Here is a 230,686-nt window from a genome sequence, read left to right on the forward strand (position 1 = left end):
CTGCCCCATCTCAACGGCACGTGCCATATCGTAGTCGATTTATAAAAGCCATGAAAGTAGCTAACTTGCTGACGTTACTGATACCCAACTTTACGACGCACAGCACCGGGTTGGATTTCGACCCGGCAATGGCGACGTTTACCGCCGATATCTGTACAACCACAACCAACCCTATGAACACCCAAGCTCTCAGTCAGCTGTTTCCGGCCGACGACCAGATTCCCGCGGCCTACGCTCTCGAGCCGCTGCACCAGCGCGAATACCTTATCAATGGTGAGATGCGCGCCTGGCAAGGGCCGACGACCAATGTGTTTTCCCAGATCAGCGAACCCCAGCCCGACGGTACGTTCAAACCCCGGCTGGTGGGCAGTTTTCCGGTGACGGGTCCGGCCGAGGCCATGGAAGCCCTCGATGCGGCTGTAGCCGCCTATGACAACGGCCGGGGCGAATGGCCAACCATGTCGGTGGCCGACCGGATCCGCTGCATGGAAACCTTTGTGGGCAAAATGCTCGAGCAGCGCAGCCGGGTTATCAGTCTGATGATGTGGGAGATCGGGAAAAACCTGCCTGACTCGACAAAGGAGTTCGACCGCACGGTGAAATATATCTACGACACCATCGATGCCCTGAAAGATATCGACCGGTCGGGGTCGCGCTTCCGCGTGGCGGAGGGAATCATTGGCCAGATTCGCCGGTCGCCCCTGGGCGTTGTGCTGGCGATGGGGCCGTTCAACTACCCGCTCAACGAAACCTACACTACGCTTATCCCGAGCATTCTGATGGGGAATACCATCCTCTTCAAAACGCCCAAACACGGCTCGTTACTACACTACCCGCTGCTCGAAGCCTTTCGCACCAGCTTTCCCAAAGGGGTTGTCAACTCGATCTACGGCCGGGGCGCCAACGTCATTCCACCGCTTATGCAGTCGGGTAAGGTCAACGTACTGACGCTGATCGGATCGAGCCGCGTGGCCGACGAACTGCAGCGCCACCACCCCAAGCTGAACCGGTTGCGGTCGATTATGAGCCTGGACGCGAAAAATGCCGCCATCATTCTGCCTGACGCCGATCTCGATGTGGCCGTCAGTGAATGCCTGCTGGGCTCGCTCTCGTTCAATGGCCAGCGCTGTACCGCCATCAAGATTATCTGGGCGCACCGCTCCATTGCCGATGCCTTTCTGGCCAAGTTTGGGCCGGCCGTAAGCCAGCTCAAGCCGGGTATGCCCTGGGATGCCGGCACGCAGATTACCCCGCTGCCCGAACCGGGTAAAGTGGCCTATCTGAACGACTGCATCCGCGATGCCGAAGCGGGGGGCGCCACGGTGGTCAACGACGGCGGAGGGGAGTCGGCGGGCTCGCTGTTCCGGCCGGCTGTCGTATATCCCGTTCGTGAGGGCATGAAACTGTACCGCGAAGAGCAGTTCGGGCCCGTGGTGCCCGTGGTAGTGTACGACGATGTGGAGGAGTTTATCCAGTACCTGATCACCGACGACCACGGCATGCAGGCCAGTGTGTTTGGTACCGATACCGATCGCATTGCCGAGCTGATTGATCCACTCGTTAACCTGGTATGCCGGGTCAACATCAACGCCCAGTGTCAGCGGGGGCCCGATACGTTTCCGTTTACGGGGCGTAAAGATTCGGCCGAAGGAACTTTGTCGGTCGAGGATGCGCTGCGGTCGTTCTCGATCCGGACCTGCGTGGCTACCAAGGAAACCGATGCCAACAAAGCCATCCTGAACGAGATCGTCGGCGAGCACAAGTCCGACTTTCTGAGTACCAATTTTATTTTCTAAGTCCGGGCCGGGGGCTGCATCCGCGCAGCCCCCGCCGGCCTGTAAACGGCGTGTTTGGGCCAGTGGGCACCGACGCGCCAGCCCTGCTTTTGCTGATTGCCGATAAACTAACCAAAGTCTTCACGGGCGATGTCCGGGCCGTTCGGTCGGTGTCGCTGACGCTCGAACCAGGCCGTATTGTGGCCCTTGTGGGGGCGAGCGGTTCGGGCAAGAGTACCCTGCTGAATCTACTGGCCGGCCTGGCCGATGCCGATGCGGGCGCAGTAACGCTCAACGGCGAACGGGTGCCCGGACCGGCCGAGGTGCTCATTGCGGGCCATCCGGCCATCCGGCTGGTGCATCAGGAATACCAGCTGATGCCCAACGTGTCGATTCGCGAGAATATCGCCTACGCCCTGCGCTTTTTCGAAGCGTCGTATCGGGCCTACCGCGTGGATGAACTGCTGCGGCTGTGCCGGCTCACGGAGGTGCAGGACCGCCTGCCCCGGCAGGTGTCGGGGGGCGAAAAGCAGCGCACAGCCATTGCCCGCGCCATTGCCGACACGCCCGCCGTGCTGCTGCTCGACGAACCGTTCAGCCACCTCGACCTGCCCAACCGGTTGCTGGTGCGGGAGGTGCTGTTTGAACTGATTCGGGCGCAGCAGACAGCCTGCCTGTTTGTTACCCACGATGCTACGGATGCCCTGTCGCTGGCCGATCGGATCGGTATTCTGCGCGACGGGCGGCTCATTCAGCTCGACGACCCCGAAACGGTTTATCGGCAACCCAAAACCGCCTATGCCGCCCGGCTGACGGGCCGGGTCAATATCCTCCGGGCGCGGCAACTGCCTGAGCTGGGGCTGCCAGCCAGCGGAGGCTCGCCCGAGCAGCGGTTTGCCATTCGCCCCGAACAGCTGCAGCTCGATTCGGCCGGGGTGCCGGGGCAGGTGCGGGCCCGCTATTTTCTGGGGGCCAGCTACGAACTGGACGTTACGCTGTCGCGCTACCTGACCCTACATGTGCTGACCAACCGGCGCGACCTGCAGGTGGGCGATACGGTGCATCTGCGGGTAACCGACCCGGCCATCTGGCCGCTCAAAGCCTGAACCATTGGCCGTGACCGGGGTTATACGATCGAACAAACCAACGCATGCCATGAACCGCAACCCTGATTCGCCCGATATCAAAACCGATACCAGCCTGCACCCCGAGGAGAATTTCCTGGTCGGAGAAGACACCGACAACGTGGATGCTTCGGGCGTCGACGACGATTCGACCGGTAAGCAGGATGATTTCCTGGGCAAAACAAACACCAGCGACGAAGCGGCTGACCAGGACTAAGCTCCGCAGCAACCACTGCCGGGCACACAGGCGTCGACCGCTACGGGCTCGATCGCATCCAGGGGGCCACAACAGGCCGCCAGGGTGCCGTCGGGCCCGGGTCGGTTCTGGGCCTTACACTGGGTCTGGTCGGGTGTGAGCCGTACCGTCAGCTGGTCGCTGGTCAATAGCCAGTCGACCGGGTACAGCTGTCGGGTGTCGAAGCGACTGTTGCCAAATTCAATCTTCACCGGAGCCGCCGGGTCGAGGGGTAGCTGCTGCTGCACCAGTTCGACAATCGACAACGCTTTCCGAACCGGCATGGCCCGGCCGGTTGCGGCTCCGCCGGGCTCCCAGAGCTGCAGCACAATTTCGGTCCAAGCGTTGCGCTGACCGCCACAGTCGACCGACTGAATCACCACCTGTTTGATTTCGGTAATGTGATAATTGGGCGCCACCCGCTCGTTGGCTCCATAGGCAAACTGCAGTTCGTGGTCGGGGAATCGGCTGAGCATCGTCGTGAATGACTGCCAGCTCAGGCGATCCGTGAGGGTCTGGTTTGTTCCCATTGGTATATTGTAATATTGCGATTGATAAACGTAAAAAAAGAGTGGTCAGCAGCAGTTAGTTGCCGACTCGTCGGGTAACGAAGCTGCTCCTTGGTCGAACAAATCACCAAACAAGCGCCGGGCCTCGGCCCAGACGGGTGGATTGAGGCAGTAGCAGACGCGGGGCGGATCGATATCACCCCGGATGATACCGATCCGCTTGAGTTCTTTGAGATGCTGCGATACGGTGGCCTGGGCCAGATTCAGTTCATCGACCAGATCGCCACAGATACAGGCCTTTCGGCTGATGAGCAGCTGCAGAATGGCGACCCGGGCGGGGTGGGCAAAGGCTTTCGCCAGATCGGCCAGCCGGTTCTGTTCAGTCGTAAAGATTTCGGTTTTCGTAACGCCCATGCAACAAAGGTAGCAAAATCAATCGTAATAATACGATTGATTTTGCCTGATCAAAAAAAAGGCTCCGGGTAGAGCCTTTTCTGGATTGTGACAGCCCGTCTATGTCTAGAGCAGGCGCTTGATCAGCTGTTCGACCGAGATCCCTTCGGCCTCGGCCTTGAAGTTTCGAACCACCCGGTGCCGCAGAATGGGCAGGGCGACCGCCTGAATATCTTCGATGTCGGGCGAGTATTTGCCATTGAGCAGGGCGTTGCATTTGGCGGCCAGAATAAGCGCCTGCGATGCCCGCGGACCCGCGCCCCACTCCAGATACTGGTTGGTGTCGGGGGCCGCCAGTTCGGTGTTCGGGCGCGTTTTATGAACGAGTTTAACGGCGTACTCGATGACATTGTCGACCACTGGTACGCGCCGAACCAGGTGCTGAAACTCCCGAATCTGTTCGCCGGTCAGTATGCGCTGCACCTCGATCCGTTTGTCGGTTGTCGTGCTCTTCACGATGTCGAGCTCCGACTGGTACGAGGGGTAATCGAGGTAAATGTTGAACATAAACCGGTCGAGCTGGGCTTCGGGCAGGGGGTAAGTACCTTCCTGTTCGATGGGGTTCTGGGTAGCCAGTACGAAGAACGGGCGGCTCAGCGGATATTTCTGCCCGGCAATCGTCACCGAGTACTCCTGCATGGCTTCGAGCAGGGCCGACTGGGTTTTGGGTGGCGTCCGGTTAATTTCATCGGCCAGGATGATGTTGGCAAAAACGGGGCCTTTGATGAATTTGAAGTTACGCTCCTGATCGAGGGTTTCGGAGCCCAGAATGTCGGAGGGCATCAGATCGGGCGTAAACTGGATGCGGTTGAAGTCGAGGTCGAGTACCCCCGCAATGGTCTGGATCAGCAGCGTTTTGGCCAGGCCCGGCACACCCACCAGCAGACAGTGGCCCTGGCAGAAGATGGCCGTCAGCAGCAGCCGGACCGTATCGTCCTGGCCAATAACGACTTTGCCAATTTCGCGCTTGAGGTTTTCGTAGGAACTGGTCAGGGCCTTGGCAGCCTCCACATCAGAAGAATAAGCCACAATGGTTAGGTTAGAAGGTTATGGATTGGTAACGTTGATCGGGGGGAAGTTGGGTCGTTTTAACGTTGTAGGGTTGGGCGGTTTTATAGTTGTAGGGTTGGAACGTTTTAACGGTAGCGTGCCTGGACGCTTGCTTGCGTTATCCGTCAGGCCTGAGCGTAGCTAACCTGTCGACCAGCTAACTAAACAACGCGCTAACGCTTCAACTCCCTAACTCTATAACGGTCCAACCCTATAACTCCCTGACTCTACCCCGTCATTCACCACCCCCCAGCTGGGCGGCACTGGTTTGGGTAGTGCCGAAAATGCGGCAGCCCTGAAACTCGGGGTCGAGGGTAATATACACGTCGGCAACCGACTTTCTGAACCAGTCGTCTATGGCCCGGTTCTTTTTGTTCTGCAGCACGATGTTTTGCAGCTTCTCGAAGTCGATTTTAAAGTCGGCCGTGTGCGGATCGACTTTGCTTTTGAAGTACAGGATACGCATGGCACTCTTGCCATCTTCGGTCCGGTAGGGCAGCGGAGCCGACAGGGTACCGACTTTCATGGTGTCGAGCATAGAGAACATGGCGTATTCCATCGTACCATCCATCGCCAGCCGCGAACTGCCCGACTGCGGGTCGCGGAGCAGACCACCGGCATCGGCCGTATTCTTATCTTCCGAAAAATCGTGAGCCGCCTTTTCGAACTTGATTGAGTCGACCGCGATCAGCTGTTTCAGGCTGTCCAGGAAGCGGGTAGGGCCGGTCAGGTCGAGCCGGTTGTAGTCGGGGCGCAGCAGAATGTGGCGGGCGTGGTACTCGGCCCCGCGGGTTTCGAGCAGCTGAATCAGGTGAAGCCCAAAGTCAGACTCGACCACGTCGGATAGTTCGTTGGGTTTCAGCTTGAGGGCCGCGCCTTCAAACGGCGCCACCATCATACCCCGTTTGGCGAAGCCCAGGTCGCCCCCTTTTTCGGCCGAGCCAACGTCTTCCGAGTTTTCCTTGGCCAGCTTGGCGAAATCTTCGCCGGCTTCGACCCGCTTTTTAAAGTCGAGCAGTTTCTGGCGAAGGGCTTCTTTCTGTTCTTTGGTAGGTTTGGCGAACCGTACAATCTGACCTACTTCAACGTCGGCCGGCATGTAGGGCAGCGAATCGCGGGGAATGGCGTCGAAAAACTTCCGCACATCGCGGGGCGTCACCTTCACGTCGGTGGTGATCTTCTGCTGCATTTTCTGCACCACTTTCTGATCTTTCACCTGCTGGCGCAGTTCGCTTTTCAGCATCTCAAGGCTTTTGCCGTAGGCTTCGACAATGTTTTTTTCGGAACCGAACTGCGACACCATGTACTGCATACGGGTATCGAGTTCGCTGTCGACGAGTTTATCATCGACCACTACCGAGTCGATATCGGCTTTGGCCAGCATCATTTTATTGATGACCAGACTCTCGAGCACCTGGCAGCGGGGGGGCGCCTGCTGGTTCTGACTGGTGTACGACTGCATGGTCTCGTCGAGATCGGAGCGCAGCACGTAGTAGTTATCAACTTTGGCGATAATCTTATTGATGCTCACCGGCTGTCCCTGCCCAAAGGCCGTCATCGTAACCAGCCAGCCTACCAGCGCCAGCGCGATGGTGTTCATACATTGTTTCATGTCCTAAAGATAACGAGGGAACGCCATACGTTCCGGCTTTTAACCATTTTTAAGAAGGGGGTACTAGCGGTGCAGTTTACGCAACTCCGCTTCGTTGAGCTGCACCGGGTACTGTTGACGCAGCCGGGCCATCCACTGCTGTTCGAGCTGAGCCTGGTAGGCATTGATCACCGCGCCCCGGGCTTCGGCAAAGGTTTTGGCCCGGGCCGGTTCGATGCGGCCGAGCAGCACGGCAACGGCTTTACCACCCGGATGCAGTACGGTAGTAGAATTAGGTTTCCAGGGATCGATGCCGTCGATCAGCGGATTGGTACCCTGAGCGTAGAGGCCTTCTGTGATCGTTACCGGCTCGGCACCCGTGCGGGCGTTGAGAGCGGCAATGGCATCGGCTTTGGCATTGGAGTAGTACTGGAGGGTAAGCCGGCGCTGCTGGCCCGCTTCCTGCCGGGCTTCACCGGGGCGCACTCCCTGGTAGTCTTTCTCCATAATACGGCTTAGCGCAATGCCGTTTTGCCGGAGGTAAGCAACGGCATTGCGAATGCGGCCCGCCGATACCGAGTCACGTTCGGCCGGATCGTGCGCACCGCCCAGTTCGACCACGTAGTCGGGGTTGCGCGCCAGAACCGCCACCGCTTCGTAGAGCGACTCGAGGCTTTTGGCCGACAGGCTTGTCTGCGTGCGGTCGAAGTAGAGCGGGGTGCTGGCCCGGCGCAGGGCATAGGGCGCTTTACCCGCCAGTACGTCCTGGGCCTGTTTCAGCACGGCGTCGGTCGGGGCGGTCAGGATCGTGGCCTGCACCCGTTCGGGAAACTGGTAGTCGGCCTTGTGGGCTTCGTAGTACGCTTTCTGGCCCAGCGAGTCGGCAATCGACCGCTCCCAGACATTCTGCTCCATCATCTGCGACAGCAGCACGCCATCGCGGATTTCGCTCATCAGCGCCCGGAAATCGGGCGATTTGGTCTCGAGGCTGTTTTCTTCGGCCGCCAGCACCTGATCGCCCACAAACCGGTCGAACTGCCGCTGCATGGCCACCGCCGGCGATCCGTTGGGAGCCGGGGCCACGGGCTGCGCGGCCGGCGCGGTCAGGCTCGGGTTACGGGCCGGCTGCTGATGCTGCCGCACGTAGTCGAGAAACTGATTAACGGAGAAGGGTGTCGTGTCGACCGTTACGAGCGTTTTGTTTTGCAGGGCGGGTGGCAGCGGTTCGGCGTAGCGCCACCCACCGCGCAGCAGGCTGCTGTCGGCCAGGGTCTGCACCTGCGCAAACACAGCCATATCGGGCCGTACGGTATGCGTTTTCCGGAGCCGTTGCAGCACGGCCTGCCGCATCACCTCGGCCCGCGAATCAGTAGTCACGCGTTGCCGCAGCGACGGGGCGAGGTCGGCGTAGGGCTGAATGCCGCGCCGTTCGATGAGTTTGAGAATGTGCCAGCCGTAGTTTGTTTTCACCGGCTTCGAAAAGTCGCCGGGGCGGGCGAGGGCAAAGGCCGCTTCTTCGAACGCCGGCACCTGCCGACCCGTTTCGACGATGGGCAACACCCCACCTGACAGCCGCGAGGTCGCATCGTCCGATACGTCGCGACAGACCGTTTCGAACGCTTCGCCCTGTTGCAGACGGGCGTAGGCCGCGTCGATGCGCTGCTGGGCTTTCTGCTGACCAGCTTCGCCGGCACCCGGACTCATCCGGACCAGGATATGCGCCACTTTGACCAGCCCCCGGCTGGCCCGACGGTCGTTGACCCGGACGAGGTGATACCCAAAGCGGGTCCGTACGGGGGGCGATACCTGACCAACCGGTGTTTCGTAGGCGGCCGTTTCGAGCGGATACACTACTGAAAACGCCGTAAAATAACCCAGATTGCCGCCATTGGCCGCTGTAAGCGGGTCGTTGGAGCGTTCGCGGGCGAGTTGGGCAAAGTCGGCTCCACCCTGCAGCTGCCTGCGGAGCGCCAGCGCCGACTGGTAGGCCGCCAGCGTATCGGCAGGGGCGGCATCGTCGGAGAGGGCAATCAGCAGGTGCGACGCATTTACTTCCTGCTGCATCCGCTGGTAGGCTTCGGCCGCCAGCGATTCGACCAGTACCTTGTCGGTCAGGTACGACTGGGCCAGTTGTTTGCGGTAGGTGTTGATCTCCTCCCGGAAGGCTTCGGTGGTGTCGCGCCCCTGGGCTTCGGCCGCCACCACCTTCAGCTTGAGGTTGGTGTACAGATCAAGGTAGTTGCGAATGTCGGTCCGCTGAACGGAGTCGGCCGACAGTTGATTTTTGGTGTACGACTGAAAGAAGTCGTCGGTTGTAAACGACTTGTTGCCCAGTGTGATCAGAACGGGCTGGGGGGGCGTCGGCTGAACCACCGGAGCGGTTGTTTTGCAGGCAGCCGCCAGCAGGGTCAGCAACAAACCGCCAGTAAGTTGGCGCATAGCGTCGGGGAAATGGTGATGGGTACTAACTGAGTGATCGGGGTCGATGGTCCGGTAATCGGTAAACGGCAGACGGGTCAAAAACATTCGCCCGGCCCCCGTCACTGCCCGGGTTCTGAACGATGTCGGGGGCTTACTTATTGGCCGGGGGCGCGGCAACGGCCGGGCTAACCGTTAGCCGGGTCGGGGCGGGCTGGTTTTTTTTCGCGCGTCCTTTGATCAGCCGGATGTCGTAGCTGAGCCGGTAGTCGAAGGCATCGCGCAGATTTTGACCCGAAAAGACGACGGGCACCCGTACATACCCCTGCCGGTTCTGGCGCAGGTCGGCCTCGCGCAGGTCGACACTGCTCTGGCCGAGCAGATCGTCGTCGTCGAGGTGATCCATGAGCGTCATACCCAGCCCCGACGCTACCAGACCGGCCGCGATGTAGCGCAGCGGGGTTAGCACTTCGGTAGCGGTCAGCAGGAACGATGCCGGCCCCGCCACGATGTTATGAATGCGCCGGACCTGTTCGAGCAGCTTCTGGGCGCGGTTATAATCGTCGACTTCGATCAGCACCAGCGACGCAACCACGCGGCCGTTGGGCGGTACCGGCAGCTGAATGGGGAGGGCGGGGTTGGCCAGCGTAGGCAGATTCAGCTGCTGCCCTTTGCGAACTACCTCCACACCCCAGCCACCGTTGACAACGGCGGTCGCCCTGTTGGCGGCATCGTAGCTCGTGAGCGAGTAGGCCAGCATCAGCTCGTCGCGCCGGCTGAGGGTTTCTTCGAGGTTAACCGCCTGCAGCGTCGTTGGCTGCAGTTCGGCCGTAATGGATTTGGTTGGCGCGCAGGCCAGGGCCAGTACCAGCAGGCCCGCGTAGAGTGGTATTTTGAGCATGGCAGATCAGGCAGGGTTGGGCACTTCCTCAACAATTGACTCGCCGGCCGACCCATCTCCGCTGGTCCACTGCCAGCGTTCGTGGAGCCGCAGTCGTCCGTCGGGCAGCCGTTCGGGCGTGGTGTGGCAACGGCCGGTCATCAGGTCCCCGGCCAGATTGACATGCTGGTAGCGCATATCGAGGGTGTTGTCGGGGCCAACCGTGGCCAGCAGGGTACCCCGCACGATGGCGCCCCCGCTGTATTCGGCCCAGACCAGCCGGCCTTCCTGATGGTAGTAAAACCGGGTGTCGCTGCCGACCTCACCATTGGCGGTGTTCTGGCGCGACACGAATACTTTTCCGTCGTAATGCATCGTCATCGTAGTTCGTCCAGCAGTCTGAAGTACCGGATCTTGTCATAATCAGGGTTGGTCAGCCCGTAGGCCGTCAGAAACCGGGTCGTAAACCGATCGGTACCCAGGGCGTCGGTCAGGTCGCGCAGGCACAGCGCCAGATCGAGGTACCGATCGCCAACGCCCAGTTCGCCCAGATCGATAAAGCCGCTCAGCGCCCAGTTGTCGAGCAGCAGATTCGACAGGCCACAGTCGCCGTGGGTAACCACCCAGTCGTCGGTCGCCGGTCGATCAGCCCGCAGCTGATTCAGGATTGTCGCGGGGGGCAGCCCCCGGTTGGCCGGGTCGAAATCGTCGGCATCGACCAGCCCCCGGGCCACGCGATCGGCCAGTTGCCGCAGTTTCGTGTCTGTCCGCTGGTCGAACGGGCAGTGGGCCGGGTCGAGGCTGTGCAGCCGGCGCAGGGCAACGGCCACGCCATCGATCAGCCGGTGTGGGTCGGTCAGCCAGCCGGGGTCATCGGCCGGCCGACCCGGTATGGCCCGCGTCAGCAGGTAGTCGATGCCGGCGTGTGACCCGGCATACAGGCATTCGGGAGCCGGAATGCCCTGCCCGAGGAGCCAGCGGGTGGCTTCGGCTTCGTGGCTCAGCCCACCCAACAGATCGGCCGGACCCAGCTTCAGGTAAGCCGATGTATCCTGGCCCGACAGCCGAAAGACCTGGGCCGAAGACTGCCCTGCATCCACAACCGACAGACCCGCCGTCAGCCCACGGGCGAGCAGGCAGGCCCGCAAGGGCCGGGGCAGGTTGTCGATCGCTAGCATGGGTACCTAGAGGGCCGGTTCCTGCTGGCTCAGGCAGTGGAAGCTGCCGAGTCCCCATACAATGTCGGTAGAGTCGATGCCGACTACCGACCGGCCGGGAAAACACTGCCCGATCAGATCGAGGGCGGGCTGGTCTTGCGCACACCGGAAGGTAGGCACGATCACGGATCCGTTGGTAATCAGGAAATTGGCGTACGAGGCCGGCAGCCGCAGCCCGTCGCTTACGACAGGGTCGGGCATGGGCAGTTCCACGATATTGAGCTGCTTGCCGTTGAGCAGCCGCATTTGTTTCAGCTCGTGGTGAATGTCCTGCAGGAAGGGGTAGTTGGCGTCGGCTTTGTTGGCTTCGTATGCCGCAATCACCGTGTCTTCGTTCACGAAGCGGACCGTATCATCGATGTGGCCGTCGGTATCGTCGCCCACAATGCCTTCTTCGACCCAGAGTACCTGCTGCACCCCGTAGTAGTTGCACAGCAGGGTTTCGATGTCGCCCTGGTTGAGGTGGTTGTTGCGGTTCTGGTTGAGCAGGCAGGCCCGGCTGGTCAGCACCGTTCCCGCGCCGTTGAACTCGACCGACCCACCCTCCATGATCACCGGCCGGCCGCCGGCCATGGGTGTTACGTAGGGCAGCTGGCGGTAGTTGGCAATGGCCACCGGAATCTGGTTGTCGAGATCGAAGGGTGGGTATTTGCCGCCCCAGGCGTTGTAGGCCCAGTTGACGATCAGGCGCTCCTGCCGGTCGGGGTTGATCAGGAATGCGGGGCCGTGGTCGCGGCACCAGGAGTCGTTGGTGGGGTGGGGCAGCAGCGTGATACGGCTCATGTCGGCCCCGGCCGCTTCGAGTAGTCCGGCAGCGGTCTGCATCACCGACGCATTGTGGGCGTTGATGCAGACCTGTTCACTGGCCGCAATGGCTTTGATAAAGTCGATGTAAGCCGGCAGCATCAGCGGTAGCCGCTCGGTGGTCCAGGAAGCTTCGGTATGGGGCCAGCTGAGCCACGTGGCTACGTGCGGGTGCCACTCGGGCGGAAAGAAAAACCCATGCCGGGCAGGAATAAAATCAGGAGTCAACACAGAGGCAGTCGTCGGCAGCGCCATGGAAACGAAAGTAGTTTACGGCCGCAAAGCTACGAAAATCGGTCCGCCTGCCGCCAGCCAACCCCGCTATTCCGACGGAAAGAGCCCCGCAACAGCGGCAGGGGTCAGGCCCGCAAAATCATCGATAATGAGCGAGGCCCCCGTGTCGGTCAGCTCCTGCCGGCTGTGCGTAGTGGCCAGCGCCACCACGATCATGCCTGCCCGCAGCCCGGCTTCGATGCCCGCAAAGGCATCTTCGAACACCACGCAGCGGCTGGCGGGGGTGTTGACCCGCTGGGCGGCTATCTGGTAAATCTCGGGGTCGGGTTTGCCCCGGCTGACCATGCTGGCATCGACAACCGTCTTGAAGTAGGGGCGCAGGGCCAGCCCATCGAGGGTGTAGCCCAGGTTGCTGACGGGGGCCGATGTGCCCACAGCCGCCGGAATGTGGGCTTGTTGCAGGGCCTTCAGAAACGTCACCAGCCCGGTAGTTGGCCGGCGATGGGGGCGGTATAAGGTGCGGTAGATGCCTTCCTTTTCTTCCGTCCGCCGGGTTAGTTCATCCGGCGACAGCGGGTGGCCGAATACGTAGGCCATGGCATCGGCCGACACGCGGCCGTTGATGTGTTCGACGTATTGTTCGCGGGTCAGCGTCATGCCGTTTTGCTGGGCAAACTGAATCCAGGCGTTGATGTGAAAGTCGGTGTTATCGACCAGTACGCCGTCCATGTCGAACAGCGCGGCCCAGGCGTGGAGCATAGGGTTTTCAGTTTTCAGTTTACAGTTTTTGGTTTACAGTTTGTTGTTTGTGGTTTGTGGTTTGTTGTTTGTGGTTTTCAGTTCGTGGTTTGATGTTCAGGGCTTTGGGTTGGTAGTGTGTGGTTTTCAGTGGGGCCGGGTCAGCGGGTGGTCTGGCGTTTGTGCAGAAGCTTCGATAAGCCAGGGATTGGCAGAAGCGACGAACTACCCGATTCCATTCAGTAAACCGTAAACTGAAAACTGAAAACCACAAACCACAAACTACACACTCCAATCTTACAGCCTGTCTCCCGCCAGCAGGGCGGCTTCGTGGAGCAGTTCAGTTGCCACCAGTTCGTCGGTGACGGCTTCAATGCGTTCGTCGATGCCATCGATGCGTTCGCGGTCGAGCACGTTGGCCTGGTTCATGCCCAGCAGCAGGCGTCCCACGTACAGCAGGTTCAGCGAAAAGCGAAGTTCAGGCAGGGCCTGACTGTGTCGGGTCTGGTTCATACGCGGGCCGCGCAGGCAGTGCCTACAGGGGTTTGATTTTAACGTTTCGGAAATAGATCGGTGCGCCGGCGTGTTTGCCCTGCAGTCCGATAAAGCCATGCAGCGGCAGGGCGTCGGGGGCTTTGTTCAGCCAGGCGGGCACGTCCGACCCATCCGGGTTCTGGGTGGCCGTTGGAAACTGCCGCAGGTCGATGGTGTTGACCAGCTGGTTGTTCAGCACAACGTAGATCATCTTGCCCTGGCAGGTGATGGTGTACCGGTTCCACTCGCCGGGCTTCTTTACCACGCTTTTGGTAGCGGCCTGGTGCCCAAAAAAGGCCCCGCTGCGCCAGTTGGCCGGAGCTTTGGCCCACTGATCGGCAAAATCATCGGCAATCTGAATCTCTACCGAATTCGGAATCCAGTTGGTTGTGTCGCTGGCGTGTACGACCACCCCGCTGTTGGTGCCCGGCGCTGTCCTGAACTGCAGGTCGAGCACAAAATCGTCGTAGGGCACCACGGTCCAGATGGCTTTATCGGCCGAGGCCGTCAGCTCGCCCTCGTCGTACGTCCAGATACCTTTGGGGTAATTGGCGTTCGACAGATCGCGTTCGAACAGCGGCTGCCAGCCCGCCGTGTTGGTATTGGGGTGGCCGGTGGGGGGCGTCTGGGCGAGGGCCAGCGGAGCAAGGATGGTCAGCAGCAGGGCAGCCAGCAGGCGGAGGGTAAGCATAGCGGACGGGCGTTGGCGACTAGTGGTTTTTGAGGGCCAGCCCGATGTGGGCCAGGTGGTGTTCGGCATGCCAGACCGTAATCGACAGTGCGTCGGCCAGCGACAGGTGTTTCTGGCGAATCGGGTGGTAGTAGGTCAGGGCCAGCTCGGTGGGTGTCAGGGTCTGGGCCAGCCAGGCCAGCCGCTCGTGCGTTCCCTGCAGCATCGTGAGCGAAAACGCAACCGGAGCCGTCTGGGCTTCATCCAGCGATGCCCAGGCATCGACATCGCCCACCACGGCCTTCGTGTCGGATTCGGTCAGGGCGTGTTTCAGCCGGAGATAGTGCAGCAAATGGGTGTCGGCCACGTGGTGAACCAGTTGCAATACCGTCCAGCTATCGGGGCGATACTGCCGGTTCAGATCGTCGTCCGATCGGTTGGCCAGTTTGTCGGCATACTCGCCCGGCAGTTGCCGGATGCGGTCGATCAAATAGTACATATCGTCGGATGAATACGACGGGCGACCCTGCCACGGGCCGATGGGAAAACGCAGGTACTCAGGATCGGAATAGGACATAGGTAGGGGGCAGCTAAAAAAACGGTCAGCGCCGGTTGTCGGGTCGACCGCCGGCGCTGACCGTACAGGCAAATAACGCGATAAATCCTAAACAGCCGACGTGCTCAGCTGCCCGGCTGCCGGAATGGCAGCAGACGGCTCCTGCCGGTAGCTTTTGAGGATCCAGCCCCCGCCCACCACGTCGTCGCCTTCGTAGAAAACAGCGGCCTGGCCCGGTGCAATGGCCGACACACCTTCGCTGAAGCGCACATCGATGGTGTCGCCCGACTGGCTGACGAGGGCGGGCGTGCCCGGATCTTTATACCGCACTTTGGTCACGGTCTGCAGCGGGGTGGTCAGGACCGGGTATTTCTGCAGGTTCAGTTTGCCCACCGTCATCCCGTCGCGATACAGGTCTTTGTCGATCCCCAATACCACTTCGTTGGTGTCTTTCCGGATTTCCGTAACAAACATGGGCTGTCCGAACGCCATGCCCAGGCCCTTACGCTGCCCGATGGTGTAGAACGGATAGCCATCGTGTTTGCCCAGAACCTTGCCCGTGCCTTCCTGCACAAAGTTGCCGCCGGCTACTTCCTGCTCCAGACCCGGCACCCGGCGCTTCAGAAAACCTCGGTAATCGTTGTCGGGCACAAAACAGATCTCGTACGACTCCGATTTAGTTACCAGTTCGATGAAACCGCGCTCGGTGGCCATCTGCCGGATTTCCGACTTGCGGAGGTGCCCCAGGGGCACCTTGGTACGACTCAGACTTTCCTGCGAAACACCCCACAGTACATACGACTGATCCTTCAGCGTGTCGATGCCGCGCGAAATCACGTAGCGGCCGTTTGAAGGGCCTTCGCTCTGATCCTGCCGGATGTGGGCGTAGTGGCCCGTGGCGATCGACTCGCAGTCGAGCCGGTCGGCCCGGCGCAGCAGCGCATCCCATTTGATGTGGGTGTTGCAGAGCACGCAGGGGTTGGGGGTGCGGCCTTCGAGGTACTCGCCCGTGAAATGGTCGATCACCGAGTCGCCAAACTCTTCGCGGATGTCGAGGATGTAGTGGGGGAAGCCCAGGCTGACGGCAATGTTACGCGCGTCGTTAATACTGTCGAGGCTGCAGCAGCCGGTTTCTTTCTTGCTGCCACCCGAGGAGGCATAGTCCCATGTTTTCATGGTCATGCCAATGACTTCGTAGCCTTCTTCGTGCAGCATGACGGCTGCCAGCGACGAGTCGATGCCGCCACTCATGGCGACCAGAATACGTCCGTGTTTACTCATGTGTGTTGCCGCAACGGCGGCCCGAAAGGGTTCAAAGCCCTTCTTTTGCTGAATCGGCAACGGTACCGACTACCCCCGAACACCGGCCGACCGCCTTTTGGTTTCCGGGTCGGCGATTGCCGGCCGCAGCCGGGCTTCGGGGCCGGTCGGCTTCACAAATCCGGCCGGCGGCTTACCTTTGCGGTCCAATTCTGCGTATCAACCAGGCAACACCGGCATCATGGCACTCCAGACCTTTGTCAAAATTTCCAATATCACCAACCTCAGCGACGCCCGCTACTGTGCCGGCATGGGGGTCGATCAGCTCGGCTTTTCCATGGACCCCCAGTCGCCCGACTACATCGAGCCGGCCCTGTTTACCGACATCCGGGGGTGGGTAGCCGGGGTGGCCATTGTGGGCGAAACGACTTCGACCGACCCCGCCGAGATTGAAGCCATGCTCCAGACCTACCAGCCCGACTGGCTGCAGCTGGGCGACCCCGCGCTGCTGCCCTACATGGCTTCGTTTGAAAAGCCCCTCATTCTGCGCATCGATACCGATGCAACGCCCGTGGCGCAGCTGGAAAGCGTGGTACGCGATGGATCGGCAACAGCCGAGTATATCCTGCTCGAAAGCCGCAACGGCCAGCCCGTCGACGACGCCTTTATGGCCATTGTCGATGCGCTGGCGGGACGCTATCCTATTCTACTGGGCACAGGCATCAGTGCCGACACCATCCACGCGCTGCTGGCCCGGATACCGGTGCGGGGTATTGCCCTGCGTGGCGGCACCGAAGAGCAGCCCGGCAACAAAGAGTTCGGCGAACTCATGGATATTCTCGAAGCCATCGAGGAAGACTAAGCCCCGGAAACCATCATTGTGGCCGGCTGGTCAGGTGGCCCGTAGGCCAGTCAAAAACGCGGTCGATTCACTACTGTGTATTACCTACTATCATTGAAAACATACTTCCATCCAGACCCCCCGCCATTTGTCCAATTCTGATTTTTGGCGTCGGGAGGGAGTCGTAGGTTTACATCGTCAACTAAACGACATAACGCCATGACACAACGATTAGAGCGCATCCCCGACGAGGCTATGGTCGGCGGTGTCGCAGCCGGACTCGCTCACTATTTCGGTATCAACCGCACGGTGGTGCGACTGCTTTTTCTGATTGGCATTCCGCTGCCGGGTTTTCCGGCCCTGCTGATTTATGCTATCTTGTGGATTGTGCTGCCTAAACAGGCCGCCGGTGCATCGGTCCATTCATCAATCGCCTACGCAAACCCCATCTTTTCTATGAATCCCTATAATCCAAACAACCCCACGTCGCAAAATCGCAGCCTGATTGGTGGTGCGGTGCTCATCATTCTGGGCGTGCTCTTTCTGCTCGATCGGTACTTCAACATCGATTTTGGCGACCTGTGGCCGTTTATTCTGATTGCGGTTGGCCTGTGGCTGATCTTTCGGGACCGGATCAAACAGCCATACGATAGCCACCACAACGACCCTACCAATAACCCGGGGCTGTAATGACTCACTACGGTCGGCCGGATCCATCCGGCCGACCGCTTTCTAACCACCTGCCATGCAACGACGACAACACAACGGCTTATTCTGGGGTATTTTTCTGCTCACGCTTGGCGTACTGTATCTGCTCCGCAACGCGGGCTGGATGCAGGGCGACTGGCACACCTTAACCGATCTCTGGCCTGTGCTGCTGATTCTGGCCGGCGTCAACCTGATCCTGAACCGGCTGGGCAATCCGCTTGCCTTTGTCACCACGGTGATGCTGGGCGTTGCCGTACCGGCCACGCTGTTCGGACTGTTTGCCCGCGACAGCCGGGGCTATGGCGTTCACTGGAACAGCCGCGACCGCGACTCGGACGATGAGGAGGACGACGAAGCCGATGACGACGATGATAATGAGTCGGACTACCGCCGGGAACGGGAACGGCGGGGGAGCAGTGCGGTGCGCACAAACACCTTCGCGGAGGCTATGACCGACGATACCCGTGAGGCTGTACTGAAACTGTCGGGCGGGGCCGGTCGCTTTACCATCGGCACCCCCAGCACCGAACTCTTCCGGGCCGATACCCGCCAGACCATCGGGAGCTACTCGATGTCGGTCGATCGGGATCCTACCACCCGGATTCCGACCGTAGAGCTGAAACCAACCGAAGAAAGCCAGCGCCTGCGACTGGGGCAGGATTCGTACGAAAACACGGTGGCTATTCACCTGAATACCAAACCCGTCTGGTCGATGGATATTGGCCTGGGGGCCGGCCAGGGTAAGCTCGATCTGAGCGCCTATGCCGTCCGGTCGCTGAACGTGGGGGCTGGTGCGGCCGAACTCGATCTGAAACTGGGCGCCCGGGCCGATCAGGCCGATATCAAGCTCGAGGTTGGGGCGGCTTCGGTAACCGTTCGTGTACCGAAGGAGGTTGGATGCCGCATCAAGAAAGATGGTGCCCTGAACATCGACGACCTCGACGATTTCACCGACGAGGGTGGGGGTGAATATACCAGCCCCGGCTACGCAGCGGCCACCAAAAAGATGACCATCCGGTTCGAAGGCGGCATTTCGAGCTTCAAGGTGATCCGGTACTAGCATCCATAATGCAGAACGGGTTTACAAGGGCTGTTCCACTAATCGGTATAGCCCTTGTAAACCCGTTCTGCGTTGGCAGACGCTTAATTGTTGAGCCGCTTCAGCAGCATCTGATTAAACATCTGCTCGGTTTTGTAGAGTTCAGCCAGCTGTTGCGGGCTGATTACTTTCAGAAACCGGTTGGTGTATTCTTCGTCGAGATCAGCCAGTTTCTGCTTCGTGGCATTGACCTCACGGATCCCGTTCAGCAACTGGTCGTTATTCAGGTTACTCCGGCCGGGCTCGTTATTGAGCTGGCGGATGCGCCGGTTCAGCTCCTGCTTTTTGCCATTGTATTCGTTGTAGACCGCCCAGAACGACGGCGCCTGATCGGGCGTCAGGTTGAGTCGGTTGGTAATCATCCCGATCTTGGCCGATTCGATTTTCTGGCGGCCATTGGGGTCCTGCGCCCCGGCGGTGAATGCGGTCAGCAACAGACCGACCAGCAAACCAAAACATGCGTTTTTCATTGCGGTAAAGTTAGGCATCAGATGGTCAGGAGTCGACTTCCAGCGACTCCGTAAGGTTTTGCTCGTCAATGTGCTGTTTGATATCGGCCGGCTGCACATTCAGGTAAGGGATGGCCGTGGTATCGCTGCCGAGCGAGGCATGAATCTGTTGTGTGTCAGCCATCTCGTAGGGGTCTACCCCCTGATCGTTCAGGTACGCCAGAATCATCTCGTTGCTCACCCCGTTGAGGGCTTCGCTGGGCAGCGATTCCTGCCGCTGGGGCAGTGTTTGCCAGATCAGAACGGCCACCAGTCCGGCACCCGCCAGCGTGGCCGCCGACCGCTGCCACGACCAGCTGATGGAGAAGGCCGGTTTGGCCTTGCGGGCCACGCGGGCCTGCACCCGCATCGGCAGCTGATCGAAGTAACCCGCTGGCGCCTGAAACGGCTGCTGCCGCAACGGATGCTCGGGAGGCAGTTCGTCTAAGCGGAAAAAATCATCGGTATTCATAGTATTTCGTCTGTACAAGCCTTACGGCCAATTCCGGTTGTATAGCCATTGGACCAGCCGCTCCGGTCGGGGTTTAATCCGTCGTGTCGGTTTTGGTAATGAAATCCTCGATTTTTTTGACGGCCAGGTGATAAGAAGCTTTCAGCGCGCCCACCGACGTGCCGGTGATGGCCGAAATATCCTCGTATTTCATGTCGTCGAAGTACTTCATGTTGAACACCAGTCGCTGCTTGTCGGGGAGTTTGAGCAGGGCTTTCTGTAGTTTCAGCTGCACCTCGTCGCCCGAGGGCTCCTGTCCCGACGTCACGTAGTCGGTATTGCTTTCCAGCTTCTCCATCAGCTCGCCCTCCACATCGCCGATGGGCAGGAAAAAGCGCCGTCGTTTCTTGTTAAGGAAGTTCAGGCACTCGTTGGTCGCAATCCGGTACACCCACGTGTACAACTGACTATCACCCCGAAACTGTTCCAGGCTGTTCCAGACTTTAATAAACGTTTCCTGTACCAGATCATCGGCGTCATCGTGGTCAATGACCATCTTCCGGACGTGCCAGTAAATCTTCTGCTGGTATTTGCGTACCAGCAGATTGAAGGCATAGTTCCGGCTCGACGGGTCGCGAAATTTGGCTAGGAGTTCTTCGTCAGTCATTCAGGTCTGTGTCAACAGGATCCGGTTGGCCGGTTGGCGCGGCCGGCGCCCCGCCGTGCAGTGGCGGTGCGTCGTATCTGCCTAAACCGTAGCGGACACCCGTAGGTTCGGTACCGCATCGGTCAGCTGCCTGTCCGGTGTGGTGAGCGCGACCGCCCGTAAACCGGACAGGCTGGGGTGGCTGAGCCCGGTTCATGGCGGCCAATATATTTGTTTGCCTCGGGAAAATCTAGTTCGGGCCCGCATGAATGCGGCCCGGAAGCGGCCCGACCCCTGCTTAGCCCAGCAGCTGCCGGGCGTGCTGCTTCGTATCGACCTTGCCGATGATTTCGGTAATGAGGCCCTGCTCGTCGATTACAAAGGTCGTGCGCACCGTGCCCATGTAGGTCCGGCCGTACATCGATTTTTCCTGCCAGACCCCGTAAGCCTGCACCAGCTGCTGATCGGTATCGGCAATGAGCCGGAACGGCAGGTCGTACTTTTTCCGGAACTTCTGGTGCGAGGCCGACGAGTCGGTGCTGACGCCCAGCACCTCGTAACCGGCAGCCTGCAGGTCGGCATACCCGTCGCGCAGGCTGCAGGCCTGGGCCGTACAGCCGGGCGTATCGTCTTTGGGGTAAAAGTACAGGGCCACTTTGCGGCCGGCAAAATCAGACAACCGGATGGGCTGTCCGTCCTGATCAAAACTGCTGAAGTCGGGGGCTTTATCGCCAACAGATAGAGACATGACAAAGAAGGGTTAAGGAGCGCCTGGCGGCAACGGCGGCTCCGGTCAGCGTTTTCGTTTACGGGATGACGGGCGGGCCGGGGCGCGCCGAACGGGCGGGCGGGGGGCGGCCACCACGGTACTGTCGGAGCCAATGTTGCCCGACCGGTCTTTTACCTGCACCAATACCTCATCGCCGGGCTCGAAGGGCGTACCCGGCTCGAGTGGGTCCGACCAGAGCAGCGCCCGCTTGTAATCGTATTGCATCAGCACCCACTCACCATTGACCAGCGCCCGGAAGTCGGCAATGCCCGACAGGTCGTCGCGGATGCGGGCGGTAATGCCGGCGGGGGTTGCCGACAGGATCTGCACCGTGGGGGCGTTGCTGTCGGTCATGAGTTGAAACCGCCCCAGCGACCGTGTTTTAAACTCAATCCGGCCTGATCGCCAGGTGCCGCCCAGAAAACTGGCCCGGCCGCCACTCGTCCAGTACATTTTGGTCCGGGCCGTGTCGGCGGGCATCGGGCCTGTGGGCTGGTAATCGATCGTCAGCAGCTCGTTGAGCGGAATGGTCGACTGGTTGATCTCGAGTCCGCTGCCCGCCAGCGGCCGGACGGCCAGGTGCAGCGTATCGAACAGTGTTTTGGGGCCAAACGACAGGCGTGCCGAGCCGACCACGAGCGTTTCGGCCCGGCCCGGCAGGATGCGTTTTTTGAAGTACGTGCGTACCACACTCCGCCCAAACAGCACCGAGTCGGGCAGGTACTGCCGCAGGTCGATCAGGTACACAGCCCGGTCGTTGCGCACGTAGCTGGCCGGCAGGTCGGTGGCGGTGCGCCCGCTCATGAGCCGGGCCACCGGCGGGTTGGTAGCCGACACGTTTCGGACGCTTAGCTTCAGCACGTTCTCATCGGTGGTGATCGTTGCCGAGGGTGGCCCGACCGGGGACGGCGGGCTCACTACGGGTCGTGGCGCTTCGTCGGTATCGGCCGAGTCGGTATCCACGCCGAGGGTGTCGGCGGGTGGTGGCGGCACCGGCACGCCGTCGGGCAGCAGCGTGAAGGTGAGCCGGGCCGGGTGGTCGTAAGCGTCGAACAGCGTGAGCGTTACCTCGTGGGGCTTGCCGTCGAGCAGGGGCAGCCGGCCCCGATAGGCTGCATTGCTCGGTACCTTGTAGAGGTTCAGCAGATTTCCGTCGGCGATGTAGCCGCGATGGTAGCGCTGCCCGCTGGTTTGCTCCACTTCGTAGTTTTCGTGGATGTTCATAAACCGCGTCTGCTCGTTGGGGAAGCTGTTCATGTTGTAGGCAAATACCTCCCGGCCGTCGAGTTTGATTTCGAGGCAGCTGATGCCGTTACGGTAGGGTGAGCCGTTGGCTTTGTCGTAGCCCAGCACTTCGAGCCCGATCAGGCCCGAGGCCGACACCGGCTGCGACAGCGTATAGGTTCCATCCAATTTCCGAACCGGCACGTAGCTTACCCGCTGGTACTCACCGTTGATGCGCGAATCGGCGGTCATGGTTTTGAGGGCGATGCGCTCAAAATAGGGCGGCACATCGTCGCTCAGCTCGGGAAAGCCGTAGAGCAGGGGGTTGATCAGGTTATCGCGGGCGTCGCGCACTTCAAAATGGAGGTGGGGGCCACCCGATCCCCCCGTATTGCCCGATGCGGCAATGACGTCGCCCTGCCGGACCGGAAACTGACCGGGCGCCGGGCGCAGGTCGATCTCAAACGTTTGGCGGGCGTACTGCTGGGTGCGCAGGTAGCGCCCCAGCGTATCGTTGAGGGTTTTGAGGTGCCCATACACCGTGGTCAGGCCATTGGGATGCTTCAGAAACACCACGTTGCCGTAGCCACCCGTAAATACCGCAATGCGCGACACGTAGCCGTCGGCGGCTGCATGGACAGGCAGGCCCTCGCGGCCCCCGGTCCGGATGTCGAGCCCGGCGTGAAAATGATTGGGACGCAGATCGCCCAGGCCACCCGACAGCGAGTTGACACGGCCGGGCTGAATGGGGAACTGAAAATAGCCAGCCTGCAGCGTGTTCGGCAGGATGTAGCCGGTGGGCCGGTCGGCCGGCTGCGGAGTTGGTCGCTGACCAACGGCGAGCCCGGCGCTGGCCAGCAGCGTAACGAGGGTATAACGGAGTAGACGCTTCAACGAATCGAACTAAAAAGCAGGTGGGTGCCCGGCAGGACGCCCGCCCGACCGAACCTATTTTACATCGAAGGTGAGCAGGGGCGCACCGGCCAGATACGCCGTGAGCGTGTCGCCAACCTGAACCGGGCCCACGCCTTTGGGTGTACCCGTAAACAGAATATCGCCCTGCTGCAGCAGGAAGTAGCGTGACACAAAGGCAATCAGGTAATCAATTTTATAGAGCATCAGACTGGTGTTGCCGCGCTGCCGTACCTCGCCGTTTACGTCGAGGTGAAAATCGAGGTTCTGGAGGTCCGGAAAATCACTTTTCGGCACGAAACCCGAGATAGGGGCCGAGCCGTTGAAGCCTTTGGCCAGCTCCCAGGGCAATCCTTTCGCTTTCAGCTTGCTCTGCAGATCGCGGGCGGTGAAGTCGATGCCGATGCCGATTTCGTCGTAGTATTTATGGGCGAATTTCGCGTCGATGTTTTTGCCAACCCGGTTGATCTTGACCAGCACTTCGACTTCGTGGTGCACATCGCTGGAGAAGTCGGGGTAGAAAAAAGGCTCATTCCGGAGCGGAATGGCCGTTTCGGGCTTCATAAAGATGACGGGATCGTCGGGTATTTCGTTGTTCAGTTCGTGGATATGGTCCACGTAGTTGCGGCCAACGCAGATGATTTTCATAGGGATGAGCACGGCCCGGGGGCCATCAAACGAAGTGAGCAGATCGGGCCGCCGGCGAAAAAAGCCCGGCGACCGGGCCCGCCCGTCATTAAACGACGGGCGTAGCGACAAATCTAAGGAGTAATGAGGGGCGGGCCACACTGGCCGGGAAAAATCTAAACAAATGCCCGCCGTTGACGGTCTCATACAAGCAAATGCGCCCTGGTTACAGACACCATCACTTAACGCATCGTATACGCATGAAAACTTTCCTGACCGTAGTGGTCCTCGCTGGTCTGGCCGTTGGTTGCCAGAAAGTACCCTTAACCAACCGGAGTCAGCTTAAACTGGTTTCGAACGATCAGCTGCTGCCGCTGAGTGCCCAGAACTACAAAGAAGTACTCGATACAAGCCGCGTGATTCGGACCGGTGCCGACGCCGAGATGATTCAGCGGGTGGGCAACCGGCTGAAAACCGCCATGGAGTCCTACCTGAACGCCAACAACTACGGCGACCGTATCAAGGGCTTTCAGTGGGAGTTCAATCTTATCCAGAGTCCGCAGGTCAACGCCTGGTGTATGCCGGGTGGCAAAGTGGCCTTCTACACGGGAATTCTGCCCTACACCCAGAACGAAGCCGGCGTAGCGGCCGTAATGGGCCACGAAATTTCGCACGCTCTGGCCGATCATAGTGCCGAGCGCATGAGCGAGAGTCTATTGGCCAACGGACTGATTCAGGGTGGGCAGATTGTCACCGGTACTGCCGCCAGCCGCAGCAGCAATCAGGTGAGCGCCATTTTACTGCAGTCAGTCGGGGCGGCCCTGCCCTATGGCTATCAGTTTGGACGGGCCCTGCCCCACAGCCGGAAGCAGGAGTCGGAAGCCGATAATCTGGGCCTGATCTTTATGGCCATGGCGGGTTATAATCCACAGGAAGCCATCAACTTCTGGGGACGGATGGCACAAGCGGGCGGCAATAAGCCACCTGAGTTCCTGTCGACTCACCCGTCGGATGCGCGCCGGATTGCCGACCTGAAGAAACTGCTTCCCGAAGCGATGAAGTATTACAAGCGGTAATCAACTTGGTTATCAGCAAAAAGCCCCCTGTGAAAGCAGGGGGCTTTTTGCTGGGTCAGGTAGCCAGCGGTCAGGCTGGCTGGTGGGCCAGCTCGCGGTGAATCTCGCCGGTCAGGGCCAGCGAATGGAGCCGGGCCTTCATATCGTAGATCGGCATGGTCATAATCAGCTCGTCGGCCTGGGTCTGGGCCATAAAACGGTCGAGCCCCTGCCGCACTGTCTCGGGCGACCCCACCACCGAGCAACTGAGCATCGATTCCATCCCATAAAGTTCATCGGGCGTGGCCAGCCGGGTAATGTCGTCGACGGGTGGGGGCATCTGCGTGGCCCGGCCCCGGCGAATGTTCAGGAACTGCTGCTGCTGCGACGTGTAGAGCCGCCGGGCTTCGGCGTCGGTGTCGGCCGCCACCACGTTAAGCGCCACCATCATGTAGGGTTGGGACAGCGTGTCCGACGGGCGGAACTGGGTACGGTAGGTCTGGATGGCCTGCATCAGGTGGGTCGGCGCAAAGTGGGAGGCAAAAGCGTAGGGGAGTCCCAGCATGGCGGCCAGCTGCGCCCCGTAAAGACTCGACCCCAGGATCCAGATCGGCACCTGCAGACCTCCGCCCGGCACCGCCTGTACCCGCTGCCCCGGTTCAACGTCGGCAAAATAATTCTTCAGCTCCAGCACATCCTGCGGAAAATCATCGGCCTGCGCCGGACTCCGTCGGAGTGCCCGCGAGGTATAGCCATCGGAGCCCGGCGCGCGGCCTAGCCCCAGGTCGATGCGGCCGGGGTAGAGCGATTCGAGCGTACCGAACTGTTCGGCAATAACGAGGGGCGCATGGTTGGGCAGCATGATACCGCCCGAGCCTACCCGAATGGTTTTGGTGCCACCGGCCACGTAGCCGATCACAACCGAGGTAGCGGCACTGGCCACACCCGGCATGTTGTGGTGCTCAGCCAGCCAGTAGCGGTTAAACCCGTAGGCTTCGGCCTGCTGGGCCATGGCCAGCGTGTTTCGGAAGGCGTCGGCCGGGGTATTACCCACAACGACCGAGGCAAGATCGAGAATCGAAAAGGGAATCATAGCGTGTATGGTTGAGCGAAAACGACGGCGGGTCGCTTTCAGTGAATCCTGCGGATTTACAGGTGTAATTCGATGGCGCGGGCCAGCTCGGCAATGCGGGCTTCGTTGCGCCGGTAGTAGGTCCACTGCCCCACACGGGTTGCCTCGATCAGGCCGGCCCGCTGCAGTACGGCAAGATGGGCCGAGGCTGTCGACGGCGAAATGCCCGCTTTACGCTGCAGATAGCCCACACAAACGCCCGCATCGGGCGGAACGGGCGGCAGGGGGCCGGCATAACTGTCGCGCTCGGCCACGGGCTCGGGAAAATGCCGGGACGGGTCTTTCAGCCAGTAAAGCATTTGCAGGCGGACATCGCTGCCCAGTGCCTTGAATATGTCGCGCAGGTCGTGGTTCATTAGTTCGATAATTCGGAAAATAGCGAAATGGTTCCCCGGCCTGATACTGCCATTTTTTCGGGATGATGCGCCCATGAAGGAGAATTTGCTTATTATTGCAACAGAGTTGCATAAATGCGCTGGCTGTGGGTCAGCAGGGGTCGATGCCTACGGATTGGATACGCATAATTTTGGGATTGATATTGACCGCCTTCGTCGCCACGGCGTCGTTGGGGCAGGGGCGTTGCCCCGGCTCACTAACAGGCCGGGTGGTGGGCGCCGACACCGGCGAACCGCTGCCGGGGGCCACCGTCTTCAGCAGCGCGCTGCAAACGGGGGCCGTCGTCGACACCGCCGGTTTTTTCCGGCTGTCGGGCGTGTGTCCGGGCGATTATACCCTTACGTATGCCTTTGTGGGCTACGGCAGCCAGGTGATTCGTGTGCACCAGGGGAGCGACTCGCTCACAACGCTACCGCCGGTTCGGCTGGTACCGAGTAGTCAGACGCTGAATGAAGTCGTCGTGACCGAACACCGCTCCGAAGCCCGGCAGCTGCTGCAGACCCAGACGAGCCTGGGCGGGAGCGCCCTCGATGCCACCCGGGGCCAGACGCTGGGCGAAAGTTTAAAAAGTCTGCCCGGCCTGAACAGTATCCAGACCGGGCCTTCGGTGTCGAAACCCGTCATTCACGGCCTCTACAGTAACCGCATCATCACCCTCAACAACGGCGTTCGGCAGGAAGATCAGCAGTGGGGCTCCGAACATGCCCCCCAGATCGATCCCTTTCTGGCCAGCCGCATCACGGTTATCAAAGGCGCGGCCAGTATCCGCTACGGCTCCGACGCCATTGGGGGCGTTATTCTGGTAGAACCGCGGGCGCTGCCTTCGGTTACTGGGGTGGGGGGCGACATCAACCTGGTGGGCGGTACCAACGGCCGGCAGCAAACGGTTTCGGGTCTTATCGAACAGGCCCTGGGCAAGCGCCTGACGGGATTAAGCTGGCGCCTGCAGGGCACCCTGAAACGGGTCGGCTACGCCCAGACGCCCGCCTACTACCTCGAGAACAGCAGCTACCGCGAAACCAATTACTCGGCCGCCGTGGGCTACACCCGCCAGCGGGCCGGCATCGACTTGTTCTACAGTCAGTTTGCGACCCGGGTGGGGCTGTTTACGGGCGCGCAGGTGGGGAGCCTGGCCGATTTCTACGCGGCTATTGCCCGGCCCGAGCCCCTCAGCCAGCCCGGTTTCTCGTACGCACTCGACCGCCCCTACCAGTACGTGACGCACACGCTGCTGCGGGCGCGGGCCTACCTGCGCTCCGACCGCTGGGGGACGTTCACGGCTACCCTGGCTCAGCAGCAGAACCAGCGCCAGGAGTATGACCGGTTATCGTTCAGCCGTACGACCGACCCCGAACTATACCTGCGGCTAACTACCCAGACGGCCGATTTGCTCTGGGAGCATGCCCCCATCCGGACGGCGGGCGGAGGCCGCTGGTCGGGGAGTGCGGGGCTGAGTGGCATCACGCAGGGCAACGTGCGTCGGTTTCTGTTCCTGATTCCGAACTACCGCAACTACGGCGTGGGGCTCTTTGCCCTCGAGCGCTACGCCCGCAACCGCTGGACGCTGGAAGGTGGGCTGCGCTATGACTACCGCTGGCTGCGGGCGTATTTTCTCGGTGCCACCACCAATGCCGTGACGGCCCAGACCCGTCACTGGCAAAACCTGTCGGGGTCGCTGGCGGCCACCTACCAGCTGCGACCGCAGCTGGCGGTGTCGGGTACCCTCAGTACCGCCTTCCGGGCGCCTACGGTCAGCGATCTATATTCCGACGGGCTGCACCAGAGCGCCGTGGCCTACGAACGGGGCAACCCCAACCTGCGGCCCGAGCAGGCGCTGAACGCCAACCTGGGGATCGATTATACCGGTAGCCGGCTGCGGCTGGAACTGGGGCTCTACAGCAACCGCATTGCCAATTACATTTACCTCAAGCCCGACTCAGTGCCCATTGTCCGGCAGCGGGGGGCGTTTCCGGCGTACACCTACAACCAGGTACTGGCTACCTTCCGGGGGCTGGATGCGACGTTCCAGTACAAGCTGACGCCCCGTCTGTCGCTGCTGTCGCGGAGTTCGCTGCTTTTCGCCTACGACCATACCAACGCCAATTACCTCGTCTACATCCCCGCTAACCGCACCGACAATGCCCTGCGCTATGACGTTATCAGCGCCGACAAGGCCGACAGCCGCCGGATATCGGGCCTGTACCTGAGCGTCAGCAGCCTTTACGTGGCGCGGCAGAACCGGGCTCCGGCCGTCAGCCAGCGGCTCGACAGCGGGCAGCTCATTTTCACCGGCGATTTTGCCCCGCCACCGGCGGCTTATACGTTGCTGGGCGCCGAACTGGGGTTTCGGTGGCAATTGGGGGGGCAACCGCTCCACGTCATCCTGACCGGTACCAACCTGCTCAACCGCGCCTACCGCGATTACCTCGACCGGTTTCGCTACTTCGCCGACGAGCCGGGTCGCAACCTCATGCTGAAGCTGCGGCTGCCGCTGGGCCAGCTGCGCACCGGCACCCGATCATAGCTCATTCTCAATCAATTTATAAACAACCTGTTAGTCTAATCAACGCGTATGAAACGTACCCAACCCTGGTCGCTGCTCGCCCTGTCTGCCCTGCTGCTGCTGAACAGCTGTAACCGCGACGAACAAACCGTGGCCCCGACCGACGACAACGAAGCCATCACCACGGCTACACTCACCCTGACCAACAAAGCCGCACCGACGCAGGTCATCACGGCGACAATCGACAACCTGAACGGCACGGCTGATTTCTCCAAAGCTACGCTGACGCTGAAGGCCAATACGACCTACACCGGCCAGATTACCCTGCTCGACAAGACCAAGACCCCCGTCGTTGTCGCAACCGATGAAATTCGGGAGAAAGCGAACGAGCATCTGTTCGTGTACACATTCACCCCGGCAACCGGCTCGTCGGCCACGCTGGGCGTGACCCTTACCGACAAAGACACCAACCCGGCGCCGGGCCCGTACCCGATCGGGCTGGCCACCGAACTGAAAACCGGAACGGCAACCGGCAATGGCTCCCTGCGGGTGGTGCTGCGCCACCAGCCCAATGTGAAAAACGGCACCCAAACGCCCGGCTCGAGTGATCTGGATACCCAGTTCCCCGTCGTGGTTCAGCCCTGATTTAACCAGTCAACTGGCTGTAGTGAGTTGATCCGCCGGTGATTCGTAAAAAAATTTACGAATCACCGGCGGCTTTTTTTGCCTCAATGATCAGGTTGAGGTCTGTTTTTTGGATTGTAGGATGGTTGCGTAGCACGGAATGGTTTAAGCGTGATAGGTAGAATGGGAATAAGGCAACTGGGGCGTTGGCGACGGTTGGGCAGGAGCGGTGAGGGCCGTAAGCCGACACAGGACGAGGTGTATATTTGTAGGCGCGGGCGCGGTTGCGTTACTGATTGACGCAGGGCCGCGCCCCGGTTCTCGTTTGCGTAACCCGTACCCCATGATCCATTCCCGTCGTTTGTCAGTCCGTCTGCTGGCGGGCTGCGTGGCACTGCTTAGCCTGTCGGCCGCCCGCCCAGACCCCGTTCCCCTGTATAAGAACCCCAAAGCCCCTACTGAGAAACGGGTGCAGGACCTGCTTCGCCGAATGACGACGGCCGAGAAAGTAGGACAGCTGTCGACCCTGCTGGGCTGGGGTATGTATGAAAAACAGGGGGGCACCGTGACCGTCAGCGATGCCTTCAAGAAGGCGGTCGAAGCGCAGCAGATCGGTAGTTTGTGGGCCACGCTCCGCGCCGATCCCTGGACCCAGAAAACCCTCACGACGGGCCTGAATCCGGAAGAGGCCGCCCGCGCTACCAACGCCCTGCAACGCTACATGATCGAACATACGCGGCTGGGTATTCCGCTGCTGCTGGCCGAAGAATGCCCGCACGGGCACATGGCCATTGGCACCACGGTGTTCCCAACGGCGCTCGGGCAGGGCAGCACCTGGAACCCCGACCTGATTCGGCAGATGGCCGCTGCCATTGCCCAGGAGGCCCGGCTGCAGGGCGCTCACATCGGCTACGGCCCCGTGCTCGATCTGGCGCGCGAGCCCCGCTGGTCGCGGGTAGAAGAAACCTACGGCGAAGACCCGGTGCTGGGCAGTCGGATGGGCGAAGCCATGGTGACCGGCTTTCAGGGCCGCTCGATTGGCAGCGGGCAGACCATTATCTCGACCCTCAAACACTTTGCGGCCTACGGCGTGCCCGAGGGAGGGCACAACGGCGGGAGCGTAAGCCCCGGCTTCCGGGCGCTGCACCAGGCTTATCTGCCGGCTTTCCGGGCCGCCGTGAAAGCGGGTGCCCGGTCGGTGATGACAGCGTATAATTCCATCGACGGCGTACCCTGTTCGGCCAATCCGTACCTGCTGCAGACGGTGCTGCGGCAGCAGTGGGGCTTTCAGGGCTTTACCGTGTCCGATCTGCTGAGCATTTCCGGGCTGGCAACGCGCCACCATGTGGCGGCCGACGCCCCCGACGCGGCTGCCCTGGCTATCAACGCCGGCCTCGATGCCGACCTGAGCGGCAGTGGCTTCGGACCGGCTCTGCAGACGGCCATCCGGCAGGGCCGGGTAAAACCCGCTGTGCTCGACACGGCGGTAGCGCGGGTGCTGCGGCAGAAATTTGCGATGGGCCTGTTCGACAACCCGTACGTCGATCCGGCCCGGGCGGCCGCGGGTGTCCGCACGGCCGACCACGTTGCCCTGGCCCGGCAGGTAGCCCGCGAATCGGTGGTGCTGCTGAAAAACGAGGGCAACCGGCTACCGCTGTCCAGAAGCATCCGGCGGCTGGCCGTGATTGGCCCCAATGCCGATAACGTGTACAACCAGCTCGGCGACTACACGGCGCCCCAGGCCGATGGCGTAGTAACCACCGTGCTGCAGGGCCTGCGCGCCAAACTGGGGTCGGCCACGCCCATCACCTACGCCAAAGGCTGCGGTATCCGCGATACCAGCCGAGCGGGGCTGGCCGAAGCCGTGGCTGCTGCCCGGCAGGCCGAGGCCGTCGTGCTGGTGCTGGGCGGGTCGAGTGCCCGCGACTTTCGGACCGATTATCAGGCTACCGGTGCGGCTTCGGTACAGGCTACCGCGGGAGCCGTGAGCGACATGGAAAGTGGCGAAGGGTTCGACCGGGCCTCGCTCGATCTGCTGGGTCGGCAGCAGGAACTGCTCGAGGCCGTGGTAGCAACGGGTACGCCCGTCGTGGTGGTCTATATCCAGGGGCGTCCGCTCAACATGAACTGGGCGGCTGCCCACGCGGCTGCGCTGCTGACGGCCTGGTACCCCGGGCAGGCCGGTGGCGATGCCATTGCCGATGTGCTGCTGGGCGACTATAACCCCGCCGGTCGGCTGCCCCTGTCGATTCCACGGTCGGTCGGGCAATTGCCGGTTTATTACAACGCCCTGAAACCCGAGCCCCACGATTATGTCGAGCTGCCGGCCTCTCCGCTGTTTGCATTTGGCTATGGGCTAAGCTACACCACCTTCGCCTACAGCAACCTGACTGTCAGGGTGTCGGCGACACAGAAGGCCGCTACGATCACGGCCTCGGTGACGGTGAAAAATACCGGCCCCCGCGATGGCGATGAGGTGATGCAGCTCTACGTGACCGATCCGGTGAGCAGCGTTGTAACACCGGTCAAACAACTCAAAGCGTTCCGGCGCGTTTTTCTGAAGGCGGGCGAACAGCGTGTGCTGACGGTTACGCTCCACGCCGACGATCTGAAGCTGCTCAATGCGGCCAACGCCTGGGTGGCCGAGAAAGGCCAGTTTACCGTGCAGGTTGGACCATCGTCGAGCGAGACCCGGCTGACGCGTTCGTTCGAGTTACCCTACACCATTCCCGTTGCCAACTGATGTCGATACGAGTCCCTTATCCCGTGAATCATACCCTGCTCATGGCCCTGCGCAGCACGGCCCTTTCGCTTGCCCTGACGGCCTGTTTGCACCCGGCGCCGGCCCAGCCGACAGCCGCCAGCATACCCACTGCCGGCCTCACCCGCTTTGTCGATCCGCGCATCGGCACCGGTTTTCACGGCCATGTGTTTATGGGCGCCAACGTACCCTTCGGCGCTGTGCAGCTCGGGCCCAGCCAGCTGTCGACGGGCTGGGACTGGTGTTCGGGCTACCACGTTTCCGATTCGACCATCGTGGGCTTCGCCCATACCCACCTCAACGGTACCGGTATCGGCGATCTGGGCGATATCCTGCTGATGCCGACAACCGGTCCCGTTCGCCTGCACAAGGGTACGCCCGCCGACCCTGCCAAAGGCGTTAAGACCGACTGGCGCAGCGGCTACACCTCCCTGTTTCGCCACGCGACCGAGCAGGCGCGGCCGGGCTATTATGCCGTGCGGCTCGATCGCTACAACATCGGCGTGGAACTGACCGCTACCGAACGAGTGGGCTTTCACCGCTACACGTTTCCAAAGGCCAAAGACGCCCATATCCTGATCGATTTGCAGGAGGGAGTCGGCTGGGACCGGGCCACCGATACGTATCTCGAGAAACTAAACGACACGACGCTGGTTGGCTATCGCTACTCGAAGGGCTGGGCCCCCGACCAGCGTATTTACGTCGCGCTGGTCTTTGCCAAACCCATCCGGTCGCTGACGCTTTACCAGGATGAAACGCCCGTGCGGGGGCGTTCGGCCAGGGGGCCGCGTACCAAAGGGGTAGTAAGCTTTGCGACACGGGCCGGCGATCAGGTGCTGGTCAAGGTGGGGGTGTCGCCGGTAAGTTCGGCCAATGCGCTCGCCAACCTGCGGGCCGAAGTGCCCCACTGGCGTTTCGATCAGGTGGTGGCCAGTGCCGATGCCGCCTGGAACCGGGCCCTGGGTCGGGTACGGGTCGAAACTGCCGACCGCGATCGGCTGAAGGTATTTTACACGGCGCTTTACCACACGCTGACGGCCCCGTCGATCTTCAACGACCGCAACGGCGACTACCGGGGGGCCGACGGACAGGTGCATACGGGTGCCGGTTTCACGAACCTCACCACGTTTTCGCTCTGGGATACCTACCGGGCGGCTCACCCGCTCCACACGCTGCTGCACCCAACCCGGGTGGGCGACATGATCAACAGCATGCTGGCCATTTTTGAGCAGCAGGGCAAACTGCCGGTGTGGCACCTGGTCGGTAACGAAACCAACACCATGCCCGGCAACAGTGCCATACCGGTGGTGGCCGATGCCATCCTGAAAGGCATCGGTGGCTTCGATGTATCGAAAGCTTATCAGGCCATGAAAGCCAGTGCCATGCTCGACGAGCGGGGCCTGAACTGGGTGAAACAGACCGGGTATATCCCCGCCGATGCCGAGGTCGAAAACGTGGCCAAAGGACTTGAATTCGCTATCGACGACTGGTGCCTGGCGCAGGTTGCCCGCAAGCTGGGCCAAACGGCCGATTATGCGTATTTCAGCAAGCGGGGGCAGTATTACCGCAATTACTTCGATCCGCAGACCCGGTTCATGCGTGGCCGCGTGTCAGACAGCACCTGGCGAACCCCCTTCAGCCCGTTTGTGTCGCGCCACATGAAAGATGATTTCACCGAAGGCAACGCCTGGCAGTACACCTGGCTGGTGCCGCAGGATGTGGAAGGGCTGATGACGCTGCAGGGGGGCGAAGGCGGCTTTGTGCAGAAACTCGACTCGCTGTTTGTGGCCAAGGGCGATCTGGGTGAAGAAGCCTCGGGCGACATCACGGGGCTGATCGGGCAGTACGCCCACGGCAATGAGCCAAGCCACCACATTACCTACCTGTATGCCTATGCCGGCCAGCCCTGGAAAACCGCCGACAAGGTGCGTTACATCCTCGACAGTCTGTACGCCAGCCGGCCCGACGGACTCTGTGGCAACGAAGACGTTGGGCAGATGTCGGCCTGGTACGTACTGTCGGCCATGGGCTTTTACCCGGTCAATCCCGCCAACGGGCTGTATGTCTTTGGCAGCCCGGTTTTCGACGAGGTTACGCTCAACCTGGATGCCGGCCGGACATTTCGGATCCGGGTGAAAAATAACAGCGCCCGCAACCGCTATATCCAGCGCATGCGGCTCAACGGTAAGCCCTACACCCGCTCGTACCTGCGCCATTCCGACATCCTGGCCGGGGGTGATCTGGTGATCGAGATGGGCGATCAGCCAAGTCGGGTCTGGGGCGTGGCCCCGGCCGATCGGCCCCGGTCGATGCCTGAGTAGCCTGAACCGCGTGAACCCGTCAGGCGGTCCAAAACTGAAACCCCCGACCAGCGCGCTGGTCGGGGGTTTCAGTTAATAGCAGGGATCAAAAGCTATAGAGCGATATGATCACCAGGTCATAGCAGGCGTTTAGTCACGCAGGCAGGCAAACGAGAAACGTGGTTTGCCGACCGGGGCACTGGTGGCGGTTATGGTCCTGCCATGATTCAGAACAACCTTATCTCAGATGGCCAGCCCGACCCCTGTGCCCGCGTATTTGTTCTTGCCGGCTAGCCAGGGCAGCAACTAAGCAGGGGAGGAGCTTTCCAGCAGTTTGGCCAGGAGCGCCCGGTCATTTTTAGTGATGACCGATTGATTTTCACCAAGCGCATCGGGGTCTCCCGTTTCCAGAAAACGTAACATATGGGAGGCCGCGCAGAAAACGCCGATTCCCCACCAGGATTGATCATTGTGCAGGGAAACTGCAAAAAGTGCTTTGGGTTCTGTGCCCGCTTCGTCGTACGCGCTTGTTACCTCGACAGTCAACCGGTTTTTGGCCGGTTGAACGGATTGAACATCGCAGGCAAAATGGAATGGATAAATCTTGAGCACCCGGATGTGCTGGATGGCGTAAGCGCCTGTAAATAGTTTTTTGCCCTGTGCCTGCTTCCGAACAATTTCTTTGTAGATAGAATCCATAGTCTTAGTTATATCGGCGGTGTACCAGCAAACAAAATATTCAGAAATGGGAGATCATGTAATGGGCTGGTTTACAGAAGTTAATAATTCAGTTTTAATGCGCCGAACTAGTTGATTGTTTAAGCCCTGACCTAATTTATTTACTAAAAGGCAACTAAACGTATGTCAACGGTAAGTGATTTATTTTCACGGACTAACAGGTGATTTTTTGATATATAGTAGATCGATTTTGTATACATTTTTTGATAAAGTGAGCGGATACATGCGATCTGCAATTAAATCGAATGTATAGCCAGTTGTGATTCAGAAAAGACGTTTATCGATACCATCTGGTTCAACCCCCACTACGATCAATGCCTGCTGGGTTGTGGTTTGGATTGTGCGCCTAGACGCATACAAAAAGCCCGGACCAATGATCCGGGCCTTTGCGGGCTTACATTGCAGTCAAAGTAATAGTGTATAGTTCAGGCGAACCCCATACAATCAGCTTTGGCATACTCGTTCAGTATGGGCTTGCCGTTACGTATCGATTTGGGGGGCGTATTTCCGGACATGCAGGCCTGCTGGCCCCCCCAAACAGTTAGAGGATCATGGTCAATCGTTGTCTGAACACCTGGGCTTGCGGATAGCCGTCGGGATAGATCATACAAGGATCACCCGTATCCAAAAAAGCAAGCACGGCCTGAGCCGGACAGTCGGCCCGCAGCCCATACCAGGTCTGTTCGCTCTGGATTGTGAGCCCGTAGGAAGCCGGCGATCCATGGATCAGCACAGTTAACAGCAGCATCGGTTTTATCGATTCCGGGGATATCATTTCGATGCAAAAGCCGACCTGGTGGCGATTGGTAATGGAGTGCATGCGGTAGCGCCCCCCCAGAATTGCAGCATTCTGATAGCGCGACAAAACGGTTGTGTACAATGAATCCATAGTGACGGTGGGGAGCAATCGCTATCCATTCTTACAGCGGGAAATAGATACTGTTCCCTAGGTATTTACCGACTACATACGACTTCTTGACAGGGCCTGGATTTGAAGTAGCGTAAAAATACCCAAGGAAAGATTATAATTTTTATTGTTTTGTTTATACATATAGGGCAATATGAATGACTATTTGTGCTCTTCAGGGTATTACCGGATCGGAAAGTCGTAGAACGCGTTCGCTAAGCTGAAAAGCCTCGTGGCGGTTGAGCATGAGCCCGATCGCTTTATCCAGATCGACTAACGGGCTACCCACTAAGGCAAACTGTTGATAGCGTGGGCTGCATGAGGGCGGCAGAGCCATTATCCTGAGCGGGGGCGACCCTGGCAGGTAGCGCGGCCGCCTGCAGGAGCCGTGTGCAAGGCTGTCTCGAAGGTGTCATTGCTGACCGGCAGGGCAATAGTCGGCTGGTTGGGGTAGGGTCGATCGAGAGGCAATCACGGCGATCGCTAAAACGTAGCTCGGCCACGTTCGGGCCAGCCGAGCCGCCACCGCACCCGTGAACAGAGCGGGTGCGCCCGTGCGGAGAAAAGCCTGTTGCCCTTAGTGGCAGGCTTTTTTTTATTGTCCAGAATCTGGATAGTTATCCCTTGACTGGACAAATCATACTGGTAGAAAGGGCCATTCGGGCCAGATTAGCCGGTTTTTCGCTATGGCATCCTTTTCGCCCAGGTATTACTATCGTCCCTCATACGAAGGGAAGGTGTGGATAGAAGCAGAAAGCCCGCCCCAACTTGGGGTGGGCTTTTTTTCTATTGCATTAGGCTACTTATTAACATTCCGCCAGCAGATAATCCTCGTTTAGTTGAGTTGCGACATAACCGCTCAGCAGGCCAGCGAATCAACTGACCCGGATGACGGATTGACGCATACGAAGAGGTATGGATTAATTGTGAAGTTTATTATTGATCGAGATTTTACTGCATCATTTGCTCCCGTATATAGTTAACGGGGGAGCTGCCAAAGCCCAGAAACGTTTCGTGAAAGTCTTTCAACGTATATCGGTTGCCTAATTTTATTTTGTACTCATTACGAAGCGCATGAATGACTGAAGCGCCCGTATAATAAGAACAGAGCTGCACCTGGGAAACGGTTGCTCTGTGGTATTTATCTTCTGCCTGTGCATTTGTTTGAAAACACTCTTTGGTTAAAAAATGAATTATAGAATTTTGCGATGCATTGAGACATTGAATCTCATAATCAATTAATGCATTAGACAGTACTTTAAGCTTCCACTTGTAAAATACTAGTTCCAGTTCCGGCGCACCACCACCCCATCCATTTTCCAACATCATATCCTCGGCATAAACAGCCCATCCTTCTATCATTGCGCCATTGCGAAAAACTGACCGGACCACATCCGGCGAATTTTTCTTGTTATAAATGCCCTGTACACAGTGCCCGGGTACGGCTTCGTGTATAGATAATATTTGTGAGCCATACTTGTTAAATTCGCGTAGTAAACCATCTGCTTTTTCGGCTGGATAGGTGGTTAGGTCATCTATATTGAAATAGGTAGCACCCTGCAATTGATAAGGTGGAGTAAACTCCGCAGTAGCAGTAGCCAGTCCCCGGCCGTATTCGGGCATAAGTCTCACCAGTATTGGCGTTCCCACTGTGTCCAGATCAAGTAAGTTTTTTTCAATAACAAATTTTTTCAGCCTGTGGACCTGATTGGTAAGCGAGTCGAAAAAAACAGAGGGCGTAGCATGTTGTGCTTCAACTTTATCCAATACCAGTTGCACGAGCTGCCTGTCTTCGGTAGGTTTTGGCTGGTTGTCGTAATAGTTTCGCCATAAACTGTTTGCAACGATTGTCATTTTTTGACGATACACTTTCTTCTCGGCCAATGCTTTTCTATATAGTTCTGCCGGGGTATAATTTGTCGCAAGGTCAAATTTGAATTTTGTTGCATATAAATCTTTGCCGATTCTAAACGATCTGAAGTCATAATTTTTGTCAGCAATTATTACTTTCAAATCGTCCACATATCCGTTAACTGCCTTATTTGTTTTTTCTACATTTTGTCGTAAAGAAGATTTCTCCGCTTCTGTTAAATGGGAAGCGTTTATGGAATCGCTTAGCGCGGCTCCAAAAAGAGTAATTCCGCCTTGGTTTTGCCTGATTGCCAATTCAATGTGTTCCTTCGTTGGCTTATGAAGCATACGAAGAGCTGCTCTATAATAGTCATCCACATGTTGTAAATGCGTAGTGAGAATGATAAGCTTTTTATCTAATGGGGCATACGGTTGATTAAGAATGTAGTCGCACTCACGGCTTATGTTGTATAATGAAGCATCCCATTCCTGCCGCCTGAAAACAGACTGGTACCAGATATTACTTTGTAGCTTATTTTTTATGATATTAAGGCTTATCTTGTTATTACTATTAAGCTTGGTGACCTTCACTTTAGTTAGAGAGTCAAGCCAACGTTCGGCGAATGCAATATCGCTTGCGATCGACATCTTGCCGGGTATGATTAATTCTTCATAGTATTTGCCATAACCGGCAAATATAGCTTCGGAAGGATGTTGTTTCCAGTATGCATCTAACAGACGGTTTTCTAAGTATGAAAATGCTTTATTTGCATCCTCAGCAGCTTTTTGTTTTGGTGGTCTAAAGCCATATGAAAAAACAGACAGGGATATAAACAGACAGGTAACATAGTTGTTTGTCATGGCCTTTTTTAGTTAATCTGTGAGTGGTCGGGCCGGATTTATCGTCGGCCTGGTCTTATTGAACACGTTAGGCAATCCAATCGAATTAAGCACCTTTGACCATATGTTCGTTCAGGACAACACCAGAACGGTGACGTAAGCGAATGCGAAATGTGCGCTGACGTTATTGATGGGACGTGACGACCCAATTTCCAGGACCGGTATTATTCGGAGCTCCTTTCTTGCCGATGAATATCCATCGGTAGCCCGATAAGATTGAGCGTGGTGAACTGTACGTTAATTCTGAATCAAGTTGCTGTCTCTCGTCCATGAATGATACCGGTTCGGATCCAGCTTCAGGGGATACGCCGGCCACGATTTCGGCTAGTTGTTTGGGAAACGATCTTCTCAGACGATGCGCCTGTAAAGCCGACGAACAGGCAACCAGACTGCTGAACGATGCGACCAGTAACGAACGAACCAGCAAGCCGGATGTGACGGGTGTCTTCATGATTGAAGGGGGTATAAAAGAGGTGTGGATAGACGCTTTTTTTATTGATTCAGTGAGGCCGGTTAGTTCTTTTTAGCGATGGCTAGCTGACTCTTGATCCAGTTATCCAGCTTGGCCTCAAAAATGGCCAGGGGCATCGGCCCGTCTTTCAGCACCTGATCGTGGAAGGCCCGGATGTCGAACCGATTGCCCAGGGCTTTCTCCGCCTTTTGGCGTATCGCCATGATTTTCAACTCGCCAATCTTGTAGGAAACGGCCTGGCCCGGCATGGCGATGTAACGCTCTACTTCCTGAATAGCTACAGCCTGCCCGATGGGTTCATTGTCTAAACTGTACTGAATGGCCTGCTCCCGCGTCCAGCCTTTATGATGAATGCCCGTATCGACTACCAGCCGAATGGCCCGGTGCATTTCGCCCTGGTAGCGGCCCAATAACTGGAAAGGATTGGTATAAAGACCCAGGACCTTCCCCAGACTCTCGGCGTATAACCCCCAGCCCTCCGTGTAAGCCCCGTAACCACCAATTTTCTGAAAGGCCGGGAGGGAGCTGTTCTCGTTTTGGAGCGAAATCTGGTAGTGGTGACCCGGAATGGCCTCGTGCAGAAACAGGTATTCCATACCCCAGTAACTGAACCTGGCCGCATCGGGCACGGGGAAATAAAAAACGCCGGGGCGTGAGCCGTCGGGTGTGCCAGCCATATAATGAGCAGCTGTCGAAGCAGCCCGGTACTTCTCGATCGGACGAATCTCGAACGCTGTTTTCGGGACCAGGTTGAACAGGCTCGGTAACTGAGGTTTCATGGTCTGGTAGATTTGCTGAAACCCAGCCAATACGGCCTCATCCGTTTTAAACGGAAAGAATTTAGGGTCCGTATTGACATAGGTAAAGAACGCTTTCAAATCGCCGGCAAAACCCACCTGCTGCCGGATGCCTTCTATCGACTGCCGAATCCGTTTCACCTCGCTCAACCCCAGGGCATGCACCTCATCGGGCGTCATGTGCGTCGTTGTCCAGTATTTTACCAGGTACGCATACTGTGCTTTTCCATCGGGCAGGGCTTCAAGGCCAACCGTTTCGCGGCACCGGGGCAGATACTCGTTCTGGAGGAACGTGTAGAGCCGACGGTAAGCAGGTATAATCTGTTCGGTAATGGCGGAGGTATACGCCGTTGTCAGGCGTTGTTTATCTTCAGCGGAGAAGGTAGTTGGCATCGTTTGTACCGGCTTGTAAAAAACACTGTTCGTCACATCGTCGACGAGCATCGCTTTTATTTGGGGTAATACCTTCCCGATTACCACCTTTGGCTGCATATAGTGCTGCGCCATACCGGTCCGCATGTTGGCAATGGCGGTATCGGTCTGGGCCACGAAGCCATTGACACGTTTCAGGAAATCGTCGTAGTCTTTCGCTGACTTAAACGGATGAACACTGGATCCGGAACCCAGCTGGGAAAAATTTGATTGAAAATCCCGCATCTGGTTCATGGGCGTCAGATGGTTTGGTAATTCCATGGCTGCCAGATTAGTTGTCAAGTTGTAGCGCAGAATCTGGTAGTTAAGCTTATCCCGCTCACCGAGTTGCTTCTCGTCAAAAGCGTTCAGCCCATCCAGATACCGTGTGTACAACCGCTTCATTTGATCGCGGTAGAGCTGGCTGAACATGTTTTCGAGTTGATCGTTGTAGCGGTAATCCCCCAGGTACGAAGCCTTCGTTGGATTCAGTGTCAAAAAATCTTCGTAATAGCCCGTCAACAGAGCCTGAAAGCCAGCCGACGCCGGGGCGGGTGTTTGCCCGAAGGCCAGTGAAGAGCAAGTCAGTAAGAACAGGAGCAGGCAGGTAGGCATAAATAGATAGAAATTTAGATGAGGTGGTACGAAAGGAAGTGACGGGAAATGTTGCATAGATGTGCCAGTCAGAAAGTAGCTGGAATAGTAATCTTGGACAGTTCCAGGTGCGTGAGCATGGACAGGGAAGCCGTAATCAGGGCGAGGCTAACGGCCAGCGCTAGTGCGGTACAGGCCAGGACCATAGTTGTTGTAAGCGGGGCGGACTATTGTTGGTACGATTGCATGGTGTGGATAGAAGTTTATACTGGTCATCGATTGCTGGTACCAAATGGGTACGCCCTGTTTCGATACCACAAAACTCCCCCATTGCCCACCAACCCCCTGTCCGATCTGGGTCATATTCCGTCCGATTGGGGACAGGATGGGGCAAGCCCAAAAAAAACGCCCGGTTAGGGGCGTTTCAGAAGCGGTTGGCGATGAACTCGGTGGGCGTCTGGCCGTATGATTTGCGGAACAGGGCGGACAAATGCGACGCCGTGCTGAAGCCCGTCAGATCGGCCGTTTCGGATACATTATGGCCCGACCGCAGCAATTCGGCGGCTTTGCGCAGACGGTACTGCCGAATCAGGTCGGCCGGGGGGAGTTGAATCAGGTTTTGCACTTTGCGGTAAAGCGTCTTGCGACTCATCGACAGCTGGTTGGCCAGCCAGTCGACCCCAATGGAGTCATCGTCCAGATGCCGGTCCAGCAATTCATAAATCCGGGTCAGGAAGGGATCCATGACGGCAATTGCTGGCGCTTCCGGTTCTGTACAGACCACGGAGGGCAGGGCGAACTGCTGGCGGTAGTACGCGGCCAGTTTCTGCTGTCGGCTTATCAGGTTGTGCAGCCGCAGATGTAGCTCGGTTACACTAAATGGTTTGGACAGGTAATCATCTGCCCCCTGCCGGAGTCCCTCGATGCGGCTCTGCTGATTCGATTTGGCCGTCAGCATCACCACGGCAATATGGTCGGTTTCGGGATGGGTTTTGATGCAGTGGGTCAATTGATGCCCATCCATGCGGGGCATCATCACATCCGTCAGCACCAGGTCCGGCAATTCGGCCTGTACCATTTCCCAGCCCTCCACACCGTCGGCCGCCTGCATCACCGTGTAGGTAGATGACAGTTCATTCACCAGGAACGCCCGCAGTTCGTCATTATCCTCCACGATCAACAGACAGGGGTTGCTAGCCTCGCTGGTTGAGGAGGACTGAGCCAATGGCGGGGAGGTAAGCGCTGGTAACAGGGGAATGACTGCGTCGGTGGCGTAGGCAGCCAGCTGAATAGCAGGGCCCGGGTCCGTCGCCTGAGCCAACTGTACGGGCAGCGTCAATTGGAACGTTGTTCCAACGGCAGGCTGACTGCTTACCGACAGCGTACCGCCCAGCAAATCTACTAATTCTTTCACCAGCGACAGGCCAATGCCCGTTCCTCCGTACATCCGGGTGCCCGACATATCGGCCTGGTAGAAGCGGTCGAAGATATGGGGCAATGCATCCGGGGCAATACCAATTCCGGAATCGGTCAGCTCCAGTTGAACACCCGCCAAATCGTGGCCGGCCAAAACGGGACGCACGCGCAGGCTTACCCGGCCACCCTGGGGGGCAAACTTGAGCGCATTGGCCAGCAGGTTGGTGAGGATTTTTTCCCACTTGTCGGCGTCGAAACGAACCCCGTGCGGGGGAAGCGTGTCGATGGTACAAACCAGCGTAATTCCCTTTTGGTCGGCCGACAATTGAAACTGGCAAACCAGTTGCGTAATAAACGCGGTTATGTCTCCCTGCATGAGCGAAACAGGCATGTTGTTTCCCTCCAGTTTGGCCAAATCGAGGAGTTGATTAATCAGTTGTAAAAGCCGGTCAGCGTTGTTCTGTACCAACATCAGCAAGGGGCCGTCGTAGCGTTTTTCCTGCAGTAATTTTGCTACTGGCAATCGGATGAGGGTGAGGGGCGTACGAAACTCATGAGTCAGGTTGTTGACGAAGCGCGACTTGACTTCATCGAGCTTCCGAAGCTGGTCGGCCTGATGAATCAGTTTCTCCGTTCGCTCAGTAACCTGTGCCTCTAGCTGTTCATTCTGGTGGGCCAGTAATTGCTGACGTTCGGCCTGTTGGGTCAGATGTTGGGCCGACAGGGTCTCGATTTCCTCGATTCGGTCTACCAGCTGTCTGTTTACCCAGCCGTGTTCAAGCGCCAGTAGAATAGACAGCGTCAGCGGGAAGCACAGGAAGCTGACCAGGAATAGCCCATGGTACAACCATTCATGTCCATAGACCGGTATAGGCAGGGAAAATAGGATGGAGGATAGCATCCAGATCCCCAGGTTGCAGAACGCACAAACCGCAACGATGTGCCCCCCTCTCAGCCCGCGCCTTACGGCGACAAGCGAAAGTCGGATCAGCTCGAGGGGCAGAAAATAATTGATGGGGTAAGACAGCCACAGCCAATAAGCCGGCAACGGAATCAGCTTGAGAGCAATGCTGCCCATGGCCAGCCAGAACAGCCATCCACGACGAAACCGGAAAAGGCCATAAAACGTCAGTACTACCAGACCTGGAACCCACAGGTCAATACGCGAGCCATAGTGGACCAGCATCCGCAGACCCAGTGAGTGGGTGAAATCGTTGGCAAACCGGGCTAAAAGGCCAATGTTGAGCAGGAGATACATGCCGGCTGCATAGAGGTTAGCCCGCTGGCTGGCATGCGCCAGAAACAGGCTCAGGTGCAGGATGAAGAGGATGAACGCAATGCCAATCCGGAAGGTATTCAGGTAAATCGACTCGATATCGACTGGTTTTATGGCCGGCAGTACACGGGCCGGAAACAGCCAGAACTGGACCGCACCCGCATCCCAGTTGATGTAGGTTGCGTTGTAAACGGGACTGGGTTGGCAGGCAATTCTGAGGGCTAATACATGATCAGCGGAGTTGGTCAGGGGAAAGCTAAAAGCGGCAACGGGATTGTACGCCTGTACTCGATCGGGATCAGCACTGACTTTACCAAACCGATAGAGCAATCGCCCATCCAGGTAAATCTCCGATGCAACGGACTGAAACAGTTTAATCATCAGTGGCGGCAAATCGGGCCCGGTATGAATGTGCAACCGAAGCCACCCAATACCCGCCTGCTGTAGCTGGGGCAACGCCCGAATATCCCTGGTTGGGTCGAGTGTAACCCAGTGCTGGTCATTGAGGCTGGGCCAGGCTCCCTTTGGGTTGTTGCCGGGCTGGAACCGCCATCCCGCTTTGAGCAGGAAGCCATCATCGGGTACCTGCATTAGGGAAACTGACGCTGGGGCTGGCTGAGCCTGGCTAGCCGACAGTACGGAAATAGCCACGATGAGACTATAGATCAGCTGCTTCCAGACCGTTGGTGGTGATCGGTTGAGTCGTCGTTGGTAAAGCCCTGCTAACGTGGTTTGCTGCGATCCTGGGTTGCCCTCGGTTAGCGGCTGTTTTTGCCCGGCGTCAGGCTTACGGATCTCCCGCTTTGCTTTTGCCAACGGCAAGCCGTTTGGTAGAAGTAAAGCAGTATCGAGACGAAAATCGTATTGGGGCGCGGTGGCAACCAACTCAGCACCTGTCTGGCACCAAACGGGGTTTTGTCCAACGCTCAACGATTGGCAATGGCTTGGTCGCACAGGCAGTAGATGTCAGGGGGCGTGGATACGCTAAAACTAAGTAATTATACTAGTTACTCCTATGGCTTATGCCAAAAGCAATGAAACTGATCGAGTCAGGTAGCCAACTGGCAGACGGGCGCTCGCTTGTTAGTTGTCAAAACAAGTGGGAGCCACTAGCGCAACTGAGGAAGTTGTCGGCTGCGCCGGGCGGGGGTTATTCTCGAAAGGTCACGTATATACGCCTTCGTTTGACGAGCCCGATCCAGTGTCTTTGAGGTAGTCCACGCAGGTGCTGTGACTGATTCAGCGGGTAAGTGCCAGGGGCGGGATGGGTATACTCCGCTTTCACAAACACGACCCTTGTTCGTGGGCATCAGCTGGATAAATAATGCCCTAAAACCGTGGTCAGGTACATCAGAAAATGTACCTGAAAACAATAGCGCTAACCTAAGGAGGCAGGGGGCAGAAACACAAAAAGCCGCCTTAAGGCAGCTTTTTGTGACGATGGGGATTTGCCAACATAGAGGCAAGGAATGTAGCGGGGAGCAGGATCGAACTGCCGACCTTAGGGTTATGAATCCTACGCTCTAACCATCTGAGCTACCCCGCCGTTTGATGCCACAAAAGTAGGCAAAAAATCGGGTGTTCCAAAAAACGGCGTTGACTTTCGCAAAAAAAATCGTTTACCTTTGCTCAGACACCCCCTATTCAACTGACGGTTAGCGGCATGGAAAAACATAAATTCGTTACCGAATACGAACTCCGGGCATCGCCCAAAATGCTGTTCCCCTACATCAGTACGGCATCCGGCCTATCGCAGTGGTTTGCCGCCAAGGTCAATACTATGCCCGAACAGCGCTTCGATTTTCAGTGGGACAACGAGAGCCACATTGCCCGGCAGGTATCGATGCGGCAGAATAAAGGGGTACGGTTCGAGTTTCTCGATACGGCCGAAAACGGGAGCGAAAACAACTACATCGATTTCCGGGTCGATCAGTCTGAACTGACCCAGTCGACTTACCTGCGCATCACCGACTTCTCGTCGAGCCAGGATCCCGACGAACTGAATGAACTCTGGGACGGTTTAATCGATAAGCTCAAGGAGATTGTCGGTAGTTAAAAAAACCTAACGACGGATCGATTGCGGGCTGCGTTTCGTTATTCCAGCAGCCCCCCGTAGCGGTGCGCACGGGCCACCGGTCGGGTGCTGTCGCGTTTGTATGAAAAAAATTGATAAACTCGTACTCGGCTCGTTTTGGGGGCCGTTTTTTTTGACCCTGGGCGTTGTCATCTTTATCTTTCTGATGCGCCTGCTGATGTCGTACATCGACGAGTTTGTGTCGAAAGACCTCGACCTGGCAACCTTCGGCCGACTGCTCTTTTATTTCTCGCTGCTCACCATCCCGACGGCCCTGCCGCTGGCCGTACTGCTCTCGTCGCTGATGACGTTCGGCAATCTGGGGGAGTTTTTCGAACTCACAGCGCTTAAAAGTGCCGGCATTTCGCTTACCCGCGCCATGCGGCCGCTGCTGATCGTGGCCATCGGGATCAGTGTATTTTCGTTCTGGTTCAACAATGAAGTGTCGCCCTGGGCCAACCTCAAGGGCTACAGCCTGCTCTACGACATCAAGACTGCCAAGGCAACCCTGAACCTGAAGGAAGGTATCTTTTATAATGACCTGCCCGGCTACAGTATCAAGGTCGATCATAAAGTTAAAGCCGCCAAGGAAAGCACCAACGGCGATTTGCTGAAGGGGCTGGTAATCTACAAACACCCGACGAGCGGGGTCGAGAGTGGTAACCGTGAGGTGATTCTGGCCGATTCGGGCCGCATGTACACCAGCAAAGACCGGTCGTACCTGGTTTTTGAACTCTTCAACGGCAACGACTATCAGGAGTATTCCGACAACAACACCGTTACCTACGCCAGCAACGGTGCCCAGGGGGCGCAGTTTATGCGCAACAGTTTCAAAGACTATCGGCTCGTGATCAGTCTGGAGTCGTTCGGAATCAAGCGGACCGATGAAAATCAGTTCGAGTACCACGAGTACATGAAAAACCTGAACCAGCTGGTGCAGCTGACCGATTCGCTCCGCAAAGACTACCGTAATACCAGCCTGAGCGTAGCCAGTACGTCGCGGCAGTACTACAATTATCAGTTCAAAGCCGATCCGCCGGCCACAGCGGCCAAGCCGGTGAACGGTGGCGCCTGGGTCGATTCGCTGCTGCGGAAAGAAGGTAAAATCCGGCCCGATGTGGCACAGACCGCCCTCAGTCAGGCCCAGAACATTCTCTCGTACTCGATCTCCAACGTAACGTACCTGACCGAAAAGGAGAAGGGCGTCTGGAAATACCAGCTCGAAAGCCACCATAAGTTTACGCAGGCCATCTCGGTCTTCGTGATGTTTCTGATCGGCGCGTCGATGGGGGCCATTATCAAGAAAGGAGGCTTTGGGCTGCCGGTACTGATCGCCATCGTCTTCTTCATCTTTCTCTACGTGCTTACCATTGCCGGCGACAAATACGCTAAAGACGGCCTGGTCTGGGTACCCATCGGGGCCTGGCTGGCTAATCTGGTGCTGTTTCCGATCGGGCTGTTTCTGATGCAGCGCGCCCGCCACGACTCGCGGCTGTTCGATAAAGATGTTTACATCATTGCGTGGGAGCGGCTGCGCGCCCGGTGGCGGGCCCGGCAGGCTGCCCGGGCATCGGAAGCCGTCTGACAGGGGCTGTGTCGTATATCGATAAAATTGCTTATCTTTGCACCCGAATTCAATTTTTTCTTTACTAATTAGCTGTCTGAAGATGTATCTAACGACCGAAAAAAAGCAGGAGATTTTCTCCACCTCGGGTCACGCCAAGAGTGCCACTGACACCGGGTCGGCCGAATCCCAGATCGCGCTGTTTACTTACCGGATTAGTCACCTGACGAATCACCTGAAAGTTCACAAGCACGATTACGGCACGCAACTGGGTTTGTTGAAACTGGTAGGTAAGCGTCGTCGGCTGCTGAACTACCTGATGAAAAAAGACATCACGCGGTACCGGGCTATCCTGGCTGCGCTGGGTCTGCGGAAATAATCAGCCGCATCGCCAAAGGAGGGAATCTGCCAACAGTAGATTCCCTCCTTTTTGTGGTTTCCAAAGGAGCATTTAATGAGTGTTAAGTGAGGTATGATTCGGGCAACGGCAGGGGCGCGCCCAGTGGGGTGGGCTGCCGGCTGAAGCCGAATCAAAAAAGCTGTACGAGGGCGTAATCAAAATCTGTATGTTCGAAATCACCACGCAATCCGTTGCACTGCCCGACGGGCGGGAAATTACCATCGAAACCGGAAAACTGGCCCGCCAGGCCGACGGTGCGGTGGTTGTACGGTTAGGCGACACCATGCTGTTAGCCACCGTCGTGTCCAGCAAAGATGCCAAGGAAGGCGTCGATTTTCTCCCCCTTTCGGTTGATTATCAGGAGAAGTTTGCATCAGCTGGCCGGATTCCGGGTAGCTTCCAGCGCCGGGAAGGCCGGCTGGGCGACCACGAAATCCTGATCAGCCGGCTGGTTGACCGGGCGCTCCGCCCCATTTTCCCCGACAATTACCACGCCGATACTCAGGTGATGATCACCCTGATCTCGGCTGATCCCGAAGTGCAGCCCGACGCCCTGGCGGCTCTGGCGGCTTCGTCGGCCCTGGCCGTATCCGACATCCCGTTCAACGGTCCGATTTCGGAAGTACGCGTGGCCAAAATCGATGGCCAGTACCATATCAACCCCAAAACGGCTGATCTTGCCCGCGCAACGATCGACCTGATTGTGGCGGCTACCGAGAAAGATATCTGCATGGTAGAAGGCGAAATGAGCGAATGCTCGGAAGCCGAAGTGGTGGAGGCCCTCAAAGCCGCGCACGACGCTATCAAGGTACAGTGCCAGGCCCAGAAAGAACTCGAAGCTAAAGTTGGTAAAACAACCAAGCGCGAATACAACCACGAAACGCACGACGAAGCACTTCGGGCCGCCGTTCGGGCCTATTGCTACGACAAAATCTACGACGTAGCCCGCCGGCAGAATCCAAGCAAGAAAGGTCGTTCGGAAGGCTTCAAAGGTGTGCTGAACGAATACCTGGCCAGCTTCCCCGAAGGCGCCGAGGTAAACGTCGGGCTCATAAAAACGTATTTCCATGATCTGGAGTGGGAAGCGGCCCGCCGGCTGGTGCTTGACGAGCGCGTACGACTCGACGGTCGGCAGCTCGACCAGATCCGGCCCATTTCGGCCGAAGCCGGTTACCTGCCCGGTCCGCACGGCTCGGCGCTCTTTACCCGGGGCGAAACCCAGTCGCTGACCACCGTTACGCTCGGCACCAAACTCGACGAGCAGATTGTGGATCAGGCCATGTATCAGGGCTACAACAAGTTTCTGCTGCACTACAACTTCCCCGGTTTCTCGACGGGTGAGGTGAAACCCAACCGGGGCGCCGGCCGTCGCGAGATTGGTCACGGTAACCTGGCCCACCGGTCGCTGAAGAAAGTGATGCCAACGGGCGACGAAAACCCGTACACCATCCGGATCGTATCGGATATCCTCGAATCGAATGGTTCATCGTCGATGGCAACGGTCTGCGCCGGTACGATGGCGCTGATGGATGCCGGTATTAAAATCAAGGCACCGGTTGCCGGTATCGCCATGGGCCTGATCTCGGACGGTGAAAAGTACGCCGTGCTGTCGGATATCCTGGGCGATGAAGATCACCTGGGCGATATGGACTTCAAGGTGACTGGTACCGAAAAGGGCATTGTAGCCTGCCAGATGGATCTGAAAGTCGATGGTCTGTCGTATGAAGTATTGGCCGAAGCACTCGATCAGGCCCGCCGGGGTCGGCTGCACATTCTGGGCGAAATGAAGAAAGGCATCGAAGCCGTTCGTCCGGACATGAAGCCGCACGCGCCCCGCGCCGTAGTGATCAAGATCGAAACCAACCAGATCGGTGCCGTTATCGGACCCGGCGGTAAAGTGGTGCAGGATATCCAGAAGGATTCGGGTGCCGTGGTGAACATCGATGAGCACGACAACGCGGGTTGGGTGAGCATTTTTGCCACCAACAAAGAAAGTATGGACCGCGCCGTATCGCGCGTGAAAGGCATCGTGGCCGTTCCGGAAGTAGGCGAAACTTATGTCGGCAAAGTGAAGACGATTCAGCCCTTCGGTGCCTTCGTCGAATTCATGCCGGGCAAAGACGGTCTGCTTCACATTTCGGAAATCAAGTGGGAACGGCTCGAGACCATGGACGGCGTTCTGCAGGTCGGTGAAGAAGTAACGGTTAAATTAATTGATGTTGACAAGAAGACCGGAAAGTACCGGTTGTCGCGTAAAGTCCTGTTGCCCAAGCCAGAGAACAAAAACGCATAGGGTAGTGTTACTTTTTCGTGTAATGTAACGTCAGAAAAAAACGTTATTGATTCACCCCGCCGGGGAAACGCAATCATGAGACAGCTAAAAATTTCAAAACAGATTACCAACCGCGAGAGCCAGTCGTTAGACAAGTACTTGCAGGAAATTGGTAAGGTGGACCTGCTTACGCCCGACGAGGAAGTAACGCTGGCCCAAAAGATTCGGGAAGGAGACCAGTTATCGCTGGAACGGCTGACCAAAGCCAACCTGCGCTTCGTGGTGTCCGTTGCCAAACAATACCAGAACCAGGGTTTGTCACTTGGCGACCTGATTAACGAGGGTAACCTCGGGCTGATCAAAGCCGCCCAGCGTTTCGACGAAACCCGGGGCTTTAAGTTTATTTCGTACGCTGTCTGGTGGATTCGTCAGTCGATCCTGCAGGCGCTGGCCGAACAGTCGCGGATTGTTCGCCTGCCGCTCAACCGGGTCGGTTCGCTAAATAAAATCTCGAAAACCTTCTCCGATCTCGAACAGAAGTTCGAGCGGGAGCCTTCGCCCGAAGAACTGGCCGCCGTGCTGGAGATTTCGGCTGCCGAAGTCGTTGATACACTGAAAATCTCGGGCCGCCACGTGTCTATGGATGCTCCGTTCGTGCAGGGTGAAGAAAACAGCCTGCTCGACGTACTGGAAAACGACGGTGAAGACAAGCCTGATTCGGGTTTGATCAACGATTCGCTGCGGAAAGAAGTACAACGGGCCCTGTCGACGCTGACCCAGCGCGAAGCCGATGTGATCACGCTCTACTTCGGGCTGAACGGCGAACACGCCATGACGCTGGAAGAAATCGGTGAAAAATTCAACCTGACCCGTGAGCGGGTACGGCAAATTAAGGAAAAAGCCATTCGTCGGCTGCGACACACCTCACGGTCGAAAGCGCTGAAGACGTATCTGGGCTAAACGATCCTGTTTGTGTTTCGGTAGAGCGGTTCCTGCGTATGTGGGAGCCGCTCTTCGTTTATAGCTTATGGCTGCGTCCGGCCACCCGACTCATGGCAGGGTCGGCCGGACGCAGCCAACATGTAGTTTGCCTCGTTACCGGCAGGTGTTAATCGGCGATGAACGTAAACTCCGGAAAGCCGTAACACTCAGCCTTTACGTTTGACACGGCGGCTGGGTAGGTTGCCGTGGCCGTGCTGCTGTAAGCCGCGTTGTAAAAAAGCAGATTACCCCGCGTGAAGGGCATAAACTCAGTACCACCCGCCTTGTAGGCATAGCCATACTTTTTGTTGGTGCCCGCCGACTGGGAGTTAATGCTGATCATGTACTTTTTGTTGGCCGTTAGGGGAAGCGACTCGACATCGGTCAGTGTCAGTTTGTCGGTAGCTGTCTGTTCGATGGTTTTCTGGCGTAGCAGCTGCCTTGAATCGGCATCCCATACGATTACCCGGTAGGTGCCGGGCTCGGGCATTTTACTACCCAGCTGGGTCAGGCGGCCGGCTACCGAAGCGCTGAAGAGGACGCCAAGTTCCCAGGGGCCCGACGATCGGGTACTCTGCTGAAGCGTGGACTCGGAGCCAATGTACGTGGTAAGGCCGTTCTCGGCGGGCCTGGCATCGTTGGTAGGCTGGCAGCCCACAAGGGTCTGCGTTAGGATGAGGCCCGGTAATAGCCAGGTCAGGGGGCGGATGGAGAAAGACGCATACATGGGTGAAAGGGGCGTGTTGGTGAATGACTACCCCAAAGGTCTGCCCCGCAGCTACGCTTTACCATCCCATGATGGGGGGACCGGTTCGGGGTTTCCCAACCCGTCTAAAATACTTCGCCCAGGTTGAAGTACAGACCGTGCGAGCCATCGTTGCCCATGGCATAATCGATGCAGAGGTTGGCGCGGGTAGCTTTATTCATCCGGATACGCAGCCCCAGTCCGCCCGCCGGGGCTACCTGCTCGAAGCGTCGGGAGGCCAGTTGCGATACCGATTGGGCGTTGGCAAACACGACACCTCCCAGCAGGCCATTACGGGTAAGCTGTAAACGGTATTCGACCTCGGCATAGAGCAGGTCTTTGCCTCGAAATCGTCCCTGAACAAAACCCCGCCCGAGGTTACCCGTTGCATCCCAGCCCGTACTGGGCAGGTCGAGAAAAGGCGGATTGCCGGTCAGCGTCAGGGCCGCGTACGCCCAGATGGCCAGTACGTTAGGGGACTGGGAACGCAGGCGCCGATACGTGCGGGCGTCGACCAGCAGCGACGAAAAATCGGTATCGCTACCCAGCAACTGCCTGTTATTGCGGTAGACGACATTTAGCAGGTGACCGCCGACCGGATTCACCGCATTGGGGCGGTTGTCGTACAGAAATTGCCCAACCAGGCCAGCCGAGGTAGACTCGCCTTCGATTCCATAACTGTAACCCGAAATCCGCGTCCGCTCGTGGCGTCTGTCCCAACTGCGGATAGTCCAGTGCTGGTCGAGCTGGAATCCCAGCCCGCCATAAAATCCCGGCAATAACCGGCGCAGGGCACTCTGGTAGAGTCGCAGGTACGCATAATCCATGCTTACAACCCGGTCGGTCGAGGTGTACATGCCCAGCCCATAAGTCGACTGCGGGTAATGCATCAGGCGCCAGTCGCCCATGACCACCCATCGGTTGTCGGGTAGCCAGATCGACGACGTCAGGGTAAACAGCGCCTGCTTGTGCTGGGTATAGATCAGCGAGCCGACAATCGCCGAGAGGTTGGCACTGGGGCGCCGGAAGGTAAGATTGGCCAGTACCTGACCGAGCAGGCCGGTTGGCAGGGCGTAACCCACCTGCGGAATAATCCAGAGAAAGTGGCCGCCCTCACGCAGGCGGTCGGGATCGTGGGGACGCAGGTGAAGCCGGGGCCAGGCCCGGTTCAGCGCGTCAACAATGTCGACGGTATGGGTCCGGGCGGTATCCGCCGGGGCTGGGGGGCGCGACTGGGTCCAGCCGGTCGAAAGCCCCAAACCGATACACCAAATGAAAGCCAGTATCTGGCAAACAAGCTTCTGACCGGCGATCTGCATTAGCTAAGCAAGGACACTCGTTCATGCATCCTGGCCGCCAAGCTACGCTGGCGTGGGCAGAAGTCCCAGGCTGACCGATTAAGAGGTGATTAAAGCTGATAGTGCCAGTCAATGGCTATAAGGCTGTACGCATCCGCTGATTGTCAGGTCGATAGCGAAGGATTCCTGAGCGCAAAAGCATCCTGGCCTGCAAAGAAAAAGGTCACAACCGACTGCCGGTGTGACCTTCATAAGCTGTGTGTCGATGCCGTTACTGTTTGTAGATCCAAGCGGGCGTGCCGGCCAGTTCGCTGATAGGCGTAACGCTGTTGATGGCTTCAATGCGATCATCAAAACCGGCGGCTGCCACTTTGTAAAGCTGTTTAGCGGTCGCAGGCATAATCACGTAGGCATCAGTATAGCCGGCGGTGCGGAGCTGCCGCCGTAGCCGTAACGCATTCCGTTTGCTGGCAAAACTGCCGGCAATGATGGTATAGGGAATTACTTTCGGGGTCTTCACCAGCGCCCGGACAGGCTGGGCAATGCTGCGCCGAGCCTCGGCCGGTCTGTTCACGGCTGGCCGGCTGACCGGAGCAACCTCAACCGCCCGGGTGGGCGCTGCGGCAACAACGGCTTCTGAGGTCGCCACAGGTTTAGGTGCGACAAGGGCGGTGGCTGCCGGCGTAATTGGCGTGGAGTTAGCTGCTGGAGCCGGGCTTGCGGCCAGTGCCGCTACCGGTTTGGCCGATGCCACGGCCGGCGTCTTCGTTTCTGAAACGGCCGGGGCAGATACCGGCTTAAGCGCTGGTCGGGCGAGTTTGTCGGTCAGGAAAGCCGGGAGCCTGAACAGACTGGCAGGGTCGAGGCCACTGCGAAGCGGCCCGTTGGGCTCGACGACCGTGAAGTAGCTGACAGCGCCGAGCGAGCCAATCAGGAGCAGCGATGCCGCAATGCGCCAGTAGGGCGCCGACCGCCGGAGGGGTGTCAGTACCGTTTCGTGCTCGTCGGGTACACGAACCGGACCCAGGGCCGTGGCCGGTGCCACTGGAACTGCGTCGAGTACGGGCTCGGTGAGGGCTTTGCGCTGAACCAGCTGGGCCGAGATGGCCGACATACCGTAGGCTTCGCCGAAAAAGTTGTGGCGTAGGCCGGGCTCAAATTGCAGCCGCCCTTCGCTGTTGCGACTGAACCGGCCAATCCCGTCGAGTTCGATGTGGTCGTTCTGCTCGAGATCCTGCCGCAGCGACTGCACGAACTGGCTGATCAGGCGCTGAGCCCCCTCGCGGGAAACAGGCTCGTGCAGCATGATGTAGTTGGCCAGAATACCGTCGTCGAGCCGCAGCGCTTCGTTAAAGGCAACCCGTTTGCGGGGGGGGAGAAACAACCCCGTCGATTCTGAAAAGGAGGCCGACTGGTAATGCGTCAGAAACGCCCCCAGCTCCGGAACGACAACGCAGTCGTACTGGAAGAGCAGTTTTTTCAGGTAATCGGTTATGGTTGCCATGAACAGAGCGGATCGGTTTAGAACGAATAGCTAATTCCTCCAAGAAAGTTAAGGCCCTGGGCTTGATAATACAAATACCGCTGGTAGTTCTGCCCGAAGATATTATTGAGCGAGACGAATGCCGATACCTGATTGCCGAGGAAATAGTCAATTTTCAGGTTGGCATCGTAGATGGGTTTCAGCGTGTAGACCGTGCCGGACGCGAAGTTTTTGTTTTTGATGCCCTCGTAAAAGTACAAATCAGCCGTAACGAATAATTTTTTGTTCAGCACGTAGGAGTTGCTCCAGGTAGCGGCCACCCGGGGGCGTCCCCAGGCTTCGTCGAGCCGCTCGAGATCGTAGCGGAAAAACTCGCCCTTCAGTGTCGAGCGAAACTTGTCTTTCTGGGCGTAGGCCAGCTGGGCCGAAATGGTCAGCACGCGGGCGATACCGCCGTCGTAGAGTACCGCGAATTTGGTGGTATCGGTGAGACTGTTGTTGAAGGTCGAGAAGTTGCGGTACCGGGCATACGATACTTTACCTTCATAACCGAATCCTCCGCCCAGGTCGCCCTTCGAGCCCCCGTAAATATCCAGCGACTTAACGGTGTTAGCCAGCAACACCTGTGGTCCCAGCCACTTGTTGTCGCTCAAAAGCGATCGCAGCGTATTGCGGTTGATGTCGCCATCGATGCCGGCGAAGAAATGCAGATTGCCCACGGGAGCAATGTCGATATCGGCCACCGGGAACGCGCGGGTATCATTGATGTTCAGGCGCTTGTCGGTCTGGTTGGCCGCATTGATCCCGGCCGTGATCGTCAGCAGCGACGAGCGGTAGGTAAAGGTTGGCTTGACCCGAAACAGGTTCCGGTTATCAACGATCGACCCGTCGGAGCGTTGCGTGAGGTACGCGTCGGCGGCCAGTTTGGCATAAACCTTGTCGGTAATGCCGAGCGAACTGGTGAAGTTGGTACCCCAGTCGGTTTCCGACGCATTGAACCGGTCGCGCAGCGTGGTTAGTCCCGTGCGCAGGGCATAGTCGACGGTGCTTTCCGGGCGGGCGTTTTCGATGCCAAGCCGGATCGAAGCCGTATTTAGCCGCTGTTTGATCAGGTCAGCATTGAAATCGGGCCGGGCCAGGTACTCCCGGCTGTAGCCGTAGAAGTTGTAGGCATTGCGATCGTAGCCGAGGTCGGCCTGCAGCTTGAAGGCATCGGTCAGGTATTTGCCGGTTATGTTGACTTTGGTATCACTCTGCGCCGAGTTTTTCCCGTCGACCGGGCCAATGGCCGACGACAGGTGGCGCACCGAACCCTCGAGGGCCAGGTTGGAGAGCGTGTTGATGCCGAAGAATCCCTCACCCAGAAAGGAACTGTAGTTACCGGCACCCAGCCGGACGTAATTGCCGAAGGAAGGGCTGGTGTCGGCCTGCCCGGTAGCAGGGGCCAGCACGCTGGGGGTGATGCGCGGATCGCCGACGGTTAATTTGCGGTCTTCAAATTCATAGGTCAGTTTCCGCTGCTCAGCCGTTGGCTTAACGGACGGAATTTTGTTGAAAAGCCGGTTGGCAGGGGGGAGTTCGATCTTGCGGCTTTTTTCAACGGTAATTTCCTGATTGTCGACTTCGCCTTCTTTGGCGGGCTGGCGCTGCTGAGCCAGCAAACCCAGCGGCAGGCAAACGGCACCAAGCAGGAGTATGGAGGGGGTGGTTCGGATCATGATAATCGGTATACGGTTTGTTGGGTGTGGGCCGTCCCGGGCGGTGGGTGCGGCCCACATCCTTATTTCGATTCGAGCGTCGCCAGTTTCTGTTTCGCTTCGGCCACAATCGCCTGATCAGACGAATTGTCGATAATGGAATTCAGCACAGCTTTGGCCTGCGCCAGTTCATCCTGGGCCACATTATTGTCGGCCACCAGGATAAACGCCTTGCCTTTCCAGTACTCGAACTCGGCAAACTGCTCGTTGAATTTCAGCAGCGTGGCCACCGACTCTTTGTACTTTTTCTGCCGGTACAGGATGTCACCGAGCAGGTACTGGGCTTCGGCACCGTTTACGTCGGTGCCGAGGGCAATGGTCTTCTCGAAATCAGTTTTAGCCGCAGCGTAGTCGTTTTTGGCAAGGGCTATTTTGCCCAGCAGCAGCTGCGCCCGGTTCTGGGCGCCTGGCACCACGTTGCCGGCTGCCACCACATCGCGGGCCAGTACGGCGGCCGAATCGGCCTTGCCGCCGGCGAAGTAGGTATCCATCAGGCCGAGCTGAGCCGTTACCTGGTCGGTACGGCTGTTGGCCTGCGCCAGAATCAGCTGATACGCGCGAACGGCCCGCGGGTAGTTTTTCTGCCTGGTTTCCAGTTCAGCCAGGCGCGTGGCGGCCCGAACCAGAAACTCCGACTGTCGATCGGTAATGACTTGGTTATAGACGCGGATGGCGTTGGCGGGGTCGTTGGTCTGCCGGTACGCTTCGGCCAGGTAGAAACGGGCTTCGCTCAGGTTCGGGCTGGCCGGATACTCCTGCATAAAGGTCTGCAGCGACTGAATGGCCTGGGCGTATTTCTGGTTGAAGTAAATGTTCTTGGCGTTCTCGAACTGAACCCGCTCGACGTCTGAACTGCCGGGGTTGCTTTTCTTGTACTGCCCCAGCACCTGCGAAAATTCTTCGGGCCGCCCCGAATCGTTGAGCGTATTCTGGATACCAAGCAGGGCACTCTGGGCCTGTTCGGAATTGCCGAAATCGCTCAGGATCCGGCGGTAATCGGCAATGGCAGGGTCGTATTGCTGCACGTTGCCGTAGGCAATGGCCCGCTTGAGCAGGGCGGCCGGCAGCAGTTTGCTGGTTGGTTTCTCCTGGATAAGCCGGCTAAAACCCCGGATGGCGGCCTGGTACGCGCCTTTCTCGAAGTCGACGTTCGCCGTCTGGAACAGGGCTTCGTCGACAAAGCGCGAATTGGGATACTGCCGCTGCACCTGTTCGAACTGGGCTTTGGCTTCCGCATCGCGGCCCACATAGCTCAGAATAACGGCCTTCTGGTAGGATGCGTAATCCTTATCGGCCGCATTGCGGGCAATGGCCTGGTCGTAGGCCCGCAGCGCGCTATCGTACTGCTTAGTGGCAAAGTAAGCATCGGCGAGCCGGATGGTCGCGTCGAGCAGCTGCGGCATTTCCTCGCCCGACTGCCCCTGGCTAATGAAGTCGCGGAAATACGGAATAGCCCGGTTGTAGTCTTTCTTGTTGAAATACGCATAGCCTAAGGCGTAGAGACTCTTGGTCGACAGGTTTCCGTCGGCTTTGGCTACGCTGGTGTAGAGCGGGATGGCGTTGTCATACTGTTTCAGGGCCGAGTACGACTCGGCTTTCCAGAACTGAGCCGCCTGTTGCAGCCCATTGTCGACGGGGTAGCGGAGCGACTTGTCGAGGTTGGTCAGTGCCTGCGTATAGCGGTCGGCGTTAAAGTCACTGACGGCCTGGTTATAGGTCAGCCGCTGGTAAGTGGCGTTGATCTTGGGCGTCCGGCGCTTCAGGCCCTCGATATAGGCAATGGCCGCCGGGTAATTGTTGGAGGCAAAATAAGCTTCGCCCACCAGCTCGTTGGCTTCATTTTCGAATTTGCTGTCGGGATACTGCTTCAGAAAGGCCGTCAGTTCCTTGACCGCGTCGGCCCCGTTGTTCTGGTCGAGCTGGAGTTTGCCGTGGGTAAACCGCGATTCCTCCTGAATGGCGGGGTTGAACGAGAGCCGGCCCGCCTGATCGAAGGCGTTGAGGGCGTAGGTTGGATTCTGGGTCTGCAGGTAACTCACGCCGAGGGTGTAGGCGGCATACTGGGCCGTGGTGTCGGTGCCGCCGGCCAGGGTTTTCAGCTGACTGATTGCGCCCGGGTAGTCGCCGGTCCGGAACAGCGACTGGCCATAACGAAACTTGACGGCCCCGGGGGCTTTGGCACCGGCCGCCGTGATATACTGCCGGTAGTAGGGGAGGGCTTTGGCAAACTGGTTCTGCTGGTAGTACACCTCCGCGGTGAACAGGGCCACTTCGCTCAGGGCAGCACCCGTATTGCGCCGGAGCAGGGGCTCGGTATAGGCCAGCAGCTCGTCGAACCGGCGCTGGCGGTAGTAAGCCTGCGCAATCCAGTTGGGAACCTGATTCTGGTAAGTCGGATTGGTTTCGATCCGGCGGAAGTCGGCCACCGCTTCGTCGTAGTTGCGGTTGCGGAAGTTGATCACGCCGGCATAGTACGACGCGGCCGGCGCATCGGCCGATGCGGGATCGGTCTTGACTTTGTTGAACAGGGGCAGGGCCCGTTGCAGATCCTGGGTGTTGTAATAGGCCACAGCCAGCTGGTAGCTGTACGTCAGCTGGCGGGCGCTGCTGCCCCCCTGTGCCACGGCTTTTTCGAGGAAGCCAATGGCTTTGGGATATTCCTGCCGGGTGTAGTAATACGTGCCCAGGTCGCCGTAGAGCTGCCCGGCTTTGGGGTGCTGGCCGTGGTTCTTGACGAACCGGTCGACGAGCAGCTCGGCGCCCGGTTCGTCGATGTAGAGGCTGGTCAGCGCAATATAGTATTCGGCATCGACCGCGTGCTGGTCGCCGGTATTGAGCAGTGTCGGGGCACCCGTTCCCTGCCGGGGCTCGAGATACTGCCTGAATTCGTAGCGGGCGGCCGCGTAGTTGGCCCGTTCGAACAGCTCGAGCCCGTTGCGGTAATGGTAGTCGGGTTCGGCATAACTAAGGGTTCGCTGGGCCGAGGCCGACAGCAGGGTAAGCAGCCCAAGGGTCAGGGACAGCAGCGGCCGGCGAAAAAAAAAGCGGAACAACTGAGGGCGACCCGGTTGGGAATTAGGATAGGGCATAAACGAAAGCAGCGGTTGTGAAAGCCTGAGAAGCGTCGTAGTTTCGCCGGACAAATTGGCGAAAATCGCGTCAAATCTGGACAAAAAACGATGGTATTCCCGTTTCCGTATGAAAAAAAACGCCCGGCTTCTTTATTTACTTACCGTCTGGACGCTTTTGGCGCCACCCGCCGGAACCGCCGGCCCAGCCCCCTCGGGCGACCCTGACCAGCCCCCCGCAACGCCCTCGGTAACCTACCGACTGGCCATGCCCGAACCCCAGACCCACTATTTCGAGGTCGATATGACCCTCTCGGGCGCTGCCACGGCCACGGGGGCTCGTAAGGCCGGGTATTACGATATCCGCATGCCCGTCTGGACGCCCGGCTCGTACCTGATTCGGGAATACGCCAAAAACGTGGAAGGCTTTACCGCCCGCGGAGCCGACGGGAAACCGGTTCGGGCCGAAAAGATCCGGAAGAATACCTGGCGCGTTTACACGGGTGCCGACAACCTGTCGATTCATTACCGGGTCTACGCCAACGAACTCACCGTCCGGACCAGCTTCGTCGATGTCGACCACGGCTACGTGACCCCGGCCAGCCTGTTCATGTACCACGATGCCCTACGGACGATGCCGCTGCGGGTGGTTGTGCAGCCCTACAAAACCTGGAAACAGGTAACCACGGCGCTGGAACCGGTGGCCGGCCAGCCCAATACCTTCGAGGCCCCCAACTACGACCTGCTGGTCGACTCGCCCATCGAGATTGGCAACCAGCGGCTGTTTGGCTTTACGGCGGCCGGCGTGCCCCACCAGGTGGCCATGTATGGCGAGGTCGATTACGATGAAAAACGGCTGGCGGCCGATTATACAAAGGTGTGCGAAACGGCCGCTTCGGTCGTGGGCGAGCATCCCTGCAAACACTATACTTTTATCGTGCATCATATTCCGCCGGGTGGGGGCGGGCTGGAGCACCTCAACTCCACCACGCTCGAAACGCCCCGGTCGGCCTATGATACCGAAGCCAGCTACAAACGGTTCCTGTCGCTGGTAGCCCACGAGTATTTCCACCTCTGGAACGTGAAGCGCATCCGCCCCATCGCCCTGGGGCCCTTCGATTACGAAAACGAGAACTACACCCATATGCTGTGGCTGTCGGAAGGGGGCACCTCGTTCTACCAGGAGTATATTCTGCGCCGGGCGGGTTACCACACGCCCGAGACCTACGTAAATATGCTGGCGGGTGAAATCACCCAGCTCGAAAACCAGCCGGGCAGCAAAGTGCAGTCGGCGGCCGAGTCGAGCTGGGATGCCTGGATCAAAGGCTACCGCCCCAACGAGAACTCGGTGAACAGCACTATTTCATACTACAGCAAGGGCAGCATTCTGGGTACGCTGCTGAATCTGGCGATTCTGTCGGGTAGCAAAGGCACCCGCAACATGGACAACCTGATGCAGTATCTCTATCAGGAATACTATAAAAAACAGCAGCGGGGCTTCACCGACGATGAGTTCCGGCGGGCCGCCGAACAGATTGCCGGCCGGTCGCTGGCCGATTTCTTCGACATCGGGGTCAACTCGGCCGACCCCATCGATTACAACGCGTACTTTGCGCCGGTTGGGCTGACCCTGACGAATGTAGCCGGGCGTAACCCCGACGGGTACCTGGGCGCTAGCACCCAGGTGGTCAACGGCCGGACCACCGTGACGGGCGTACGGCGCGGAGGGGCGGCTTATGCCGATGGACTGAATGTGGGCGACGAAGTGCTCGCCGTCGATCAGGTTCGGGTCGGCGACGACCTGCAGCGGCTGATGGCCGGCCGCCGGCCGGGCGAAACCCTGACGGTTCTGGTGAACCGGAGTGGTCTGCTGCGGGAGCTCCCCATCAAATTGCTGCCGAGTCCGCTCGTGAGCTACCGGCTGGAGCCCGTGGCCAACCCAACGGCCGAGCAGCAGGCACTTTATAAGGCCTGGTTGTATATCAAGTAGCTTTTTTGTGCCCTACAGGGTTAAAATGTGTAAGCGGTAATAATCCTCTTTTTTTTGGATTATTGCCGCTTTTTTTGGCGTGATTTTGGTATATGTACAAGAAAAAATCGGGCCAATAGGTGGGTAGTACGGCAGTCTAGGTGGGGCGAGGGTTGGCAAGTTGTAGTTACTATATCGTAATGATTATATATTTGTTTACCTCTTTTATTCCATACCTTACCATAGACCACCATGATTAGCAGGCATCTACCGGACGAACAACTCGTTAGCCTTTACCAGCATACGCAGGCAGCTGACTGTTTCGCGACCCTTTACCGCCGGTACGTTCGCAAAGTGTACACAAAGTGCTTCGCCTTCACGCAGGATGCTGAAACGGCCGAAGACTTTACCCAGGACATTTTCATCAAAGTACTCAACAGCCTGAACTCCTTTCAGCAACGGTCCAAATTCTCGACCTGGCTGTTTGCTATCTCCAACCACTACTGCCTCGATCAGTTGCGGCTGGGCCGCCGGATGGTGTGGCAGGAAGTAGGCGAGGGAGAACTGGCCCAGCTACCGGACCCCGATGGGCTGGACCGGCCCGACGAATCGCTCGATGAGCTGGTGGCGCTGGCCCGCAACATGCCCGATGGCGATCGGCTGCTGCTGCACCTCAAATACGCCGAGGGCCACTCCATTCGTGAAATTGCCACCATGTGTACGCTTTCCGAAAGCGCCGTCAAGATGAGGCTCAAGCGTACCCGCGACCGCCTGCACGAGCGGTATCTGGCGATGCTGGCCTGAACCCGTCAGGGCCGTGCCAAAACATTCGGGTGGGTTTCCGCTTTATTGGAGACATGAACCCTCACTCTTTTCAGCCTGATCCCAGCCCGTCGGCGGAACCGCACGGCGGGCCTGCCCTCGATGCGTTGCTGAGTCGTATAGCCGCTATAGCGGCCGAGACCGACCACGACGGCGCGTTTCCCGTGGCGGCTTTTGGCTGGCTGGCCGAGGCCGGTTTGCTGGCCGTTACCCTGCCGGGGCAGCCGCTCGATTTCGCCACCGGGCAAACCGCTGCGCTGTTGCGGTTGCTCAAGCGCATCGGCAGCGCCAACCTTGCCGTGGGCCGGGTCTACGAAGGGCATATCAACGCCCTTTACCTGATCTACCTGTACGCCACGCCCGACCAGCGCCAGCGGTGGTACGCCGATGTACGCGAGAAGCAGTGTCTTTTCAGCGTCTGGAACACGCAGGCGCACGACGGCGTCCGCTTCGACCAGGCGGGCGACACGGTTCAGGTGCTGGGGGCAAAAACATTCTGCTCGGGAGCGGGCTGGGTGCAGCGCCCCCTGATCACGGGCGAACTGACGGGTACCGACGCGGCCGGTCAGGCGCGCCGGGGCTGGCAGATGGCGGTGGTTCCGACTGAAGACGTAGCGACTATTCCGGCCGATGCCCAGTTCTGGCAACCCCTGGGCATGCGGGCGTCGGCCAGTTTTAAACTGCAGTTTACGGGCATCACCCTGTCGGCCTCGGATTTGCTGGGGCAGCCCGGTCAGTACCTGGCTCAGCCGTACTTCAGTGGCGGGGCCATTCGGTTTGCCGCCGTACAGCTGGGGGGCGCCGAAGCGCTTTATGAAGCGACCCGCCGGTTCCTGATGGCCATGCAGCGCACCGATGATGTGCTGCAGCGTACCCGCCTGGCCGAAGTGGCCTGGCTGATCGAATCCGGTAATCAGTGGCTCCGCTCGGCGGGGTGCAAAACCGACCAGTGGCTGGCCGAAGGCGCCGACCCGGCCCATATCGTTGCCTACGCCAACATGACCCGATCGGCCATTGAGGCTATCTGTCTGCAGGTGATGCCGCTTTGCGAACGCTGCGTTGGGGCCCGCGGGCTACTGCGTCCCCAGGTGTTCGAGCGTATCCACCGCGACCTGACGATGTACCTGCGCCAGCCCGCGCCCGACGCTACGCTGATCGACCTGGGTCAGTACGTGCTAACCAATCCCCTGCCCGCCCATGATCTCTGGCGCTGAGAAAGCTACCACCCTGCGCAGCCGGGCCCGCCCGCTCACCGACCTGGCGACGCTGGGACCAACGCTGGTGGTGGCTCCGCACCCCGACGATGAATCGCTGGGTTGTGGCGGCACGATCAGCCAGTTGCGGCAATTGGGTTTACCGGTGTTCGTGCTCTTCGTGAGCGACGGAACCATGTCGCACCCCAACTCCCGGACGTACCCTGCCGAGCGGCTGCGGAACCTGCGGGAGGCCGAAGCCCGCGCAGCGCTCGACGTGCTGGGGGTAGCGCCCGACGCCTGCGCCTTTATGCGGCTCCGGGATACGCAGGTGCCCCAGCCGGGTGAGCCGGCCTTTGCGCCGGCTGCGGCTGACCTGCGTATCCTGCTGGCACGGGTAGCGCCCCGGACCGTACTGGTGCCGTGGCTGCGCGATCCGCACCGCGATCACCGGGCCAGCCGTCACCTGCTTGCCGAGGCCTGCCGGCTGTTGCCCGCCCAGGCACAGCCGCGGGTGCTCGAATACCTGATCTGGCTCTGGGAACTGGGTGGTCCCGACGATATGCCCCGGCCCGACGAACGGCGGGTCTGGCAGGTACCCATTGCGGAAGTGATGGCCCAGCGTAACCGGGCCATTGCTGCTCACCGCTCACAGGTTACGCGGCTGATCGACGACGACCCGACGGCCTTTTACCTGTCGCCCGAACTGCTTACTCATTTCGACGATCCGTACGAACTGTTTCTCGAAGCACTGGCGTAGCCGCCCGGTTTTCGTCGGCTGGCCCTGTCCGGCCCGGCTCGGAGCAATCGGACGGAGTCTGCCCTGGTAGCTTCCCGCCAACCCCATACACCCCATGTCCTTACCAAAAGCGTACTTTGATGCCGTGTACACGGCCAATCGCGACCCCTGGTCGTTTGCCACCAGCGACTACGAGCGCGCCAAATACGCGGCCACACTGCAGGCACTGCCCAACCCGCGGTACCAGCGGGCCTTCGAGATCGGTTGCTCCATTGGGGTGCTGACCCGGCAACTGGCCGACCGCTGCGACGCGCTGCTGGCGGTCGATGCCAGTGCACTGCCCCTGGCCGATGCCCGAACCCGGCTGGCCGACTGTCCGCAGGTCACGATCGAGCAGATGCAGATACCTGTCGATTTTCCGACGGGGCCCTTCGAACTGATCCTGGTGTCAGAAGTAGGCTATTACCTGTCGCTGCCCGATCTGGCCGAAGCCCGGGCGCGTATGGTTGAGGCCCTGGCGCCGGGCGGGCACCTGCTGCTGGTTCACTGGACCCCCGTGGTGCCTGACTACCCCCTGACGGGCGATGCCGTGCACGAGTTTTTTCTGGAATTGACCAGCTCCGGCGGACCGCTGACGCACCTGCACCAGACCCGGGCCGACACCTACCGGCTCGATTTGTTCCAGAAGCGATAAGCGGTCTTACTGGATCGCTGCGTGGGCAGGGCCTGTCTGCCGCAGAAACTGCCGCAGTTCGGCAATGGCCTGGGTAACGGGAACCGGCGGCCAACGGGTGTGCCAGTCCGCACGGCCCGTCAGCCGCTGGTCGATTTGTTCCCAGCACGCCCCGAAATACCGGCTTTGCTGCAGGATCGTCTCCAGCCAGTCGGGATCGATACCGAGGACAGCGGCATAGGCGCGGACCTCGCTGGCCGGCGCTTCGCTTTTCTGCCAGAGCCGGCGGAGCTGCTGCCGGCAGCGAAACCGTTCGATCACGGCCCCGGCGGGTTCGGCCAGCTGATGCTGGTTGGTCTGATTCTGGTTGAGCCAGTAACGCAGCTGTTCGGAAAAGCCCACGTCTACCTGTCCGTGCAGGCGGCTGGAGGTGGTAACGCGCACCTGTGGGTTTTTCCGGATACGGGCATCGGTCCGGAGCAGCGCCTGGTACAGGGCTTCATCTTCCAGATACGGTACATCGGGCAGGCCACCCGCCCGCAGGTAAGCCGCACAGGTAAGGGCCAGACTGGCGCCGAAGTGCTGAAAATGCCGGGGCCACGGATCGTGTGCCTGCGGGTCGAGCCGGGTTTCGACCTGGGCTACCAGCATCCGGTACGTGACATCGCGCAGGTGGTTGCGCCGAACCGGTCCGCTGTCGCGCAGCGTCAGAATCCGTCCCCCGACGACTTCGTTGCCGAGGCTGATCGTTTGCCGGATCTGATCGATCCAGTGCCGGTCGACCTGCGTATCCCCATCGGTCGAGGCAATAATGCCGTCGGGACGGTTCAGCCGCCGGCAGGCCGCATCCATCAGCAACCGGCGGGCCGTGCCGATGTTGGCCTGATCGGGGGGGAGGTGTACCACCGCCAGCCGCAGCGGGAACGCTGGGTGCTGCGCCTGATAGGCCCGGGCCACGGCTTCCGATGTATCCGTACAGTTATTCAGCAGAAGCAGCACTTCGTAAAGGGAAGTGGATAGGGGCGTGCCGTCGGTCTGATATTGCCGGCGCAGCGCATCGAGCGCATGCGGCAGGTGAGGGGCTTCATTACGGGCCGGCACCACCACGGAGAGCCGCAGGTCGGGGTGCGGGGCGGGCTGGCTAAAGAGAAGGTGGGGGTGGGTTGTTGGTTGGGGCGGGAGGAAAGTCATACAGCGCGTAGCATCAGCTGATGGCATAACACCCCCCGGCGGCTATTGTTGAAAAAGCCGAGGCTATACGCTGCCGGCCTGCGCCTGTAAACTTTTGGACAAAATTCCGTGTTGTCGGGACAAATAGCCTAGCTTTGTTCCATGATGACCACCGATCGTACGTCGCTTGTGCTGCTGGCGCTGAAAGGCGTAGCGGCTACCCGTTTTTTCGAAGTTGCTGAACTGACCGGGTACCGGCGTGAGCAACTGGCCGATCTGTTCGATACCTCCCTGAAAACCTTTCAGCGTTATGAACGCGAGCAGAAAAAGCTTAATCCGCAGGATAGTGAGAAGGTGCTGAAGATTATGGCGCTTTTTCAGATTGGCGAATCGGTTTTTGGGTCGGCCGATGCGTTCCGGCGCTGGATGGATAAGCCCGCCTACGGGCTGGGCGGTCAGGTGCCGTTCGAGCTGCTCCATACGTCGGGCGGGATCGACCTGGTGATGGATGAGGTGGTCCGGATCGAATACGGGGATCTGGCCTGAGCGCGGTTATGCTTGTTTACCGCATTACCAAAGCCATTTACGCCGATCGGCTGGTTACATCGGGGGGCGCGGCCCGCTGGAACTACCGGGGGCAGTTTGTGCTCTATACCGCTGCGAGCCGGGCGCTGGCCTGCCTCGAAAACGTGGTACACCGCAGTGGCGAAGGGCTCATGGAGGTATTCCGCGTCATGGTGATCGAGGTGCCCGATACCCTGGCCATCACGACGATAGCGCCCGACAGTCTGCCTGCTGGCTGGACCGATTTTCAGCAATATGCCCGGTGTCAGGAACGCGGCAGTGACTGGTTGCAGCGGGGACAGACGGCCGTGCTGCGGGTGCCATCGGCCATCATCGATACTGAATGCAACTACCTGCTCAACCCGGCCCATCCCGATTTCGGGCAGATTCGCCTGCTGCGTACCGAACCGTTTTTGTTCGATCCCCGCATCAAACAGTAAGGACACCGGCGGGGGCGGTCAGCAGGCGGATGCAGGCTGTAGCGGGGAGGAGTTCGTGCCCCGGGAGTTCCTGTCGCGTCTATACGTTTTAGTTGTAATAGAATTGTATTTGGTTTAGATGATATCGGCGGCATAAGTAGTACGATGCGCCGATGGACCGATTGGGCAGCGCTCCTGCGTTCTGGGCCCGTATGCGCGTCAATACGCGTTTCTTTTCATTTCCGCCGAAGTTTTTGTATATTTGTCTATATAGGTGGTGTGCTCCGACTGGGTGCACCGAAATAGTAATTTTCTGCGAAACCCCTTTTTCACATGGCGGAAGAAAATCCCGGCCTCGAATCGCCCAGTAACATTATTCCCATCAACATTGAAGACGAAATGCGCGGTGCCTACATCGATTATTCGATGTCGGTTATTATTTCCCGCGCCTTGCCGGACGTGCGGGACGGGCTCAAGCCTGTACACCGGCGGGTGTTGTTTGGTATGGCCGAACTGGGGGTCAATTATAACAAGCCCCATAAGAAATCAGCCCGTATCGTTGGTGAGGTACTGGGTAAGTACCACCCCCACGGCGATTCCTCAGTATACGATACCATGGTGCGGATGGCCCAGGACTGGTCATTGCGTTACCCGCTCGTCGACGGGCAGGGTAACTTTGGTTCGATCGATGGCGACTCACCGGCGGCCATGCGTTATACCGAAGCCCGGCTGAAGCGGATCGCCGAAGAAATGCTGACGGATATCTACAAGGAAACCGTCGATTTTCAGCCCAACTTCGATGACTCGCTGGAAGAACCGAGTGTGATGCCGGCCAAGCTGCCCAACCTGCTGCTCAACGGCTCGTCGGGTATTGCCGTCGGGATGGCGACCAACATGGCCCCCCATAACCTGAGTGAAGTCGTCGACGGAATCGTGGCGTATCTCGATAATCAGGATATCGACATTGAGGAGCTGATGCAGTACGTGAAAGCACCCGACTTCCCGACCGGTGCCACGATCTATGGCATGGAAGGGGTGAAGTCGGCGTTTAAGACGGGGCGGGGCCGGGTAGTGCTGCGGGCCAACGCCACCATCGAGGAAAACCGGGGCAAGACCCAGATCATCGTGACGGATATCCCGTACATGGTCAACAAATCGGTGATGCTCGAAAAAACGGCCGAGCTTATCAACGACAAAAAGATCGAGGGTATCCAGGCGTTCCGCGACGAATCGGATCGCGACGGGCTGCGGGTGGTGTATGACCTCCGTAAGGATGCCATTGCCAACGTGGTGCTCAACAACCTCTATAAGCACACCGCGCTGCAGTCGTCGTTCAGTATCAACAACGTGGCGCTCGTGAAGGGGCGGCCCATGCTGCTGAACCTGAAGGACATGATGAAATACTACGTCGAACACCGCTTCGAGGTAGTAACGCGCCGGACGCAGTACGAACTGCGCGAAGCCGAAAAACGGGCGCATATTCTGGAAGGGCTGCTGATCGCGCTCGACCACATCGACGCCGTGATTGCGCTTATCCGTTCGTCGCGCGATCCGGAAGTAGCCCGCGCCGGGCTGATGACGCAGTTCTCCCTGAGTGAGCTGCAGGCCCGCGCTATTCTCGATATGCGGCTGCAGCGCCTGACGGGGCTCGAACGCGACAAACTGCAGGCTGAATACGATGAACTGATGCGGCAGATTGCCGACTATAAGGATATCCTGGCGAGCGAAGTACGCAAGCGGCAGGTGATCCGGGATGAACTGATCGATATCCGCGCCCGCTACGGCGATGCCCGCCGGACGCAGATCAACCCGCTGGGTGACGGTAATATCAGCGACCTGTCGCTGATTGCCGACGACGACATGGTGATTACGATCTCGCACGAAGGCTACATCAAGCGGACACCGACAACCGAATACCGGGCGCAGAGCCGGGGTGGAGTGGGGGCAAAGGCCGCCACGACCAAAGAGGAGGACTTTACCGAACACCTCTTTACCGCTACCATGCACAACACCCTCCTGGCCTTTACCCAGAAAGGCCGGCTGTACTGGGTGCCGGTGCACGGGCTGCCTGAAGGCTCGCGGACGGCTAAAGGACGCCCCCTGGCCAACTTTATTAACATCGAATCCGACGACAAAGTCCGGGCGGTGATCAATGTGACTGATCTGAAGAACGAGGACTACATCAACAATAATTACATTGTGATGTGTACCCGGAAAGGCACGATCAAGAAAACCATGCTGGAGGCTTATTCACGGCCCCGCCAGAACGGGATTATTGCTATTACCATCGACGAGGACGATCAGCTGATCGGCGTATGCATGACCAATGGCGACAACGATATCGTCATTGCCTCGAGTGCCGGTAAGGCGGTACGGTTCCACGAAAGCCGCACGCGGCCCATGGGCCGCACGGCCGCCGGGGTCCGGGGGATCTCGCTCGACGATGAGGATGCAACCGATCACGTGATTGGTATGGTCTGTATCGACTCGGCTCAGGCCCAACTGCTGGTGGTGTCGGAGAAAGGCTATGGCAAACGGTCCGATATCGATGGGTACCGCGTGACCAACCGGGGAGCCAAAGGCGTTGGTACGCTGAAGGTAACTGAGAAGGTGGGTCGGCTGGTGGCCATCCTGGATGTATCGGACAACGATGACCTGATGATTATTAATAAATCAGGTATCGCCATCCGCACCCCGGTAAGCGAAATCAGTGTGATTGGCCGGAACACCCAGGGCGTTCGGCTTATTACGCTGAAAGGTGAGGATGAGATATCGTCGGTGACCAAGATTAAACGGGAAGACGACGACGAGGCTTCGGCCGAGCCGCTGCCGGCCACAGCCATCGCAGCCGATGCGGTGTCGACGGACGAGCAGACGCCCGACCAGCCGGCAGCCGCTGAGTAGCTGATCCGTAACGCATAGTACTTGCCGTAAGCCGTCCTTCTGTGCCACTGGTAGCGGAGGGGCGGCTTAAACAATTTGCGCCGGTGCATACTTATACGGATGGAATCCGTATTTTCGTTTTTAGATTAAAATTCACAAAACCCCAATTTACACATGAAATCAGTCGCAGTAGCAGTCGTAGCCTGTTGCCTGTCGGTCAGCGCGTTTGCACAGAACCAACAGGGCGGTGCAGCATCCGTGCTCGATCAGGCGCAGATGGACGCTGTTAAAAAAGAAAAGGAAAAAAGTGACAAGGACATCACGGATGCCAAAGCGTCGGTAAAAGCCAGCACCTGGATGGATCGCGGTAAGACGTATCAGCAGATTGCCAGTCAGTACATCCGCATGGATTCGGCGGCTGCCACCACGGCTTTCGATGCATACAAAAAAGTAATCGAACTCGACAAAGATAAGAAAGGCGGTCCGGGCCGGCTGGCAAAGGAAGCCGAAGAGGCTCTGAAGTCACAGCAGCTGTACTATGCCTTCATGCAGCAGGGTGTGGCTAAATTCCAAGGTAAAAACTACGCCGATGCGGTGAAGTCGCTGCGCGTAGCCTCGGACATCAACCCGAAAGACACGACGGCTCCGCTTTATGCGGCCATCGGTGCCCAGCAGGTACGCGACAACAACACCGCCAAGGAACTGCTGGAGCGTTACGTAGCCAACGGCGGTAAAGACGCGCAGGTGTATGGGTCACTGGTGCAGCTGTACCGCACCGATAAAGAAATCGACAAGGCGCTGGCCGTACTGGACAAAGGGATGGCGCTGGATCCAAACAACAAGGATCTGTCGAATGAAAAGATCAACATCATGCTGACCTCAGGTCGGATGGATGAAGCGGTAGCCGGTCTGAAAAAGATGGCTGAGAAAGAACCCAACAATCCCCAGAACCTGGTGATGCTGGGTCAGATCTACGACAACAACGCCAACAAACTCGACGACGATGCGCGTAAACTGGAAGGCGAAAGCAAGAAGGGGAGCAGCACCGGTAAAAAGCTGGCCGATGCCAAAGAACTGTTGACGACCTATAACGGAGAAGTAACGCGTCTGAGTGCCGCTATCAAGAAGCAGCCTAAGAACGCCGATCTGAAGCGTCAGCTGGCCGACGTGCAGAAACGGGCTACCGATCAGAAAGCAACCATTGCTCAGCTGGAAGCCGTTGCTAAAGAGGCTGCCGCCAACTCAGGTGCCTCGGCCGATGCCGAGAAGCAACTGGTCGACATCCGGAAAAAACTGACCGAGGAGCGGGCCATGTCGAAAGAGTATTACCTGAAAGCGCTGGCGCTGGACGGCGCGAACTACGACGCCAACTATAACCTGGGTGTAACGTACTTTAATGAAGCCGTTAACATGAAGAAAGCCGTAGACGGTATGGATATGGCTGAGTACAACAAGCGCGGTAAAGAAGTAGACGGACAGGTTTGCGGAAAGTTCAAACAGGCACTTCCATACTTCCAGAAAGCGAAGTCGGTTAAAGACGAGCCGGAAGTAACGGAGAACCTGACGAATCTGCAGAACATTCTGAAGCAGTACGAAGAGCGGAAAATTGTTTGCGTAGAGCCAACGAAGTAAAATCCGGGAGAGAAGGCCAGCCAATTGCTGGCCTTCTCTTTATAAACTCTACTTAACATAATATAAATTATACAACAAACAGGTTGATGGTCTGTCAAACCGTTTGCCAGACAAGTTCAGTAGTGACAGTCATATATATACCACAATAGACTGTTGATGGCAGTAAATGATTTGGCAGGGCAGACTACCAGCTAGTCAAGAGCTGTAACTGCTAATCGATAGCCAAACGGATTGTGTCCGTTGAACTGTATCTGACAAATGGCTGGCCAGCCCGATTTACGAACGGTCAGCCCCCGACTAATCACGCAGCGTCCAGCGTCTTAAAAAAAGCTGAATGGCGCGTTTCAGAATAACTGACTTTATACGACGAACAGAATTGAAACAACAGTGGCAGCGTCAGCCAGCAACCAGGGAACAGCCGAATAAATTGGAACGAACAACCAGTGGAAAGGCAGGTGAAACATCGCAGTGGCAGGCCATGAATTGGCTCGTACGGCTGTCGCCACTGCGCTGGTAAACGCGTTCAGAATCGCGTAGTTGACAACTTATACAGCCGAAAATCGTACAGGAATCCACGTGGAACACTAAAGTGTTGCTTTACAGGTACTTAGCGTAAAAATACCAGAAAACCGGCCTCAAATGCCCAAAAAAGGCGTTTTAACCGTAAAAATGGAGCCTATCTGAAGCAATTATAATCGGTTGATTGGTCGTATTATGAATTGAAGTAACGCTTTAGAAGTACGGCGTGGCTGGCTCACTCCCACTGCCGGTTTGATACAGGGTTGCTGGCCAGCTACCCCTAATCGTTGTCGGTCAATCAGGCGGACAAAAAAGCCCGGCTATTGGTGTAGCCGGGCGTGCTATGAAGAGCGGTACAGCCAGGTATGAGCTGTATAGAATCAAACCCCTGAGTGAACCGAAGACGCTTTAAGCAGCCAAGGCATCGGAAGAGGCAACGAACGGCAGCTCAAAGCGAGGGTGTATATTCCCGGAACGAGCCATCCGTATAAAAAATCAGAATGCGTTCGACCTTACGATCGACTGGATTGGCCGCCGTTTCAGAGGGTGTCGCTGGGTCCGGCTCGGGTAAAGTGGGCAAGGCAACGGGCGGAATTTCGGAGCGTTGTGGGCGGACCGGTGCTGTAGTTACCTGGGGCACGTATGGAGATGAAGCAGCCGAAGAAGGCTGAGCATACCGGTTAGTAGTCAGGTCGGCCGACGGGCGATTCCCGCCGGGTCGGCCGACGGCCGGATTATACCCCGTGCCGAACGGGGAAGCTGGCGGACTGGAGACGACGGCGGGTTCTTCTTCCATGATCCATTCGTAGCCCAGATCAGGAAACCGACGAATGATTTTCTGAATGATATCGAAACTGGGACGATTACGACCCGATAAAATGTGCGAAATGCTGGAGCGCTGTACGCCAATTTCATCCGCGAAATACGACGGGGTGAAGTTACGATCGATCAGTATCTGTTTAATCTTGTCATTTATCGTCATGCCCTTAGAAACCGATCGGCCTAAGTGTCGCGGATCAGTTTACACAAAGATAAATAGCATTTTATTGTTAATTGTCAATTTACAGTGTGTTTCATTGATGATTTACCGATGAAAATTGTTAGATGTGGATTTACTTATGTATTTATTACATATAAAAATAGCCTGTATACGCATGTACACAGGCTATTTTGTAAACAAACAATTGTAATTCAACGCATAGCGCGCTTAAATCAATCGGCGTGACCAGTGGTGGCGTCAGACTGAAACGTTATTCTCGCGTAGAGCCTCATTGAGCGACGTTTTTAAATCGGTCGATTCTTTACGTGTTCCGATAATGATGGCGCAGGGAACCTGATAGGAACCTGCGGGAAACTCTTTAGTATAGCTGCCAGGAATAACAACCGAGTTAGCAGGCACAAAGCCTTTGTACTCTACGGGTTCGGATCCGGTCACGTCGATGATTTTCGATGAACCCGTAATGGTGACGCCCGCGCCCAGAACGGCACGCTTGCCAATGTGTGCTCCTTCGACCACGATGCAGCGGGAGCCGATGAAAGCGCCATCTTCAATAATGACGGGTGCAGCCTGGGGGGGTTCAAGGACTCCGCCGATTCCTACCCCACCACTGAGGTGAACATCTTTACCGATTTGTGCACAGCTGCCCACCGTAGCCCAGGTATCGACCATGGTACCCTCATCGACATACGCACCAATGTTCACGTACGACGGCATCAGAATGACGCCGGGTGCCTGGAAAGATCCGTAGCGCGCAACGGCGGGTGGTACCACCCGCACTTTGGTTTCGGCGAAGTTTGTTTTCAGCGGAATCTTGTCGTTGAAGGCGAATATGCCAACCTCCTGAGGTTTCATCTGCTGACTCACGAAGTAGAGCAAAATAGCTTTTTTGACCCATTCATTAACGGTCCACTGGCTATCACCATCAGCTGGTGGGGTGGCTACCCGCAGTTCCCCCCTATCTAATTGATCAATTATGCGATGGATAAGGGCTAGGGATTCCGGCTCCTTTAATAACTCCCGATTTGACCAGATCAACTCGACTTGTTCAGACATGTACTTAAAGTAAAAGTTTAAATAAAAGTTATAATTGCCTGATGTACAGGCTATTATATATCTATGCAAAATAATATTTTGTGATGTCTTTTTCTGTATGATTAAGCTATTTGTATAGACTCAAAGGTAGCAGTTTAGCGTGTATAGTTGAAATATAAGCCAAAAAAAGTTCGTCAGGGGGGCAGCGATCGACTTGGATGAATGACTGGAGCGGGCATGGAGAGAAAAGGTTCAGTGATAACCGGGTGTGTCGTGGGAAGGTTTTTATCTGTACTCCTCTTCCGTGTGTACGTGTTGCCGTAGATTATCTATCTCAGGATCGACATCCGTTTACTACGTAATCCGTTTACTACGTATACCTCTACCGACGCAGTGTTTTTCCGGACGGGTGTTTACGTGCTTTTTAAGGGGGGAATTATGAGTGAGCTTATAGGAAAACTAATAAGCCCATAAGCCCATAAGCGACTGCAAATGTTCGTCGGTCTCGGTCCGAGTAAATGCGGGAGACAAAACATAGCAAGCAAAACAGCTACTAAGATGGATGCTTTTATTGGTCGGGTTGTCAGTACTGATAAAAGGATGAAAGCAACTAAAAAATATACCGGGGTTATTGCTGATCGTCCCCATAGCGGTAGTCGGTGCATCTGATTATACAGCTGTTGCTAGATGCTGGATATGCGCGCCCGTGCGTATCGAATAATGCTAATCAAGGGGTAATAAGCATGCGCGTACAAACAGGCCCCTGTTTAGTAGAAATTCATTGTTAAAAAGATTGGCGTGGATCAAGTGCATTAATCGGGCACTTCCAGATTGCTGACTGGTATCATAATGAAGTTAAATTAATCTACCCTACCCTTTACTATTTTATGACGTAATCATTTGTAGTTACGATATCATGCATTGGTTCGTCTATGAAGCTACACCCTAATTAGTAAATTAGATAACCCATATTTAGCAATACCGATAAGTAATTAGCAAATAATAGTAATTTAGCATGATTTTACTAATAATACGCTAAAAAAATTAGTAATAATTGGCCAAAATGCTAACTCTTTGCTATCAAATCTCGTATTTTTGCTAAATATCCTTTATGTAAACCAATTTGCTAAAAGATTCCTTTATACGTCTACGCCCCCTATTGCCGTATTAAATGCCTATATTTGGGCCGAAAACAAACCTATTAACAGTTCATGGAAAAAATTCGCGTTGCCATCAATGGCTTCGGTCGTATCGGACGTCTGTCGTTCCGTCGACTTCTCGAAAAAGAAAACATTGAGGTAGTTGCCATCAATGATCTTACAGACAATGCTACCCTCGCCCACCTGCTGAAATATGATTCGGTACACGGTAAATTTGCTGGCGAAGTAGTATCGGATAAGGACAGCCTGACTGTAAACGGACAACGTATCAATGCGTATGCCGAACGGGATCCGAAAAATCTACCCTGGAAAGAGCTGAACGTCGATGTGGTACTTGAATCGACGGGACGGTTTGTTGACGAAGCCGGTGCGGGTCAGCACCTGCAGGCGGGTGCCAAAAAAGTGGTGATCTCCGCTCCTGCTAAAGGCAATATTCCAACCGTTGTACTTGGCGTAAACGATGATACCCTGACGGGCAATGAAACAATCGTTTCCAATGCCTCGTGCACGACCAACTGTCTGGCCCCAATGGCCAAAGTTCTGGATGACGTATTCGGTATCGAAAGCGGGTACATGACAACGATCCACGCCTACACCGCCGATCAGAATCTGCAGGATGCTCCCCACTCGGATCTGCGCCGGGCCCGGGCCGCTGCCCTGTCGATTGTCCCCACTTCGACGGGGGCTGCCAAGGCCGTGGGTCTGGTTCTTCCCCAGCTGAAAGGTAAACTGGATGGTAACGCGATGCGTGTGCCTACTCCCGACGGATCGCTTACCGATCTGACCGTTGTTCTGAAGCGGGCCGCTACGGTCGAGGAAATCAACGCAGCCATTAAAGCTGCGTCGGAAGGTCCCCTGGCCGGTATCCTGGAGTACAATACCGATCCCCTCGTATCGATCGATATCATTGGCAACCCCCACTCCTGCATCTTTGATTCGGAGCTGACAGCCGCCAACGGAACCCTGGCCAAAGTGGTTGGCTGGTACGACAATGAATACGGTTATTCGAGCCGCGTGGCCGATCTGATCGTTAAACTGTTCAACAAATAATACGAGAACAGACCGTTACAATTGTATATTACAAAAGTAACGGTCTGTTTTTGCTTTTTGATAGTTAAACAATGTAAAACGGGTGTGTTATGTAAATAGCACACCCGTTTTACATTGTAAATAGTTAATTGTAAACCCTTTGTCAAAAAACAATTGCTCGTATTTGGTTCTAATACCGAGATGAATCTGGTTGAGGGGCGAGTTGTATAGATCGGTTGTCTTTTGTAAACTAGAAAATCCTTCGGCCTCCACCTGTTCAACACTGTACGCAAACAGCTCGGGATTGTCTGTTTTCAGATGTAGCGTTCCACCCGGCTTCAGGAGCCGTTTGTAAACAATCAGAAACCGCGGATGAGTCAGGCGGTGCTTCTCCTGCTTGGCCCGGGGCTGCGGATCGGGAAAGGTAATCCAGATCTCATCGACCTCCCCCGGCTCAAAAAACTCCTCGATAAAGTTGATGTCCGTTCGCAGGAAAGCAACGTTGGTGAGGCCCCGTTGAAGGGCTGCCTGCGAACCACGGGCAATGCGGTCACCTTTGATATCGACACCGATAAAGTTGGTCTGGGGATAGGCCTGACCCAGACCGATGGTGTACTCGCCCTTGCCGCACGCCAGTTCGAGTACGATCGGCTGATCGTTGCCGAAGTAGTCGCGACGCCAGTTTCCTTTAATGGTTTTATACGCTGGCTTTCCAGCTTCAATGACATTGGGGCTTTCCTGATTCTGCAGAAAGCGGTGTTGTTTTCGACGCGTCACAGTTACTTATAAATCGGTTAATTCGGCAATGGTATAGTTACTCCCCGTAACTACAATCAGGTCGTCGGGGGCGGCTGCCTGCCGGGCAGCCGCGAGTGCCTGGTTCACATCGGAAAAGCCCTCGCCCAGGAGGCCAAACCGGGCAGCTTCCAGCGCAAGCTGTCCGGCGGGTAACGAGCGGGGGGTCTGGGCCTGGCAGAAATAATACCGGGCCGACACGGGTAGTATCGCCAGCACCGCCTGCCGCTCTTTGTCGGCAACCATGCCCAGCACCAGATGCAGCTGGGCATAGGTCAGGGAGTCGAGTGTTTCGGCCAGGGCCCGCAGACCGGGCAGATTATGAGCCGTGTCGGCAATGACACGTGGACTGGTTTGCAGCGTTTGAAAACGCCCCCGCAGACCGGTCAGACGGGCCACCTGTCCAAGGCCCGACACGATGGCTGCGGGCGGCACCGGCCAGGTCGGTTGCAGCAACTCGACGGCGGCCAGTACCCCCGGCAGGTTGCGTAACTGGTACCCACCCAGCAGATCGAGCGTCAGATTCATGGCCGCAGCGCCTGCTTTGCTAACGCTTACCTGCCGCTGCCCGTTTAGCAAACCGCCATCCTGAACGGTGTAAGCCTGATCGGCCACCACCAGCGGAGCCCCTGCGGCACCCGCCTTCGCCCGAAACACGGGTTCGGTTTCCGGGTGGGTCTCTCCGATCACGACCGGACGGCCTGCTTTGATGATCCCGGCTTTTTCGGCCGCAATAAGCGGCAGGGTGTCGCCCAATATATCGGTATGGTCCAGACCGATGTTTGTAATCAGCGCCAGCTCGGGCTGGATCACGTTGGTCGAATCAAGTCGTCCGCCCAGGCCGACTTCAATAATGGCCAGGTCGACCGACGAACGGGCAAAGTAGTCGAACGCCATGGCCACCGTCAGCTCGAAAAAGGAAGGCTCGATGGATTCGATCAGCGCCTGCTGCTGCGTGACGAACTCGGCCACGGCCGTTTCGGCGATGGGGACACCATTGATACGGATCCGTTCGGTGAAGGATTGCAGGTGGGGCGAGGTGTACAGGCCCACCCGGTAGCCTGCCTGCTGGTAGATAGCCGCCAGCATGTGCGAGCTGCTGCCCTTGCCGTTGGTTCCCCCTACGTGGATGCTGCGGAACTGACGCTCGGGATTGCCCAGAGCAGCACACAGCCGCTCGGTATTACCCAGACCGGGTTTGAGGGCCTTGGCCCCGATCCGGTGAAAAACGGGGAGCCGACTATAGAGATAGTCGATTGCTTCCGAATACTGCATTTACTTGGCCGTAATAATAAAGGTAATGGTCCCCGTGGCGGTGGGCGGGGTAGCGCCCCCTTTGGGCCGCAGCCGCAGCCGCTGCACCGCCTTGCGGTACACATCCACCACGGTGGGGCTGACGGTGGTCTGCAGCGTGCGGACATTGACGATGTCGCCACTGCCGTCTACGCTGATCTGAAACACAATCTTCCCTGTCTCGTCGGAGTCATCGCTGACGTTAGGACGCCCCGCCAGCGACCAGCCCGATACATCGAAGGCGACACCGGTTTTGCTGCCCCCCGGGGTACCGTATAAACTCTTGGCGTCGATCTTTCCGTTGGGGTTGCCCTTGTCACCTACCCCACTGGCATCATCGCCATTGCTGTTGCCGCCCGTTCCACTGGCCTTCCCGATGGTACCGTTGGAACCACCGCCCCCCGAGGATTTTTTAAAGAGGGCGTCGTTGTTGACCGTCTCCACTTTCCGAACCGGCTGCGGAGGGGCCGGCCGCTCGACCGGTGCACTGGGGCGCGTCGTTTCGACCCGCTTCGATTCCGGCCGTTCCGGGGTCGACACGGGGCTTTCGGCCTTGCTGGTGATCAGGGGCTTTTCGGTGGCCGTTTTAGCCGGTTTGGCATCGGGTACTTTCGGCGTGGGCGTAACCGTCGTGCGTTCGACCCGGGGCGTGGTGCGCTCCTCGCGTGGGTTGGGCCGCTCGTTCGACGGTTTCACGTCGACAGGGTTGGGCGAATCGGAGGGTTTATTATAGGTCTGAATTTTACCACTCCCCCGGTCAGTCGTACCAAAGTTTACTTCGATAAATTCGATGGGGGGCGGATCGGGAACCGTCTGGCTCAGACTCACCAGCAGCAGAATGGCCACCAGTATGGCGTTGATCAGAAACGCTCCCGCGAGCGATTTCAGGCGTATTTCATTTTCGTTGTCGAAGGTCAGGCGATTCATCCGCTGGCTGTTGGGATTATGGGGACGGGCCCCGATGGATTGGCTACATAACGACCGATTGGCGGGCTTCGTTTACAGAGCTGCCGCTCCCGGTAGACAAAATAACGGAAAAAGCCGACAACCCCCGGTATCCAGCCGCCCGGTCCTCAACCGAACCACTTGGTTTTCGGGACAGCCACCTTCCTTTTTGGTTATGTTTGCAGCCCCAAACACCCACTGAACCCATGGCCCTGCTCCAGCCTATCATCGATCTTGCCGATCTGCTCGCCCGTCGGGGTATCGTACACGTAGTCGTTTCACCCGGCTCACGCTCGGCTCCCCTGACACTGGCGGTGGCCCGGCATCCGGGGCTGCAGGTACGGGTTATGGCCGACGAGCGGGCCGCCGGCTTTGTCGCACTGGGTATGGCCCAGCAACTGGCGCAGCCCGTGGCGCTGATCTGTACGTCGGGCAGTGCCGCCTACAACCTGGCACCCGCCCTGGTCGAAGCGTACTTTCAGCAGGTTCCGCTAATCCTGCTGACCGCCGACCGGCCCCACGAATGGCTGCACCAGCAGGATGGACAGACCATGCACCAGTCCGGCCTCTACGAACCGCACGTAAAACGCAGCTACGACCTGCCCGCCGATTATGGGCATCCCGACAGCCGCTGGGCCATCAACCGGCAAGTCAACGAAGCCCTGACCCTCTGCCAGCTTATGCCCCCCGGCCCGGTGCATATCAACGTGCCGCTGCGCGAACCGTTTTACCCCACGGCCAGTGAGGTGTTCCGGCCCGGACCGGTACGGACCATCGAAACCCTCCCCGGCCAGCCCACCCTCGACACGGCCAGCTGGCATGCCCTGCTCGACGAATGGGACACCACCGACCGGCGACTCATTCTGCTTGGCCAGTGCCGGCCCAACCCCGCCCTGCGCCGGGTGCTGCATGCCATCAGCACCGAACTCGGTGTACCGGTGCTGGCCGAGATCACGGGCAATCTGGGAGTAGGTGAGCCGTTTATCACCCATACCGATACGGGTCTGGCTGCGCTGACGCCCGAACAGGCACAGGCCCTGCGCCCTGATCTGCTCCTGACACTGGGTAATTCGTTGCTGACCCGGAATTTGAAAACCTTTTTCCGCACCTATCCGGCCCCCCGGCACTGGCACATCCAGCCCAATCCCGACCGCATCAGTGATCCCTTCCAGTCGCTGACGACCCTTATCCCGGCCGATCCACTGCAGTTCCTCGAGAAATTACTGACCGATATCGACTTTGCGCGGTTCCGGTCCGGGGATGACGATGACGCCGGCGAATCGGACGCCTTTCTGACCCACTGGCAGCAGACCGACCAGCGGGCCCGCAAACGGGTTCACCAGACGCTCGCTGCAGCCACCTCGTCGATGACCGACTGGCAGGCTACCCAGCGGGTGCTGGCCGCGCTTCCCCAGGGCTCGAGTTTGCAGCTCGCCAACAGTATGCCCGTTCGCTACGCCAATCTCTGCGGGCTATTGGCCTCGGCCAGCGTAGCGGTCTGGGCTAACCGTGGGGTCAGTGGTATCGATGGCTGCCTCAGCACAGCCGTTGGGATGGCGACGCAGACAACCGCTATCGTTACGGTGCTGATTGGCGACGTGGCGTTCTTTTACGACCGCAACGGGCTGTGGTCGGCCCCGGTCCCGCCCAACCTGCGGATCGTTTTGCTGAACAATGACAGCGGCCACATCTTTCGCATCATCGACGGACCGGGGCGGCAACCCGAACTGGAACCGTATTTCGAAACGCCACACGGCTACACGGCCGAACGGACGGCTGCCGATGCAGGGCTCGACTATCACGCCTGCCGCGACCTGACCCATCTCGACGCTGTCCTGCCCGCCTTCTTCGCGCCCGCCGACCGGGCGCAACTCCTGGAAATCACGACGGATAAATACGCCAACGAAGCGCAGTTCCGTAGCTACCAGACCTTATTGACAGGCGAAACCAGTCAGCCGGAAAACCCGCCCCGGTAAGTAAAGCGGTTAGGTACACCCCCGCTCTATGCCCTATCCGAACTGCCAGCACTAAGGCTTACCCCGTATCAACTATAACGATCGTTATAGTTGATACGGGGTGTATTCGAACTTTTCAGATTAAAAACCGGTTAAAAAGCCGTTAATACCGCCCCCCATATGGGACGGGCAAGCTATTGGCCGGTCAATACGGGTGGTTCCAGTTCAGCATGCAATGATGAAAACAGCACGTGATGCATAAACGTAAGCAGGGCTTCCCCCCCTACGGCATCCGTTTCCCCGGCGGGCCCCAGATCCGTCAGCGACGGCAGGTATGTCCGAAAGTAAGCCTGATAATGCGCGGTTTCGATAAGCGAACTGGCCCGCGACCGGGGATACGGGTACGTGGGACGGTAAGCCGTAATCAGCCCGGCAATGCGGGCACACAGGTCTTTGTAGGGTTTGAACAACTGCTCCCGGTTATCTTCCGTCACGTGGTGCGTCAGGTACGCTTTACTGCCCTCCCGGATAACCAGCAGCCGAAGCGCCCGCGGGTCGGGTTCGTCGAAGCCCGTCGGAACGTCGGCTTCGGTTGGGACCAGAATGCGCAGCACCCGCTCCAGCTGCTCGCGCGGATCGGTCAGGTTATGGGTGTGAAACAGCACCTGGTAGTCGAGCCAGTGCCAGTGCCAGGCCATCAGGTACACCAGCAACCGGTGCTTGTTCTCGAAGTACCGGTAAATGCTGGCTTCCTTCGTGTTCAGCCGCTCGGCCAGTTTGCGAAACGTCATGGCTTCGAAGCCAATGTCGGCCAGCAGCAGGGCCCCCTCCCGCACGATGCGCCGGCCCAGTTCGGTACGCTCAGGGTCGCGCAGAAACAGCTTGCTGTTCATCCGCACCGCCGGCGCATACGCCATTGATCCATTCATAAAACCGTTAATCGTTTTATATATACCAGGTAACGAACGTCCTCCGTTAAAAGTTAGTTTACCAGACATGATAGTTTTGCTATCAGAATTTTAGTTATCTCGCTTGTTTACACTATATGGCTACTCACTCGGCTGCTTACGACCAGCCCACCACCGTTCAGCGCTTGTTTCGATTACTGGCTACCGAACGTAAAACGGTGGGCTACATCTACCTCTACGCCCTGATTACGGGCCTCATCAGTTTATCGCTCCCCCTGGGTATTCAGGCCGTGTTCAACCTGGTGGCCGGGGGCCGGGTGTTTAGTTCGATCTATGTGCTCATTGGCCTGGTCGTCATCGGCGTACTGGCAACGGGCCTGCTGCTGGTGGGCCAGCTGACGCTGGTCGAAGTGGTGCAGCAACGCATCTTCGCCAAAGCTGCTTTTGAATACACCTACCGGCTCCCCCGTATTCAGCCCGACGCCCTGGCCGGCTCCGATCCGCCCGAGCTGATGAACCGCTTTTTCGATGTGCTGACCATTCAGAAGGGATTGCCCAAACTGCTGATCGATCTGACGGCGGCTGCGGTGCAGATTCTGACGGGAATTATCCTGCTCTCATTCTACCACCCGGTCTTTCTGGCGTTCGGCGCGTTTACCCTGCTCCTTATCGTGGGCATCAGCTGGATCTACGGCCCCCCGGGCCTGCGGACCAGCCTGAGTGAGTCGTCCTATAAATACAAGGTAGTGGCCTGGCTCGAGCAGATGGCGGCCGACCTGGGGCACTTCCGGCAGGAAGCCCACCAGCCGGCGCCCCCCCTGCCCGGTTCGGATACACCCAATGCCATCGACCGGATGGACAAGCTGGTGGCGGGCTACGTCGACAACCGGCAGCAGCATTTCCGGGTGCTCAAGCGCTTTTTTTACAGCGCCGTGGCCTTTAAAACCATCGTCACGGGCGGACTACTGATTCTGGGCACCTCGCTGGTTGTCAGCCGCGAAATGACGCTGGGCCAGTTTGTGGCGGCTGAACTGGTCATTGTCCTGATCACCAACTCGGTTGAAAAACTCATTACCGGCATCGACACGGTTTTCGACATGCTGACCGCCGTCGAAAAAATTGCCGTTGTTACTGATCTGCCTCTCGATATCGACACTGAACTGACAACCCATGCTTAATCTATCGAATCAGCAGATCGACGAATCGCTGCTGACCCACTACCCACTCAAAACGCTGCAGGCCTTGCCCCATCCGGCCCAAGGTCGGCGCGTACGCCGGTGGCTGGTTTCTTTTTTCATCGGCAGTATCCTGTTTATGTTTTTGCCCTGGCAGCAGACCATCACGGGCGAAGGCACCGTATCGGCGCTGAGTCCCAAAGACAGGCCCCAGACCATACAGAACGTGATTGGCGGGCGTATTGAGCGCTGGAAAGTTCAGGAAGGCCAGTTTGTCCGGACCGGCGATACGCTGCTGGTCATCTCCGACGTAAAGGACGAATACTTTGACCCGAACCTGCCCCAGCGCCTGAACGAACAGCTGACGGCCAAGCAGGGCAGCCAGCAGGCTACCGACGCCAAGATTGCCGCCCTCGACGCGCAGCTGTCGGCTTTACAGGCTACCCTGCAGCTCAAGCTGGCGGCCGCCCGCAACAAACTCCAGCAAACCCAGTTCAAGGTCATCAGCGACAGCACGGATCTGATCGCCCAGCGCCGGAACTACCAGATCGCCCAGGACCGGGTGGCGCGCTACGAGCAAGGCTACAAAGCCGGTCTGTTTTCGCTGACCGACCTGGAATCGCGCCGGCTTACCCTGCAGTCAGATTATGCCAAGACCGTGGCTCAGGAAAATAAACTGCAGGCGTCCCGGCAGGACCGGCAAAATGCCCGCATCGAACTCGACGCCATCCGGGCCGACGTGCTGGAAAAGCAAGCGAAAGCGCAGTCGGACCGGGCTTCGGCCGTTTCGTACCGTACCGAAGCCGACGGCGAAGTGTCGAAGCTGCGGAATAAGATCAGCAGCGTCAGCGTTCGCCGGGGCCTCTACGTCGTGCGCGCTCCGCAGGATGGCTACATCGTGCGGTCGCTCAAAACCGGGCTTGGCGAAACCATTAAGGAGGGCGAATCGATTGCCACCCTCCAGCCAGCCTCCCCCCGCGTCGGTATCGAACTGTACGTACGGGCCATGGACGTACCGCTTATTCAGCCGGGTCGCCACGTCCGGCTGCAGTTCGACGGCTGGCCCGCCGTGCAGTTTTCGGGCTGGCCCGCTGTGGCCGTGGGTACGTTCGGCGGTGAAGTGTCGGTGATCGATGCGTTTGCCAGTCCCAACGGCATGTACCGCATGCTGGTGAAGCCCCGGGCCGAACCAGGCGATCAGCCCTGGCCCAAACAACTTCGGGTGGGTTCGGGCGTTTACGGCTGGGTGATGCTCGACGACGTACCCATCTGGTACGAAATCTGGCGGCAGCTCAACGGTTTCCCGCCCAGCCTGAAAGAGGAACCCACCGATAACGCGAAAAAGGCAAAATGAACCGATTCCTGATCTGGCTGGCCCTGACCCTGGTACCGCTCGCGCCGGCGGCAGTGCTTGGCCAGCCTAAACCAGCCCCGGTACCGGCGCAGCCCGCCGGGCCGGCGGCCCCCGATACAACCGTTTTCACGGCCGCCGATTTCTACCAGGCCATTGTGCGCTACCATCCGCTGGTGCGCCTGGCCCGCACGCTGCCCGAAGGCGCCCGCCTGGCCATCCAGGAAGCCCGGGGTGCCTTCGACCCGAAGCTGGGCGGATCGTATGACCGTAAGCACTTCAACGACCAGTTGTACTTCGACAAGTGGTACGGCGGCCTGACGGTGCCGGTGGCGCCGGGGGGCATCGATCTGAAAGCTGGCTATGAGCAGGCGTCGGGTAAGTACCTGAACCCCGAATCGACGGTGCCGACGGCCGGCCTCGCGTCAGTTGGTCTGAAAGTGCCGCTGGGACCCGCTCTGCTCATCGACGCCCGCCGAAATGCGCTGCGGCAGGCGCAGCTGGGTACGACCCTGGCCGATGCCGACCGGCTCAAGCAAATTAACAAAGTGCTGTTCGACGCGGCCAAGACGTACTGGGACTGGGCCCGTGCCTACCAGCAGTACCAGTTGCTGCGAGCCGGCTACCAGGTGGCCGACACCCGGTTTCTGGCCGTTCGGAACCGCAGCCTGATCGGTGATGTGGCCCCCATCGACACCACGGAAGCCCTCATCACGGTGCAGGACCGGCAGGTACAGCTGCAGCAGGCCGCCGTGGACCTGGCCAATAACCGGCTCCGGGTGGTGGCCTACCTCTGGACCGGTTCGGATGCCGAGGCCCAGCCCCGCCCCGTCGATCTGGCCGAATCGGTTGTTCCGGAAGCTGGTCCCGCCCAGGCAATCGACAGCACCCTGCTCGCCAATCTGCTCGACCGGGCGGCCAGTGCGCACCCCGATCTGGTCAAGCTGACCGTGAAGGGCCAGCAGCTGCAGCTCGACACCCGCTACAAACGATCGTTGCTGTTTCCCAAGATTGCCCTGCAGGCCAGTCTGCTGAGCGCCGGGCCAGTTTCGGACCTGGAAGTAGGCACCCCCTACGGCTTTCGGGCCGACAACCACAAGGTAAGCCTCGATCTGGCCTTTCCGCTGCTGCTCCGCGCCGAACGCAGCCAGTACCAGCAGGCCCGGCTAAAAACCCGTCAGCTGGATCTGGAACGGCAGCAAACAAGCCGTTCGATCCTCAACGAGGTACAGGCGTCCTGGAACACGCTGCAGGCCCTGAACGATCAGCTTCGGGTACAGGAACTCACCGTGCTGCGGCAACGGCAGCTCGTGACGGCCGAGCAGCAGAAATTTGCGCTGGGCGAAAGCTCCCTGTTTCTGGTCAATACGCGCGAAACCAAACTCATCGATCTGGAATTGAAACTGGCCGAACTCCGCGCCAAATACCAGCAGTCGGTAGCCGCGCTCTGGTATGCCGCCGGAACCGCTCAGCTACCCATCCCCGACTGATTTATTCCTGTACGTAATTAACACACAACGAGCCGGCCCCTCTGAAGCCGGCTCGTTGTGTATGCAGAAAGGTGTTTTTTTCTGACTTAGCCCGGTCAGGCGGTTAGGCTGGCTGTCGGGCTACTAGGGAGGAACCGGCAACGACAGACTGGGCGTTTATCGCCCGCACTGCCGGGCAAATTCGGCGGCTGCCCGGGTGTCGCCGGCGGTTTTGCCCCGTTCCCAGGCCGCACAGGCTCCAGCTGAGTTGCCGCCCGCCCGTTCGGCCTGGCCGAGGTAATAATACAGGGCATCGACCGATGGGTCCAGTCGTTCGGCTTCCTGCAAAGCGGTTACCGCAGGTTTGGGCTGGTTGGTGCGCAGGTAGTAGAGCCCCAGCGTCCGGTGTGCCCAGGCATTTCGGTTGTCGAGCCGCAGGGATTCCTGCACAATCGGCAGCACCTCGGCAGTACGGTTCAGCTCAAGCAGCAGGTAAGCCCGGTTGTTGAGGTAGTAGGGCTGGTTGGGCCGTACCGCCAGCGCCCGCTCTACAAACGGCAGGGCTTCGGCGTAGCGACCGGCCTGGGCCAGCAGCAAACTCTGGTTGTTGAGGGACGCATCCTGCCGGGGATCGAGCTGCAGCGCCCGGCCGATATCAGCCCGGGCCGCGTCGAACTGTTTCTGGCTAAAAAACAGTGCCCCCCGGTTGGTCAGGGCTTCCACGTTGTTGGGCGACAGCCGCAGTGCCTTGTCGTAGGCCACCTGGGCGCGGGCTGGCTCATTGAGCCGTACGTGCGCATCACCTACCCGTACCTGAAAAAACGCCGAGTCGGCATACTGCTTCTCGATGCGCTGCAGGTCGTCGAGACTCCCGCCCGCATCGCCCATGTCGAGCCGCGCTTCGGCCCGGTTCAGGTAGGCCGCCCCATAGTCGGGATCGGCCTCGATGGCCCGGGTATAATCGGCCAGTGCCCCTTCCCGGTCATCGTTCCGGAATTTGGCCAGGCCCCGATTATTATAGGCATCGGCAAAATCGGGCTTCTTGTCGAGGGCTTCGGAGTAGAAACGGATGGCTTCGCGGTATTCGCGTTTCTGCAGCTGTACGTTGCCTTTCAGAAAGAACTGGGCGGCCTCATCGCTTCGGTCGGTGCAGGCCGACAACCAATTTCCCAGCAACACCAGCCCGACCATCGACCGGATTAGCCAACGGGCGGGGGTTTGGGGGCTGGCCCCTATCTTTGCCGGGCCCCCCGTGGGCTCCCCTTGTCCGTTCAGCTCTTTATTACTTGCTCGCATGCGTTTTGTCCAGGATATTCCCCACCCGCAGTTTCGAATTGGTTTGTACGCCTGGAACGGCAAATATATCGTCAAAATCGACGCCGGTCCGTATGAGCAGACATTTAAGGTCAGTGAACTGGACCTGACCTCGGCCGAAGACGTCCTGACACTGCTCGACGCCGGGTTTCTGCAGCAGGTCGGCGAACGCTTCCGCAGCATGGATGCCGACTGGCAGGCCGCCCTCGACCGGCATGAACTGGGGTGAACCAGCCCCGTTGTTCAAGTATCACTTTACCTAACTGGTGGGGGTATCGGGCACCGGTGCCGATGCGTGAAACTCGCCCGAGATTTGTTCCAGGTACTTGTCGAGCAAGGTGCGGATTCGGGCCGGATCCGGACTTTTTACGATCAGGCCCACGTGGTATTCCCGGTTCATGCGCCACCACACTTCGGCATCGGTAAAAACCGACAGATCAGGCCATTGCTGACGCGCGAGCGACACGATCAGACCCGCAAACTGGCCAGCATCGGCCGGGGCCTTGTAGGGCTCATTTCGGGCCGCTGCCTGCTCCAGGTGCGCCCACTCCCGCCACAGGTTTACGCCTGAGGCAGCCTCGACCAGTTCGGCAATATGAGCGCCCCCCACCCGCGATGCCGTTTCCAGAAAGTAAATCTGCCCATCCGAATCACTTCGGATGAACTCGGTGTGCGACGCGCTGTATTCCATTCGAAAGGCTTCCATGACGGCCTGATTCATGGCCAGCAGGGGCCCGGTTTCGGGCGCATCCTGGGCCAGGGTAGCGGTCCGGAAAACACCCCCGCCGTGGGCCACATCCATGGGCGTAGCCAGGTACTGGCTCGCCCGCGCAAACACCACCTGCCGCTGATACGACAGGGCATCGACATGATACACGGTACCCGGCTCGAACACTTCAATCAGGTAATCGACGCGCTGCTCCCCCAGCGTGTGGATCACCGACCAGGCCTCGTCGAGTGAGTGTACCTTCCGGATTCCCGTCGTCGACGCTTCCGACCGGGGCTTTACCAGCCACGGACCGGTGGTCGTTTGCAGAAACTGGGTAATTACGGTATCGGTAAACAGGGCACTAAAGGGCGGCACCCGAATACCGGCGCTGTGGGCCCGCATCCGCATGGCGAGTTTGTCGCGGAAAAAGCGGGCGGTGGTCTGCCCCATCCCCGGAATCCGGAACGTTTCGCGTACGAGCGCGCCCTTCTCCACGTCAAAATCATCGAGGGCAACCACCCGGTCGACGGGTTTGGTACGGAGCATAAAGGCCAGCCCGGCCAGCAGCTGCTGGTGATTCTCAGTTGAGTTAGCCGACGAGGGCAGGTAGAAAATCTCGTCGATAACGTCGCGGGGCCAGGGTTTATCGGCCAGTTTCTGGTCCGTTAGCAGGTAAACGGTGTTGCCCAGTTGTTTGCAGGCCCGCATAAATTCCTCGCCCTTGAAGAACGTAGCGATGCATAAGAACGAGAGTGATGACATAGGATAGCCGGTTGTACAGCCAAAAAGATACGGAAAATGCCCTAACGACCATGGGCATCGGTCTACGGGCATCGTCATATCCCTTCTTTTTTTATCAAACTGCACCTTCCGGCCCTGCCGGCCAGCTCGCTTCGTTGCACCGGTCGCGCTGATTTGACAGCCCGAATGGCAACATGCAGTATAAAACAACCGTTTAAATCAATAATCTCGACGCTTGCTTGACCAAATCATATTCAAAACATTTGTTTAATAAAGCGTTTTTCACCTCGTTTGCAGGCTAATTGACTGCTATGACCGCTGATCTAGAAACCGAACAAAAAATCATGGCCGCGGCCCGGCGCGTCTTTCTGGCGCAGGGATTCGACGGCGCCCGCATTCGTCAGATTGCCGACGAAGCCGGGGTGAATCTGGCCTTGGTAAACTATTACTTTACGTCTAAAGAAGATTTATTCAAGCGTATTTACCTCGAAACCTTTCACACGTTTCTGGGTCGACTGGCGCAGTTGCTGAACGAAGCTACGCCCCTGGAAGTTAAAATCTGGAAGATCGTTGATCGGTATACGGATTTTCTGCTCGACAACCCCAAGCTCCCTGCCTTCGTGCTTTCGCAACAGCGACCGGAGACTAACGATCTGTATGAAAACCTGGAAATCAGGTCATTACTCGAATCGTCCAGCTTTCACCGCCAGCTGGTCGATGAGGCTGCACACGGCCGCATCCGGCCCATTGCGCCCCTGCAGGTGCTCATGACTATTGTCGGCTGCATTGTTTTTCCGGTGATGGCCCAGCCGCTGGTCGCTTCCCTGGGCGCGCTCGACGATGCGGGCTACAGACAGTTTATGGAAGACCGTAAACTGTTCGTGCCGGACATGATTATGGCTTACCTGAAGAACGTATGAGACCAGCAGCCGTTGCCTTGATCAAACACATTAAAACAACTGTTTAATATAAGGTTTATCATTCTCCGATCTTCCTGAACAGGATCGGGACTGGCGCCCGAATTAGTCCTGTTTATTGCTGAATTGGGTCATATCAAATCCTTACGAACAGGATATGTTTGGGCGTCGGTCCCGGCTGGCAGCAACGCGCTTTGCTTCCACATATCAGGTAGCCAAGTGAACACAGGACGTTCCTGCGTGATCTGTCGGCGACTTGTATTTTTTATCTTTAACCCAATCGGGCGAACCGCCGGGACAGGCGTTCCGGATGATTGACAACAGGCGCATCCTATTGGGTTCCGGTAGCCGCATCAGCAGGCTACAACTCCGCTCGAGCCGGGTGCTGGCCTATCCGCTTTACTGGCCACCGTTCACGAGCCCGCATCTTCGACCGCCAGCGGCTTCCTGCCAGCGCGATGCCTATCCCCTACCCCATACGCCCCGGCTGCAGTTGCGTACCTATATATATAGGCGCTTTTCCAATGGTTGCGACAGCGAGCAGGCAGCTACGTCCGGCGGGTATTTTTTTGCGATCGATCCGGATGGGCAGGAAATCATTTCCTGCCCATCCACCTGCCCCCGCTCCTGTACTACGACCGGGATTATTCGACAGCCGTTTCTCCGGTTCCGGTGTCAGCCGGGTTTCTTACTTTACCAGCTGACGCAAAAAGGTGGTCAGGAGCCGAATGCCAAACGCCGTGGCATTTTTCTGATGACCAAACTCGGAGTCGGCAAAAGCCATACCGGCAATATCGAGGTGGGCCCAGGCGGGGTGGCTGGCCGTAAACACCTCCAGAAACTTGGCCGCCGTAATAGCCCCCGCCAGTGGTTTGCCGCTGAAGTTTTTCACGTCGGCCACGTCCGATTTGAGGTCCTCGCTGTATTCGTCCCAGACCGGCAGGCGCCATACTTTCTCGCCCGATTGATCGGCGGCCCCGGCAAGCTGGCTGGCCAGCGTGTCGCTGGGCGTGAAAAGTCCGGCAGCGTGGTAGCCCAGTGTTGTGATCACGCTCCCCGTCAGCGTAGCCAGGTCGATCAGGTAGTCGGGCTGGTAGTTGGCGAGCAGATAACTCAGCCCGTCGGCCAGAATCACCCGGCCCTCGGCGTCGGTGTCGATCACCTCGATGGTTTTACCGTTGTAGGCCGTTACCACATCGCCGGGTTTGGTCGACCGGCCATCGGTACTGTTCTCCGTACTGGGCACGATGCCGATGACCCGCACGGGCAGCTGCAGCCGGGCGGCTACCTCGACAGCCCCCAGCACAGCGGCCGCTCCACCCATATCACTTTTCATCAGATGCATGTTGGCCGACCCCTTGATCGACACGCCCCCCGTATCGAAGGTGACGCCCTTGCCCACTAGCCCCACGGTTGGCCAAGGCCCCGGGGTACCCGGCCTGTAGTCGCCGATGATCAGTACGGGCGGCACGTCGCTTCCCCGGCTGACACTCAGCAGTGCGCCCAGCCCCTCGGCTTCGAGCTGCGCCTGATCGAGCACCCGCACCGGGTAGCCGTGCGCCTGCCCCGACGCGACGGCCCAGTCGGCCAGGGTCTGGGGCGTCTTATGGTTGGCCGGCGCGTTCATCAGGTCGAGCATAGCCAGTTGTGCCTCGGCCAGTACCTGCGTCCGGGCCATTACGGCCGTGGCCGTTTCCTGCCAGTCAGGGCTGGTTAACAGTGTTAACAGGGGCTCTTTGTTGTACAAATTTGCCGGTTCGGCTTTACCGGTCTGATACAGCCGCAGGTCGTAGCCGCCCTGCCGAACGCCGAGCCCGATCGATTCCAGCACGGCGTCGCTGATAACCGGCGAAGTCAGGTGACGCAGGTCGATGGTCAGGCTGGCTGGCAGTTTTTCTCGCCAGCCAACAAAGAATTTGCGTATCACCCGAAACCAGTCCAGTACGGCTGGCTGCCCCCCCAACCCCAGCAGCAGGACAACCGATCCATCGGGTCGGTACACGGGCAGCAACTCATTACGCCCCGCCCGGAATGCCGACTCGAGCACCGCTTCGGGCAACCCGGTTTGCACCGACAGCGTGGCCAGTGCCGGCTGCATCGGCTCACCAGCCAGAACAGGGATCAGGCAGGCCGACGTTTCCAGGTCTGCCGTGGCGGTACTTGAAACAGTAATCAGTATGTTGGGTGTCATAGGATTAATTGACTAGATAACGACAGAAAAGGTCGGCGTTGCATTACAAAAACGCCGGCATAAGACAGTCGCTCAGGGGTTGAAAAAAAGCCAGCGGATGGCGCCGGGGAAGGCGCGCCCCCAGAACGTTTCGTTGTGTCGGCCCGTCGGGTTGATCGACTCCTGTAGCTGCAGCAGCCGGGCAGCGGGCGACTGTCGCACGGACGCTGCCAGTTGCCGAAGCGAAGGTTCCATGTAGCGGGTTTCCTGCCGGCCGCCGTACAGATAAAGCCGCGTGGAGCCCGGCACCTGCCAGGCGGCCGCATCGGCATAAACGCTACGCGACACCCACAGCGAGGGCGAAAAGACCAGGAGCCGGCCAAAGACGGCCGGGTGCAGCAGCCCCCCGTACAGGCTGATGAGGCCGCCCATCGAACTGCCGCCCAGTCCCGTGCTCTCGCGGGCGGGTTGCGTTCGGAACAGGGTATCGATGCGGGGTTTCAGCTGGTGAACCACAAAATCGAGGTAGCGCCGGCCATCGCCCGTGCCCGCCAGCGTGCGGTCGGGAGTAAACTCCAGCACCCGGTCGGTTCCGCCATGATCGATCAGTACCAGAATAAGGTTGTGTTGCTGCTGGCTCGCCAGCAGCGCCATCGTCCGGTCGACGCCCCAGGTTCCGTAACCAGCGCCGGCGCCGGTCAGGTTTTGCCCATCCTGCAGGTAAAGTACCGGGTAGCGCCGGTCGGTATGCGCGTAATCGTGCGGCAGCAACACCCGCACCCGACGCGTGGTCTGGCGGGACGGCATGGGCATGGCGTCATCCAGCAAACCGAGCGTGGGCCAGTAAGCGGGGTTGATAGCCTGCCCGTACCAGCGCCAGTGCGGTACCTTATCGCGCCGAACCCCCGTTTTGCGCCGGGTGGTGCGGTTGGCGGGCACCTCCGCCCAGGCGTCGAGTTCGACATGCTCCCAGCCCCCCCGGGTGTATTTATACTCGATCCGGTCGGGCAGGGCCAGGGATGCGGGCAGCTCCAGTACGTACCGCCCTGGCTCGACCGGCGTCAGCTGGAACGCCGGCAGGTCGGGATACCAGTCGCAGAAATTACCGGACAGGAATACGGGCCGATCGTCGATTTCCGGGGTTGTCAGCTCAAAGCGTAACGATGCGGGCATGCCAGGCAGGGGTCGATCCAGACACAAAGGTACGAAAGCAGATCGCCCGCCCCGCGCTTGCACCCTGTTTGCCGATGGCTTACCTTCCACCAACCAACACGCCCATCGCCATACCCTACCCGCACCAATTCATAACCCTGTTGCTCTGCCTGGCCGGTTTGCTGACCCAGACACGGATCAATAAACACCTCTAACTACTATCAAGTTTCTTTTACAAACGTTTTTGTATACCAAGGAAGCTGATTTTATTATTCCTCCGTGAGCAAGTCTGTTAAGTTCGCCATTGCTCAGTGTACGTTCTGAGGTGATAGGGCCATGAGTATGAGCTATCAGCTTTACGAACTAATCACGGGTCAATGAAAACAATTAACTGTTTACTTCTTTAGTAGGCCAGTAAAATAGATAACCAAAAGAGGTAAAATAGCAAAGGCAATACTGGTTCCACATTGAACGCTAAGGTTGAATAAAAAAGCAGATAAACCTATGCAAAAAAATAAGAGATAACTCTTGAAAATATGTCCTATTAAAAATATAGATGTAATTACTATTGCCCATTCTACTAAAAACGAAGTTAACACGTCACTAGGATGAATAGGGAAAAATCCAATCACTGTTCTAGAAATAGGTACGTTGTACTTATAAAGAGCATACGATGTTGAAAAAATCAAAACAGATTTCAGGGCCTTGTAATCAATGAGTTTAGTTTCCATATTTAGTTTGAAATTTCACACTGAATCTACTAGTTGTAGATTCAGTGTGAAGAGAATGAAAAATTACACTCAACATGTGTGATAAATTCTGTAAAACTCACTTCTGATTTTCATGTATCCGTATTGAAGCTGATCACATGCAGGATCAATACAAAAAAAAGAAGCAGTTATTAACGTAAAACCAAATGAGTATAGTGAGGCTCTTACAGCAGTTTTTCCTGGTACAACCAAAGATTTAGCTTTCTGTGCAATCAACAAAAAAATGTTTCCAGTATAAATTGCTGCATCAATTGCAGAACCTGTATAGCCAGCTTCTTTGAGACATTCCTTTAGTTTGGACTTATATGTCAGTTGTGCGGCCTCTGCTGCATATACTAAGTTTATCAATGCTTGGCCTTGACAAGGCTTGGCTATTACAACATTCAAATGGGGAAAAACTCCTTGACCGTCAGCTTCTAAAAGTGTTTCAATATGATCAACAGCAGCGTACACCCTTTCTGGTGTAAGTCCAAACTCATAATAGCTATACTGCGTCTGACCCCCTTGACTAACTCCCTGAGCGTAATCTGGAGAATTTGGCGGAAGACTTTCATAAGACGGAATTGCATGGATTATTTTAATTGTTTTTCTTTTCTTTTATTAAGATGTATAATTAAATACTCTTGCATATCAACTACGTTTTTGTTAATAAACTTATTTTCAGACTCATCAGTACTTAGACCCGGCATTATGATCTTTGGCTTTCTTCCGTCTTGATCATTTAATGGCGTGAGTACGATTTTGTCCCCATTACTCTGGACATACTCTCTACTGCCAGCCCATACAGGCTTTCTGTCTAATTTTTTTTACTATTTGTAATTCTAGCATTTTTACTCGCGTCGTATATTTTTTTATTGAACCACTCGCTTGCGGTCTCAGTAGTCATTGGCTCATTCAGTTCATTTTGTTAACGTGTACGTGGATATTGTTTGGTTTGCTCTAAAACTAAAAAGAAGCGTTGTTGCTTATTATGTATATATGTTTTAATTTACTAAACGGTGATAATCTTATTACTCCGTGAGCAAGTCTGTAAAGTTTGCCATTGCTCAATGTACGTTGTGCGGTAGCAGGGCCATCACTATGAGCTAGAGAGTTTACGAACTAATCACGGGTCAATATATATATATACAAAAAGCCCCGGCCGTTTTGGGCCAGGGCTTTTGTATTGCTGTTCAGGATGCACCAGGGCATCCCGAAGGGATTACTTTACTTCTTCGTACGGGACGTCCGACACATTGTCGCCCGAGGGTTGCCCCTGCTGACCGGCATCGGCACCACCGAAGCCAGCCCCATCGGCCGGGTTGGCACCCGCCCCGTTGGTGGCATTGTACATCTCGGTCGACGCAGCCGTCCAGGCACCATTCAGTTTTTCGAGGGCCGCATCGATGGCTGCGGCATCGCGCGAACCGTGGGCACTGCGCAGTTCGGTCAGCGCGGCTTCGATGGCCGACTTGTTGCCATCGCTCAGCTTGTCGCCGTATTCTTTCAGTTGCTTTTCCGTCTGGAAAATCATCGAGTCGGCGGCATTCACTTTCTCGACGGCTTCGCGTTCAGCTTTGTCGGCCGCTTCGTTAGCTTTGGCTTCTTCGCGCATCCGGCTGATTTCGGCTTCGGTCAGACCGCTCGAGGCTTCAATCCGGATTTTCTGCTCTTTACCCGTGCCTTTGTCTTTGGCCGTCACGTTCAGGATACCGTTGGCATCCACGTCGAAGGTTACTTCGATCTGGGGCACACCGCGGGGTGCGGGTGGGATATCGGACAGGATGAACCGACCCAGCTGACGGTTCTGAGCCGCCATCGGGCGTTCACCCTGCAGGATGTTGATCTCTACGCTCGGCTGATTGTCCGAAGCAGTCGAGTACACTTCCACTTTCTTGCTCGGAATGGTGGTGTTGGCTTCCACCATCTTGGTGAATACACCGCCCATCGTTTCGATACCCAGCGAGAGAGGAATCACGTCGAGCAGCAGTACGTCTTTCACTTCGCCCGTCAGTACGCCACCCTGAACCGCAGCACCAATGGCAACGGCCTCGTCGGGGTTAACAGCTTTCGAGGGCTTGCGACCAAACAGTTTCTCTACTTCTTCCTGCACTTTCGGAATCCGGGTCGACCCACCGACGAGCAGTACTTCGTCGATCTGACCGGCCGACATACCCGCGTTTTTCAGGGCCCGGCGGCAGGGCTCGAGACTCCGCTGAATCAGCGAATCGGCAAGCTGCTCGAACTTGGCCCGACTCAGCGTCCGAACCAGGTGTTTGGGAATGCCATTCACCGGCATAATATAAGGCAGGTTGATCTCGGTCGAGTTCGAGCTCGACAGTTCGATCTTCGCTTTTTCGGCGGCTTCTTTCAGCCGTTGCAGCGCCAGGGGGTCGTGGCGCAGATCGATGTTTTCATCTTTCTTGAATTCATCAGCGAGCCAGTCGATAATGACCTGGTCGAAGTCGTCGCCACCCAGGTGCGTATCCCCGTCGGTTGCCTTTACTTCGAAAACGCCGTCGCCCAGTTCCAGGATCGAGATATCGAACGTACCACCACCGAGGTCAAAAACGGCAATTTTCTGATCCTTGTCGGTTTTGTCGAGCCCGTAGGCCAGGGCCGCTGCGGTGGGCTCGTTGATGATCCGTTTTACGTCGAGACCGGCAATGGCACCGGCTTCTTTGGTTGCCTGCCGTTCGGCGTCGTTAAAGTAAGCCGGTACGGTGATAACGGCTTCGGTTACGGTTTGCCCGAGGTAATCTTCGGCCGTCTGCTTCATTTTCTGCAGAATCAGCGCTGAGATTTCCTGGGGCGTATATTGGCGATCACCGATCCGAACGCGGGGGGTAGCGTTGGGGCCACTCTCCACGTCGTAGGCGACGTTCTTGATTTCGTTGGTTACCTCGCTGTAGCGTTTACCCATGAAACGCTTCACCGAAGAAATCGTGTTTTTCGGGTTGGTGATCGCCTGACGTTTGGCGGGAGCGCCGACTTTACGTTCGCCGTTGCCATTGTCCATGAACGCAACCACCGAAGGCGTCGTCCGGGCCCCTTCCGAGTTCGGAATAACAACGGGCTCGTTCCCCTCCATTACGGCCACACACGAGTTGGTGGTGCCTAAGTCAATCCCAATGATTTTACCCATAACTGTGCTTGTGTATGCTGGTTTAGTGTCTTGTCGTTGTGTTACCTGCGCAACACCGTCTATCTAACAATGAAAATGCCAGTGCGGTTTTAAGCGGCTGTTTGCTGTCAGATTGGCAGAACCGGCCTTTTTCGGCGTCAGATTGTCGGTACAGCGGCTGCGGTCGGGTATGGGCTGTCAGGTTCCGGGGAGCCAGGCCCGGGTGTGGAGCTGGTAAACGGATGGCCGGGCCCACCAACCACCCCTACACAGCGACGCCCCGCCGGTACCGGTGGTACCGACGGGGCGTCGACAAAAACACAGCGATGGGTTATTTATTGCCAAACAGGCCACCCAGCATGCCGCCCAGGCCACCGCCCGACGACTGCCCGGTCTGGCCGCTGACAACGCGCATCAGATCGTTCATATCCAGTTTGCCGTCGGCCATGGCCGACGAGGCCATACCCATCCAGTCGGTGCCCTGCTGACCCGTGGCGGCCCCTAAAATGGTGTTACCATCCACGCTCGAATCATTGGGATCAGCGGCTTTGTGCATCAGTTTGCTCAGGACCATTGGAACAACGGCGCTGGCGATCGACATGGCCACCTGGGGCGAAATACCCAGTTTCTGAATCAGGTTTTCTTCGACATGCTGCTGCACCCCACCCGTTACAGGGCTCTGGGCCACATTGCCGCCACCGTTGACGACCATGCCCAGCAGGTTGCCCAGGCCACCGCCCTGCGCCTGCTGACCCAGGCCGCCCAGAATGCTGCTGGCAACGGTCTGCATCACATTATCGTTTTGCTCATTGGGAATGGCGGGGTTGTTCACAACGGCATCGCCGGATTGCTGGCGCACCAGATTCATTAAGGTTTCAAACATGATTTGGTTGGTTTACGGTTTTGTACGGATGGTTCCCTGATGTGGATACCCGTCCTAAAAATAGTTAGTTAACAGGACGTTTCGGCGTCGGGGATGTATTTTTGTCCGGCAACATTGCCCGGAATGCCCCTATGACGAACGACCCTACTGAACGTAACGCAGAAAGTACCCCTGATGGCCCGAATAATCCGGGAGAACTTACGCCCGCCAGCCCCGATCAGGGCGCCAGCCCCCTGCTGACGCAGCTACAACCCCTGCTCGACGGCCTGCTCTACCCCAGCGAATCGGACGAGCCCGTCACATCGGTTACCTGCTACCTGACCCAGGATACGCCCCTGACCGTGAGCCAGATCAAAGACTGGCAGATGCTGCCGCCCGCCATTTACGTCGATGAAATGCCCCTCGACGACTTCTGGAGCCCGGTTATCAGCGAGCAGGACTGGTATGGCGATGACGAAAAAAAACGAACGGCCGGTTTTAAGGCCGTCAAGACGCTGCTCGATGCGCAGCTGTCGGCTCAGCAGGTGTTTCGCGTCGGCGAAACCGAACGCACCGTTTACCTGCTGGGCCGCACCACCGATGGCACCCGGGCGGGCCTTCAGACGCTGATCGTGCAGACCTAGTCTACGCATTAACATACGTCGTTTCTTAATCCAGCCGCTGTCTCATTACTTGCCTGTCGAAGTCTCCTGCCGTATCGCCTGCGGCAGGAGATCACTAACCACACCCGATCTGCTTGTCATGAAAAAACCGGCTACCCGAACCGCTCCAGCACGCGTGGTTACCGACCGTGTGCAGCCTGCCCCTCCCCGCTCCGCCACCATCCAATTGCGCTACTGGCTCCTGCTGGCCATCCTGCTCACTCCGCTCGTTTACAGCCGCCACCGTTTTTTTGGTTACATCACCGAACGCTCGTGGTACCTTAGCGCCTGCATTGAATTGCTGGGGATTGTGTCCCTCATCAGCCCCGGCTTTTTCCAGCGTCCGCTGTCGGCCCTGCAACGGGCCCTGCTGCTTTTCCTGGCGGTAATGGGCCTGGCCGATGCCTTCGGAGTCGACCCCATCCAGAGTTTCTATTCAGGTTTTTCGCGGATGGATGGCTACTGGCTTTTACTTCACCTGGGCCTACTGGCGCTGGTACTGGCCCGTACGCCCTTCAGCCCCCAACAGTGGAACCGGGCGCTTGCCTTCTCCGTACTGGTCGCTACCGGGGTTGTACTGTGGGGGATGGCCAGCCCCTGGGGCTGGCAGGCAGCCGACCACCGGCTAATCGCCAGCGTGGGCAACCCCGCCTTCCTGGCAGGCTACCTCCTGATCCACCTGTTGCTGATTCCCGTTCTCGTCAGGCGGTTCACAACGCCCAGCCGGACGGCCCGGCTGGGCCTGGCGTTACCCGTGGCGCTGGTGCTAGGCCTCGGGTTGTACCTGACCGGCACCCGCTCAGCCGTGCTGGCCCTGGCGCTTGCCGGGACCGTTCAACTGGGGTTACTGACCTGGCAGCGAACAGCCAGGCGGGCCCTCCGGGTCAGTGTGGCCGTGGGTGTGCCGATCCTGCTGGCGGGAGTGTTCTGGCTTACCCGATCGGTAGTCTGGTTGCAGCAGCAACCTGTTCTGTACCGGCTCACACACTTTTCGGACCATTATGATACGTTTCGTCCCCGATGGCTATGCTGGCAGCTGGCCTGGGAAGCGATTCAGCAACGCCCGGTGCTGGGCTGGGGCCAGGAGAATTTTAGCTACGGATTTGCTCAGTTCTTCAATCCTGACCTGATGAGCAACGGAACCGACGACTGGTACGACCGCGCCCACAATGGGCTTCTCGACCTGACGTTTTCAGCAGGCTTTCTGGGCCTGGCGGCCTACCTATGGCTCTGGTTCTGCCTGATCCAAACGCTGTTGCGGAAACCGGGCCTTTCGGGCCGGATGGAACTGCTGGGTGTACTGATCGCTTACGCAACCTTTAACCTGCTGAACTTCGATAGTCTGTTGCCGCTGCTTTCATTTTTTGTACTCATCGGCGGTATCGACGGGCTGAGCCAGCCGGCTGCCGCAGGCAGCCCCGATCGGCCCCGGGCTGGGCTGGCCGTGATCCGGCTGACCGGCCTGGTTATTTTGCTGGCCCTGAGCTGGGTATCGGTATACCAGCCTTTTTCGTTGCTGCGGGCGCTTGACCACCAGAATACCCTCCCCACCCTGTCCCAGCGCGTAGTAGCCCTCGAATCTGCCTACCACCGCGCGGGTGGACGCCAGCTCGACCTGGCCGATTGCCTTGTCTCGCTGGCCCTCAGCGCCCTGGCCAGCCCGGACATTCCCGCCGACCAGCAGCAACTGGCCTACGAGCGGGCCAGCACCCTTATGACCGAACAGCTCGGTCAGCACCCGTCCTTCTCCCGTCTGATGGCCCGGCTGGCCACGCTGCACCTGGCCGGTCGCCAACCCGACCGGGCCATTGCGTTGTGCCACCGGATGCTCAGCCTCGAACACCGCCGTCGTCCGGCCACATTTCTGCAACTGGGCAATGCCTACCTGTCGCGAAAGGCTTATTCTGATGCCATGGTGGCTTATGCAAATGCCCGCCGTCTTCAGCCCAGCTGGGATCGACCCGTGCTGAATCAGGCTATGGTGTGCGCCACCCTGGGCGATACCGTACAGTGCTATACCCTCCTGAGAAAGTTACCCCCCGCCACCCTCAATCAGCAGTATAGCCTGGTTCGGCAGCTGTTTGCCGGCACAGGCCATGCCCATGGCTACCTCGATCTGCTGGCCCGGCTACCCCGGCGCGATCTTATTGCCCCGGCGCTTTACACCGACTGGGCATTAACCGGATTCGACCTCCGCGACTACAATCAGATGACCATGGCCCTCAACTGTTATTTCAATATGTACCTGCACCAGCAACACACCCTGGCGGAAATCAGCCATCTGATTGAAGCGGGAAAGCGGGGCACCCGGCCCGATGTGCTGACCGCCATGACCGAACAGCTAACCCCCTGAAACGCAGCAAGCCCCGGTTCATCGCCGGGGCTTACTACTGCACAAGGCAGTCTGTTTACTTTACTTGACCCACAACGGCAGCAAATGCTTCGGGGTGGTTCATGGCCAGATCGGCCAGTACTTTGCGGTTCAGTTCGATGCCCGATTTGTTGAGGGCACCCATCAGGGCCGAATACGACAGCCCGTTGATGCGCGCACCGGCGTTGATCCGCTGAATCCACAGCGACCGGAAATCGCGTTTTTTGGCCCGACGGTCACGGTATGCGTAACCAAGCCCTTTTTCGACGGCGTTCTTGGCAACCGTCCAAACATTTTTACGCCGACCATAGTACCCTTTGGCCAGCTTCATTACTTTCTTCCGACGTGCCCGCGAGGCAACGTGATTGACGGAACGTGGCATTGTGTGTGTTGTTTTTTGACGGCTGGCGACCGGCGTTTGCGGTGCTTAGTGGCCAGCAATCGGGTGAAACGTAAAACCGGGCGATGCGCCCTGGGCCCGAAAGCCCTTGTACTGTGATACTGACTAGACGTTGAGCAGCGCCTTGATGCGGTTCTCGTCCGACGGATGTACGGTCGTGTCGTGCACCAGATTGCGTTTCTGCTTGGTGGTCTTCTTGGTCAGAATGTGGCTGTGGAAGGCGTGCTTCCGCTTGATTTTCCCGGTACCGGTCAGCTTGAAACGCTTTTTGGCACCCGAGTTGGTTTTAACTTTTGGCATTGTCGTAACCGCTAATGGGGTAAGAAATAAGTAAACAGGCCGCAAAGATACGAAAAATATCGTTGTCTGCAGCCCCTGCGCCAGTCGGAAATACGTTTGATCGATGGTTGGCTCCCCGCGCGCGACAAAAACGGGTGAGCCGCTGCCCATATACCAACCATTCGTCGACCCGAATCGGCCGGTCGGATACCGGGTCGACAGGTTCGGCCGGGTACCGTCTCCGTACATAACAGACAGGCCGGTCGGGCAGCACTGGTTGCGCTGCCCGACCGGCCTGTCTGTCAGAGACCTTATTTTTTCGGCGTCAGTACTTTCGGCGCCAGGAACATGCTCATCCGCTTGCCTTCGAGTTTGGGCTCGGCCTCGACCTTACCGTACTCTTCCAGCCCTTTCGAGAACCGCTCCAGCAACTGGAAGCCACGATCTTTAAAAACGATGGCGCGCCCCACAAACTGAACGTACGCCTTTACCTTGGCGCCTTCTTTCAGGAAGTTGATGGCGTGTTTGAGTTTGAACTCGAAGTCGTGATCGTCGGTGTTCGGGCCAAACCGAATCTCCTTGATCACCACCTTGGTCGCGTTTGCCTTAATTTCCTTCTGCTTCTTCTTCTGTTCGTATTTGAACTTCGAATAGTCGACGATGCGGCAGACAGGTGGGACCGCGTTGGGCGACACCTCAACCAGATCGAGGTTTTGGGCTTTTGCGACGGCTTGCGCCTTATTGGTTTCGTAGATTCCCTGTTCTACATTCTCACCGACCAACCGCACTTCGCGGGCCAGAATGCGCTCGTTGACTTTATAGGGTTCTTCAACCACGCGACGGGGTGGTCTGCGCTGGGGTAATGCCATAGGGTATTTTTAGTGAAAAAAAGACTTATAAAAGTCGTTTTGATAACGTACCGGGTGCTAAAAAGTTCGGGAAACTATCGAAAATAAGGTTTCAGGGCAAATCCGTTTTGCTCATCGGTTGCGGTTTGTGGTACGCCGGTCGGCCGGCGGCAGCGATCGGCGTACCACAACACCCGACGGGCTATACCTTTACCTCGGCCAGAAAGGTTTTGGCAAACTCGTCGATTGTCAGCGTACCCAGGTCGCCCTGCCCTTTCCGGCGAACCGATACTTTACCTTCGGCAGCTTCTTTTTCGCCTACAATCAGCATGTAGGGTACTTTGGCCACTTCGGCATCGCGGATCTTACGGCCAATTTTTTCGTCGCGCAGATCAACAAAGCCACGAATATCCTGCTCCTGCAGACTGAAGTAAACGTCGTTGGCGTAGTCTTCGTATTTCTCCGAGATGGGCAGAATGGCAATCTGATCGGGCGAGAGCCAGAGCGGGAAGTTACCGCCCGTGTTCTCGATCAGGATGGCAATAAACCGCTCCATCGACCCAAATGGCGCCCGGTGAATCATCACGGGGCGGTGCTTCTGGTTATCGGCGCCGATGTACTCGAGTTCGAACCGGTTGGGCAGGTTATAGTCGACCTGAATGGTACCCAGCTGCCACTTCCGACCCAGGGCATCGCGCACCATAAAGTCGAGTTTGGGCCCGTAGAAGGCCGCTTCGCCCAGCTCGGTTACGGTGGGCAGGTTTTTTTCGGCTGCAGCTTCTACAATGGCAGCTTCGGCTTTTTCCCACAGCTCGTCGGAGCCGATGTACTTGGTTTTATTTTCAGGATCACGCAGCGAAATCTGTGCACTGTAATCATTGAAACCCAGCGACTTGAATACGTACAGCACCAGATCGATCACTTTCATGAACTCGTCTTTCACCTGATCGGGCCGGCAGAAGATGTGGGCATCATCCTGCGTGAAGCCCCGCACCCGGGTCAGACCGTGCAGCTCGCCCGACTGCTCGTAGCGGTATACCGTGCCGAACTCGGCCAGCCGCAGGGGCAGGTCGCGGTACGATCGGGGCCGCGTTTTGTAAATCTCACAGTGGTGCGGGCAGTTCATCGGTTTCAACAGGAACTCCTCGTTTGGATCAGGGGTCCGGATGGGCTGAAACGAATCTTCGCCGTATTTCTCCCAGTGACCCGAGGTTACGTAGAGTTGTTTACTGCCAATGTGGGGCGTCACCACGGGCGAGTAGCCCGCCCGCAGCTGGGCTTTCCGCAGAAACGCTTCGAGCCGTTCGCGCAGCATGGTGCCCTTGGGCAGCCACAGCGGTAAGCCCGCCCCTACTTTTTCGGAGAATGCAAACAGGTCGAGTTCTTTACCGAGCCGGCGGTGATCCCGTTTCTTGGCTTCCTCGAGCAGGAAAAGGTACTCGTCGAGTTCTTTCTGCTTGGGGTAGGTAACGGCGTAAATGCGGGTGAGCTGCTTATTTTTTTCGTTGCCGCGCCAGTAGGCACCGGCCACGTTCATCAGCTTGGCGGCTTTGATAAAACCCGTGTTGGGAATATGCGGCCCCCGGCACAGGTCGGTAAAGTCGCCCTGCGTGTAGAAGGTAATAGAGCCGTCTTCCAGCCCGTCGATCAGGTCGAGCTTATACGGATCGTCTTTTTGGGTGAAATAAGCAATCGCATCGGCCTTGCTGACGGGCTTCCGGACGTACTGCTCTTTCCGGCGGGCCAGTTCGAGCATTTTGTCTTCAACTTTCTTGAAGTCTTCCTGCGAAAACGGTTTGCCACCCAGGTCTACGTCGTAGTAGAAGCCCGTTTCGATGGCGGGCCCGATCCCGAACTTGGTACCGGGGTAAAGCGCTTCGAGGGCTTCGGCCAGCAAGTGGGCCGACGAGTGCCAGAAGGTTGCTTTCCCTTCGGCATCGTTCCAGGTAAGCAACTGTACATCGGCATCGGTTTCGATGGGCCGGGTGGCATCCTGCACGACGCCGTTGACTTTGGCGGCCAGCACATTGCGGGCCAGCCCTTCGCTGATCTGGGTGGCGATATCCAGCCCGGTCGAGCCCTTTGGATACTGCCTTACGCTCCCATCGGGCAGCGTCACGCGGATTTGTTCGTCCTGCGCAATCATACGTGTTAATTGGTTAATATGGGTACCCACAACCTGCCTACAACTGCAGGCTGCTTTTTAGTGTGTGGTTTACGGTTTTCAGTCTACGGTTTGTGGTTTTCAGTTTACGATTGAGTCGTGCCTGTTATCGGGCTTACGGCCCACTCCTGTACACCAAAACCAGTAAACGGTACGCCTGACTACACACTGTTGTCAATTCCCCCCCAGCGGCTTTACGGTGCGCCGGAGGGAGTCGCCCCCACCGCCAGCCTCCCGGGTTTTCGGCTGGATGGTCGAAATCCGGACGCGGGTGGTGTCGAGCGTCGGTCGGGCACGGGTGGCCTGAGCCGCCTGATCGGTCGCGTTGGGCAAAAATACAGAGTTATACGGGTTTTGGTACTGCCGGCGCTGCGATCGCCACAGCCCCGCAGCCGCCTGCCGGTCGCCTACGTTGAGCTGGGTGGCCCGGGTATAGGCCGTCACGGCCAGTTCGTACTGCCCCATCTGTTCGTGGCAGTAGCCGATATACGTGTCGATGCGCGGAAACTGGGGCCGCAGCTGCTGCACTTTCTGGTAGTCGGTCAGGGCCGCGTAGTAGTTGCGGAAGCGCTGGTTGATGAGCCCCGACTGGAAATACGCCTGGTAGTAGGCGGGCTGCACCCGAATCACCTGCTGGTAGCAGGCCATGGCACTGTCGAGCCGCCCCGCCGTGTGGTAGATCAGCCCCCGGCCGTACTGCAGCCGGGCATCGTTCGGAAAGTACTGCACCGCCTGCGTGATGTAGTTGAGGGCCGAATACAGATCCCGGCGGGTGCGGTAGATGGCCGCCAGCTGGTTATAGGTTTCGAGGTAGCGGGGTTTAAGTCGCAGCGACTGTTGGTACAGGGTCAGCGCCTGGCTGGTGTCGCCCTGCCGGGCCGCCATCAGCCCCTTGAAAAAATACGCTTCACCGTCGTAGGGGGCCATCTGTAACGCCCGCGCCACAAACAGCTGCGCCTTATCAAACTGGTTCTGCTGCTGAAGCAGATCGCCCTGCAGGGTATAGAGTTCGGGCGTGTTGACACCCAGAATCTCCGCCCGCTGGGCGTTTTCGAGTGCTTTGGCGGGCTGCTGCTGCGCCCGCAGAATCTGCGCCCGGGTGAGGTAGTAGCTGCCCACGTCCTCGTCGCGGCTGATGGCCTCGTCGATGTCGGCCAGCGCATCGGTATACCGCCCCATGGTGAGCAGCAGCGCGGCCCGCTTGGCGTAGGCAACCGACGACGACGACTGGTTGATAGCCCGGGTCAGCGCCCGCAGCGCCCCCGATACGCGGCTGCTGTCGCCGGGTTTGGGAAATTCAGGAATACGGGCGGTCTGCCGACGGTCTGAACTGCAGGCCAGCAAACTGATGACCAGCCCGATCAGCACCACCGTGCTCCCGTACCGGCCGACAGCCCGTCGGGCCAGCCGGCCATTGGCGTGCTGTTGCCGACATAACTGGTTCATAACTGGCTTCCGTCAACCGTAGCAAACCGGTAGAAAACACCCAGCGGCAGCCGCTTGCCGAAGCGATCGGCCGCATACAGTTCGCCCCACTCGGGGTTGGGCACCTCACCAAACAACTGCCCCATCAGGTTGTCGACGATCAGCGACGAGAAGCCCAGCGAATAGAGGTTGATGATAAAGAAGCAGTTGGCCGGATCGAGCAGATCGGCACAGGCGCTGAGCAAATCGGTAATCTGTTCTTCGAGTACCCATTTTTCGCCGTCGGGGCCCCGGCCGTAGGCGGGCGGGTCGAGAATGATGCCGTTGTATTTATTGCCCCGGCGGTTTTCGCGCCGAACAAACTTGACAGCGTCTTCGACCACCCAGCGGATGTTATCGAGTTCGCTGTAGTCCATGTTCTCACGGGCCCAGCTGATGACCGGCTTCACCGCGTCGACGTGGGTAACGTCGGCGCCGGCCTGCCGGGCGGCCAGCGAAGCCCCGCCGGTATAGGCAAACAGGTTCAGCACTTTGGGGCGCGCCACAGGATCGGGGGCGTTGATCATGCCCGTTACCTTGTCGTATATATAGGCCCAGTTGTCGGCCTGCTCGGGGAATAGCCCCACGTGTTTGAAGGTCGTGAGGGCCAGCTTGAAGGTTAGGTTAAGGCCTTTCTGGTCGAAGCGAATGGTCCAGGGGTCGCGCATGCCGGGCTTTATCTGCCAGTCGCCCCGCTCGGGCGAGGTGCGGTCGCGCCGAAACACGGCGTGGGCCTGCTCATCCCATTCGGCATCGGTCATGGATTTGTGCCAGACGGCCTGCGGCTCGGGCCGCGAGAGAACATAGTCGCCAAACCGTTCGAGCTTGTAGAAGTCACCGGAGTCGATCAGCTCGTAGGCCGGCCACGGTGCGGGGGTTATTAGTTGAATCATATGCTTATTGAGTGAATGGTCATTGTGTGATTTAGTGAGTACAAACTGATCTCGATGGCCACTCAATCACTCAATAGCGCATTCACTCCCTGACAAAGGTACGACATTCGGCCCAGCCTGCGACTATTCGTCAGGTTGGGCAACCGTTCGGCGTAAAAGCCCCTTGGCCGATTGCACCGAACCTTGTAACATTGCCCAGGCTTTCACCAAAGGGCTATGCCCGACTGACGCCATGCCAGACGCTGAACCATCATTAGGCCGTAAGATCCTCGGCTTTTTTATTAAAGACGAAGAACCGGCGCCCCCCGCCACGGGGGTGCCGCCCAGCCAGCCCGTGGGCGCCCCCCGACCGCCGGCCCCTGCTGAGGCAGCGGTGCCCGTTGCGGCTCCGGGGAGCGCAGCACCCGCCCCGACACCGCCCACCGGCGCCGTCGACACCAAGTTTGCCGAGCACCTGGCCACCGTGCTGGCCCAACACAACCAGCCGGGGCCCGATTACTTCGAATTTCGCGAAACGCTGCGGGGCCTCGCCGGCCTGGGTCTGCCCGAAGACAAACAGTTTCAGGCCGCATGGGCAAGCTTTAAGGCGCTGGGCGGACCAGCCAACGTTGGCGTACTGACCAATACAGCCAGTCAGTATCTGTCGGCGCTGGCCAAAGACCGCGAGGGCTTTAGCAAAAGCGTCGAAGCGGCCCTGACCGAACGGGTGGGTGGTCTGCAAAGCGAACAGCAGCGCCTGAAAAGCGAAAATGAAACCCTGCTGCGGCAACAGCAGGAGATCGAGCAGAAGCTGGCGACCAACACGGCCCGGCTCAGCACCATCGAGGGCGACATGCACGAGCAGCGGGCTAAAATCGATCAGAACCGCCAGCAGTACGAAGCGACCTACACCCACTTTACCGACCAGATCAAAGCCGACATCGCCAAACTGACCCAGTACCTGGCCTGACCGCCCAACCTTTGCCGTCGTAACCGGCACACTTGCGAGTAAATTGCTTCACCTTTTATCTAAACACGTGCCCCATGGCAACGCCTGATTTTTCCCAACTGGGAGGCCCTACCGACGTCGAGAAACGCTCGTTCTGGAGCCGGCCCGAAGGTATTCTGGGTATGATTGTACTGGCCGGCCTGGCCGGCTTCAGTCTGTACCATTTCAACGCCATCCTCGAGTTTCTGATCCGGGCCACCTCCAACCTGCTCGAACTGGCCCTGCTGCTGGGGGCGCTGGGGGTACTGATTTTCCTGTTTACGAGCCGCGACGTGCGCACCGCCGTCTTTTTCCTCTTTAAATCGCTGATGCGCACCCTGACCGGCACGGTCATTCAGCTTAACCCCATCGCGATTATGAAGATCTACGTGGATGACCTGAAAGAAAAGCGGCAGAAAATGCAGGGCCAGATCGATACGCTGGCGGGTCAACTCGTGAAACTCAACAAGAAAATCAACGAGAACAACGAGCAGATCAAGCAGAAATTCGCCGAAGCGAACAAAGCCCAGGCCATGAGCGACCGCCCCGGCATGAAGGAACAGGCCCAGCTGGCCACGATCGAAGGCGCCGGCCTGCAGGAGATGAACGAGAAGCTGGCTCCCCTGCAGCGCAACATGAAAACGGTACTGGCTTTCATGGAGAAAGTAAACACCAGTGCCGACTATATCATCAAGGAAACCGAGATCAAGGTGCGGCTCAAAGAAACCGAGTACCAGATCGTGAAAGAAAGCTCGAACGCCCTCAAAACGGCGGTCAGCATTTTCAAAGGCGACCCCGATAAGCGCTTCTACTTCGATCAGTCGATGGAATACATTCAGGACGACATGAGCCAGAAGCTGGGCGAAATGAAACGGGCCATGGATCTGTCGATGGACTTTATCAACGGTGTTGATATCCAGAACGGCATTCTGTCGGACAAGGGACAGGCCCTGCTGGAAGCCTATAACAAGGGCGAGTTCTCGATTGTCCAGCTCGATGCCCCATCGGCCAACCCCATCACGGCTGCCCAGCCTAACCAGATCAACCCGCCCAAAGACGCCGGTTACCGCAACCTGCTCGACTAACGGGCAAAGGCGTTCCTGAGCGAACGAGCGCAACGTAAAAGCACTTGTTGCCTCGCCCCCGCTTAGGCCCGTTGTCACCAGTTCACGCGTTCACCCTGTCACTCATTTACTCTTTCACTCTCTACCTATGCAACGACTTACCACCGCTGGCCGGCTGCTGATCACCGCCCTCGTGCTGGCCGCCATTTTCTTTGGTTTCCGCTACTTCGGCGGCAACGCAGCCCTGCGCAAGCTGGCCCCCACCAAAGCCGACCAGTCGTCGACGATGCCCCGCGCCGACGAACCCGCGGCCGATAACAACAACGAAAGCACAGCGTCGGACAACGGCTCCGGAACGGGAACGGGTAGTTCAGGCACCTCGGATGCGGCCACCGACAGCCAGCCCAAACAAGCCTTCACCTATACCCCACCCGCGCCCAACGGCGGTAAGCTCAAGGGCGTGGTCGAACTGGGGGCCAGCGGCTTTAACTCGTTTATCATTCGCGTTGATGACCAGAAAAACTGGAAACTTGAAAAAGCGGAATTCGGCAACAGCCTGGTACTGGAAAATATGGCGTCGGACCAGGATATCCGCGCCGGCCTGAAGAGCTACATCGGCAAAATGCTCGATTTTGGAGTGGGTGGGCGCGACATTCACTTTGTGGTGAGTTCGGGCGCCGTGAAGGCCGAGGGCACGCAGAAAATCATTAAAGCCCTTAAGGCCCTCAACTACTTCGTCAACACCGTGACGCCCGAGCAGGAAGGTACGCTCGGCCTGCGGTCGGTGCTGCCGGCCGACTACGCCAGCAACTCGTTTGTCGTCGATATTGGCTCGGGAAACACCAAAATCTCGTGGAAAGAAGGCGGCTCGACCAAAGCCATCGAAACGTACGGGGCCAAGTACTACGCCAACGGCACGAGCGACGCAACCGTAACCACCGAGGTAACGGCCAAAGCGAAGCAGGTGCCTGCTGATCACCGCAAGACCTGCTTCATCATCGGGGGTGTTCCCTTCGAACTGGCCAAAGCGGTCCGGCAGGGCAAAGAACGTTATACCGTGCTCGACGCACCAACGGCCTATAAACTCGATGCGGCTAAATCAAAAGCAGGCCTTACTATTTACAAAGCTATTGCCGACGCCACGGGCTGCAATCAGTTTGTGTTCGACTGGGATGCCAACTTCACCATTGGCTTCCTGCTGGGCACCAAGTAACAGAGGCATATGGTACCTACGATGGGGGTTTGGGAAACTGCTTCCCAAACCCCCGTTTTTTTGGCAGGACAATTGCCCCGGTCTGGCTCGACAGGCTGTTGGTACTGTGCCCAGCACCGATACCCGCGCCAAGCCCGATTGTGTATGGTTCGATTTGGTTATTTGTTATTGCTTGCAGGCGGGCTGGGTGGCTGCCAGGCCTCGCTGCCCTCAGCGTCTGACCCCGGTTTCGACTACCAGCCCCTGGAGCCGGGCCGCTATGTCGAGTATGCCGTGTCGGAAACGCGGTATGCCCTCAATGCCCCGGCCGTGCAGCGAACCTATCAGCTGCGTGAGGAAATCGGCCAACCGTATCGGGCGGTCGACGGCGATACGGCCTATACCCTGCTGCGCTTCCGGCGATCGACGGCCGCGCAGAACTGGCAGACCGATTCGATCTGGACCATCCGCCGGCAGACCAACGCGGTGATTCGTACCGAAAACGGTCTCGATTTCGTTAGTCTATTGTTTCCGGCCCGGGATGGCCAGACCTGGAACGGCAACCGGCTGAACGCGCTCGGTGAGGACGACTACACGATCCGCAACGCCGGACAGCCCTACCGCGTATCGGCAGCGGGCTTCGACCAGACGGTAACGGTGGTTGCCCAGGACGACTCAACGCTGGTGTCGCAGGATAAGCGCCTGGCCGTTTATGCCCGGGGCGTTGGCCTGATCTACCGCGAGCGCATTCAGCTCCAGTACTGTTCATCATCGCCCGCCTGCATCGGCACCAACCAGATTGACTATGGCACCCGTCAATACTACCGGCTTACGGGCTACGGCACCCGCTAGACACTTGTTTTTCGGCCTTTTCGTGGCCATGCTGAGCCTGACGGGCAGTCAGGCGCAAAGCCCCCGTAAATACCTGGTCAGGCTGCGCGACAAGGTCGGTACGCCCTACCGCACCGACCAGCCCCGTGCGTTCTTATCGGCCCGGGCGGTGCAGCGCCGGCAGCGCCAGAACATACCCGTCCAAGAACGCGATCTGCCCGTCAGCCCCGATTATGTCGCGCAGCTCAGAGAGGCCGGGGCCACCGTCTGGTATCGCTCGCGCTGGCTGAACGCCGTACTGATCGAAGCCACCGACGCGGTGCTGACCCGTGTCCTGGCCCTCCCCTGCGTAACCGGGCTGGAGTCGGGCCGCTCGCTCTCGCCCGGTGCGCGTATCGGCGCCGATAGCCGAACCGGCGCAGGGCTGACCAAATTCGGCGCGGCCGCCCCGCCCCCCTACGGTTTATCGCAGAGTCAGGTAACCCAGCTGGGTGTCGATCAGCTGCACGCGGCCGGCTACCACGGCGAAGGCATGCTGATTGGGGTGCTCGACAGTGGCTTCAGCAATGCCAACCGGGTGGATTTTCTCAAACCCCTCTTCGCCGAAAACCGCGTACTGGCGACCTACGATTTTGTCCGGAACGAAACGAGTGTCTACGAAGACGATGCCCACGGGCTGTCGTGCCTCTCGGCCATAGCCGCCACGGCAGACGGCCGACTCTACGGCACCGCCTACAACGCGTCGTTTGTGCTGCTCCGAACCGAGGATGTAGCCACCGAAAGCCGGCTCGAAGAAGCCAACTGGCTGTTTGGTGCCGAATATGCCGACAGCGCCGGGGTTGATGTCATCAGCTCGTCGCTGGGCTACACGCGCTTCGATGACCCGACGACCGACTACCGTTACAGCGACATGAATGGCCAGACGGCCCTCTCCTCGCGGGCAGCCCAGATCGCCACCCAAACCGGCATGGTGGTAGTCGTAGCGGCCGGCAACGAAGGCGCGTCGGACTGGCGCTACCTCTCGGCGCCCGCCGATGCCGCCGGGGTGCTGGCGGTTGGCGCTGTCCGGGCCGATGGTGTACGGGCGTCCTTCAGCTCGTTTGGTCCCGCTGCCGACGGCCGCGTAAAACCCGACCTGGTGGCCCGCGGGCAGGGAACCTACATCGGCCTGCCAAACGGTGCCATCAGTACCGGCAACGGCACCTCGTTTGCCACACCCCTGCTGGCCGGGCTGGCGGCCAGTTTCTGGCAAGCCAATCCCCGCCTGACGGCTGCCCAGCTAACGGCCGTTCTCCGCAAGTCGGGCAGTCAGTTTACCACCCCCGACGACGCGCTGGGCTACGGCATCCCATCGGTAGCCCGGGCAACTACCCAGGCCGACCTGTTCCGGGCCCTGCTGGCCTACCCTATCCCGTTTTCCGACGCCGAACCACTGACCATCAGCTGGGGCGAACTGGATGCGGGCACGACCCTGACAGCCTCGCTGGCCGACCTGACCGGGAGGATCGTGTGGCAGCAGCAGGTGAGCCCCCCCGCCCTGCCTGCCCTTGTCCTGCCCGGCGTGGGCCTGGCACCCGGCCTCTATGTACTATCTGTAGCGGGTGGCTCAAACAAACGAAGCCTGCGGGTGATTAAACGATAAGGCGCTTCGTGGGCTTGCCGAAGCGCCAGCTGACACCATGCCAACGATCCGCGTTATTCAGGACGATATTACGACCCTGGCCATCGATGCCATCGTAAACGCTGCCAATACCAGTCTGCTGGGGGGTGGCGGGGTCGATGGGGCTATTCACCGGGCGGCCGGGCGTGAACTGCTGGCCGAATGCCGCACCCTCAACGGCTGTCCCACCGGCGAGGCCAAACTGACCCGGGGGTATCACCTACCCGCCCGGTACGTCATACATGCCGTCGGGCCTGTGTGGCGCGGGGGCATGCGCGGGGAGGCCGATCTGCTGGCCAGCTGCTACCGGCGCTCACTCGAACTGGCAACCGAGCATCAGCTGACGGGTATTGCTTTTCCGGGTATCAGCACGGGCGTCTACGGCTATCCTAAAGACCAGGCGGCTCAGATCGCTTTCAGCACCGTGACGACCTTTCTGAAGCAGCCGGGTAGCCTGAACGAAGTGGTATTTGTTTGTTTTGACCCGTATAGTAAGCAACTCTACGATCGACTGCTGGCGGGCTAGCCAGCACCGCGTATAGGCCATACGCAAAAGCGCCACCCAGACCGGGTGGCGCTTTTGCGTCTAACGAGTTCAGGCAGGTTTTAATCCCCTACACTGGTCGAATCGTCGGCTTTCCGATTCCGTTTCCGGCTGATGGCATCGGCCGGCTCGGTGTTGTTGGCCGGGCTAACGCGCTGAATCTTGTAGTTCCGGTCGGCTAGTGAAACCGAAGGGGTATGGTCGACGGTGATGCCCCCGGCCGGCGCCTGATTTGGACGGCCTTTCTTGTAGTCAGCCAGCGCTTCCGAACCGGCAGCGGGTGCCTGTACGGCAATGCCGGTAGCCGCCTGCGCCCGACGGGCAGCCGCAGCTTTATTGGCGTGTTTATAGTTGCCCGTCGAATACGTTGGGTCATTGCGCCACGATTCGTTACGCTGGGCCTGAGCCGTACCGAAAAACGCCAGCAGGGCTACACCCAGCAGGCTAAGTTGCTGTATCGTTTTCATCGTTTCTGTGGTTTTGTCGTAGGACAAATGTACGTTACCGTACCATTAAAAAACGATTAAAACGACAACTATGTTTCTAGTTTTTATTGATTTTGTGCAACATTCTGGTAATCGAAGGAGAATCAGCAATGAATTCGGCTTCTTTTAGCGAAAACCAGCGAATTCCCTGTATTTCGTCCGTTTCGCCAAATGGTTCTGCGGGGTCTGCTTCGATCAGGTAGCGAATATCATAGTGCAGGTGAGCCGGTTCGCTGCCGCGGGCCGGAATCGGGTGCACATCCACGTCGAAAATGGGCGCTTCGCCCGCCTTCATGCCCACCACCGTCAGGCGGGTCAGGCCGGTTTCTTCCTGTGCTTCACGCAGGGCCACCCCCGCTATATCCGGGTCGCCATCGGCATGCCCGCCGGGCTGAAACCAGCGGTTCAGTTTTCGGTGGTGAATGAGCACGGTTTGCTGCCGGTCGGGGCTCACGATGAACGCCGAACCGGTCACGTGTCCGATGAGCAGGGTGCGCTCAAAACAGGCGGGCTGGGCCGTTACGAAAGCGAGGGTCTGGCGGGTCATCGCCTGTTCGGCAGGATCAGTAACGGTAGGATCGGCCAGGTGCCGATCGAGCTGGTGCAGCAAAGACTGACGGTGCATGCGTTGGGTTTTATTGTAAAAAAAAGGCAATTTCGACCCGTTTTCCAGTAACAAACAACCCTGTTCAAAAACAAACTCATGCGTAAACTCGTACTCAGTGGCGTTACGGTCGTTCTGGCCGCCCAACTGGCAACGGCTCAGATCAAGCTTCCTTCGCCCAGCCCCGGCGCTTCGCTGATGCAGACCGTTGGTACAACTGATCTGACCATCAAATACTCGCGTCCCAGCCTGAAGGGGCGCACGCCGTTTACCGATGCCTTTGTGCCCTCGGGTAAGGTCTGGCGGACGGGTGCCAACCAGGCAACGGCCTTCACAACGTCGACCGATGTAATGGTTGGCGGCAAAACACTGCCTGCCGGCTCTTACGCCATTCTGTCGATCCCGGCTACCGACAACTGGACGCTTATTTTCAGCAAGAACCTGACCGTTACCGAGCAGTCGTACAAACAGGATGAGGACGCACTGCGGGTGCCGATCGGCGTTACTAAAACGGGCGATAAAACCGAGTCGTTTACGATTGGGTTCAGCGACATTACCGACAGCACGGCCAATCTGAACTTCATGTGGGCCGATCAGAAAGCCACCGCCCCCCTGCGTGTAGATGTCAACGCCAATGCAGCGGCCAACGTGGAGAAGGCTGTAGCCGAAAAGCCCGAAGACGCGGCTGTTCTGCAGGCGGCTGCCAGTTACAACCTGAGCAAAGGCCGCAACCTGACGCAGGCGCTTGGCTGGATCGACAAGTCGGTAGCAATGAAAGAAACCTACCGGAACCTGTTTGTAAAAGCGCAGATTCTGGGCCAGATGGGCAAATACGCCGAGGCCCTGCCCCTGGCGCAGAAAGCCCTCTCGCTGGGTCAGACCTCAAATGATGCGGCTTTCCCATTCTTCAAAGAAGGCATCGAAAAATCCATTGCCGAGTACACGGCCAAGGTTCCTGCCATGCCCGTTAAAGGCAAGAAGGGGAAGAAAGCCTAACTTGATTTCGCCGAAGCATTGAAAAGGGGGTGTCATACAACATGACACCCCCTTTTGCTGTGTACTGCCCAGACGTTGTGGCAGTGGAGAATAGCCAGATTTGGGCTGTTTCCTTATTTACTCGTCCAGATTTGCTGCAGGAGCCAGGCGAAGGCCACAACGAGCAGACAGCCGATCACGTTGAGCCACAAAAAGGCGGTCAGGTCGTAATACCAGCTCAGTACGACAAACACTTCGGCCAGCAGGGCAGCCCAGAACGTAGCCCGCCCCCCGATCGATTTGGCGTAAAAAGCCACCATAAACACGCCCAGAATAACGCCGTAAAACAGCGACCCCAGAATATTGACGGCTTCGATCATACTCCCCAGTTGATTGGCAAACTGCGCCACCACAATGCAGAAGATGCCCCATCCCACGGTCGACCAGCGCGATACGGCTAGGTAATGGGCATCATCGGCATCGGGCCGCACCCGCCGTTTGTAGATATCGACGACGGTGGTGGAGGCCAGTGAATTGTAGGCCGAAGCAATCGATCCCATCGACGCGCTGAAAATAACGGCGATCAGGAGTCCAATGAGTCCGCTGGGCAGGTAATCGAGTACAAAGCGCAGAAAGACGTAGTTGCCGTCGTTGGTATCGGCGGCCGGATTGTTCTTTTTAATGAGTTCGGTTACGTCGGCTTTCACCGTTTTCAGGGCACCGTCGGTTTGCTGCAGCACCGTCTGGGCAGCGGCTTCGGCCGCGGGGTTGTTGGTGCGGTGGGCAACCTGGAGATCGGCCACGGCGCGCTGCCGCTGTGCGGCCAGGTTCTGGTGCCTGATTTCGGCAACCTGGTAGGCGCTGGCATACGGACTTTCCTTGAGCCGGTCGGTTTCCTGACGGTTGAAAAACAGCGGGGCGGGGTTATACTGATAAAAGACAAAAACGAGCACCCCCAGCAGCACAATCAGAAACTGCATCGGCACCTTCAGCAGTCCGTTCATCAGTAGCCCCAGCCGACTCTGCCCGATCGACTCGCCCGTCAGGTAGCGTCCCACCTGCGATTGGTCGGTACCGAAATACGACAGTTGCAGAAAAAAGCCCCCGATCAGCCCCGACCACAGGTTGTAGCGGCTGTTGAGGTCGAACCGGGTATCGATGAGGTTCATGCGACCGGCTTTACCCGCTACCCGCAGCGCGTCGATAAACCCAACGTCGGACGGGAGCAGCGAAACGGTGAGGTAGCCCGCAATACCCAGGGCCAGCGTAACGATGGCCATTTGCTGCAGGTGGGTGTACGAAATGGCTTTGGTACCCCCCGTTACGGTATAGAGCAGCACCAGTCCGCCCATGATGAGGTTGGTCCAGTAGATGTTCCAGCCCAGAATGGTCGACAGGATGATGGCGGGGGCATAGATCGACAGACCCGTCGACAGCCCGCGCTGGAGCAGAAACAGGGCTGCCGTGAGGGTACGTACCCGCGCGTCGAAACGGTCTTCCAGAAATTCGTAGGCCGTAAAAACCCGCAGCCGGTGAAAAATCGGCACGAATGTCACCGACAGCACCACCATGGCGAGCGGCAGCCCGAAGTAAAACTGCACGAACCGCATGCCATCGGCAAACCCCTGCCCCGGCGCCGACAGAAACGTAATGGCGCTGGCCTGGGTGGCCATCACCGACAACCCCACGTGATACCAGGGCAGCGAATGCCCGGCCAGCAGGTAGTCGTCCATACTCCGGCTGCCCCGACTTCGCACGATGCCGTACACGGTAATCCCCAGCAGGGTTACGACCAGCACACTCCAGTCCAGTGTGCTCATGACAGGCTCCGCATCAGCACGTAAAACAGGATGATTTCGACGAGCAGGCTACCCAGCACGATGGCGTAGAGTTGCGACCAGGTGCGCACAAACGGAGGTAGGTCGGAGTGGTTGTCTGACATCGGCAGTTGGATTCGGAACAGAATGCACAAAATTAGCCGAAAAGGCCAATATCCTTTGAAATCGACCCAAATTGGCCTAGGTTAGCAACCTGGCCCTGCTCCATCTGGAGGTACTACGGCCGCATAAAACCCGGTAGCCACTGCTAGACATCATATCCTTCATGACATCACAAACGTCCGTTTCGCCCGAAAAACAACTGTTCGATTTAACCGGTAAAGTCGCCGTCATTACCGGTGCCAGCAAAGGCATTGGCGAAGATATTGCCCGGCTTTTCGCCCGCTTCGGGGCCCGGGTGGTGGTGAGTAGCCGCAAACAGGAAGCCCTCGATGAACTGGCTGCCGATATCCGGGCGCAGGGTGGTGAAGCCACTGGCATTGCCGCCCACGTGGGCGATATGGAGCAGCTTAACACGCTCGTAGACAAGACGCTGGCGACCTACGGCGGCATCGATATTCTGGTCAACAATGCGGCCTCGAACCCCGTGTTCGGCCCTTCACTCGACTGCGATGGTGCGGCCTTCGACAAGATTATGCAGGCCAATGTGAAAGCACCCTTCGAGCTAAGCAAGCTGTGCTATCCCAGCATGAAAGCGCGGGGCGGTGGCTCGATCATCATGATGAGCAGCATTGCCGGCCACACGCCCGACCCGGGCCTGGGTATGTACAGTGTCAGCAAGGCCTCGCTGAATATGCTCACTAAAGTACTGGCTAAAGAATGGGGCCCGGACGGGATACGGGTCAATGCAATCTGCCCCGGCCTGATCAAAACAAAGTTTTCGCAGGCCCTCTGGCAGGACGACAAGGTACTTAAGCATTTTGTGGGCCGCCTGCCCATTGCCCGCATGGGCACCACCGACGAAATCAGTCCGCTGGCGCTGTTTCTGGCCTCCAGTGCCTCGACCTACAGCACCGGTAGTCTGTTCTACGCCGACGGCGGCACCGTTATCTGACAACATGGCTTATCCAGCTTCTCACCCCAACCCCTGATGGCTCTACCTGAAGTTTGGCTGCGCGGGCCACTGCCCGACATGCCGGCCCTGCTGCAACCCGTTGCGCATGCCCTTTTGCAGGCCCGTAACGAAATCACGGAACGCATGGTCGATTTTCCGAACGAGCTTTTGTGGCACCAGCCCGCCGGCCGCACCGGGGCCGTGGCTTCGGTTGGTTTTCACCTGCAGCACCTGACCGGCGTTCTCGACCGTTTGCTTACCTACGCCCGGGCCGAAGCCCTGGGTGACAACCAGCTGGCTTATTTGTTGGCAGAGGGTACACCCACCGATCAGCTGACCGCCGACGACCTCGTTGCGCGTTTCAGCCAGCAGGTCGACAAAGCGCTGGCTCAGCTCCGGTCGACAGATCCGGCTACCCTGTCCGATGTTCGGGGCGTTGGCCGGGCCCAGCTGCCGTCGACCGTACTGGGTCTGCTGGTCCATGCCGCCGAGCATACCATGCGGCACGTGGGGCAGCTTTCGGTTACCGTGCGCCTGATCGCCTGAACCGGGCATGACCGCCCAACCGGTAGCGCCCGGTACTGCTCTGTGTGGTACCGGGCGCTATTTTTTCCGGGCTTATTACTGCTAAATCCGGGACTTTTACCCCGGCGCAGCCAGCCAGTCCCGGTAGGTTTGCATCGTTGATCGGGCGTAGGATTCGGCTGGTCTGTTCCGGCGGCTCCTTTCTGCCTCTATCCATGCCGTTGCCCGGCCGGATTGGAGCAAATTAGTCAGCCGATGCCCATTCTGGGCCTCTGTGCCTGCTGAATCGGCCTGCCAGCATCGGTTGAGCTACTACTACGAACCGGAGCAACGGAGCCGCTCGCTTATCCCTTTTCTAACCACTAAACCTGATTAACTTGGTATGGACACTAACCGTATTCTGGGCCTTCACCACATCACGGCCATTGCCAACAATGCCCGGCGCAACTACGATTTCTACACCCGCGTACTGGGGCTGCGACTGGTAAAAAAAACGGTAAACTTCGATGATCCGGGTACCTATCATTTTTACTTTGGCGATGAAACCGGATCGCCGGGCACTATTCTGACGTTTTTTCCCTGGGAAGGCATCGGCCCGGGTCAGGATGGGGTTGGCATGGCAACCGAGATCGGATACAGCGTTCCCAGCGGTAGTCTGGCTAACTGGATGGCCCGCTTTACGAAGCAGGGGGTAAAGATGGGGCAGCCCGTTGAACGCTTCGGCGAAACGCTGCTGCCCTTCACCGACCCCGACGGCCTGTCGCTGGCCCTGATCGAATCCAGCCAGCCCGACAGCCGCCCCGGTTGGGTAACCGAATCGATCAACGCCGATGAAGCTACCCGCGGTTTTCACAGTGTCACGCTCACCCTGCAACAAATCGACCGCACAGCCCGGGTGCTGACCGACATTTTCGGGTACACCCAGCAGGGGCAGGAAGGCAATCGGCACCGCTTCGTGACCGATGCCGTTCCGGAAGCCGCCATTGTCGATCTGATCGAAGTGCCCACTGGCTCGGCCGGGCGAAATGCCGCCGGCACGAATCACCACGTTGCGTTCCGGGTAGCCAATGAAACGGTTCAGCAGGCATTTCGGGAAAAAATTCTGAGCAGCGGCCTGCAGATAACGCCGAAAATCGACCGCGACTACTTTTTCTCGCTGTACTTCAGGGAGCCCGGCGGAGTATTGTTTGAACTGGCCACCGACAATCCGGGCTTTACCGTCGATGAACCACTCGACGAGTTGGGTAGTCAGCTTCGGTTACCCAAACAGTACGAATCGTCGCGCGCCAAAATAGAAGCGGTGCTACCCACCCTGCGGTAACGGCCACCCCGCGCGCGCTGGCCACCCGGTCGGCTCTGCCTCTGCCCACTATGCCCCTGGTCGGCAAACACCAACCCGGCATCACCCCTCACACGTTCAAACTACTAACTATCAGTAGATTAAACGAAACAAACGTTTGCACCCGGCTAAGGAGCACAGCGGCAACACGTTCGGGGTAAGTTGGGCTTATTGGCAAGTCTGGAAACGCAGATAGGCATCGAGCCGTTTTTTTTGGCCGGTACGCTGGCCAGCCTCCACTATTTTGGAGGCTGGCCGCGGGCTGTTGGTTCTCGGTCTATCTTTACCGTACCGGCCGATGCCCTACCCGATTCGGCCGTTCCTCTTTTGTCGACCGGACCATGCTACCCACTACCAACCCGTCGGTGCCTGCGCCGAGCCTGCTCATCGTTGAAGATGAATTCCTGATCGCCAACGACTTACGACGCATCCTGAGTAAAGCAGGCTACCGCATTGTGGGTCTGGCGGCTTCTGTGCCCGAAGCCAAGGCCCTGGTGGAAACCCACAATCCGACCATAGCTCTCATCGACATTTTTCTCGATGGTCAGGAAACGGGCATCGATCTGGCCCACTGGCTCGCCGGCCGGGGCGTCCCCTTTGTCTTTTTATCGGCGAACCTCAATGAATCGGTACTGTCGGCGGCCAATGTGACCCAGCCGTTCGGCTTCCTGAGCAAGCCGTTTCGGGAAAAAGACGTGCTGAACACCCTGGATATGGCGCGCTACCGGCATGCCCATGGCGAAGAAGCCCGGCTGCGGCAGCAACAGGCAATTCAGATGGCGGTGAACGATGCCATTGTCAGCATACAGGGGCGCGACGAACTTTGCCAGGCTATAGCCGGCGAAATTGACCGGCTCGTACCGATCGACTTCTTCAACCTGCAGCTGGGACTGCCCGAGCAGCCTTCGTACTACGGCATGCTGCTGCAGAAGCAACCAGCGGGTGGGTTCACCCGGATTCATCTGGCGAGCATCCTGCCGCCCGAAGCGCAACCCAACCTGACCGATATTCGCGCCCGCCCGTTCGCCGATCAGTTGGGCGACCGGGCGGGTGTTTTTCGCGACGAGGCCCTGGATCAGCTCTGCGTAATGTCCGTAACGGCGCGGGCCTGGCGCAACCAGGCCGGTATCCGGTCGGTAGCCGTTTTTCCGGTAAGGCTCGAACGGGCCTCGTCCACCACCTTTATGCTGGGCTGTACTGATCCGGGTGGCCTCAGTGACAGTCAGTTTCAGTCGATCAACCTGATTCTGCCCCAGATCACGCTGGCGCTGAGCAACCTGCTCGCACGCGACGAAATCGAGGCCCATCGGCAGGTAAAGGCTACCGAACTGGCGCTCGTCAACGCGTTTCGGGTCGGCAACGATATGCCTACGATTCTGAAGCAGGTGGCAGAACGGCTCAACGACCTGTTCCCACTCGACGTGCTGGCCCTGGAACGGCCCGGCACCAGCGTCCTGGGCACGCCTTTGGTCGATGTTGTTCAGAAGGAAAATGGCCGCTTCACCGGGCTCAGTCAACAGCCCGTGCTGCCCGCCACCCTGTCGGCTTACCTGACCGTGGGCGACCAGCTGATTGGCAAACTGCTGGTTGGCAGCCGGTCGCCCTTCGCCTTCACGGCCTACGACCAGCAGACACTCGATACCCTGACGCCCCAGATTGCGCTGGCTCTCGATAACCTGCTGGCCTACGAGCAAATACGCACGCTCTCCGAAACGCTGGAGCAGGAGAAAATTTACCTGACCGAAGAAATAAATACCACCCGCCGGTTTGGCGATATTGTGGGCAGCAGTGCTGCCCTGCAGGCGGTTTTTAAAAGCATTGCGCAGGTGGCCCCTACCGATTACACGGTGTTGCTGATGGGTGAAACGGGCACCGGCAAAGAACTGCTGGCCCGGGCCGTGCACAACCTCTCGTCGCGCAGCGGCCGGTCGATGATCAAGGTCAACTGCGCAGCCCTCCCTCCGCAACTAATCGAATCGGAGTTGTTTGGCCATGAGCGCGGCAGCTTCACGGGTGCCACCGAACGGCGTATCGGCAAATTTGAACTGGCTTCCACCGGCACCCTTTTCCTGGATGAAATCGGGGAGTTGCCCCTCGAACTACAGGTAAAACTGCTGCGCGCCATTCAGGAGCAGGAAATAGAACGGATCGGCGGCAAAGGTCCCATTCGCGTGGATGTACGGATTATTGCCGCCACCAATCGCAACCTGCACGACGAAGTGGCACGCGGACAGTTTCGCCCCGATCTCTACTACCGGCTGAACGTTTTCCCGATTCAGGTGCCTCCCCTTCGCAACCGGCGCGACGATATTATGCCGCTGGCCCTGCATTTCCTGCGCCGGATTGGCAAACAGATTGGTAAACCAATTACCGGTATCAGCGCGCTGGCCAGCCAGCAACTGCTTCAGTACCACTGGCCGGGCAACGTGCGGGAGCTGGAACATGTGCTGGAGCGGGCCGCCCTGCTTTCGCCGGGAACAACGCTCGAACTGCCCGAGCCTCTGTTGCCCCCCCGCCAGCCCCTGCCCGGCGCAGCCCACAGTGAACCAGTTATCAGCCCCCTGCAGGATACCATGCGGGCGGCTATCCTGTCGGCGCTGGCCAAAGCCAACAACCGTATCCGGGGGCAGGGCGGTGCCGCCGAGTTGTTACATGTTAAGCCAACTACGCTCGAAGCCCGCATGAAAAAACTAAATATCACGGTTCGACGGCAGCCCCTGTAAGCTGGCCCGAACTCAGCCGGACCGATCCCAAAGCCTGCCAAGCATTGTGCTCGCAGGCCACCGGCCAGGCCGACTGGCGCACCAAAACTTGGTACTTAACACGCTGCCGCAGATCAGCGCTGCACACGGATACAGCGCTCGGGCAAACCTGACCGGGCAAGGGAAGACACCGCGACTTACGGGGACTTATGGGATGATGCCAACTCAGGGCCGAACAGGACACCGGATCCAGCCCCGGGTCGGCTACAGTCGGTCGAGCCGGCCACCGTCGACGACGAGCGTTGTGCCGTTGATGAAGCAAGCCTCGTCGGAGGCCAGGTAGCAGATAGCCGAGGCAATGTCGGCCGGTTTGCCAATCACGCCCTCAATTTTTTCTTTTCCGCTTTTCACGTTTGGATTCTCCCACAGCATAGGCGTATCGACCGCACCCGGCGCCACGCAGTTGGCCCGTACCTTGGCAATGTCGTTCTCGAGCGCAATACCCCGTGTCAGCGCTTCCATGGCAGCCTTACTGGCTGCGTAGGGCGCCACGTTGGCCGTAGACTGATGGGCGTGTACAGAACTGACGTTGACGATGGCGCCCCCGTTTATGTGAGGAATCACGTATTTGCAAAACAGAAAGACCGAACGGAGATTGACCGATTGTACCCGATCCCAGTCGTCGACACCCAGATCGGCCACGGCGTCGAACGTCATCATGGCGGCATCGTTGACCAGCACATCGACTTTCCCCCACCGGTCGACCACCTGCCTGACCACCGCTTCGATGCGGTGCCCGTCTGACAGATCCAGATCGACAAACAGCGCGTCGCTGCCTTTACCGATTATGTAGTCGACCACTTCCTTGCCTCGCTCCTCGTCCCGCCCCACGATCAGCACCTTGGCGCCTTCATCGCCCAGTCGTTCGGCAGTGGCCCGGCCAATTCCCGACGTTGCGCCGGTCACAATACATACTTTATCTTTAAATCGCATCGCCAGGTTGTTTTCTCCACAACCCCGCGTACGGACTAAGTGTTTTTACAGCGAATCGGGCAAAAAGCGGATTGCCCGATCCCTGACGCTGAATGTCGGGATCGGGCAATCGTTGATTCGAATAGTACCAGAACGGGGGCTATTCGACTTCCAGAATTTTAAACTCGGTGCGCCGGTTTTTCTGATGTTCGGGCTCGCTGCAACTCACCCCATCGACACAGCCATTTACAATTTCGCTCTCCCCGTAGCCTTTGGCCGCCAGCCGGGCGGGCTGAATGCCCCGGGTAACGAGGTAATCCATGGCTGCCCGGGCCCGGTTTTCAGACAGACGCATGTTGTAGGCATCGGTAGCACGGGCATCGGTATGCGAACGCAGTTCGATCTTCATCTTCGGGTACTCTTTCAGAATGGCCAGCACGTGATCAAGTTCGCGGGCGGCATCGGCCCGGATAAAGAACTTGTCGAGGTCGTAGTAGATATTCTTCAGCTGGAATACATCGCCTACGCCGTAGAGCCCCAGCGAGTCGGTCATCACCTTACCGCCTTTCTTAGGCTTGGCATACTGGGCTTTCTTGGTAGCATAGCGGTCTTTCTGCGCCGTGATGGTGTAGGGGGCATTGGGTTTGGTATCGAACTCATATCGACCATCCGGGCCCGTAACCACGCTCTGCTCCGACTTATCTTTCTCGTTGCGCAGGGTCACTTTAACCCCCTGCGCCGGTTTCTGGTTTACCTCGGTTTTTACAACCCCTTTCACCAGCGTATTCTCGGCTTTAGTCAAATAGATCGACACGCTCAGCACCGGCTTGGGCGACTGCGTGAGGGTCGAGAATCGAACACTGTTGAGCGCATAGCCTTCTTTGATGGCCCGGAATTCGTATTCGGTATTGGCATCCAGACAAAGATCGGTGCGCCCCTCCGCACCGGTTACTTTCAGTTCCTGATTCGCACCGTTGCGCAGAATCCGGACGTCGGCCATCTCGATGGGTGAGCCTGTTTTCTTATCGTAAACAAAGATATTGAGCTGTTTGCAGGTGCGTCGGAACGAATACAGATCGTCGTCGCTGACGCCCTTTTTGCGATTGCTGCTGAAGTAGCCACTGGTCCGGCCGGCGTCGGTGATAAAACCAAAATCGTCTTTATCGGAGTTGATGGGAGCGCCGGCGTTCTGTACCCCCCGATAAGCCACCCCATCTTTCAGCTCGGCATAAAAGACATCCAGCCCGCCAAGTCCTTCGTGGCCATCCGACGAAAAATAAAGGTTGCCCTTCGGATCAACGAACGGAAACATCTCGTTCCCCTCGGTATTGATGTCTTTGCCCATGTTGACGGGCGTACCCCACTGACCATTGTTATATTCGACCACATAGATATCGGTTCCTCCGTAGCCGCCGGGCATATCCGATACAAAGTAAAGTTTGCTGTCGTCGGGGGCGAAGGCCGGGTGCCCCACCGAATACTCACTGCTGTTGAACGGCACTTCCTGAATGTCGACCCACTTTCCGTTGCGATTGACGGAAGTATACAGCTTCAGTTTCCGAACGCCGTCCTGACTCTTTCCCGATTTACCCTTGCTGCTGTTGTTGCGGGTAAACACGATGGTATTCTGATCGTGGGAGAACGTCATCGGCCCCTCGTGGTACTTGGTATTCAGTGTCCGGCTGAAAATTTCGGCTTTAGTGAGGGTTTGCATCTCCGCCGTAGTGGCTTCGGGTGCGGTGGTCCGGGCTTCGTTGCCGCCCCCCAGCACGGCCGTTCCCGGCTGGCGACTGATGTCGGCCCCCGGCGCCCGCAGCTGCATGGTATCGGGGTGGTAATACAGATCGAGGAACGGCGTCTGATTCCAGTTGAACACCCGCTTCACGGGGCCCGACTCGTCGCGGGCCGACACAAACACCAGACCGCCTTTATAGAACATGGGGCTGAAATCGGCCTGTCGGGAATTAATAGGCAGACTGGTAATTTTATACGACGACGAATCCTGATAGAAACGACTCATATCCATATACGAAACCGTGAAGCGACGGCCCCGCAAATCCTGACTCTGTTTTTCACCATACTGACTATACAGCTTCTGGGATTCGCGGTATTTGCCGTTGGCGGCCAGGGCCTGGGCGTAGTACAGATAAATCTCGCTGTCCAGATCGGTGTACTCCTTGATCAGGTCGGCGTAGATTCGTTCGGCATTGCGTGTATCCTGCAGCTTACGGTAGCTGTACCCAAGCTTAGTCAGCGCTTCGCGGGTTTCGGCTGCATTCTTCTTGCGATCGGCACGCAGGAAATCCTCGTAAGCCCGCACGGCACTCACGTAGCTCAGGTTATCGTACTGCCGGTTGGCAGCGCGTAACCGCGCGCTTTGTGCCTGTACCGTCAGGCTGCCGAAGACAAACCCTGCCAAAAACAAAATACGTATAATCCGGTGCATGAGTGCGTAGGTGGATAATGAGATCACTGGGCTACGGTGTCCATTATCAAATAAAGTGCCAGAGTTCTTTTTTTTAGCTGGCTGGCCAAGGGCCTGCGTCAGCCTAAAATTCCCGAAAAATACGCACGAAAACGGCAACTGAACCCACTGGGGCCACATGTCCAGTTAACGGTAAGGCGTCGGCGGTGTATTGCCGGCCTGGCAGCGAAGCAGCCGCTGCGTTTCGGGGCGAACCCGAAACCGGTGATCGATCCGATGGCCGATTACCCACACGATCTGATCGCCCGCCAGCATGACTGCTACGCGTTCGCGCGCCTGTCGGCTCAGCTTCCGGTCGTTGAGCAGGTCACTCACGAGCCGGGTGCCGGCCATGCCGAGCGGACGGAAGCGATCGCCCGACTGCCACGGGCGGATTACGAGCGGCAACGTCAGCCGGTCGGCATCGAGCCAGGCTATGGCGGGGTCCGGATCGGGTACAAAGGCGTCGGGTCGCTCCATCGGCGTCAGCGTAACGGGTAGTTCGCCAGCCAGCACCACCTGCTCACAACCGATATCCATAACTACTGATTTATAGTCGCTTAACACTGTTAACTGCTCTATGATCAGCCCGTCCCGTTCGTGGCAAATCCGGTGTGTCGCTGATGAAAATACCTGGCCCGGCGGCCCATCCAGACAGTACCACAGGCCATCGATCTGATCAGCCGAAAACCCGTACGGACGCAGCCATTCGCCCAGCTGAAAGCGGCCCTCCGGCAGGGTAAGCAGGGGCCCGCCCACCAGCCAAGTCGACCCGTCGGCCTGCGGCTGCGCTACCTGCGCCCACCCCTGCTGCACCTGCCGCTGCACCAGCTTTTCGGCCGCCCGCAACCGGTCGATCGTGCTGGGCAGCGTTTTCCAGAGGCCCGGATTGATGTGGGTCAGCGCCGGCAGCACCTGGTGGCGGATGCGGTTGCGGGCGTAGTAATCGCTTTGGTTCGAGGCATCGTCGCGATAGACAACCCCCTGCCCGGCCGCGTAGCGGGCCAGCTCGTCGCGGCTGGCAAAGAGCAGGGGGCGAATCAGCCGCCCAACCGTCGGGTGCTGCTGATCGGCGGCAATGCCGTGCAGGCCCGCCAGTCCTGTGCCACGCGTCAGGTTGAGCAGCATCGTTTCGAGCGTGTCGGTCAGGTGATGGGCGGTCGCCACACTTGCGTAGGCTTCCTGACTCCGCACCGCCCCGAACCAGGTATAACGCAGGTCGCGGGCCGCCATCTGAATGGAGACACCCCAGCGTTCGGCTTCGGCTGCCGTGTCGAACCGGGTCTGGTGAAACGGTACGGCGTAGGCACGGGCCAGCTCGGCCACAAATCGGGCATCACCGTCCGACTCCTCGCCCCGCAGGCCGAAATTGACGTGGGCAATGGCGAAAGGAATCTGGGTGCGGTGGAAAAGCCGGGCCATCACGCACGAATCGAGTCCTCCACTCACGGCCAGCAGTACCCGGCCGGCCGGTTCGCATAACCGGTTGCCGTTAATAAATCCTAAAAACGCTTCTTCAACCATCCGGTTTCAGGCCGAAGCCGTAGTTTTGTACCCATGGTACGAGTTTATTTTCGTCTTATTGCTTCCTGTTTCCTGCTGCTTTGCCTCCTCACAACCGCTTCGGTTCAGGCGCAGACTGGCCGGCCGCCCGTTGCCGGGGGTGTGGGCGAAAAGGTCGAACTGCTGCCCGGTGCCGACAGCCTGGTCTTTGTTAACCAGCCCGGTCAGGCAATCCGAAAGATTTATAATAACGTCCGGTTTCGCCAGAAAGGCGTACTCATGTACTGCGATCTGGCCGTGCAGAACGTGACAACCAACGTTATCGAAGCCTACGGCAACGTTCGGCTGGTGCAGGGCGATACGATCACGGTTCGGGGCGACACCATGTTTTACTACGGCAATACGCGCCAGGCTAACCTCAACGGCCGGGTTTCGCTGCGGGATCGCAAGATGACCCTGACTACCGACCGGCTCGACTACGATATGCTGACGGGCATTGCCCATTACCCGCCGGGAGCTCCCAATCGCCCCGGTCGTATCGTCGACAAAGAAAATGTGCTCACCAGTCGGGAAGGCTTTTACGATACCCGTTCGAAGCTTTTCACCTTTCGCCAGAACGTCCGGCTCGTCAACCCCAAAGGTACGCTGACGGCCGACTCACTGCTTTATAATTCGCTCACCAAAATTGCCACGTTTCAGGGACCCACGCGTATTATAAATAAAGACGGGGTGTTGACTGCGGTGGCAGGCGAGTACAATACCACGACCGGTGTGTCGAACTTTCAGCGCCGGGCTACCGTCGAAACGCCCAAATATCGCCTGACCGGCGATACCCTTTATTACGACAATACGGCCGATCTGGGGATTGCCAGCGGCCACGTCATTATGGTAGCCAAAGATCGAAAAGCCGTCATCACCGGCGACTACGTGCGGTATAATGGAAAGGCGGGTGTTTCGCGCGTGACCGGGCATCCCGTGGCCAAAAGCGTGGTCAGCGACGATACCTTGTACCTGCGCGCCGACACGCTGTTCTCGTACGATAATAAGGTTACCAACGCCCGCCGGATGGTTGGCCAGAAAAACGTCTACGTCTACAAGTCGGACCTGCAGAGCAAATGCGATTCGCTTATCTACAATACCATCGATTCGACACTTTACTTCTACAAGAAGCCCATCGTCTGGAGTCAGAATAAATACCAGATGGAAGCCGATTCGATGCAGGCCGTGATGAAGAATGACAAGATCAACACGATGTTTCTTCGGGGTCATGCCTTTTCCATCTCACTCGACACTCTCTCCCAGTACAACCAGGTGAAAGGGCGCACCATCACTGCTTATTTTACCACAAAAGTCGTTTCGGTAACGGCCGGTGGACCGGCCACTTCGGCACAGAGCCGGGTGCTCACGCGGGCTGGTAGCACCAAAGCCCCAGTGGTTAAAACGGCTCGTCCACCCGTATCCACAACGCCCCCCCGCCCATTGACCGTTACCCAGCAGGAACGTACCAGTCTCGAACGGGTACTGGTCGACGGCAATGGCCAAAGTATTTACTACGCCCTCGACGACAAAAACAAGCTGATTGGCATGAATCACGTGGAGTGTAGTCGTATGAACCTTGAGTTTTTTGATAATAAGGTGGGGCGCATCCGTTTTTACGGGCGGCCCGATGCACAGTTTGTTCCCCCGCAGGAATTTACCCAGGACATTCAGGAACTGGACGGTTTCCGGTGGCGGATCGGCGAAAAGCCTACTAAAAACCAGGTGCTCTGGCTGGAAACACCACCGGCTGAAAAACCTTTTACTCGAAAAACACCCCGATTAACGCCATCGACTAAACCTTTAGCTAGAAAGCTGGTTCAAAAAACTGGTAATTAGCCGTTTTAACAATTTTTAAATGCCCGCGTCGTTGACTTTGTCTTTTCATACAGATAGGTTTGTGTGGCATAACTGTGTATCCGAATCAGCATTAAATGAAACAAATTATACTTTTTGGTTTACTCGCCGGCTTTCTGTCGGTTCACTCCTCGCTCCGGGCCCAGGTTGCCCCACGCGATTCGGATGCCCACAGGGGTAGCCGGCTGGAGTTGGGCCGGACAGCAGGCGGTCGCAAACCCGCCCAACCGGTACTGAGCAACCAGCGGTTTTCGCTCCTGCACAAACCGGCCCCTGTGACGCTCGACCGCCCCGCGTCGCTGAGCAAGAATGCCCCTATCAATGCCTACTACCGATCGCTTCTGGTTGGTCGGCCGGGCAGCAAACTGCCATCGCGGAGCGGCAACGCAACCGACGGGTCAACCAATGCTACGGGTGATGTCCGGCTGGTAGCCGAATCGGAAAACCGCACCGACGACCGGATGTACACAAGCGACAAGCTACTGGTATCGAACATCTATCCGAACCCGGCTTCAGACTGGGCAGAGATCAGCTATCAGATTACCGGCCCCGTCAGCGATGCCCGGCTCGTTCTGATCAACGTGCTCGGATCACCGGTTGCCGAATACCCGCTGGAGAAAAACGATCATAAAATCCGGATTCAGACCGGCGACATGATGACGGGGGTTTATTTCTACCAGCTCTCGGTCGACGGCAAAAAAGTAGCCACCAAAAAGCTGCTGGTACGACACCAGTAAGCTACGGCCACGGCTTGTTAAAAAAGCCTAAATGGCGCTTCGGCCTGCGCTGATCGCCGTACTATACGGGCTGCACCGACGTTTTTACGGGTGTAGCCCGTATTTTTTTAGTAACTTTGCCCCGTATGCAATCACTTCGTTTCGTCCGGCTTCTGCCCGTATGCTGCCTGTTGTTTCTGCTTGGGTCCTGTAGTTCTTTTTCGAAACTCCAGAAATCCGGCACCGACGACCAGAAATACAAAGCAGCCGTTGAGTATTACCAAAATAAAGACTGGTATAAGGCCGGTCTGCTGTTTGAAGAGCTTATTCCGGTGCTCAAGGGCAGCACCGAGTCGGAAATGGCGCAATTTTATTACGCCTATACGCAGTTTAACCAGCAGCAGTACCTGCTGAGTTCGACCCTGTTCAAGAAGTTCTACGAAACGTTTGCCCGCAGCGACTACGCCCAGGAGGCTATGTATATGTATGCCTACTCGCTGTACAAGGATACGCCCGATTTCAACCTCGACCAGTCGAACACGCTCACGGCCACCTCGGCCCTGCAGGATTTCATCAATGCTTACCCCGACAGCAAATACCGCGAGCAGGGTACCCAGCTGATTCTGGAACTTCGCCAGAAGCTGGAGCGCAAAGCCTACGAGAAAGCCAAACTCTATTACAAGACAAGTGGCTTCAATATTGCCTCCTATAAATCGTCGGTTATTTCGATCAACAATTTTCAGCGCGAATTTCCCGATTCGCCCTATAACGAAGAACTTGCTTACCTGAAAGTCGATGCGGAGTTTAGCCTGGCTAAAAACAGCCTCGAAAATAAGCAGAAGGAACGCTATCAGGAAGCCATTGGTTATTACCAGTCGTTTGTCGACAAATACCCCAACAGCAAATACGTGAAGCAGGCCGAGAAAATGTACGAGACCAGCGTCAGGGAAGTTGATCGCCTGGCCAAACTCGAAGCCGAACGCGAGCGTGAGAAAGAAAAACTGAAAGCTCCCGATGCCAATCGCCCGGCCAAAGTGACGTCGGCGAATTAAACCGTAGCATCTTGCTTTTCAGCCCGGCAGCCGTTGCCGGGCCGGGTAATCGATCCGGTATCGATTCTATAACAGTAAAACCAGCTAGCAGCACATGGCAACCAATCAATCGATTATCACCCGCGACAACGACAAGATTGCGGTAAAGACGGGTAACCTGTACGAATCGGTTTCGATTATCTCGAAACGGGCCCGGCAGATTGCTACCAAAAACAAAGAAGAGCTGAGCAGCAAACTGTCTGAGTTTGTGTCGGCGGTCGACAACCTCGAGGAAGTTTTTGAAAACCGCGAGCAGATCGAAATCTCGAAATTTTACGAACGTATGCCCAAACCAACCTCGACGGCTACCGACGAGTTTCTGGAAGGTAAAGTATACTGGCGCTACAGCGACGAGGAGCCTCAGCCCTAAGGGCAGCTCCGGCGGGTTGGCTGAACCTGTAACCGCGTGGCACCCGTTGTCGCGCGGTTTTTTTGGTTTGGGGCCCCGGTTTCTGTTTTCTTTAACCACCGCTATGCATGAACGGAAAGCGAATTTTATTGGGTGTCACGGGGAGCATTGCAGCCTATAAAGCGGCCCTGCTGGTGCGGCTGCTGGTCAAGGCCGGGGCCGAGGTACAGGTAATCATGACCGACGCGGCCCAGGCCTTTATTTCTCCGCTTACCCTGGCGACACTCGCCAAACGGCCGGTACTGACCCGGTTTGTAGCCAACGCCACCACGGGCGAATGGACCAACCACGTTGATCTCGGTCTGTGGGCCGATGCCCTGATCATTGCGCCGGCCTCGGCCCACACGCTGGCCCGCTGCGCCAATGGGCTTAGCGACGATCTGCTGTCGGCCGTGTATCTGTCGGCCCGGTGCCCGGTCTTTTTTGCCCCGGCCATGGATCTCGACATGTACCAGCACCCGGCGACGCTGGCGAACCTGGCCCGTCTGGAGTCGTATGGCAACCACCTTATCCGGGCTGAATACGGCGAACTGGCCAGCGGGCTGGTGGGCGAAGGGCGCCTGGCCGAACCCGAAACCATTGTCGAGGCCCTGGAGCGGCACTTTGCCCGGCGCCCCGAACTGGTTGGCCGCTCCATCCTGATCACAGCTGGCCCGACGCAGGAACCGATTGATCCGGTCCGGTACATCAGCAACCACTCAACCGGCAAAATGGGCTATGCCATTGCCCGGGCCTTCGCCCGCGCGGGTGCGCAGGTCACGCTGGTGAGCGGTCCCACGGCGCTGCCCCTACCCGCTCCCGGTGTGCGCCGGGTCGATGTACGCTCGGCGCGTGACATGTTCGACGCCACGGAAGTCGCCTTCCCAACGGCCGACGTGGTGATTCTGAACGCAGCCGTTGCCGACTACACCCCCCTGCACGTAGCCGATCGGAAAATCAAAAAGAAAGAAACGGAATTTGCGCTGGAACTGACCCGAACCACCGATATTGCAGCGACGCTGGGTGCCCGCAAACAACCGCATCAGCGGCTGATGGGGTTTGCGCTGGAGACCGACAACGAACGGGCCAACGCCCTCGACAAACTGCAACGGAAACACCTCGACTGGATTGTACTGAACTCGCTGCGCGATGCCGGGGCGGGCTTTGGATACGACACCAACAAGATCACCGTTATGGATAAGGCCGGCCAGACGCACGCCTTTGACCTGAAGTCGAAAGAAGCCGTAGCGCAGGACCTGCTCAACCTGATTGCCGACTCTTTGATGCCGAACGTATGAAACGGATCTGTACACTCTTGCTGCTCCTGGGCCTGATGGGTTCGGTTCGTGCCCAGGAACTGAACTGCCAGGTTACGATTAATGCCGACCAACTGTTTGCCCAGCAGAAAACCGATTTCTCCTACGTCAATCAGTTGAAAGGGGTTATCACCGAGTTTATGAACAACCGGCGGTGGACCAATGATCAGTTTACACCGTCCGAACGGATCAACTGCTCGCTCAACATCAACCTGATCAAATCACTGACCCAGGGGGCATTCGAAGCAACGGCGCAGGTGGTGGTGACGCGTCCGGTGTATGGTACCAACTACGAAACGACTGTCCTGAGCTACGTCGACCGGTCGTTCAACTTTATCTACCTGCCAACCACCCCCGTCTATTACCGGGAAAACCAGTATACCGACGATCTGACGTCGCTGCTGGCCTTCTACGCCAACGTGATTCTGGCGGCCGATTATGACACATTCAGCAAACAGGGCGGTAATCCGTATATCCAGCGGGCGTATACCATTACCAACCTGACGCAGCAAGGCTCGGGCAATGCATCGTGGCAAACCGGGGGCGACCGCCGAAACCGCTACTGGCTCATCGAGAATCTGCAGAACCAGCAGCTTATCCCCTTCCGCGATGGCCTCTATACCTACCACCGGCTGGGTCTCGATCAGTTTGCGGCCAACCCGGTACAGGTTCGGAAACAAACCCTGACCCTGCTCAATACCATCCGCACCATCGGCCTGCAGCTGCCTAACTCGGTGTTGATCAACTCCTTTTTCGACGCCAAATCGACTGAGTTGTTCAATATACTGTTTGAAGGCACGCCCGCCGAGCGCAAACAGGCTTATGATCTGCTGTCGTACCTCGACCCGTCGAAAACCGAAACCTATCGCAAACTGATTGGGGGTTAGCGGGGGTAATCGGCTGGTTTGACCCGGCCACGATTAGGCTGACACAAACAGCGCCCGACAAACCAGATTGACCGAACTTCGGCCCCGCCGGGCTTGTTGCCTATGTAAGGACCTTTCCCTATGTTATCGCATTTACTCATCAAGAACTACGCCCTGATCGATGAACTGGAACTGACTCCCGACCGTGAGCTGAACATTATCACGGGCGAGACCGGAGCCGGAAAATCGATTATGCTGGGCGCGATCGGGCTGCTGCTGGGCAACCGGGCCGACACGCGGGTACTCTACGACCCGACCAAAAAATGCGTGATCGAAGGCGTTTTCGGCGTGGCGGGTTACCGCATCGAGCAAATTTTTGCCGACGAAGAACTCGATTTCGCCGATACCTGCATTGTTCGGCGCGAGATCAACGTGAGCGGCAAGTCGCGGGCCTTTGTCAACGACACGCCCGTCAATCTCGACACGCTGCGCCGGGTAACAAGCGAAATGATGGACATCCACTCCCAGCACGACTCGGTGCTGCTGGGCTCCAACGAGTACCAGCTGGAGATTGTCGATACCTACGCCCAGGACGAAGCGCTGTTGCGGCAGTATCGCACCGACTTCCAGACCTACCGGGCGGCCCGGGCGGTCTACGAGCAGCTTCAGGGCGAAGCCGCGGCCATGCGCAAGGAGTTCGACTATAACAGCTTTTTGTTTGAGGAGCTTTCCAAAGCCCAGCTGCAACCCGACGAACAGGAAACGCTGGAGCAGGAACTGACCATTCTTGAAAATGCCGAGGATATCAAAGAACGGCTGCAGCTGGCTTACGAATACCTCGACAATGCCGAACAATCGGTGATCGATTTTCTGAAAGGAACGGTCACCAACCTGGCTTATATCAGCAAACTCTCGGATCAGTATGAGCAGTTGCTGCAGCGTGCCCAGAGCAGTTTGATCGAACTCCGCGACATTGCCGACGAGATCAGCACCGAACAGGACCGGGTGGAGATTGACGATAGCCGGGCCGAAACCATTCGGGAACGACTCAACCTGCTCTATCAGCTTCAGACCAAGCACCAGACTACTACCGTGGCCGGCCTGATCGTCCTCCGCGATGAACTGGCGGCCAAAGTAAGCCGCGTCCTGAACCTCGACGATGCCCTGGCCGAAGCAAAAGCCCGGAGCCAGCAGGCCAGGGATCAGCTGCTTCGCAGCGGCCAGGCCCTGTCAGAAGCGCGGCAGCGCGTGCTGCCTGCTATCGAAACCGAAATCGGGGCTCTGTTGCACGACCTGGGCATGCCCAATGCATCCCTCTCGATTCAGGCAGAAACCAGCAAGCCCGGCCCCACGGGTATCGATACGATTGCGTTTCTGTTCAGCGCCAACAAAGGCATCAAACCCCAGCAACTCAAATCAGTGGCGTCGGGGGGAGAGTTTTCACGGCTGATGCTGGCTATCAAGTATATCCTGGCCAGCAAGCGCTCGCTGCCGACCATCATTTTCGACGAAATCGACACCGGCATCTCGGGCGAAATTGCCATCAAGATGGGCAACATGATGCGCGATATGGCACACAGTCATCAGATCATCGCCATTACCCACCTGCACCAGATTGCCGGGCAGGGCACGGCGCATTACTTTGTGTATAAGGACCACTCGGCCGACAAAACCGTCAGCCGTATCCGAAAACTAACCTTCGACGAACGGGTCAGCGAGATTGCGCAGATGATCGGGGGAAACAACCCATCGGCCAGCGCCCTTAAAAATGCCCGCGAAATTCTTAAACAACGGGCGGCTACGGCTGCCAAAGTGCCCCAGTAACGCCACGGGGCAGCAGCCCCGGGTGTATTGCCTATGCCACAGTTACACTACCCTGTTTCACTCACTGCCGGCTGGCGCAGCCTGCTGACCGGGCTGGCCCTGACCAGTATCCTGATGGCCTGTTCTTCGAGTAACGCCGTTGAAACGGCCGAGAAAGACGTGTTTGCCGTACACGATGAGCTGATGCCCAAAATGGATGATCTGGCCAAATCACGCCGGGCGCTCCAGGCCCGCCTGACTTCGCTCGACAGTGTGGCCGCCACCAGATCGGCCGCTGCCACCCTTCGACGCGACGAAGAACGCGATGAGGTGCGTCGGCTACTCCGGAATGTCAGCGTTGCCGACAGCCTGATGCTCGACTGGATGGGCCAATACAAAAGCGACACCCTCGCTACCCTGCCCGACGAAGATGCCCTGCGCTACCTCGACGCCCAGAAAGTTAAAATTACCGACGTTAAAACCCGCCTGAATGCAAGCCTCGAACAATCGCGCCAGTACCTGGCCAAACCGTACTAAAACCCTGGTTGGGCTGGCCCTGCTGACGGGTGTGCTGGCCTGCGGCCCTTCGACCGATAAGCTGCCTGTTCTGGGCCAGAAAGACGTGGTGACGCGCACAGTCGACGGCAAAACTGTTACCGATTCAGTCGAGCACACCATCCCTGATTTTGCCTTCGTCAGCCAGTATGGCGACACGGTGACGGCAAACGCTGTAGCGGGCAAAATATACGTGGCCGACTTTTTCTTTACGAGCTGTCCCACCATCTGCCCCAAGATGAAAGTGCAGCTCAAACGCGTTTATGAACAGTACAAGGGTAACCCCTCCCTGATGCTGCTTTCGCACAGCATTGATCCTGCCCACGACTCGGTAGCCGTGCTGAAAGAGTTTGCCGACAATCTCGGCGTAACGGGCCGGCAGTGGCTGTTCCTGACGGGTGACCGCGACAAGATCTACGAGATTGGCCAGGAAAGCTACATGGTCACAGCCCAGCAGGATGCCACGGCTCCGGGGGGGGTCGTACACAGCGGGGCGTTTATTCTGGTCGATAAAAACCGGCACATCCGGGGTATTTACGACGGCACGACCGAAGCAGGTGTCGATAAACTGATGAAGGACATAGACCGGCTCCTGGCCGAATCCAACGCATGATACGCCCACTTTGTATGCTGGTTGCGGGCGGAGTGCTGCTCGGCAGCCTGAGCTGTCAGACCGACGCCGAAATCAAACGGCAGAAATACATTACCGAGGGTATTCTGCTGTACAAAAACAACTGCGCCAACTGCCATCAGCCCAAGGGCGAAGGACTGGCAGCGCTGTACCCGCCCATTGCCGGCTCCGATTTTCTGGCGAAGAAAGAAGCGGTGATCTGTCTGATTCGCTATGGCCAGCAGGGGCCCATTGTGGTCAATGGAAAACCCTACAACCGACCCATGCCTGCGCAACCGCAGCTAAGCGACCTGGAGGTGGCCGAACTGACAACCTATATCTACCACCAGTGGGGTAACGAAACGACCATCACCGATGTGAAACAGGTAACGCCGGTGCTTAAAGCCTGCGCAGCCCGAAACGAATAAGGGCGGCTTCTAAAAGCCGCCCTCCATATTGAATACGCCCGTCGGCTTGCGAATCGAATAAGCCGAAAAATCCTGATTGGCATCCAGTCCAACGCCGTAGAGTTTCTCGCCGGTTAGCTGACTCAACACCGTCACCCGCTCCTCCGTAAATACTTTCTTGGTTGTCGGTTTCCAGTTCAGCGCCGGCGTCATCAATTTCTCCTGTTTCTGGGTATTGATAACCACCACATGCCCCATCACGGTGTACATATCCTTTGCTTTGTCGTAGCGGCCCGAGTCGGAACGTAGCGTGGTAATCGGCTGACCGGTCGGGCTGTAGAAAACGATATTTACCTGCTCAGGATATTTGCGGTCGTCGTTGACATAACGAAACTGCCGGGCCGTGGTAAGTTTTACTTTCAGCATGGCCGCTTCGCTATACAACATTTTAACGTCGCGTATCGACTCGATGGGTCCCGTAAATGGCTTTACCTGTACGGGCTGTTTGGTTTCGCCACACCCCCAGAGGGAAACAGCAAGGGCAGCCAGGAAGCAGCCGGCAGCGTGCGAAAACGGGCGTATCATAATAAATCAACTAGTTAGCAACGGCATGACAGGAGCCAGCCCCGGCGGTCGACCGCTTAGTCGACAACCTGCTTCCGGAACCAGCGGTCGGTGAGCGAGAAGCCCAGGGCGATGCGGACGTACTGCTCGCGCAGCTGAGTACCGGTCAGCACCCCGCGCTGTCCATAAACCAGTGACAGGGTCGCATGGTTTACGAAGTAGGCCCCCAGCGGCAGCGAAAAACCAGCGCTGACATTCATATCGTTGATGGCCTGGTTCGACACACTGTAGGGCATCTGGTTATACTGAAAACCAGCCCGGTACGTAATCAGATCGCGGTAGCGGGTCGAGCTGGGTTTGGGCGTGTATTCAATCCCCGTGGCCACTGTCATCACGTCGCGCAGACCGCTGGCCTTGCCATCGTAACCTTTGTACTGGCTCCACTGCTGAAAGCCAACGTCGACACCCACCAGAAAGCGGTTGGCGCGCTCCAGACTAATGCCGACATGGGCCTGCTGGGGCAGTGTAGCCCGCCCTGAACTGTTGTTGCGCAGCGTATCGGCATTACCCAGGGCAATACCCGACAGGGTTGTCTGTTGCAGAATTTCGGTCTGGGAAGCGGTGATCTGCTTGGCCGGATCGTAGGTAGCGCCCAGGTTCAGGTTCCAATTGGTACTGAGCTTGGGCCGCCAGGCCGCACCCACCTTATACACGATATCGCGGTAGTTGGCCCGGTTGAGCCGCGTCACGCGTGAATCCTGTGTGCCAACGCCCAGGGCCGACACGATGATCCGCGAATCGCTGGAGGTCGTGATATTACCGAACAGGTAAGCGGCTTCGGCACCCAGAAAAATATTTTTGGTCACGCGAATCCCGGTGGCATAAGCAGCCCGGTTGAGACCGCCCGAACCGCTGTAGCTGTATTCGGCCACGCTGCTGGTGCCGGGCACTTCGGCAAACTGCTGGGTCTGGTACTCGACATAGCTGTGGGGCCGCAGGCTCAGCGACATGCTCCAGCGCGAGTTGGCCGGAAAGCCGATGGCCAGATAACCAAGGTTGCCCGCTACCGTACGCTGACTCTGGTTGCTGTTGTTGAGCCGCTGGGTCAGCGATTTGACCTGCCCCTGCAAACCCACTTCGAACACGGTGTACGGGGGGCGGGTGCCCAGCAGGGCCGGGTTTTGCAGATTCAGGTAGAACGGGCTGGCATTACTGATCCCCACACCGCCCATTCCTATATTGGTGGCGTTTCCCTGCGGATACTGCTCACCCAGACCAAGGGCCGAATAGGGCGAGTTGCCCAGCCCCTGTGCCATTACGGCCGGCGAGCCCACGGCAACGACCAGTCCACTACTTACTATCAGCCGGCATACCCGCGCGTAGATTCTCAACATTATAGCGTAAAATTCGATTCAGTCCAATCAGCACCAGTTCCGGTACTGCAAATATCGGCGCTTTCAGCCGACTTGCCAAAAGCGGTCCATCGCCCCCGCACACCAGAACGGCCAGTTCCGGCTGTTTTTCGCGATAAGCTCCGATCAGCCCATCGAGTTCAAAAACCAACCCGTTGAGCACCCCGCTGCGCATGGCCTCGCGGGTGTTACCGGCGGTCAGGGCGGGCCAGTCGGCACCCGGTGGGAGGGCTTCGACCAAAGGCAGCCGCGCCGTCAGGGTGTGCATGGCCCGAAACCGCATGTGCAGCCCCGGCCCGATCAGCCCCCCCCGAAAGGTTCCACCCGCGTCGACCCAGTCGGCCGTCAGGCAGGTACCCAGGTCAAGCACCAGGCAGTCGCGACCCGGAAACCGTACGGTAGCGCCCACGGCGGCCGCCAGCCGGTCGGTTCCCAGGGTGGCGGGCGTTTCGTAGGCATTACCGATGGGCACCGGCAGCTGCGCGTCGAGTACCTGCACCGGAAGGGCCCCGAAGCCAGCCCGGATATCGGCAGCCGATCGGCTCGTCGACGATACCAGCACGTGGTCGGGCGGTATGGTGGTCGGGTCGCTCATCGCAGCCAGCAGCCCGTCGGGGTCCGTAAAATGCCCCGTCGACAGCAGGGTGTCGCCGTCGAACCAGCCCGTTTTGACGCTGGAATTACCCCAGTCAATAACCAGATTCATGCACCATGGCCCGTCCGGTTGATGAATGCCGGGGCAGTCGACTGGACTGCTAACGACGGACGGGGGTACAAACATTGCTAAATTTTGCCGTTTTAAGGAATTTTAAGGGTTTCGCAGCCACCGACAACCAGGCGTTGCGTCCGTAAAAAAGAAAGGCAAATCCCGCGCACTGGAAACATTTTTAAGGAGTTGCTGTTGTATTGACAAACTTGGGCAAATCTGTTACCTTTGCCCATATCAACCCAGCGCGGGTGTGCGACAGGTCGACGTCAGCCACCCGTTCCCGTTGAGTTCCCAACCGTTTTTGTCAGCCACCGTGTCTGGCCCCACCAGTCTTCCGTGTCTGGATCGATCAAATCACGTTATTTTCACTTTGACTTAGTATAGTTAGCGTACGCGCCTGATTGTGAGCCCGCAGTCTGGTCTGTTTATAGACTTTTCTGTGCCGTTCACCGCGCCTGACCCGGTATCCGTCCGGTCGGCCCGTGTACGATCAACCTCCACCCGTCTTTTCCACCTCCGGTGCCCCCGCACCCACTTACGATTTATTGCTTAACGCACTATATGCATAACATTGAGGAGTTAAACATGAAGCTTGTTTCGGAGCTTCGGTCTATTGCTGAACAGTTTGGCCTGCGCGATGCGGCCAAGTTTCCCAAAAAAGAACTTATCTATAAAATTCTGGACCAGCAGTCGAAAGTGCCGGAGCAGCCAGCCGCAACGGCCGACGCCCCTGTTTCGACCGAATCGGCTCCGGCCGGCGATACACCCCGCCGGGGCCGCAAACCCCGGGCCGCAGCCCCAGTCGCTGCGGTCGAGGCTGCGACCAGCACCGATGCAGCCGAAACCATTGGTGCTGAACCCGTTGCGGCTGTCTCGACGGAACCTGTTGCGGTCCCTGCTCCGGCTGCAGTTACAGCCGAATCGACTGACGCGCCAACGCCCGATGCTGAGGCCAGCCCCCGTACACGGCAGCGTACCCGGCGCGATGCCGGCGCGTCGGACCGCCCGGCCCCGACGCCTGAAGACGGTATGTCAACGCCCGATGCCACGCCCATAAGCGAGGTACCGGTTGCCAGCCCGCTCCCAGCGGCTCCGCAGCCACAACGGGCCGAACGATACGATACGCGCACCCCGGGCAATAACCGCCCCGGCGCCGACAATCAGGCTGGCCGTAACCGATATGAAGTAAACCGCGACCCCTCAACCCGTAACGACCGGAACCGCAACCAGCGTCCCGACGGCAACGGCCGGGATGGTAACAACCGGTTTCGCAACGAGGGCAACAACCGGGATCGGGATTTTCAGAACCGTGACCGCGACAATAACGGACGCGAAAGCAGCCAGCCCCGGCGCGACCAGCGCCCCCGCACCCAACGCGTGGTTGCTGATGAAACAGCGATCAATCTAGGCAATCAGGCCGACGAGGAATTCATGACCCCGACGGTGGTCAGTGCCGATACCGTTGGCAATCAGCAATCGATTCCGACAACGACCGATGCGCCGGCGGCTTCGCCACAGGGCGCCCCCGAAGGGTCGGGTGAGCAGCCTGGCAACGGTCCCGTGCAGCAGCAGCAGCCCCAGCCTACCCGCGAAGTACAGGAATACCAGAACCGGATTCGCCGGCAGTACAACCAGCACATTCGCGAGTTCGACGGCATCATCGACAACGAAGGGGTACTCGAAATCATGTCCGATGGCGGCTATGGTTTCCTCCGGTCGGCCGATTATAATTACCTCGCCAGCCCCGACGATATTTACGTTTCGCCCTCGCAGATCAAGTTATTTGGTCTCAAAACCGGCGATACCGTGATGGGAGCCATTCGCCCGCCCAAGGAAGGTGAGAAGTATTTTGCCCTGCTCCGGATTACCACCGTCAATGGCAAAACGACCGAAGAGATTCGCGACCGGATCCCGTTCGAGTACCTGACCCCCCTCTTCCCCGAAGAACAGCTCCACCTCAGCAACCGTCCCGAGAACTATTCCTCGCGCGTACTTGATCTGTTTGCCCCGATCGGAAAAGGGCAGCGGGGTATGATTGTAGCTCAGCCCAAAACGGGTAAAACGGTGCTGCTCAAGGAGATTGCCAACGCCATTACGCGCAACCACCCCGAGGTTTACCTGATCGTGCTGCTGATCGACGAGCGGCCCGAGGAGGTTACCGACATGGCCCGCAGCGTAAATGCCGAAGTTATTTCTTCGACTTTCGACGAGCAGGCCGACCGCCACGTAAAAGTGTCGAGCATGGTGCTTGAAAAAGCTAAACGGATGGTCGAATGCGGTCACGACGTGGTTATTCTGCTCGATTCGATTACCCGACTGGCCCGTGCGTATAATACCGTCGTTCCGTCGTCGGGTAAGATCCTGTCGGGTGGGGTCGACGCCAATGCCCTGCACCGGCCCAAGCGGTTCTTTGGTGCCGCCCGGAACGTTGAAAACGGTGGCTCACTCACGATCATTGCCACTGCCCTGATCGACACCGGCTCGAAAATGGACGAGGTTATCTTCGAAGAATTTAAGGGTACGGGTAACATGGAACTCCAGCTCGACCGTAAACTGGCCAATAAGCGTATATACCCCGCAGTTGATGTCATGGCCTCGGGCACGCGCCGGGAAGATCTGCTGCTCGACAAAGAAACCCTGCAGCGTGTCTGGATCCTGCGTAAACACATGTCCGACATGAATCCGATGGAAAGCATGGACTTCCTGCTCGACCGGATGAAAGGCACCCGCAACAACGAAGAGTTTCTGATTTCTATGAATCGATAAGCGGCCACGCTGTCATTAGAAAAGCGGTAAACTGGCTGAATTTTGGCCGATTTACCGCTTTTTTTATCTAATTTTTTCAATTTTTACTACCATAGCCGACACTAATAGGCATTAACTTTCGTTACCCCGATACTACCCACCTGTAACGAATGGGTACACACTGCTGAATGCAAAACCTTCTGATCTTTCTGGTCGATGACGATGAAGACGACCGTTTACTGCTCCGACAGGCTTTCCAGCAACATCCCGCTCCAACAACCATTGAAGAGTTTGAGGATGGGGTTGCGGTTGTCGATACGCTTAAAGTAACGGCTTACGGAGAATACCCGAATCTGATTCTGCTTGACCTGAACATGCCCCGCATGAACGGGTTTTCGGCGCTTAAAATCATTAAGGAACATCCCGATTGGCAATCGATACCAGTGGCTGTTCTGACAACATCGAGCGATGATCAGGACCGGCAAAAAAGCATTGCACTCGGCGCCGACGCTTATATGGTCAAACCGCCCACCTACCTGATGCTGCGCTCCATTATCGACCGTGGCGTTGCCATTGCCGAACAGGATGCCTCGGAGAACGAAAGTAGCCACTAATTCTGTCTGCCATGCGCGACCTGATTCAGTACGCGATACCGGGTTTTGTGTTGCTGCTCGTTGCTGAGGTCATTGTCACGGCTGTTCAGCAAAAGGACTATTACGATGCCCGCGACACTGCCAGTAGCCTCAGCATGGGCATTGGTAACGTGTTGATTGGCTTTGTCGGCAAAGCCCTGGTGTTTGGTGCTTATTCGCTGGTGTATCGGTTTCGGCTCTTCACCATCGACATGAGCAGTGCCTGGGCCTGGGTTGCCTTATTTCTGGCCGACGATTTCAGCTATTACTGGTTTCATCGCATCAGCCACAGCAGCCGCTATTTCTGGGCTTCGCATGTGGTTCACCACTCGTCGATGAAGTACAATCTGGGTACGGCCCTGCGGCAAACCTGGACGGGTAATCTAAGCGGAGCCTTTGTGTTCTGGATCTGGCTGCCGCTCATTGGCTTTTCGCCGGTTGCGGTCATGACCATGCAGGCCATAAGCCTGCTTTACCAGTTCTGGATTCACACCGAACTGATCAACAAACTGCCCGCCCCTATCGAATTCATCTTCAATACGCCCTCGCATCACCGGGTTCACCACGGCTCGAACCTGGCCTATCTGGACAAAAATCACGCGGGGGTGCTCATTATCTGGGATCGGCTGTTCGGCACCTTTCAGGCCGAGTTAAACCGCCCAACGTACGGACTGACCAGCAACCTGAACACCCATAACCCGGTCCGGATCGCCTTTCACGAGTGGGCCTCCATCGGGCAGGATATGCGCCGGGCCTACCGCGAAACCAGGTCTATCCGAACGGCACTGGGCTACGTTATTGGTCCGCCGGGCTGGAGCCACGACGGCTCGCGCAAAACCACCCGGCAGCTACGGGCCGAACAAGCCGCCCTCAATTCAGCACAGCGGGAACTATCTTAAACATCCGACGGGCTGTAGTCTTCCGACACCAACCGGTTCCACTCGGGATGCCGTTTCAGATAGGTCGATACAAACGGACAGAGCGGGACTATTTTCCAGTCCTGCTGCTCGATGTAAGTCAGTGTCTGTTGTACCAGTTTCGAGCCGACGCCGTGGCCTTCGAGAGCCGGGTCGACTTCGGTGTGTACCAGGGCAATCACCCCGTCTTCAATGGGTTGGTACACCACAATGGATTGTTTTCCGTTGGTGTCGAGTTCGAACTGATGTTTTTGTTTGTTGAGCCGAACGGGCGTTGCTGCGTCTGCCATGTGTCTATTGTGATATGAATGGTGTCTGTTGATCGGATACGATGCGGGCCCGGCACCTCACCTGCGGGGCGAGGTGCCGGGCCCGATAACACTACGATTTGGCGGATCGTCGGAACCCGTCAGGGCCGGGCGGGCAATACTTCGGCCAGTTTCTTACCTAACTCCTCGCCCCGCACGTTTTTGGCTACAATCCGGCCGTCGGGACCAATCAGAAAGTTCTGCGGAATGGAGCGGATACCATACTGTCTGGCCACTTCATTGTCCCAGAATTTCAAATCCGAAACCTGCGTCCAGGCCAGACCATCCTTCTGTATGGCCCGAATCCAGGCGTCGCGGGCGTTGGGTCGATCGAGCGAAACGCCCAGTACCGTGAAGTTACGGTCTTTATACTGCGTAAAGTTCTGCACTACGTTGGGGTTTTCGGCCCGGCAGGGACCGCACCAGCTGGCCCAGAAATCGACCAGCACGTATTTACCCCGAAAGTCTTTGAGCGCCACTACCCGGCCAGCCGTATCGGCCTGCGTAAACTCGGGAGCCAGTTCCCCTACCGATGTCGCCTTGAGCGTTTCGAGCGTTTTGGCGTAGGCCTGACCGGCCACGCTGTTGCGTACCGAAGCCGACAGACCGTCGTACATCGCCTTCATGGGTGCATAATCGGGCGTGTAGCCGCCGTAGGCGCGCAGCAGGTCCAGACTAACCAGACTGTTTGGATTGGCTTTGATGAAATCCCCCTGCCGCACCTTCTGCTCCGCTTCGATGGCTTCGTACCGCTTGTCCATGTTCTCGCCGAACGTTTTGTCGGAGCGCTGGGCAGGTGTAGCCGACTGAAACTCCTTCAGCAGCCGCGTCATTTTGTCGGTGGTTGGTTTGAGCTGCTGCCGCAGGTTCTGGTTGTCGACGTTGAGTGGTGTGCCACCGGCCACCGCATTATCGAGCGAATCGGGACTGATAACGGTAATGGTACCGGGCTCCAGGTACAGACTCCGCGCCGGAATGGGGCGCCGGCGACTGAACCCCGCACCGGAGCGATCGACAAACAGGGTTGCCTGCATGGGGTTATCGACGGTTCCCTTGAATGTAAAGGAGCCGTTGCGGACCAGCGCCGAATCCATTTTCATGGCGTTTCCGGTGCCGTAGCTGAGGTAAGCTCTGGCCGGAGCCGACACAGTACCCAATGTACCGGTGAGGGTAAAGTTGCCCGACTGGGCCTCTACCAGAACTGGCGTTGTCAGGAGCGCCAATGCGAAAAGCAGTTTCATACGGTTGGTAAAAAATGAGGTGATGCGCTAAAAATACACATAATTGCCCCGGCTGAGTTCTGTGGACGTATTTATTGGGTGGACGGTACCTTCTGAACGGCTGGCAGTGCCACTTTATTTAAACGCCGGAATGCCCGTAATATCGGCCCCCAGAATCAGCAGGTGAATGTCGTGGGTTCCTTCGTAGGTACTGACCGACTCCAGATTCATCAGGTGTCGCATGATGGGGTAATCGCCGACGATGCCCATGGCGCCCAGAATCTGCCGGGCCTCGCGGGCAATACGCTGTGCCATTTCGACATTGTTGCGCTTGGCCAGCGAAATCTGGGCGGTCGTGGCCCGGTCTTCGTTTTTAAGCATGCCGAGCCGCCAGCACAACAGTTGCGCCTGGGTAATATCGGTCAGCATTTCGGCCAGCTTTTTCTGGATCAGCTGAAAACTGGCCAGCGGTTTCTGAAACTGAATACGCTCGAGCGCATACCGGCGGGCCACCTCATAGCACTCCATGGCCGCTCCCAGCGATCCCCAGGCAATACCGTAACGGGCCTGATCCAGGCATTTGAGGGCACTTTTAAGCCCGAAAGCCTCGGGAAGCAAATTTTCTTTAGGCACTTTGACGTCCTGAAAAATCAATTCGCCAGTGCTGCTGGCCCTAAGCGACCATTTGTTGTGGATGGTATTGGTTGTAAAGCCTTCCATCCCGCGCTCAACAATAAGTCCCCGCACCTTACCCTGATCATTACGAGCCCACACAATGGCGATATCGGCCAGGGGCGCGTTGGTGATCCAGAGTTTCGACCCATTGAGCAGGTAATAATCGCTGCGTTCGATAAAGTTTGTTTCCATGCCCCCGGGGTCAGAGCCATGGCCAGGTTCAGTCAGGCCGAAGCAGCCAAGCAGGGCACCGGTAGCCAGCTTCGGGAGGTAGTTCTGCTTCTGTTCTTCCGACCCAAAGGCCCAGATGGGGTACATGACCAGGGAGCTCTGCACCGACACGCACGAGCGCATGCCCGAATCGCCCCGCTCGATTTCCTGCGTCATGAGCCCATAGGAAATCTGGTCGAGCCCGCCCCCGCCGTATTCGACGGGTATGGTGGCCCCGAAAACGCCTATTTTACCAAACTTGGGCACCAGCTGCTCAGGAAACTCGTTGCGCTGCGCGTATTCTTCTACGATGGGCGTCATTTCGCGCTTGACAAAATCCCGCACGGCCGACCGAACCAGTTTATGCTCGGCCGTCAGCAGATCATCGATGCAGTAAAAGTCGGGCGACTCGAACGTATCGACCCGGGCCCGCGGGCTGGTTGTTGAAGCAGACTGACTTTGCATAGCTGGCTAACGGTTTAGACGGTTAACTTGTTGGCAAATCACTGGTTTTTGCCCCAAAGTAGGCAGTGTCGGATAAAAAAAGGCCTTGTCGGGCAATCTGAGTGCCCCATTGCGCTCGTAGGTAGCCGTAGGCTAACCACACCAGACCTGATTTCTCAACTCATTTTATCACATGAAAAGACAAAGTTTGGCACTTTTAGTGTACGGATTGGTACATACGGTTTATGTACTCCCTAATTCCGTACAGCTGGCCTTATTTTTGTCTCAACAGCCGCAAACGCGCTGATCCAGTCTGGCCCTGCCTAGTTGGGCGATACCCGATCATTTGCTGTTTTGGCTTCTCTATGTGGGTTTGCGCTCCCTTTCAAACGAACAATAACCTTGGCAACCTTTTTAGACGTAACGTCATCTTTTCATGACCTGCTTCAGGCGGACAGTAGCCTGTTCGACTTTATCCAATCCAGCGCAATTCATGGCCTTTGGGTAGTCGATCTGTCTGATTCCAGCCAGTATTGGGGCAACCCTGCCCTTTGGGTCAATCTGGGTTACGACCCGTTCCGCCCCGAGTTCACTCCCCCGACCTGGTCGGCACTTTCGCCGGAGGCAGCCCTGCCCCGGGCTGAAGGCACAAACACACTGACGGTTCGGCAGCAAAACGGCCTTCCCCTGACCATGCAGGCCACAACCCGCCTATGCGCGCTGCCCAACTCCGATACAACCCTTTCCGTTACGGGCTTTACCATGGCCACCGGTCGCGTGAGCGCAGCCATCCAGGCCACAACCCAATCCGGCGCGCCAACGCCCGACAACCTGGCGCCCCAACACACCGTCGAGACGCTGAAAAGCGAACTCGATCTGTTGCAGACGATCATCAACAGTGTTCCCATTAACATCTACGTCAAGGACACCCAGTCGAGGAAAGTGCTGGTAAACCGGGCCGAGTATGAGTATATGGGTGCCGGTTCGGCCAGCGAGGTGCTGGGCAAGGACGATACTGAACTGTTTCCCGACGAATCGGCCCGGCAGTCGCTGGAAGAAGATCAGCTGGTGGTTACCGAGGGGCAGTCCATACTGGGAAAAGAAACCCTGAACACCCGGCTCGACGGGAGTCAATGCTGGTTTTTGACCTCCAAAATACCCCTGCGGAACAGCGAGGGCACCATCACCGGATTGCTGGGCATCAGTATCGATATCACTTCCCGTAAGCAGGCTGAACTAAAACTACAACGTATGACGGAAATGCTCGAACAGACCAGCCTCGTTGCCAAGGTTGGTGGATGGGAAGTCGATGTACCCTCCCAGGCAGTTTTCTGGTCGCCCATTACGAAAGAGATTCACGAGTTACCGGCCGATTTCGAGCCAGACCTGGCAACCGGCATCAACTTCTATAAGGAAGGAGAAAGTCGCGAACGCATCAACGAGGTTATTAAGAACTGCATCGAACAAGGTAAGCCCTGGGATGTTGAGCTGCAGCTTATTACGGCCACAGGACGGGAAGTATGGGTACGGGCCATTGGCAAGGGCGAGTTTCACAACGGGAAGTGTGTCCGGCTCTTCGGCACGTTTCAGGATATCGATAAGCGAAAGAAAAATGAAAAGCGAGCCAACGAATCGGCGCTGCTGCTGAAAAAGCTATCCGACCGTGTGCCGGGCTGTCTGTACCAGTTCCACCAGTTCGACGACGGGCGCTTCACATTCCCCTACGCATCGGTGGGCATCTTCGATATTTTTGAGCTGACGCCCGAAGCCGTTATGGCGAAACCTACCCTGGTTACCAGTCGCATCCATCCCGACGACTACGCCATGATCCGCAACTCGCTGGTCGAATCGCGCGATACGCTGTCGATGTGGGTTTGCGATTTCCGGGTGCTGCTGCCCAGCCGGGGCGAACGCTGGATTCGGGTAGAAGCCGTTCCGGAGCGGCTGGCCGACAGCGTAATCTGGTACGGTTTCTTTCAGGACATCTCTATTCGCAAACAGTCTGAACAGGAAATTATCCGGTCGCGGCAACAGGCCGAAGAAGCCAATCAGTCTAAATCGGAGTTCCTGGCCAATATGAGCCACGAAATCCGCACGCCACTCAACGGCGTCATCGGTTTCACCGATCTGCTGATGCGCACCAAGCTCGATGTTACCCAGCAGGAGTACATGTCGACGGTTTATCATTCGGCCAACTCCCTGCTCGATATTATTAACGATATTCTCGACTTTTCGAAGATTGAAGCCGGCAAGCTGGATCTGGCCCCTGAAAAAACCGACCTTTTCGAATTGGGCAGTCAGGTGGCCGACATGATCAAATACCAGGCTCATAAAAAGGGGCTGGAGATGCTGCTCAACATTTCGTCGTCGGTACCGCGTTACATCTGGGCCGATCCGATCCGGCTCCGGCAGATACTGGTCAACCTGCTGGGCAATGCGGTGAAGTTTACGCGGGAGGGCGAGATCGAACTGCGCGTGGAAACCCTGCCCGGCGGCAGCCACGACGAGATTTTGTTTCGGTTCTCGGTGCGCGATACCGGTATCGGCATTGCCCCGCAAAACCGGCTCAAGATTTTCGAAGCGTTTTCGCAGGCCGACACCTCCACGACCCGCAAGTTTGGCGGTACGGGCCTGGGCCTGACCATCTCCAACAAGCTGCTGGGCCTGATGGACAGCCAGCTTCAGCTCGAAAGCGAAGTCGACGAAGGCAGCACGTTCTTTTTCGACGTAACCTTCCGGGGCGAAACGGGCGAACCCATGGTGTGGACCAACCCCAGCAACATCAAATCGGTGCTGATTGTCGACGACAACGCCAACAACCGCCTGATTCTGCAGGATATGCTGGCCCTCGAAGGCATCAAGGCCGAGCAGGCCTCCAATGGCATCGAAGCCCTCGAGCGACTCCGCCGGAAAACGTATGATGTGATCCTGATGGACTATCACATGCCTTATCTCGACGGCATCGACACCATCCGCAAAATCCGGCGCGACCTCAACCGCACCGCCGAACAGCAGCCGATCGCCCTGCTGGGCAGCTCGGCCGACGATGCGTATGTCGAAGCAGCCTGTGCGGCCCTGCATGTGCAGCAGCACCTGATGAAACCCATCAAGATTCAGCAGCTCTACAATGCTCTGTCGCAACTGAATGTCAACGTAGCAGCCCCGGTCGAGCCGGATGCGCCGGCCCATACGGCTGCCGTGCTCGACGAATCGCCCAAGGCCCGGCTGCTGATCGTTGAGGACAACCCCATCAACATGATGCTGGCGAGTGCCATTTTGCGGCACGTGATGCCGGGCGTCCATATTATGACCGCCGAAAATGGTCGCCAGGGCGTCAACGCGTTTGTGCGGGAACAGCCCGACCTTATTTTTATGGATATTCAGATGCCGGAGATGAATGGCTATGAAGCCACTGCAGCCATTCGGGAGCTTGACAACGGACGCACCGTTCCGATCATTGCCCTCACGGCTGGTACTCTGAAATCGGAGCGGGAACGCTGCCTTGAAGCGGGCATGAACGACTACATCACCAAACCCGTTGTGCGCGATACCATCGAACGCGTGCTGAATCAGTGGCTACTGAACCGCGACCCGGCCCAGTCGGTGGCGCAAACACCCCAGCCCCCGACCCCGCCAGCCGACACCACCGATCACTTTAACCGGGCTGAGCTAATTACGCGACTGGGCGGAGATGAGGAATTTATCAGGGCGCTGCTGGGCGAAGTAGCCGCTTATCTGGATTCGTTCGTCGAATCGAGTCCCCAGGTTCTAACGTTGCAGGACTTACCCGAGATGCGGGCCATGGCGCACAAACTTAAAGGAACGGCCCTCAACATGAGCTTCAAAACGCTGGCCGACCTGGCCAGCCAACTGGAGGATGTACTGGTTTTCGATAAAGATAAGATCAGTACACTGCTCGCCGGGATCGAAGCCGAAATCGGCCTCGTCAAGTCGCTGATCGGGCGCCCCTGAGGCTGCTTTTGGCTTAGTGTGTGTTGATCAGCCAGTGCAGATTTTCTTCCAGCACCTCGCCCATGGTGCGGCAGGCCGAAAACCGCTGCGTATGGTAATGTCGGTTCAACTCCGTACGCAGCTGAGTGATCTGGGCCGGCGTCGAGAGGGTTTCGGCCCGCATCAGGTTTAGCAGGTCGGTGAGCCGGGCGTGTTCGATCCGAATACGCCCGGCAATCTGGGCGCGTTCTTCGACCTGGTACTGACGAACGCTCTCGGAAGTCATATACCGTTGTCCCAGCTGAATGAGGGCATTGTTCTGCCGAAAATACTGCGGCAGGTACACCGACTTCTTTCCTTCGTAGCACTGCTGGTCGAAATCGATGGCCCGAATCCGGTAGTACATTTCTTCGAAATCGGGCGTTACGTCGACCACAAAATTGGCCGAGTGCATATCGCCCAGCAACCGCGCAAAACAGCGCTCGTTGAATTTTACGAACTCCTTGCACAGCCGAATCGGGTTCAGATCGGCGTCGCCCAGCCGCTGGGCCAGAAACACATCGCCCGGAATACCCACTATATGCTCCTCGATCAGGGTGGGCCCGCTGGTAAGGTAACTAACCTGATTGGGCGACAGAATATCCTCCAGTTCAAGGCCATAGATACGCGACGCGTCGGCATTTTTGACGTAGAAATAGTCGAAGTTATCGTTGACCCGGTTGACGACCCGCACCCGAAACGGCATCGTGTTGCCGTAGGTACAGAGATCGACCCGATCGATGGCCAGGTGACTGATCACATTCAGATCACCATCGGCCTTCAGGTAGGCGTAAATGGTTTTAAGGGCCAGGTGAATATCGACCAGCTCCGAGGGGGGATAAAGCATCGTTTCCCAGAGCGTATCGCGGCCGCTGCGGTCGATTACAGGAAACGAGGTATCGGCCCGTTTCAGATCCTGATACGCAATGGTGTTGGGCACCTCCCGCTCATAGTGGTGCAGATAGGCCCGCAGGCCATCGCTGATGGCAAACGGAATTTTTTTTCGGGAAATGATAGCCATAGCAGACAGGCCGGCCTGAAGCCGGGCGCAACAAAGATGCAGGTTTTGACCGAACCGGCACGCCGACCCGTACCCCCGACAACACACTGAACCCAAATCACGGGGCTGGTGTTACCATCGATACCGCTAACCCCGGCTTTACCCTGCGGGATAATTACCTGCCCTGGCTATGATTCATCAGCTTACGCTCACCCTCCCCCCCGAACGGGCGCTCGACAGCGACCAGTTCGAGGCCGAAGTTTACCAGCGCCTGCACCTTTCTGACACCGATCCGGTGGTCGTTCGCAAGAAACGGCAGTCCATTGACGCCCGCAACCGGCAGGTGTGGGTGAAGGTCGATACCGAGGTCTATATCGACGAAACCCCACCCCCGCTCATCGCTTACCAGAAACCACAGCACGATGTGCGGCAGGCCCCGGCAGCCATTGTGGTGGGCGCTGGTCCGGCCGGGTTGTTTGCCGCCCTCCGCCTGATCGAGCACGGCATCCGACCCATTGTGGTGGAGCGGGGCAGCGATGTGCGAGCCCGCCGGCGCGATCTGGCCGCCATCAACAAAGACCATGTGGTTAATCCCGAATCGAACTATTGTTTCGGCGAAGGCGGAGCCGGCACGTATTCGGATGGCAAGCTGTATACCCGGTCGACCAAGCGCGGGGATGTCCGGCGGATTCTGGAAATTTTCGTTGCCCATGGTGCTACCGACCAGATTCTGGTCGATGCCCACCCCCACATCGGCACCAACAAATTGCCGGCTGTTGTAGCCGATCTGCGCGAAAGCATTCTGCAGGCCGGCGGTGAGGTCTATTTCGACACCAAGGTTACCGATTTGATACTGGTGCAGGACGAACTGAAAGGCGTGGTGGTGACCGATGCCCATACGCAGGCCCAGCGCGAACTAACGGGTCTGGGCGTCATTCTGGCTACCGGCCACTCGGCCCGCGATATTTTTCACCTGCTGCACAGCCGGCAGGTGCTCATCGAGGCCAAGCCCTTTGCCATGGGCGTTCGCATTGAGCACCAGCAGCAACTCATCGACCGTTTTCAGTACCACCGGCCCGACCGGGGCGCCTATCTGCCGGCAGCCTCCTACAGTCTGGTTACTCAAACCCGCTATAAAGGGGTAGAACGGGGTGTATTTTCGTTTTGTATGTGTCCGGGTGGTTTCATTGTTCCGGCAGCCACCGCTCCCGGCGAACTGGTTGTGAATGGTATGTCGCCCTCCCGGCGTGACTCTAAGTTTGCCAATTCGGGCCTGGTCGTGGCCGTTACCGACGCCGACCTGCTCCCCTACGCCGATGAAGGCCCCCTGGCGGGGCTCGCGCTGCAGCAGGAACTCGAACAGTGGGCCTGCCGGGTGGGCAGTAATCCGGATGGCTCGCTCGCGCAAACGGCACCCGCCCAGCGCGTGGCCGATTTTGTGGATGGACGGGTATCGGCCGAACTGTTGCCCACGTCCTACCAGCCGGGCCTGCGCTCGGCCGATATGTACGATGTGTTGCCTGACCACATTGCCCAGCCCCTGCGGCAGGGGCTCCGCGACTTCGGTCAGAAGATGCGGGGGTACCTCAGCAACGATGGGCAGATCATCGGTATCGAGAGTCGAACCTCGTCGCCCGTTCGGATTCCGCGCGACCGCGATACCTGCGAACACGTCACCGTCCGGCGCCTGTTTCCCTGTGGCGAAGGGGCCGGTTACGCCGGGGGTATCGTGTCGGCAGCGATGGACGGCGAACGCTGCGCCAACGAGCTGGTAAAGTTGTATAAGTAATTTTTTGGCGCAGGCTTTGTAGTTTACGCCATAGCCACCGGTTCAACGGCCGCTGGCTTGCCTAAAACCTTGAACGTGCTATGACCGACACCCATTTTCAGGCCTTCGCAGACCGGCTCCGTTCGCGGCTGCAACAGCCGTTGCCAGGCGAAGAAGCGCACCGAAAAATGGCGTCGACAGCCCGTTACCGGCTTGGTATCAAACCCAACGAACGCACGCGCCGATCGGCCGTGCTGTTGTGCTTTTACCCGTATCAGCACTCAATCTACGTTCCGCTTATTCTGCGACCTCAATACGATGGTGTACACGCCGGACAAATGGCGTTTCCGGGTGGCCGCATGGAACGCATCGACGAAAACCTGACCCGTACGGCCCTGCGCGAAGCACAGGAAGAAGTAGGCATCCGGGTGTCGGATGTCAAGGTGCTGGGCTTGCTGACCGAACTCTTCATTCCCCCCAGTAACTTTTACGTACAGCCCGTGGTCGGCATTTTACCCTACCGGCCCGACTTCTACCCCGATCCACGCGAAGTCGACGACATTGTGGAAGTCGACCTCGATCAGCTAATCGACCGAACGATTATCGGCACCAATCAGATCGAAGTGCGGGGTATGCTGGTGGAGGCTCCCTACTACCAGATTCAGAACCATCGCGTGTGGGGAGCCACCGCCATGATGATCAGCGAACTGCTGATGCTGATCGACGCCTGATCGCAACCCACCTATGTTGCGGCCAATCGGGTTTGCAAAAACCTGTTTTAACTGGCAAAATGTGGCATTAGACAAATTTTCTAAGTCATTTATCGACGCGACCAATACCTTTGTCTGTTTATGAAAACCGGTATCTGCAGCCCGGTTCGTTGCTTTTAGTCCTACATAAACTCTTTACTCGAACGCTGTGAAACGCTGGATTGCGATTGGCCTGGTGGTGTTGGTGCTTGGCGGCATCATTGTTTACAACAAAATTCTGCACCCGGCGCCGGGAGCGGGCGGTAGCCCTGGTGGTGCTGAGAAGGGTGCCGCCGGCGGAAAGGGCCCCGGTGGGCCCGGTGGCGCCGGCAAAGGCCCATCGCCCGCCATCAACGTCTTTGTTGCCAGCCAGCAAAACCTGCGTGAAGATGTAATTACCAGCGGTTCGCTGCTGGCCGCCGAACAGGTCGACATTTACCCCGAACTCTCTGCCCGCATCACCCAGCTGAACCTGCGCGAAGGCCAGCCGGTTGCGAAGGGGGCCCTGCTGGTTAAACTCTTCGATGCCGACCTGCGGGCTCAACTCCAGAAACTACAGGCCCAGGCCGACAATGCCCGCCGGACTGAAGAACGCAACAAACAGCTCCTGACCCGCGGGGGCATCAGCCAGCAGGAATACGATATCGTGACAACGAACCTGCGCTCGTCGCTGGCCGACATCGAACTGGTGAAAGCCAACCTGCAACGTACCGAGATCCGGGCTCCGTTCTCGGGAATCGTCGGTCTGCGCAACGTGAGTTTAGGTGCCGTTGTGTCGCCAAATACGCTGATTGCCCGCATTCAGCAGGTGTCATCGCTTAAACTCGACTTTTCGATCCCTGAGAAGTACGGTCCTTCGGTGCGTAACGGTCAGACGATTTCGTTCGTGGTAGATGGCAGCAACAACGCCAGCCAGGGGGTCGTCTACGCCATTGAACCGGGGGTCGACGAACAGACCCGTAACCTGCGCATCCGGGCGCGGGTCAGCAATCCGTCGAGCAAATTTCGTCCCGGCACGTTTGCCCGTGTTACGCTGACGATTCAGAACGATCGGGCGCTGGTGGTGCCAACGCAGGCCGTGATTCCGCAGACACGCACCAATCAGGTCGTGGTCATCAAAAATGGCAAGGCGCAGTTTAAAGATATCACCACCGGGCTGCGAACAGCCGGTGTCATTCAGGTGCTGACCGGTCTGGCCGAGGGCGATACCGTGGCTACTACCGGTCTGCTGTTCCTGAAGCCCGATGCGCCCGTGAAAGTGGGCAAAGTGATTACGGTTCCCGGAATGGGTGCCAAAGTAGCGGCTAAGTGAGGGGGGGGTATCCAGTTAGTTAGTTGTAGAGTTATAAGGTTTTAACGTTAACAGGTTGTTGGGTGCTGCCGGGTTATACCCCGTACCGTATAACTCGTTACCCCTTATACCACCACAGCCACGCAATCGCCACGACTCGCTAACCCTATAACTTTATTACCCAACAACGTTATAACGCTCCAACTTTCCAGCGTCACACCTGCGATACGTTCAAAACTCAACAACCTTATAGAAACCGATGAGTCTTCCTGAATTAAGCCTGAACCGACCGGTGTTCGCCATGGTGATGTCGATTGTCATTGTGCTCTTTGGCATAATCGGCTTCTCCTTCCTGGGCGTTCGCGAGTACCCGGCCATCGACCCTCCGGTGATTACCGTCCGGACGAACTACACCGGCGCCAACCCCGACATTATCGAGTCGCAGATTACGGAGCCCATCGAGAAGTCGCTCAACAGCATCGAAGGCATCCGGACCATCTCGTCCAACAGCGCCCTTGGGGCCAGCACCATCACCGTTGAGTTCAACCTCGACGCCGATCTGGAACGAGCCGCCAACGACGTGCGCGACAAGGTAGCGCAGGCCCAGCGGCAGCTCCCGCAGGACATCGACGCCCCACCGGTAGTGACCAAGGCCGATGCCAACTCCGACCCCATCATTTTCATGACGGTGCAAAGTACCACCCGCAACCCGACCCAGCTGTCTGACTATGCCGAGAACGTACTGCAGGAACGGCTCCAGACCATTCCGGGTGTAAGCCAGGCCAACATCTACGGCCTCAAGCGCCAGGCCATGCGGCTCTGGATCGACCCCATCAAACTGTCGGCCTACCGCCTGACATCGCAGGATATTCAGGCGGCTCTTAATGCCCAGAACGTCGAGCTGCCCAGTGGTAAAGTCTACGGTAACAACACCGAGCTGACCGTGAAAGCTGTGGGGCGGCTGGTATCGGAAGACGATTTCAACAACCTCATCCTGCGGCAGACGGCCAACCAGATCGTGCGCTTCAAAGATGTTGGCTACGCTACACTGGGCGCCGAAAACGAAGAAACCATTTCGAAGCAGAACGGATCGGTGGGCGTTATTCTGGTGCTGATTCCGCAGCCGGGTGCCAACTACGTCAGCATTGCCGATGAGTTTTACAAGCGATTCGAGCAGCTGAAAAAAGACCTGCCCAGCGACATCATTGTCAGCGTCGGGATCGACCGGTCGACGTTTATCCGACGCGCCATCGAGGAAGTGGGCGAAACGCTTATCATCTCTTTCGTGCTGGTCGTACTGGTTATCTACCTGTTTTTCCGCGACTGGCTGATTGCCTTCCGACCGCTGATCGACATTCCGGTTTCGCTGATCGGCGCGTTTTTCATCATGTACGTCGCCGATTTCAGTATCAATGTACTGACCCTGCTGGGCATCGTGCTGGCTACTGGTCTGGTGGTCGACGACGGTATTGTGGTGACCGAAAACATTTACAAGAAGATCGAGCAGGGCATGGACACCCAGCAGGCTGCGAAAGAAGGCTCGAACGAGATTTTCTTCGCCGTTCTGGCCACCTCCATCACACTGGCCATCGTGTTCCTGCCCATTATTTTCCTGGAAGGGTTTGTTGGCCGGCTGTTCCGGGAGTTCGGCATCGTCGTGGCCGGCGCCGTGTTGATTTCGGCCTTTGTTTCGCTCACCCTGACGCCGGTTTTAAGCGTTAAACTGACCGCCAAAGACCACAGCAAACGCTCGTGGTTCTACCGGAAAACGGAGCCTTTCTTCGTCTGGCTCGATCAGACCTATCGCTATTCGCTCAACCGCTTTGTGAAGCGCCGGGGCACTGCCATTGCCATGGTCGTTGGCTGTCTGGTCATCATTGTCGGGCTTGGGTCGCTGCTGAAATCGGAACTGGCCCCGCTCGAAGACCGGAGCCGCACCCGGATCGCCATCACCTCGCCCGAGGGAACGAGCTTTGAGTCGCAGGCCGCTACGACCGACAAAGTGATGCAGTTTGTGCTCGACTCCATCCCTGAAACCAAGCTGGCGTTCAGCGTGGTCGCGCCGGGATTCTCGGGGGCCGGAGCCGTTAACTCATCGTTCGTGCTGGTCAACATGAGCGACCCCGCCGATCGGAAGCGGTCGCAGCAGGAGATCGTCGACTACATTTCTAAAAATCTGAAGAAATTCACCGAGGCCCGCATGTTTGCCACCCAGGACCAGACCATTCAGGTAGGGCGCGGGGGTGGGCTGCCCGTACAGTTTGTGATTCAGAATCTCAACTTCGAGAAGCTCCGCGAGAAACTGCCCCTGTTTCTGGATGAAGTGGCTAAAGACCCGACCTTCCAGACCAGCGACGTGGATTTGAAGTTCAACAAGCCTGAACTGAACATCAGTATTGACCGCGAGAAGGCCACCAACCTGGGCATTTCGGTGCAGGATGTGGCGCAGACGCTTCAGCTGGCGCTCAGCAACCGCCGGCTGGCTTACTTCCTGATGAATGGCAAGCAGTACCAGGTCATCGGGCAGGTCGACCGGGCCGACCGCGATGCGCCCGTCGATCTGCAGTCGTTCTACGTGCGTTCCAACCAGGGCGAACTGATTCAGCTCGACAACCTGGTGAAGTTTCAGGAAGTGAGCAGCCCCCCGCAGGTGTATCACTACAACCGCTTTAAATCGGCAACTGTGTCGGCCAGTCTGGCACCGGGTAAGACCGTCGGCGACGGCGTGGCCGCCATGCAGGCCATTGCCAACCGGGTACTCGACCAGAGTTTCCAGACGGCACTCTCGGGCCCTTCGCGCGACTTTGCCGAAAGTTCGTCAAACACCCTCTTCGCCTTTGCGCTGGCGCTTATACTGGTTTACCTGATTCTGGCCGCTCAGTTCGATTCGTTTATCGACCCCTTCATCATCATGATTACCGTGCCGCTGGCCCTGGCTGGTGCCGTGTTCTCGCTCTGGATGTTTAATCAGACGCTGAACATCTTCAGCCAGATTGGTATCATCATGCTGGTAGGACTGGTTACCAAGAATGGTATCCTGATTGTGGAGTTTGCCAACGAGCAGCGCCTGACGGGCAAAAACAAGTTTGAAGCCGCCACCGAATCGGCGGCCATGCGCCTGCGGCCCATTCTGATGACAACCCTCGTGGCGGCTTTCGGGGCCCTGCCGCTGGCCCTGGCACTGGGGTCGGCGTCCAAGAGCCGCATTCCGCTCGGGATCGTGATCGTGGGCGGACTGCTGTTCTCGCTTGTGCTGACGCTCTACGTGGTGCCGGTCATTTATACCTTCCTCAGTCGCCGGAAGGATGTGCCCGCCGACTCGGCCAGTGGGCATGCCCTGCCCCCGGCTAACGGCCACACGGTCGAGCCAAAACCAACGGAGCTGAGCGTGTAGCCCAGCCATTGGGTCGACCAAAAAGGGGACTGCCAGCCGGCAGTCCCCTTTTTGTGTGCTTGGCCCGTGGTCAGTCGCGCCGGATCGACCGGATGGCAACGATGGTTGGTGTAGCCTGGTAAAAGTCGAACAACGCCTGCCCGAGCAGTTCGTGGCCAACGGCATTGAGGTAAGCGGGCTGGCGATCCTGAAAATACTCGGGGGCAGCCCGAATCAGTGAGGAGGTATCGAAAATACTGAACCCCTGCCTGTAGCTCTCGTGGAGCAGGTGCTGCCGCGCCTGATCGAGCAGCCAGTTTTCGACGGGCTGCTGGTTTGGTATTGGCGTCAGGATAAGCACTTTATGGCGTTGCGGCTTCAGCAGCTGCAAAATGGCGCCGAGGTCGTTCCGGATGGTCTTCAGCGGATGATCCGGGTGAGTCAGGGCCCGCAGGCGCTGTTTCAGCTGGTGGAACCAGCCCGGACTGGCGAGCTTTTCGGCCAGCAGCGGATGATCGGCACAGCCACTGCCGCATTGCCAGACAATCAGATCGTAGCGCTCGAGCGACAGCTGCTGCATGGCCTGCTGAATGCCGGCCCGGCTTGTACGGACCCGGGCCTCGATGGCCAGGGTTTGCCCTGACTGACTGATTTGCCGGACAAAGTGACTGACGAAACTTCGTTGCCCGGCGGCCAGGCCGTATCCGCTAAGGTGCTGATCACCAACTATTAGAATCTTCATCCGACAAATAAACTGAAGTACGTTATCTGTCGTTACGTATCCGGGTGACGGAGTGTGGCACCCGTACCAACAAAAATATGGCAGAATTTACGACAGGCTGCAACAGCCCGTCGGTCGCGCGCGTATCGGGTTGGTAGATATGCCGATATTTATTTTAACCGACGCCGGCCTTGCTGTTCAGAAAATCGCCCTCGTTCACTGAAGCTGACCTGCCCAGTGTCATTCAGGCCTGCCGCAGCGGTGACCCGCGCGCGCAACGAACCCTGTTCAAGCAGTTTTTTGGCTATGCCAAGAGCATCTGCCTGCGGTACACATCGAGCCGGGAAGAAGCCGAAGACGTATTGAATGAAGGCTTTCTGAAAGTCTTTCAGCACCTCGACCGCTACGACGACAACCAGCCCTTCAAAGCCTGGCTCCGCACAATTCTGGTCAATACCGCCATCAGCCACTACCGCAAAAACCAGCGCCACGATCACCATACCGACCTGGAGATGGGCGAACAGGTGGCGTTCGACGACCAGGTGGTCGACCGGATGGCCGCCGATGAGATACTGGCGCTCGTGCAGCAACTGACGCCCACCTACCGAACGGTGTTTATGATGCACGTGGTGGATGGCTACAGTCTACACGAGATTGCCGGGCTGCTGTCGCACAACGAAGCCACCGTTCGCTCCAACTACGCCCGGGCGCGCCAGAAACTCCAGGTGATGATTAAAGAGGCTACACTTCTCCACGATAATCCGGGGGCAAACCGCTCCCCATTCTCCCTATGAAAACTGACCGATTTGCCGATAGTATCCGGCGAAAGCTGGACAGTATCCGCCCCGAGTTTGCCGAACGCGACTGGGTGCGTATGCAGGCAATGCTGAAACAGGTGCCCCCCCTGCCCAACGCCCCATCGCCGATGGCCGGTACGTCTTTCGTGGTCCGGCATGCCGCCCGGCTCGTTGCCGCCGGCGTAACGGGCACTGTCTTGTTCCTGACGACCACCCTCTACCAGACCTATGAAGTAAACCGTCTACGCAACCAGTTACAGTCGACCACTCAGACTGCCCCTTCGGCCGATTCGATTCAGGCACCCGGCACCGACCTGGCCCGGCAGCCCGCTTCCGCTTCAACTGAAAACCCCACGGCCGCACCGCAGACCCGCGATCGCGATACGGTCTACATTACCCGCTATCTGCCAGCCCCGGCCGGGCCGGCCGCCGATCAGTGGGTGCCGGAAGACCCCACTGTCGAAACGGAAGCAGGTCGCTCGGCCCGGCAACTCGCCGGAGCGCCCGCCAGCCGTGGCAACCGGCAGCGCAACGATCTGGACGGACAACAGACCCGAAGTACGTCGTCCGGTGTGCGGGGGTTACCGACGCCCGGCCAGCCAGCGTCCGGTATGACGCCCACCCATCAACCTGAGTTGCCTGAGCGTGCCGGTGAGTCGGGCATTATCCCCGCCAACCGGGTGGCTGGCAACCGGTCGCGGCAACCTGGTTCTGACGACGACCGGGCCGCGGCCGATGCGGCCAATCCGGTCGCTCGCCGGACTGACCACGCGGGTGATGCGGCCGATGCGACCCTTGAACTACCCAGTTCTCCGGCTTCAATGCCCGACCGGCGGACGACCGCCCGCGACCTGCCGCCGGCCGGAAACCGCTATCCGGAGCCAAAGGATCGGGCGGGGCAGACGGCCACCGTCCCCACAGGACGTCGTCCCAGGTCCGGCCGAAACCGTCAGGCCAACCCGGTTATCAACGGCAGCGAGCAAATCGACAATCGGGAGACGGGAGCAGACGCGGCCGTTGCCGGACTCGCCCCGGTAGTAGTCGAACCACTGGCCGTACGGCCGATAGAGACCCAGCCCATCGACTGGGAGCAGCACCTGATCTATCGCAGTCGCCTGATGCGGCCGGCCCGTACGGTTCAGCCAACGGTTGCGATCGCCAACAACAGCCCGACTACTAAAGCCACCAAACCCGAACGGCAGCCGGTCGATCATTCTACGCGTGTCCGCATCGGCGGTACGGCTGAAGTTGGCCGCAAATTCTGGCAGGGCGGTGCCTTTACCGAGCTATTGGTTGGCCGTCATCTCCAGTTCAGTCTCGGGCTGACGCAGGGCCAGGCGGTGGCCGGCAATTTCCTGACCGACGACGAGTATGACCGTAAAACCCGTGAAAATTTCCGGCGTGAATTTGCCCGCAACATCGATCCGCGGCACGACATCCTCAATATTCAGCTTAAAACCCTGCGTGTACAGATGCCCGTTGCCATCGGTTATCGCTTTTCGCTGGGTGGCTCCTGGTCGGTAGTGCCCACTGTTGGGACTTACCTGAATCTGACCAACCAGAAGCAGATCACGTTTAGCTACCGGCAACCGCCCGTTGGTTTCGAAACGGGCAATCTGGTGTTTAACCGGCCGGTCAGGCTCGTCGACGCGCTGACGACCGGCGCCGGTGTGGAGTGGCAGTCGGCCCACTGGGGTGTACAGGCTACCCCGCTGCTTTCGTTCTCCCTGTATGACGAAATAGTCCCCCCCGGCATGGAAACGAACTCCGTAAAAGCGGCATTCCGGCTCCGGGCCTTCTACCAGTTCTAGCCGGATTCGGCCACACTAAAAAGCGGGGGCAACTGTATGAAACAGTTGCCCCCGCTTTTTGATACGCTGCAAAATCGACTTACTCGGCCGCCACCCGCCAGATTCGGCCGGCAGCATCATCGGCAACGAGCATCGCACCGTCGGGGAGCACGGTTACGCCAACCGGCCGACCGTGCACATCCTTGTCGTTAGTGCCAGCCACAAAACCTGTCAAAAAATCTTCGGGTTTGCCGGGCTTGCCGTTTTCGAAGGGCACAAACACAACCTTATAACCCGAAAACGTAGTCCGGTTCCAGGAGCCATGCTGCCCGATAAAAGCCCCGTTCTGGTATTTGGCCGGAAACGCTTTTTTGTCGTAGAACGCCAGGCCCAGCGAAGCGGTGTGGGCGCCCAGCGGCACATCGGGCACCACTGATTTTTTAACCAGATCGGGCCGTTCCCCTTTCCGGCGGGGGTCTTCGTTCGGGCCGAAGTAGGCATACGGCCAGCCGTAGAAAGCGCCCTGCTTCACGCTCGTCAGATAATCGGGCACGAGTTCGTCACCGAGCTCATCACGCTCATTGACAGCCGTGTAGAGCGTTTTGGTCGATGGCTCCCAGCCCATGCCTACCGGGTTACGCAGGCCGCTGGCGTAGATGCGTTCGCCCGTACCGTCGGGGTTTATTTCGAGGATATTGGCCCGGCGCTTTTCGTTTTCGATCCCGTTTTCGCCCACGTTGCTCCCCGAGCCCACCGACACGTAGATTTTGCTGTTGTCGGGGCTGGCCAGCAGGTTACGGGTCCAGTGGTTGTTGTACCCACCGGCGGGCAGATTCAGGATTTTTTTGCCGGGAGCGGTCATCTTGGTCTGGCCGGCTTTGTACGGGTACTGCCACAGGCCGTCGGTATTGGCTACGTAGAAACTGTTACCGATGACCAGCATGCCGAAGGGCTGATTCAGTCCCGCCAGAAATACGTCCTGCATCTCGGGCTTGCCATCCTGGTTGGTATCGCGGAACAGTGTGATCCGGTTAGCACTGGCTTCAGTACGCTCCGATTTGTTCTGGCCCGATACCACCGAGACTACTTTTTTCTTGACGCCCGTTCGCTCGGTATTGGCTTCGGCCACGAATATATCGCCGTTGGGGGCCACGTAGATCCAGCGCGGACTGGCCATATCCCGCGCAAATTCGGTGACGGTGAAGCCGGCCGGTGCTTTGGGCGTCGTACCCTCCGGCCAGTTGATGACGTTACTAAAATGAGCGGCCGACTTTGTCTCATACGGCGCGGGCAGCCGCAGGGTTGTGTCGGCAGTGGCTACCGTAGTCGCCGGCGTGTCGCTTTTCTTTTTCTCGCCACAGCCGGTGAGCAGGGCGCCCAGGGCTGCAGCCAGCACGATCGATTGTTGTTTCATGGTTGAGTCAATTGGTTACAGGCACGATGCGACGTTATACGCCGGTTCTGCCTACCTTGAACAACCCCGTGCTCAACCATTTGGTTATACCGGCCCGCTGAATATGACCCAGTGGCAATCCGCTGTTTTCCGGCCCCGGCAAGTCCGGGTTTTAGGGCGCCTGCTGAGCCGGTGGCAACAGATCGACGGCGTAACGGGCGTAGGGAATGGAGCCCTTATAAAACACGTCGCTCACGGCCTGCATGCCGAAGCGCTGGTAAAAGTCGGCGGCATCGAGCCGGGCGTCGCACCAGAGCGATGTGGCCCCGCGCGTACGGGCCTGTTCGATGATGTGCTGCATCAGTTGCGAACCGATACCCTGCCGCTGGCAGTCGGGGCGGGCCGCAAACTTACGGAACCGGGCTTCGGCGCGGCCGTCAGCTCCCGTTTCTAGAAACAGCGAAATTACAGCCACCAGTTCTCCCGCCCGGAAAGCCCCGTAGTGGAGCCCTTCGGCATCATTAGCCACCCGTACGTAATCATAGGGCTTATCGGGCCACAGCACGGCGTGGCGTATCGGGTAGGTTTCTTCCGCCAGAATAGGTTGTATCGTTAGCATGATTTCTTGACGAATGAAAAAACTTAAAACGGCAATCGGCTAAGGTCGACATTACCACCGGTCAGCACAACGCCGATTTTCTGGCCCGCAAACCGGTCGCGGTATCGGATCAGTACCGCCAGCGGCAGGGCGCAGGAAGGTTCGACAATGATTTTCATCCGTTCCCAGATCAGCCGCATGGCCGCCATGATCTCGGGGTCCGACACGGTGAGTATATCGCCCACGTGGGTACGGATGATACCCAGTGTGCGGGCGCTGAGCGGGGCCGTCAGCCCATCGGCGATGGTGTCGATATATGGGGCGGTTTCCAGCTGACCACTCCGGAACGACAATACGGCATCAGCCGCTCCGTCGGGCTCGCAGCCGATCACCTGCGTGGTGGGCGACAGGTAGTGCGTGGCCAGGGCCACACCACTCAGCAGTCCCCCACCCCCCACCGGCGTCAGCAGCCCGTCGAACGGCTGCGCGGTTCCTTCGTCGGCCAGCAGCTCGACAGCCGTTGTGGCCTGGCCGGCAATGACCCGATCATCATCGAAGGGATGCACCAGCACCGCCCCCGTCTCGGCCATAACCTGCCGTACACCCGCTTCGCGGGCGGCATGATTTGGTTCGCACTCGACCACAGTGGCGCCGTAGCCCCGCACAGCGTCTTTCTTGACCTGCGGGGCCGTTCGGGGCATCACAATGTAGGCCGGCAGCCCCACCTGCCGGGCGGCAAAAGCAACGGCCTGCGCGTGGTTGCCCGACGAATGGGTAGCCACCGCGGGCCCCTCCTGGTTGGCTGCCACCTGCAGGACGGCGTTAAGCCCCCCGCGGGCTTTGAAGGCGCCTACCTTCTGAAAATTCTCGCACTTGAAAAACAGCGATGCACCCACGCGATCGTCGAGGGTTCGGCAGGTCAGCACGGGCGTATGGTGGATGAAGGGGCGAATGCGGTCGTGAGCCGCGCGGATGGTGTCGAGGGCGATCATGGGGGCAAAATAGCTAAAAAGGGCCACTTCGCGCGGGTCGTTCGGCCGTAGCGCAGCCGCCCGGGCCGAATCCCGGCGTCGGGCTGCGTCAATTCTCCAAAGTCGGTTACCTTTGCCTGTACGCCCTGCGCGCCTAAACCCTGATCGATCATGCAAACGTCCCGTCGCCACTTTCTCAAACAATCGGCCGGCACGCTGGCGGCCCTCAGCCTACTGCCCCCCGCCTTCGGTGCCGAAGCGGCCAAAAAGCCTTTCTTCGACATTTCGCTGGCCGAATGGTCGCTTCACAAAGCCCTGTTCGCCAAGAAAATCACCAACCTCGATTTTCCTGTCATTGCCCGCAAGGAGTTCGACATCAGCATTGTCGAATATGTCAATCAGTTTTTCAAGGACAAAGCCCAGGACACGGCTTACCTTAAGGAGCTATTGACCCGTTGCAAGGACAATGGCGTAACGAATCACCTGATCATGATCGACGGAGAAGGTAACCTCGGCGCGTCGGACAAGGCCGAAGCCACCAAAGCCGTCGAGAATCACCACCGCTGGGTTGAATGCGCCAAGTTTCTGGGCTGCCGCACCATCCGGGTCAACGCAGCCGGAACCGGTTCGGCCGAGGAAGTAGCCAAAGCCGCCGTCGATAACCTGAGCCGTCTGGGTGAGTTTGCGCAAACCATGGGCATCAACGTAATCGTTGAAAATCACGGCGGTTACTCCTCCAACGGGCAGTGGCTGGCCGGAGTGATGAAGCAGGTAAACCGCAAAAACGTAGGCACACTGCCCGACTTCGGCAATTTCTGCCTCAAGCGCAACGCCAGCCACGGCTGCGACGAGCAGTATGATCGCTACCAGGGTACGCAGGAACTGATGCCGTTTGCCAAGGGCGTTTCGGCTAAAACGTATGACTTCGACGCCAGTGGCAACTGCATCGAAACTGACTACAACCGCATACTGGCGATTGTGAAGAAAAGCGGATTCCGGGGTATTGCCGGTATTGAATACGAGGGCGACAAGCTCGATGAATACGCCGGCATCCGCCAGACCAAAGCCCTGCTCGAACGCGTTGGCCCCCTGGTCTAAGTCCCTAAACCGACGGTTTTTTGATTTGATTCATGTCCGCTGCTGCCCGTTTTTCCCTGCGCCGATTACCCATCCTGACTTGTCTGGTTGCCGTTTTCCTGGTCAACCGGGCAGTCATGGCCCAGGCCCTCTACGACGTTGGTGAGGTCGAACTGACCAATCATACCGTACGTTTCGGCCAGCTGGCCCTCCGGCAGGGTAAGCAGGGATCCGAACTCAGTCTGCGCGAGGGCGGGCAGCAGCGGTCGTTTTCACCGGCCGAGGTACTCCGGTTTACAATCGGCACGGAATCGTTTGTTACCCGCAACCTGAGCGCCACGTCAGCGCCCAACCTGGTTTTTCTGCGGCAGCTCGTTACCGGGCCCGCGGGCCTGCTGCAGTACCGGCGGACGGATCAATCGGAGGTGTACCTGATCGAACGAAATGACAGCCTGACTGCCCTTAACCCGGCCGATCCGGTTAGAGCCATTCGCACGCTGTTTGCCGACTGCACTCCGTTTCAGGCTGCACTGACGCGCGAGAGCGGCCGGTTTTCGAAGCGCACACTAATAGCCCTCGTAGCCGACTACAACCGGTGCCAGGGAAACGGGCCAGTGCCGTCGCTGCCTGACGCAGCTAATCGATCGATCTGGATTAGCGTTGGCCCCCGACTGTGGGTAACGACCGGCGCCTTTCGGCTGAGCAGCGGAGGAGAAACGACCGAACCATCAACCCGATTCGTCAGCGTGAGCCCGGGGCTGACAGCCCTAATGCACTGGCGTAATCGGGTCGGGCTCGGGCTGGATCTGGCCCTACAGCACCGGGAAGGGCGCTGGAATCTGGACCCGACCAGTAAACGCGTGGTGCTGATCGATAAGCTTAGCGAACGCTCGCTGCTCATCAACCCGTTTCTTCACTACGCGCTGCTCAACCATCGCAACCAGCCTTTTTACGGCCGACTGATGGCCGGACTTGTTTTTAACAAACTGCTGAGCGGCTTTGTCGACGAAAGCACCCGGGCGTTTACCAACCCTGTCCGGCGGTCGATCAACCAGGAAGCCGGCCTGGACGAGGTTGGGTTCAGCGCCGGTGCCGGTTGTACCTGGCAGCCAGCTACCCGTTTGCAACTGACCGTTGACCTGCGTTACATGGTGCTACGGCCGCTCAGCGGATTTGAGCTGCAGAATTATGCGGGTAATTACGCCAGCCTGAAACCCCATTTGCAACCCCTTTCGGCCGCGGTGGGAATTCAGTACCAGTTATAAGCAAATCGCTGTCTGATTGACTCCTGTTTCACCAATACCGTCTATACGTATGCTTACGACCCAGAACGAACTCAACGTCAACCTGATCGGCCATGAATGTGTGGCGGGCGATGGCAGTGCCTTTACCGCCTACGCGCCTGCCCGCGACGAAACCCTGCCCGATGCGTTTACCAACTGCTCGGCCGACCAGGCCCGGGCCGCCGTCGACAAGGCTGCTGCGGCCTTCGGTCCTTATCGGCACCTGCACCCCCACCAGCGAGCCGACTTTCTGGACGCTATTGCGGGCCAGATCGAAGCCATTGGCGACGAACTGATCGACCGGGCTGTACTGGAAAGTGGGTTACCCACCGGCCGGATTTCGGGCGAGCGGGGCCGTACCACCGGACAGCTTCGGCTGTTTGCCAGTCTGCTGCGCGAGGGATCGTGGGTCGATGCCCGCATCAACCCCGCCCTGCCCGACCGCAAACCCATTCCCCGGCCCGACCTGCGGCAGATGTTGCAACCCCTCGGGCCAGTGGTTGTGTTCGGGGCCAGCAACTTTCCACTGGCATTCTCGGTAGCGGGGGGCGATACCACCTCGGCCCTGGCGGCTGGCTGTCCGGTTGTGTTTAAAGCGCACCCCGCCCACCCCGGCACCTCATCGCTGGTCGGCATGGCCATCGTGGCCGCAGCCAAACAAACGGGCATGCCCGACGGTGTGTTCTCGCTACTCCACGCCGACACGGAAGTAGCCCAGCAACTGGTGGCTCACCCGGCCGTGAAAGCCGTTGGGTTTACCGGCTCGCGCCGGGGCGGTCTGGCGCTGCAGCGCATTGCGCAGGAGCGGCCCGAACCCATTCCGGTCTACGCCGAAATGAGCGCCGTGAATCCGGTAGTCATTTTCCCCGGTGCCCTGCGCGACGCGACGGGCCCTCACTCAGCCACGGCCGTGGCCGAAGGGCTGGCTTTCTCCATCACGCTCGGGGTTGGGCAGTTCTGCACCAATCCGGGCCTGGTTTTTCTGCTCGACTCGCACCGCACCCCCGAATTTCTGGACACGCTGTCGGCCAAAATACGGGCATCGACTCCGGCAACGATGCTGACGAGCGGTATTCGGCAGGCCTTCGACAAGGGCATTCAGCACCTGGCCGTGCTGCCGGGCGTACATCGGCAGGCCGAAAGCGATCAGGCCCCCGATGCGGGCCAGAACCAGGGTCGCCCCACGGTATTGACCACCACAGCCGCGCAGTTTCTGGCCAGTACTGAGCTGGGTGAGGAAGTGTTCGGACCCAGTTCGCTGGTGGTGATCTGCGCTACGGAAGATGAGCTGGCGGCTTGCCTCAACGGGCTGGAAGGCCAGCTGACGGCCACCCTCTACGCCACGCTCGACGAGTTGCAGCAGTCGCCCATCGACTGGGTCGACCGGTTGCAGGCAAAGGCTGGCCGGCTGCTGTTCGGGGGCTTTCCGACGGGTGTCGAAGTCAGTGAAGCCATGACCCACGGCGGGCCTTACCCGGCTACGACCGACGGGGGCCGCTCGACGTCGGTCGGTACGGGGGCTATTCTGCGATTCGTTCGGCCGGTGAGCTACCAGAGCTTCCCCGAAGCCCTCCTGCCGCTGGCGCTTCAGGATACCAACCCGCTCGGTATCTGGCGAAACCTGGATGGGCAGCTGACGAAATAAATACCGAGATCGGCCTACACGGCGAAGGGGGGCAGCACCGATTGGTCTGCCCCCCTTCGTTTTGAGCGCCCCATTTATTTTCTGATCAGCTCGATGGCACAGCCGCCCGTTTACAACGATCTGGATGCATAAAACCTGGAGCCCCAAACCATTATACGTGGGCCTGGGGCTCCAGGTTATCAGAATTTAACTATTATTTCAGACTGCCCATACCGCCATCGACGCCAATGATCTGACCGGTGATCCAGCCGGCCTGGTCGCCCAGCAGGTAGGCTGCCATGCCAGCAATATCGTCGGCCGAACCAACCCGGCTGAGCGGATGGCGTTTGCCGGCGGCTTCGCGCCGTTCGGGCGTGTTAAGTAGGTTCTGCGCCAGCGGGGTGTCGGTCAGCGACGGCGCTACGGCGTTGACCCGTATCTGCAGGGGCGCAAACTCAGCGGCCAGCGACTTGGTCAGGCCTTCGACAGCCGATTTGGCCACTGCTACCGACGAATGCAGTCCCATACCGAGCCTGGCCGCTACCGTGCTGAACAGAACAATGCTGCTGCCTTTAGCGGCTTTCAGCGCCGTCAGCGAGGCATGAATAGCCCCTACAGCGCCCAACACGTTGAGTTCGAGGTCGGCCCGGTAATCGGCGGGTTCGAGCCGCTGGAAGGGTTTGAGATTAATGGAGCCGGGGCAGTAGATGAGCCCGTGCAGCACGGGTGGCAGCTGCGTCAGGGCATCGGTGGCCGGCGTCTGCGTTACGTCCCAACTCATGTGGGTCGACTGGATGCCGGCGGGTTGCTGACGACCAGCGGTGAATAAGGTGGCTCCCGCAGCCTGAAGCTGGGTGGCCAGTGCGTGACCGATGCCGGAGCTGGCCCCTATGATGAGAATGTTTTTACCCTGCATGAAACACGTTGTGGTTTATGGACGCCAGCCGACTGGATAGCCTCCATAAACCACAAACGGTTGTTTACCTAAATGGTTACGTTCGACTGGGCGATGTAACGCAGCAGTTCCTGCCGGGTAGGTTCTTCGTCGAACTTGCCGCCGTAGGAAGCCGTGATTGTGCTCGAGTTGATGTCGTGTACCCCCCGCGTGGAAACACACAGGTGTTTGGCATCGATAATGACCGCCACATCCTCCGTCTGAAGCACTTTTTTCAGTTCGCTGGCGATCTGAATGGTCAGCCGCTCCTGCACCTGCGGGCGCTTGCTGTAGTACTCTACAATCCGGTTCAGCTTCGACAGGCCGATTACTTTGCCGCTCGAAATGTAGGCCACGTGCGCTTTGCCCATGATGGGTACAAAGTGGTGCTCGCAGTAGGTCTGAACGGTAATATCTTTCTCCACCAGCATCTCCTGGTAGCGAAATTTATTGTCGAATAGGGTGGCCTGCGGCTTGTTGGCCGGGTCGAGCCCCCGAAAAATTTCGTTGACGTACATTTTAGCCACCCGTCGGGGCGACCCTTTCAGGCTGTCGTCGGTCAGATCGAGACCCAGGATGTTCATGATCTCGCGGAAATGCTCTTCGATCAGGTCAATCTTGGTTTCGTTGTCGAGCGCGAAGGCGTCGGGGCGCATAGGGGTATCAATGGCAGCCGCTCCGTGCACATCACCAATTTCATCGGCCAGCAGGTGATCTACGTCTTTGCCGTCATACCCGTTCGCGTCGGGGTAAAGTCCGTCGCGGTGAACACCATTATGCGGGGTATTCGACGAAGTTCCGTTCCGTTTCATACAGTCTGATTTTAAGGTCTAAGCCTTCGTGTAGCTGGCTTCTCAGCCGTTGATAAATAACAATGGCAATGTTTTCGGCCGATGGATTGAGATCGGCAAACTCCTCGGTATCCAGATTCAGATTTTTATGATCGAAGCGATCGGTTACTTCGATCCGAATCAGGTCGCCCAGCACTTTCATGTCCATTACGTAGCCCGTTTCGGGGTCGACGGGGCCAGTCACCTGCACAATCAGATCGTAGTTATGGCCGTGGTAGTTGGGGTTGTTGCACTTGCCGTAGACGCGGGTATTTTTCTCGTCCGACCAGTTGGGGTTGTGGAGCCGGTGGGCAGCATTGAAGTGTTCTTTTCGGAACACGGCAACCCGGGGAGCATCAGTCATACAATCGTGAAATCAAAGTAAGTACGCACTGCAGGGGCCGGCCGGTACAAAGGTTGTGTACTACACGGGCCACTGGCGGGGCTTGCGGAAAGGCGACCCCGTTGGTGGTGTCATCATCCCAACCAGCCGTTTTGCGCTTTTGTTTCAGCACCCTTTCGGCGTATTCCGGCCAGGAAAACCAATCTCCCGCTTAACGCCGGAGTTGCCCGTTCAGTTCCGGTATCGGTTGGGGAACCGATCGAACCCGGTCTCAGTTGCAAGGCCATGTATCGTTTCCGACGACGTATGCTTTTCGCCCTGATTCTGGTGGCCGTACTGGCCGTATCTGCGTTTATATTCCTGCAATCGTCGCCCTTCGGTGCCTCGCCCCGGGCCAGCCGGCTGGCCCGCATTCAGCAGTCGCCCAACTTCCGCGACGGGTCGTTCCAGAACATCGAACCGACCGACGTGATGCGGCAGGATGCGTCGTATTTCGACATGCTGAAGGACTTTGTGAACAAACCAGCCGACAATGTTCCGCCCAAGCCCCTGCCCACCGTCCGGACAGACCTGACGGCGCTCCCCGACGATCAGCCCACGGTGGTCTGGTTCGGCCATTCGTCCTACCTTATTAAATCGAAAGGCACTACGATTCTGGTCGACCCGGTGTTTAGTGGCTACACGGCGCCTGTATCGTTTTTTAGCAAGGCATTTCCCGGTACGAATGTGTATAGTGCCGACGACATGCCGGCCATCGACATGCTCATCCTGACCCACGATCATTATGATCATCTCGATGCCGAAACGCTGCCCAAACTACTGCCCAAGGTAAAAAAGGTGTACACGGCGCTGGGCGTTGGGGCACACCTCGAACGCTGGGGATACCCCGCCGACCGGATTGTGGAGTTCGACTGGTGGGAGTCGCACCGGATGGGCGACAGCATCGACCTCACGGCTACGCCGGCCCGCCATTTCTCGGGCCGGGGCCTGAAGCGGGGCCAGACACTCTGGACATCCTTTGTGCTGAACCTCAATGGGTATCGTCTGTTCCTGGGGGGCGACTCGGGCTACAGCAATCAGTTTAAAAAAATCGGCGAGCAGTTTGGCCCGTTCGATCTGGCCCTGCTCGAGTGCGGACAGTATGGTCGCGACTGGCCCAACATCCACATGCTTCCAGAGCAGACCGCCCAGGCGGCCCATGATCTGCGGGCCCGGGCGCTGCAGCCTGTTCACTGGGCCAAATTTGCCCTGGCGCTGCATCCGTGGGACGAACCGATTAAACGCCTGACCGCCGAAGCGGCCAAAACGGGCCTTATCCTGGCCACCCCGCAGATCGGCGAACCCGTCGTTATCGGCAAGCCCTTCCCCCAACGGGCCTGGTGGACGTTTTAACCCGTTGTGGAGTCGGGGCGTTAGCGAGTTTTAAAGTTAGAGCGTTGTAGGGTCGTAGCGTTATAGCGTTGACAAGTCAGGCAGTTGGCGCGATAGTGTCGTGTTGTGCGAGCGCATGGGTTGATGGTCGGTTTATTTGAATCAGGACTCCTCAATCATCCGCCCCCAAAGTCATACAACCATCAAACGTTACAGTATAACCTCCAAACTCAACAACTATACAACCTAACAATTGTATAACTCCACAACGTTACAACTTCTCAACTTCGCTTCCCCGGCCCGCTGTGCTGAATACCATTTCGCGTTTCTGGTTATATTGCCCGGAGTTTGGCTGTTCCGACGGTAATCGGACATCCGGCCCTAGTCTGATCGCAATACCAACGCTTTATGGATTACGTTTCCTCCCGACGTGCGTTTCTGCGCACGGCTGCCCTGACGGGTACAGCCGCCACTGTTTTTCCGTCGATTCTGACCGGCGCCAAAGCCCCGGCCCCCATGGCCCGGCTTGGTTTTATCGGGGTTGGTTCCCGGGGCCGCAGCCACGTTGAACAGGCCCTGTTCCGCGATGATGTGGTCATTCCGGCGATCTGCGACATCGACCCGGCCAGCATTGCCAGCACCAACGAGCTGTTTAAAAAAGCCGGAAAACCCCTTCCCAAGGCTTACACCAATGGCGACGAAGCCTTCCTGGAGATGCTCAAACGGGACGACATCGACGGCGTGGTAATTGCAACACCCTGGGAATGGCACACGCCCATGGCCGTGGCGACTATGAAAGCCGGCAAGTACGCCGGCGTGGAGGTGTCGGCAACGGTAACGCTGAAAGAATCGTGGGATCTGGTGAACACCCACGAGAAGACCGGTGCCCACTGCATGATTCTGGAAAACGTTTGCTACCGGCGCGACGTGCTGGCCGTTCTGAATATGATCCGGCAGGGGATGTTTGGCGAAATGACCTACGCCCACTGCGGCTATCAGCACGACCTGCGCGACATTAAATTTAACGATGGCAAGCACTATGCCGGCGGTGGAGTCGAGTTTGGCGTTAAAGGCTACGCCGAAGCCCGCTGGCGTACCCAGCACTCCGTCGACCGCAACGGCGACCTCTACCCCACCCACGGCCTCGGCCCCGTTGCGCACTGGTTCGATATCAACCGCGGCAATCGCTTCGTTCACCTGACCAGCACGGCCACCAAAAGCCGCGGCCTGCACAAATACGTGGTCGATCACGGGGGCGCTAAACACCCCAATGCTAATGTCAACTTCAAACTGGGCGACGTAGTGACGACGGTCATTCAGTGCGCCAATGGCGAAAACATCGTGATTATTCACGATACAAACTCCCCGCGCCCCTATTCGCTTGGTTTCCGGGCCCAGGGTACCCAGGGCATCTGGATGGATGATAACGACATGATTTACCTGGAAGGCAAAAGCCCCAAACCCCACGCGTGGGAGCCGTTTAAGGCCTATCAGGAGCAGTACGATCACCCCCTCTGGAAACGCCACGCCCAGACTGCCGAAAGCGCGGGCCACGGCGGCATCGATTATTTCGTGATGCGGGCCTTTATCGAATCCGTCAAAAACAAAACGGCACCCCCGATCGACGTATACGATGCTGCGGTCTGGAGCGCCATCAGCCCACTCTCCGAAGAAAGCATTGCCCACGGCAGTAAATCCGTCGAAATTCCGGATTTTACCCGGGGAAAATGGAAAACCAACAAGCCTATTTTTGGCCTGAACGACGCATTTTAACACCAATTATTCGGTAAATACGGCAGGATTGTGTTGTTTTGTAAAATATTTTAAAATATCCTTCCGTTTCCCACTGCTATTCCGAACGCATTCATGACACCTACGGCACCGTCAACCAAAACCAGTTCGTACTTGGGCCCGCTGCTCATTATCGGGGCTTTGTTTTTCATCTTCGGCTTTGTGACCTGGGTCAACAGCGTGCTGATCGCTTTCTTCAAGGAAGCCTTTAGTCTGACCGCCTTTCAGTCGACGCTCGTTGCCTTTGCGTTCTTCATCTCCTATACGCTGATGGCCATTCCATCGTCGGCGGTGCTGAAGCGAACCGGGTTCAAGAACGGCATGTCGCTGGGGCTCATTGCCATGGCCGTGGGTACCCTCATTTTCATTCCGGCGGCCAAGGTTGTCTCCTACCCCCTGTTTCTGGTGGGGCTGTTCGTGATCGGCATCGGGCTGACCATTTTGCAGACGGCTTCCAATCCGTACGTCACCATCCTGGGGCCCCGCGAGTCGGCGGCCCAGCGCATCAGCTTCATGGGTATCGCCAACAAGCTGGCGGGCATCATCAGCCAGCTCGTATTTGGCCCGCTGCTGCTCTCTACCGCCGGCTCCGTAACGGGCACGGCCTCGCTTGAAAAAGTAGTTACCCCCTATCTGATTCTGACCGGTGTGCTGGTGGTACTGGCCATTTTGATCCGCTTCTCGACACTGCCCGAGGTATCCGAAGAGCAGGACGACACCACCGGCTCGAGTGGGGTGGTAACCACTGAACACAGCAGCGTGTGGCAGTACCCGAACCTGGTGCTGGGCGTACTGGCACTGTTCTGCTACGTGGGGGCCGAAGTCATGACCGGCGACCTGATTATCAGTTACGGCCAGGCCATGGGGTTCAGCAATGACGAAGCCAAATTCTTTACAACCTACACGCTCTACGGCCTGCTGGCCGGCTACCTGCTGAGCATCGTGCTCATTCCACGTGTGATCAGCCAGCAGAACGCCCTCCGGTTTGGTGCCCTGCTGGCGCTGGTTCTGTCGGCAGCCGCCTTGCTGACCAGCGGGTTTGTATCGATTCTGTGCATCGCCCTGCTGGGTTTTGCCATCTCGCCCATGTGGCCGGCCATCTGGCCCCTGGCGCTCAATCAACTGGGCCGGTTCACCAAACTGGGGTCGGCCTTGCTGATTATGGGTATTTCGGGCGGGGCGCTGTTTCCGCTCCTGCACGGCTACCTGTCCGACGCCATCAATCCCAAAGCCGGCTATACCCTGCTGCTGCCCATTTTTGCCTTTATTCTCTACTACGCCACCCTCGGCTACAAGAAAACCCGCTGGTAATGCGCGTAACCACGTCGACGCCGGGGCGTATCTGCCTGTTTGGTGAGCATCTGGACTACCTGGGCCTGCCCGTGATTGCGGCCGCCATTTCGCGCCGGATCGCCATCACGGCCGAATCGGACCAGACACCTTCCGTTCGACTCGACCTCCCCGACCTGGGGGGGCGAGTCGAATTTTCGATTTCGGAACAGCCGCTCGCTTACGCCGACACCCGCGATTATTTCCGGTCGGCCATCAACGTGCTGCTGCGCGAGGGCTACACCTTCGGCCGGGGCCTGTCGGGCACCGTGCGGGGCAACATCCCGATCAATTCGGGTACGTCGAGTTCGTCGGCGCTACTGGTCAGCTGGCTCAACCTGCTTACCCACCTGGCCGATGTGCCCCGCCCCCTCGAACGGGCTTCACTGGCCGAACTGGCCTACGCGGCCGAGGTGCTTGAATTTGGCGAGCCGGGCGGTATGATGGACCACTATGCCACGGCCGTCGGTCAGGTTATCTACCTCGAATCGACCCCGGCCATTCACCTGCGCAGCCTGAGCCCCCCGCTGGGCACGTTCGTGCTGGGCGATTCGGGCGAGCCGAAAGACACCATTGGCATACTGAGCCGTGTAAAACTGGGCATGCTGGCCATCGACAGGCGCCTGCGTGCCCTCGACCCCACGTTCTCGCTCCATACAGCCGAACTGACTCAGGCTACCGAGTTCAAGGATATCTTGTCGAAGCCTGATTACCGGTTGCTGAAAGGCACGCTGGCCAACCGTGATCTGCTGCGGCAAGCGCTGCCCCTGCTCGACGGGACGCTCCCGCTCGACCACGCCCGTTTTGGTCAGTTGCTGACCGAGCACCAGGCTAACCTCCGCGATGCCCAGGGTATCTCGACGCCCAAAATCGACCGGATGCTGCAGGCTGCCCTCGACGCCGGCGCACTGGGCGGAAAAATAAACGGCTCGGGCGGGGGAGGCTGTATGTTTGCCTACGCCCCTACTGACCCCGAACGGGTGGCAGCCGCCATCGAGCGCGAAGGCGGGCGGGCCTATGTGATTACCGTGGCCGACGGCACCACGGCTACCCAAGAACCGGTTTTATAGCCCGTTTAGCGGCTTTTTGCCCTTTTCTGCGTAGTTTACCCACATGACCGATCCGCTCCCCGACGCCACTCCCGCGCCCAAACCCGTCCTGCGCCGGGCCCTCAACACGGCCCAGCTGTGGGCCATTGCTGTGGGCATGGTTATCTCGGGCGATTACTTTGGCTGGAACTACGGCTGGGCCGTGGCCGGTACCATTGGGTTTCTGGTGGCTACCCTGCTCGTTACGGTGCTATACCTGACTTTTATTTTCAGTTATACCGAACTCACCACCGCCATTCCTGATGCCGGTGGTCCCTTTGCCTATGCCCTGCGGGCGTTCGGCCCCATTGGGGGCTTTATCGCGGGGTTCGCCACGCTGGTCGATTTTCTGATGGCGCCCCCCGCCATTGCCGCGGCCCTTGGGGCCTACGCTCACTTTCTAAACCCCGCCCTGCCCGTGTTGTGGGTTGCGGCCGGCTCCTACCTTGTTTTTATCGGCATCAACCTGTTCGGCATTCGCGAGTCGGCCAATTTTTCCGTTATCGTTACCGTGCTGTCGGTGGCTGAGCTGCTCATTTTCATGGCGCTGGTAGTCCCGGCCTACCGAACCGAAAACGTGCTCGCCCACAACGAATCGTTTGGTTTGGGAGGCATCTTTGCCGCGCTGCCCTTTGCCATCTGGTTCTACCTGGCCATCGAAGGCGTTGCCATGGTGGCCGAAGAAGTGCGCAATCCGATGAAGACGATTCCGCGGGGCTACCTGCTCAGCATCGGCACGCTGGTGGTACTGGCACTGGCCACCATGATCCTCTGCGCCGGCGTGGGCGACTGGCGGCTGCTGAGTACGATCGACTACCCGCTGCCCGAAACACTGGCCATGGCGCTGGGCCGCAGTAACCCCTGGGCCAAAATCTTTGCCGGCCTGGGCCTTTTCGGCCTCATTGCCTCGTTTCATGCCAATACGCTGGGGTATTCACGCCAGTTATTTGCGCTGGCCCGGGCGGGTTATCTGCCCCGTTTTCTGGCCGAGGTGAGTCCGCGCTTTCAAACCCCGCACTGGTCGCTGATCGTGGGCGGCCTGGTTGGGCTGGCCGCTCTTTTCTCAGGCACGACAGGTCAGATCATTACCCTGTCGGTTATTGGCGCGCTGGTCATGTACATGGCCAGTCTGCTGAGTCTGTTCCGGTTACGACGTACGGAGCCCACCCTCAGCCGGCCCTTCCGTACCCCCGGCTACCCCGTGGTGCCGTTCGTGGCGTTGCTACTTTCGCTTATCTGCCTGGTTTCGATTGCCTGGTATAACCCCGGTCTGAGCGCCCTGTTTGTGGGACTTCTGCTGGCCGGCTGGCTGGCTTACCGCATCTGGGTACTGCCCGCCCTGCCCCGGACAACCGCCTGAACGTACCGAAAACAAGGTTCTTTTGCGTATTTTCGGCCAATTACCCCATTCACCCTACCGGACCGATGACAAGCCGGTTTGCCTATGATTCGTTTTGATCGCCTGCGGTCGCTGTTCCGTCGGGCTGTCCCGTCGGCGGTACCCACCCCCGCTCCCCCGCCGGAGCCACGGCCGGTACCCGGGTCAGCCACCCCACCCGTTTCGCTTCCCGTTTTTACGCCACCCCTGCCGGGCCCACTGCCCCACTGGCTGGCCGACGAAGCCCGGCTGCGCAACGAAGGTGTTTACCTGGGCCTTTCCGACGCCCACCCCGACGACTGGCTGGCGGCTATCCGGGCCGCCTATGCCGGGCAAATGGCGCACCTCAACAGCCGGATCGATCTGCTCACCGAGCAGCTGCGGACCGAACAGGCGCAGCTCGACGAGCGCCGGTCGCAACTCGCAACCCTGCGTGGAGAGCAGATGGCCTGGCAACAGCAGCACCCCGCACCCGTCCAGTTTCTCCGTCCGCTTGCCGGTCTGTCTGGTACCGCCCTACTGGCCGCGGGTGCGTTCGTCCTTACCGATACTACGCTTTATGAAGCCTATCCCAGCCACCTGATTACCGGGAGTCTGGTGCTGGTAGCCTGTTTGTGGCCGTTTAACCGAACTGCTCAGCGGCCGGTCAGCCAGCCAACGCACCTCATCCGCCTTTTTATGGCCGAGGGACTCCTTCCACTGGCGGCAGCGCTTTTTGTGTGGTTCACGGCGGCTCAGCGCCTTGGTGTATGGCAGGCTGGGGCAATCGCCGGGCTGTTGTTGCTTGGCTATCTGGTCGTCGGCCAGCTGGCCCCCCGGCTGCTCCGGGATCTTGACCAGGCTCTCGATGCCTGGCAACAGAACAGGCAGCTTCAGCTCGAGCGCCCCCTGCAACTGGCCCGGCTGACCGGGCAGCAGCACGAGTTGTTACGAGAAATCGACCGGCTCATGGCACAGAAAGCGGCCCTCCGGGCGTTTCTTCAGGAGACAGCTGCCGAACTGAGTCAGCAGGAAGCCCGGCGCGATGGCCTGATTCATTTGTTTCTGGGTGAGTTTGCCCTCGCCCGCAGCCTGCGCGAACGACTGACCGAATCGCAGCGGGCGGCCCTGTTCAGCTAGACCCGGGCCAGCCTGTGAGGGTGTCTCCTGCGCCCGGCTGGCCGTTATAAATGGCCGGCACCTGCGTTATAAACCGACATTTGACCTATGGAACCAACGAACCAACCCGATTTTCAGCATGGGTATGCCAGTGGCATCGAAGGCGTGAATCGTGAAACATACGAAGGCTATCTGTCGAGCCAGGTCAGTACCGACTGGCTCAACGACCGAATCGGCGAAAAACGCGCCGAACTGACCACGACCGAACAGCGCCTGGCCGACGCCACCGATGCGCACCGCACCGCCTATGCCGAGCTGCAAACCCACGCTGTGCAGGTGGAGCGGCTGGCGCGGCAGGTAGAAACCCGGCAGGCCGACCGGGCGCAGCTGCTGGCCGACCGCGAGCTGCTGCAGCTGCGCCGGGCCAAAGCCGCCCCCGACTATTCGCTGCTGGCCGGGCTGCTTTTTCTGGTTGCCGGGGTGTCGTTTCTGGCCGGCGATCTCATTATCTCTCACGAGATTGTGGCCTATGCCCTTAATATCCGTAACACCAATGAAGCCTGGGCTTTCGCCGTCGGGCTGGCCATGGTATCGGTCCTGCTCAAACCAGCCTACGACCGACTGATCGAACAGCCTTATCACGACAACCCAACCCAACATGGAGGGCGCTACCAGCGGTTTAAAATTGCGCTGGCTCTTTTCTCGGTACTGACGCTGGCCGTGCTGGGCTGGTTCCGCTACGAAGCCTACCGCACCGACCAGTTGAAGGCGGCCATCAACAAGTCGGTAAAGCAGTTGCAGCTGGGTGGCGACCCCATGGCCGACACCCAGACGCTGAGCCCGGCCGTCATGCGCAAAATCGAACAGCAGCTGGCCGCTTCGAGTGAGCTGAACCTGGCCCTTGTCGATAGCCCGTGGGCCCTGTTGTCGTTTGTGCTGAGCGGTATTCTATTCGCGCTGGCGGGGGCGGTCTGCCTCGGCATTGCCCTGCCCGTATTGTCGGCATTCTGGTTCCGATGGCTGCAGGCCGACATTAAACTGGGCAAGTATCGCCGGCGGCTCCGGCGGCTCGATAAAGAGCTGGCTCCCATCGAAAGCGAACTGGCCGAGCAGCGCACCCGGCAGAATGTGCTGCAGCACAACATCGACCTGCTACCCGGCCTCGACGAATTGAAAGCCCGCATCCGGACGTTGACTGCCGACCTCACCGACTTGCTGGCCGAGCTGAAACTGGCGCAGACCGATAGCCGGATCAGCAACTTCAACGACGGCTACGGTCAGGGCGAAGCCTCCCGCGCTACCCTCAGCGACGATGAACAGCGGCAGCTCAGGGCGCAGTTTCTGCCGGTGCAGCCCCGACCCAATGGGCAGCAGCCCGGTACCAACGGCAAAGCCCAGCCGATGCACCCCTACCAAACCGTCAGAAACTATTTATCGGATGAGTTATAGGCCGTTGGTGGCTCTACTGAATGACCAGCCCGGCTACCAGCCCGCCCAGAATGAGCACAACGGGCGGCACGCGGGTGTACAGCAGCAGCAGCATGGTCAGCCCCACCACCAGCACCGAAGGCAGATACGGTAGCATGGGCTGCAGCAATACGACGGCGGCAGCTGCCGTAAGCCCCGAACTGGCCGCGTTGATGCCATCGAGCGACGCCCGCACCACCCGGTAACGCTTGAGCTGCTCCCAGAACCGGTACACAAAGAAGATCAGAAAGGCCCCCGGCAGGAAGATACCCGCCGTGGCCACGCAGCTGCCCCACAGCTGCCCGTGCAGGCCACTATGACGCATGGAGAGGGCGCCGATATACGACGCGAAAGCAAAGACCGGCCCCGGCACGGCCTGCACCAGACCCAGCCCCGACAGAAACTCTTCGCGGCTGAGGTAATGCTTGAAGGCTACAAACTCATTGTACAGCATCGGCGTGAGTACCTGCCCTCCGCCGAAGACGAGGCTTCCGTTGCGGTAAAAGTTCTCGAATAAGCGTACGGGCAGCGACTGCGTGACAGCCCCCAGACCAGCCGCGGCAATGAGTACGCCCAGCCAAAGAAAAAAGTTGGACCACTGAATCTGGAGGGGCTGCTTCTCCATCCGGGCCTGTTTTTCGTAGGTCAGGCCCGTGGTGAGTCCGCCAATGATAATCACCAGCGGAGTCATGTAGGGCGACCGGAACAGGTAAGCCGCAATGGCAGCCAGCACGGCCAGGAGCAGGCTGACGCGGTTTTTGATTACTTTCTGCCCGATCCGGAAGCCAGCAATGATCAGGAAGCCTACCGCCATCGGCGGAATGAAACGGGCAAACTGCAGCGACAGGTGCTTACGCTCGAGGTAGTACATGCCCATACCGGCTGCCGTCATGATGCAGACGGCCGGTAATACCCAGATGAGCAGGGTAATGTATGCCAGGTTGGGGCCGCCAATTTTGTAGCCGACGGCCGTTATGGTCTGGGTCGACGTGGGTCCGGGCAGAATCTGGCAAAGCGCATTCAGTTCCAGCAGTTCGGCTTCGGTCAGGTAAGCCCGTTTCTTCACAAACCGCTCGTAGAGCATGGCCAGGTGAACCTGTGGCCCGCCAAAGGTGGTGAGCGCCAGAATGAGCACATCCTTCAGGAAAATCAGGTACCGGATCCGGCGAACCGGGGCAATCGGCGGTAAAAGATGGGCCATAGACGCGGCAGAAAACGCATGCGCCGGCTCGGGTGGCGGGCCGGCGCATCGATATACACAATCAGGCCTTCTTAAGACCGAGTTCCATGAGCCGCTCGTTCAGAAATTCACCCGCCGTCATGTCGACGTATAGCTTCGGGTGCTGGGCGTCGATACAGCTGGGCAGACTACTCAGATCCATGTCGCCCCGGGGGTGCATGAAGAAAGGAATCGAGTAGCGCGACTGATTCATTTTTTCACGGGGTGGGTTCACCACCTGGTGAATCGTCGACTTCAGCTTGTGGTTGGTCAGCCGGTCGAGCATATCCCCGACATTCACAATTACCTGATCGGGCAGGGCCGTGATGGCAATCCATTTCCCGTCGCGCCGGAGCACTTCCAGCCCGTCGGCCGAAGCGCCCATCAGCAGCGTAATCAGGTTGATGTCGCCGTGGGCAGCCGCCCGAACGGCGCCATCGGGCGTAGTAGTAGGATCGAGCGGGAAGTAGTGCAGGGCCCGCAGAATGCTGTCGCCGTTCTGCACCTTGTCGTCGAAATAGGTTTCGGGCAGGTCGAGGTACAGCGCAATGGCCCGCAGCAATTGCCGGCCCGCCTGTTCAAGGGTCCGGTAGGCGGTCAGTGCAGCCTCCGAAAAGTCAGGAAACTCGGTGGGTAGCACGTTGGCGGGCATATCGCCCACGGGCTCGGGCTGACCGATGTGATAAAATTCCTTCAGGTCGGCTATTTTAAAGCCTTTGGCCGTTTCCTTACCCTTGCCAATGTACCCCCGCTGCCCATTGAGATCGGGGCGCTCATACTGCTGTTTGAGTGCATCGGGCGCCTGGAAAAAGTCCTGTGCCGATGCGTAAAGTTTCTCGGTCAACGCATCGGTCAGGCCGTGGTTTTTAATGGCCACAAACCCGATCTGGTTGAACGCACGACCCAGATCCTGTACGAACCGGGCTTTCCGATCCGCATCGCCCGACGTAAAATCTGCCAGATCCAGCGATGGGATCTCATCGTATAACTCTTCGTTTGTCATGAATACGGTAGTTTCTACACAAATATAAAAAAGTTATAGGCTCACAGCGGTATCAGCCGCTGCAGTAACCAATCTGCGAGGCCATGCAATACGACCTTTCCTACTGATCAGAAGGCTTTTACAAGAAAATAGCATCGACTGGCAACTGAGGGGAAAGCACTCGCCGAAGCGACCGTTTTTCCTCGCACCAACCGATGCTATGCTGAACCGGGCGTTTGGGCCTAGCCGGCGAAATGTTTGCCGATTTTATCCCAGTCGAATACGTTCCACACGGCGGTTACGTACTCGGGCCGACGGTTCTGATATTTCAGGTAGTAGGCGTGTTCCCACACGTCGAGCCCCATGATGGGCGTGCCTTTTTTCTCGGCCAGCGCCATCAGCGGGTTATCCTGGTTAGGCGTCGTCACAATCTCAACGTCGTTGCCCGATTTGATCAGCCATACCCATCCCGAGCCGAAGCGTGCCGTAGCCGCCTTACCCCACTCGGTTTTGAAATTATCGAACGAGCCGAATTTCTTGTTGATGGCCGCAGCCAGTGCTCCTTTAGGCGCGCCACCGGCGTTGGGCCCCAGAATGTTCCAGAAGAAGGTATGGTTCCAGTGTCCTCCCGCGTTGTTACGCACGGCAGCCGGCGTGCCTGCATTCACACTTTTCACCAGCGCGTCGATGTCCATCTTGGCCATATCGGTGCCGGCCACGGCTTTGTTTAGGTTGTCGACATACGCTTTGTGGTGCTTGCCGTGGTGAATCTCCATCGTCATTTTGTCGATATGGGGTTCAAGGGCAGCAGCATCGAACGGCAGGGGAGCCAGCTTGAACGGGCCTTCGGTCTGCCCGGCCGAAAAGCCAAACGAACGGAAGGCAAGCAGGCCGGCCGAAGCCCCCAGGGTTAGTTTCAGAAATTCGGAGCGATTCATGCGAATTGTCGGTTTGTAGGCGAAAAAAAAGCGTTCATCAAAACAACGCACGCAGGCGCGAGCTGTTTTGCCGAACGCAAATAAACAAGTTTTTGGCAGGACCGAACGACAGGTGGCGGGCTTTATTCCAGCATTTCCGGCCCCTGGCGGACGGGTTTGGCCAAGGTCGGTGCCTGTGGGCCGCTAACCCGTTCACGGCCAGGCACTAGTCGTAGGCAATGCGGCTGAGGATGCTCCGGCCAAGCGTAACCTCATCGGCATATTCCAGGTCGCCCCCGATGGGCACGCCCCGGGCAATGGTCGAGATGCGCAGGTTAAACGGACGGAGTCGTTTCTGTAGGTAAAACGCCGTAGTGTCGCCTTCCATGGTGGGGCTGATGGCCAGAATAATCTCCCGAACGGGCTCGCCGTCGGTGCTTTTGAGCCGTTCGATGAGCGAGTCGATCTGCAGGTCGCTGGGACCGATGCCCTCGACGGGAGAGATAATCCCTCCCAGCACGTGGTAAAGCCCCTTGTACTGCGCTGTATTTTCGATAGCCAGCACATCGCGGGTATCTTCAACGACGCAGATCAGCGACTGATCGCGTTTGTGGCTGGCGCAGATGCTACAGATATCGTTGTCGGCAAGGTTGTGGCACTTGCGGCAATACTGCACGCCGGAGCGCATGGCCGTCAGGCTCTGGGCCAGCGTTTCGGTTTGTTCTTCGTCGCGTTTGAGCAGGTGCAGCACGAGCCGAAGCGCCGTTTTCTTACCGATCCCCGGCAGTTTCGACACTTCGTTCACCGCATCTTCAATTAATTTGGATGGGTATTCCATTCATTGAGTGGTTGAGCCATGGAGCGGTTGAGCGTTGGCGCCGATAACTAGTCAGCCACGCAATCACTCAATCACACATGCGCAATTAGTTCAGGACCTCCGCTGAAATGCCGCGCCGGCAGATTTCGTTACGCATCGGCACGAGCTCATCCCACGACCCGTTTTTGACGGTGCACTTGCCTTTATAGTGAATCAGAAGGGTGCATTGTTCCGCCTGTTCGGGAGTGTGGCCACATACATCGATCAGCGTATCGATAACATGATCGAAGGTGTTCACTTCATCGTTGAAAACGACGAGGTTGTGAACGTCGGTTTCGACAACGTCTTCCAGCAGGAGGGTATCGCTCTCTTCAAAAGGTTGCATCGGAGTTAAAATCGTGTTTACTTAGCAAATTTACGCCAAAACGGGCAGTTTTGAAAGCGCTTGCTATCCAGTAAAATAACCCCGTTGCGGCCCAAATAGTTGCCTCTTTCGCATGAATCCCACCCTGGCGCTACTCATTCTGGTTGTCTATTTTGGCATGCTGGTCGCCGTTTCGTTTTACACCGCCCGCGGGGCCGACACTACCACTTTTTTTACCGCCAACCGACAGTCGCCCTGGTGGCTGGTGGCCTTCGGCATGATCGGCACCTCGCTCTCCGGCGTCACGTTTATCTCGGTGCCGGGCGCCGTTGGCAAGATCGGCTTTTCCTACTTCCAGGTCGTCCTGGGCTACATCATCGGCTACCTCGTGATCGGCACCGTGCTGATGCCGCTCTACTACCGGCTCAACCTGATTTCGATTTACGGTTACCTCGAAAAGCGTTTCGGCTTCTGGTCGTACAAAACGGGGGCGGGCTTTTTTCTGCTGGCCCGCACCGTAGGCTCGGCGGTTCGGCTCTACGTGGCCGCCAATGTGCTGCAGCTGGCCATCTTCAACGCCCTCGGTATCCCGTTCGAAGTGTCGGTGCTGATTACGATCGGCCTCATCTGGGTGTACACCTTTAAAGGGGGCGTCAAGACCATTATCCTGACCGATTCGCTCCAGACCATCTTTCTGGTCACGGCCGTTATCCTGACCATTTACCTGATTTCGAGCGAACTGGGCTTATCGCTGGGGCAGCTTACTCAAACCATCAAAGACAGCCCCAACGCCCAGATCTTCTTCTGGGACGCCAACGACCCCAAAAACTTCTACAAGCAGTTTTTGTCGGGCATTTTTATTGCCATCGTCATGACCGGGCTCGACCAGGATCTGATGCAGAAAAACCTGACCTGCAAAAACATCGGCGAAGCGCAGAAAAACATGTTCTGGTTTACGATCACGATGGTCATCGTCACCTTTATGTTTATGTGCCTGGGCGTGCTGCTCTACGTGTATGCCGGCCGCGAAGGCATCGCTATTCCCGAACGCACCGACGACCTCTACCCGCTGCTGGCCCTCAACCACCTCGGCCCGCTGGTGGGCATCACCTTCCTGCTGGGTATTACGGCCGCGACCTACGCCAGCGCCGACTCGGCCCTGACGGCCCTAACCACCTCATTCTGCGTCGATTTCATGAACGTCGAGTCGCGCCCCGAAGCCGAACGGTCGCGCATCAAACACATCGTTCACATTGGCTTTTCGCTCCTGTTCTACGTGGTGATTATCCTGTTCCGGCAGCTCAACAGCAAGGAAGTCATCACGGCGGTGTTCGATATTGCGGGCTACACCTATGGCCCGCTGCTGGGCCTGTACACCTTCGGCATCTTCAGCAGGCGGGGCGTGATCGACCGGTTCGTGCCCTGGGTCTGCCTGGCCTCGCCGGTGCTCACCTATATTATCAATCAAAACTCGGCCGCCTGGTTTGGCGGCTACCAGTTTGGCTTCGAACGCTTACTGCTAAACGGCCTGATTACGACCCTGGGCCTGCTGGCCGTGTCGAAACCCGTTAAACAGACCGAGCCCGTGGGAGTTTCGTAGGTAACGCCGGAGTAAGCAGGCCACCGTGTTTAAGCCTGCTTACTCCGCACAACCTGACGCTGCCACCCCATGACCGAAGTAGCCATTGCCCACCGTTCGGTGGGCATCACCTTTCTGCCCGACGGCCTCGCGCGTGTCTGCGTCTGGGCACCCAAGGCCACCAGCCTGCAACTTATTCGGGCCACCGACAAGCATATCGTTCCGCTCGAGTCCGGCCCCGATGGGTACTGGCGAACCAACACGCCCGATCTGTCGCCGGGCGATCGCTACTGGTTCGTTCTCGACGGCCAGCCGCTGCCCGACCCGGCTTCGCTGGCGCAGCCCGACGGCGTGCATGGTCCCTCGGCTGCCCTCAACACCCAGTCGTTTGTCTGGACCGACGAGGGCTGGATCAACCCGCCCCTCGACGATTATCTGCTCTATGAGCTGCACACCGGCACTTTTAGCCCCGACGGTACCTTTGCCGGCATCACCGAGCGACTCGATCATTTGCTTGACCTAGGCATCAACGCCATCGAGATCATGCCCGTTGCCCAGTTTCCGGGCGACCGCAACTGGGGCTACGACGGGGTATTTCCGTTTGCGGTACAGTCGTCGTACGGGGGCGCTGCCGGTTTGCAGCAACTAATCGACGCCTGCCACGCCCGGGGCCTGGCGGTGGTGCTCGACGTTGTTTACAACCACGTGGGACCCGAAGGCAACTACCTGGGCGCGTTCGGGCCTTACTTTACCAACCGTTACAGCACCCCCTGGGGCGATGCGGTCAACTTCGACGGACCCGACAGCGCCGGCGTTCGCCAGTTCGTGATTGAAAACGTACTGATGTGGTTTCGCGATTTTCACATTGATGCGCTCCGGCTCGATGCTGTGCACGCCATCCGCGACAACAGCGCGTCGCACCTGTTGCGCGATATGCGACTGAACGTCGATCGGCTCATGGCCCAGACCGGTCGCCAGCATTACCTCATCATCGAATCGGACCAGAACGAAACGCGTTTCATCAGGCCCGTCGACGCGGGTGGCTATGGTATGGACGCCCAGTGGAACGACGAGTTCCACCACGCCCTGCGGGTCACGGCCGGTGGCGAACGGCATGGCTACTACGCTGATTACGATGGCATCAGTCATCTGGCCAAGTCGTTTCGGGATGCCTACGTGTACGACGGCACCTACATGCCCCGCCGGGCCAGCATCGTGGGTTCACCCACCACCGATCTGCCGGGCCGACAGTTTGTGGTGTTTTCCCAGAACCACGACCAGATTGGCAACCGCATGCTGGGCGAACGGCCCGGTCAGCTGGTCAGCCCGGCCATGCAGCGACTGATGGCCGGGGCTGTACTGACCAGCTCCTACCTGCCCATGCTATTTATGGGCGAAGAATGGGGTGAACCGAATCCGTTTCTGTACTTCGTGAGCCACACGGATCCAGCCCTGATCGAGGCCGTTCGGGAAGGGCGCAAGCGTGAGTTTGCCGACTTTCAGGCCCCCGTGCCCCCACCCGACCCGCAGGCCGAAGCGACCTTCCAGCAGTCCAAACTCCAGTGGGACCTGCGTCATCAGGAGCCGCACCACACCCTGTTTCGGTACTACCAGGCGCTGCTTCTGCTCCGGAAACAGTCGGTGCTGCGCTTCCCGAACCGACATAACGTGCTAGTCACGTTCAGTGAACAAAGCCAGACACTTGTACTGGAGCGCTGGCACGAACGACGGCGGGTGGTCTGCCTGTTCAATTTTGCCAGCACTCCGCAGCTTGTTTTGCTGCCTGCCTGCGATGCCCCCTGGCAGCGACTTTTCGACTCGGGCGACCCAATCTGGGGTGGGCCGCAGGCCGGGCCCGCCCTGGTGGCGGGCGATGCGTCGGTACAGCTGCCACCGGAGTCAATGCTGATCTATACCAATCAGATCGAATAAATAAGCTATATTACCCTATCGCACTGGCCGACAGTCGTAAGCCACGCCAAAAAACGCCAATACAGGCCTGTATTGGCATTTTTTTGGCGGTTATTCGTTAACAATGCTTTCCTCAACGGGGTTGTCTGGCTATGCTGAACCCAATCGCTACATACCGTATCCAGCTTCATGCCGACTTTTCCCTAACTGCCCTGGAGCGGATTCTACCTTACCTGAAGCAACTTGGCGTCGGCACGATCTATGCGTCTCCCATCACCGAGGCTACTCCCGGCAGTCAGCATGGATACGACGGTGTCAACCCGCTCCGGATCAGTCCAGACCTGGGCACACTGGCCGATCTGACCCGCATCAGTGAACAGTTGCGCACCGCCGGTATGTACTGGCTGCAGGACATCGTGCCCAACCACATGGCGTTTCATACGCAGAATGAATGGCTGATCGACGTGCTGGAGAAGGGCCCGCTGTCGCTATACGCGGCTTTTTTCGACACCCCGTTTGCCAGTGATCTGTTCAGTGGCCCGCTGATGGCCCCCTTTCTGCCCGATGAACCCGAATCGCTCATCCGGCAGGGGGCACTTTCGCTCATCTACGAAGACCAGCGGCTGTACCTGACTACGGGCGACAGCCGTTACCCACTCAGCCCGCGCAGCTACGCCCTCGTGCTGCGCCATTCCACGCCGGGCGAGTCCACGCCGGGCGAATCCACGCCGGGCGAATCCACGCCGGGCCTGGCGATCGGGCAATTGCTGGCCGAACTCGATCAGCTCCATGCGGTCGATGAGCCAGAAGCCTACGCACTGGCCTGGGACGAATGGCGGGATCAGCTGGCGGGGCTCGATAAAACCCCGCAGGCTCACGATTACCTTAAATCCCGCCTGGATACAATCAATCGGCAGCCCGACCGGCTATTGGCCCTGCTTGGCGAACAACACTACGAACTCTGTCCGGCCACCCTAACAGACCGGCGAATCAACTACCGGCGCTTTTTCACGGTCAACGATCTGATCTGTCTGCGCATGCACAACCCGCAGGTGTTTGCCGAATACCATCAGCTGTTCGGCGACCTCGTCAGACAGGGGGTTTTTCAGGGCGTTCGGGTCGATCACGTCGACGGTCTGTTCGACCCCACCACCTACCTCGACCGGCTGCGGGGACTGGTGGGCACCGATACGTATCTGGTTGTCGAGAAGATTCTGACCAACGACGAAACACTGCCTGCCAACTGGCCGGTAGCCGGCACGACAGGCTATGATTTTCTGGCGTCGGTTAACAACCTGCTGACCTGGCCCGATAGTCGCCCGGTGCTCGATGCGTTCTATGCCGGCCTGACAGGTATCGCCCCCGGGAAGGCCAGCCAGCGCATGAGCCGAAAAGCGTTTATTGCGTATCAGCACCTGCTGGGCGAACTGGAAAACCTGACCCACTTCTACCAGACGCTGGCACTGAGCCCGGCCGACGCGTTGCAGGCCCTGCCCGACGGCGCGCTGTTGCAGACCCTGGCCGAGTGGCTCATTCGCTGTCCGGTTTATCGCTACTTCGGTAACGCGCTGCCGCTGCCCACCCGCGACGCGACGGCCCTGAGCACCCTTTTCGACGCCATCCGGCAGGAGCGCCCGGAGCTGGGCGCGGCCGTCGACCTGCTGACCGACGCTTTTCTGACCCATCCCACAGCGACCACAACCGGCCATAATGAGCGGGCCATCGAGTTCTACCAGCGGTGCATGCAGTATGCCGGTCCGCTGATGGCCAAAGGCGTTGAAGACACCCTCTTTTATACCAATACCGCTTTTCTGGCCCATAACGAAGTAGGCGATGCACCCGAACGGTTTGGGCTGTCGGTGGCCGACTTTCACCAGCAGATGCACCACCGGCGCAATCACTGGCCGCTGACTCAGAACGCCACCGCCACCCACGACACCAAACGGGGTGAGGATGTGCGGGCCCGGCTTAATGTGCTGAGCGAACTGGCCCCCGAATGGATCGACGCCGTGACGCGCTGGCAGGCCCTCAATACGCCCGAGTCCGGCACGACCCTGCCCGACCCCTCGGACCAATACCTCCTGTTTCAGACGCTCGTGGGGGCCTACCCCATGCCCGGCCAGCCGGATACCGACTGGAAAGAGCGGCTGCACGCTTACCTCGACAAGGTCATCGACGAAGCCAAACGGCATACCGACGATGGCTACCGCGAAGCGATTCACGCCTTCGCCACCTTCCTGCTCGATAAACGCCGGGCCTTCTGGACCGATTTCCAGGCCTTTCACCAGAAAATTGCCGACTTTGGCATCGTCAACGCACTGGTGCAGCTGGTGCTGAAAAGTACCGTGCCGGGCATTCCGGATTACTACCAGGGCAGTGAAGGCTGGGACCTGAACCTGGTCGACCCCGACAACCGCCGGCCTGTTCCCTACGACAGCCACATGACCACGCTCGATGCGCTGCTCACTAACCCGCCCGACCCGGCCGACCTCTGGGCCGATCGATCCAGCGGTCGTATCAAGCTCTGGCTGACGCATGCGCTGCTGCAACTCCGGCAGCAGTATCCCGAGCTATTCGTATATGGCCGTTACGTACCGCTGGCGGTGCGGGGTCGCTACGGGGCGAACCTGCTGGCTTTCCTGCGCGACGATGATACCACCCGTATTGCCGTGGTGGTACCGCTGCATACGGCCCGGCTCTGCGTCGATCAGGGTGTGGCGACCGTTGGCGAACTCGACTGGGCCGACACAGCGGTACTTATGCCGCACGACCTGCCCCGGAATTACACCGATTGGCTTACCGGCGCGTCGGGACAAACCACCAACTGCCTGCTGCCGAAAACCCTCTTTCGCGACCTGCCGGTTGCGGTGCTAAGGCTTGTCTGACTGGCTACGATGCGCAACCCGGCCGTGCCCCCGGATAACTAAAACGGGTTAGCGGGGCCGTTCGTGGGCAAAGGTGTTGTATTTTGGAGTCGTGAAAGCCTTTTCAATTCTCTCCCTGACCCTCCTCGCCAGCGTTTCGGTCCTGGCCCAGTTTCGCTTTACGCCCACCGCTCCGCAGGCGGGGCAGGTGGTTTCGTTTACCTATTCACCGGCGGGAACGCCCCTGGCCACCGATTCGATTCTCGAAGCCCGGTATGTCCGCTACGGCGCACCCGCCCAGATGCATCTAAGTACCCCGCTGAGTCTCAGCCTCTCCCGGCAGGGCACTGAGTTTGTGGGGCGACTGACCATGCCCCGGGGTGAGCTGACGGGGGTTATGCTCTTGTTTCGGCATCCAGCCCAGCCCAAACGGGTCGACCTGAACCGGGGCCAGCTGTACGTGATCCCCGTTTTCGACGCCACCGGCCAGCCGGTCCCCCACGCGATCGGCGGACAGGCTTCGGTGTTTACACGCAGTCATTTTCTATACGAAGCGGGCAGTCGGCCCGACCCCAACCGGGTTGTTGCCCTGTACGAACAGGAGCTGAAAGCGCATCCTGATCTGCAACCCCTTTATTGGTCAGACTACCTGGCCGCCCTTATCAAACAGAAGAAGCCAGGGTATGGCCCCAAAGTCGATGCCGGCATCAAAACCTTTCTGGCCAGCCGCCCAGCCCCCACCTTGGCGGAGTTGAACACGGCTATTCAGCTGTACGAAAGCATGGGCGATTTCAAGCAGGCGACTACACTTCGCAACCGGCAGAAAACGGCAGACCCCACCGGCTCGCTGGTGCAGAAAGACCGCGCCATGGCTGTTCGGACGGAAGCCGACTGGACGCGCAAAAAAGCGCTTTATACTGCTTTTGCCCGCGAATTCCCGACGTCGACCTATCTGCCCGCCCTCAGCGTATTAATGACCGACTCGTTTTACAAGAACAATGATATCCAGGGAATGATGGCGCTGGTGGCGGCCCTGCCCCCTGCCCAAACCGACCCGATGCTACTGAACACCATTGCGTTTCAGCTGGCCGACGACAAACGAGCCCTGCCCGAAGCGGAACAGCTGACCCGCCGGGCGCTCAGCGATCTGGCCGTGCAGCCCAAACCCACCACTATAACCGCAGCGCAGTGGGCCACCGAAAAGCAGCAACGGCAGCGACAGCTTATGAATACCCTGGCCCGGACGCTCGAACAGCAGGATAAGCAGGCCGACGCCTGGCGGGCCTACCAGGAAGCCATCGACCGTAACACCCTCGAGAACAGCGATCCGCGCACCAATGAGCGGTATTTTCGCTGTGCCCTCCGCACCAGCCACGCGGCCGACGCGCAGCCCATCGTCGAGGAGGCCATTCAGCTCGGGCAGTCGACACCGGGTCTAAAGACCGCGTTCCGCGACTGGCTGGCCAAACAGCCTGGTCAGTCGGTGGCCAAAGCCGACGCGCATCTGCACGCCCTCGAAGCCGACCTGCGCGACGATCTGCGGGCCGACCTGCGCGCGACGATGATCAACGAGCCGGCCCCCGCTTTCTCGCTCACCGATCTGCAGGGCCGCACGATTTCGTCGGCAGCCTGCAAAGGTAAAATTGTGGTGATCGATTTCTGGGCAACCTGGTGTGGCCCCTGTGTGGCGTCGTTTCCGGCCATGCAACAGGCCCAAACCCAGTTCCAGAACGACCCCAACGTGCGCTTTCTGTTTGTCAACACGCGTGAGGGCGGTCCGCTGCAGCGGGTCTATTCATTCATGGACAAGCACCCCTATCCTTTCGTAGTGCCCCTGGATACCCAGCAGAAAATGGCCACGGCCTATAAGGTTCTCGGTATTCCCACCAAAGTGGTGATCGACGGTAAGGGCCGCGTGCGCTACCGCACCATTGGCTACAACGGCGATCCTGAAACCACGGTGAAGGAACTCACCATGGTGGTTCAGATGCTTAAAGAAGAACTGTAAGCTGTATGATACTCCGCCCCGCTACCACCGCCGACCTCCCCGCCCTGCTTTCGCTGATCCAGGCCGTTGTGCCGCTCATGCGGGCCGCCGGTAATTTTCAGTGGGACGATACCTACCCCAACGAAGCCGTCTTTCGCAACGACATCCGGCAGCGTCAGCTCTGGCTGGCCGAAGAGGCAGGCTCGCTGGCGGGCGTGGCGGCCATCACCGAGGACCAGGATGCCGAATACGGACAGGTATTCGATCTGGCCGAGCGGGCCATCGTGGTGCATCGGCTGGCCGTCGCCCCGACTTTTCAGGGCCGGGGCGTGGCAGCCGCATTGCTGCAGCAGGCCGAGCAGCTAGCGCTTGACCGGGGTATTTCCCGCCTGCGTATCGACACCAATACGGTGAATCAGGCTACGCAACGTTTATTTCCGAAACTAGGCTATCGGCTGGCCGGCGAAATCACGCTGGACTTTCGGCCGGGGCTCCGGTTTCTGGCCTACGAAAAGCGACTTAGGTCTTAGGCCTGCCCTTCTTTCTTGCTGGCGCGATTGGCCTGCTTGATGGTTTCGCCGATGGTATCCCACTGCTCGTCGGTTACGCTCTCGAGGTGATTGAATTCACCCGCCATCAGCACCTCACCACCGTCGATGGTGATGCTTTCGCCCGTGATGTAGCCAGAGTAGTCCGACAGCAGATAAGCCGCCAGGTTGGCCAGCTCGCCGTGGTCGCCCACGCGCTTGAGCGGAATCCGGCTGACGGGATCCATCATACTGGCCAGCGGTTCGGGAAAGAGCCGATCCCAGGCGCCCTTGGTCGGGAATGGCCCGGGCGCAATGGCGTTGACCCGGATACCGTATTTCCCCCACTCGGCCGCCAGCGACCGGGTCATGATGAGGGCGCCCCCTTTGGCCACGGCACTCGGCACTACATAACCCGACCCGGTGGTCGCGTAGGTCGTCGAGATATTGAGCACCGTACCGGGAATCTTGCGTTCGATCCAGTATTTGCCCACCGCCAGCGTAAAGTAGTAGGTACCCCGCAGCACGATGTCGACAATGGTATCGAACGCTTTGTAGGACAGCCGCTCGGTGGGGCTGATGAAGTTACCGGCCGAGTTGTTGAGCAAGCCATCGACCTGCCCGAACGTCTCGACCGAGCGGGCCAGCACGTTTTCGATTTCCTGCGGATTGCGTACGTCGCAGGCCACGGCCAGTATCCGGCCCGTCCAGCCTTTCTGTTCGGCTTCGGTGGTCAGCTCGGCTGCCGTTTCGTCGATAACGGCCTGCCGGCGGCTGCAGATGGTGACGTTGGCGCCCAGCTCGATCAGATACCGGCTGATCGACTTGCCAAGGCCCGTTCCGCCCCCGGTGACAATAATGGTTTTCCCCTGCAGCGCGTTGTCGCGCAGCATACCTGTTGCGTTCATAGGTTTAGACTAAGCGATTGATAAATAGGCGGTTTCAGTCAGGCAATCGAGCACCCGATCCGTTTGCGATGAGCAACTCAGGCAGGCACGCCAATAACGCGCTGCTGTCAGTACCCCCGGTTCGATTTCCTGTTGAATTCGGCCTGCCGGCGTTCGAGCGTGGCCTGCATGGCTTCGCTGAAATCGGACGACTGCATCTGGCCGGAGTTGAGTTCGGCGACAAACGCCAGTCCTTCACGAATGGCCTCGTCAGTTGCCTGGTTCAGCACTTTTTTAGCCCCCGAAACGGCCGTTGCCGAGTTGGCAGCAATCTGACGGGCCAGCGCGGTGGCGGCTTCAAACAGCGAATCGGGCGTGTCGTACACGTGGTTGACCAGCCCGATGCGCTCGGCAAAGGCCGCGTCGTAGTCGTTGCCCGTATAGGCCATCTCACGCGTAAAGCCCTGACCGATAATGGCCGGCAGAAACTGGAGTCCGCCAATATCGGGCGTCATGGCCAGCTTCGCTTCGCGCAGGCTGAATCGGGCATCGCGCGAACAAAGCCGGATGTCGGCCGCTGCGATGAGGTTTACCCCACCCCCGATGCACCAGCCGTGGATGGCGGCAATCACGGGTTTGGGCGAGTTGTAGAGCCGCTGGAAACCGGTCTGCATCTGGCGGATCTGGGCGGTCAATACTGTGCGCTCGCCCTGGGTAAGGGTGCTCAGCTTAGGCATCATCTGGGGCAGATTGAGTCCATAGCTGAAATGCTCGCCACTGCCCCGTACGATCACGCAGCGGATGTCGGCCATCTGATCGACGGCGGTCATCAGCTGTGGAAATTCATCCCAGAATTCGGGGCCCATGGCATTTCCTTTGCCCGGCCCGAGCAGGGTTACGGTCAATATGCCTTCGTTGGCAGTCAGGTTTACCGATTGATACGTCTGTTCCATGCCTGTTAGTATGCTTGCATACGGTCGGCGTAAAGGTGCAGAATTTTCCAGACATCACAAACCAGTCCTACCCTATCCCGTCATTTTTACACGGTAGGGCCCGGTGGTCAGTGTACCCTCAAGCCGCAGGTTGCGTACGCTGACGTGCTGCCGCAGCGTCACGGTATGGCCCGGGTTGATCTTCACATACTCGTTGCTCATCGGCAGCCGCCCCACCGTCCAGACGCTGCGATCGCTCCAGTCGCCCGAGGCCACCGTTTCGACCGTATCGGAAAAGAGCGACACCGTTGGAAAACTGCGGAACAGCAGCGAGCCGGTGTCAGCCGCCGTGGCACCAAACCAGTCGCTGAGCACGTCGCTGTAGACCCGCCGGAAGTCAATCTGCATCGGAATATCCTTATTGCCGTATTGGCCCGACAAATTGGCCAGGTCGGGGTTCTGGCCGATGGTCTGGTGTCTGACGCCCCTGCCGAATACAAACATCGGCGCGGCAACGCCGTGATCGGTCCCTCTGGAGCTGTTGGCGTTGGCGCGCCGGCCAAACTCCGAAAACGTCAGGCCCACCACCCGGTCGGCGGTGCCCTGCCGCGTCAGATCCTGCTGAAACGTTTCGATGGCCACTGACAGCTTGACAAGCAGCGACGCGTGCGCCCCCGCCGTGGTGTCGCTGGCATCGACCTGGGTCGAGTGCGTATCGAAGCCGTTTAGCGAGACAAAGTAGATTTTGGTTTTCAGCCCGCCGTGAATCAGCCGGGCCACGATCTTGAGTTGATCGGCCAGGCTGTTGTTGTCGGCATCGGTTGGGTACGTGGCCAGGTTTTTTCCCGCATCGGCCGCCCGTTTGATCTCGGCAGCGTAGCCCACCGACAGGGCCTGCTGCCGCCGGACAAAGGCAATCAGATCGCCGGCATCGCAGCAGGGCAGCCCCCCCGGCGATGTGGCGTTTCCCGTACCGACGAGCTGGTAAAAACTATCGGGGTCATTGAGGGCAATAGCCATCGACTGCTGACTGCCGAGCAGGGCCGTGGAGGTCAGGTAGCCGATCTGAATGGCCAGCGGGTCTTCCATCTGGGCGTTCGGATAGCCATTGGGATAACCGGGGTACTGGTTCTCGAGGTAACGCCCTGCCCAGCCCGTTGCGCTGACCTTATCGGCATCGACACCCGTCATCCAGATATCCGTGGACCGATAGTGCGACTGATCGGGGTTGGGGTACGATACCGAATGGACAATCGACAGATTGCCGGCATTGTAGAGGTTGCGCAGGCCCGTCAGCGCGGGGTGCAGCCCGGTGGCGGGGTTGCCATCGAGCGTCAGAATTTTGGCCTGCGGAATGGCGATATTGCTCCGCAGCGTGTTGTAGGCCGACAGCTGATCGAGCGGAATCACGGTATTCAGCCCGTCGTTGCCGCCGTTGAGGTACACGATCACCAGCACCCGATCGGCGTAGGCCGACTGCGTGCTGAGCAGCGCCTGCACCAGCGCCGACTGCCGGTTGAGAGCTTTGAGCCCAAATCCATCCAGAAAAACAGGCAGCACACTCGCCGAAGCAGCCGCCAGAAAGTTACGACGTTTCATAGAAATCATGGAGTGATTAGCTGACTGAGTGGTTGAGTGAATATCCAGGTTCAGGCGCAGGTCACTCAATCACTCAGTCGCCCAACCACTCATTAGCACAGCTGATACTCCGCCATTCGGAGCATGTATTTGAGTAGATTCTCCAGACGCCATCGTACGGCGTTGCGTTTGTTGGTGTTGGTGGGTGCAGTGCGGTAGGCGTTCCACTCGAACGTCCACGACGTGCGGGGAATACCCTGCATCATGATCGAATCGATCAGAAAATCGTTCTGGCTCTGGAACAGCGCCAGCGCAAACAGATTTTTAGAAAACGCGGTTAGCACCTGCTCACAGCTGATGGCCGGCGTGCCGCTCACATCGCTGAAGTTAGGCTGCAGGCTTGTGGCCCAGGCCACCACGTCGATACCCATCTTGTAGCCCGGTTTCACCTCGAGCCACCGCCAGATATAGGCATCCGTATAGTCGCTGCGGAGCGCCAGCGTGGTTGTGTTTATCCAGATCCGCGAGTAGCCGGTCTGGTAATAGGGCTCATAACCAAACACCGAGTTCTGATCGAGCAGACCCATCTGCATGTCGCGCATGCGCCAGAACATAAAGTCGAAATAGTTTCTGAAAGCCGCGTAGTCGGTGGTCATGTCGGGCACGGGCTGGTTGAAAAACCGCATGGCCCCGATGGCCAGTTCGGCCGGCGACTTAATGATGGCGCCGATGTTGCTGTCGTCGAAGAAAATCTGGCTGGTCAGCAGTTTTTCGATGACGGGCCGGATGGCGTAGTCGTTGCCCGGACTGGCAAAAAACTGCGCCAGCGGACCGATCACGTTGTCTTCGATCGGTTGCGTAACGTTTGGATTCACGTACCAGCGGTACAGTTTCCGGCAAATGAACCGGGGGGTCTGGGGGTGTCGCAGCAGCATGGCCACCAGCTCGGCCAGCTCGGCATCGCCCGCCGAGCTGGTGCCGGGCGTCGACGTGGCCCGGCCCTGAATTACGGTGTTGTTATAATAGGCTGAAAAGGTTTTGTTGGTCGCGTCGTGTTTGCGGTCGGAATAGGTCGTGGCAAAACCCGTCGACCCCACCACCCAGTAGTTGGTATATTTCCAGCCGGTCAGGACTTTGGCAGCGGCTTTAACGTCATCTTCTGTGTAATTCTTGTTGCCGGCAAAATCGACCGCCCCCACCGTAAACAGCTCCTGCAGCTCACGGGCGTAGTTTTCGTTGGGTTTGCCCACTTCGTTTTCGTTGCCGTTGAGGTAGCGCAGCATGGCTGGTTCTTTGGAAATCAGCGTCACCAGCGTTCTGAAATTGCCCAGGGCATTGTTGCGCAGCAGCAGCAGATACTGGTTTACGAACCGATAGTCGTCGACCACGTCACGAGTCGTCACGAAATGGTTCTGCCAGAACAGTGTCAGCTTGTCGAGCAAGCTGGGCGGGGCGGTCTGCGATGTCATCAGCCCCATCCACCAGTAGCGCAGGTAGTGGCCGAAATCGAAGTTGCGGTCGCCATTGAAGGGTTTATCGAGGTAGGTTTGCCCCGCCGTAGGCTGGGTGCTGTCGAGGTCGACGGGGGGCGCGGGCGCATAATTGGCGTTGCCGATCAGCTGTGCCACGGCCTGGGTAGCCGTGAGCCCGGTAAACGCGGTTAGTTCCGCCTGCGTGGGGCCAAACGTGGCCCGGCGCAGCAAATGGGCCGCCGTCTTCGCCGTAAGCGGCTGAGTATGGGTGTCGAGATAAGGCATGTACGCAGTTACGGGGCATGTGCCCCTCGTACTCCCGAAAGAAGCCGATGGGCCAGCCCTTTCTCCTACGCAAAATTCGAACCGTATTGCCCTACCGGTACCCTTCATCCCCAAAAATCAGCTCCGCCATCCGGACAGCAGCGTTATCCGGTGCTCAGCCGATCGGCAAGGCACAACGAATTGAATGGATCAGCTGCTCCAGCCCGGGTCGGGCCGGTCGATTCTGGAGTGAGCCACCATCATCCGTTGGGATTTACGGGCCAAAATGCGGTACTTGGCCGACCGACTAATCCGCTGGCTTCGGCCGACGACGCCCATGCATTTCGATACGCTTGCCCTCCGCGCTACCCATCAGCCCGACCCCACAACGGGTGCCGTGGTACCTCCGCTTCAACTGGCTACGACGTTTGCCCGCGATGAGGCAAACGAGCTACCGGGCCCTTACCTGTATACCCGCCCCAACAACCCTAACCGCGACGCGCTGGAGCAGGCCCTGGCTACCCTCGAAGGCGGAGCCGTCGGTATGGCCTTTGCCTCGGGCCAGGCCGCGACCATGACGCTGTTTCAGGCCCTCAGCCCCGGCGATCACGTACTGGTCGCCACCGATGCCTACTATGGTACGCCCGCCCTGCTCGAACAGGTATTTCACCCCTGGGGCCTCACCTACACGCGCGTTCGTATGGACGACCTCGACGCCGTGGAACGCTCGCTGCACGCCAACACGCGGCTGGTCTGGTGCGAAACGCCGTCGAACCCCATGCTCACAATCACCGATCTGCTGACGGTGACCCGACTGGCCCACGACGTAGGTGCGCTGTGTGTGTGCGACAACACCTGGGCCACCCCCGTCCTGCAGCGGCCCCTCGATCTGAACTGCGACATTGTGATGCACTCGACGAGCAAGTACCTGAGCGGCCACTCCGACGTGCTGGGTGGGGCGCTGGTTTTCAAGCGGAATGATGCGTTCGCGCAGCGGGTACGCGCGCTGCAGAGTCTCTCCGGGGCAGTGCCTTCGCCTTTCGACTGCTGGCTCGTGAGCCGGGGACTGAAAACGCTGGGTGTGCGGATGCGCGCACAGATGGCCACGGCCCGGCTCGTGGCCGACTTCCTGGACGGTCACCCCCTGGTCGAGCAGGTCCATTACCCCGGCCTGCCCAACCACCCCGACCGGGCGCTGATTGCGCAGCAGATGAACGGACCGGGCGCCATGCTATCGGTGCAGGTGACGGGCGGGGCCGCCGAAGCCCTGCGGTTTATTGGCAGGCTTAAACTCTTTACCCGCGCCACCAGTCTGGGCGGTGTGGAAAGCCTGATCGAGCACCGGGCCAGTGTGGAGGGTCCCACCTCGACGACACCCGCCAATCTGCTCCGCGTTTCTATTGGCCTTGAACACGCCGAAGACCTGATTGCCGACCTGGATCAGGCGCTGCATTGAAACCGGTATTCAGGGTTCGGTTTACAGTTTACAGAATTCCGTTTCAGTATGGGGTTTACAGAGAGATGCCTGCCGGCGTGGCTAGTGGGCAGACGGTTTGTTCGTACCGGCAATGGCATCTCGAAACCCGTGCGCTGCTCTCAGCCCTTACACGGCCCCGCCCCAGACCCAACCCTGACTACCGGATACCGGAACACTAAATACTGTAAACAGTAAACTGTCATACTGTAAACCGTAAACTGTCTGCGGAAAACTAATCGGCCCAACGCGGGGTTGGTAGGGCAATGATCGGACGAACATACCAACCATGAATATTGCGCTAATCGCTACCTCATCGCGCGCCAACAGTAACTCGCTGCGCGTGGCCAATTACCTGAAACACCTGCTGACCAATACCGATGAGCATACGGTATCGGTTATCACCTTTGAGCACTACGACATTCCGTTTGTTGGACAAGCCTACCTGCAGGCCGACGCACTGACGCCGTTTCAGCAGGAACTGGTGAATGCCTGGTCGGCCGCCGACCTGGTTATCTTCACCCTCCCCGAATACAACTGGACGGCTCCCCCCCAGGCCACCAACGCGGTTCACCAGCTGGGTAGTCCAGCGTTCAAACACCTGTTTGCCGACAAGGTATTCGCGATGATCGGGGTATCCAACGGGCGGGGTGGCCGACAGCCAGCCCTCGACATGGGCACCGTTGTCAACAAGGTGATCAGCTTCACCAACAGCTACTCGATCGTGTCGCCCAAATTGTACGAATCGCACGAAACCGACAAGAACCTCGATCCCGAGGGCCACTTTGTCGGCAACGAGATTTACGAACGGACCTTCAACTCCTTCCTCGACTACACGCTCACCGTGGCCCAGCGGTGGGTCGGTAACGTACAGGAAGCGTAACCGGCCCTATGCGCTCGTTTGGGTTGGGCCTGCTGTCTGTCGACGGCAGGCCCAACTCGTTTCAGAGGCTTCCGGGACGTTATTCAGGGTCGATGAGTATAAAAACCGGCCGGCTGGTCTTGTACGAACGTACAACCCCGCTGGTCATCAGCGACTCAACGCCTTTTTTCACCCTGTATCCATGAAACAAACCCGTCGCTCCCGACGCCTGTCCCGTAAGCTGCTGTGGCTGGGAAGCCTTGGCCCCGTGCTGGTGCTGGCTGGCTACCAGTCGGTCAAAGCCCCCATCGACCCGCGTATCAAACGCATGGTTCCCGAAAAGGCCGCTCAGCTGGCCCGCAGCATCGAAGCCACCGTGACGCCCAAACTGGCCGAAGGGCTGTCGTTGAAACTATGGGGCGTCGACTCGCTCGTGGCCGACCCCATCGGTATCGACATCGACGATCTGGGCCGCCTGTTTTACACCCGTACCAACCGGCAGAAAAACTCCGAATTCGATATCCGCGGCCACCAGGACTGGGAAATTGAATCGAACAGGCTCCAGACGATCGACGACAAGCGGGCCTTTCTGCACCGCGCTCTGTCGCCCGAAAACAGCAAAAAGAACGAGTGGCTGAAAGACGTGAACGGCGACGGGTCGCACGACTGGCGCGACATGACCGTCGAGAAAGAAAACGTTTTCCGCATCGAAGACACCAACGGCGATGGCGTAGCCGACATGACGCAGCTGGTTGTCAACGACTTCAACGATGAGGTGACCGACGTAGCGGGCGGGGTACTGGCCAACGGCAAGGATCTGTTCGTTACCGTGGCACCCGACCTGTGGCGCCTGCGGGACACCAACGGCGATGGCATTGCCGACGAGAAGAAATCGCTCTCGCACGGCTACGGCATCCACGTCGGCTTCAGCGGCCACGGTATGTCGGGCGTTGAAATGGGGCCCGACGGCAAAATCTACTGGCAGATCGGCGACATCGGTTTCAACGGCGGGAAAGACGCCAATGGCAAATCGCTCAACTACGCCAATACCGGCGTCATTGTTCGGGCCAACCCCGACGGCAGCGACTTCGAAGTGTTTGCCCACGGCGTTCGGAACACCCACGAGTTTGTGTTCGACGAGTACGGCAACCTCATCAGCGAAGACAACGACGGCGATCACGCCGGCGAAAAAGAACGGCTGGTGTACATTACTAACGGGTCGGATACGGGCTGGCGCAGCAACTGGCAGTATGGCAAATACCGCGACCCCAAAAACAACACCTATAAGGTCTGGATGGATGAGCGCATGTACCTGCCCCGCTTCGAAGGCCAGGCCGCTTACATCACCCCTACCCTGGCGAACTTTGTCAGCGGACCGGCGGGCATGCTGTATAACCCCGGCACAGCCCTCAGCCCGAAATACAAAAACACGTTTTTCATCGCAGAATTCGTGGGCAATCCCGCCCAGTCGGGCGTGCATGCGTTCAAGCTGAAGCCCAAGGGGGCATCGTTTGAGCTGGGGCAGCACGAAAAAGTGCTGGGTGGCGTACTGGCCACGGGGATCGACTTCGGTCCCGACGGCGCCATGTACGTGGCCGACTGGATCAACGGCTGGGACACCAAGGATTACGGCCGTATCTGGAAACTGGACGATCAGTCGGCGGCCAACTCGGCCGAGCGGAAAGAAACCAAAACGTTGCTGGCGGCCAATTTCAACGGTCGCCCGGAAACCGACCTCGGCAAGCTGCTCTTTAATCCCGATATGCGGGTACGACAGAAAGCCCAGTTCGAGCTCGTCGACCGGAAGGCAAAAGGAGCTGAGGTGCTCACGGCGGCCACCCGGCAGACCACCAACCAGCTGGCCCGCGTACATGGCATCTGGGGGCTGGCGCAACTGGCCCGGCAGGACAAATCCTACGCGCAGGCCCTGTTGCCGCTGCTGAAAGACAGCGACGGCGAAATTCGGGCGCAGGCCGCCAAGTGGCTGGGCGACATCCGCTATGCCGAGGCCGGTCCGCTGCTGCTGCCGCTGCTGGCCGATGCCAACGCCCGCGCCCGGTTCTTTGCCGCCGAAGCCCTGGGCCGCCTGGCCTACGCCCCCGGCATTCAGCCCATCATCAGGATGCTGGAAGCCAACAACGATGAGGACGCTTACCTGCGGCACGCCGGCAGCCTGGCCCTGGCCCGCATCGGTCAGGTCGAACCGGTGGCAGCCCTGAGTAGCAGCCCGTCGCGGGCACTGCGGATAGCCGCCGTGGTGGCCCTGCGCCGAATGGAAAGCCCCGAAATTGCCCGCTTTCTGCGCGATCAGGATGCCTTTGTGGTTACCGAAGCCGCCCGGGCCATCAACGATGATTTTTCGATTCCCGAGGCTCTGCCCGCCCTGGGTAATTTGCTGGCGACCACCCGCTTCACCAACGAGCCGCTGGTTCGGCGGGTTATCAACGCCAACCTCCGCGTCGGTACGCCCGAGGCCATGCAGCAACTGATTACCTACGCTCAGAACAACGCCAACCCGGCCGCCATGCGGGCCGAAGCGCTCGACGCCCTGAGTACCTGGGCCGACCCCTCGGTACTCGACCGGGTCGATGGCCGGTACCGGGGTGCGGTCAAACGCGATGCCGCTGCCCTCCGAACGCAGACAGCCGCGCTCTACAGCAAACTGACCGAAAGCGATGAGCAGCTCGTTCGGCTGAGTGCCATCAAAGCGATCCAGACCCTGGGCATCCCCTCGGCTGGCCCGGCCCTGATGGCTCGCCTGACGGGCGATCAGGATGCCACGGTACGCGTAGCCGCCCTGAAAGCGCTGGCCGTTCTGAACGACGCCCAGCTGGGGAAAGCCATCGAACAGGCCCTCGCTGACCAGCACAAAGCCGTGCGGGTGGCCGGACTCGACCTGGTTGCCAAAAGCAACATGCCCGGCGAGCGTATGGTGAGCCTGCTGACCAACGTAATTGACACCCGTACGGCCGAAGAGAAACAAGCCGCCCTGCTGACGCTGGGTAAACTGCCGATCACCTACACCCAGCCGGTCTACAACCAGCTGCTGACCAAACTGGCGAACGGCACCCTGCCCCCCGAAATACAGCTGGAACTGGAAGAATCGATCGACAGCACCCATTCGGCCCCGCTGATCGGTCAGTACAAGGCCACTACCGCCAAACTGTCGCCCGACGCCCTGGCGGCCACGTTTAAGGGAAGTTTGTTTGGCGGTGAGCCCGACCGGGGCCGGCGCGTTTTCTTCCGCCACCCCACCGCCCAGTGCATCCGATGCCACTCCTACGACGATCTGGGCGGCAACGCAGGCCCCCGGCTCAACGGCGTGGCCAGCCGCCTGACGCGGGAGCAGTTGCTGGAAGCGGTGATTAACCCAAGCGCCCGCATCGCCCCCGGCTACGGTTCGGTCACGCTGAAGCTGAAAAACGGCAAAACCGTAAGCGGTACCCTCGACGGCGAAACGGCGACTGACATCCGGGTCAAGATGGGCGACAAACCCACGATGACAATTCCAAAAAGCCAGATCGCCAAACGGACCACCGACCCGTCGAGTATGCCCCAGATGACTTACCTCCTCACCAAACGCGAAATCCGCGACGTGGTCAGCTTCCTGGCAACACTGAAAGGGGAATAGGGTAACTAGTGAAAGAGTGAAAGGCAGAAAGAGTGAACGAGCGATGGGGGCTTCGTGCCCGTTCGCTCTTTTATGCCGCCTGTACGTAAAAGAGCGATTGGTACTTCATAGCCAATCGCTCTTTTTTTGTACTCCATCTGAAAAGCGAAAATGACGCGGTCTCAATCGGCTCTTTCGCTCGTTCACTCTTTTTTCGTGCACCCCAGGCGTGAAGAGCGCTGGCTGCCAAGAAACCTCCACTCCTCCACTCCTTCACTCCTTCACTCTTTCACTCTTTCACTCTTTCTACACACTCAGTTCTTTCTGATACAGCCCCACCAGCGTATCGACGGCGTAATCGATTTCGTCGGTGGTGTTGTATTTGCCGAATGAGAACCGGACATAGCCCCGGTCTGGGTCGATACCAGGCAAGGCTCCCAGCACGTGTGAACCTACGCTGGAACCGCTCGAACAGGCTGATCCACCCGACGCTGAAATACGGGCAATGTCGAGGTTGAAGAGCAGCATATCGTTCAGGTCGGAGGCAGGCAGGCTGACATTCAACACCGTGTATAAACTGTTGTCGACAGCGCCCGACAGCCCGTTGAAGGCTACCCCCGGCAGACTGGCCCGCAGGCGCTCGATCATCCGGTGTTTCAGCGCTGTGATATGGGTTCGGTGAGCATCCATCTCCGTGTAGGCAATCTCGAGGGCTTTGGCCAGCCCCACAATACCGTACACGTTTTCGGTGCCGCCCCGCATATTACGCTCCTGCGCCCCGCCGTAGATGAACGGGTGAATCTTGCTGTCGGCGTTGACATATAGAAAACCCACCCCCTTGGGACCGTGGAATTTATGACCGGCCCCCACGATAAAATCGACCGGCAGCACCTTCAGGTCGTGCCGGAAATGCCCCATCGTCTGCACGGTGTCGGAATGGAACACCGCCTGGTAACGGCGGCACAGCTCGCCCACCTCGGCCAGATCGAGCAGATTACCAATTTCATTGTTGCCGTGCATCAGCGACACCAGCGACCGGGGGTTCTCGCGCAGCAAACGCTCCAGGTCGGCCAGATCGATGCGGCCCTGTTCGTCGATCGTCACCAAACTTAGTCTTACCTGCCCGGCTTTGGCCAGGTGTTCCAGCGTGTGCAGCACGGCATGGTGTTCGAGGGGCGATGTGATGGCATGCGTCAGCCCGAAGGTTTCGATGCTGCTGCGGATAGCCGTGTTATCAGCCTCAGTGCCGCCCGACGTAAAGAAGATTTCGGCGGGCGAGGTGTTGAGCAGGCCCGCCACCGTTTTGCGCGCTTTCTCGAGGGCCGTTCGCACGGCGCGGCCGTGGCTGTGAATCGACGAGGGGTTGCCGAACTGCTCGGTCATCAGGGGCAGCATGGCCTCCAGTACCAGCGGATCGAGTTTGGTGGTAGCGGCATTGTCGAGGTAAACGGGCGCAGCTGGTGTCATACAAATGGGGTGTTTTTTCAGGTGCTGTATTCGCCCGCAAAGGTACGGGTAAGTTGGCGCACCCCCAACCCCAGACCCGCCCCTGCTCAGGCTGCGTAAGGCGGCACAGGCGTGTCGGCATCAAACACAAACCCGACGGGGGGCGTTAAACCTGGATAGTAACCTACATTTGCGTATGAATTTTTCGCAGGCTGCGGCCCTCATTTATGCCGAACTGATGCGCTGGACCCGCACGGGCGTCAAGCTCGTGCCGAATATTGCCATCGCCATTCTGATTCTGATTGCCTTTTCCTTTATCTCGCGCTGGGTAAGCCGCCTGATGGTGCGGGGCCTCGACCGGGTCAGCCATAATGTCTCGCTGATCAACCTCGCAGGGGCACTGGTTCGAGTGCTGTTATTTGCCGTGGGCATCTTCATTGCCCTGGGTATACTGGGACTCGATAAAACCGTGGCGTCGCTGTTGACCGGCGCGGGTATTCTGGCCCTGGCCGTCGGTTTCGCTTTTCAGGATCTTACTACCAACTTTATCTCCGGTACCATGATTGCCCTGGCGCGGCCCATTCAGGTCGGCGACCAGGTCGAAACCAACGGCTTCTCGGGCAAAGTGCGTGACATCAAACTTCGCTCGATCGTCCTCGACAACGGCCAGGGCCAGACCGTCGAGATTCCAAGCAAAGATGTCTTCCAGAAGCCGATCACCAACTTCTCCCGCATGCGGCAGCGTCGGATCGAGGTCGTAGCCGGTGTGTCGTATCTGGACGATCTCGACAAGGCCCAGCAGCTCGCCCAGACCGCGATCCGGCAGCTACCCTTTGTGCTGGCCGACCACCCGGTCGATCTGCATTACCGGGCTTTCACCGACAATACCATTCAGTTTGTGGTCTGGTTCTGGATCAACCCCAGCCTGACCAGCCCCGTTATGGCCCTGAGTGAAGCCATCAAAACCCTGAAACGCACCTTTCTGAACAACGACGTACTCCTGTTCTTTCCGATGGGCACCTACGATCTGAAACAAAAACTGGCCGACCAGAAGGCCGGCCAGTCTGACCCGACACAGCCAAGCTGATCAGGCCGGTTTGGTCAGATCGGCAGCCGCCTTTTCATCGACCAGCCAGACCAGCTCACCCGGGCTAGGTTTGATTTGCTGGGAAGGATACACGTCCGGATTATAGGGGCCTTCGAGCACCTGCTGCAGCGGAGCCGCCTTTTTGGGGCCCGCTACCAGAAATAGCACGCACGATGCCCGGTTTACGATGGGAGCCGTCAGCGTCAGGCGGTACATGTTCTGCTGGGTAAGAAAATAAGCCGCCGTCCAGGCCGACTGTTCATGAACGACTTCGGTACCCGGAAACAGCGACAGCGTGTGCCCATCGTCGCCCATGCCCAGCAGCACCAGGTCGAACGAGGGCCCTTCGTCGCCGAAGTAGCGGTGCAGCAGCTGGTCGTAGTCGGCAGCGGCCGCCTGGGGCTCCAGATCGGTGCGCCACACGTGAATCTGATCTTCAGGGGTAAACACATGGCCGAGCAGCGTGTCGTAGGCCATACCGGCATTGCTCTGTTCGTCGTCGATGGGTACAAAGCGTTCGTCGCCCCAGAACACATGCAGCTGCAGCCACGGAATCTGCTCGGCGTAGGGCGATTTGGCCAGTAACTCGTGCAGGGCTTTGGGGGTACTGCCACCCGACAGGGCAATGGTAAAACGATCCTGCGTTTTAAGGACCGTTTTGATGCGCTTGGCGATAAAATCGGCCGCAGCTTTGGCCAGATCGGTGGGGTTTTTCCGAACAATAACGTCCATACTCAATACGTGTCAACGGATTTATAGCACGTTGGCGACTCAAAAGTAGTCTGTCCCGCTTGCATTTGCCCATACGCTGCCCGGTTTTGATGCCCTGACTGGCCCGCAGGTCGGTCGATTCAGCCCAGAAAATCAGCCCGCACGGGTGTAAACGAATCGACCAGCACACCCGCTTCCAGACATTCGGCACCATGCCAAACGTTCGACGGGATATAGAACACATCGCCCTGCCGCAGGATGCGGGTTTCGTCGGCGATCATAATGGCAAAAACCCCACTTTCAACGTACGACATCTGCACATGAACATGGCTGTGGGGCGCCCCGATGCCGCCGGTCTCGAACTGGACTTTAACCAGCATCAGGCTTTCTTCATAAGCCATAATCTTACGCTTGACGCCTTCGCCTACCGGCTCCCAGGCTACAGACTGATCCTCGACAAATACGGTGGTTGGTGTGATCATAAACAACAGCAATCAATTGGTTTAGACAGGATGCGGTACGGTAGTTCGTAAATGACTACCCGGCAAAAGAGCGCAACCAGGCTTGTCTCTACTCACCGAATGCCGATCTGCCTCCCAACATCGGTAGCGTTGATCAGGTTATAAACCTATCCAACACAAAGGACTTCTGGATAACCTGCGCTTATACACCATTACCAAACGCTATACCCGTTCGGAACCGCCATCCGGCCCAAAGGTGTTAACATTGCAGTATCTGCCCAGTACCGCCTACGCCGGCACCCCCGGCGTTTCGTTTTTTTAGACTAGTTGATAAAGTCGATAGACAATATACCATACTACCATGAGCCTGCAACTAAGCGATCGAGTCACTACAGCCGCCCGGCGCGACATTCTGGACCTCGAGCAGAAGATCAGCTCCTTTCAGTCGGGCAGCATTGCCGACGAAGCGTTCCGTAAATTCCGCCTGACGCGGGGGGTGTACGGACAGCGTCAGCCGGGTGTACAGATGATCCGGATCAAACTGCCCCACGGCCGGATTACCGCCGACCAGCTCATCCGCATTGCCGATCTGTCTGACCGCTACGCGACCGGCAATCTGCACGCTACCACGCGCCAGGACATTCAGCTTCACTTTGTGAAACTGGCCGATTCGCCCCAGCTGTGGGCCGATCTGGAAGATGCCGGCATTACGCTCAAGGAAGCCTGCGGCAACACCGTCCGGAACGTAACGGGTTCGGCCCGGGCCGGCATCGACCCGCTTGAGCCCTTCGACATCACCCCCTACGCCTACGGCATTTTCGATTATTTCCTGCGCAACCCGATCTGTCAGGATATGGGCCGGAAGTTCAAGATTTCGGTATCCTCGAGCGAGAAGGATTCGGCTTATGGCTACATGCACGATGTAGGGCTGGTTCCCCGCCTGCAGGACGGCAAACGGGGCTTTAAGGTGATGCTGGGCGGTGGTCTGGGCGCTCAGCCGTTTCCGGCGCAAACAGCCTTCGAATTTCTGGAAGAAGACCGCGTGATTCCGTTTATCGAAGGCGTTATCCGCGTGTTCGATCGCTACGGCGAACGGCAGAAGCGCCACAAGGCCCGCATGAAGTACCTGCTCAACGACATCGGTCTGGAGGAGCTGCTCCGCCGGGTCGAGGAAGAAACGCCAGCGCTCAAGGTGAAAGCGTATTCGGTTTCCGGTTTACCGTTTACGGTGCCCGAAACGGCCCCTGCGCAGCAGGCTCCCCAAACCAACCTACCGGAAACAGAAAACCCCAGATATCATACCTGGCTTAAAACCAATGTGTTCGAGCAGAAACAGGCGGGCTGGTATGCTGTACAGCTGCGGGTATTGCTCGGCGACATGTCGTCGGATACGGCCCGGGCGCTGGCGCAGGTGGTGAAACAGTATGCGGCCGACGACATTCGGGTAACGGTGAATCAGGGCTATCTGCTGCGGTACATCAGCCCGGCCCACCTGCCCGCCGTGTTCGAGGCCCTCGACGCGCTGGGGCTGGCCGAGCCCGGTTTCGACACTACGGCCGACATCACGACCTGCCCCGGCACCGACACCTGCAACCTCGCCATTTCGAGCAGCTACGGCATTACGCGGGCGCTCGAAACCATGATGCGCGACGAGTTTCCGGATCTGGTGTTTAACGACGATATCAAAATCAAGATTTCGGGCTGCATGAACGGCTGCGGACAGCACTCGGTGGCCAACATCGGTTTCCACGGCTCATCGCTGAAAAATGGCGCCTATGTGTTGCCAGCCCTGCAGGTACTGCTGGGTGGCGGCTTCAACGGTAAAGGCGAAGGACTCATTGCCGACAAGGTGATCAAGATTCCGAGCAAACGCGGTCCCGAGTCGCTGCGCTACCTGCTCCGCGATTTCGAAGCCAATGCGTTCGACGGCGAATACTACAGCGACTACTACGCCCGGCAGGGTAAGAATTACTTCTACCAGCTGCTGAAACCGCTCGCCGATCTGAAAACGCTTGCCAATACCGACTACATCGACTGGGACCATACGGAACCCTACGTGACCGAAGTGGGCGTGGGCGAATGCGCCAGTGTGCTCATTGATCTGGTCGCCACCACGCTCGACGAAGCCGCCGAGAAGCTGGGCTGGGCGCGCGAAGCACTGACCGACGGCCGCTGGGCCGATGCGCTCTACCATGCCTACAACGTATTTATCACGGGGGCCAAAGCCGGGCTCATGAGCCGCGACGTGCCCACCAACACGCAGCATGGCATTGTAAGCGATTTCGACAAAACGTTTGTGGGCGAAACGGATTTCCACGCGGCCGAAAGCGACTTCAGGACGCTGGTATTCGGCATCAACAAGCAGGAGCCATCCGAGACCTTCGCCCGCCAGTATCTAGCCCGGGCCGACGCTTTTCTGCAGGGCATTCAGGCCTACCGCGAGCGTCAGATTCAGCTCGACGGCCTCCCCGAACTGCGCGAACTCGTACAGGCCAAGGATAGCTAATTCGTGAGTGATTGGTGGTTGAGTGATTGTGTGGTTTTCATCAACCTGTCATCACTCAGCCACAACCGACGCCCGCTCGTCGCTCAATCACTCATTAACCCAATCACTCAATAGCCATGAAACTCACCCTTGTAGGAGCCGGGCCGGGCGATCCGGAACTGATTACGCTGAAAGGGGTACGGGCGCTGCAGCAGGCCGACGTGGTCATGTACGACGCGCTGGTGCACCCCGACCTGCTCGACTATTGCCGGCCCGATGCCCTGAAGGTGTATGTCGGCAAACGGCGGGGCGCCTACTCCTGCATGCAGGAAGATATAAACCCGCTGATCGTTCATTACGCGCAGCAGTATGGCCATGTGGTGCGCCTGAAAGGGGGCGACTCCTTTGTGTTCGGGCGCGGCTGGGAAGAGCTCGACTTTGCCCGGCAGCACGGGATTGACACCGATGTGATACCCGGTCTGTCGAGCAGCTATGCCGTGCCGGCCTCGGCCGGTGTACCGCTTACCACCCGGGGCGTCTCCGAAAGTTTCTGGGTCGTTACGGGCACAACCAAAGAGGGGCAGCTCTCGGCCGATCTGGCCCTGGCGGCTCAGTCGTCGGCTACGGTCGTGATTCTGATGGGTATGCACAAGCTGACCGATATCATGGCCACGTTTGGGCAGGCCGGCAAAGCCACCACCCCTGTCGCCATTATTCAAAACGGAACCCTAGCCGAACAGCGCGTGGTCGTTGGGCGTGTACAGGACATTGTTGACAGGGTGGCCGAAGCCGGTGTTGGCAACCCGGCCATCATTGTGGTGGGCGAAGTAGCCCGGCTGGGACACACTGCCCTGCACGACGAACTGACCGCCCTCGACCTGAACCAGCCCGTGCCAGCCCGATCCTGAGCCTTCGCCGGATACTGATTTTTATACAACCTGGATTGATTGTCCCGTTGCTTCGCCGGCAACGGGATTTTTTTTGCAGCTTTGCCCGAACGACCGGTGCTAAACCGGTTCCGAATCCGCCTAAACCAATCCTTATGTCTTCTTCATCCTGCCTTGCCGTCCTGCTGACTGGCTCCGTGCTCATGGCCTGTCAGCCTAAACCGTCGACCGAAACCGCGGCTACTCCCCTGCAGGGAACCTGGAAACTGATCAGCGGTACGCTCATTGAAAAGGGCGACACCACCGTGACGAGCTACACCGGCCCCACGGAATTCATTAAAATTATCAACGGTACCCACTTCGCCTTTCTGCTCCACGACCGAAATAAGGGTAAAGACTCATCGGCCCTATTCTCGGCGGGGGGCGGCACCTACACGCTGCAGGACAGTACCTATACTGAACACCTCGACTATAGCAGCGACCGGGCCTGGGAGGGTCATACGTTTCCGTTCACCCTAACGATCCGGCAGGATACGCTTACCCAGCGCGGAGTCGAGAAAGTGGCCAGCGCCGGAATCGACCGGCTCAACATCGAACAGTACGTACGGGTGAAGTGACAGGGCTGTTTTTTCGGCTGAATCGATAACGAACGGGTGACACAGCCGGTTATACCCCGACACATACGCCCGCTCGCCTGTTACTCATGAACAATACCATTCTCGTCGCCGGCGGTACCGGTCATCTCGGCCAGTTCATTGTCAACGCCCTGCTTCAGCTCGGTGCCGATGTGCGCCTACTGACCCGCCCGGGTAGCAACCCCGCCGTGGTTCAGGCGCTGAACAAGGCCGGGGCTACCATTCTGCCGGTCGACCCGATGGATACGGCCGGGCTGGTGCGGGCCTGCACGGGGGCTGGCTGTGTGGTATCGGCGCTGGCCGGGCTGCGGCCGGTTGTAGTCGATGCACAACAGCGGCTGCTCGATGCCGCCGTATCGGCCGGGGTGCCGCGCTTCATTCCGTCCGACTACTCGCTCGATTTCACCCCGTTCGAGCCCGGCGAAAACCGCAACCTCGACTGGCGCCGGGCGTTTCACCAGTACCTCGATCAGCAGCCCATTGCCGCAACATCGATCTTCAACGGGGCCTTTATGGAACTGCTCACGGGCGATATGCCGCTGATTCTGCCCCGCTTTCACCGCATCCTGTACTGGGGGCGCGCCGATCATCCGATGGGCTTCACGGCCATCCCCGACGTCGCCGTGTACACGGCCCATGCGGCCCTCGACCCCACCACACCGCGCTACCTGCACATCGCGGGCGATCAGCAGAGCCCCCGCGCCATTCAGGGCCTCATGAGCGAACTATCGGGGCAGCCCTACCGGCTCTTCCGGGCAGGGGGAGCCCGCTTGCTGGGCACCATCATTTCGGTTGCCCGTACCCTTGCCCCGGCCCCCAACGACCTGTACCCAGCCTGGCAGGGTATGCAGTATATGCACAACATGATCGATGACCGGGCCGATCTGCCCAAACTCGACAACGACCGCTACCCCGGTCTCCACTGGACCACCATCCGCGAACTGCTGATGGCTCATCAGGACAAGCTGACAAACGCCTGAACTATCTTGGGCGATGGCCCGCTATCTTCGGCACGTTTCTGGCTGATAACCGGGTAGTTACCGTACTGACCGAACCTATGAAGCGTTTCATCTGTCTGCTGCTCCTGTCGATGCTGGCTGCGACCGGGCGGGCGCAACTGCTTACCAAACCGCCCGCCGGCGCGCGCGCACCGGCCGAGGCCACGATTACACGCGGTCCGTACCTGCAACTGGGTACCACCACCGCCGTTACCATCCGGTGGCGCACCGATGTGGCCGTGGCGGGACGCGTTACCTATGGGCTGGCCACCACGGCCCTCTCCGGCACCGCTACCGAAGCCGCTGCGACCACCGAGCATGAACTGCGCCTGACGGGCCTGACCCCCGATCAGCGCTATTACTACACGGTCGGTACGCCCACAGCTGTACTGGAACAGGGCGCCGGTACGTACTTCCTGACGGCCCCCCCGCCCGATACCAAACGCCCGATCCGGATTGCCTCCTTTGGCGATTGTGGCAACAACAGCCCTAACCAGATGGCCGTGCGCGACGGTTTTCTGGCGTACCGGGGCGACACGCCCACCGATCTCTGGATGCTCATTGGCGACAATTCGTATGAGGGCAACGATGCGCAGTACCAGAGCAATTTCTTCGCTCCTTACCAGGGTAATCTGCTTAAAAACAGCATGCTTTTTGCGATCCCCGGCAACCACGACTATAACAACAGTGCTGCCGATGCGGCCTCCCATGCCATTGCCTATTATGCCAACTTTACCCTGCCCACCCAGGGCGAAGCGGGGGGCGTGGCATCGGGCACCGAAGAATGGTATTCGTTCGATTACGGACCGGTGCATTTCGTGATGCTCGATGGCTACGGCACGCGGCTGGTAGGTGGTGTTCAGAAAAAAATATACGACGACACCCTCAACCACCCGCAGGCCATCTGGCTTAAACAGGATCTGGCTGCCACGAACCGGAAGTGGGTTGTGGTGTACCAGCATTTTGCCCCGTACACCCAGGGGTCGCACAACTCCGAAACCGAATCCGACCTGATTGCCATCCGGCGCTACGTCAACCCGATTCTGGAACGCTTCGGCGTCGATCTGGTCGTTACGGGGCACAGCCATGTCTATGAGCGCTCCTACCCCCTGCACGACCAGTATGGTCCCATGAGCGAGTTTGCGGCCAACCCCGGCAACTATCGCTTTGCGGGCGATGAAAGCTCGGGACGTTATGACGGCTCGCCCAACTCCTGCGCCTATAAAAACACTTCCGCTAAAGCCAAACAGGGCACCGTTTACGTAGTTTCAGGGTCGGCGGGCCAGCTGGGGGGGGGCAACCTGGGGCTGCACCCGGTTATGGCCTATACGCAGAAACAGCGGGGAGGGTCATTTTACCTGGATATTGAAGACAACCGGCTCGACGCCCGGTTTCTGCAAACCAGTTCGCCCGGTGCCTACACCGTTACGGATCAGTTTACAATTCTGAAAGATGTCGATGTGGTGAAATCGCTGACCGTTACGGCTGGTCAGGCGGTTACGCTGGCGGCTTCGTTTATCAGCGACTACCAGTGGAGCAGTCCCGGCAGTGCAGCGTTTTCGGCGTCTTCACGAGCGGTTGTCGTTACGCCTACCGCCAGTCAGACCTTTGTGGTGCAGGACAGCCGCCACTGCGTACAGGACGTATTTCGGGTGGAGTTGGCTGCCTGCAACGGCCCGCTCGTCAGCCTGAAAGCCGGCGACTGGACCGATCCCTCAGTATGGTCGTGCAACCGCGTACCGACGCTGACCGATCCGGTTCACGTCCGGCACGCCATCCAGATTCCGGCCAATGCGCAGGCGTACGCCCGTTCGTTGCAGCTCGATCCGGCCAGCCAGCTAACCTACGGACCCAACGCCCGACTACGGCTTAGCCCCTAAAGCAGACGGGCCACCCCGCCCGCGGAATGGCCCGTATCAATGCACCAGGCAATACTACTACGCGTGCTGAAGCTGTGCCAGCAACGCTTCGGCCGGAAGTTTCTGCTGCTCGCCGGTACGCATGTTGCGGAGTGTCAGCAAGCCCGACTGCAGTTCGTCGGAACCGATCAGCACCACCATCGGAATGGCCTTGGCGTTCGCGTAATCGAGCATTTTCTTGATTTTGGCAACGTCGGGATAGGCTTCGGCCGCAATACCGGCGCCCCGCAGCTGGCTCAGCAACGGCAGAGCCACCGCCTGCGCATCCGCGTCGAACGGCAGCAGCAACACCTGCGTTCCCTGGCCCGTCGCTTCTGGAAACAAATTCAGCTCGTCCATAACGTCGTAGATCCGGTCGACCCCGAACGAGATGCCCACCCCCGACAGGCCGGGCATACCAAACGTACCGGTCAGGTTGTCGTACCGGCCGCCCCCGCTCACCGACCCAATTGAAACGCCATTGGCTTTCACCTCGAAAATAGCCCCTGTATAATAGGATAGCCCCCGAGCCAGTGTCGGATCGATCTGGACGCGGCTGTCGGCCAGACCGCTCAGCGTGGCCAGGCGCAGGGCTTCGCGCAGTTCGGTCAGCCCCTGCCGGGCGGTTTCTGAATCGGCCAGCCAGCTGTCGAGCTGGCTCAGCGTAGCCTCGGTGTCGTGCAGATCGAAGGCAAAGAGCGGAGTCAGCCGGGTCAGTGCGTCGTCGGCGAAGCCCCGCTCGCGCAGTTCGTCGAGCACTTTCGCCTGGCCGATCTTGTCGAGTTTATCGATCGCCACGCTCAGGGTTCCCTCCTGCCCCGGCATGCCAATCGCTTCGGCAATACCGGCCAGTATTTTACGGTTATTCAGCTTTAGCGTGAAATCCTGGATGCCCAGTTTCCGGAACACCTCGTGGATCATCAGTATGATTTCGGCCTCACAGAGCAGCGAATCGGTACCCACCACGTCGGCATCGCACTGGTAGAATTCGCGGTAGCGCCCCTTCTGCGGCCGGTCGGCGCGCCAAACGGGCTGCATCTGGTAGCGTTTGAACGGCATGGGCAGGTTGTGGCGGTTCATTACCACGTACCGGGCAAAGGGCACCGTAAGGTCATACCGCAACCCCTTCTCGGCGACTTTCGGGGTCAGTTTTTTGCTGCCGGCCTGCCAGTCGGCTTCGGTCAGGCCGCCGGCAAAATCGCCCGAGTTCAGGATTTTGAACAGCAGTTGATCGCCCTCGTCGCCGTATTTACCCATCAGCGTCGACAGGTTTTCCATCGATGGTGTTTCGAGCGGCTGAAAACCGAAGCGTTTAAACGTATCGCGAATGGTATCGAATATAAACAGCCGTTTGCGCATTTGCTCCGGCCCAAAGTCTCGTGTTCCCTTTGGTAAGGTTGGTTTTTGCATGGCGCAAAATTAATAGACCGCCCGGACTGTACAGCCCATTTTTCAGCTCAGCCTCCTTACGGCCGCCGTTGGGCACAGGTTCTCCGCACTTCCGGACCACTATACCTATCCGTTACGGTCTTTGTACAGGCTCCTGAATACCCGAATTGCCCGGTCTGGCCGGCGGTGTGGCCAAAAAATCGGAGCAGGACTGCGTTTCTGTCCAAAAAAACGCTATTTTTGCGGTCTGAAAATTGGACCGACACTTTAAAAACGATACTGTCATGGGAGTTACTGAACTGAAGCGCAAGGCTCGCCGGAACCGGGCTATTGCCAACAACAAAACCAACGCTATCAAGCAACTGCTGCGCAAGCCAATCATCAAGAACGTTGATGTGGAGGCCATCAAAGCATCGTTTGCTGAAAAGCAAGCCTAAGCTGGCTACGGCCCGGGCGCTTAATCCTCACTCTGACCGGGTGAGGATTTTCGTTTTATACGGTTCCGATTATGGCGCCCCCGCTCCTGCCGGTCGCGATCACGTTTTTTGAGTTCCCGCCGGACAAACCGCCGGTAGTCGAGCTGCGAGCGGAACCGCTGCGCCTGTCCGAAGAGCAGTAGCCCCCCCACAATCAGGATCATGCTGTAAATGCCCCACAACACCCACTGCTGGGTGGGTGCCCCAATATGCTTACGGTTGGCGGCTTCGCTGAAAATGCACAACCCGGCCACGATAATCAGCAAACTGGCAGGTGTGAGCAGTTGCCATTTGGTGCGGGTACTCATGCGTTTGATCAGTCGCTGACCGGGGGGTTTGGCAAGCTTCGCCATCGGGTGTTTTTTGAGGGAGGGATTTGCATGCATAACGTATAGGCCAGCCGTTTTGTTGATTTCTCCGTAACATTCCCGTAATACAGGGGGCGTCCTGACCGCATATTTCCCCTCAAATCCTGCACCACGTTTGCTCAGGAGGGGTACTCGATGGCGTCGCCGGTCTCGCGAAAGCCGCGGGGTTCCCGCAGTCGCTTCCAGCCTTCGCTCAGAAAACCAATGCCATAGCCGATCAGCTGCGTGAACGCAGCCCGCACGCTCAGCAGCCCCACCCCCAAACTTTTTTCCTGCCGGGTGGCGTCGATCAGAATCAGCACCGAAAACAGCAGCAACGCCCCGGCCGCCAGCCCAAACAGCAGCGGGCTCAGCAACGCCCAGATGGGTAGCGCAAAAACATACAGCGTGAATAGAGCCGGGAAGGTATGGACGAGTTTCAGCTCGGCCGGATAGTAGCGCGCGATGTTGATACGCGCCCGGCCGAAGAACCGCAGCTGTCGATAAAACTGGCCAAACCGGGTCCGGCGTTTATGGTAGATATAGGCACCGGAAATCAAACCCGTTTTGAAGCCGTTCTCGATGATCCGGATGGCAAATTCGATATCTTCTCCCATCCGGCTCAATCGATACCCCCGGGTTTTCTCCCAGACCTGCCGCGACAGCCCCATGTTGAAACTGCGGGGGTGGTAGGTGCCGCCCAGGTTTTTAGTACTCCCCCGAATGCCTCCGGTGGTAAACACCGAGGTCATGGCGTAGCTGATGGCTTTCTGAACGGGGGTGAAATCGGGGTGGGCCGCATCGGGTCCGCCATAGGCATCGAGCCACTGGGTGGCGAGGGCCTGCCGAACGGTGGCGATATACTGGGGCGGCACCAGGGCGTCGGAGTCGAAGATGACGAAGTAGTCGCCGGTGGCGTGTTCGAAGCCCAGGTTGCGGGTGAAGCCCTGTCCGGAGTTGGGCTTTTCGAGGTATCGGATCGACAGTTGTTCCGCAAAGGCCCGCACCACGCCGTCGGCTTTCTCCGTCGAGCCGTCTTCGACTACGATCACCTCGAAATTGCTGTCGGTCTGTTGGGTCAGGCTCTGCAGCAGCTCGCGCAATTCGTCGGGGCGGTTGTAAACGGGAATGATAACGGAGAAACGCATGGTTTTGTGGAACGCGAATGACACGGATACGGCGGATTTAGGGTGTGTTTTTTCGGCTATTCGAAAACACCTTGCGGACAAACTGGGGCTTTGGTCCAAAATTAAACACGAAGCCCACCTCCACCTGCGTAGCCTTCAGGTAGTTGATCAGTTGGGCTTCGTGTGCGGGCATGATACACTCGGCGGCTTTTAACTCAAGAATCAATTCATTATTAATCAGAATATCAGCGTAATAATTACCCACTGATTTACCCTGATAGAAAACCTGGATAGGTGCCTGCCGTACACAGGGAATACCCTGCTGCTGCAACTCCATTAACAACGCATTTTCGTATACCCGCTCCAGAAACCCATAGCCCAAGGCATTGTAGACGGTATGGAAGCACCGAATCACGAGCTCGGTCGAGGTTTTTATTGAAACAGTCATAAACGTTGCTGCTCTGTTTTAGAAATCAGCGCTATATCTGCTCAATCTGTGTTATCCGCGGGCCATAACCTCCTGCAAACTTTCCTCATTGGCCTGCAGAATACGGTCGACCAGCGCGTCGGTCAGGGCCACGGACAGGAACAGACTTTCGAACTGCGAGGGTGCCAGATAAACACCCCGGTCGAGCATGGCGTGGAAGTAGCGGCCAAAGAGCGCCGTATCGCACGACTTGGCCCCCGCAAAATCGCGAACCGGACGCTCGGTCATAAACAGCGTGAACATCGATCCGATGTGGTTGATGGTGTAGCTGAGCCCCAGCTTCGCCAGACTCGCCCGAACACCCGTCGTCAGTTTGTCGCCGATGGCCTCCAGCCGCGTGTAGACGTCGGGGTTCTCGTTGAGGTGGTGCAGCATGGCCAGCCCCGCCGACATGGCGATGGGGTTGCCCGACAACGTTCCGGCCTGGTAGACCGGTCCCGCCGGCGCTACCATGTTCATGATATCGGCCCGGCCCCCGTAGGCGCCAACCGGCATGCCTCCGCCGATGATTTTACCCATGGTGGTCAGGTCGGGCGTTATGCCGAATCGTTCCTGCGCGCCCCCTTTAGCCAGCCGGAAGCCCGTCATCACTTCGTCGAAAATCAGCACGACGCCGTGCGCGTCGCAGAGCGAACGGATACCGGCCAGAAAACCCGGCTCGGGCAGCACACAGCCCATATTCCCCACCACAGGCTCCAGAATAATCGCGGCTACCTGGTTGTGGTTGTTCAGCAGCAGGGTCTCTACAGCCGCCAGATCGTTGTAGGGAGCCGTCAGCGTATCGGCAGCCGTGGCTTTGGTAACACCCGGCGAATCGGGGATGCCCATTGTCATGGCCCCACTGCCGGCCGCAATCAGAAACGAGTCGCCGTGGCCGTGGTAGCAGCCTTCGAACTTGATCAGCTTATCGCGGCCAGTAAAGCCCCGGGCCACCCGGATCGCTGCCATCGTCGCTTCGGTGCCCGAATTCACCATCCGCACCTTCTCGACCGACGGCACCATCGACACGATCAGTTCGGCCATTTCCACTTCCTTCCGCGTGGGTGCGCCAAACGAAAACGAGTGCTGGATGGCATCGCGTACAGCTTTTTCGACCGGTTCGAACGCGTGGCCCAGAATCATGGGTCCCCACGAATTGATCAGTTCGATGTACTCCCGACCATCCTCATCGTAGAGATAAGGCCCTTTGGCCGACTTAATGAACAGCGGGTTTCCTCCTACCGACCGAAACGCCCGCACCGGTGAATTGACGCCCCCAGGAATCAGCGTTTTGGCTTTTTCAAACAGTTGTTCGCTTGTTGTCATTGTGTTGATGGTGCGAAAGAGCCAACGAGCGACAGAGTGGGCAACGAGCGTACACCGTTCTGTCACTTGTCTGTTCGCGCTTTCACGTTTCGTTAATTGATTTTCACAAACCGGCTACCGTCGTATTTCACAATCGGCACGATCTGATTGTCATTGGATTGGGTATAGTCGAAGCCCGAAAGCAGGTAATCGTCCGTATCGGAGCGTAAGGCAACGCGGTTGGTCAGGCCGGGACCAAGCCGGGCCAGCTGCCGCCCGAAAAACAACAGCATGTCGAACCCTTCCCGCGCAAAAGTCGACGGAATGGTGTTTCGGCGGGCCAGGTAAGCCTCGTCGAAGGCCGTCACAAAGTCACGGGTGTTATCGATATAATCGGGGTAAATCAGGTACAGATCCCGGCGGGTGAAGGTCGCCACCGAATTCTGGTAAAAATCGAAGGCCGACGCCGTGGCCAGCAGGGGGCCGGCCACCCGGCGCTGACTCAGAGCCTCGAGCAGGCGGGGGCCATCGTCGTCATTACTGCTCGCCAGAAACACTTGCCCTACCGGCGCTACCGCGGCCGTTGCGGGTGCCGTTGCCGTACCCGACAGTGCGGTTGCTGGCTGAAACAGGCTGCCGGCCGTTGCCTGTGCCGTTGCACCCATCCGCCGAAAATCAACCACCTGATACCGCTGCTGCTCAGCCACTGTCCGGTAGGCAGATGCCAGCAACGAATCTTTCCGGCTGGCGCCAAAATAGATAGCGACCCGGCGGTTGCTATTGAGCCGGCGCCCCTGCTCAAACGCTTCGGCCGCCTGCTGACTGAGCGATGCCTGGGCCAGAAAAGCCGTCGGCTGCCCGGCCACCAGTTCACTGCTCGTCGCAATCGGATTTACCAGCACGATGTTGTGCTGCGCTGCGTAGGCGGCCACAATCCGGTTCGGCTCCACATACAGCGGCCCGATAATCAGATCGGTCTGGGCAAAGGCAGGACTATTGACCAGTTCGAGCGTACGGTTGGCATCGTTGTCGACGTCATAGGCAAAGAGGTTTACCGTGATGCCCTCGCTCTGTAGCTGCGCTTTGGCCATCCCGATGCCGTTGTAGAGGTCATACACGTACTGCTGGCTGCGCACGCGCTTGCTGGCCCCCGATTCATCGAGCCGAAACGGAAACATAACCGCCACGTTGAGATACCCTTTGGACCGGGCAGGACGGGCCGTTGCCGCCGAACCGGGCCGGGCCGGGTTCACGCCGGGCCGGGCCGTCGAACTGCTGCCCGCCGGCGTTACCGAGCCAGGACCCGAAGTGGTCGGCGCCGAAGTGGTAACTCCCGGCACACCGAACCGGTTAGTCAGCTGGTCCGACAGTTCGAGATCATTTTTATCGCTGGCCGACCGCTGAATCCTGTCGATCAGGGCCAGTGCGATACTGCGGTTGGTTGGATAGGTTTTGTTGAGGTCTTTCAGTTCGGCCAGCGACCCCGAGCGGGTCAGGATGGCCTGTTCGGCCCGGGCGGCATCGGCCCGCAGGGTCGGATCGGTCAGTGCTTCCAGGGTTTTGACCCCGTCGGCTAGCCGGCCCTCCTCCAATTGCGATATCCCCATCAGGTAATCGGCTTCGCTCTGCCGGGGCCAGTCGGGAAACCGGTCGGCCAGCTGGGTAAGCATAAGCCGGGCCTGCGTCGGCTTTTTTTGCCGGTAAGCGGCCAGTGCGTAATAATAGTGGGCATAGGGCGCCAGTGGGCCGCCCCGCTGAATAATGGCGTTCAGCTCGGCCTGTGCCCGGTCGTAGCTACCCGCCTGCACCAGCTTTACGGCCGCCTGATACCGGCGTTTGAGGTCGGCCGACACCTGTGCCTGTGCGGGTGCCAGTGTGCCCCAGCCGATCAGCAGCCCGAGTAGCCCCAGCCGCGCCCAACGATTTATTTGTACCATAGCCTGTTACGGGTTAACGAACAAAAGCAACGCCCGGGCGTTGCTTTTGTCGCAAAAACGGGCAGTCGCTGCTGCCGGAAAGATAGGCATCCGGGTAACGTGCGCGACCCGGATAGCGCAATTATTTCTGTTTTTTAGCCCGGCGCTGGGCTTCTTCGGCCTGTTTGCGAGCCTCCTCGGCAGCAGCCAGCTGTTTCTGCAGCAGGGCCTGGAAACCACCGGGTTTCTTACCTTCGCCGGTCGCATTCTTACGCCGGTTCTCGTCGAGAACGGCCTTGATTTTGTCTTCATCGACAAACCGACGGATCAGCTGCTGCTGGGCGATCGTCACGATGTTCGACACGAAGTAATAGAACGTCAGACCAGCCGGATACGAGTTAAGTACAAACATGAACATGAGCGGGAATACGTAGCTCATGGCTTTCATGTTGATGGGGCCGGGCTGGGTGGGCGTCGTCTGGTTGTTGAAATAAGCAAACGCGATCGACGAAGCCGTCATCAGCACCGTAAACAGACTCAGGTGGCTGCCAATGAACGGCAGGCTGGGGAAAGTGATAAAGGCGTCGTAGGTCGACAGGTCATTGGCCCACAGGAACGACTTCTGGCGCAGCTCGATCAGGTTCGGGAAGAGCATGAAGAGCGAAAACAGAATGGGCATGGTGGCCAGCACCGGTACGCAGCCACTCAGCGGGCTTACGCCTACCTCCTGGTAGATCTTCATCTGCTCCGACTGCTGCTTGGCCATATCGTCGCCAACGCGCTCTTTCATGGCGTTGAGTTCGGGTTGTAGCACCCGCATTTTGGCCATGCTCACATACGACTTGTAGGTAAGCGGGGTCAACAGCAGCTTCACGAATACGACCAGCGCAATGATCAGCAACCCGTAGTTCGAGATAAACTTCTCAAGGAAGTTGAACACCGGCACGAAGAAGTACTTGTTGATCGGTTTCAGGATCGAGTACCCCAGATACACGTTGCGGTCGAACTCGGGGGCTACGTTGCCCAGCAGCTGGAAATCGTTGGGGCCGTAGTAAAACTTGTACTGGCCTTTCCCGGCTTTCACGTCGGCCATGGGCAGCGTTACATCGGCGATGGCGGTTTTCACCACGTTCGAATCAGCCGGGTTGACCAGGGTCTTGAACTCGGCTTTGGGCATAGCCCCGTTGCGCGCCACAAAGCCCGACAGAAAGTACTTGTGCTTGATGGTGAACCACTGCACGGGCTCTTCGACCGTAGCTTCCTGGTTGCTCTCCCCTTCTTTCAGACTCTCGAAGTTCTCGTCGGCGGTCAGGTAATTGATGGTCGCGACCCGGCGGTTGTTGCTCAGGTCGTTTTCATACTGCCGCATCTGGTCTTCCCAGAAGAAGTGGATGTTGTCGTTGGTGACCACGTTGTTGAGGCCGTTCAGCTTCAGGTCGTAGTCGAGGACATAGCCTTCGGCGGGCAGCGTGTAGACCTGCTCGACCGACTGGCCGGGGGCAATGTCGGCGCGGAAGGTAATCTGCATCGGCTGCCCGCTCACGGTAGCGCTCTGGGCAGTCGTCTGGAAAAACAGCTTGTGCAGGTCTACTTTGCCGCGGCTGGTGGGCAGCTCGAGCAGCGAACGGCTGCTTTTGGGATCAATCAGTACGAGGGGTTTCTGATCGTAGGTCTTGTAGTTTTTCAGGACCACCTGCGTGACCTGGCCACCGAGGGTATTGAAGGTTACTTTGATATCCTTGTTTTCCAGGACGATATCCTGGCGCTGGCCGTTGGCCAGGGGGGCAAAATCACCGAAGGCGGCCCGGGCCGAAGCCGAGTCGATACGTTGGCTGGCCTGATTGACTGCTGCGGCCGCAGCCGAGGCCGTGGCAGGCCGGGTAGTCTGTGTTTTCTGAGCGGGCTCTTTCAGGGGCGCCGGTTTAGGCACCAGCATCTGATAGCCAACCAGCATTGCCATAATCAGGACAATGCCGATAATTTGGTTACGATCCATTTGATTGGTTTACTGTCCACAGTTTTCAGCTTATTGACGCCCCAACGAATTTCGCTGGAAACCGTAAACTGAAAACTGTAGACATTACAGAATTTCCGCAAAATTACGCCAATCGGGTGGGTTAACCAACCACCTCGGCGCTTTCTACAGGAGTGGCTTCATGGCCTGATGTAGCGTCGTCGGTGGCCGAGAGTGGCGCACTTTTTTTCTGCCGGTTGTACGCGAGTGCTGCGCCCACAAACTTGACAAACAGCGGATGCGGGTTCAGCACCGTACTCTTCAGTTCGGGGTGAAACTGCACGCCCACAAACCAGGGGTGGCCGGTCAGCTCAACAATTTCGACCAGGCCCGTCTCGGGGTTGATACCGGTTGGTTTCAGGCCGGCCTTCTCGAACCGGTCTAGGTAATCGTTGTTGAACTCGTAGCGGTGGCGGTGGCGCTCCTGGATGGTCAGCTTGCCGTAAATCTTATGCGCCAGCGAGTCGCGCTTGAGTTTGCAGGCATACGCCCCCAGCCGCATGGTGCCGCCCTTGTCTGTAACAGTTTTCTGGGCTTCCATCATGCTGATGACCGGGTTGGCCGTGTCGGGCTCCATCTCGGTCGAGTGGGCATCGGCAATGCCCATCACGTTGCGGGCGTATTCGATCACGGCCATCTGCATGCCGAGGCAGATGCCTAGAAACGGGATGCCTTTCTCGCGCACCAGCTTCACCGCATTGATTTTACCTTCGATGCCGCGCTCGCCGAAGCCCGGCGCGACCAGCACGCCATCCAGCCCCGACAGTACTTCAGCGCAGTGGTGCTCATCGACCAGCGTTTCCGACTGAATCCACTCCAGATGCACCTTGCACTCGTTCTGCGCCCCGGCGTGGATAAACGATTCGGCAATGGATTTGTACGCGTCGTGCAGCTCCACGTATTTACCAACCAGCCCGATCCGGATATCGTCGCCCGGATTTTTGAGCTTGCTCAAAAACGACTTCCAGACATCGAGGTCGGCATCCTTATCGTTGTAGAGGTCCATCATGTAGAGGGCGCGCTGGTCGAGCCGCTCTTTCTGCATGAGCAGGGGGACATCGTAAATGGTGCTGGCGTCGATGGCTTCGATCACCGAGCTGACCTGTACGTTGCAGAACAGGGCAATTTTCCGGCGAATGTCCTGGGGCAGCGGGTGCTCGGTGCGGCACACGATGATATCGGGCTGCACGCCGTTTTCGAGCAGCATCCGGACCGAGTGCTGTGTGGGTTTGGTCTTCAGTTCGCCCGCCGACTGCAGGTACGGCACCAGCGTGAGGTGAATAACGAGCGTATCTTTTTCGCCCAGCTCGAATTTCAGCTGCCGGACAGCCTCGACAAAGGGCAGCGATTCGATATCGCCGACACACCCACCGATTTCAGTAATAATGATGTCGTATTCACCCGTTTCGCCCAGCAGCCGGATGTTGCGTTTGATTTCGTCGGTGATGTGCGGCACCACCTGCACCGTTTTACCGAGGAAATCGCCCCGGCGTTCGCGGGTGATGACGTTGTTGTAAATACGGCCGGTGGTGATGTTGTTGGCCTGTGAGGTGGGCCGGTTCAGGAACCGCTCGTAGTGGCCCAGATCGAGGTCCGTTTCGGCCCCGTCGTCGGTTACATAACATTCACCGTGCTCGTACGGATTGAGCGTACCGGGGTCGATGTTGATGTACGGATCGAATTTCTGGATGGTTACCGATAAGCCCCTGGATTGGAGCAATTTGGCCAGTGAAGAGGCAATGATGCCTTTGCCAAGTGATGAAGTTACCCCGCCCGTAACAAAAATATATTTCGCGGATTTTGCTCCCGTAGCCGCCATGATTGAAACCTGTTTAGGTCGTTACGGGGCATAAAAGTACGGAAGTTTTGGGAGGTTCCGGCTTCCGGAAACGGGAAAAAGTTACCCCTGCCGGGTAATGTGTTAACGGTCAATTGAATACTGCCTCCCCGATCGAAAACGGGTCGACCGGGGAGGCAGATCCGGACGTATGGGGTCAGCCGCGCACCGCCAGCGATCGGGTGCCGGGCCGCAGATTGGCCACGCAGCGTACCAGCAGGGTCAGCGGAAACAGCACATCGACGCCCCCCGGCACCGTGGAAAGTACCATGCCGATCAGGATCAGGACAGCCGTCAGACCGAAGTAGAACTGCCGACGCGACGCGGGGGCATCGGGACGGGTCGCCCAGTAAATCAGCGGCAGGTGGTAGGGCGACAGGTAGAGCAGCGTGGGGTTCCAGTTCGTAACGCCGTGGTCGGTGGCCACCCACAGCAGCAGCAGAAACCAGCCGAAGAACCCCGACAGGCCAAACAGCAACCGATCGACACCTTTGTCGACATAGCCCACCCCAAACCGCCGGATGGTGAGTACCATAACGATAAGCCCGATCAGGCCGAACACCACTTCCGGATTAAAAATAAACGGCACCTGCTGCCGGAAGACCGTGGCCCGCCGAAACAGTTCCCGGTTGTCCGACACCAGCGGCACCACGGCCCCGCCGGGCTGCCGCTGGGTAGCGTGGGCCAGCTGGTCGTGCACATTGTTGGGCAGGTACATGGCGTGCCAGCCGTCGGTCTGTTCGTCGGCGGGGCGCCCAATGGCCAGGTTCATGCCGAGCTTCGCCCACGGCTTTTCGCCCAGGTAGTCGTTCATCCAGTCGCGGTACGACTTGCCGGTAGGGCGGTCTTTCGACGGAATGGTCAGGTCGGCTCCGCAGGCTTTGGCCAGCACATCGCGGGGGCGGCTGGCGCAGTTGTCGTAAAAGAATTTGTACTGATACGTCCGGTTTTCAGGCTGCATGTTGGTCGTCAGCACGTCGAACAGCCGCTGCTTCTGGGCAGGGGTCAGGTTAAGCACCTGCTCGGTGATGCTGCGGTTTTCGGCCTGGTAGGCATACACCATGAGGTTCATGGGGTAGGCATCGATGTAGTACGGCAGCGTACCGCGCAGAAACTTGACGTAAAAATTGTTTTCGGTGAACCGAAAGCCGCCCCAGCCAAACGTCTGATCGAGGCCCTGCGCCGGTTCGTAGATCCGGATGGCCGTATGCCCAAACACCGAGTACAGTTCGTCGCCCGGCCCAAACGTGAGCAGGCTGACCTGCGCCGAGGTCGGAAAGGGCTGCGCCTGGAGCAGCGGAGCCGCCAGTAGCAGTACACTCAGCAGGGCCCACCGCCCGAAGCGGGCACGTCTATTCGTCGTCATCGGCATCGTCGTCGTCGGCATACTTATCGCGTTTGTTTTTTCCTTTGCTGGGTTCTTTGCCCTGCACACAGATGACCAGTTCACCTTTAATCGTTTTTTCGCCAAAATACGTGATTAGTTCCGAGAGTGGCCCGCGCCGGTTTTCTTCGAACAGCTTGGTCAGCTCGCGCGACACGCTGGCCAATCGGTCGGGGCCGAATACCTCGGCAAACTGCCCCAGCGTTTTAAGCAGCCGGTGGGGCGATTCGTAGAATACCATGGTTCGTTCTTCGGCGGCCAGTTCGGTCAGGCGCGTCTGCCGCCCTTTTTTGTGGGGCAGAAAGCCTTCAAACGTGAAACGGTCGGTGGGTAGCCCCGAGTTGACCAGGGCCGGCACAAACGCCGTGGGCCCGGGCAAGCACTCCACCGGTATATCGTGCTGAATGCAGGCTCGGACCAGCAGAAACCCCGGATCGGAAATGCCGGGCGTACCCGCGTCGGAAATGAGGGCATAGGTTTTACCTTCTTTCAACTGGCCCACCAGCCGCTGCACGGTCTGGTGTTCGTTGAAGATGTGATAACTCTGGAGCGGCTTGCTGATGCCCAGGTGGCGGAGCAGTACCCCCGAGGTGCGGGTATCTTCGGCCAGAATCACGTCGGCCGCTTTCAGTACAGTTACGGCCCGCAGGGTAATATCCTCCAGATTGCCGATCGGTGTCGGCACCAAATACAGTTTCATGCCGCAAGTTAGCAGGCCCGGCCGAGTTGCCCGACGCTGGTGGCGTGGCGGGGATAATTTTACCGCTTTTGTCTTTTACGAAGCGGTGGGTACGCCCCCCCGCGCGCTTTCCTGCTTTTCCTTACCTTATTTCCGATTACGCCTACATGAAAAACATCCGGACAAGCACCCGCTGTCTGCTGGTCGCCCTGCTGCTGGGACTGACCGCATCAACCACCTTTGCCCAGCGCTGGACCGCCCGTCAGGCCAACGACTGGTATAAGACCCAGCCCTTTCTGGTCGGCGCCAATTTTATTCCGAGCACCGCCATCAACCAGCTCGAAATGTGGCAGGCCGACAGTTTCGACCCCGCCACCATTGACCGCGAGCTGGGCTATGCCGAAGGCATCGGCATGAACGTGATGCGGGTCTTCCTCCATAACCTGGTCTGGGAAAACGATGCCCCCGGCTACCGGCAGCGCATCGACCAGTTTCTGAAACTGGCCGACAAGCACCACATCAAAATTATGTTTGTGCTTTTCGACTCCTGCTGGAACGACGACCCTAAGCTGGGTACGCAGCAGGCCCCCGTTACGGGCAAGCATAATTCGGGCTGGGTGCGCGGCCCCGGCACCAAACGGCTGTTCGACTCGCGCACTTGGGCCGGGCTGGAGCAGTACACAACGGGCGTGCTGACGGCTTTTAAAAACGACACCCGCATTCTGGCCTGGGACCTCTACAACGAGCCCAGCAATTCGGGCTATAACGATGCCGTGCTGCCGCTGCTGACGAAGGTGTTTGCCTGGGCGCAGGCCGTGCGGCCCAGCCAGCCCATTACGGCCGGCTGGTGGAACGATCACGAGTTGTCGAACAAGCTTATGTTCGACAACTCGGACATCATTACGTTTCACAACTATGCCGAAGCGCCAAAACTCGAGGCCCAGATTCTGGACCTACAGAAACGGTTTGGCCGCCCGCTGATCTGCACCGAATACATGGCCCGCACCCGCAACAGCACGTTCGAAACCTGCCTGCCCGTGCTGAAAAAATACAAGGTGGGGGCCATCAACTGGGGCCTGGTGAAGGGCAAAACAAACACCATCTACGCCTGGGACACGCCGATGCCCTCGGGCGAAGAGCCCAAAGTCTGGTTTCACGACATTTTTCGGCCCGATGGGTCGGCCTATAACACCGCCGAAACAACGCTGATCCGGCAACTGGCCACGGGTAAATAGGCCCTTGGCCCTGAGCTCCGGTTAGCCCCGGCTCTGCCTGTACCAGGCTGGAGCCGGGGCTTTGTTTTGTGCCACCTGCCGGGCCCGGCAACACCAAACGGAGAATCGCGCGTCAGCAGCCGTGGTTCTACGCCCGTCATGTCGCAACAGGTGACCATCAGCAGCCACTCAAGCTCAGCCGGGTTGTAAGTACCGGCATGGCGACAAACACGGCTTATTGACTTTTGGTAACCCGCTTTGCTAGCTCACCCACTGTCTGAACCCGTAGATGACTTGGTGCAGGTCACGGCAATCCGCTTCG

Annotated in this window: 188 protein-coding genes and 1 tRNA gene; 91 read left to right on the forward strand and 98 right to left on the reverse strand. The window is 58.4% G+C overall.

The annotated features are described in order from the left end of the window. The first annotated feature begins 173 nt into the window (after positions 1 to 173). Genes ACYVAC_RS18235 through ACYVAC_RS18245 form a run of 3 tightly spaced genes read left to right on the forward strand, consistent with a single transcriptional unit; the run spans position 174 to position 3,116 of the window. Positions 174 to 1,796 (forward strand): NADP-dependent glyceraldehyde-3-phosphate dehydrogenase, encoded by a 1,623-nt coding sequence (locus tag ACYVAC_RS18235; protein ID WP_461099210.1) that lies wholly within the window; start codon positions 174 to 176, stop codon positions 1,794 to 1,796. A 50-nt stretch (positions 1,797 to 1,846) separates the two neighbouring features. Continuing rightward, a complete protein-coding gene (locus tag ACYVAC_RS18240) occupies positions 1,847 to 2,881 on the forward strand; it encodes an ABC transporter ATP-binding protein (protein ID WP_461099211.1) in 1,035 nt (344 codons plus the stop codon). Positions 2,882 to 2,930: 49 nt separating this feature from the next. Next, complete coding sequence (locus ACYVAC_RS18245) at positions 2,931 to 3,116, forward strand: hypothetical protein (RefSeq protein WP_461099212.1); 186 nt, start codon at positions 2,931 to 2,933, stop codon at positions 3,114 to 3,116. On the opposite strand, the gene ACYVAC_RS18250 is transcribed toward ACYVAC_RS18245, so the two are convergent. The 14 genes from ACYVAC_RS18250 to mnmA all read right to left on the reverse strand — a co-directional run bounded on the left by ACYVAC_RS18250 (position 3,113) and on the right by mnmA (position 16,069). Continuing rightward, complete coding sequence (locus ACYVAC_RS18250; protein WP_461099213.1) at positions 3,113 to 3,664, reverse strand: DUF6428 family protein; 552 nt, start codon at positions 3,662 to 3,664, stop codon at positions 3,113 to 3,115. The genes ACYVAC_RS18245 and ACYVAC_RS18250 overlap by 4 nt on opposite strands. Before the next feature lie 45 nt (positions 3,665 to 3,709). Continuing rightward, positions 3,710 to 4,057, reverse strand: a complete 348-nt coding sequence (locus ACYVAC_RS18255) for an ArsR/SmtB family transcription factor (protein WP_461099214.1) — start codon at positions 4,055 to 4,057, stop codon at positions 3,710 to 3,712. A 105-nt stretch (positions 4,058 to 4,162) separates the two neighbouring features. Beyond that, positions 4,163 to 5,125 carry an AAA family ATPase gene (locus ACYVAC_RS18260; RefSeq protein ID WP_461099215.1) on the reverse strand — a complete coding sequence of 321 codons (963 nt, stop codon included), beginning with the start codon at positions 5,123 to 5,125 and terminating at the stop codon, positions 4,163 to 4,165. A gap of 256 nt (positions 5,126 to 5,381) precedes the next feature. Then, positions 5,382 to 6,758: a peptidylprolyl isomerase gene (locus ACYVAC_RS18265; protein ID WP_461099216.1), complete on the reverse strand. Its 1,377-nt coding sequence runs from the start codon at positions 6,756 to 6,758 to the stop codon at positions 5,382 to 5,384. Between the two features lie 63 nt (positions 6,759 to 6,821). Further along, a complete protein-coding gene (locus tag ACYVAC_RS18270; RefSeq protein WP_461099217.1) occupies positions 6,822 to 9,176 on the reverse strand; it encodes a peptidylprolyl isomerase in 2,355 nt (784 codons plus the stop codon). 133 nt (positions 9,177 to 9,309) lie between these two features. Further along, entirely contained in the window at positions 9,310 to 10,056 is a 747-nt protein-coding gene (locus ACYVAC_RS18275) for a hypothetical protein (protein ID WP_461099218.1), read from the reverse strand. 6 nt (positions 10,057 to 10,062) lie between these two features. After that, the gene (locus ACYVAC_RS18280; protein ID WP_461099219.1) at positions 10,063 to 10,416 is read right to left on the reverse strand and encodes a n-acetylglutamate synthase; all 354 of its coding nucleotides are present in this window, start codon (positions 10,414 to 10,416) and stop codon (positions 10,063 to 10,065) included. Continuing rightward, the gene (locus ACYVAC_RS18285; protein ID WP_461099220.1) at positions 10,413 to 11,213 is read right to left on the reverse strand and encodes an APH(3') family aminoglycoside O-phosphotransferase; all 801 of its coding nucleotides are present in this window, start codon (positions 11,211 to 11,213) and stop codon (positions 10,413 to 10,415) included. The genes ACYVAC_RS18280 and ACYVAC_RS18285 overlap by 4 nt, the downstream gene beginning before the upstream one ends. Positions 11,214 to 11,219: 6 nt before the next feature. Continuing rightward, positions 11,220 to 12,311, reverse strand: coding sequence for an agmatine deiminase family protein (locus ACYVAC_RS18290; protein ID WP_461099221.1), 1,092 nt, complete (start codon positions 12,309 to 12,311; stop codon positions 11,220 to 11,222). 66 nt (positions 12,312 to 12,377) lie between these two features. Then, a complete protein-coding gene (locus ACYVAC_RS18295; RefSeq protein ID WP_461099222.1) occupies positions 12,378 to 13,049 on the reverse strand; it encodes an HAD family hydrolase in 672 nt (223 codons plus the stop codon). A 276-nt stretch (positions 13,050 to 13,325) separates the two neighbouring features. After that, the gene (locus ACYVAC_RS18300) at positions 13,326 to 13,541 is read right to left on the reverse strand and encodes a hypothetical protein (RefSeq protein WP_461099223.1); all 216 of its coding nucleotides are present in this window, start codon (positions 13,539 to 13,541) and stop codon (positions 13,326 to 13,328) included. Positions 13,542 to 13,563: 22 nt separating this feature from the next. Next, positions 13,564 to 14,253 (reverse strand): 3-keto-disaccharide hydrolase, encoded by a 690-nt coding sequence (locus tag ACYVAC_RS18305; protein ID WP_461099224.1) that lies wholly within the window; start codon positions 14,251 to 14,253, stop codon positions 13,564 to 13,566. Between the two features lie 19 nt (positions 14,254 to 14,272). Further along, positions 14,273 to 14,809 carry a DinB family protein gene (locus ACYVAC_RS18310; protein ID WP_461099225.1) on the reverse strand — a complete coding sequence of 179 codons (537 nt, stop codon included), beginning with the start codon at positions 14,807 to 14,809 and terminating at the stop codon, positions 14,273 to 14,275. Between the two features lie 87 nt (positions 14,810 to 14,896). Beyond that, positions 14,897 to 16,069, reverse strand: coding sequence for a tRNA 2-thiouridine(34) synthase MnmA (mnmA, locus tag ACYVAC_RS18315; protein ID WP_461099226.1), 1,173 nt, complete (start codon positions 16,067 to 16,069; stop codon positions 14,897 to 14,899). Positions 16,070 to 16,289: 220 nt separating this feature from the next. Here mnmA and ACYVAC_RS18320 point away from each other — a divergent pair, with 220 nt between their 5' ends. From ACYVAC_RS18320 to ACYVAC_RS18330, 3 genes are all read left to right on the forward strand, one after another. Continuing rightward, the gene (locus ACYVAC_RS18320; protein ID WP_461099227.1) at positions 16,290 to 16,910 is read left to right on the forward strand and encodes an N-(5'-phosphoribosyl)anthranilate isomerase; all 621 of its coding nucleotides are present in this window, start codon (positions 16,290 to 16,292) and stop codon (positions 16,908 to 16,910) included. Between the two features lie 198 nt (positions 16,911 to 17,108). Then, positions 17,109 to 17,579, forward strand: coding sequence for a PspC domain-containing protein (locus tag ACYVAC_RS18325; protein WP_461099228.1), 471 nt, complete (start codon positions 17,109 to 17,111; stop codon positions 17,577 to 17,579). 55 nt (positions 17,580 to 17,634) lie between these two features. After that, on the forward strand, positions 17,635 to 18,657 hold the full coding sequence (locus ACYVAC_RS18330) for a LiaI-LiaF-like domain-containing protein (RefSeq protein ID WP_461099229.1): 1,023 nt from the start codon (positions 17,635 to 17,637) through the stop codon (positions 18,655 to 18,657). 83 nt (positions 18,658 to 18,740) lie between these two features. Here the strand turns inward: ACYVAC_RS18330 and ACYVAC_RS18335 are convergent, their stop codons facing one another. The 6 genes from ACYVAC_RS18335 to ACYVAC_RS18360 all read right to left on the reverse strand — a co-directional run bounded on the left by ACYVAC_RS18335 (position 18,741) and on the right by ACYVAC_RS18360 (position 23,834). Then, positions 18,741 to 19,166, reverse strand: a complete 426-nt coding sequence (locus tag ACYVAC_RS18335) for a hypothetical protein (protein WP_461099230.1) — start codon at positions 19,164 to 19,166, stop codon at positions 18,741 to 18,743. Positions 19,167 to 19,191: 25 nt separating this feature from the next. After that, positions 19,192 to 19,656 carry a hypothetical protein gene (locus tag ACYVAC_RS18340; protein WP_461099231.1) on the reverse strand — a complete coding sequence of 155 codons (465 nt, stop codon included), beginning with the start codon at positions 19,654 to 19,656 and terminating at the stop codon, positions 19,192 to 19,194. 73 nt (positions 19,657 to 19,729) lie between these two features. Further along, complete coding sequence (locus ACYVAC_RS18345; protein WP_461099232.1) at positions 19,730 to 20,302, reverse strand: RNA polymerase sigma factor; 573 nt, start codon at positions 20,300 to 20,302, stop codon at positions 19,730 to 19,732. Between the two features lie 277 nt (positions 20,303 to 20,579). Further along, the gene (gene bcp, locus ACYVAC_RS18350) at positions 20,580 to 21,029 is read right to left on the reverse strand and encodes a thioredoxin-dependent thiol peroxidase (protein WP_461099233.1); all 450 of its coding nucleotides are present in this window, start codon (positions 21,027 to 21,029) and stop codon (positions 20,580 to 20,582) included. A 45-nt stretch (positions 21,030 to 21,074) separates the two neighbouring features. Further along, positions 21,075 to 23,168, reverse strand: a complete 2,094-nt coding sequence (locus ACYVAC_RS18355; protein WP_461099234.1) for a M23 family metallopeptidase — start codon at positions 23,166 to 23,168, stop codon at positions 21,075 to 21,077. 54 nt (positions 23,169 to 23,222) lie between these two features. Next, positions 23,223 to 23,834 (reverse strand): fumarylacetoacetate hydrolase family protein, encoded by a 612-nt coding sequence (locus tag ACYVAC_RS18360; RefSeq protein WP_461099235.1) that lies wholly within the window; start codon positions 23,832 to 23,834, stop codon positions 23,223 to 23,225. Between the two features lie 239 nt (positions 23,835 to 24,073). On the opposite strand from ACYVAC_RS18360, the gene ACYVAC_RS18365 reads away from it, so the two are divergent. Beyond that, positions 24,074 to 24,889: a M48 family metallopeptidase gene (locus tag ACYVAC_RS18365; protein ID WP_461099236.1), complete on the forward strand. Its 816-nt coding sequence runs from the start codon at positions 24,074 to 24,076 to the stop codon at positions 24,887 to 24,889. A 70-nt stretch (positions 24,890 to 24,959) separates the two neighbouring features. Here the strand turns inward: ACYVAC_RS18365 and ACYVAC_RS18370 are convergent, their stop codons facing one another. Beyond that, positions 24,960 to 25,961 (reverse strand): LLM class flavin-dependent oxidoreductase, encoded by a 1,002-nt coding sequence (locus tag ACYVAC_RS18370; RefSeq protein ID WP_461099237.1) that lies wholly within the window; start codon positions 25,959 to 25,961, stop codon positions 24,960 to 24,962. A 56-nt stretch (positions 25,962 to 26,017) separates the two neighbouring features. Next, positions 26,018 to 26,356 carry an ArsR/SmtB family transcription factor gene (locus ACYVAC_RS18375; RefSeq protein WP_461099238.1) on the reverse strand — a complete coding sequence of 113 codons (339 nt, stop codon included), beginning with the start codon at positions 26,354 to 26,356 and terminating at the stop codon, positions 26,018 to 26,020. Positions 26,357 to 26,538: 182 nt separating this feature from the next. Here ACYVAC_RS18375 and ACYVAC_RS18380 point away from each other — a divergent pair, with 182 nt between their 5' ends. The 4 genes from ACYVAC_RS18380 to ACYVAC_RS18395 all read left to right on the forward strand — a co-directional run bounded on the left by ACYVAC_RS18380 (position 26,539) and on the right by ACYVAC_RS18395 (position 34,605). After that, positions 26,539 to 28,920, forward strand: coding sequence for a TonB-dependent receptor (locus tag ACYVAC_RS18380; protein ID WP_461099239.1), 2,382 nt, complete (start codon positions 26,539 to 26,541; stop codon positions 28,918 to 28,920). A 48-nt stretch (positions 28,921 to 28,968) separates the two neighbouring features. Continuing rightward, complete coding sequence (locus ACYVAC_RS18385; protein ID WP_461099240.1) at positions 28,969 to 29,544, forward strand: hypothetical protein; 576 nt, start codon at positions 28,969 to 28,971, stop codon at positions 29,542 to 29,544. Positions 29,545 to 29,866: 322 nt separating this feature from the next. Then, positions 29,867 to 32,266 (forward strand): glycoside hydrolase family 3 N-terminal domain-containing protein, encoded by a 2,400-nt coding sequence (locus ACYVAC_RS18390; RefSeq protein WP_461099241.1) that lies wholly within the window; start codon positions 29,867 to 29,869, stop codon positions 32,264 to 32,266. Further along, positions 32,266 to 34,605, forward strand: coding sequence for a GH92 family glycosyl hydrolase (locus ACYVAC_RS18395; protein ID WP_461099242.1), 2,340 nt, complete (start codon positions 32,266 to 32,268; stop codon positions 34,603 to 34,605). Before ACYVAC_RS18390 ends, ACYVAC_RS18395 begins: the two co-directional genes overlap by 1 nt. A 285-nt stretch (positions 34,606 to 34,890) precedes the next feature. On the opposite strand, the gene ACYVAC_RS18400 is transcribed toward ACYVAC_RS18395, so the two are convergent. From ACYVAC_RS18400 to ACYVAC_RS18430, 7 genes are all read right to left on the reverse strand, one after another. Next, positions 34,891 to 35,283 carry a hypothetical protein gene (locus tag ACYVAC_RS18400; RefSeq protein ID WP_461099243.1) on the reverse strand — a complete coding sequence of 131 codons (393 nt, stop codon included), beginning with the start codon at positions 35,281 to 35,283 and terminating at the stop codon, positions 34,891 to 34,893. Positions 35,284 to 35,863: 580 nt separating this feature from the next. After that, positions 35,864 to 36,211 carry a hypothetical protein gene (locus ACYVAC_RS18405; protein WP_461099244.1) on the reverse strand — a complete coding sequence of 116 codons (348 nt, stop codon included), beginning with the start codon at positions 36,209 to 36,211 and terminating at the stop codon, positions 35,864 to 35,866. Between the two features lie 969 nt (positions 36,212 to 37,180). Next, positions 37,181 to 38,941 (reverse strand): DUF885 domain-containing protein, encoded by a 1,761-nt coding sequence (locus ACYVAC_RS18410; protein WP_461099245.1) that lies wholly within the window; start codon positions 38,939 to 38,941, stop codon positions 37,181 to 37,183. Positions 38,942 to 39,104: 163 nt separating this feature from the next. Further along, positions 39,105 to 39,431, reverse strand: a complete 327-nt coding sequence (locus ACYVAC_RS18415) for a hypothetical protein (protein ID WP_461099246.1) — start codon at positions 39,429 to 39,431, stop codon at positions 39,105 to 39,107. Positions 39,432 to 39,493: 62 nt separating this feature from the next. Then, a complete protein-coding gene (locus tag ACYVAC_RS18420; protein ID WP_461099247.1) occupies positions 39,494 to 41,275 on the reverse strand; it encodes a DUF885 domain-containing protein in 1,782 nt (593 codons plus the stop codon). A 403-nt stretch (positions 41,276 to 41,678) separates the two neighbouring features. Beyond that, complete coding sequence (locus tag ACYVAC_RS18425) at positions 41,679 to 44,537, reverse strand: hybrid sensor histidine kinase/response regulator transcription factor (RefSeq protein ID WP_461099248.1); 2,859 nt, start codon at positions 44,535 to 44,537, stop codon at positions 41,679 to 41,681. An 881-nt stretch (positions 44,538 to 45,418) separates the two neighbouring features. Further along, positions 45,419 to 45,492 (reverse strand) — tRNA-Met (locus tag ACYVAC_RS18430). A 117-nt stretch (positions 45,493 to 45,609) separates the two neighbouring features. Here ACYVAC_RS18430 and ACYVAC_RS18435 point away from each other — a divergent pair. The 5 genes from ACYVAC_RS18435 to ACYVAC_RS18455 all read left to right on the forward strand — a co-directional run bounded on the left by ACYVAC_RS18435 (position 45,610) and on the right by ACYVAC_RS18455 (position 51,216). Then, positions 45,610 to 46,002: an START-like domain-containing protein gene (locus tag ACYVAC_RS18435; RefSeq protein WP_461099249.1), complete on the forward strand. Its 393-nt coding sequence runs from the start codon at positions 45,610 to 45,612 to the stop codon at positions 46,000 to 46,002. Between the two features lie 100 nt (positions 46,003 to 46,102). Beyond that, positions 46,103 to 47,605, forward strand: coding sequence for an LptF/LptG family permease (locus ACYVAC_RS18440; RefSeq protein ID WP_461099250.1), 1,503 nt, complete (start codon positions 46,103 to 46,105; stop codon positions 47,603 to 47,605). A gap of 82 nt (positions 47,606 to 47,687) precedes the next feature. After that, positions 47,688 to 47,963: a 30S ribosomal protein S15 gene (gene rpsO / locus ACYVAC_RS18445; RefSeq protein WP_461099251.1), complete on the forward strand. Its 276-nt coding sequence runs from the start codon at positions 47,688 to 47,690 to the stop codon at positions 47,961 to 47,963. Positions 47,964 to 48,150: 187 nt separating this feature from the next. After that, complete coding sequence (locus ACYVAC_RS18450; RefSeq protein ID WP_461099252.1) at positions 48,151 to 50,277, forward strand: polyribonucleotide nucleotidyltransferase; 2,127 nt, start codon at positions 48,151 to 48,153, stop codon at positions 50,275 to 50,277. A 75-nt stretch (positions 50,278 to 50,352) separates the two neighbouring features. Continuing rightward, entirely contained in the window at positions 50,353 to 51,216 is an 864-nt protein-coding gene (locus ACYVAC_RS18455; RefSeq protein WP_009282104.1) for a sigma-70 family RNA polymerase sigma factor, read from the forward strand. Positions 51,217 to 51,364: 148 nt separating this feature from the next. Here the strand turns inward: ACYVAC_RS18455 and ACYVAC_RS18460 are convergent, their stop codons facing one another. The 5 genes from ACYVAC_RS18460 to ACYVAC_RS18480 all read right to left on the reverse strand — a co-directional run bounded on the left by ACYVAC_RS18460 (position 51,365) and on the right by ACYVAC_RS18480 (position 59,609). After that, a complete protein-coding gene (locus ACYVAC_RS18460) occupies positions 51,365 to 51,964 on the reverse strand; it encodes a DUF4082 domain-containing protein (protein ID WP_461099253.1) in 600 nt (199 codons plus the stop codon). A 104-nt stretch (positions 51,965 to 52,068) separates the two neighbouring features. Beyond that, the gene (locus tag ACYVAC_RS18465; protein ID WP_461099254.1) at positions 52,069 to 53,241 is read right to left on the reverse strand and encodes a BamA/TamA family outer membrane protein; all 1,173 of its coding nucleotides are present in this window, start codon (positions 53,239 to 53,241) and stop codon (positions 52,069 to 52,071) included. Between the two features lie 310 nt (positions 53,242 to 53,551). Further along, positions 53,552 to 54,784, reverse strand: a complete 1,233-nt coding sequence (locus tag ACYVAC_RS18470; RefSeq protein ID WP_461099255.1) for an HU domain-containing protein — start codon at positions 54,782 to 54,784, stop codon at positions 53,552 to 53,554. Between the two features lie 17 nt (positions 54,785 to 54,801). Then, positions 54,802 to 56,481: a TonB-dependent receptor gene (locus tag ACYVAC_RS18475; RefSeq protein WP_461099256.1), complete on the reverse strand. Its 1,680-nt coding sequence runs from the start codon at positions 56,479 to 56,481 to the stop codon at positions 54,802 to 54,804. A 62-nt stretch (positions 56,482 to 56,543) separates the two neighbouring features. After that, on the reverse strand, positions 56,544 to 59,609 hold the full coding sequence (locus ACYVAC_RS18480; RefSeq protein ID WP_461099257.1) for a tetratricopeptide repeat protein: 3,066 nt from the start codon (positions 59,607 to 59,609) through the stop codon (positions 56,544 to 56,546). A 109-nt stretch (positions 59,610 to 59,718) separates the two neighbouring features. On the opposite strand from ACYVAC_RS18480, the gene ACYVAC_RS18485 reads away from it, so the two are divergent. From ACYVAC_RS18485 to ACYVAC_RS18505, 5 genes are all read left to right on the forward strand, one after another. Continuing rightward, on the forward strand, positions 59,719 to 61,578 hold the full coding sequence (locus ACYVAC_RS18485) for a M61 family metallopeptidase (RefSeq protein WP_461099258.1): 1,860 nt from the start codon (positions 59,719 to 59,721) through the stop codon (positions 61,576 to 61,578). 231 nt (positions 61,579 to 61,809) lie between these two features. Then, a complete protein-coding gene (locus ACYVAC_RS18490; protein WP_461099259.1) occupies positions 61,810 to 62,361 on the forward strand; it encodes an RNA polymerase sigma factor in 552 nt (183 codons plus the stop codon). Positions 62,362 to 62,414: 53 nt separating this feature from the next. Further along, the gene (locus ACYVAC_RS18495) at positions 62,415 to 63,593 is read left to right on the forward strand and encodes an acyl-CoA dehydrogenase family protein (RefSeq protein WP_461099260.1); all 1,179 of its coding nucleotides are present in this window, start codon (positions 62,415 to 62,417) and stop codon (positions 63,591 to 63,593) included. After that, entirely contained in the window at positions 63,577 to 64,332 is a 756-nt protein-coding gene (locus tag ACYVAC_RS18500; RefSeq protein WP_461099261.1) for a PIG-L deacetylase family protein, read from the forward strand. The genes ACYVAC_RS18495 and ACYVAC_RS18500 overlap by 17 nt, the downstream gene beginning before the upstream one ends. A gap of 94 nt (positions 64,333 to 64,426) precedes the next feature. Next, positions 64,427 to 65,005: a class I SAM-dependent DNA methyltransferase gene (locus ACYVAC_RS18505; RefSeq protein WP_461099262.1), complete on the forward strand. Its 579-nt coding sequence runs from the start codon at positions 64,427 to 64,429 to the stop codon at positions 65,003 to 65,005. A gap of 6 nt (positions 65,006 to 65,011) precedes the next feature. Here ACYVAC_RS18505 and ACYVAC_RS18510 read toward each other — a convergent pair whose 3' ends face one another. Then, on the reverse strand, positions 65,012 to 66,175 hold the full coding sequence (locus ACYVAC_RS18510) for a glycosyltransferase family 2 protein (protein ID WP_461099263.1): 1,164 nt from the start codon (positions 66,173 to 66,175) through the stop codon (positions 65,012 to 65,014). 141 nt (positions 66,176 to 66,316) lie between these two features. Here ACYVAC_RS18510 and parS point away from each other — a divergent pair, with 141 nt between their 5' ends. The 4 genes from parS to ACYVAC_RS18530 all read left to right on the forward strand — a co-directional run bounded on the left by parS (position 66,317) and on the right by ACYVAC_RS18530 (position 71,652). Further along, on the forward strand, positions 66,317 to 66,700 hold the full coding sequence (parS, locus tag ACYVAC_RS18515; RefSeq protein ID WP_461099264.1) for a type II RES/Xre toxin-antitoxin system antitoxin: 384 nt from the start codon (positions 66,317 to 66,319) through the stop codon (positions 66,698 to 66,700). A gap of 8 nt (positions 66,701 to 66,708) precedes the next feature. Next, positions 66,709 to 67,158, forward strand: coding sequence for an RES family NAD+ phosphorylase (locus ACYVAC_RS18520; RefSeq protein WP_461099265.1), 450 nt, complete (start codon positions 66,709 to 66,711; stop codon positions 67,156 to 67,158). 312 nt (positions 67,159 to 67,470) lie between these two features. Next, on the forward strand, positions 67,471 to 70,041 hold the full coding sequence (gene gyrA, locus ACYVAC_RS18525) for a DNA gyrase subunit A (protein ID WP_461099266.1): 2,571 nt from the start codon (positions 67,471 to 67,473) through the stop codon (positions 70,039 to 70,041). Between the two features lie 153 nt (positions 70,042 to 70,194). Further along, positions 70,195 to 71,652, forward strand: a complete 1,458-nt coding sequence (locus tag ACYVAC_RS18530) for a tetratricopeptide repeat protein (RefSeq protein ID WP_461099267.1) — start codon at positions 70,195 to 70,197, stop codon at positions 71,650 to 71,652. Positions 71,653 to 72,619: 967 nt separating this feature from the next. Here the strand turns inward: ACYVAC_RS18530 and ACYVAC_RS18535 are convergent. After that, positions 72,620 to 73,153, reverse strand: coding sequence for a helix-turn-helix transcriptional regulator (locus ACYVAC_RS18535; RefSeq protein WP_461099268.1), 534 nt, complete (start codon positions 73,151 to 73,153; stop codon positions 72,620 to 72,622). 255 nt (positions 73,154 to 73,408) lie between these two features. After that, positions 73,409 to 74,224 carry a 2,3,4,5-tetrahydropyridine-2,6-dicarboxylate N-succinyltransferase gene (locus ACYVAC_RS18540; RefSeq protein ID WP_461099269.1) on the reverse strand — a complete coding sequence of 272 codons (816 nt, stop codon included), beginning with the start codon at positions 74,222 to 74,224 and terminating at the stop codon, positions 73,409 to 73,411. A 1,190-nt stretch (positions 74,225 to 75,414) separates the two neighbouring features. Here ACYVAC_RS18540 and gap point away from each other — a divergent pair. Beyond that, positions 75,415 to 76,413, forward strand: a complete 999-nt coding sequence (gap, locus tag ACYVAC_RS18545; RefSeq protein WP_461099270.1) for a type I glyceraldehyde-3-phosphate dehydrogenase — start codon at positions 75,415 to 75,417, stop codon at positions 76,411 to 76,413. Between the two features lie 87 nt (positions 76,414 to 76,500). Here gap and trmB read toward each other — a convergent pair whose 3' ends face one another. From trmB to ACYVAC_RS18560, 3 genes are read right to left on the reverse strand one after another with little or no spacing between them, the layout of a single operon-like run. Continuing rightward, positions 76,501 to 77,169, reverse strand: coding sequence for a tRNA (guanosine(46)-N7)-methyltransferase TrmB (trmB, locus tag ACYVAC_RS18550; RefSeq protein ID WP_461099271.1), 669 nt, complete (start codon positions 77,167 to 77,169; stop codon positions 76,501 to 76,503). Between the two features lie 6 nt (positions 77,170 to 77,175). Further along, positions 77,176 to 78,462, reverse strand: coding sequence for a bifunctional folylpolyglutamate synthase/dihydrofolate synthase (locus tag ACYVAC_RS18555; RefSeq protein WP_461099272.1), 1,287 nt, complete (start codon positions 78,460 to 78,462; stop codon positions 77,176 to 77,178). Further along, positions 78,463 to 79,407 carry a hypothetical protein gene (locus ACYVAC_RS18560; RefSeq protein WP_461099273.1) on the reverse strand — a complete coding sequence of 315 codons (945 nt, stop codon included), beginning with the start codon at positions 79,405 to 79,407 and terminating at the stop codon, positions 78,463 to 78,465. A gap of 224 nt (positions 79,408 to 79,631) precedes the next feature. Here ACYVAC_RS18560 and menD point away from each other — a divergent pair, with 224 nt between their 5' ends. Then, positions 79,632 to 81,401, forward strand: coding sequence for a 2-succinyl-5-enolpyruvyl-6-hydroxy-3-cyclohexene-1-carboxylic-acid synthase (menD, locus tag ACYVAC_RS18565; RefSeq protein WP_461099274.1), 1,770 nt, complete (start codon positions 79,632 to 79,634; stop codon positions 81,399 to 81,401). Positions 81,402 to 81,574: 173 nt separating this feature from the next. On the opposite strand, the gene ACYVAC_RS18570 is transcribed toward menD, so the two are convergent. Continuing rightward, positions 81,575 to 82,309: a TetR/AcrR family transcriptional regulator gene (locus tag ACYVAC_RS18570; protein WP_461099275.1), complete on the reverse strand. Its 735-nt coding sequence runs from the start codon at positions 82,307 to 82,309 to the stop codon at positions 81,575 to 81,577. Between the two features lie 116 nt (positions 82,310 to 82,425). On the opposite strand from ACYVAC_RS18570, the gene ACYVAC_RS18575 reads away from it, so the two are divergent. The 3 genes from ACYVAC_RS18575 to ACYVAC_RS18585 are packed head-to-tail and all read left to right on the forward strand — an operon-like array spanning position 82,426 to position 86,304. Beyond that, complete coding sequence (locus ACYVAC_RS18575; protein ID WP_461099276.1) at positions 82,426 to 83,466, forward strand: ABC transporter transmembrane domain-containing protein; 1,041 nt, start codon at positions 82,426 to 82,428, stop codon at positions 83,464 to 83,466. Beyond that, positions 83,459 to 84,817 (forward strand): HlyD family secretion protein, encoded by a 1,359-nt coding sequence (locus ACYVAC_RS18580; RefSeq protein ID WP_461099277.1) that lies wholly within the window; start codon positions 83,459 to 83,461, stop codon positions 84,815 to 84,817. Before ACYVAC_RS18575 ends, ACYVAC_RS18580 begins: the two co-directional genes overlap by 8 nt. Next, positions 84,814 to 86,304: a TolC family protein gene (locus ACYVAC_RS18585; RefSeq protein ID WP_461099278.1), complete on the forward strand. Its 1,491-nt coding sequence runs from the start codon at positions 84,814 to 84,816 to the stop codon at positions 86,302 to 86,304. The genes ACYVAC_RS18580 and ACYVAC_RS18585 overlap by 4 nt, the downstream gene beginning before the upstream one ends. Positions 86,305 to 86,460: 156 nt before the next feature. Here the strand turns inward: ACYVAC_RS18585 and ACYVAC_RS18590 are convergent, their stop codons facing one another. Then, on the reverse strand, positions 86,461 to 87,579 hold the full coding sequence (locus ACYVAC_RS18590; protein ID WP_461099279.1) for a tetratricopeptide repeat protein: 1,119 nt from the start codon (positions 87,577 to 87,579) through the stop codon (positions 86,461 to 86,463). On the opposite strand from ACYVAC_RS18590, the gene ACYVAC_RS18595 reads away from it, so the two are divergent. Continuing rightward, a complete protein-coding gene (locus ACYVAC_RS18595; RefSeq protein WP_461099280.1) occupies positions 87,578 to 87,826 on the forward strand; it encodes a hypothetical protein in 249 nt (82 codons plus the stop codon). The genes ACYVAC_RS18590 and ACYVAC_RS18595 overlap by 2 nt on opposite strands. Positions 87,827 to 87,856: 30 nt before the next feature. Here ACYVAC_RS18595 and ACYVAC_RS18600 read toward each other — a convergent pair whose 3' ends face one another. Beyond that, a complete protein-coding gene (locus ACYVAC_RS18600; RefSeq protein WP_461099281.1) occupies positions 87,857 to 89,068 on the reverse strand; it encodes an ATP-grasp domain-containing protein in 1,212 nt (403 codons plus the stop codon). Positions 89,069 to 89,358: 290 nt separating this feature from the next. Between ACYVAC_RS18600 and ACYVAC_RS18605 the strand changes: the two genes are divergently transcribed. Further along, positions 89,359 to 89,967 carry a TetR/AcrR family transcriptional regulator gene (locus ACYVAC_RS18605; RefSeq protein ID WP_461099282.1) on the forward strand — a complete coding sequence of 203 codons (609 nt, stop codon included), beginning with the start codon at positions 89,359 to 89,361 and terminating at the stop codon, positions 89,965 to 89,967. Positions 89,968 to 90,652: 685 nt separating this feature from the next. Here ACYVAC_RS18605 and ACYVAC_RS18610 read toward each other — a convergent pair. The 6 genes from ACYVAC_RS18610 to ACYVAC_RS18635 all read right to left on the reverse strand — a co-directional run bounded on the left by ACYVAC_RS18610 (position 90,653) and on the right by ACYVAC_RS18635 (position 98,042). Continuing rightward, positions 90,653 to 92,155: a leucyl aminopeptidase family protein gene (locus ACYVAC_RS18610; protein WP_461099283.1), complete on the reverse strand. Its 1,503-nt coding sequence runs from the start codon at positions 92,153 to 92,155 to the stop codon at positions 90,653 to 90,655. Positions 92,156 to 92,227: 72 nt separating this feature from the next. Beyond that, positions 92,228 to 93,307, reverse strand: a complete 1,080-nt coding sequence (locus ACYVAC_RS18615; protein WP_461099284.1) for an alpha/beta hydrolase — start codon at positions 93,305 to 93,307, stop codon at positions 92,228 to 92,230. Between the two features lie 374 nt (positions 93,308 to 93,681). After that, a complete protein-coding gene (locus ACYVAC_RS18620) occupies positions 93,682 to 94,017 on the reverse strand; it encodes a hypothetical protein (RefSeq protein WP_461099285.1) in 336 nt (111 codons plus the stop codon). 69 nt (positions 94,018 to 94,086) lie between these two features. After that, the gene (locus ACYVAC_RS18625) at positions 94,087 to 94,509 is read right to left on the reverse strand and encodes a hypothetical protein (protein ID WP_461099286.1); all 423 of its coding nucleotides are present in this window, start codon (positions 94,507 to 94,509) and stop codon (positions 94,087 to 94,089) included. 748 nt (positions 94,510 to 95,257) lie between these two features. Next, entirely contained in the window at positions 95,258 to 97,180 is a 1,923-nt protein-coding gene (gene dnaK / locus ACYVAC_RS18630) for a molecular chaperone DnaK (RefSeq protein ID WP_461099287.1), read from the reverse strand. A gap of 310 nt (positions 97,181 to 97,490) precedes the next feature. Continuing rightward, positions 97,491 to 98,042 carry a hypothetical protein gene (locus ACYVAC_RS18635; protein WP_461099288.1) on the reverse strand — a complete coding sequence of 184 codons (552 nt, stop codon included), beginning with the start codon at positions 98,040 to 98,042 and terminating at the stop codon, positions 97,491 to 97,493. A 131-nt stretch (positions 98,043 to 98,173) separates the two neighbouring features. On the opposite strand from ACYVAC_RS18635, the gene ACYVAC_RS18640 reads away from it, so the two are divergent. Both ACYVAC_RS18640 and ACYVAC_RS18645 read left to right on the forward strand, forming a co-directional pair. Beyond that, positions 98,174 to 98,665 (forward strand): nuclease A inhibitor family protein, encoded by a 492-nt coding sequence (locus tag ACYVAC_RS18640; protein ID WP_461099289.1) that lies wholly within the window; start codon positions 98,174 to 98,176, stop codon positions 98,663 to 98,665. Positions 98,666 to 98,783: 118 nt separating this feature from the next. Further along, the gene (locus tag ACYVAC_RS18645; protein ID WP_461099291.1) at positions 98,784 to 101,036 is read left to right on the forward strand and encodes an O-antigen ligase family protein; all 2,253 of its coding nucleotides are present in this window, start codon (positions 98,784 to 98,786) and stop codon (positions 101,034 to 101,036) included. Positions 101,037 to 101,091: 55 nt separating this feature from the next. Here the strand turns inward: ACYVAC_RS18645 and rplT are convergent, their stop codons facing one another. The 6 genes from rplT to ACYVAC_RS18675 all read right to left on the reverse strand — a co-directional run bounded on the left by rplT (position 101,092) and on the right by ACYVAC_RS18675 (position 107,102). Further along, complete coding sequence (gene rplT / locus ACYVAC_RS18650; RefSeq protein WP_461099292.1) at positions 101,092 to 101,436, reverse strand: 50S ribosomal protein L20; 345 nt, start codon at positions 101,434 to 101,436, stop codon at positions 101,092 to 101,094. A 123-nt stretch (positions 101,437 to 101,559) separates the two neighbouring features. Next, on the reverse strand, positions 101,560 to 101,754 hold the full coding sequence (gene rpmI / locus ACYVAC_RS18655; RefSeq protein WP_461099293.1) for a 50S ribosomal protein L35: 195 nt from the start codon (positions 101,752 to 101,754) through the stop codon (positions 101,560 to 101,562). A gap of 290 nt (positions 101,755 to 102,044) precedes the next feature. Then, positions 102,045 to 102,602 (reverse strand): translation initiation factor IF-3, encoded by a 558-nt coding sequence (gene infC / locus ACYVAC_RS18660; RefSeq protein ID WP_461099294.1) that lies wholly within the window; start codon positions 102,600 to 102,602, stop codon positions 102,045 to 102,047. Positions 102,603 to 102,783: 181 nt separating this feature from the next. Next, positions 102,784 to 104,727 (reverse strand): threonine--tRNA ligase, encoded by a 1,944-nt coding sequence (gene thrS / locus ACYVAC_RS18665; protein ID WP_461099295.1) that lies wholly within the window; start codon positions 104,725 to 104,727, stop codon positions 102,784 to 102,786. 192 nt (positions 104,728 to 104,919) lie between these two features. Next, positions 104,920 to 106,191: a tetratricopeptide repeat protein gene (locus ACYVAC_RS18670; RefSeq protein ID WP_461099296.1), complete on the reverse strand. Its 1,272-nt coding sequence runs from the start codon at positions 106,189 to 106,191 to the stop codon at positions 104,920 to 104,922. Further along, positions 106,188 to 107,102 carry a class I SAM-dependent methyltransferase gene (locus ACYVAC_RS18675; RefSeq protein ID WP_461099297.1) on the reverse strand — a complete coding sequence of 305 codons (915 nt, stop codon included), beginning with the start codon at positions 107,100 to 107,102 and terminating at the stop codon, positions 106,188 to 106,190. The genes ACYVAC_RS18670 and ACYVAC_RS18675 overlap by 4 nt, the downstream gene beginning before the upstream one ends. A 232-nt stretch (positions 107,103 to 107,334) precedes the next feature. On the opposite strand from ACYVAC_RS18675, the gene ACYVAC_RS18680 reads away from it, so the two are divergent. The 6 genes from ACYVAC_RS18680 (at position 107,335) to ACYVAC_RS18705 (ending at position 113,342) form a co-directional block, all read left to right on the forward strand. Then, positions 107,335 to 108,051 carry a hypothetical protein gene (locus tag ACYVAC_RS18680; protein WP_461099298.1) on the forward strand — a complete coding sequence of 239 codons (717 nt, stop codon included), beginning with the start codon at positions 107,335 to 107,337 and terminating at the stop codon, positions 108,049 to 108,051. A gap of 74 nt (positions 108,052 to 108,125) precedes the next feature. Then, positions 108,126 to 109,154, forward strand: a complete 1,029-nt coding sequence (locus ACYVAC_RS18685; RefSeq protein WP_461099299.1) for a hypothetical protein — start codon at positions 108,126 to 108,128, stop codon at positions 109,152 to 109,154. Positions 109,155 to 109,281: 127 nt separating this feature from the next. After that, positions 109,282 to 110,346 (forward strand): hypothetical protein, encoded by a 1,065-nt coding sequence (locus ACYVAC_RS18690; RefSeq protein ID WP_461099300.1) that lies wholly within the window; start codon positions 109,282 to 109,284, stop codon positions 110,344 to 110,346. Between the two features lie 144 nt (positions 110,347 to 110,490). After that, entirely contained in the window at positions 110,491 to 111,177 is a 687-nt protein-coding gene (locus tag ACYVAC_RS18695) for a hypothetical protein (protein WP_461099301.1), read from the forward strand. A gap of 4 nt (positions 111,178 to 111,181) precedes the next feature. After that, entirely contained in the window at positions 111,182 to 112,798 is a 1,617-nt protein-coding gene (locus tag ACYVAC_RS18700) for a S8 family serine peptidase (protein WP_461099303.1), read from the forward strand. Positions 112,799 to 112,835: 37 nt separating this feature from the next. After that, positions 112,836 to 113,342, forward strand: coding sequence for an O-acetyl-ADP-ribose deacetylase (locus ACYVAC_RS18705; RefSeq protein ID WP_461099304.1), 507 nt, complete (start codon positions 112,836 to 112,838; stop codon positions 113,340 to 113,342). An 80-nt stretch (positions 113,343 to 113,422) separates the two neighbouring features. On the opposite strand, the gene ACYVAC_RS18710 is transcribed toward ACYVAC_RS18705, so the two are convergent. Both ACYVAC_RS18710 and ACYVAC_RS18715 read right to left on the reverse strand, forming a co-directional pair. After that, complete coding sequence (locus ACYVAC_RS18710) at positions 113,423 to 113,827, reverse strand: hypothetical protein (RefSeq protein ID WP_461099306.1); 405 nt, start codon at positions 113,825 to 113,827, stop codon at positions 113,423 to 113,425. A 76-nt stretch (positions 113,828 to 113,903) separates the two neighbouring features. After that, positions 113,904 to 114,470: an NUDIX hydrolase gene (locus ACYVAC_RS18715; protein ID WP_461099307.1), complete on the reverse strand. Its 567-nt coding sequence runs from the start codon at positions 114,468 to 114,470 to the stop codon at positions 113,904 to 113,906. Positions 114,471 to 114,548: 78 nt separating this feature from the next. Between ACYVAC_RS18715 and ACYVAC_RS18720 the strand changes: the two genes are divergently transcribed. Further along, positions 114,549 to 115,445, forward strand: a complete 897-nt coding sequence (locus ACYVAC_RS18720; RefSeq protein ID WP_461099309.1) for a DUF2911 domain-containing protein — start codon at positions 114,549 to 114,551, stop codon at positions 115,443 to 115,445. Between the two features lie 113 nt (positions 115,446 to 115,558). On the opposite strand, the gene ACYVAC_RS18725 is transcribed toward ACYVAC_RS18720, so the two are convergent. Next, positions 115,559 to 117,244: a sodium:solute symporter family protein gene (locus tag ACYVAC_RS18725; RefSeq protein WP_461099310.1), complete on the reverse strand. Its 1,686-nt coding sequence runs from the start codon at positions 117,242 to 117,244 to the stop codon at positions 115,559 to 115,561. After that, positions 117,241 to 117,366 (reverse strand): hypothetical protein, encoded by a 126-nt coding sequence (locus ACYVAC_RS18730; protein WP_461099311.1) that lies wholly within the window; start codon positions 117,364 to 117,366, stop codon positions 117,241 to 117,243. Before ACYVAC_RS18730 ends, ACYVAC_RS18725 begins: the two co-directional genes overlap by 4 nt. 161 nt (positions 117,367 to 117,527) lie before the next feature. Here ACYVAC_RS18730 and ACYVAC_RS18735 point away from each other — a divergent pair, with 161 nt between their 5' ends. From ACYVAC_RS18735 to ACYVAC_RS18750, 4 genes are all read left to right on the forward strand, one after another. Beyond that, the gene (locus ACYVAC_RS18735) at positions 117,528 to 118,316 is read left to right on the forward strand and encodes an SDR family NAD(P)-dependent oxidoreductase (RefSeq protein WP_461099312.1); all 789 of its coding nucleotides are present in this window, start codon (positions 117,528 to 117,530) and stop codon (positions 118,314 to 118,316) included. A gap of 36 nt (positions 118,317 to 118,352) precedes the next feature. Then, positions 118,353 to 118,862 carry a DinB family protein gene (locus ACYVAC_RS18740; protein WP_461099313.1) on the forward strand — a complete coding sequence of 170 codons (510 nt, stop codon included), beginning with the start codon at positions 118,353 to 118,355 and terminating at the stop codon, positions 118,860 to 118,862. A gap of 361 nt (positions 118,863 to 119,223) precedes the next feature. Then, positions 119,224 to 120,162 (forward strand): ring-cleaving dioxygenase, encoded by a 939-nt coding sequence (locus ACYVAC_RS18745; RefSeq protein ID WP_461099314.1) that lies wholly within the window; start codon positions 119,224 to 119,226, stop codon positions 120,160 to 120,162. 359 nt (positions 120,163 to 120,521) lie between these two features. Then, the gene (locus ACYVAC_RS18750) at positions 120,522 to 122,903 is read left to right on the forward strand and encodes a sigma 54-interacting transcriptional regulator (protein ID WP_461099315.1); all 2,382 of its coding nucleotides are present in this window, start codon (positions 120,522 to 120,524) and stop codon (positions 122,901 to 122,903) included. Positions 122,904 to 123,146: 243 nt separating this feature from the next. Here the strand turns inward: ACYVAC_RS18750 and ACYVAC_RS18755 are convergent, their stop codons facing one another. The 3 genes from ACYVAC_RS18755 to tilS form a co-directional block, all read right to left on the reverse strand. Continuing rightward, entirely contained in the window at positions 123,147 to 123,875 is a 729-nt protein-coding gene (locus ACYVAC_RS18755) for an SDR family NAD(P)-dependent oxidoreductase (RefSeq protein ID WP_461099316.1), read from the reverse strand. A 139-nt stretch (positions 123,876 to 124,014) separates the two neighbouring features. Continuing rightward, the gene (locus ACYVAC_RS18760; RefSeq protein ID WP_461099317.1) at positions 124,015 to 126,300 is read right to left on the reverse strand and encodes an OmpA family protein; all 2,286 of its coding nucleotides are present in this window, start codon (positions 126,298 to 126,300) and stop codon (positions 124,015 to 124,017) included. Between the two features lie 165 nt (positions 126,301 to 126,465). After that, positions 126,466 to 127,842: a tRNA lysidine(34) synthetase TilS gene (tilS, locus tag ACYVAC_RS18765; RefSeq protein ID WP_461099318.1), complete on the reverse strand. Its 1,377-nt coding sequence runs from the start codon at positions 127,840 to 127,842 to the stop codon at positions 126,466 to 126,468. Between the two features lie 33 nt (positions 127,843 to 127,875). Here tilS and ACYVAC_RS18770 point away from each other — a divergent pair, with 33 nt between their 5' ends. The 10 genes from ACYVAC_RS18770 to ACYVAC_RS18815 all read left to right on the forward strand — a co-directional run bounded on the left by ACYVAC_RS18770 (position 127,876) and on the right by ACYVAC_RS18815 (position 137,487). Further along, complete coding sequence (locus ACYVAC_RS18770) at positions 127,876 to 129,696, forward strand: OstA-like protein (protein WP_461099319.1); 1,821 nt, start codon at positions 127,876 to 127,878, stop codon at positions 129,694 to 129,696. 95 nt (positions 129,697 to 129,791) lie between these two features. Continuing rightward, positions 129,792 to 130,451, forward strand: a complete 660-nt coding sequence (locus tag ACYVAC_RS18775; RefSeq protein ID WP_461099320.1) for a T9SS type A sorting domain-containing protein — start codon at positions 129,792 to 129,794, stop codon at positions 130,449 to 130,451. Positions 130,452 to 130,576: 125 nt separating this feature from the next. After that, positions 130,577 to 131,482 (forward strand): outer membrane protein assembly factor BamD, encoded by a 906-nt coding sequence (locus tag ACYVAC_RS18780; protein ID WP_461099321.1) that lies wholly within the window; start codon positions 130,577 to 130,579, stop codon positions 131,480 to 131,482. Positions 131,483 to 131,576: 94 nt separating this feature from the next. Next, positions 131,577 to 131,891: a DNA-directed RNA polymerase subunit omega gene (locus ACYVAC_RS18785; protein ID WP_461099322.1), complete on the forward strand. Its 315-nt coding sequence runs from the start codon at positions 131,577 to 131,579 to the stop codon at positions 131,889 to 131,891. A 107-nt stretch (positions 131,892 to 131,998) separates the two neighbouring features. Then, positions 131,999 to 133,207 (forward strand): bifunctional phosphopantothenoylcysteine decarboxylase/phosphopantothenate--cysteine ligase CoaBC, encoded by a 1,209-nt coding sequence (gene coaBC / locus ACYVAC_RS18790; RefSeq protein ID WP_461099323.1) that lies wholly within the window; start codon positions 131,999 to 132,001, stop codon positions 133,205 to 133,207. Beyond that, the gene (porD, locus tag ACYVAC_RS18795) at positions 133,204 to 134,112 is read left to right on the forward strand and encodes a type IX secretion system protein PorD (protein ID WP_461099324.1); all 909 of its coding nucleotides are present in this window, start codon (positions 133,204 to 133,206) and stop codon (positions 134,110 to 134,112) included. Before coaBC ends, porD begins: the two co-directional genes overlap by 4 nt. Positions 134,113 to 134,232: 120 nt before the next feature. Continuing rightward, positions 134,233 to 135,915, forward strand: a complete 1,683-nt coding sequence (recN, locus tag ACYVAC_RS18800; protein ID WP_461099325.1) for a DNA repair protein RecN — start codon at positions 134,233 to 134,235, stop codon at positions 135,913 to 135,915. Positions 135,916 to 135,948: 33 nt separating this feature from the next. Continuing rightward, complete coding sequence (locus ACYVAC_RS18805) at positions 135,949 to 136,431, forward strand: viral A-type inclusion protein (RefSeq protein WP_461099326.1); 483 nt, start codon at positions 135,949 to 135,951, stop codon at positions 136,429 to 136,431. Next, a complete protein-coding gene (locus ACYVAC_RS18810; protein ID WP_461099327.1) occupies positions 136,385 to 137,062 on the forward strand; it encodes an SCO family protein in 678 nt (225 codons plus the stop codon). Before ACYVAC_RS18805 ends, ACYVAC_RS18810 begins: the two co-directional genes overlap by 47 nt. Continuing rightward, on the forward strand, positions 137,059 to 137,487 hold the full coding sequence (locus ACYVAC_RS18815; protein WP_461099328.1) for a c-type cytochrome: 429 nt from the start codon (positions 137,059 to 137,061) through the stop codon (positions 137,485 to 137,487). Before ACYVAC_RS18810 ends, ACYVAC_RS18815 begins: the two co-directional genes overlap by 4 nt. A 9-nt stretch (positions 137,488 to 137,496) precedes the next feature. Here the strand turns inward: ACYVAC_RS18815 and lptC are convergent, their stop codons facing one another. From lptC to ACYVAC_RS18830, 3 genes are read right to left on the reverse strand one after another with little or no spacing between them, the layout of a single operon-like run. Then, entirely contained in the window at positions 137,497 to 138,051 is a 555-nt protein-coding gene (lptC, locus tag ACYVAC_RS18820; protein WP_461099329.1) for an LPS export ABC transporter periplasmic protein LptC, read from the reverse strand. A gap of 56 nt (positions 138,052 to 138,107) precedes the next feature. Then, positions 138,108 to 139,424, reverse strand: a complete 1,317-nt coding sequence (locus ACYVAC_RS18825; RefSeq protein ID WP_461099330.1) for a hypothetical protein — start codon at positions 139,422 to 139,424, stop codon at positions 138,108 to 138,110. Then, positions 139,381 to 140,148, reverse strand: a complete 768-nt coding sequence (locus ACYVAC_RS18830; protein ID WP_461099331.1) for a type III pantothenate kinase — start codon at positions 140,146 to 140,148, stop codon at positions 139,381 to 139,383. Before ACYVAC_RS18830 ends, ACYVAC_RS18825 begins: the two co-directional genes overlap by 44 nt. A 564-nt stretch (positions 140,149 to 140,712) precedes the next feature. Here ACYVAC_RS18830 and rho point away from each other — a divergent pair. The 3 genes from rho (at position 140,713) to ACYVAC_RS18845 (ending at position 144,427) form a co-directional block, all read left to right on the forward strand. Continuing rightward, positions 140,713 to 142,917 carry a transcription termination factor Rho gene (gene rho / locus ACYVAC_RS18835; RefSeq protein ID WP_461099332.1) on the forward strand — a complete coding sequence of 735 codons (2,205 nt, stop codon included), beginning with the start codon at positions 140,713 to 140,715 and terminating at the stop codon, positions 142,915 to 142,917. A 167-nt stretch (positions 142,918 to 143,084) separates the two neighbouring features. Next, the gene (locus ACYVAC_RS18840; RefSeq protein WP_461099333.1) at positions 143,085 to 143,510 is read left to right on the forward strand and encodes a response regulator; all 426 of its coding nucleotides are present in this window, start codon (positions 143,085 to 143,087) and stop codon (positions 143,508 to 143,510) included. 11 nt (positions 143,511 to 143,521) lie between these two features. Continuing rightward, complete coding sequence (locus tag ACYVAC_RS18845; RefSeq protein ID WP_461099334.1) at positions 143,522 to 144,427, forward strand: sterol desaturase family protein; 906 nt, start codon at positions 143,522 to 143,524, stop codon at positions 144,425 to 144,427. Here the strand turns inward: ACYVAC_RS18845 and ACYVAC_RS18850 are convergent. The 3 genes from ACYVAC_RS18850 to ACYVAC_RS18860 form a co-directional block, all read right to left on the reverse strand. Further along, positions 144,424 to 144,735, reverse strand: a complete 312-nt coding sequence (locus ACYVAC_RS18850) for a GNAT family N-acetyltransferase (protein ID WP_461099335.1) — start codon at positions 144,733 to 144,735, stop codon at positions 144,424 to 144,426. The two genes, ACYVAC_RS18845 and ACYVAC_RS18850, sit on opposite strands and share 4 nt — an antisense overlap. A 119-nt stretch (positions 144,736 to 144,854) precedes the next feature. Next, complete coding sequence (locus ACYVAC_RS18855) at positions 144,855 to 145,994, reverse strand: redoxin domain-containing protein (protein ID WP_461099336.1); 1,140 nt, start codon at positions 145,992 to 145,994, stop codon at positions 144,855 to 144,857. 114 nt (positions 145,995 to 146,108) lie between these two features. After that, positions 146,109 to 147,323, reverse strand: coding sequence for an acyl-CoA dehydrogenase family protein (locus tag ACYVAC_RS18860; protein ID WP_461099337.1), 1,215 nt, complete (start codon positions 147,321 to 147,323; stop codon positions 146,109 to 146,111). 381 nt (positions 147,324 to 147,704) lie between these two features. Here ACYVAC_RS18860 and ACYVAC_RS18865 point away from each other — a divergent pair, with 381 nt between their 5' ends. Beyond that, entirely contained in the window at positions 147,705 to 151,274 is a 3,570-nt protein-coding gene (locus ACYVAC_RS18865) for a PAS domain-containing hybrid sensor histidine kinase/response regulator (RefSeq protein WP_461099338.1), read from the forward strand. A gap of 13 nt (positions 151,275 to 151,287) precedes the next feature. Here the strand turns inward: ACYVAC_RS18865 and ACYVAC_RS18870 are convergent, their stop codons facing one another. Continuing rightward, positions 151,288 to 152,313 carry a hypothetical protein gene (locus tag ACYVAC_RS18870; RefSeq protein WP_461099339.1) on the reverse strand — a complete coding sequence of 342 codons (1,026 nt, stop codon included), beginning with the start codon at positions 152,311 to 152,313 and terminating at the stop codon, positions 151,288 to 151,290. 169 nt (positions 152,314 to 152,482) lie between these two features. Here ACYVAC_RS18870 and ACYVAC_RS18875 point away from each other — a divergent pair, with 169 nt between their 5' ends. The 4 genes from ACYVAC_RS18875 to ACYVAC_RS18890 all read left to right on the forward strand — a co-directional run bounded on the left by ACYVAC_RS18875 (position 152,483) and on the right by ACYVAC_RS18890 (position 159,494). Continuing rightward, positions 152,483 to 154,081, forward strand: a complete 1,599-nt coding sequence (locus ACYVAC_RS18875; protein ID WP_461099340.1) for an NAD(P)/FAD-dependent oxidoreductase — start codon at positions 152,483 to 152,485, stop codon at positions 154,079 to 154,081. An 80-nt stretch (positions 154,082 to 154,161) separates the two neighbouring features. Then, entirely contained in the window at positions 154,162 to 154,791 is a 630-nt protein-coding gene (locus tag ACYVAC_RS18880) for an NUDIX hydrolase (protein ID WP_461099341.1), read from the forward strand. Positions 154,792 to 154,978: 187 nt separating this feature from the next. Then, positions 154,979 to 156,121: an efflux RND transporter periplasmic adaptor subunit gene (locus tag ACYVAC_RS18885; protein WP_461099342.1), complete on the forward strand. Its 1,143-nt coding sequence runs from the start codon at positions 154,979 to 154,981 to the stop codon at positions 156,119 to 156,121. 238 nt (positions 156,122 to 156,359) lie between these two features. Next, a complete protein-coding gene (locus ACYVAC_RS18890) occupies positions 156,360 to 159,494 on the forward strand; it encodes an efflux RND transporter permease subunit (protein ID WP_461099343.1) in 3,135 nt (1,044 codons plus the stop codon). 70 nt (positions 159,495 to 159,564) lie between these two features. Here ACYVAC_RS18890 and ACYVAC_RS18895 read toward each other — a convergent pair whose 3' ends face one another. After that, complete coding sequence (locus tag ACYVAC_RS18895) at positions 159,565 to 160,215, reverse strand: hypothetical protein (protein ID WP_461099344.1); 651 nt, start codon at positions 160,213 to 160,215, stop codon at positions 159,565 to 159,567. Between the two features lie 170 nt (positions 160,216 to 160,385). On the opposite strand from ACYVAC_RS18895, the gene ACYVAC_RS18900 reads away from it, so the two are divergent. Next, the gene (locus ACYVAC_RS18900; protein WP_461099346.1) at positions 160,386 to 160,988 is read left to right on the forward strand and encodes an RNA polymerase sigma factor; all 603 of its coding nucleotides are present in this window, start codon (positions 160,386 to 160,388) and stop codon (positions 160,986 to 160,988) included. After that, positions 160,985 to 162,802 (forward strand): hypothetical protein, encoded by a 1,818-nt coding sequence (locus ACYVAC_RS18905; protein WP_461099347.1) that lies wholly within the window; start codon positions 160,985 to 160,987, stop codon positions 162,800 to 162,802. The genes ACYVAC_RS18900 and ACYVAC_RS18905 overlap by 4 nt, the downstream gene beginning before the upstream one ends. Positions 162,803 to 162,881: 79 nt before the next feature. Here ACYVAC_RS18905 and ACYVAC_RS18910 read toward each other — a convergent pair whose 3' ends face one another. The 3 genes from ACYVAC_RS18910 to ACYVAC_RS18920 all read right to left on the reverse strand — a co-directional run bounded on the left by ACYVAC_RS18910 (position 162,882) and on the right by ACYVAC_RS18920 (position 165,764). Then, positions 162,882 to 164,195 carry a PQQ-dependent sugar dehydrogenase gene (locus ACYVAC_RS18910; protein WP_461099348.1) on the reverse strand — a complete coding sequence of 438 codons (1,314 nt, stop codon included), beginning with the start codon at positions 164,193 to 164,195 and terminating at the stop codon, positions 162,882 to 162,884. 151 nt (positions 164,196 to 164,346) lie between these two features. Further along, positions 164,347 to 164,793, reverse strand: a complete 447-nt coding sequence (locus tag ACYVAC_RS18915; RefSeq protein ID WP_461099349.1) for a GNAT family N-acetyltransferase — start codon at positions 164,791 to 164,793, stop codon at positions 164,347 to 164,349. A 23-nt stretch (positions 164,794 to 164,816) separates the two neighbouring features. Next, entirely contained in the window at positions 164,817 to 165,764 is a 948-nt protein-coding gene (locus ACYVAC_RS18920) for a threonine ammonia-lyase (protein ID WP_461099350.1), read from the reverse strand. Between the two features lie 150 nt (positions 165,765 to 165,914). On the opposite strand from ACYVAC_RS18920, the gene ACYVAC_RS18925 reads away from it, so the two are divergent. From ACYVAC_RS18925 to ACYVAC_RS18935, 3 genes are read left to right on the forward strand one after another with little or no spacing between them, the layout of a single operon-like run. Beyond that, positions 165,915 to 166,841 (forward strand): TIM barrel protein, encoded by a 927-nt coding sequence (locus ACYVAC_RS18925; RefSeq protein WP_461099351.1) that lies wholly within the window; start codon positions 165,915 to 165,917, stop codon positions 166,839 to 166,841. Positions 166,842 to 166,873: 32 nt separating this feature from the next. Then, positions 166,874 to 168,085: a hypothetical protein gene (locus tag ACYVAC_RS18930; protein WP_461099352.1), complete on the forward strand. Its 1,212-nt coding sequence runs from the start codon at positions 166,874 to 166,876 to the stop codon at positions 168,083 to 168,085. A gap of 49 nt (positions 168,086 to 168,134) precedes the next feature. Continuing rightward, on the forward strand, positions 168,135 to 169,748 hold the full coding sequence (locus ACYVAC_RS18935) for an aldehyde dehydrogenase (NADP(+)) (RefSeq protein ID WP_461099353.1): 1,614 nt from the start codon (positions 168,135 to 168,137) through the stop codon (positions 169,746 to 169,748). A 193-nt stretch (positions 169,749 to 169,941) separates the two neighbouring features. Here the strand turns inward: ACYVAC_RS18935 and ACYVAC_RS18940 are convergent, their stop codons facing one another. The 3 genes from ACYVAC_RS18940 to ACYVAC_RS18950 all read right to left on the reverse strand — a co-directional run bounded on the left by ACYVAC_RS18940 (position 169,942) and on the right by ACYVAC_RS18950 (position 171,855). Then, positions 169,942 to 170,643, reverse strand: coding sequence for an SDR family NAD(P)-dependent oxidoreductase (locus ACYVAC_RS18940; RefSeq protein WP_461099354.1), 702 nt, complete (start codon positions 170,641 to 170,643; stop codon positions 169,942 to 169,944). Positions 170,644 to 170,711: 68 nt separating this feature from the next. Then, a complete protein-coding gene (folE, locus tag ACYVAC_RS18945; protein WP_461099355.1) occupies positions 170,712 to 171,473 on the reverse strand; it encodes a GTP cyclohydrolase I FolE in 762 nt (253 codons plus the stop codon). Then, positions 171,436 to 171,855, reverse strand: a complete 420-nt coding sequence (locus ACYVAC_RS18950; RefSeq protein WP_461099356.1) for a 6-pyruvoyl trahydropterin synthase family protein — start codon at positions 171,853 to 171,855, stop codon at positions 171,436 to 171,438. Before ACYVAC_RS18950 ends, folE begins: the two co-directional genes overlap by 38 nt. 285 nt (positions 171,856 to 172,140) lie before the next feature. Between ACYVAC_RS18950 and ACYVAC_RS18955 the strand changes: the two genes are divergently transcribed. The 7 genes from ACYVAC_RS18955 to ACYVAC_RS18985 all read left to right on the forward strand — a co-directional run bounded on the left by ACYVAC_RS18955 (position 172,141) and on the right by ACYVAC_RS18985 (position 181,338). Next, positions 172,141 to 173,226: an MBL fold metallo-hydrolase gene (locus tag ACYVAC_RS18955; RefSeq protein ID WP_461099357.1), complete on the forward strand. Its 1,086-nt coding sequence runs from the start codon at positions 172,141 to 172,143 to the stop codon at positions 173,224 to 173,226. Between the two features lie 387 nt (positions 173,227 to 173,613). Continuing rightward, on the forward strand, positions 173,614 to 174,978 hold the full coding sequence (locus ACYVAC_RS18960) for a Gfo/Idh/MocA family protein (protein ID WP_461099358.1): 1,365 nt from the start codon (positions 173,614 to 173,616) through the stop codon (positions 174,976 to 174,978). Positions 174,979 to 175,071: 93 nt separating this feature from the next. Then, positions 175,072 to 176,307 (forward strand): sugar MFS transporter, encoded by a 1,236-nt coding sequence (locus ACYVAC_RS18965; protein WP_461099359.1) that lies wholly within the window; start codon positions 175,072 to 175,074, stop codon positions 176,305 to 176,307. After that, positions 176,307 to 177,395, forward strand: coding sequence for a mevalonate kinase family protein (locus ACYVAC_RS18970; protein ID WP_461099360.1), 1,089 nt, complete (start codon positions 176,307 to 176,309; stop codon positions 177,393 to 177,395). The genes ACYVAC_RS18965 and ACYVAC_RS18970 overlap by 1 nt, the downstream gene beginning before the upstream one ends. A 43-nt stretch (positions 177,396 to 177,438) precedes the next feature. Beyond that, a complete protein-coding gene (gene eat, locus ACYVAC_RS18975; RefSeq protein ID WP_461099361.1) occupies positions 177,439 to 178,773 on the forward strand; it encodes an ethanolamine permease in 1,335 nt (444 codons plus the stop codon). Between the two features lie 84 nt (positions 178,774 to 178,857). After that, on the forward strand, positions 178,858 to 179,910 hold the full coding sequence (locus tag ACYVAC_RS18980; protein ID WP_461099362.1) for a hypothetical protein: 1,053 nt from the start codon (positions 178,858 to 178,860) through the stop codon (positions 179,908 to 179,910). 87 nt (positions 179,911 to 179,997) lie between these two features. Further along, positions 179,998 to 181,338: a hypothetical protein gene (locus tag ACYVAC_RS18985; protein ID WP_461099363.1), complete on the forward strand. Its 1,341-nt coding sequence runs from the start codon at positions 179,998 to 180,000 to the stop codon at positions 181,336 to 181,338. A 13-nt stretch (positions 181,339 to 181,351) separates the two neighbouring features. Here ACYVAC_RS18985 and chrA read toward each other — a convergent pair whose 3' ends face one another. The 5 genes from chrA to ACYVAC_RS19010 form a co-directional block, all read right to left on the reverse strand. Beyond that, entirely contained in the window at positions 181,352 to 182,557 is a 1,206-nt protein-coding gene (gene chrA / locus ACYVAC_RS18990; RefSeq protein WP_461099364.1) for a chromate efflux transporter, read from the reverse strand. A gap of 61 nt (positions 182,558 to 182,618) precedes the next feature. Then, on the reverse strand, positions 182,619 to 183,578 hold the full coding sequence (locus tag ACYVAC_RS18995; protein WP_461099365.1) for an isopenicillin N synthase family dioxygenase: 960 nt from the start codon (positions 183,576 to 183,578) through the stop codon (positions 182,619 to 182,621). Between the two features lie 221 nt (positions 183,579 to 183,799). Next, a complete protein-coding gene (locus tag ACYVAC_RS19000; protein WP_461099366.1) occupies positions 183,800 to 184,495 on the reverse strand; it encodes a superoxide dismutase in 696 nt (231 codons plus the stop codon). 205 nt (positions 184,496 to 184,700) lie between these two features. Then, entirely contained in the window at positions 184,701 to 185,312 is a 612-nt protein-coding gene (gene recR, locus ACYVAC_RS19005) for a recombination mediator RecR (protein WP_461099367.1), read from the reverse strand. Between the two features lie 85 nt (positions 185,313 to 185,397). Further along, positions 185,398 to 185,676 carry an ATP-dependent Clp protease adaptor ClpS gene (locus ACYVAC_RS19010; RefSeq protein WP_461099368.1) on the reverse strand — a complete coding sequence of 93 codons (279 nt, stop codon included), beginning with the start codon at positions 185,674 to 185,676 and terminating at the stop codon, positions 185,398 to 185,400. Positions 185,677 to 185,788: 112 nt separating this feature from the next. On the opposite strand from ACYVAC_RS19010, the gene ACYVAC_RS19015 reads away from it, so the two are divergent. From ACYVAC_RS19015 to ACYVAC_RS19035, 5 genes are all read left to right on the forward strand, one after another. After that, on the forward strand, positions 185,789 to 187,255 hold the full coding sequence (locus ACYVAC_RS19015) for a sodium:solute symporter (RefSeq protein ID WP_461099369.1): 1,467 nt from the start codon (positions 185,789 to 185,791) through the stop codon (positions 187,253 to 187,255). 69 nt (positions 187,256 to 187,324) lie between these two features. Next, positions 187,325 to 189,166 (forward strand): malto-oligosyltrehalose trehalohydrolase, encoded by a 1,842-nt coding sequence (gene treZ, locus ACYVAC_RS19020; RefSeq protein ID WP_461099370.1) that lies wholly within the window; start codon positions 187,325 to 187,327, stop codon positions 189,164 to 189,166. Positions 189,167 to 189,297: 131 nt separating this feature from the next. Continuing rightward, complete coding sequence (treY, locus tag ACYVAC_RS19025; RefSeq protein ID WP_461099371.1) at positions 189,298 to 192,030, forward strand: malto-oligosyltrehalose synthase; 2,733 nt, start codon at positions 189,298 to 189,300, stop codon at positions 192,028 to 192,030. A gap of 91 nt (positions 192,031 to 192,121) precedes the next feature. Next, positions 192,122 to 194,017 (forward strand): TlpA family protein disulfide reductase, encoded by a 1,896-nt coding sequence (locus tag ACYVAC_RS19030; protein WP_461099372.1) that lies wholly within the window; start codon positions 192,122 to 192,124, stop codon positions 194,015 to 194,017. 5 nt (positions 194,018 to 194,022) lie between these two features. Beyond that, complete coding sequence (locus ACYVAC_RS19035; protein ID WP_461099373.1) at positions 194,023 to 194,526, forward strand: GNAT family N-acetyltransferase; 504 nt, start codon at positions 194,023 to 194,025, stop codon at positions 194,524 to 194,526. Here the strand turns inward: ACYVAC_RS19035 and ACYVAC_RS19040 are convergent. The 4 genes from ACYVAC_RS19040 to ACYVAC_RS19055 all read right to left on the reverse strand — a co-directional run bounded on the left by ACYVAC_RS19040 (position 194,523) and on the right by ACYVAC_RS19055 (position 199,677). Then, positions 194,523 to 195,431: an SDR family oxidoreductase gene (locus tag ACYVAC_RS19040; protein ID WP_461099374.1), complete on the reverse strand. Its 909-nt coding sequence runs from the start codon at positions 195,429 to 195,431 to the stop codon at positions 194,523 to 194,525. The genes ACYVAC_RS19035 and ACYVAC_RS19040 overlap by 4 nt on opposite strands. 107 nt (positions 195,432 to 195,538) lie before the next feature. After that, complete coding sequence (locus tag ACYVAC_RS19045) at positions 195,539 to 196,363, reverse strand: crotonase/enoyl-CoA hydratase family protein (protein ID WP_461099375.1); 825 nt, start codon at positions 196,361 to 196,363, stop codon at positions 195,539 to 195,541. 72 nt (positions 196,364 to 196,435) lie between these two features. Next, positions 196,436 to 197,941: a DUF1501 domain-containing protein gene (locus ACYVAC_RS19050; protein ID WP_461099376.1), complete on the reverse strand. Its 1,506-nt coding sequence runs from the start codon at positions 197,939 to 197,941 to the stop codon at positions 196,436 to 196,438. Between the two features lie 92 nt (positions 197,942 to 198,033). Further along, complete coding sequence (locus ACYVAC_RS19055) at positions 198,034 to 199,677, reverse strand: DUF1800 domain-containing protein (RefSeq protein WP_461099377.1); 1,644 nt, start codon at positions 199,675 to 199,677, stop codon at positions 198,034 to 198,036. A gap of 316 nt (positions 199,678 to 199,993) precedes the next feature. Here ACYVAC_RS19055 and ACYVAC_RS19060 point away from each other — a divergent pair, with 316 nt between their 5' ends. From ACYVAC_RS19060 to ACYVAC_RS19070, 3 genes are all read left to right on the forward strand, one after another. Beyond that, positions 199,994 to 201,112: a trans-sulfuration enzyme family protein gene (locus ACYVAC_RS19060; protein ID WP_461099378.1), complete on the forward strand. Its 1,119-nt coding sequence runs from the start codon at positions 199,994 to 199,996 to the stop codon at positions 201,110 to 201,112. Between the two features lie 307 nt (positions 201,113 to 201,419). Continuing rightward, positions 201,420 to 202,013, forward strand: coding sequence for an NAD(P)H-dependent oxidoreductase (locus tag ACYVAC_RS19065; RefSeq protein ID WP_461099379.1), 594 nt, complete (start codon positions 201,420 to 201,422; stop codon positions 202,011 to 202,013). Between the two features lie 181 nt (positions 202,014 to 202,194). Next, positions 202,195 to 205,623: a DUF7133 domain-containing protein gene (locus ACYVAC_RS19070; RefSeq protein WP_461099380.1), complete on the forward strand. Its 3,429-nt coding sequence runs from the start codon at positions 202,195 to 202,197 to the stop codon at positions 205,621 to 205,623. Between the two features lie 285 nt (positions 205,624 to 205,908). Here the strand turns inward: ACYVAC_RS19070 and ACYVAC_RS19075 are convergent, their stop codons facing one another. Further along, the gene (locus ACYVAC_RS19075) at positions 205,909 to 207,069 is read right to left on the reverse strand and encodes a cysteine desulfurase family protein (protein WP_461099381.1); all 1,161 of its coding nucleotides are present in this window, start codon (positions 207,067 to 207,069) and stop codon (positions 205,909 to 205,911) included. Positions 207,070 to 207,244: 175 nt separating this feature from the next. On the opposite strand from ACYVAC_RS19075, the gene ACYVAC_RS19080 reads away from it, so the two are divergent. Then, on the forward strand, positions 207,245 to 208,135 hold the full coding sequence (locus ACYVAC_RS19080; RefSeq protein ID WP_461099382.1) for a mechanosensitive ion channel family protein: 891 nt from the start codon (positions 207,245 to 207,247) through the stop codon (positions 208,133 to 208,135). Here the strand turns inward: ACYVAC_RS19080 and pgl are convergent, their stop codons facing one another. Together pgl and ACYVAC_RS19090 are read right to left on the reverse strand one after the other, a co-directional pair. Then, a complete protein-coding gene (gene pgl / locus ACYVAC_RS19085) occupies positions 208,136 to 208,867 on the reverse strand; it encodes a 6-phosphogluconolactonase (RefSeq protein WP_461099383.1) in 732 nt (243 codons plus the stop codon). Between the two features lie 119 nt (positions 208,868 to 208,986). Next, a complete protein-coding gene (locus ACYVAC_RS19090) occupies positions 208,987 to 209,328 on the reverse strand; it encodes a cupin domain-containing protein (RefSeq protein WP_461099384.1) in 342 nt (113 codons plus the stop codon). A 340-nt stretch (positions 209,329 to 209,668) separates the two neighbouring features. Here ACYVAC_RS19090 and ACYVAC_RS19095 point away from each other — a divergent pair, with 340 nt between their 5' ends. From ACYVAC_RS19095 to ACYVAC_RS19115, 5 genes are all read left to right on the forward strand, one after another. After that, on the forward strand, positions 209,669 to 211,813 hold the full coding sequence (locus tag ACYVAC_RS19095; RefSeq protein WP_461099385.1) for a nitrite reductase: 2,145 nt from the start codon (positions 209,669 to 209,671) through the stop codon (positions 211,811 to 211,813). Positions 211,814 to 211,929: 116 nt separating this feature from the next. Next, positions 211,930 to 212,700 (forward strand): uroporphyrinogen-III C-methyltransferase, encoded by a 771-nt coding sequence (gene cobA / locus ACYVAC_RS19100; RefSeq protein ID WP_461099386.1) that lies wholly within the window; start codon positions 211,930 to 211,932, stop codon positions 212,698 to 212,700. A gap of 134 nt (positions 212,701 to 212,834) precedes the next feature. Beyond that, positions 212,835 to 213,296, forward strand: a complete 462-nt coding sequence (locus tag ACYVAC_RS19105) for a hypothetical protein (protein WP_461099387.1) — start codon at positions 212,835 to 212,837, stop codon at positions 213,294 to 213,296. 86 nt (positions 213,297 to 213,382) lie between these two features. After that, positions 213,383 to 214,294, forward strand: coding sequence for an NmrA family NAD(P)-binding protein (locus tag ACYVAC_RS19110; RefSeq protein WP_461099388.1), 912 nt, complete (start codon positions 213,383 to 213,385; stop codon positions 214,292 to 214,294). A gap of 77 nt (positions 214,295 to 214,371) precedes the next feature. Then, positions 214,372 to 216,192: a purple acid phosphatase family protein gene (locus tag ACYVAC_RS19115; protein WP_461099389.1), complete on the forward strand. Its 1,821-nt coding sequence runs from the start codon at positions 214,372 to 214,374 to the stop codon at positions 216,190 to 216,192. 57 nt (positions 216,193 to 216,249) lie between these two features. On the opposite strand, the gene hisS is transcribed toward ACYVAC_RS19115, so the two are convergent. Beyond that, on the reverse strand, positions 216,250 to 217,620 hold the full coding sequence (hisS, locus tag ACYVAC_RS19120; RefSeq protein ID WP_461099390.1) for a histidine--tRNA ligase: 1,371 nt from the start codon (positions 217,618 to 217,620) through the stop codon (positions 216,250 to 216,252). A 263-nt stretch (positions 217,621 to 217,883) separates the two neighbouring features. Between hisS and ACYVAC_RS19125 the strand changes: the two genes are divergently transcribed. After that, entirely contained in the window at positions 217,884 to 218,036 is a 153-nt protein-coding gene (locus ACYVAC_RS19125) for a hypothetical protein (protein ID WP_461099391.1), read from the forward strand. A 20-nt stretch (positions 218,037 to 218,056) separates the two neighbouring features. Here the strand turns inward: ACYVAC_RS19125 and ACYVAC_RS19130 are convergent, their stop codons facing one another. The 9 genes from ACYVAC_RS19130 to rsmI form a co-directional block, all read right to left on the reverse strand. Beyond that, positions 218,057 to 218,428 carry a hypothetical protein gene (locus ACYVAC_RS19130; RefSeq protein ID WP_461099393.1) on the reverse strand — a complete coding sequence of 124 codons (372 nt, stop codon included), beginning with the start codon at positions 218,426 to 218,428 and terminating at the stop codon, positions 218,057 to 218,059. A 134-nt stretch (positions 218,429 to 218,562) separates the two neighbouring features. Next, positions 218,563 to 219,570, reverse strand: a complete 1,008-nt coding sequence (locus ACYVAC_RS19135; protein ID WP_461099394.1) for a glycosyltransferase family 2 protein — start codon at positions 219,568 to 219,570, stop codon at positions 218,563 to 218,565. Positions 219,571 to 219,607: 37 nt separating this feature from the next. Continuing rightward, entirely contained in the window at positions 219,608 to 219,997 is a 390-nt protein-coding gene (locus ACYVAC_RS19140; protein WP_461099395.1) for a GxxExxY protein, read from the reverse strand. A gap of 51 nt (positions 219,998 to 220,048) precedes the next feature. Next, positions 220,049 to 221,341, reverse strand: a complete 1,293-nt coding sequence (gene hemL, locus ACYVAC_RS19145) for a glutamate-1-semialdehyde 2,1-aminomutase (RefSeq protein ID WP_461099397.1) — start codon at positions 221,339 to 221,341, stop codon at positions 220,049 to 220,051. A gap of 92 nt (positions 221,342 to 221,433) precedes the next feature. Further along, the gene (bamD, locus tag ACYVAC_RS19150; protein WP_461099398.1) at positions 221,434 to 223,257 is read right to left on the reverse strand and encodes an outer membrane protein assembly factor BamD; all 1,824 of its coding nucleotides are present in this window, start codon (positions 223,255 to 223,257) and stop codon (positions 221,434 to 221,436) included. Between the two features lie 121 nt (positions 223,258 to 223,378). Then, a complete protein-coding gene (gene yidC / locus ACYVAC_RS19155) occupies positions 223,379 to 225,232 on the reverse strand; it encodes a membrane protein insertase YidC (RefSeq protein WP_461099399.1) in 1,854 nt (617 codons plus the stop codon). A 121-nt stretch (positions 225,233 to 225,353) separates the two neighbouring features. Further along, positions 225,354 to 227,069: a CTP synthase gene (locus tag ACYVAC_RS19160; protein ID WP_461099401.1), complete on the reverse strand. Its 1,716-nt coding sequence runs from the start codon at positions 227,067 to 227,069 to the stop codon at positions 225,354 to 225,356. A gap of 175 nt (positions 227,070 to 227,244) precedes the next feature. Continuing rightward, the gene (locus tag ACYVAC_RS19165) at positions 227,245 to 228,453 is read right to left on the reverse strand and encodes a lipoprotein N-acyltransferase Lnb domain-containing protein (RefSeq protein WP_461099402.1); all 1,209 of its coding nucleotides are present in this window, start codon (positions 228,451 to 228,453) and stop codon (positions 227,245 to 227,247) included. Further along, positions 228,440 to 229,171, reverse strand: coding sequence for a 16S rRNA (cytidine(1402)-2'-O)-methyltransferase (rsmI, locus tag ACYVAC_RS19170; protein WP_461099403.1), 732 nt, complete (start codon positions 229,169 to 229,171; stop codon positions 228,440 to 228,442). Before rsmI ends, ACYVAC_RS19165 begins: the two co-directional genes overlap by 14 nt. 146 nt (positions 229,172 to 229,317) lie before the next feature. Here rsmI and ACYVAC_RS19175 point away from each other — a divergent pair, with 146 nt between their 5' ends. After that, complete coding sequence (locus ACYVAC_RS19175; protein WP_461099404.1) at positions 229,318 to 230,385, forward strand: cellulase family glycosylhydrolase; 1,068 nt, start codon at positions 229,318 to 229,320, stop codon at positions 230,383 to 230,385. Positions 230,386 to 230,686 lie beyond the last annotated feature (301 nt).

It is taken from the genome of Spirosoma luteolum (assembly GCF_054778875.1).

Coding starts and splice junctions, on each gene's coding strand:
- treY (WP_461099371.1), top strand. CDS start 189,298: ATGCTGAACCCAATCGCTACATACCGTATCCAGCTTCATGCCGACTTT.
- ACYVAC_RS18390 (WP_461099241.1), top strand. CDS start 29,867: ATGATCCATTCCCGTCGTTTGTCAGTCCGTCTGCTGGCGGGCTGCGTG.
- ACYVAC_RS18555 (WP_461099272.1), bottom strand. CDS start 78,462: ATGCAGTATTCGGAAGCAATCGACTATCTCTATAGTCGGCTCCCCGTT.
- ACYVAC_RS18980 (WP_461099362.1), top strand. CDS start 178,858: ATGATTCGTTTTGATCGCCTGCGGTCGCTGTTCCGTCGGGCTGTCCCG.
- ACYVAC_RS18400 (WP_461099243.1), bottom strand. CDS start 35,283: ATGGATTCTATCTACAAAGAAATTGTTCGGAAGCAGGCACAGGGCAAA.
- ACYVAC_RS18635 (WP_461099288.1), bottom strand. CDS start 98,042: ATGTTTGAAACCTTAATGAATCTGGTGCGCCAGCAATCCGGCGATGCC.
- ACYVAC_RS18310 (WP_461099225.1), bottom strand. CDS start 14,809: ATGTCCTATTCCGATCCTGAGTACCTGCGTTTTCCCATCGGCCCGTGG.
- ACYVAC_RS18810 (WP_461099327.1), top strand. CDS start 136,385: ATGCAAGCCTCGAACAATCGCGCCAGTACCTGGCCAAACCGTACTAAA.
- yidC (WP_461099399.1), bottom strand. CDS start 225,232: ATGGATCGTAACCAAATTATCGGCATTGTCCTGATTATGGCAATGCTG.
- ACYVAC_RS19000 (WP_461099366.1), bottom strand. CDS start 184,495: ATGAATCGCTCCGAATTTCTGAAACTAACCCTGGGGGCTTCGGCCGGC.
- hisS (WP_461099390.1), bottom strand. CDS start 217,620: ATGCAAAAACCAACCTTACCAAAGGGAACACGAGACTTTGGGCCGGAG.
- ACYVAC_RS18730 (WP_461099311.1), bottom strand. CDS start 117,366: ATGTCAGACAACCACTCCGACCTACCTCCGTTTGTGCGCACCTGGTCG.
- ACYVAC_RS18365 (WP_461099236.1), top strand. CDS start 24,074: ATGAAAACTTTCCTGACCGTAGTGGTCCTCGCTGGTCTGGCCGTTGGT.
- ACYVAC_RS18495 (WP_461099260.1), top strand. CDS start 62,415: ATGAACCCTCACTCTTTTCAGCCTGATCCCAGCCCGTCGGCGGAACCG.
- rpmI (WP_461099293.1), bottom strand. CDS start 101,754: ATGCCAAAAGTTAAAACCAACTCGGGTGCCAAAAAGCGTTTCAAGCTG.
- ACYVAC_RS18860 (WP_461099337.1), bottom strand. CDS start 147,323: ATGCAAAGTCAGTCTGCTTCAACAACCAGCCCGCGGGCCCGGGTCGAT.
- ACYVAC_RS18610 (WP_461099283.1), bottom strand. CDS start 92,155: ATGACACCCAACATACTGATTACTGTTTCAAGTACCGCCACGGCAGAC.
- rsmI (WP_461099403.1), bottom strand. CDS start 229,171: ATGAAACTGTATTTGGTGCCGACACCGATCGGCAATCTGGAGGATATT.
- ACYVAC_RS18425 (WP_461099248.1), bottom strand. CDS start 44,537: ATGCAGGTACCCGATGATGGCTTCCTGCTCAAAGCGGGATGGCGGTTC.
- ACYVAC_RS18670 (WP_461099296.1), bottom strand. CDS start 106,191: ATGAACCAGTTATGTCGGCAACAGCACGCCAATGGCCGGCTGGCCCGA.
- ACYVAC_RS18950 (WP_461099356.1), bottom strand. CDS start 171,855: ATGACTGATGCTCCCCGGGTTGCCGTGTTCCGAAAAGAACACTTCAAT.
- ACYVAC_RS18995 (WP_461099365.1), bottom strand. CDS start 183,578: ATGACAAACGAAGAGTTATACGATGAGATCCCATCGCTGGATCTGGCA.
- ACYVAC_RS18745 (WP_461099314.1), top strand. CDS start 119,224: ATGGACACTAACCGTATTCTGGGCCTTCACCACATCACGGCCATTGCC.
- thrS (WP_461099295.1), bottom strand. CDS start 104,727: ATGATTGCGCAGGACGAACAAATCCGCGTGACGCTGCCCGATGGGAGC.
- ACYVAC_RS19065 (WP_461099379.1), top strand. CDS start 201,420: ATGAATATTGCGCTAATCGCTACCTCATCGCGCGCCAACAGTAACTCG.
- ACYVAC_RS18600 (WP_461099281.1), bottom strand. CDS start 89,068: ATGTCATCACTCTCGTTCTTATGCATCGCTACGTTCTTCAAGGGCGAG.
- ACYVAC_RS18935 (WP_461099353.1), top strand. CDS start 168,135: ATGCTTACGACCCAGAACGAACTCAACGTCAACCTGATCGGCCATGAA.
- ACYVAC_RS18910 (WP_461099348.1), bottom strand. CDS start 164,195: ATGAAACAACAATCGATCGTGCTGGCTGCAGCCCTGGGCGCCCTGCTC.
- ACYVAC_RS18475 (WP_461099256.1), bottom strand. CDS start 56,481: ATGATCCGAACCACCCCCTCCATACTCCTGCTTGGTGCCGTTTGCCTG.
- ACYVAC_RS18780 (WP_461099321.1), top strand. CDS start 130,577: ATGCAATCACTTCGTTTCGTCCGGCTTCTGCCCGTATGCTGCCTGTTG.
- ACYVAC_RS18530 (WP_461099267.1), top strand. CDS start 70,195: ATGAAATCAGTCGCAGTAGCAGTCGTAGCCTGTTGCCTGTCGGTCAGC.
- ACYVAC_RS18275 (WP_461099218.1), bottom strand. CDS start 10,056: ATGCTCAAAATACCACTCTACGCGGGCCTGCTGGTACTGGCCCTGGCC.
- ACYVAC_RS18255 (WP_461099214.1), bottom strand. CDS start 4,057: ATGGGCGTTACGAAAACCGAAATCTTTACGACTGAACAGAACCGGCTG.
- ACYVAC_RS18490 (WP_461099259.1), top strand. CDS start 61,810: ATGATTAGCAGGCATCTACCGGACGAACAACTCGTTAGCCTTTACCAG.
- ACYVAC_RS19110 (WP_461099388.1), top strand. CDS start 213,383: ATGAACAATACCATTCTCGTCGCCGGCGGTACCGGTCATCTCGGCCAG.
- ACYVAC_RS18485 (WP_461099258.1), top strand. CDS start 59,719: ATGAAAAAAAACGCCCGGCTTCTTTATTTACTTACCGTCTGGACGCTT.
- ACYVAC_RS18720 (WP_461099309.1), top strand. CDS start 114,549: ATGCGTAAACTCGTACTCAGTGGCGTTACGGTCGTTCTGGCCGCCCAA.
- rplT (WP_461099292.1), bottom strand. CDS start 101,436: ATGCCACGTTCCGTCAATCACGTTGCCTCGCGGGCACGTCGGAAGAAA.
- ACYVAC_RS19095 (WP_461099385.1), top strand. CDS start 209,669: ATGAGCCTGCAACTAAGCGATCGAGTCACTACAGCCGCCCGGCGCGAC.
- ACYVAC_RS18850 (WP_461099335.1), bottom strand. CDS start 144,735: ATGGCAGACGCAGCAACGCCCGTTCGGCTCAACAAACAAAAACATCAG.
- ACYVAC_RS18420 (WP_461099247.1), bottom strand. CDS start 41,275: ATGCCTACCTGCCTGCTCCTGTTCTTACTGACTTGCTCTTCACTGGCC.
- gap (WP_461099270.1), top strand. CDS start 75,415: ATGGAAAAAATTCGCGTTGCCATCAATGGCTTCGGTCGTATCGGACGT.
- ACYVAC_RS19060 (WP_461099378.1), top strand. CDS start 199,994: ATGCATTTCGATACGCTTGCCCTCCGCGCTACCCATCAGCCCGACCCC.
- hemL (WP_461099397.1), bottom strand. CDS start 221,341: ATGACAACAAGCGAACAACTGTTTGAAAAAGCCAAAACGCTGATTCCT.
- ACYVAC_RS18345 (WP_461099232.1), bottom strand. CDS start 20,302: ATGACTGACGAAGAACTCCTAGCCAAATTTCGCGACCCGTCGAGCCGG.
- ACYVAC_RS18335 (WP_461099230.1), bottom strand. CDS start 19,166: ATGAAAAACGCATGTTTTGGTTTGCTGGTCGGTCTGTTGCTGACCGCA.
- coaBC (WP_461099323.1), top strand. CDS start 131,999: ATGAACGGAAAGCGAATTTTATTGGGTGTCACGGGGAGCATTGCAGCC.
- mnmA (WP_461099226.1), bottom strand. CDS start 16,069: ATGAGTAAACACGGACGTATTCTGGTCGCCATGAGTGGCGGCATCGAC.
- ACYVAC_RS18895 (WP_461099344.1), bottom strand. CDS start 160,215: ATGAAGATTCTAATAGTTGGTGATCAGCACCTTAGCGGATACGGCCTG.
- ACYVAC_RS19015 (WP_461099369.1), top strand. CDS start 185,789: ATGAATCCCACCCTGGCGCTACTCATTCTGGTTGTCTATTTTGGCATG.
- tilS (WP_461099318.1), bottom strand. CDS start 127,842: ATGGTTGAAGAAGCGTTTTTAGGATTTATTAACGGCAACCGGTTATGC.
- gyrA (WP_461099266.1), top strand. CDS start 67,471: ATGGCGGAAGAAAATCCCGGCCTCGAATCGCCCAGTAACATTATTCCC.
- ACYVAC_RS18830 (WP_461099331.1), bottom strand. CDS start 140,148: ATGAATCTGGTTATTGACTGGGGTAATTCCAGCGTCAAAACGGGCTGG.
- ACYVAC_RS18775 (WP_461099320.1), top strand. CDS start 129,792: ATGAAACAAATTATACTTTTTGGTTTACTCGCCGGCTTTCTGTCGGTT.
- ACYVAC_RS18560 (WP_461099273.1), bottom strand. CDS start 79,407: ATGAATCGCCTGACCTTCGACAACGAAAATGAAATACGCCTGAAATCG.
- ACYVAC_RS18710 (WP_461099306.1), bottom strand. CDS start 113,827: ATGAAAACGATACAGCAACTTAGCCTGCTGGGTGTAGCCCTGCTGGCG.
- ACYVAC_RS18870 (WP_461099339.1), bottom strand. CDS start 152,313: ATGGCTATCATTTCCCGAAAAAAAATTCCGTTTGCCATCAGCGATGGC.
- ACYVAC_RS18645 (WP_461099291.1), top strand. CDS start 98,784: ATGAAAAAACCGGCTACCCGAACCGCTCCAGCACGCGTGGTTACCGAC.
- ACYVAC_RS19125 (WP_461099391.1), top strand. CDS start 217,884: ATGGGAGTTACTGAACTGAAGCGCAAGGCTCGCCGGAACCGGGCTATT.
- ACYVAC_RS18750 (WP_461099315.1), top strand. CDS start 120,522: ATGCTACCCACTACCAACCCGTCGGTGCCTGCGCCGAGCCTGCTCATC.
- ACYVAC_RS18680 (WP_461099298.1), top strand. CDS start 107,335: ATGCCAGACGCTGAACCATCATTAGGCCGTAAGATCCTCGGCTTTTTT.
- ACYVAC_RS19160 (WP_461099401.1), bottom strand. CDS start 227,069: ATGGCGGCTACGGGAGCAAAATCCGCGAAATATATTTTTGTTACGGGC.
- recN (WP_461099325.1), top strand. CDS start 134,233: ATGTTATCGCATTTACTCATCAAGAACTACGCCCTGATCGATGAACTG.
- ACYVAC_RS19130 (WP_461099393.1), bottom strand. CDS start 218,428: ATGGCGAAGCTTGCCAAACCCCCCGGTCAGCGACTGATCAAACGCATG.
- ACYVAC_RS18280 (WP_461099219.1), bottom strand. CDS start 10,416: ATGACGATGCATTACGACGGAAAAGTATTCGTGTCGCGCCAGAACACC.
- ACYVAC_RS18580 (WP_461099277.1), top strand. CDS start 83,459: ATGCTTAATCTATCGAATCAGCAGATCGACGAATCGCTGCTGACCCAC.
- ACYVAC_RS18715 (WP_461099307.1), bottom strand. CDS start 114,470: ATGCACCGTCAGTCTTTGCTGCACCAGCTCGATCGGCACCTGGCCGAT.
- menD (WP_461099274.1), top strand. CDS start 79,632: ATGGCCCTGCTCCAGCCTATCATCGATCTTGCCGATCTGCTCGCCCGT.
- ACYVAC_RS18605 (WP_461099282.1), top strand. CDS start 89,359: ATGACCGCTGATCTAGAAACCGAACAAAAAATCATGGCCGCGGCCCGG.
- ACYVAC_RS18290 (WP_461099221.1), bottom strand. CDS start 12,311: ATGGCGCTGCCGACGACTGCCTCTGTGTTGACTCCTGATTTTATTCCT.
- ACYVAC_RS18245 (WP_461099212.1), top strand. CDS start 2,931: ATGAACCGCAACCCTGATTCGCCCGATATCAAAACCGATACCAGCCTG.
- ACYVAC_RS19105 (WP_461099387.1), top strand. CDS start 212,835: ATGTCTTCTTCATCCTGCCTTGCCGTCCTGCTGACTGGCTCCGTGCTC.
- ACYVAC_RS18500 (WP_461099261.1), top strand. CDS start 63,577: ATGATCTCTGGCGCTGAGAAAGCTACCACCCTGCGCAGCCGGGCCCGC.
- ACYVAC_RS18760 (WP_461099317.1), bottom strand. CDS start 126,300: ATGCACCGGATTATACGTATTTTGTTTTTGGCAGGGTTTGTCTTCGGC.
- ACYVAC_RS18535 (WP_461099268.1), bottom strand. CDS start 73,153: ATGACGATAAATGACAAGATTAAACAGATACTGATCGATCGTAACTTC.
- ACYVAC_RS18460 (WP_461099253.1), bottom strand. CDS start 51,964: ATGTATGCGTCTTTCTCCATCCGCCCCCTGACCTGGCTATTACCGGGC.
- ACYVAC_RS18615 (WP_461099284.1), bottom strand. CDS start 93,307: ATGCCCGCATCGTTACGCTTTGAGCTGACAACCCCGGAAATCGACGAT.
- parS (WP_461099264.1), top strand. CDS start 66,317: ATGATGACCACCGATCGTACGTCGCTTGTGCTGCTGGCGCTGAAAGGC.
- ACYVAC_RS18960 (WP_461099358.1), top strand. CDS start 173,614: ATGGATTACGTTTCCTCCCGACGTGCGTTTCTGCGCACGGCTGCCCTG.
- ACYVAC_RS18740 (WP_461099313.1), top strand. CDS start 118,353: ATGGCTCTACCTGAAGTTTGGCTGCGCGGGCCACTGCCCGACATGCCG.
- ACYVAC_RS18320 (WP_461099227.1), top strand. CDS start 16,290: ATGGCACTCCAGACCTTTGTCAAAATTTCCAATATCACCAACCTCAGC.
- ACYVAC_RS18375 (WP_461099238.1), bottom strand. CDS start 26,356: ATGAACCACGACCTGCGCGACATATTCAAGGCACTGGGCAGCGATGTC.
- ACYVAC_RS18770 (WP_461099319.1), top strand. CDS start 127,876: ATGGTACGAGTTTATTTTCGTCTTATTGCTTCCTGTTTCCTGCTGCTT.
- ACYVAC_RS18235 (WP_461099210.1), top strand. CDS start 174: ATGAACACCCAAGCTCTCAGTCAGCTGTTTCCGGCCGACGACCAGATT.
- pgl (WP_461099383.1), bottom strand. CDS start 208,867: ATGGACGTTATTGTTCGGAAAAACCCCACCGATCTGGCCAAAGCTGCG.
- ACYVAC_RS19175 (WP_461099404.1), top strand. CDS start 229,318: ATGAAAAACATCCGGACAAGCACCCGCTGTCTGCTGGTCGCCCTGCTG.
- ACYVAC_RS18825 (WP_461099330.1), bottom strand. CDS start 139,424: ATGTTGAGAATCTACGCGCGGGTATGCCGGCTGATAGTAAGTAGTGGA.
- ACYVAC_RS18725 (WP_461099310.1), bottom strand. CDS start 117,244: ATGAGCACACTGGACTGGAGTGTGCTGGTCGTAACCCTGCTGGGGATT.
- ACYVAC_RS19140 (WP_461099395.1), bottom strand. CDS start 219,997: ATGACTGTTTCAATAAAAACCTCGACCGAGCTCGTGATTCGGTGCTTC.
- ACYVAC_RS18915 (WP_461099349.1), bottom strand. CDS start 164,793: ATGCTAACGATACAACCTATTCTGGCGGAAGAAACCTACCCGATACGC.
- ACYVAC_RS18880 (WP_461099341.1), top strand. CDS start 154,162: ATGACCGACACCCATTTTCAGGCCTTCGCAGACCGGCTCCGTTCGCGG.
- ACYVAC_RS19090 (WP_461099384.1), bottom strand. CDS start 209,328: ATGATCACACCAACCACCGTATTTGTCGAGGATCAGTCTGTAGCCTGG.
- ACYVAC_RS18455 (WP_009282104.1), top strand. CDS start 50,353: ATGAGACAGCTAAAAATTTCAAAACAGATTACCAACCGCGAGAGCCAG.
- rpsO (WP_461099251.1), top strand. CDS start 47,688: ATGTATCTAACGACCGAAAAAAAGCAGGAGATTTTCTCCACCTCGGGT.
- ACYVAC_RS18925 (WP_461099351.1), top strand. CDS start 165,915: ATGCAAACGTCCCGTCGCCACTTTCTCAAACAATCGGCCGGCACGCTG.
- rho (WP_461099332.1), top strand. CDS start 140,713: ATGCATAACATTGAGGAGTTAAACATGAAGCTTGTTTCGGAGCTTCGG.
- ACYVAC_RS18875 (WP_461099340.1), top strand. CDS start 152,483: ATGATTCATCAGCTTACGCTCACCCTCCCCCCCGAACGGGCGCTCGAC.
- ACYVAC_RS18640 (WP_461099289.1), top strand. CDS start 98,174: ATGACGAACGACCCTACTGAACGTAACGCAGAAAGTACCCCTGATGGC.
- ACYVAC_RS18595 (WP_461099280.1), top strand. CDS start 87,578: ATGCGTTTTGTCCAGGATATTCCCCACCCGCAGTTTCGAATTGGTTTG.
- ACYVAC_RS18585 (WP_461099278.1), top strand. CDS start 84,814: ATGAACCGATTCCTGATCTGGCTGGCCCTGACCCTGGTACCGCTCGCG.
- ACYVAC_RS18300 (WP_461099223.1), bottom strand. CDS start 13,541: ATGAACCAGACCCGACACAGTCAGGCCCTGCCTGAACTTCGCTTTTCG.
- ACYVAC_RS19075 (WP_461099381.1), bottom strand. CDS start 207,069: ATGACACCAGCTGCGCCCGTTTACCTCGACAATGCCGCTACCACCAAA.
- ACYVAC_RS19080 (WP_461099382.1), top strand. CDS start 207,245: ATGAATTTTTCGCAGGCTGCGGCCCTCATTTATGCCGAACTGATGCGC.
- ACYVAC_RS18985 (WP_461099363.1), top strand. CDS start 179,998: ATGGAACCAACGAACCAACCCGATTTTCAGCATGGGTATGCCAGTGGC.
- infC (WP_461099294.1), bottom strand. CDS start 102,602: ATGGCATTACCCCAGCGCAGACCACCCCGTCGCGTGGTTGAAGAACCC.
- ACYVAC_RS18285 (WP_461099220.1), bottom strand. CDS start 11,213: ATGCTAGCGATCGACAACCTGCCCCGGCCCTTGCGGGCCTGCCTGCTC.
- folE (WP_461099355.1), bottom strand. CDS start 171,473: ATGAAACGGAACGGAACTTCGTCGAATACCCCGCATAATGGTGTTCAC.
- cobA (WP_461099386.1), top strand. CDS start 211,930: ATGAAACTCACCCTTGTAGGAGCCGGGCCGGGCGATCCGGAACTGATT.
- ACYVAC_RS18575 (WP_461099276.1), top strand. CDS start 82,426: ATGGCTACTCACTCGGCTGCTTACGACCAGCCCACCACCGTTCAGCGC.
- ACYVAC_RS19010 (WP_461099368.1), bottom strand. CDS start 185,676: ATGCAACCTTTTGAAGAGAGCGATACCCTCCTGCTGGAAGACGTTGTC.
- ACYVAC_RS18905 (WP_461099347.1), top strand. CDS start 160,985: ATGAAAACTGACCGATTTGCCGATAGTATCCGGCGAAAGCTGGACAGT.
- chrA (WP_461099364.1), bottom strand. CDS start 182,557: ATGGCCCATCTTTTACCGCCGATTGCCCCGGTTCGCCGGATCCGGTAC.
- ACYVAC_RS18480 (WP_461099257.1), bottom strand. CDS start 59,609: ATGCCCTATCCTAATTCCCAACCGGGTCGCCCTCAGTTGTTCCGCTTT.
- porD (WP_461099324.1), top strand. CDS start 133,204: ATGAAACGGATCTGTACACTCTTGCTGCTCCTGGGCCTGATGGGTTCG.
- ACYVAC_RS18805 (WP_461099326.1), top strand. CDS start 135,949: ATGCCACAGTTACACTACCCTGTTTCACTCACTGCCGGCTGGCGCAGC.
- ACYVAC_RS18955 (WP_461099357.1), top strand. CDS start 172,141: ATGCTTTTCGCCCTGATTCTGGTGGCCGTACTGGCCGTATCTGCGTTT.
- ACYVAC_RS18540 (WP_461099269.1), bottom strand. CDS start 74,224: ATGTCTGAACAAGTCGAGTTGATCTGGTCAAATCGGGAGTTATTAAAG.
- ACYVAC_RS18815 (WP_461099328.1), top strand. CDS start 137,059: ATGATACGCCCACTTTGTATGCTGGTTGCGGGCGGAGTGCTGCTCGGC.
- ACYVAC_RS18570 (WP_461099275.1), bottom strand. CDS start 82,309: ATGAATGGATCAATGGCGTATGCGCCGGCGGTGCGGATGAACAGCAAG.
- treZ (WP_461099370.1), top strand. CDS start 187,325: ATGACCGAAGTAGCCATTGCCCACCGTTCGGTGGGCATCACCTTTCTG.
- ACYVAC_RS18970 (WP_461099360.1), top strand. CDS start 176,307: ATGCGCGTAACCACGTCGACGCCGGGGCGTATCTGCCTGTTTGGTGAG.
- ACYVAC_RS18415 (WP_461099246.1), bottom strand. CDS start 39,431: ATGAAGACACCCGTCACATCCGGCTTGCTGGTTCGTTCGTTACTGGTC.
- ACYVAC_RS18840 (WP_461099333.1), top strand. CDS start 143,085: ATGCAAAACCTTCTGATCTTTCTGGTCGATGACGATGAAGACGACCGT.
- ACYVAC_RS18325 (WP_461099228.1), top strand. CDS start 17,109: ATGACACAACGATTAGAGCGCATCCCCGACGAGGCTATGGTCGGCGGT.
- ACYVAC_RS18590 (WP_461099279.1), bottom strand. CDS start 87,579: ATGCGAGCAAGTAATAAAGAGCTGAACGGACAAGGGGAGCCCACGGGG.
- ACYVAC_RS18370 (WP_461099237.1), bottom strand. CDS start 25,961: ATGATTCCCTTTTCGATTCTCGATCTTGCCTCGGTCGTTGTGGGTAAT.
- ACYVAC_RS18940 (WP_461099354.1), bottom strand. CDS start 170,643: ATGCAGGGTAAAAACATTCTCATCATAGGGGCCAGCTCCGGCATCGGT.
- dnaK (WP_461099287.1), bottom strand. CDS start 97,180: ATGGGTAAAATCATTGGGATTGACTTAGGCACCACCAACTCGTGTGTG.
- ACYVAC_RS18405 (WP_461099244.1), bottom strand. CDS start 36,211: ATGGATTCATTGTACACAACCGTTTTGTCGCGCTATCAGAATGCTGCA.
- ACYVAC_RS19070 (WP_461099380.1), top strand. CDS start 202,195: ATGAAACAAACCCGTCGCTCCCGACGCCTGTCCCGTAAGCTGCTGTGG.
- ACYVAC_RS18450 (WP_461099252.1), top strand. CDS start 48,151: ATGTTCGAAATCACCACGCAATCCGTTGCACTGCCCGACGGGCGGGAA.
- ACYVAC_RS18785 (WP_461099322.1), top strand. CDS start 131,577: ATGGCAACCAATCAATCGATTATCACCCGCGACAACGACAAGATTGCG.
- ACYVAC_RS18755 (WP_461099316.1), bottom strand. CDS start 123,875: ATGCGATTTAAAGATAAAGTATGTATTGTGACCGGCGCAACGTCGGGA.
- ACYVAC_RS18295 (WP_461099222.1), bottom strand. CDS start 13,049: ATGCTCCACGCCTGGGCCGCGCTGTTCGACATGGACGGCGTACTGGTC.
- ACYVAC_RS19135 (WP_461099394.1), bottom strand. CDS start 219,570: ATGCGTTTCTCCGTTATCATTCCCGTTTACAACCGCCCCGACGAATTG.
- ACYVAC_RS18520 (WP_461099265.1), top strand. CDS start 66,709: ATGCTTGTTTACCGCATTACCAAAGCCATTTACGCCGATCGGCTGGTT.
- recR (WP_461099367.1), bottom strand. CDS start 185,312: ATGGAATACCCATCCAAATTAATTGAAGATGCGGTGAACGAAGTGTCG.
- bamD (WP_461099398.1), bottom strand. CDS start 223,257: ATGGTACAAATAAATCGTTGGGCGCGGCTGGGGCTACTCGGGCTGCTG.
- ACYVAC_RS19035 (WP_461099373.1), top strand. CDS start 194,023: ATGATACTCCGCCCCGCTACCACCGCCGACCTCCCCGCCCTGCTTTCG.
- ACYVAC_RS18930 (WP_461099352.1), top strand. CDS start 166,874: ATGTCCGCTGCTGCCCGTTTTTCCCTGCGCCGATTACCCATCCTGACT.
- ACYVAC_RS18360 (WP_461099235.1), bottom strand. CDS start 23,834: ATGAAAATCATCTGCGTTGGCCGCAACTACGTGGACCATATCCACGAA.
- ACYVAC_RS18920 (WP_461099350.1), bottom strand. CDS start 165,764: ATGATCGCCCTCGACACCATCCGCGCGGCTCACGACCGCATTCGCCCC.
- lptC (WP_461099329.1), bottom strand. CDS start 138,051: ATGATACGCCCGTTTTCGCACGCTGCCGGCTGCTTCCTGGCTGCCCTT.
- ACYVAC_RS18435 (WP_461099249.1), top strand. CDS start 45,610: ATGGAAAAACATAAATTCGTTACCGAATACGAACTCCGGGCATCGCCC.
- ACYVAC_RS18735 (WP_461099312.1), top strand. CDS start 117,528: ATGACATCACAAACGTCCGTTTCGCCCGAAAAACAACTGTTCGATTTA.
- ACYVAC_RS18510 (WP_461099263.1), bottom strand. CDS start 66,175: ATGACTTTCCTCCCGCCCCAACCAACAACCCACCCCCACCTTCTCTTT.
- ACYVAC_RS18620 (WP_461099285.1), bottom strand. CDS start 94,017: ATGGAAACTAAACTCATTGATTACAAGGCCCTGAAATCTGTTTTGATT.
- ACYVAC_RS18470 (WP_461099255.1), bottom strand. CDS start 54,784: ATGGCAACCATAACCGATTACCTGAAAAAACTGCTCTTCCAGTACGAC.
- ACYVAC_RS18270 (WP_461099217.1), bottom strand. CDS start 9,176: ATGCGCCAACTTACTGGCGGTTTGTTGCTGACCCTGCTGGCGGCTGCC.
- eat (WP_461099361.1), top strand. CDS start 177,439: ATGACCGATCCGCTCCCCGACGCCACTCCCGCGCCCAAACCCGTCCTG.
- ACYVAC_RS18695 (WP_461099301.1), top strand. CDS start 110,491: ATGGTTCGATTTGGTTATTTGTTATTGCTTGCAGGCGGGCTGGGTGGC.
- ACYVAC_RS18890 (WP_461099343.1), top strand. CDS start 156,360: ATGAGTCTTCCTGAATTAAGCCTGAACCGACCGGTGTTCGCCATGGTG.
- ACYVAC_RS18845 (WP_461099334.1), top strand. CDS start 143,522: ATGCGCGACCTGATTCAGTACGCGATACCGGGTTTTGTGTTGCTGCTC.
- ACYVAC_RS18330 (WP_461099229.1), top strand. CDS start 17,635: ATGCAACGACGACAACACAACGGCTTATTCTGGGGTATTTTTCTGCTC.
- ACYVAC_RS18440 (WP_461099250.1), top strand. CDS start 46,103: ATGAAAAAAATTGATAAACTCGTACTCGGCTCGTTTTGGGGGCCGTTT.
- ACYVAC_RS18265 (WP_461099216.1), bottom strand. CDS start 6,758: ATGAAACAATGTATGAACACCATCGCGCTGGCGCTGGTAGGCTGGCTG.
- ACYVAC_RS18675 (WP_461099297.1), bottom strand. CDS start 107,102: ATGATTCAACTAATAACCCCCGCACCGTGGCCGGCCTACGAGCTGATC.
- ACYVAC_RS19115 (WP_461099389.1), top strand. CDS start 214,372: ATGAAGCGTTTCATCTGTCTGCTGCTCCTGTCGATGCTGGCTGCGACC.
- ACYVAC_RS18965 (WP_461099359.1), top strand. CDS start 175,072: ATGACACCTACGGCACCGTCAACCAAAACCAGTTCGTACTTGGGCCCG.
- ACYVAC_RS18410 (WP_461099245.1), bottom strand. CDS start 38,941: ATGACAAACAACTATGTTACCTGTCTGTTTATATCCCTGTCTGTTTTT.
- ACYVAC_RS18505 (WP_461099262.1), top strand. CDS start 64,427: ATGTCCTTACCAAAAGCGTACTTTGATGCCGTGTACACGGCCAATCGC.
- ACYVAC_RS19165 (WP_461099402.1), bottom strand. CDS start 228,453: ATGACGACGAATAGACGTGCCCGCTTCGGGCGGTGGGCCCTGCTGAGT.
- ACYVAC_RS18340 (WP_461099231.1), bottom strand. CDS start 19,656: ATGAATACCGATGATTTTTTCCGCTTAGACGAACTGCCTCCCGAGCAT.
- ACYVAC_RS18250 (WP_461099213.1), bottom strand. CDS start 3,664: ATGGGAACAAACCAGACCCTCACGGATCGCCTGAGCTGGCAGTCATTC.
- ACYVAC_RS18705 (WP_461099304.1), top strand. CDS start 112,836: ATGCCAACGATCCGCGTTATTCAGGACGATATTACGACCCTGGCCATC.
- ACYVAC_RS18385 (WP_461099240.1), top strand. CDS start 28,969: ATGAAACGTACCCAACCCTGGTCGCTGCTCGCCCTGTCTGCCCTGCTG.
- ACYVAC_RS18690 (WP_461099300.1), top strand. CDS start 109,282: ATGCAACGACTTACCACCGCTGGCCGGCTGCTGATCACCGCCCTCGTG.
- ACYVAC_RS19040 (WP_461099374.1), bottom strand. CDS start 195,431: ATGAACGCAACAGGTATGCTGCGCGACAACGCGCTGCAGGGGAAAACC.
- ACYVAC_RS19055 (WP_461099377.1), bottom strand. CDS start 199,677: ATGCCTTATCTCGACACCCATACTCAGCCGCTTACGGCGAAGACGGCG.
- ACYVAC_RS18305 (WP_461099224.1), bottom strand. CDS start 14,253: ATGCTTACCCTCCGCCTGCTGGCTGCCCTGCTGCTGACCATCCTTGCT.
- ACYVAC_RS18395 (WP_461099242.1), top strand. CDS start 32,266: ATGTCGATACGAGTCCCTTATCCCGTGAATCATACCCTGCTCATGGCC.
- ACYVAC_RS19050 (WP_461099376.1), bottom strand. CDS start 197,941: ATGAAACGTCGTAACTTTCTGGCGGCTGCTTCGGCGAGTGTGCTGCCT.
- ACYVAC_RS19045 (WP_461099375.1), bottom strand. CDS start 196,363: ATGGAACAGACGTATCAATCGGTAAACCTGACTGCCAACGAAGGCATA.
- ACYVAC_RS18855 (WP_461099336.1), bottom strand. CDS start 145,994: ATGAAACTGCTTTTCGCATTGGCGCTCCTGACAACGCCAGTTCTGGTA.
- bcp (WP_461099233.1), bottom strand. CDS start 21,029: ATGTCTCTATCTGTTGGCGATAAAGCCCCCGACTTCAGCAGTTTTGAT.
- ACYVAC_RS18685 (WP_461099299.1), top strand. CDS start 108,126: ATGGCAACGCCTGATTTTTCCCAACTGGGAGGCCCTACCGACGTCGAG.